This is a genomic window from Sphingobium olei (assembly GCF_042678845.1).
Lineage (GTDB): Bacteria > Pseudomonadota > Alphaproteobacteria > Sphingomonadales > Sphingomonadaceae > Sphingobium > Sphingobium olei.
In genome coordinates, this window is the sequence record NZ_JBHTLS010000135.1 from 1 (window position 1) to 223064 (window position 223064).

General features: G+C 65.8%; 215 protein-coding genes, 1 tRNA gene, 1 pseudogene and 1 riboswitch (1 of these 218 running past the window's edge). Of the genes and pseudogenes, 120 read left to right on the forward strand and 97 right to left on the reverse strand.

The annotated features are described in order from the left end of the window. Positions 1–241: 241 nt before the first annotated feature. From ACFQ24_RS19780 to ACFQ24_RS19790, 3 genes are all read right to left on the reverse strand, one after another. Positions 242–550 (reverse strand): DNA methyltransferase, encoded by a 309-nt coding sequence (locus ACFQ24_RS19780; RefSeq protein WP_380914409.1) that lies wholly within the window; start codon positions 548–550, stop codon positions 242–244. After that, positions 547–1533: a ParB N-terminal domain-containing protein gene (locus ACFQ24_RS19785; RefSeq protein WP_380914411.1), complete on the reverse strand. Its 987-nt coding sequence runs from the start codon at positions 1531–1533 to the stop codon at positions 547–549. Before ACFQ24_RS19785 ends, ACFQ24_RS19780 begins: the two co-directional genes overlap by 4 nt. A gap of 106 nt (positions 1534–1639) precedes the next feature. Next, a complete protein-coding gene (locus ACFQ24_RS19790) occupies positions 1640–2047 on the reverse strand; it encodes a hypothetical protein (RefSeq protein ID WP_380914413.1) in 408 nt (135 codons plus the stop codon). Between the two features lie 488 nt (positions 2048–2535). On the opposite strand from ACFQ24_RS19790, the gene ACFQ24_RS19795 reads away from it, so the two are divergent. From ACFQ24_RS19795 to ACFQ24_RS19805, 3 genes are all read left to right on the forward strand, one after another. Then, complete coding sequence (locus ACFQ24_RS19795) at positions 2536–3423, forward strand: LysR family transcriptional regulator (protein WP_380914415.1); 888 nt, start codon at positions 2536–2538, stop codon at positions 3421–3423. A gap of 124 nt (positions 3424–3547) precedes the next feature. Further along, on the forward strand, positions 3548–4519 hold the full coding sequence (locus ACFQ24_RS19800; protein WP_380915424.1) for an alpha/beta fold hydrolase: 972 nt from the start codon (positions 3548–3550) through the stop codon (positions 4517–4519). A gap of 62 nt (positions 4520–4581) precedes the next feature. Then, positions 4582–5211 carry a pyridoxamine 5'-phosphate oxidase family protein gene (locus ACFQ24_RS19805; protein ID WP_380914417.1) on the forward strand — a complete coding sequence of 210 codons (630 nt, stop codon included), beginning with the start codon at positions 4582–4584 and terminating at the stop codon, positions 5209–5211. Between the two features lie 472 nt (positions 5212–5683). Here ACFQ24_RS19805 and ACFQ24_RS19810 read toward each other — a convergent pair whose 3' ends face one another. After that, positions 5684–6601, reverse strand: a complete 918-nt coding sequence (locus ACFQ24_RS19810; RefSeq protein ID WP_380914419.1) for an MBL fold metallo-hydrolase — start codon at positions 6599–6601, stop codon at positions 5684–5686. A gap of 103 nt (positions 6602–6704) precedes the next feature. Beyond that, a complete protein-coding gene (locus tag ACFQ24_RS19815) occupies positions 6705–9068 on the reverse strand; it encodes a TonB-dependent receptor (RefSeq protein ID WP_287213750.1) in 2364 nt (787 codons plus the stop codon). Positions 9069–9813: 745 nt separating this feature from the next. Here ACFQ24_RS19815 and ACFQ24_RS19820 point away from each other — a divergent pair. The 9 genes from ACFQ24_RS19820 to ACFQ24_RS19860 are packed head-to-tail and all read left to right on the forward strand — an operon-like array spanning position 9814 to position 20808. Further along, on the forward strand, positions 9814–10896 hold the full coding sequence (locus ACFQ24_RS19820; RefSeq protein ID WP_287213742.1) for a putative urea ABC transporter substrate-binding protein: 1083 nt from the start codon (positions 9814–9816) through the stop codon (positions 10894–10896). 37 nt (positions 10897–10933) lie between these two features. Beyond that, positions 10934–11749, forward strand: coding sequence for an ABC transporter permease (locus ACFQ24_RS19825; protein WP_380914421.1), 816 nt, complete (start codon positions 10934–10936; stop codon positions 11747–11749). Then, positions 11746–12555 carry an ABC transporter ATP-binding protein gene (locus ACFQ24_RS19830; RefSeq protein ID WP_380914423.1) on the forward strand — a complete coding sequence of 270 codons (810 nt, stop codon included), beginning with the start codon at positions 11746–11748 and terminating at the stop codon, positions 12553–12555. Before ACFQ24_RS19825 ends, ACFQ24_RS19830 begins: the two co-directional genes overlap by 4 nt. Then, entirely contained in the window at positions 12548–13024 is a 477-nt protein-coding gene (locus tag ACFQ24_RS19835; protein ID WP_066770218.1) for a CopG family ribbon-helix-helix protein, read from the forward strand. Before ACFQ24_RS19830 ends, ACFQ24_RS19835 begins: the two co-directional genes overlap by 8 nt. Beyond that, positions 13021–13842 (forward strand): urea amidolyase associated protein UAAP1, encoded by an 822-nt coding sequence (locus tag ACFQ24_RS19840; protein ID WP_380914426.1) that lies wholly within the window; start codon positions 13021–13023, stop codon positions 13840–13842. Before ACFQ24_RS19835 ends, ACFQ24_RS19840 begins: the two co-directional genes overlap by 4 nt. A gap of 15 nt (positions 13843–13857) precedes the next feature. Then, positions 13858–14493 (forward strand): urea amidolyase associated protein UAAP2, encoded by a 636-nt coding sequence (locus ACFQ24_RS19845; RefSeq protein WP_380914428.1) that lies wholly within the window; start codon positions 13858–13860, stop codon positions 14491–14493. After that, positions 14490–18086, forward strand: a complete 3597-nt coding sequence (gene uca, locus ACFQ24_RS19850) for an urea carboxylase (RefSeq protein WP_380914430.1) — start codon at positions 14490–14492, stop codon at positions 18084–18086. The genes ACFQ24_RS19845 and uca overlap by 4 nt, the downstream gene beginning before the upstream one ends. After that, positions 18083–19867, forward strand: coding sequence for an allophanate hydrolase (atzF, locus tag ACFQ24_RS19855; RefSeq protein ID WP_380914432.1), 1785 nt, complete (start codon positions 18083–18085; stop codon positions 19865–19867). The genes uca and atzF overlap by 4 nt, the downstream gene beginning before the upstream one ends. A 23-nt stretch (positions 19868–19890) precedes the next feature. Further along, complete coding sequence (locus ACFQ24_RS19860; protein ID WP_380914434.1) at positions 19891–20808, forward strand: Vgb family protein; 918 nt, start codon at positions 19891–19893, stop codon at positions 20806–20808. A gap of 57 nt (positions 20809–20865) precedes the next feature. Here the strand turns inward: ACFQ24_RS19860 and ACFQ24_RS19865 are convergent, their stop codons facing one another. The 5 genes from ACFQ24_RS19865 to ACFQ24_RS19885 form a co-directional block, all read right to left on the reverse strand. Continuing rightward, positions 20866–21201 (reverse strand): UrcA family protein, encoded by a 336-nt coding sequence (locus tag ACFQ24_RS19865; protein WP_380914436.1) that lies wholly within the window; start codon positions 21199–21201, stop codon positions 20866–20868. Positions 21202–21326: 125 nt separating this feature from the next. Next, positions 21327–21686 carry a hypothetical protein gene (locus tag ACFQ24_RS19870; protein ID WP_380914438.1) on the reverse strand — a complete coding sequence of 120 codons (360 nt, stop codon included), beginning with the start codon at positions 21684–21686 and terminating at the stop codon, positions 21327–21329. 18 nt (positions 21687–21704) lie between these two features. Next, on the reverse strand, positions 21705–23282 hold the full coding sequence (locus ACFQ24_RS19875) for a tetratricopeptide repeat-containing sulfotransferase family protein (protein WP_380914440.1): 1578 nt from the start codon (positions 23280–23282) through the stop codon (positions 21705–21707). Next, entirely contained in the window at positions 23279–24235 is a 957-nt protein-coding gene (locus tag ACFQ24_RS19880) for a sterol desaturase family protein (protein ID WP_380914442.1), read from the reverse strand. Before ACFQ24_RS19880 ends, ACFQ24_RS19875 begins: the two co-directional genes overlap by 4 nt. Positions 24236–24322: 87 nt before the next feature. Next, positions 24323–25258: a LysR family transcriptional regulator gene (locus tag ACFQ24_RS19885; protein ID WP_380914444.1), complete on the reverse strand. Its 936-nt coding sequence runs from the start codon at positions 25256–25258 to the stop codon at positions 24323–24325. A 141-nt stretch (positions 25259–25399) separates the two neighbouring features. Here ACFQ24_RS19885 and ACFQ24_RS19890 point away from each other — a divergent pair, with 141 nt between their 5' ends. Continuing rightward, positions 25400–26443 carry an isopenicillin N synthase family dioxygenase gene (locus ACFQ24_RS19890; RefSeq protein ID WP_380914446.1) on the forward strand — a complete coding sequence of 348 codons (1044 nt, stop codon included), beginning with the start codon at positions 25400–25402 and terminating at the stop codon, positions 26441–26443. Here ACFQ24_RS19890 and ACFQ24_RS19895 read toward each other — a convergent pair. Next, positions 26414–27013, reverse strand: coding sequence for a hypothetical protein (locus tag ACFQ24_RS19895; protein WP_380914448.1), 600 nt, complete (start codon positions 27011–27013; stop codon positions 26414–26416). The two genes, ACFQ24_RS19890 and ACFQ24_RS19895, sit on opposite strands and share 30 nt — an antisense overlap. Positions 27014–27045: 32 nt before the next feature. Next, positions 27046–28029: a sterol desaturase family protein gene (locus ACFQ24_RS19900; protein ID WP_380914450.1), complete on the reverse strand. Its 984-nt coding sequence runs from the start codon at positions 28027–28029 to the stop codon at positions 27046–27048. A gap of 297 nt (positions 28030–28326) precedes the next feature. Here ACFQ24_RS19900 and ACFQ24_RS19905 point away from each other — a divergent pair, with 297 nt between their 5' ends. Then, complete coding sequence (locus tag ACFQ24_RS19905) at positions 28327–30060, forward strand: acyl-CoA dehydrogenase C-terminal domain-containing protein (RefSeq protein WP_380914452.1); 1734 nt, start codon at positions 28327–28329, stop codon at positions 30058–30060. Positions 30061–30104: 44 nt separating this feature from the next. On the opposite strand, the gene ACFQ24_RS19910 is transcribed toward ACFQ24_RS19905, so the two are convergent. From ACFQ24_RS19910 to ACFQ24_RS19945, 8 genes are all read right to left on the reverse strand, one after another. Then, positions 30105–30530, reverse strand: coding sequence for a DUF2147 domain-containing protein (locus tag ACFQ24_RS19910; RefSeq protein WP_380914454.1), 426 nt, complete (start codon positions 30528–30530; stop codon positions 30105–30107). Positions 30531–30661: 131 nt separating this feature from the next. Beyond that, entirely contained in the window at positions 30662–31651 is a 990-nt protein-coding gene (locus ACFQ24_RS19915) for a type II secretion system F family protein (protein ID WP_380914456.1), read from the reverse strand. Between the two features lie 15 nt (positions 31652–31666). Further along, positions 31667–32665: a type II secretion system F family protein gene (locus ACFQ24_RS19920; protein ID WP_380914458.1), complete on the reverse strand. Its 999-nt coding sequence runs from the start codon at positions 32663–32665 to the stop codon at positions 31667–31669. Between the two features lie 52 nt (positions 32666–32717). Beyond that, the gene (locus tag ACFQ24_RS19925) at positions 32718–34001 is read right to left on the reverse strand and encodes a pilus assembly protein CpaE (protein WP_380914460.1); all 1284 of its coding nucleotides are present in this window, start codon (positions 33999–34001) and stop codon (positions 32718–32720) included. Between the two features lies 1 nt (position 34002). Next, complete coding sequence (locus ACFQ24_RS19930) at positions 34003–34668, reverse strand: CpaD family pilus assembly protein (RefSeq protein WP_380914462.1); 666 nt, start codon at positions 34666–34668, stop codon at positions 34003–34005. A gap of 15 nt (positions 34669–34683) precedes the next feature. Continuing rightward, entirely contained in the window at positions 34684–36183 is a 1500-nt protein-coding gene (locus tag ACFQ24_RS19935; protein WP_380914464.1) for a type II and III secretion system protein family protein, read from the reverse strand. Between the two features lies 1 nt (position 36184). Beyond that, on the reverse strand, positions 36185–37198 hold the full coding sequence (gene cpaB, locus ACFQ24_RS19940) for a Flp pilus assembly protein CpaB (protein WP_380914466.1): 1014 nt from the start codon (positions 37196–37198) through the stop codon (positions 36185–36187). A gap of 51 nt (positions 37199–37249) precedes the next feature. Continuing rightward, positions 37250–37723, reverse strand: coding sequence for an A24 family peptidase (locus ACFQ24_RS19945; protein ID WP_380914468.1), 474 nt, complete (start codon positions 37721–37723; stop codon positions 37250–37252). Positions 37724–37770: 47 nt separating this feature from the next. Here ACFQ24_RS19945 and ACFQ24_RS19950 point away from each other — a divergent pair, with 47 nt between their 5' ends. After that, positions 37771–38724 carry an alpha/beta fold hydrolase gene (locus ACFQ24_RS19950; RefSeq protein ID WP_380914469.1) on the forward strand — a complete coding sequence of 318 codons (954 nt, stop codon included), beginning with the start codon at positions 37771–37773 and terminating at the stop codon, positions 38722–38724. Then, on the forward strand, positions 38721–39827 hold the full coding sequence (locus tag ACFQ24_RS19955; protein WP_380914471.1) for an NAD(P)/FAD-dependent oxidoreductase: 1107 nt from the start codon (positions 38721–38723) through the stop codon (positions 39825–39827). Before ACFQ24_RS19950 ends, ACFQ24_RS19955 begins: the two co-directional genes overlap by 4 nt. Here the strand turns inward: ACFQ24_RS19955 and ACFQ24_RS19960 are convergent. After that, entirely contained in the window at positions 39817–41121 is a 1305-nt protein-coding gene (locus tag ACFQ24_RS19960) for a lipopolysaccharide biosynthesis protein (RefSeq protein ID WP_380914473.1), read from the reverse strand. The two genes, ACFQ24_RS19955 and ACFQ24_RS19960, sit on opposite strands and share 11 nt — an antisense overlap. 121 nt (positions 41122–41242) lie before the next feature. On the opposite strand from ACFQ24_RS19960, the gene ACFQ24_RS19965 reads away from it, so the two are divergent. Continuing rightward, positions 41243–42013: a phosphocholine cytidylyltransferase family protein gene (locus tag ACFQ24_RS19965; protein ID WP_380914474.1), complete on the forward strand. Its 771-nt coding sequence runs from the start codon at positions 41243–41245 to the stop codon at positions 42011–42013. A gap of 133 nt (positions 42014–42146) precedes the next feature. Here the strand turns inward: ACFQ24_RS19965 and ACFQ24_RS19970 are convergent, their stop codons facing one another. Genes ACFQ24_RS19970 through ACFQ24_RS19980 form a run of 3 tightly spaced genes read right to left on the reverse strand, consistent with a single transcriptional unit; the run spans position 42147 to position 44771 of the window. Next, entirely contained in the window at positions 42147–42578 is a 432-nt protein-coding gene (locus ACFQ24_RS19970; RefSeq protein WP_380914476.1) for an HIT family protein, read from the reverse strand. Continuing rightward, positions 42575–43663: a CDP-alcohol phosphatidyltransferase family protein gene (locus ACFQ24_RS19975; RefSeq protein ID WP_380914478.1), complete on the reverse strand. Its 1089-nt coding sequence runs from the start codon at positions 43661–43663 to the stop codon at positions 42575–42577. Before ACFQ24_RS19975 ends, ACFQ24_RS19970 begins: the two co-directional genes overlap by 4 nt. A 10-nt stretch (positions 43664–43673) precedes the next feature. After that, positions 43674–44771 (reverse strand): glycosyltransferase, encoded by a 1098-nt coding sequence (locus ACFQ24_RS19980; RefSeq protein WP_380914479.1) that lies wholly within the window; start codon positions 44769–44771, stop codon positions 43674–43676. A 119-nt stretch (positions 44772–44890) separates the two neighbouring features. Between ACFQ24_RS19980 and ACFQ24_RS19985 the strand changes: the two genes are divergently transcribed. The 9 genes from ACFQ24_RS19985 (at position 44891) to ACFQ24_RS20025 (ending at position 55586) form a co-directional block, all read left to right on the forward strand. Further along, on the forward strand, positions 44891–45679 hold the full coding sequence (locus ACFQ24_RS19985; RefSeq protein WP_380914481.1) for a succinate dehydrogenase iron-sulfur subunit: 789 nt from the start codon (positions 44891–44893) through the stop codon (positions 45677–45679). A 1-nt stretch (position 45680) separates the two neighbouring features. Continuing rightward, complete coding sequence (locus ACFQ24_RS19990; RefSeq protein WP_380914483.1) at positions 45681–46142, forward strand: PaaI family thioesterase; 462 nt, start codon at positions 45681–45683, stop codon at positions 46140–46142. Next, positions 46139–47251, forward strand: a complete 1113-nt coding sequence (gene zapE / locus ACFQ24_RS19995) for a cell division protein ZapE (RefSeq protein ID WP_380914485.1) — start codon at positions 46139–46141, stop codon at positions 47249–47251. The genes ACFQ24_RS19990 and zapE overlap by 4 nt, the downstream gene beginning before the upstream one ends. 293 nt (positions 47252–47544) lie before the next feature. Beyond that, complete coding sequence (gene mdh / locus ACFQ24_RS20000; RefSeq protein ID WP_380914487.1) at positions 47545–48510, forward strand: malate dehydrogenase; 966 nt, start codon at positions 47545–47547, stop codon at positions 48508–48510. Positions 48511–48611: 101 nt separating this feature from the next. Then, entirely contained in the window at positions 48612–49496 is an 885-nt protein-coding gene (gene sucD, locus ACFQ24_RS20005) for a succinate--CoA ligase subunit alpha (protein WP_066857545.1), read from the forward strand. 89 nt (positions 49497–49585) lie between these two features. After that, complete coding sequence (locus ACFQ24_RS20010) at positions 49586–52381, forward strand: 2-oxoglutarate dehydrogenase E1 component (RefSeq protein WP_380914490.1); 2796 nt, start codon at positions 49586–49588, stop codon at positions 52379–52381. A gap of 8 nt (positions 52382–52389) precedes the next feature. Continuing rightward, positions 52390–53655 carry a 2-oxoglutarate dehydrogenase complex dihydrolipoyllysine-residue succinyltransferase gene (odhB, locus tag ACFQ24_RS20015; protein ID WP_380914492.1) on the forward strand — a complete coding sequence of 422 codons (1266 nt, stop codon included), beginning with the start codon at positions 52390–52392 and terminating at the stop codon, positions 53653–53655. 118 nt (positions 53656–53773) lie between these two features. Continuing rightward, entirely contained in the window at positions 53774–55174 is a 1401-nt protein-coding gene (gene lpdA / locus ACFQ24_RS20020) for a dihydrolipoyl dehydrogenase (protein ID WP_380914494.1), read from the forward strand. Between the two features lie 121 nt (positions 55175–55295). Next, complete coding sequence (locus ACFQ24_RS20025) at positions 55296–55586, forward strand: hypothetical protein (protein WP_380914496.1); 291 nt, start codon at positions 55296–55298, stop codon at positions 55584–55586. An 11-nt stretch (positions 55587–55597) separates the two neighbouring features. Here ACFQ24_RS20025 and ACFQ24_RS20030 read toward each other — a convergent pair whose 3' ends face one another. Beyond that, positions 55598–56263 carry an HAD family hydrolase gene (locus ACFQ24_RS20030; protein ID WP_380914498.1) on the reverse strand — a complete coding sequence of 222 codons (666 nt, stop codon included), beginning with the start codon at positions 56261–56263 and terminating at the stop codon, positions 55598–55600. A gap of 151 nt (positions 56264–56414) precedes the next feature. Here ACFQ24_RS20030 and glmU point away from each other — a divergent pair, with 151 nt between their 5' ends. The 3 genes from glmU (at position 56415) to glmS (ending at position 60513) form a co-directional block, all read left to right on the forward strand. Continuing rightward, positions 56415–57713 carry a bifunctional UDP-N-acetylglucosamine diphosphorylase/glucosamine-1-phosphate N-acetyltransferase GlmU gene (glmU, locus tag ACFQ24_RS20035; protein WP_380915426.1) on the forward strand — a complete coding sequence of 433 codons (1299 nt, stop codon included), beginning with the start codon at positions 56415–56417 and terminating at the stop codon, positions 57711–57713. Continuing rightward, positions 57710–58573 (forward strand): metallophosphoesterase, encoded by an 864-nt coding sequence (locus ACFQ24_RS20040; RefSeq protein ID WP_380914500.1) that lies wholly within the window; start codon positions 57710–57712, stop codon positions 58571–58573. The genes glmU and ACFQ24_RS20040 overlap by 4 nt, the downstream gene beginning before the upstream one ends. A 116-nt stretch (positions 58574–58689) precedes the next feature. Then, positions 58690–60513: a glutamine--fructose-6-phosphate transaminase (isomerizing) gene (gene glmS / locus ACFQ24_RS20045; protein ID WP_380914502.1), complete on the forward strand. Its 1824-nt coding sequence runs from the start codon at positions 58690–58692 to the stop codon at positions 60511–60513. A 752-nt stretch (positions 60514–61265) separates the two neighbouring features. Here the strand turns inward: glmS and ACFQ24_RS20050 are convergent. Together ACFQ24_RS20050 and ACFQ24_RS20055 are read right to left on the reverse strand one after the other, a co-directional pair. Beyond that, complete coding sequence (locus tag ACFQ24_RS20050; RefSeq protein WP_380914504.1) at positions 61266–62879, reverse strand: GNAT family N-acetyltransferase; 1614 nt, start codon at positions 62877–62879, stop codon at positions 61266–61268. Between the two features lie 109 nt (positions 62880–62988). Continuing rightward, positions 62989–64212, reverse strand: coding sequence for an NADP-dependent isocitrate dehydrogenase (locus ACFQ24_RS20055; protein ID WP_380914506.1), 1224 nt, complete (start codon positions 64210–64212; stop codon positions 62989–62991). Between the two features lie 186 nt (positions 64213–64398). Between ACFQ24_RS20055 and ACFQ24_RS20060 the strand changes: the two genes are divergently transcribed. Both ACFQ24_RS20060 and ACFQ24_RS20065 read left to right on the forward strand, forming a co-directional pair. Continuing rightward, complete coding sequence (locus ACFQ24_RS20060; protein WP_380914508.1) at positions 64399–65133, forward strand: phosphatidylserine decarboxylase; 735 nt, start codon at positions 64399–64401, stop codon at positions 65131–65133. 53 nt (positions 65134–65186) lie between these two features. Continuing rightward, on the forward strand, positions 65187–65924 hold the full coding sequence (locus ACFQ24_RS20065; RefSeq protein ID WP_380915427.1) for a CDP-alcohol phosphatidyltransferase family protein: 738 nt from the start codon (positions 65187–65189) through the stop codon (positions 65922–65924). A gap of 3 nt (positions 65925–65927) precedes the next feature. On the opposite strand, the gene ACFQ24_RS20070 is transcribed toward ACFQ24_RS20065, so the two are convergent. Further along, entirely contained in the window at positions 65928–66152 is a 225-nt protein-coding gene (locus tag ACFQ24_RS20070) for a hypothetical protein (protein ID WP_380914510.1), read from the reverse strand. Between the two features lie 258 nt (positions 66153–66410). Between ACFQ24_RS20070 and rpsB the strand changes: the two genes are divergently transcribed. From rpsB to rpmE, 12 genes are all read left to right on the forward strand, one after another. Continuing rightward, complete coding sequence (rpsB, locus tag ACFQ24_RS20075) at positions 66411–67169, forward strand: 30S ribosomal protein S2 (protein ID WP_066762505.1); 759 nt, start codon at positions 66411–66413, stop codon at positions 67167–67169. Positions 67170–67269: 100 nt separating this feature from the next. Beyond that, positions 67270–68196 (forward strand): translation elongation factor Ts, encoded by a 927-nt coding sequence (tsf, locus tag ACFQ24_RS20080; protein ID WP_380914512.1) that lies wholly within the window; start codon positions 67270–67272, stop codon positions 68194–68196. 195 nt (positions 68197–68391) lie between these two features. After that, positions 68392–69117 carry a UMP kinase gene (gene pyrH, locus ACFQ24_RS20085; RefSeq protein ID WP_380914514.1) on the forward strand — a complete coding sequence of 242 codons (726 nt, stop codon included), beginning with the start codon at positions 68392–68394 and terminating at the stop codon, positions 69115–69117. 6 nt (positions 69118–69123) lie between these two features. After that, positions 69124–69681 (forward strand): ribosome recycling factor, encoded by a 558-nt coding sequence (gene frr, locus ACFQ24_RS20090; protein WP_380914516.1) that lies wholly within the window; start codon positions 69124–69126, stop codon positions 69679–69681. A 43-nt stretch (positions 69682–69724) separates the two neighbouring features. Beyond that, a complete protein-coding gene (locus tag ACFQ24_RS20095) occupies positions 69725–70501 on the forward strand; it encodes an isoprenyl transferase (protein ID WP_380914518.1) in 777 nt (258 codons plus the stop codon). 4 nt (positions 70502–70505) lie between these two features. Then, a complete protein-coding gene (locus ACFQ24_RS20100) occupies positions 70506–71285 on the forward strand; it encodes a phosphatidate cytidylyltransferase (protein WP_380914520.1) in 780 nt (259 codons plus the stop codon). Further along, positions 71282–72439, forward strand: a complete 1158-nt coding sequence (locus ACFQ24_RS20105) for a 1-deoxy-D-xylulose-5-phosphate reductoisomerase (protein WP_380914522.1) — start codon at positions 71282–71284, stop codon at positions 72437–72439. The genes ACFQ24_RS20100 and ACFQ24_RS20105 overlap by 4 nt, the downstream gene beginning before the upstream one ends. Beyond that, positions 72436–73569, forward strand: coding sequence for an RIP metalloprotease RseP (gene rseP / locus ACFQ24_RS20110; RefSeq protein WP_380914524.1), 1134 nt, complete (start codon positions 72436–72438; stop codon positions 73567–73569). Before ACFQ24_RS20105 ends, rseP begins: the two co-directional genes overlap by 4 nt. Positions 73570–73658: 89 nt before the next feature. Next, positions 73659–76346: an outer membrane protein assembly factor BamA gene (gene bamA / locus ACFQ24_RS20115; RefSeq protein ID WP_380914526.1), complete on the forward strand. Its 2688-nt coding sequence runs from the start codon at positions 73659–73661 to the stop codon at positions 76344–76346. Continuing rightward, on the forward strand, positions 76346–77014 hold the full coding sequence (locus ACFQ24_RS20120; RefSeq protein ID WP_380914528.1) for an OmpH family outer membrane protein: 669 nt from the start codon (positions 76346–76348) through the stop codon (positions 77012–77014). Before bamA ends, ACFQ24_RS20120 begins: the two co-directional genes overlap by 1 nt. Before the next feature lie 7 nt (positions 77015–77021). After that, positions 77022–77498, forward strand: coding sequence for a 3-hydroxyacyl-ACP dehydratase FabZ (gene fabZ, locus ACFQ24_RS20125; RefSeq protein ID WP_380914530.1), 477 nt, complete (start codon positions 77022–77024; stop codon positions 77496–77498). A 112-nt stretch (positions 77499–77610) separates the two neighbouring features. Continuing rightward, positions 77611–77835 (forward strand): 50S ribosomal protein L31, encoded by a 225-nt coding sequence (gene rpmE, locus ACFQ24_RS20130; RefSeq protein WP_009822308.1) that lies wholly within the window; start codon positions 77611–77613, stop codon positions 77833–77835. A 577-nt stretch (positions 77836–78412) separates the two neighbouring features. Here the strand turns inward: rpmE and aroB are convergent. Further along, on the reverse strand, positions 78413–79522 hold the full coding sequence (gene aroB, locus ACFQ24_RS20135; RefSeq protein ID WP_380914532.1) for a 3-dehydroquinate synthase: 1110 nt from the start codon (positions 79520–79522) through the stop codon (positions 78413–78415). Next, positions 79513–80061 (reverse strand): shikimate kinase, encoded by a 549-nt coding sequence (locus tag ACFQ24_RS20140; RefSeq protein ID WP_380914534.1) that lies wholly within the window; start codon positions 80059–80061, stop codon positions 79513–79515. Before ACFQ24_RS20140 ends, aroB begins: the two co-directional genes overlap by 10 nt. 97 nt (positions 80062–80158) lie before the next feature. Here ACFQ24_RS20140 and ACFQ24_RS20145 point away from each other — a divergent pair, with 97 nt between their 5' ends. The 5 genes from ACFQ24_RS20145 to ACFQ24_RS20165 all read left to right on the forward strand — a co-directional run bounded on the left by ACFQ24_RS20145 (position 80159) and on the right by ACFQ24_RS20165 (position 85614). After that, a complete protein-coding gene (locus tag ACFQ24_RS20145; RefSeq protein WP_380914536.1) occupies positions 80159–80347 on the forward strand; it encodes a hypothetical protein in 189 nt (62 codons plus the stop codon). A gap of 5 nt (positions 80348–80352) precedes the next feature. Beyond that, complete coding sequence (locus ACFQ24_RS20150; protein ID WP_380914538.1) at positions 80353–82170, forward strand: hypothetical protein; 1818 nt, start codon at positions 80353–80355, stop codon at positions 82168–82170. Positions 82171–82172: 2 nt separating this feature from the next. Next, positions 82173–83105: a tyrosine recombinase gene (locus ACFQ24_RS20155; RefSeq protein ID WP_380914540.1), complete on the forward strand. Its 933-nt coding sequence runs from the start codon at positions 82173–82175 to the stop codon at positions 83103–83105. A gap of 11 nt (positions 83106–83116) precedes the next feature. Continuing rightward, positions 83117–84061, forward strand: coding sequence for an acetyl-CoA carboxylase carboxyltransferase subunit alpha (locus ACFQ24_RS20160; protein ID WP_380914542.1), 945 nt, complete (start codon positions 83117–83119; stop codon positions 84059–84061). Between the two features lie 74 nt (positions 84062–84135). Continuing rightward, positions 84136–85614 carry a M48 family metalloprotease gene (locus ACFQ24_RS20165; protein WP_380914544.1) on the forward strand — a complete coding sequence of 493 codons (1479 nt, stop codon included), beginning with the start codon at positions 84136–84138 and terminating at the stop codon, positions 85612–85614. 65 nt (positions 85615–85679) lie between these two features. Here ACFQ24_RS20165 and ACFQ24_RS20170 read toward each other — a convergent pair whose 3' ends face one another. Both ACFQ24_RS20170 and ACFQ24_RS20175 read right to left on the reverse strand, forming a co-directional pair. Then, complete coding sequence (locus ACFQ24_RS20170; protein ID WP_066762566.1) at positions 85680–85841, reverse strand: Flp family type IVb pilin; 162 nt, start codon at positions 85839–85841, stop codon at positions 85680–85682. 141 nt (positions 85842–85982) lie between these two features. Then, positions 85983–86168, reverse strand: coding sequence for a Flp family type IVb pilin (locus tag ACFQ24_RS20175; RefSeq protein WP_380914546.1), 186 nt, complete (start codon positions 86166–86168; stop codon positions 85983–85985). A gap of 83 nt (positions 86169–86251) precedes the next feature. Here ACFQ24_RS20175 and ACFQ24_RS20180 point away from each other — a divergent pair, with 83 nt between their 5' ends. Beyond that, a complete protein-coding gene (locus ACFQ24_RS20180) occupies positions 86252–86659 on the forward strand; it encodes a (deoxy)nucleoside triphosphate pyrophosphohydrolase (protein ID WP_380914548.1) in 408 nt (135 codons plus the stop codon). Positions 86660–86731: 72 nt separating this feature from the next. Here the strand turns inward: ACFQ24_RS20180 and bfr are convergent, their stop codons facing one another. The 3 genes from bfr to ACFQ24_RS20195 form a co-directional block, all read right to left on the reverse strand. Then, a complete protein-coding gene (bfr, locus tag ACFQ24_RS20185; RefSeq protein WP_380914550.1) occupies positions 86732–87211 on the reverse strand; it encodes a bacterioferritin in 480 nt (159 codons plus the stop codon). Between the two features lie 148 nt (positions 87212–87359). Beyond that, positions 87360–87530 carry a (2Fe-2S)-binding protein gene (locus ACFQ24_RS20190; RefSeq protein WP_380914552.1) on the reverse strand — a complete coding sequence of 57 codons (171 nt, stop codon included), beginning with the start codon at positions 87528–87530 and terminating at the stop codon, positions 87360–87362. Positions 87531–87591: 61 nt separating this feature from the next. Next, on the reverse strand, positions 87592–88833 hold the full coding sequence (locus ACFQ24_RS20195) for a DUF418 domain-containing protein (protein ID WP_380914554.1): 1242 nt from the start codon (positions 88831–88833) through the stop codon (positions 87592–87594). Positions 88834–88979: 146 nt separating this feature from the next. Between ACFQ24_RS20195 and ACFQ24_RS20200 the strand changes: the two genes are divergently transcribed. Together ACFQ24_RS20200 and ACFQ24_RS20205 are read left to right on the forward strand one after the other, a co-directional pair. After that, positions 88980–89756, forward strand: coding sequence for a methyltransferase domain-containing protein (locus tag ACFQ24_RS20200; protein ID WP_380914556.1), 777 nt, complete (start codon positions 88980–88982; stop codon positions 89754–89756). Between the two features lie 44 nt (positions 89757–89800). Continuing rightward, a complete protein-coding gene (locus ACFQ24_RS20205) occupies positions 89801–90331 on the forward strand; it encodes a GNAT family N-acetyltransferase (RefSeq protein ID WP_380914558.1) in 531 nt (176 codons plus the stop codon). A 6-nt stretch (positions 90332–90337) separates the two neighbouring features. Here the strand turns inward: ACFQ24_RS20205 and purL are convergent, their stop codons facing one another. The 3 genes from purL to ACFQ24_RS20220 all read right to left on the reverse strand — a co-directional run bounded on the left by purL (position 90338) and on the right by ACFQ24_RS20220 (position 94084). Beyond that, positions 90338–92527: a phosphoribosylformylglycinamidine synthase subunit PurL gene (gene purL / locus ACFQ24_RS20210; RefSeq protein WP_380914559.1), complete on the reverse strand. Its 2190-nt coding sequence runs from the start codon at positions 92525–92527 to the stop codon at positions 90338–90340. Between the two features lie 124 nt (positions 92528–92651). After that, entirely contained in the window at positions 92652–92780 is a 129-nt protein-coding gene (locus ACFQ24_RS20215; RefSeq protein WP_328278747.1) for an entericidin A/B family lipoprotein, read from the reverse strand. Between the two features lie 308 nt (positions 92781–93088). Beyond that, complete coding sequence (locus tag ACFQ24_RS20220) at positions 93089–94084, reverse strand: cell wall hydrolase (protein WP_380914561.1); 996 nt, start codon at positions 94082–94084, stop codon at positions 93089–93091. A gap of 189 nt (positions 94085–94273) precedes the next feature. Here ACFQ24_RS20220 and ACFQ24_RS20225 point away from each other — a divergent pair, with 189 nt between their 5' ends. The 27 genes from ACFQ24_RS20225 to ACFQ24_RS20355 all read left to right on the forward strand — a co-directional run bounded on the left by ACFQ24_RS20225 (position 94274) and on the right by ACFQ24_RS20355 (position 124933). Continuing rightward, positions 94274–95269, forward strand: coding sequence for a cysteine synthase A (locus ACFQ24_RS20225; RefSeq protein ID WP_380914563.1), 996 nt, complete (start codon positions 94274–94276; stop codon positions 95267–95269). 41 nt (positions 95270–95310) lie between these two features. After that, entirely contained in the window at positions 95311–95616 is a 306-nt protein-coding gene (locus ACFQ24_RS20230; RefSeq protein ID WP_380914564.1) for a hypothetical protein, read from the forward strand. 30 nt (positions 95617–95646) lie between these two features. Next, positions 95647–96849 carry an ABC transporter gene (locus ACFQ24_RS20235; protein WP_380914566.1) on the forward strand — a complete coding sequence of 401 codons (1203 nt, stop codon included), beginning with the start codon at positions 95647–95649 and terminating at the stop codon, positions 96847–96849. Positions 96850–97031: 182 nt separating this feature from the next. Then, entirely contained in the window at positions 97032–97529 is a 498-nt protein-coding gene (locus tag ACFQ24_RS20240) for a division/cell wall cluster transcriptional repressor MraZ (RefSeq protein ID WP_380914568.1), read from the forward strand. Continuing rightward, entirely contained in the window at positions 97526–98491 is a 966-nt protein-coding gene (rsmH, locus tag ACFQ24_RS20245) for a 16S rRNA (cytosine(1402)-N(4))-methyltransferase RsmH (protein WP_380914570.1), read from the forward strand. The genes ACFQ24_RS20240 and rsmH overlap by 4 nt, the downstream gene beginning before the upstream one ends. Further along, positions 98488–99138, forward strand: coding sequence for a colicin transporter (locus tag ACFQ24_RS20250; RefSeq protein ID WP_380914572.1), 651 nt, complete (start codon positions 98488–98490; stop codon positions 99136–99138). Before rsmH ends, ACFQ24_RS20250 begins: the two co-directional genes overlap by 4 nt. Further along, a complete protein-coding gene (locus ACFQ24_RS20255) occupies positions 99138–100841 on the forward strand; it encodes a peptidoglycan D,D-transpeptidase FtsI family protein (protein ID WP_380914574.1) in 1704 nt (567 codons plus the stop codon). The genes ACFQ24_RS20250 and ACFQ24_RS20255 overlap by 1 nt, the downstream gene beginning before the upstream one ends. Then, entirely contained in the window at positions 100841–102295 is a 1455-nt protein-coding gene (locus ACFQ24_RS20260; RefSeq protein WP_380915429.1) for a UDP-N-acetylmuramoyl-L-alanyl-D-glutamate--2,6-diaminopimelate ligase, read from the forward strand. The genes ACFQ24_RS20255 and ACFQ24_RS20260 overlap by 1 nt, the downstream gene beginning before the upstream one ends. Further along, on the forward strand, positions 102292–103683 hold the full coding sequence (locus ACFQ24_RS20265; protein ID WP_380914576.1) for a UDP-N-acetylmuramoyl-tripeptide--D-alanyl-D-alanine ligase: 1392 nt from the start codon (positions 102292–102294) through the stop codon (positions 103681–103683). Before ACFQ24_RS20260 ends, ACFQ24_RS20265 begins: the two co-directional genes overlap by 4 nt. Continuing rightward, complete coding sequence (gene mraY, locus ACFQ24_RS20270; RefSeq protein ID WP_380914578.1) at positions 103683–104756, forward strand: phospho-N-acetylmuramoyl-pentapeptide-transferase; 1074 nt, start codon at positions 103683–103685, stop codon at positions 104754–104756. The genes ACFQ24_RS20265 and mraY overlap by 1 nt, the downstream gene beginning before the upstream one ends. Next, complete coding sequence (gene murD / locus ACFQ24_RS20275) at positions 104753–106066, forward strand: UDP-N-acetylmuramoyl-L-alanine--D-glutamate ligase (protein WP_380914580.1); 1314 nt, start codon at positions 104753–104755, stop codon at positions 106064–106066. Before mraY ends, murD begins: the two co-directional genes overlap by 4 nt. A 47-nt stretch (positions 106067–106113) precedes the next feature. Further along, positions 106114–107316 carry an FtsW/RodA/SpoVE family cell cycle protein gene (locus tag ACFQ24_RS20280; RefSeq protein WP_380914582.1) on the forward strand — a complete coding sequence of 401 codons (1203 nt, stop codon included), beginning with the start codon at positions 106114–106116 and terminating at the stop codon, positions 107314–107316. Beyond that, the gene (gene murG / locus ACFQ24_RS20285; RefSeq protein WP_380914584.1) at positions 107313–108479 is read left to right on the forward strand and encodes an undecaprenyldiphospho-muramoylpentapeptide beta-N-acetylglucosaminyltransferase; all 1167 of its coding nucleotides are present in this window, start codon (positions 107313–107315) and stop codon (positions 108477–108479) included. The genes ACFQ24_RS20280 and murG overlap by 4 nt, the downstream gene beginning before the upstream one ends. Next, the gene (murC, locus tag ACFQ24_RS20290; protein WP_380914586.1) at positions 108476–109903 is read left to right on the forward strand and encodes a UDP-N-acetylmuramate--L-alanine ligase; all 1428 of its coding nucleotides are present in this window, start codon (positions 108476–108478) and stop codon (positions 109901–109903) included. Before murG ends, murC begins: the two co-directional genes overlap by 4 nt. Next, positions 109903–110100 carry a hypothetical protein gene (locus ACFQ24_RS20295; RefSeq protein ID WP_380914588.1) on the forward strand — a complete coding sequence of 66 codons (198 nt, stop codon included), beginning with the start codon at positions 109903–109905 and terminating at the stop codon, positions 110098–110100. The genes murC and ACFQ24_RS20295 overlap by 1 nt, the downstream gene beginning before the upstream one ends. Continuing rightward, positions 110097–110996, forward strand: a complete 900-nt coding sequence (gene murB, locus ACFQ24_RS20300; RefSeq protein WP_380914589.1) for a UDP-N-acetylmuramate dehydrogenase — start codon at positions 110097–110099, stop codon at positions 110994–110996. The genes ACFQ24_RS20295 and murB overlap by 4 nt, the downstream gene beginning before the upstream one ends. Further along, on the forward strand, positions 110993–111958 hold the full coding sequence (locus ACFQ24_RS20305; RefSeq protein ID WP_380915431.1) for a D-alanine--D-alanine ligase: 966 nt from the start codon (positions 110993–110995) through the stop codon (positions 111956–111958). Before murB ends, ACFQ24_RS20305 begins: the two co-directional genes overlap by 4 nt. Next, the gene (locus ACFQ24_RS20310) at positions 111951–112895 is read left to right on the forward strand and encodes a cell division protein FtsQ/DivIB (protein WP_380914591.1); all 945 of its coding nucleotides are present in this window, start codon (positions 111951–111953) and stop codon (positions 112893–112895) included. The genes ACFQ24_RS20305 and ACFQ24_RS20310 overlap by 8 nt, the downstream gene beginning before the upstream one ends. Before the next feature lie 5 nt (positions 112896–112900). After that, positions 112901–114184 carry a cell division protein FtsA gene (gene ftsA, locus ACFQ24_RS20315; protein WP_380914593.1) on the forward strand — a complete coding sequence of 428 codons (1284 nt, stop codon included), beginning with the start codon at positions 112901–112903 and terminating at the stop codon, positions 114182–114184. A 107-nt stretch (positions 114185–114291) separates the two neighbouring features. Continuing rightward, positions 114292–115749, forward strand: coding sequence for a cell division protein FtsZ (gene ftsZ / locus ACFQ24_RS20320; protein WP_380914595.1), 1458 nt, complete (start codon positions 114292–114294; stop codon positions 115747–115749). Between the two features lie 118 nt (positions 115750–115867). Then, positions 115868–117802, forward strand: coding sequence for an SPOR domain-containing protein (locus tag ACFQ24_RS20325; RefSeq protein WP_380914597.1), 1935 nt, complete (start codon positions 115868–115870; stop codon positions 117800–117802). A 10-nt stretch (positions 117803–117812) separates the two neighbouring features. Beyond that, the gene (locus ACFQ24_RS20330) at positions 117813–118973 is read left to right on the forward strand and encodes a deoxyguanosinetriphosphate triphosphohydrolase (protein ID WP_380914599.1); all 1161 of its coding nucleotides are present in this window, start codon (positions 117813–117815) and stop codon (positions 118971–118973) included. A 54-nt stretch (positions 118974–119027) separates the two neighbouring features. Continuing rightward, a riboswitch (glycine riboswitch) is annotated at positions 119028–119128 on the forward strand. A 174-nt stretch (positions 119129–119302) separates the two neighbouring features. Continuing rightward, positions 119303–120454, forward strand: coding sequence for a glycine cleavage system aminomethyltransferase GcvT (gene gcvT / locus ACFQ24_RS20335; RefSeq protein WP_380914600.1), 1152 nt, complete (start codon positions 119303–119305; stop codon positions 120452–120454). 27 nt (positions 120455–120481) lie between these two features. Continuing rightward, positions 120482–120853 (forward strand): glycine cleavage system protein GcvH, encoded by a 372-nt coding sequence (gene gcvH / locus ACFQ24_RS20340; protein WP_380914602.1) that lies wholly within the window; start codon positions 120482–120484, stop codon positions 120851–120853. A 133-nt stretch (positions 120854–120986) separates the two neighbouring features. Continuing rightward, on the forward strand, positions 120987–122345 hold the full coding sequence (gene gcvPA / locus ACFQ24_RS20345) for an aminomethyl-transferring glycine dehydrogenase subunit GcvPA (RefSeq protein WP_380914604.1): 1359 nt from the start codon (positions 120987–120989) through the stop codon (positions 122343–122345). Beyond that, positions 122342–123916, forward strand: coding sequence for an aminomethyl-transferring glycine dehydrogenase subunit GcvPB (gcvPB, locus tag ACFQ24_RS20350; protein WP_380914606.1), 1575 nt, complete (start codon positions 122342–122344; stop codon positions 123914–123916). Before gcvPA ends, gcvPB begins: the two co-directional genes overlap by 4 nt. 138 nt (positions 123917–124054) lie before the next feature. Then, positions 124055–124933, forward strand: coding sequence for a hypothetical protein (locus ACFQ24_RS20355; protein ID WP_380915433.1), 879 nt, complete (start codon positions 124055–124057; stop codon positions 124931–124933). Here the strand turns inward: ACFQ24_RS20355 and ACFQ24_RS20360 are convergent. The 5 genes from ACFQ24_RS20360 to hrpB all read right to left on the reverse strand — a co-directional run bounded on the left by ACFQ24_RS20360 (position 124890) and on the right by hrpB (position 131617). Beyond that, entirely contained in the window at positions 124890–126872 is a 1983-nt protein-coding gene (locus ACFQ24_RS20360) for an ATP-binding protein (protein ID WP_380914608.1), read from the reverse strand. The genes ACFQ24_RS20355 and ACFQ24_RS20360 overlap by 44 nt on opposite strands. A 91-nt stretch (positions 126873–126963) precedes the next feature. Next, on the reverse strand, positions 126964–128226 hold the full coding sequence (spt, locus tag ACFQ24_RS20365; protein ID WP_380914610.1) for a serine palmitoyltransferase: 1263 nt from the start codon (positions 128224–128226) through the stop codon (positions 126964–126966). Positions 128227–128362: 136 nt separating this feature from the next. Beyond that, complete coding sequence (locus tag ACFQ24_RS20370) at positions 128363–128611, reverse strand: acyl carrier protein (RefSeq protein WP_380914612.1); 249 nt, start codon at positions 128609–128611, stop codon at positions 128363–128365. Positions 128612–128729: 118 nt separating this feature from the next. Then, the gene (locus ACFQ24_RS20375) at positions 128730–129008 is read right to left on the reverse strand and encodes an ETC complex I subunit (RefSeq protein WP_380914614.1); all 279 of its coding nucleotides are present in this window, start codon (positions 129006–129008) and stop codon (positions 128730–128732) included. 56 nt (positions 129009–129064) lie between these two features. Then, entirely contained in the window at positions 129065–131617 is a 2553-nt protein-coding gene (hrpB, locus tag ACFQ24_RS20380; protein ID WP_380914616.1) for an ATP-dependent helicase HrpB, read from the reverse strand. Between the two features lie 145 nt (positions 131618–131762). On the opposite strand from hrpB, the gene ACFQ24_RS20385 reads away from it, so the two are divergent. Beyond that, on the forward strand, positions 131763–133376 hold the full coding sequence (locus tag ACFQ24_RS20385) for an ATP-binding protein (protein ID WP_380914619.1): 1614 nt from the start codon (positions 131763–131765) through the stop codon (positions 133374–133376). A gap of 93 nt (positions 133377–133469) precedes the next feature. On the opposite strand, the gene ACFQ24_RS20390 is transcribed toward ACFQ24_RS20385, so the two are convergent. Both ACFQ24_RS20390 and ACFQ24_RS20395 read right to left on the reverse strand, forming a co-directional pair. After that, a complete protein-coding gene (locus tag ACFQ24_RS20390) occupies positions 133470–134249 on the reverse strand; it encodes a TSUP family transporter (RefSeq protein ID WP_380914621.1) in 780 nt (259 codons plus the stop codon). Positions 134250–134389: 140 nt separating this feature from the next. Continuing rightward, positions 134390–135418, reverse strand: a complete 1029-nt coding sequence (locus tag ACFQ24_RS20395) for a polyprenyl synthetase family protein (RefSeq protein WP_380914623.1) — start codon at positions 135416–135418, stop codon at positions 134390–134392. Positions 135419–135548: 130 nt separating this feature from the next. Here ACFQ24_RS20395 and ACFQ24_RS20400 point away from each other — a divergent pair, with 130 nt between their 5' ends. Then, a complete protein-coding gene (locus ACFQ24_RS20400) occupies positions 135549–135827 on the forward strand; it encodes a chorismate mutase (protein ID WP_380914625.1) in 279 nt (92 codons plus the stop codon). Between the two features lie 4 nt (positions 135828–135831). Here the strand turns inward: ACFQ24_RS20400 and ACFQ24_RS20405 are convergent, their stop codons facing one another. After that, a complete protein-coding gene (locus ACFQ24_RS20405; RefSeq protein WP_380914627.1) occupies positions 135832–136722 on the reverse strand; it encodes a DMT family transporter in 891 nt (296 codons plus the stop codon). Between the two features lie 210 nt (positions 136723–136932). On the opposite strand from ACFQ24_RS20405, the gene ACFQ24_RS20410 reads away from it, so the two are divergent. Beyond that, positions 136933–137685: a class I SAM-dependent methyltransferase gene (locus ACFQ24_RS20410; RefSeq protein WP_380914629.1), complete on the forward strand. Its 753-nt coding sequence runs from the start codon at positions 136933–136935 to the stop codon at positions 137683–137685. A 97-nt stretch (positions 137686–137782) separates the two neighbouring features. Here the strand turns inward: ACFQ24_RS20410 and ACFQ24_RS20415 are convergent, their stop codons facing one another. The 3 genes from ACFQ24_RS20415 to ACFQ24_RS20425 are packed head-to-tail and all read right to left on the reverse strand — an operon-like array spanning position 137783 to position 139430. Beyond that, on the reverse strand, positions 137783–138430 hold the full coding sequence (locus ACFQ24_RS20415; protein ID WP_380914631.1) for a heme exporter protein CcmB: 648 nt from the start codon (positions 138428–138430) through the stop codon (positions 137783–137785). Further along, positions 138427–139026 (reverse strand): heme ABC exporter ATP-binding protein CcmA, encoded by a 600-nt coding sequence (gene ccmA, locus ACFQ24_RS20420; protein ID WP_380914633.1) that lies wholly within the window; start codon positions 139024–139026, stop codon positions 138427–138429. The genes ACFQ24_RS20415 and ccmA overlap by 4 nt, the downstream gene beginning before the upstream one ends. Continuing rightward, complete coding sequence (locus tag ACFQ24_RS20425) at positions 139023–139430, reverse strand: metallopeptidase family protein (protein WP_380914635.1); 408 nt, start codon at positions 139428–139430, stop codon at positions 139023–139025. Before ACFQ24_RS20425 ends, ccmA begins: the two co-directional genes overlap by 4 nt. A gap of 34 nt (positions 139431–139464) precedes the next feature. On the opposite strand from ACFQ24_RS20425, the pseudogene ACFQ24_RS20430 reads away from it, so the two are divergent. Continuing rightward, positions 139465–139761: pseudogene (locus ACFQ24_RS20430) on the forward strand (4a-hydroxytetrahydrobiopterin dehydratase); the annotation flags it as partial. A gap of 3 nt (positions 139762–139764) precedes the next feature. Here ACFQ24_RS20430 and ACFQ24_RS20435 read toward each other — a convergent pair. Genes ACFQ24_RS20435 through ACFQ24_RS20445 form a run of 3 tightly spaced genes read right to left on the reverse strand, consistent with a single transcriptional unit; the run spans position 139765 to position 143333 of the window. Further along, on the reverse strand, positions 139765–140262 hold the full coding sequence (locus tag ACFQ24_RS20435) for a hypothetical protein (protein ID WP_380914637.1): 498 nt from the start codon (positions 140260–140262) through the stop codon (positions 139765–139767). Then, entirely contained in the window at positions 140259–142592 is a 2334-nt protein-coding gene (locus ACFQ24_RS20440) for a patatin-like protein (protein WP_380914639.1), read from the reverse strand. Before ACFQ24_RS20440 ends, ACFQ24_RS20435 begins: the two co-directional genes overlap by 4 nt. A gap of 42 nt (positions 142593–142634) precedes the next feature. Continuing rightward, positions 142635–143333: an endonuclease/exonuclease/phosphatase family protein gene (locus ACFQ24_RS20445; RefSeq protein WP_380914641.1), complete on the reverse strand. Its 699-nt coding sequence runs from the start codon at positions 143331–143333 to the stop codon at positions 142635–142637. Between the two features lie 88 nt (positions 143334–143421). Here ACFQ24_RS20445 and radA point away from each other — a divergent pair, with 88 nt between their 5' ends. Both radA and ACFQ24_RS20455 read left to right on the forward strand, forming a co-directional pair. Further along, the gene (gene radA / locus ACFQ24_RS20450) at positions 143422–144789 is read left to right on the forward strand and encodes a DNA repair protein RadA (protein WP_380914643.1); all 1368 of its coding nucleotides are present in this window, start codon (positions 143422–143424) and stop codon (positions 144787–144789) included. A gap of 11 nt (positions 144790–144800) precedes the next feature. Next, positions 144801–145319 (forward strand): CvpA family protein, encoded by a 519-nt coding sequence (locus ACFQ24_RS20455; protein WP_380914645.1) that lies wholly within the window; start codon positions 144801–144803, stop codon positions 145317–145319. Between the two features lie 3 nt (positions 145320–145322). Here ACFQ24_RS20455 and ACFQ24_RS20460 read toward each other — a convergent pair whose 3' ends face one another. From ACFQ24_RS20460 to ACFQ24_RS20480, 5 genes are all read right to left on the reverse strand, one after another. Then, entirely contained in the window at positions 145323–145523 is a 201-nt protein-coding gene (locus tag ACFQ24_RS20460) for a hypothetical protein (protein WP_380914647.1), read from the reverse strand. Positions 145524–145576: 53 nt separating this feature from the next. Next, positions 145577–146491 carry an NAD-dependent epimerase/dehydratase family protein gene (locus ACFQ24_RS20465; protein WP_380914649.1) on the reverse strand — a complete coding sequence of 305 codons (915 nt, stop codon included), beginning with the start codon at positions 146489–146491 and terminating at the stop codon, positions 145577–145579. Positions 146492–146496: 5 nt separating this feature from the next. After that, on the reverse strand, positions 146497–147627 hold the full coding sequence (gene proB / locus ACFQ24_RS20470; protein WP_380914651.1) for a glutamate 5-kinase: 1131 nt from the start codon (positions 147625–147627) through the stop codon (positions 146497–146499). Between the two features lie 149 nt (positions 147628–147776). Then, positions 147777–148871, reverse strand: coding sequence for a GTPase ObgE (obgE, locus tag ACFQ24_RS20475; protein ID WP_380914653.1), 1095 nt, complete (start codon positions 148869–148871; stop codon positions 147777–147779). A 30-nt stretch (positions 148872–148901) separates the two neighbouring features. Next, the gene (locus ACFQ24_RS20480) at positions 148902–149537 is read right to left on the reverse strand and encodes a TetR/AcrR family transcriptional regulator (protein WP_380914655.1); all 636 of its coding nucleotides are present in this window, start codon (positions 149535–149537) and stop codon (positions 148902–148904) included. A gap of 52 nt (positions 149538–149589) precedes the next feature. Here ACFQ24_RS20480 and ACFQ24_RS20485 point away from each other — a divergent pair, with 52 nt between their 5' ends. Together ACFQ24_RS20485 and ACFQ24_RS20490 are read left to right on the forward strand one after the other, a co-directional pair. Continuing rightward, the gene (locus ACFQ24_RS20485) at positions 149590–150441 is read left to right on the forward strand and encodes a metal-dependent hydrolase (protein ID WP_380914657.1); all 852 of its coding nucleotides are present in this window, start codon (positions 149590–149592) and stop codon (positions 150439–150441) included. A 31-nt stretch (positions 150442–150472) separates the two neighbouring features. Further along, complete coding sequence (locus tag ACFQ24_RS20490) at positions 150473–150997, forward strand: GNAT family N-acetyltransferase (protein ID WP_380914659.1); 525 nt, start codon at positions 150473–150475, stop codon at positions 150995–150997. A gap of 51 nt (positions 150998–151048) precedes the next feature. On the opposite strand, the gene ACFQ24_RS20495 is transcribed toward ACFQ24_RS20490, so the two are convergent. From ACFQ24_RS20495 to rplU, 3 genes are all read right to left on the reverse strand, one after another. Beyond that, the gene (locus tag ACFQ24_RS20495) at positions 151049–151621 is read right to left on the reverse strand and encodes a GNAT family N-acetyltransferase (RefSeq protein ID WP_380914661.1); all 573 of its coding nucleotides are present in this window, start codon (positions 151619–151621) and stop codon (positions 151049–151051) included. 271 nt (positions 151622–151892) lie between these two features. After that, a complete protein-coding gene (gene rpmA / locus ACFQ24_RS20500) occupies positions 151893–152162 on the reverse strand; it encodes a 50S ribosomal protein L27 (RefSeq protein WP_066763545.1) in 270 nt (89 codons plus the stop codon). A gap of 33 nt (positions 152163–152195) precedes the next feature. Next, positions 152196–152492, reverse strand: a complete 297-nt coding sequence (rplU, locus tag ACFQ24_RS20505; RefSeq protein WP_380914663.1) for a 50S ribosomal protein L21 — start codon at positions 152490–152492, stop codon at positions 152196–152198. A 189-nt stretch (positions 152493–152681) separates the two neighbouring features. Between rplU and ACFQ24_RS20510 the strand changes: the two genes are divergently transcribed. Genes ACFQ24_RS20510 through ybaL form a run of 3 tightly spaced genes read left to right on the forward strand, consistent with a single transcriptional unit; the run spans position 152682 to position 154955 of the window. Then, a complete protein-coding gene (locus ACFQ24_RS20510) occupies positions 152682–153077 on the forward strand; it encodes a hypothetical protein (RefSeq protein ID WP_380914665.1) in 396 nt (131 codons plus the stop codon). Between the two features lie 60 nt (positions 153078–153137). Beyond that, on the forward strand, positions 153138–153263 hold the full coding sequence (locus tag ACFQ24_RS20515) for a hypothetical protein (RefSeq protein ID WP_380914667.1): 126 nt from the start codon (positions 153138–153140) through the stop codon (positions 153261–153263). Positions 153264–153323: 60 nt separating this feature from the next. After that, positions 153324–154955 carry a YbaL family putative K(+) efflux transporter gene (gene ybaL / locus ACFQ24_RS20520; protein ID WP_380914669.1) on the forward strand — a complete coding sequence of 544 codons (1632 nt, stop codon included), beginning with the start codon at positions 153324–153326 and terminating at the stop codon, positions 154953–154955. On the opposite strand, the gene ACFQ24_RS20525 is transcribed toward ybaL, so the two are convergent. The 13 genes from ACFQ24_RS20525 to ACFQ24_RS20585 form a co-directional block, all read right to left on the reverse strand. Continuing rightward, positions 154952–156490 carry a cryptochrome/photolyase family protein gene (locus ACFQ24_RS20525; protein ID WP_380914671.1) on the reverse strand — a complete coding sequence of 513 codons (1539 nt, stop codon included), beginning with the start codon at positions 156488–156490 and terminating at the stop codon, positions 154952–154954. The genes ybaL and ACFQ24_RS20525 overlap by 4 nt on opposite strands. A gap of 50 nt (positions 156491–156540) precedes the next feature. After that, entirely contained in the window at positions 156541–158271 is a 1731-nt protein-coding gene (locus ACFQ24_RS20530; RefSeq protein WP_380914673.1) for a DEAD/DEAH box helicase, read from the reverse strand. A gap of 316 nt (positions 158272–158587) precedes the next feature. Beyond that, positions 158588–159286 carry a 50S ribosomal protein L1 gene (gene rplA, locus ACFQ24_RS20535; protein WP_066763562.1) on the reverse strand — a complete coding sequence of 233 codons (699 nt, stop codon included), beginning with the start codon at positions 159284–159286 and terminating at the stop codon, positions 158588–158590. Positions 159287–159290: 4 nt separating this feature from the next. Beyond that, the gene (rplK, locus tag ACFQ24_RS20540) at positions 159291–159722 is read right to left on the reverse strand and encodes a 50S ribosomal protein L11 (protein WP_380914675.1); all 432 of its coding nucleotides are present in this window, start codon (positions 159720–159722) and stop codon (positions 159291–159293) included. A gap of 187 nt (positions 159723–159909) precedes the next feature. Beyond that, entirely contained in the window at positions 159910–160446 is a 537-nt protein-coding gene (gene nusG, locus ACFQ24_RS20545; RefSeq protein WP_380914677.1) for a transcription termination/antitermination protein NusG, read from the reverse strand. Between the two features lie 27 nt (positions 160447–160473). Next, positions 160474–160683, reverse strand: a complete 210-nt coding sequence (gene secE, locus ACFQ24_RS20550; protein WP_380914679.1) for a preprotein translocase subunit SecE — start codon at positions 160681–160683, stop codon at positions 160474–160476. A 168-nt stretch (positions 160684–160851) separates the two neighbouring features. Further along, positions 160852–160927, reverse strand: a tRNA-Trp gene (locus tag ACFQ24_RS20555). A gap of 79 nt (positions 160928–161006) precedes the next feature. After that, on the reverse strand, positions 161007–161918 hold the full coding sequence (locus ACFQ24_RS20560; protein WP_380914681.1) for a YihY/virulence factor BrkB family protein: 912 nt from the start codon (positions 161916–161918) through the stop codon (positions 161007–161009). Positions 161919–161997: 79 nt separating this feature from the next. Then, a complete protein-coding gene (locus ACFQ24_RS20565; protein WP_380914683.1) occupies positions 161998–162351 on the reverse strand; it encodes a YbaN family protein in 354 nt (117 codons plus the stop codon). Between the two features lie 89 nt (positions 162352–162440). Further along, complete coding sequence (locus tag ACFQ24_RS20570) at positions 162441–163748, reverse strand: sensor histidine kinase (protein WP_380915435.1); 1308 nt, start codon at positions 163746–163748, stop codon at positions 162441–162443. A gap of 72 nt (positions 163749–163820) precedes the next feature. Beyond that, complete coding sequence (locus tag ACFQ24_RS20575) at positions 163821–164486, reverse strand: response regulator transcription factor (RefSeq protein WP_380914685.1); 666 nt, start codon at positions 164484–164486, stop codon at positions 163821–163823. Positions 164487–164533: 47 nt separating this feature from the next. Beyond that, complete coding sequence (locus ACFQ24_RS20580; RefSeq protein ID WP_380914687.1) at positions 164534–164872, reverse strand: hypothetical protein; 339 nt, start codon at positions 164870–164872, stop codon at positions 164534–164536. A gap of 75 nt (positions 164873–164947) precedes the next feature. Continuing rightward, complete coding sequence (locus tag ACFQ24_RS20585) at positions 164948–165679, reverse strand: SIMPL domain-containing protein (RefSeq protein WP_380914689.1); 732 nt, start codon at positions 165677–165679, stop codon at positions 164948–164950. A gap of 141 nt (positions 165680–165820) precedes the next feature. On the opposite strand from ACFQ24_RS20585, the gene ACFQ24_RS20590 reads away from it, so the two are divergent. Beyond that, positions 165821–167602 (forward strand): ABC-F family ATP-binding cassette domain-containing protein, encoded by a 1782-nt coding sequence (locus ACFQ24_RS20590; protein WP_380914691.1) that lies wholly within the window; start codon positions 165821–165823, stop codon positions 167600–167602. Positions 167603–167780: 178 nt separating this feature from the next. On the opposite strand, the gene ACFQ24_RS20595 is transcribed toward ACFQ24_RS20590, so the two are convergent. From ACFQ24_RS20595 to ACFQ24_RS20605, 3 genes are all read right to left on the reverse strand, one after another. Next, the gene (locus ACFQ24_RS20595) at positions 167781–168497 is read right to left on the reverse strand and encodes a hypothetical protein (protein WP_380914693.1); all 717 of its coding nucleotides are present in this window, start codon (positions 168495–168497) and stop codon (positions 167781–167783) included. 183 nt (positions 168498–168680) lie between these two features. Beyond that, a complete protein-coding gene (gene clpA, locus ACFQ24_RS20600) occupies positions 168681–171011 on the reverse strand; it encodes an ATP-dependent Clp protease ATP-binding subunit ClpA (RefSeq protein WP_380914694.1) in 2331 nt (776 codons plus the stop codon). 153 nt (positions 171012–171164) lie between these two features. Then, a complete protein-coding gene (locus tag ACFQ24_RS20605; protein ID WP_066763595.1) occupies positions 171165–171362 on the reverse strand; it encodes a DUF1192 domain-containing protein in 198 nt (65 codons plus the stop codon). 90 nt (positions 171363–171452) lie between these two features. On the opposite strand from ACFQ24_RS20605, the gene ACFQ24_RS20610 reads away from it, so the two are divergent. The 8 genes from ACFQ24_RS20610 (at position 171453) to ACFQ24_RS20645 (ending at position 178363) form a co-directional block, all read left to right on the forward strand. After that, a complete protein-coding gene (locus tag ACFQ24_RS20610) occupies positions 171453–172457 on the forward strand; it encodes an NAD(P)H-quinone oxidoreductase (RefSeq protein ID WP_380914697.1) in 1005 nt (334 codons plus the stop codon). A gap of 70 nt (positions 172458–172527) precedes the next feature. After that, on the forward strand, positions 172528–172689 hold the full coding sequence (locus ACFQ24_RS20615; protein WP_380914699.1) for a Flp family type IVb pilin: 162 nt from the start codon (positions 172528–172530) through the stop codon (positions 172687–172689). 142 nt (positions 172690–172831) lie between these two features. Next, positions 172832–173704, forward strand: coding sequence for a UDP-2,3-diacylglucosamine diphosphatase (locus tag ACFQ24_RS20620; protein WP_380914701.1), 873 nt, complete (start codon positions 172832–172834; stop codon positions 173702–173704). 23 nt (positions 173705–173727) lie between these two features. After that, a complete protein-coding gene (locus ACFQ24_RS20625; RefSeq protein ID WP_380914703.1) occupies positions 173728–174756 on the forward strand; it encodes a glycosyltransferase family 4 protein in 1029 nt (342 codons plus the stop codon). A 116-nt stretch (positions 174757–174872) separates the two neighbouring features. Next, a complete protein-coding gene (locus ACFQ24_RS20630; protein ID WP_380915437.1) occupies positions 174873–175556 on the forward strand; it encodes a DUF1013 domain-containing protein in 684 nt (227 codons plus the stop codon). A gap of 137 nt (positions 175557–175693) precedes the next feature. Further along, positions 175694–177400, forward strand: a complete 1707-nt coding sequence (locus ACFQ24_RS20635) for a long-chain-fatty-acid--CoA ligase (protein ID WP_380914705.1) — start codon at positions 175694–175696, stop codon at positions 177398–177400. A gap of 42 nt (positions 177401–177442) precedes the next feature. Next, positions 177443–177976 (forward strand): peptide-methionine (S)-S-oxide reductase MsrA, encoded by a 534-nt coding sequence (gene msrA, locus ACFQ24_RS20640; protein ID WP_380914707.1) that lies wholly within the window; start codon positions 177443–177445, stop codon positions 177974–177976. 123 nt (positions 177977–178099) lie between these two features. After that, positions 178100–178363, forward strand: coding sequence for a hypothetical protein (locus ACFQ24_RS20645; RefSeq protein WP_380914709.1), 264 nt, complete (start codon positions 178100–178102; stop codon positions 178361–178363). 22 nt (positions 178364–178385) lie between these two features. Here ACFQ24_RS20645 and ACFQ24_RS20650 read toward each other — a convergent pair whose 3' ends face one another. Next, the gene (locus ACFQ24_RS20650; RefSeq protein WP_380914711.1) at positions 178386–179339 is read right to left on the reverse strand and encodes an L-threonylcarbamoyladenylate synthase; all 954 of its coding nucleotides are present in this window, start codon (positions 179337–179339) and stop codon (positions 178386–178388) included. Positions 179340–179447: 108 nt separating this feature from the next. Here ACFQ24_RS20650 and ACFQ24_RS20655 point away from each other — a divergent pair, with 108 nt between their 5' ends. Then, on the forward strand, positions 179448–180266 hold the full coding sequence (locus ACFQ24_RS20655) for an ATP-binding protein (RefSeq protein ID WP_380914713.1): 819 nt from the start codon (positions 179448–179450) through the stop codon (positions 180264–180266). Positions 180267–180273: 7 nt separating this feature from the next. Here the strand turns inward: ACFQ24_RS20655 and ACFQ24_RS20660 are convergent, their stop codons facing one another. Then, entirely contained in the window at positions 180274–181599 is a 1326-nt protein-coding gene (locus ACFQ24_RS20660) for a PQQ-dependent sugar dehydrogenase (protein ID WP_380914715.1), read from the reverse strand. A gap of 82 nt (positions 181600–181681) precedes the next feature. Continuing rightward, positions 181682–181855 carry a hypothetical protein gene (locus ACFQ24_RS20665; RefSeq protein ID WP_380914716.1) on the reverse strand — a complete coding sequence of 58 codons (174 nt, stop codon included), beginning with the start codon at positions 181853–181855 and terminating at the stop codon, positions 181682–181684. Positions 181856–182096: 241 nt separating this feature from the next. On the opposite strand from ACFQ24_RS20665, the gene ACFQ24_RS20670 reads away from it, so the two are divergent. Then, positions 182097–182306, forward strand: coding sequence for a hypothetical protein (locus tag ACFQ24_RS20670; RefSeq protein ID WP_197421543.1), 210 nt, complete (start codon positions 182097–182099; stop codon positions 182304–182306). 34 nt (positions 182307–182340) lie between these two features. On the opposite strand, the gene argC is transcribed toward ACFQ24_RS20670, so the two are convergent. The 4 genes from argC to ACFQ24_RS20690 are packed head-to-tail and all read right to left on the reverse strand — an operon-like array spanning position 182341 to position 186003. Next, positions 182341–183285 (reverse strand): N-acetyl-gamma-glutamyl-phosphate reductase, encoded by a 945-nt coding sequence (gene argC / locus ACFQ24_RS20675; protein WP_380914719.1) that lies wholly within the window; start codon positions 183283–183285, stop codon positions 182341–182343. Beyond that, positions 183282–184190, reverse strand: coding sequence for a C40 family peptidase (locus ACFQ24_RS20680; protein WP_380914721.1), 909 nt, complete (start codon positions 184188–184190; stop codon positions 183282–183284). Before ACFQ24_RS20680 ends, argC begins: the two co-directional genes overlap by 4 nt. Then, complete coding sequence (locus ACFQ24_RS20685) at positions 184150–184548, reverse strand: MarR family transcriptional regulator (protein WP_380914723.1); 399 nt, start codon at positions 184546–184548, stop codon at positions 184150–184152. The genes ACFQ24_RS20680 and ACFQ24_RS20685 overlap by 41 nt, the downstream gene beginning before the upstream one ends. Positions 184549–184608: 60 nt before the next feature. Continuing rightward, positions 184609–186003 (reverse strand): leucyl aminopeptidase family protein, encoded by a 1395-nt coding sequence (locus tag ACFQ24_RS20690; RefSeq protein WP_380914725.1) that lies wholly within the window; start codon positions 186001–186003, stop codon positions 184609–184611. Positions 186004–186142: 139 nt separating this feature from the next. On the opposite strand from ACFQ24_RS20690, the gene ACFQ24_RS20695 reads away from it, so the two are divergent. Together ACFQ24_RS20695 and ACFQ24_RS20700 are read left to right on the forward strand one after the other, a co-directional pair. Continuing rightward, on the forward strand, positions 186143–186343 hold the full coding sequence (locus tag ACFQ24_RS20695; protein ID WP_066766153.1) for a hypothetical protein: 201 nt from the start codon (positions 186143–186145) through the stop codon (positions 186341–186343). 14 nt (positions 186344–186357) lie between these two features. Next, a complete protein-coding gene (locus tag ACFQ24_RS20700) occupies positions 186358–187218 on the forward strand; it encodes a DUF4163 domain-containing protein (protein WP_380915439.1) in 861 nt (286 codons plus the stop codon). A 99-nt stretch (positions 187219–187317) separates the two neighbouring features. Here ACFQ24_RS20700 and rimO read toward each other — a convergent pair whose 3' ends face one another. From rimO to serS, 3 genes are read right to left on the reverse strand one after another with little or no spacing between them, the layout of a single operon-like run. After that, positions 187318–188700: a 30S ribosomal protein S12 methylthiotransferase RimO gene (rimO, locus tag ACFQ24_RS20705; RefSeq protein ID WP_380914727.1), complete on the reverse strand. Its 1383-nt coding sequence runs from the start codon at positions 188698–188700 to the stop codon at positions 187318–187320. A 35-nt stretch (positions 188701–188735) separates the two neighbouring features. Beyond that, positions 188736–189785, reverse strand: a complete 1050-nt coding sequence (locus ACFQ24_RS20710; RefSeq protein WP_380914729.1) for a potassium channel family protein — start codon at positions 189783–189785, stop codon at positions 188736–188738. A 25-nt stretch (positions 189786–189810) separates the two neighbouring features. Beyond that, positions 189811–191088 carry a serine--tRNA ligase gene (serS, locus tag ACFQ24_RS20715; protein WP_380914731.1) on the reverse strand — a complete coding sequence of 426 codons (1278 nt, stop codon included), beginning with the start codon at positions 191086–191088 and terminating at the stop codon, positions 189811–189813. A gap of 94 nt (positions 191089–191182) precedes the next feature. Between serS and ACFQ24_RS20720 the strand changes: the two genes are divergently transcribed. From ACFQ24_RS20720 to ACFQ24_RS20745, 6 genes are all read left to right on the forward strand, one after another. Next, positions 191183–191620, forward strand: a complete 438-nt coding sequence (locus ACFQ24_RS20720) for a host attachment family protein (protein WP_380914733.1) — start codon at positions 191183–191185, stop codon at positions 191618–191620. A gap of 156 nt (positions 191621–191776) precedes the next feature. Beyond that, entirely contained in the window at positions 191777–191995 is a 219-nt protein-coding gene (locus ACFQ24_RS20725) for a hypothetical protein (RefSeq protein WP_380914735.1), read from the forward strand. 126 nt (positions 191996–192121) lie between these two features. Beyond that, positions 192122–192538, forward strand: a complete 417-nt coding sequence (locus ACFQ24_RS20730; protein ID WP_380914737.1) for a hypothetical protein — start codon at positions 192122–192124, stop codon at positions 192536–192538. 21 nt (positions 192539–192559) lie between these two features. Beyond that, the gene (locus ACFQ24_RS20735) at positions 192560–192835 is read left to right on the forward strand and encodes a hypothetical protein (RefSeq protein ID WP_380914739.1); all 276 of its coding nucleotides are present in this window, start codon (positions 192560–192562) and stop codon (positions 192833–192835) included. 253 nt (positions 192836–193088) lie between these two features. Beyond that, entirely contained in the window at positions 193089–193553 is a 465-nt protein-coding gene (gene dksA / locus ACFQ24_RS20740) for an RNA polymerase-binding protein DksA (protein ID WP_066770934.1), read from the forward strand. Between the two features lie 63 nt (positions 193554–193616). Next, positions 193617–193982: a PilZ domain-containing protein gene (locus ACFQ24_RS20745; protein ID WP_380914742.1), complete on the forward strand. Its 366-nt coding sequence runs from the start codon at positions 193617–193619 to the stop codon at positions 193980–193982. A gap of 142 nt (positions 193983–194124) precedes the next feature. Here ACFQ24_RS20745 and ACFQ24_RS20750 read toward each other — a convergent pair whose 3' ends face one another. Continuing rightward, positions 194125–194283, reverse strand: a complete 159-nt coding sequence (locus tag ACFQ24_RS20750; RefSeq protein WP_082733637.1) for a YdcH family protein — start codon at positions 194281–194283, stop codon at positions 194125–194127. Positions 194284–194474: 191 nt separating this feature from the next. Between ACFQ24_RS20750 and ACFQ24_RS20755 the strand changes: the two genes are divergently transcribed. The 8 genes from ACFQ24_RS20755 (at position 194475) to ACFQ24_RS20790 (ending at position 206500) form a co-directional block, all read left to right on the forward strand. After that, complete coding sequence (locus ACFQ24_RS20755; protein ID WP_066770936.1) at positions 194475–194654, forward strand: DUF465 domain-containing protein; 180 nt, start codon at positions 194475–194477, stop codon at positions 194652–194654. A 105-nt stretch (positions 194655–194759) separates the two neighbouring features. Beyond that, on the forward strand, positions 194760–195236 hold the full coding sequence (locus tag ACFQ24_RS20760) for a DUF1465 family protein (RefSeq protein WP_380914744.1): 477 nt from the start codon (positions 194760–194762) through the stop codon (positions 195234–195236). 75 nt (positions 195237–195311) lie between these two features. After that, the gene (locus tag ACFQ24_RS20765) at positions 195312–197342 is read left to right on the forward strand and encodes an autotransporter assembly complex protein TamA (protein WP_380914746.1); all 2031 of its coding nucleotides are present in this window, start codon (positions 195312–195314) and stop codon (positions 197340–197342) included. Beyond that, the gene (locus ACFQ24_RS20770) at positions 197342–201532 is read left to right on the forward strand and encodes a translocation/assembly module TamB domain-containing protein (RefSeq protein WP_380914748.1); all 4191 of its coding nucleotides are present in this window, start codon (positions 197342–197344) and stop codon (positions 201530–201532) included. Before ACFQ24_RS20765 ends, ACFQ24_RS20770 begins: the two co-directional genes overlap by 1 nt. 2 nt (positions 201533–201534) lie before the next feature. Beyond that, positions 201535–202929: an L-serine ammonia-lyase gene (locus ACFQ24_RS20775; protein ID WP_380914750.1), complete on the forward strand. Its 1395-nt coding sequence runs from the start codon at positions 201535–201537 to the stop codon at positions 202927–202929. A gap of 172 nt (positions 202930–203101) precedes the next feature. Next, a complete protein-coding gene (locus ACFQ24_RS20780; protein WP_380914752.1) occupies positions 203102–203755 on the forward strand; it encodes an outer membrane protein in 654 nt (217 codons plus the stop codon). A gap of 97 nt (positions 203756–203852) precedes the next feature. Continuing rightward, positions 203853–204269, forward strand: a complete 417-nt coding sequence (locus tag ACFQ24_RS20785; RefSeq protein WP_380914754.1) for an acyl-CoA thioesterase — start codon at positions 203853–203855, stop codon at positions 204267–204269. Positions 204270–204538: 269 nt separating this feature from the next. After that, positions 204539–206500: a GGDEF domain-containing protein gene (locus ACFQ24_RS20790; RefSeq protein ID WP_380914756.1), complete on the forward strand. Its 1962-nt coding sequence runs from the start codon at positions 204539–204541 to the stop codon at positions 206498–206500. A gap of 381 nt (positions 206501–206881) precedes the next feature. On the opposite strand, the gene pyrF is transcribed toward ACFQ24_RS20790, so the two are convergent. From pyrF to ACFQ24_RS20825, 7 genes are read right to left on the reverse strand one after another with little or no spacing between them, the layout of a single operon-like run. Then, a complete protein-coding gene (pyrF, locus tag ACFQ24_RS20795) occupies positions 206882–207556 on the reverse strand; it encodes an orotidine-5'-phosphate decarboxylase (protein WP_380914758.1) in 675 nt (224 codons plus the stop codon). Then, positions 207553–207903 (reverse strand): lipopolysaccharide assembly protein LapA domain-containing protein, encoded by a 351-nt coding sequence (locus ACFQ24_RS20800; protein ID WP_380914760.1) that lies wholly within the window; start codon positions 207901–207903, stop codon positions 207553–207555. Before ACFQ24_RS20800 ends, pyrF begins: the two co-directional genes overlap by 4 nt. 35 nt (positions 207904–207938) lie before the next feature. Further along, positions 207939–208841 carry an aldose 1-epimerase gene (locus ACFQ24_RS20805; protein WP_380914762.1) on the reverse strand — a complete coding sequence of 301 codons (903 nt, stop codon included), beginning with the start codon at positions 208839–208841 and terminating at the stop codon, positions 207939–207941. A gap of 3 nt (positions 208842–208844) precedes the next feature. Further along, positions 208845–210257 (reverse strand): sugar porter family MFS transporter, encoded by a 1413-nt coding sequence (locus ACFQ24_RS20810; protein ID WP_380914764.1) that lies wholly within the window; start codon positions 210255–210257, stop codon positions 208845–208847. A 24-nt stretch (positions 210258–210281) separates the two neighbouring features. Then, positions 210282–211154 (reverse strand): SMP-30/gluconolactonase/LRE family protein, encoded by an 873-nt coding sequence (locus tag ACFQ24_RS20815; RefSeq protein WP_380914766.1) that lies wholly within the window; start codon positions 211152–211154, stop codon positions 210282–210284. Position 211155: 1 nt separating this feature from the next. Beyond that, a complete protein-coding gene (locus ACFQ24_RS20820) occupies positions 211156–211914 on the reverse strand; it encodes an SDR family NAD(P)-dependent oxidoreductase (protein ID WP_380914768.1) in 759 nt (252 codons plus the stop codon). Further along, entirely contained in the window at positions 211911–213053 is a 1143-nt protein-coding gene (locus tag ACFQ24_RS20825; protein ID WP_380914770.1) for a fumarylacetoacetate hydrolase family protein, read from the reverse strand. The genes ACFQ24_RS20820 and ACFQ24_RS20825 overlap by 4 nt, the downstream gene beginning before the upstream one ends. A gap of 165 nt (positions 213054–213218) precedes the next feature. Here ACFQ24_RS20825 and ACFQ24_RS20830 point away from each other — a divergent pair, with 165 nt between their 5' ends. Next, positions 213219–213410: a hypothetical protein gene (locus ACFQ24_RS20830; RefSeq protein WP_380914772.1), complete on the forward strand. Its 192-nt coding sequence runs from the start codon at positions 213219–213221 to the stop codon at positions 213408–213410. A gap of 115 nt (positions 213411–213525) precedes the next feature. Here ACFQ24_RS20830 and ACFQ24_RS20835 read toward each other — a convergent pair whose 3' ends face one another. Then, positions 213526–213987: an EF-hand domain-containing protein gene (locus tag ACFQ24_RS20835; RefSeq protein ID WP_380914774.1), complete on the reverse strand. Its 462-nt coding sequence runs from the start codon at positions 213985–213987 to the stop codon at positions 213526–213528. Between the two features lie 284 nt (positions 213988–214271). Here ACFQ24_RS20835 and purB point away from each other — a divergent pair, with 284 nt between their 5' ends. Continuing rightward, positions 214272–215588 carry an adenylosuccinate lyase gene (purB, locus tag ACFQ24_RS20840; RefSeq protein WP_380914776.1) on the forward strand — a complete coding sequence of 439 codons (1317 nt, stop codon included), beginning with the start codon at positions 214272–214274 and terminating at the stop codon, positions 215586–215588. Between the two features lie 245 nt (positions 215589–215833). Here the strand turns inward: purB and ACFQ24_RS20845 are convergent, their stop codons facing one another. Both ACFQ24_RS20845 and ACFQ24_RS20850 read right to left on the reverse strand, forming a co-directional pair. Next, positions 215834–216907, reverse strand: a complete 1074-nt coding sequence (locus ACFQ24_RS20845) for a LacI family DNA-binding transcriptional regulator (RefSeq protein ID WP_380914778.1) — start codon at positions 216905–216907, stop codon at positions 215834–215836. Positions 216908–216981: 74 nt separating this feature from the next. Beyond that, on the reverse strand, positions 216982–219126 hold the full coding sequence (locus ACFQ24_RS20850; RefSeq protein ID WP_380914780.1) for an alpha-glucuronidase family glycosyl hydrolase: 2145 nt from the start codon (positions 219124–219126) through the stop codon (positions 216982–216984). A 209-nt stretch (positions 219127–219335) separates the two neighbouring features. Between ACFQ24_RS20850 and ACFQ24_RS20855 the strand changes: the two genes are divergently transcribed. Continuing rightward, positions 219336–221654: a glycoside hydrolase family 3 N-terminal domain-containing protein gene (locus tag ACFQ24_RS20855; RefSeq protein ID WP_380915441.1), complete on the forward strand. Its 2319-nt coding sequence runs from the start codon at positions 219336–219338 to the stop codon at positions 221652–221654. Further along, positions 221651–223064: the 5' portion of a glycoside hydrolase family 3 N-terminal domain-containing protein gene (locus ACFQ24_RS20860; RefSeq protein WP_380914782.1), read on the forward strand. The gene runs 947 nt beyond the window's last position; only the first 1414 of its 2361 coding nucleotides appear in the window; the start codon lies at positions 221651–221653; its stop codon lies off the right edge, out of view. The genes ACFQ24_RS20855 and ACFQ24_RS20860 overlap by 4 nt, the downstream gene beginning before the upstream one ends.

The following is a 223064-nucleotide window of genomic DNA, read 5'->3' on the forward strand; positions in this document are numbered from 1 at the left end:
CTCAATAACGCCATGTCCAACACTCCATATACCCTCGCTTGTCAAAGCCAGGGACGAGTTCAACATGGGTCAATTCTCAGCGGAAATTTACGCCCTACCCGGGTCACTTCTCAGTGGAAATCAACACCTGCGCCTTTGCAGTGACATGGCGATAGACCCGCGGTGCAGGGAAAGTCTGTCATGAAAACCTGTGGGGAATTCGGTGAGGACAGCGCCGACGCACGCCAGCGCTGTCCCAGGCTCAGATATCGACTTCGTTCACCACCTTTTCGATCTCGTCAAAGCTGAGATCGCTTCCCCACAGGATCGCCTTATGACCGGTGAGCTTCTGCCAGCGCCGTACGGCCACATCGACATAACGCGGGTCCATCTCGACCGCACGCCCCAGTCGTCCCGTCTGCTCGGCCGCGATGATCGTGGTCCCCGATCCCGAAAAGGCATCAAGAACAATACCGCCATGGCGAGAGCAATCCAGCATGGCGTCAGCCACCATCTTCACCGGCTTTACCGTGGGATGCATGGCAAGCTCTTCATCACGGCCTGCCTTCATTGAATTGACGCCGGCATAGTCCCAGACGTTGGTGCGATAGCGGCCATGCTGCCCCAACTCGAAATTGTTGATGTGTGCCGCAGCTCCTTTCCTGAACACGAAATCAGCTCATGCTTGGAGCGATAGAAGGTGCCCATGCCGCCATTGTCCTTATTCCACACGACAAGGTTGCGCAGGCTGTCATAAACCCGTTCGCCGGCTTCAAGCATCTCGCCCATGTGCCGCCAGTCCATGCACTGATAATGTATGGAGCCATCGATGCTGTGGGCAGCAAGGTTGTCCATTACCGTCGCGAGGAAGTCGGTGAACTCCGCGCGGCTCATCTCTCCGGCGCCCATTACGAACTCGTCGTGCTGAACCTTGCCAAGACCGCAGATATGACCGTTTACAGGCACATTATAGGGCGCGTCGGTGAACACCATCTGGGCCAGCTCATCGCCCATCAGCCTCTTGAACGTCTCTGCCTTTGTCGAGTCGCCGCAGATCAGCCGATGTTCGCCCAGCTGCCACATGTCGCCCGGACGCGTAACGGACGGCGCCTTCTGCTCAGGCTTCTCGACCGCGTCTTCCACGACCTCCTTTTCATCCACGCCGTTCAGCAAGGCTTCGATCTCGGCGGCGTCAAAGCCGATGATGCCGAAGTCGAAATCCGGGACGAGCGCCGAGATATCGCCCAGTTCCAGGCCGAGCAGCTCGCGGTCCCAACCAGCCAGCTCCGCCAGCCGATTATCGGCAACGATATATGCGCGGCGATCGGCTTCGCTCATGCCTTCAAGCAGCAGGACCGGAACGCGGGTCAATCCGAGGCTCTTTGCCGCCTCCACCCGGCCGTGACCGGCGATGATCCGATCCTGCTCATCGATGAGGATCGGGTTGGTGAACCCGAACTTCCGGATGCTGCGGGCGATCTGGCTGATCTGCTTCTTTGAGTGAGTACGCGCATTGCGCGCATGGGGCTTGAGAAGCGTGATGTCACGCTGCACTAGGTCCCCCCCGGAGAGGGGACCGCGCTGTGAATGCATAAAACCTCCTTCGTTGCGGCACTCAGTCAGATGTCACAGCGCGGCGTTCTGGCGCGATCATTGAATCTTACCGCAGTTTGCGTGAGCTCAGGCTATTGGCCAGGCTTGAGCCGCTTCCCAGCTGAAATTGTCGCGCCGTTCTTTCATAGGCTTCCTGCATCGGCGATAGATCCGCTCCGATTTGAGGGCGGCCGGCGCGCTCAGTCCTGATATCCTCGGCCTCAAGGTCGACCCAAGCGTTGATGCACTGCCACATCGACCAGCTGAGCCGTTCCTTGGGGCCAGGCTTGCCTTTGAACGACCCATCCAGCATCTGACAGTACAGCTTGTAAAGGGTGCCTTCCCAGGCGAAGCCGGGATTGGCCTTAAAAGCTCTGATAAGCTCTGACCTTGAAATCGGCTCGCCTTGATCCAGTTTCCTCTGGAGATAGCCAGGGCTATCGAGATGGAAGAAATACCACGGGCCTTGCATCATGTTCGTTCTCCTTCGCTGGAAAGTGCAAGAAGCATCATCGCGGCGTTCGCGCCTACCAACGTTTGGAGGGCGCCGATTTTTTGCCGCTTCGGCCCATTCCCTGAATCTTTTGGGGAATTCCCTGTAACAGGCTGACGATTTCCCTGTAACGGCGAGTAGGGAATTTCTCCTTCAAAACGGCGGCTTTCCGTCACTTTTCGCCGCTCAAATGAGCTATTCTGAAGCAAAAAGGCGTTTCGTGGCGACTACAGGGAAAGGCAGGGAAGAGACGGGTTCGCTCAAGACTGGGTACTGCACCACCCATTCTCACAATGTCGATGATTCTGACGTCCGCTTTGGCTTGGTCGCAAAACCGGCGCATCGGCGGACCCATATGTCGCGCCTCTGGTCGATCCATGGGCCGGCATGAATTGACCGATGCATGACATTGCGCGCAGTTGTTGTTCGCGGGCATAATTCCGGAGAACGCCTTGGACCGCTGGCAAGCCATGAAGATATTTGTCCGCGTGGCGGAAGCGGGCGGCTTTGCGGAAGCAGCGCGGCAACTGCATTTGAGCCCGCCGGCGGTTACGCGGGCGATCTCCGCGTTGGAAGAGGAGATCGGCGTGCGGTTGCTGACCCGCACGACACGGTCGGTAAAGCTGACCGAGGCGGGGCGCGGCTATCTGGACGATTGTCGCCGCATTTTGGCCGACCTGGCAGATGCGGACGCGGCGGCTGCTGGCACCCATGGCAATCCGACCGGTACATTGATCGTTACGGGATCAGTGATCTTTGGCCAGATGTATGTGCTGCCGATCCTGCTCGATTATCTGGACCGCTATCCGGCCGTGACCGGGCACAGCCTGTTCGTAGACCGGCTGGTAAACATCATCGAGGAGGGCATCGATGTTGCCGTCCGGATCGGGCATCTGCCGGATTCCGGGCTCAGCGCCATCCGGGTCGGGTCGGTGCGGCGCGTCATCTGCGGCGCGCCGGCCTATTTTGAGCGTCATCCGGCGCCCCAGACCCCCCGCGACCTGATCCATCATCGTATCATCGGCCCGACCGGGGCATGGGCCTCACCCGAATGGCATTTCGGCCCTGACGGCAGGCGCAGCATCACAGTCCGCCCCCAACTCTTCTGCAACACCAATGAAGCAGCCATCGCCGCCGCCGAACAAGGCTGGGGCTTGACCCGCGTGTTGTCCTACCAGGTCGAGCCCGCACTGGCGGCCGAACGGCTGGTCACGGTACTGGATGAGCATATGGAAAGGCCGCTGCCGATCCACGTCATCCATGCCGAAGGGCGCAGGGCGGTCGCCAAGGTGCGCAGTTTCGTCGATCTGGCGGTCGATCGACTGCGCGCCAACCCGTTGTTACAGCAAGGATTATGATTATTGCACTTACCGAAATAATGACTTCCACCTTTATCGAATTATCAGAATTTTCGTCAAGGATTAATCCTGTCTCCAGAAGCTGAAGCCTTTGCTCAGCGCCCCCAACAGGGTGGAGGACATGATGAAGAAACTGGTCATTTCGATGCTGCTGGCGGCCGCCGGCATTGCTGCCTCGGGCGGCGCGATCGCTGCGCCGGCCAGCGCTGTTCGCGCGCAGGCCGCGCCCGTCACGGTCCATTACCGCACCACCACGATAGATGGCATAAAGATGTTCTACCGTGAGGCCGGCCCTGCTGGTGGCCCGGTGGTGCTTCTGCTCCACGGTTTCCCGACATCGTCGCACATGTTCCGCAACCTGATACCTCTGCTTGCCGACCGCTATCATGTGATCGCGCCGGACTATCCGGGCTTTGGTCAAAGCGACGCGCCGGACCATCGCCAGTTCCGCTACAGCTTCGGCCATTATGCCGACATGGTCGACATGCTGATGAGCAAGATCGGTTCCCAGCGCTATGCCATGTATGTCATGGATTATGGCGCACCGGTCGGCTACCGCCTTGCCATCAAGCATCCCGAGCGGGTCAGTGGGCTGATCGTCCAGAATGGCAATGCCTATGAGGAAGGACTGGGCACCTTCTGGGATCCGATCAAGGCGTATTGGAAGAGCGGGTCGGCGAAGGACCGGGAAGCGCAGGCCTGGCTCGTCGGCCTCGACGCCACCAAGTTCCAGTATACAGATGGCGTGCGTGACGTCTCGCGGATCAGCCCCGACAATTGGGTGCAGGATCAGGCCTTGCTCGACCGGCCGGGCAACAAGGATATCCAACTCGACCTGTTCTATGACTATCGCACGAACGTGCCGCTCTACCCGGCCTTCCAGGCCTTCTTCCGCGACCGCAAGCCGCCCACATTGATCCTCTGGGGCAAGAACGACAAGATTTTTCCCGAAGCCGGTGCGCATCCTTACCGGCGTGATCTGCCGGATGCGGAGATGCATATTCTCGATACCGGCCATTTCGCCCTGGAAGACAAGCTTGACGAAATGGCACCGCTGATCCGCGACTTCCTCGATCGCAAGGTCGCGGCGCGCTGAATCCGGGTGGGGCCATGGTCAAGCATGGCCCCACCCGGCTGACGGATGATGGGAGACAGGCCGTGTCCTATGGTTTTCTGGATATCGCGACGACGCCGAGCGTACGCGCAGCGCAGGCAGAGATGGGCGCGGATGCGCATTGGGCGGCGTTCGGCGGCAACCGGGCCTTCGACCGCTTCACCGCGAATGAAGCCAATTTCCTGGCAGTGCGGGACAGTTTCTACATGGCGACCGTGTCGGAAGATGGCTGGCCCTATGTCCAGCATCGCGGTGGTCCCGCGGGCTTCCTCAAAATGGTCGACGACCGAACGCTGGCCTTTGCCGACTATCGCGGCAACCGCCAATATATCAGCACCGGCAACCTCGCCGCAAACGACCGGGCTTGCCTCATTCTGATGGACTATCCCCATCGGGCGCGGCTGAAAATCTATGTCCATGTCGAGAAGCTGGCGCTCGATGCCGATGCGGCGCTGACCGATCTTGTCACGCACAAGGATTACAAGGCGCGGGCCGAGCGCATCTTTCGGCTGCGGCTGGAAGCGTTCGATTGGAACTGCCCGCAGCATATCACGCCGCGCTTCACGCAGCGCGAGATAGATGAGGCGGTTCGGCCGCTCCATGAACGGCTAACGCAGTTGGAAGCCGAGAACAGGGCATTGCAGGAGCGCCTTGCCAAGATAGGCGGTGCATGATGGAGGGTCGCAGATCGGCGCTACCGCCATTAACCCCGGACTGTGCTATCCCGTCAGGGTGGCCGCGGCCTGGGCGCTGGACTCTCGACGCCTACCCGTCCGCAAGGGGCCAGCCTGCGTAATAGGACGCCGGCGGGCTTCCCTGGTCGGATGCCGGCCAACGTCGGATCATCTGTCGGTAGCTGATCTGCATTGCCAGCAGCCTTGTCGATGATCTCGGCCGCCATGCCGTTGTCCCTTTCTCGCCTCGACCGTGCGCTGGAAGCAGGACTTCCATGTCCTTACCGGACGTCGGTCGGCATTCTGCCGGGAGGCTAAGGGGCTTAGGGCCATGTCGCTGCAACGACTCCGAATTCCGAATCGAGTTCGCCATCTGGCGTTTCATGGAGTCAGTTAGGGAAGGCGGTGATCCGCGCATAAGCGTCCTGGCGAAGCCCATTGCGGCGACGAGATCAGGCGACGCTCGGTCGAATCATTCCAGGCGGGCGGGCACCGGGACGATAATGAAGTGATCGTGGACCTGCCGCTGATCGGGCGTGTCCAGTGGCTTTCGCAGGCCGGCCTGGAGTTCGCCGATGGCCTGTGCCGGCAATTGCAGAGGATGTTCGTGCCGATGCTCGGGCGCTTCGTGACCGTAATCGCGGCCCGGTTCGGACGTCATTTCGATATGAGCGCCCAGAGCGGCGCAGATTGGATGCTTTGCCGCGAAGCTGGCCAGCCGATCGACGCTGGCCCGGTTATCGTCGAGGAAATTGACCGGCACATAAAGGCGGCCCGGGTAGAGCGTGTCGCCCGACAGCAATATTTTGAGGCGGGGGTCATAGATCATGATCGCCGCCGCCTGATGCCCCGGGGTCGGGATGATGCTGAGCGCCCGCCCGCCGAGATCGAAAGTGGCGATCCCTTTCGGCCAGTCATGGACGCCGAAAAAGCTGGCAACGTCAGAAGGCTGGAGCCCGACGACGGTCGTATCGGGGCGGTCGCGGAAGGTGGCGTCCCCGGCGACATGGTCGCCATGGCTGTGGCTGTGCGCCACCACCAGCGGGATCGAACTGCGTTTGTGCGCGGCGAGCCATTGCGTGATCAGCCGATCGACTGCCGGCCGGATCTGGCCGCCTTCGGCTCCCGTATCGACCAGCAACGCCCTGTCGCGCCCGAAGAGCAGATAGAGAAAAGGCGCTTCGAAATTGGTCTTGACCGATTGCCGGATCACGAAACTGTCGTTGTCCAGTTTCTGGACCTGCGTGGAAGGCTCCTGCGGCAGGGTGCCGTCGATCCACTTTTCCGCAAACAGCTTCGGCAAGGGAGGGCAGGCGGCGGTGGCTTCCTGCGCCACGCCGCTCGCCATCAGGAGCGCCGCGCTCAATCCAACGATTCGTGCCAGCCGCATCCCGCCTGCATCCTTCCTTTCATGCAGAGGCAGAATGGCCGCCATGCTGCCCGAATGCCGGGGTGCCATGCTTGCGCAAAGGCGCCCCGGCGGCTCAGTCACGTCAATATTTGAACCGCGCTTCGATGCCGAAGGTGCGCGGATTGATGACGGTCTGCCTGTAGTAGCGCAGCAGCACGCCGTCGTTCAGGCCGACGCGGGAGCGATCGTTGGACACCGATGCCACCGCATATTTGTCGAAGATGTTGTTCGCGAACAGGACCAGGCTGTAATTGTCCGTCTCGTAAGCGAGCGATGCGCGGTGCAGGACATAGCCTGGCAGCTTTGCGCCATAGGCACGGTCCCAGCCGAGCCGCGTCACCACATTGCCGCGATAGGTCGCGGTCCAGTCCGCCACCAGATTGCCGGCCATGAACGGCATGGTGTAGGTTGCGCCCAGGCTGCCGCTGTTCTTGGCCGAGCCCGGCAGGCGATCGCCCGACAGCGCGTCCAGCTGAATGGGCGAACTGGGGTAGGTGCCGGGCGGGTCGTTGACGGCGATGATCTTCGCTACGTCCTGGGTCAGTTTGGCGTCGGTATAGGAATAGGTTCCCTGGATCGACAATCCGTCGACCGGCTTCGCCTGGAAGGATGCTTCAAAGCCTTCCGACTTCGCCTTGCCGCCGTTGACGATGATGCCGACGATCCCGTTGACGGTGGCAGAATCGACCTGGATGCCGTCCCACTTGATCTGGAAGATGTTGAAGTTGAACGTGAGTTTGCGGTCGAAAAGCTGGGTGCGGATGCCAAGTTCCGCATTCTTGGTCGTGTCTGGCCCATATTGGATTTCGTTGGGCAGGGCGCACACATTTTGTTGCGTCGTATCGAGCGGAAGGACGCACGGCGCGACCGTGTTCGGGCCGCCGATCCGATAGCCCTTGCTGTAGGTCGCATAGGCCATGATGTCGGGCGTGAAGTTGTAGGAACTGTTGAACTTCCACACCCAGCCGCTCTTCTTCGACTTGCCGCCGGCGGAGGGAAGGTCATAGGGGCTGACTGGGTCGCCGAGCAGCGGAAGCACGGCGCGACCGGCGACGTCGGACGTATAGCCGAAATAGCGCACGCCTGCCGTAACCTGCCATTCGGGTATGATCCGGAACGTGCCTTCGCCGAAGACCGCCTTCTCCGTTACCTTCGACCTGTTGAAGCTGTTATATTCCACCTCGTCGGGGTTGGGCTGCGTGCCGAATTCGACCCAGGGGTGGCCCGGCACATGCTCGGTATATTCGTTCAGCCGCTTCTGCTGGTTGTAGAAGCCGCCGATCACCCAGTTGAACGGGCCGCCATGGCGAGAGACGAAGCGGACTTCCTGGTTGAACTGCTTCCGGCGGTCATGGCTTTCGTTCCAGCTCGAAAAGGCGGGGAAAGATTCATAGCCATAGTCGAGATCGAGGAGAAGGTCGGTATTGTCGCCAACGCGGTCGTTTTTCACATCGGTGTAGGCCGTAGTCGCGACCAGGTCGGCAATGTCCGCGAGATTGGCGTTGATCTCCATGCTGCCCAGATGCGCGCGGCGCTTCACCGGCTCGATATAGCGGGCCGCGCTTTCATATTTGCCCGTTCCGAGCACGCCGTCGCTGTTATATTGGCCGCCATCGGTCTTGGTCTGCTGGAAGGCGTAGGTGAAGTTTACCTTCAGATCGTCGCTGAACTGGAACAGCAGCTGGTTGCGGGTGGTGAAGGTCTTCTCGAAATTGAGATCCTTCTCCTTCCGCAGGTTCGCGGCATAGCCTGCCGGCGAGATGCCGGTGGGGCCGTCCGGTTGCGGCAGGGACACGCCGGGCGTCTGGAGCAGCAAAGGATAGTCGATGAAGCCCGGATCGTAGAAATAGCCGGTGGCCGAACGGAAGGCGATATGATCCTTCACGATCGGGATGTTGATGACGCCATCCACCTGATAGCCGAGCTTGCCGCTATGGCTCTTGCCGTAGAGGCGGCTGTGCGCTTCCCCTTCGATGCTGTCGGTATTGGGCCGGTTGGGGATGTTGCGGATCGCGCCGGCCAATGTGCCAAGGCCGTAGAGCGTGCCCTGCGGCCCCAGCAGCGTTTCGACGCGCGCGATGTCGAGCAGCTTGAAGTCGTAATAGAGCGGGACTTCGCCGAGATAGACGCCGAGCGCGCTGTCATATGAATTGCCGGTCGAGCTGGAGTCGGAAGCGTTCAGGCCGCGCAGCACGATGGTTCCGGTCGAACCCGGGCCGGTGTCCGAAATGGTGAGGCCGGGCGTGAAGTCGGCAAGGTCGCGAACGTCGTCGATCCGCTGGCGCGCCAGCTGTTCCTGCGCCACGGCGCTGATGTTGATCGGCACGTCCTGGATCGAAACCGCACGGCGCGTGGCCGTCACGACGATCTCGTTACCATCGCTACCTGCGCCATCAGCGCCGGCTGCGGCACCCTGGGCGAAAGCCGAAGTGGTCCCAACGCCCATGAGTATGGTCGCGCTGAGCAATGTATTGCGAAACACTCTCTTGGTCACTTCGCCCCCCTTTGCGGTTGAGCCTCAAGTGACATCCTTCTCCCCTGGCGCTCTGGCTAGTCCGGCGCCTTTTCGGCCGTTGACCGGCCAGTCGTCATCGTCATTCTACCCGTCCGAAAACCATGGATTGGATCGGCAAGGCCATAACGGCAGGCATTGCCGGCGAACGGCGGCGTCGCACCTGAAAGATCAGCAATGCGAGCCGGTCGTCGATCCACGAGCCCTCACTTCAAGCCGGTGATTATCGGCTGTTCCATCTATGGGTTCGCCGCTTCCTGAGCGGTCGACTCTACGGTATGGATATTACCTAACGCGTCAAGCGTAATAATTTTGCGGCTGCTCAGTATGACTGATAAGATAGGTGCACTGCACAATATGGCCGTTTTCTTACAGCTTAGGCGAGTTGCGACAAGGGCTGTATGTCACGCTGCGCCACTTCATCGCCGAGAGTCTTTCTGCGAATCGAGGAAAGGCATGGTCGGAGATAGCCTTGCACCTCCCACCGTCTCAGCCCGCACGAAAGGTCGGTTTGTTTACGGATGAGGGATCAGGCATCCCGCTTTTGGGACCGCAAGGCGAAGGATTCCGCCAAAGCTTACAGAGCTTTGCTTGGTATTACGCAAAATTGAAAATGTAATAAATGTCGGTGGACAGGCTCTTGCTGCTTTGCAATAGTGATGGCGAAGGGGGACGACCAATGATCCGAATGTTCCGCACCGCAAGCATGGCCGCCATGATGGCTGGAGCGCTTCTGCTTGCATCCTGCTCGCAAGGGCCGGACGCCCCTTCCAAGCCCAAGACAGAGTTCAACATCGGCTGGTCGATCTATGCTGGCTGGATGCCCTGGCCCTATGCCCAGCAGGCAGGCATCGCGAAGAAATGGGCCGATAAATACGGCATCAAGATCAACATCGTCCAGGTCAACGACTATGTCGAATCGGTGAACCAATATACGGCCGGCAAGTTCGACGGCGTGACGGTCACCAACATGGATGCGCTGACCATCCCGGCGGCCGGCGGCAAGGACACGAGCGCGATCATCGTCGGGGACTATTCCAACGGCAATGACGGCATTCTGCTGAAGGGCGCGGACAGTTTTTCCGCGATCAAGGGCCGGCAGGTCTATCTGGTCGAGCTTTCGGTGTCGCACTATCTGCTCGCCCGTGCGCTGGAAAAGTCGGGCATAAAGCCCACCGACATCAAGACCGTGAACACGTCGGACGCCGATATCGTCGGCGCCTTCGCCAGTCCGGACGTGACCGCAGCGGTGGCTTGGAACCCGCAGCTGTCCGTGATGAAGAGTCAGGCCGGCGCGAAGGAGGTCTTCAGTTCGGCCCAAATCCCCGGCGAGATACTCGATCTTCTGGTGGTCGACACCGCGACGCTGAAGGCCAACCCCAATCTGGGCAAGGCGCTCGCCGGCATCTGGTTCGATACCATGGCGCTCATGACGCGACAGGATGCAGAAGGAAAGGCGGCCCGTGCCGCCATGGCCAAACTGGCGGGCACCACGCCGGAGCAGTTTGAGAGCCAGCTGACCACCACGCATCTCTATTCCGACGCCAAATCCGCCGTGGCGGCGGCCACTGCGCCGGCGCTCATCCAGAGCATGAAGCAGGTACGCGATTTCAGCTTCGCCCATGGCCTGTTCAAGGGGGCCGCTTCTGCTGATGCGGTCGGCATGGGCTTTGCCGGCGGGAAGACGCTGGGCGACGCGCAGCATGTGACGCTGCGGTTCGACGACAGCTTCATGAAGCTGGCTGCAGACGGAAAGCTGTGAGCCGCCCCGGTCGGTCCCCCTTTAGGACGATGATGCCATGCGCTGGGTAAATCGACAAATCAGCCGAGGCGATCGGTTGCTGATGGGCGCGGTGCCGATCCTGCTGCTCGTCCTACTCTACCTGTTCCTGGCGGCGCAGCGCCACGCTGCCAATCCGTTCGACAAGATATTGCCGTTGCCCAACGGCATGGCGAAGGCGATGGCGGCGCTGCTGTTCCAGCCCGACCAGCTGACGGGGCAGCTGCTCTTCTGGGCCGATACGCTGGCCAGCCTCCAGCGGCTGGGCATAGGCCTTGGCGTGGCGACGCTGGCGGCTCTGCTGGTCGGGCTGGTGATCGGCGTTCTGCCGCCGGTGCGTGCCGCCTTCGGCCCGCTCGTCACCGCCATCGCCGTGATCCCGCCCATCGCCCTGCTGCCCATTTTGTTCATCGCCTTGGGTCTGGGCGAAACGGCGAAGATCGCGCTGATCGTCATCGGCATAGCGCCGGTCATGGTGCGCGACATCGCCGCGCATGTTGCCGCCCTGCCGCGCGAGCAGATCGTGAAGGCGCAGACGCTGGGCGCGAGCAGCTGGCAGATCATGACGCGGGTCGCGCTGCCGCAGGCGATGCCGCGCCTGTTCCACGCGATGCGCCTGTCGCTGGGACCGGCTTGGGTGTTCCTGATTTCGGCGGAGGCGATCGCGTCCGACGTGGGGCTTGGCTATCGCATCTTCCTCGTCCGCCGCTATCTCTCGATGGACGTCATCATCCCCTATGTCGCCTGGATCGCGCTGCTGGCGGTGGCGATGGACCTGTTGCTGACCTTCCTCAACCAGCGGCTGTTCCCCTGGGCCCACGGAGCGAGCCATTGAGCGCGATCCTCTCCCTCCGCGGCGTCTGGATCGAATATGGCGACAAGGTCGTGCTCGAACGGGTGTCGATCGACATCGAGCAAGGATCCTTCGTCTCGATCATCGGGCCTTCGGGCGCGGGCAAGAGCAGCCTGCTGCGCCTTATTCTGGGGCAAGAGGCGGCGACGCGCGGGTCGATCCTGCTCGACGGAGCGCCCCTGACGCCCGAATGCGGCCCTGACCGGGGCGTCGTCTTTCAGCGCTATTCGGTCTTTCCTCACCTGTCGGTGCTGCGCAACACCATGTTCGGGCTGGAGTGCGAACAGGCACCGTTTCTGGCGCGCCTGTTCGGCACGGCGCGTCGCCAGGCGGAGGAGGAAGCGACGCAGATGCTGACCGCAGTCGGCCTTGGCGACAGCCTCCACCTTTATCCGGCGCAGATGTCGGGCGGGATGCAGCAGCGTCTGGCGATCGCGCAGGCGCTGATCAAGCGGCCGCGCATCCTGTTGCTAGACGAACCATTCGGCGCGCTTGATCCCGGTATCCGCGCCGACATGCATCGCCTGATCACCCGGTTGTGGCGCGACTATTCGCTGACGATCATCATGGTGACGCACGATATTCGCGAGGCGTTCAGCCTGGGCACGCGGGTGCTTGCCCTCGACAAGCGCCGCCATGATCCGCACGCCCCACACCGCTTCGGCGCGACGGCGGTCTATGACCTGCCACTGAAAAAGCCTGTGCCCGAGGATACTGCCGCCGATGGCAACGAGGCGACAGCGCCTGGTGGCGAACAGGATGATGAGGAGAAGATTGGACATGGCTAGCGACACGCCGGGCCTTGCAAGGCTGAGCATGAGCTTGCCGGCGGACCTGTTCCGGCAGCTCGACATCATGGTGGAGGAACGTGGCCTGCCGTCGCGCTCGCAGCTGATCGCCGAATTGATCCGCCACGCGCTCGCCGAACATGAGGCGTTCACGCGTCCGGATGAGATGCTGGCCGGCACCATCACGATCGTCTATCGCGGGGACAGGGGCCGCGTGCGGCATCAACTGGCGCAGATGCAGGCGGATTTCCTGAAGGAAGTCATTTCCTCCCAGCATGTGTTCCTGGAGGACGACCAGTCGCTCGAAGTCCTGCTGGTGCAGGGCCCAGCGTCGCTGCTCAAGGAATTATGCGATGCGCTGCGCAGGGTGCGCGGCGTTCACCAGCTGCAACTCGTCACGACGACCGCGCTGCTGCCGCCGCTCTACGAACCCGATTCCACCAACCAGACAGAGGGAGCGATGGCATGACGACGCTTGCCAATCCCACCGCCGCCCGTAACCATGCCCGCGCGATGGCGGGGACGGTGGTCGAAGCCATGCCGGTACTGCCGCCGGTGGCCGATGACCTGCCGGACGGCGTGTCCGCCGATGCGCTGCTATGGGAAGAGACTATCGCGCCTGGCGGCTATGCGACGCGGCGGATCCCGCGAGGGGCCCGCCTGCGGCTGATCGACCTCAAGGGCGACGCCTGCGCCTCGCTCCTGATCTTCAACGCCGATATGCCGACCGAGCGGCTGAACGTAGCCGATACGGTCAAGGTGCAGTGGAATGCCTATCTGGGCGCGGGCAAGCTGCTGCTGTCGGACATGGGCCGCGTGCTCATGAGCCTCCTCGAAGATGGAGCGGAAACGCACGATACCTTCTGCGGCACATCCAACCCCGTCACTAATGCAGCCAAATATGGGACGGGCACCAATAGCGGCCCGACGCCCAGCGGCCGCGACCGCTTCCTGCTCGGCGTCGCCAAGCATGGCCTCCAGCGGCGCGACGTGCATCCCTGCGTCAATCTGTTCAAGGGCGCGCGGATCGAGAGCGACGGGACGATCGTGCCGCAGATCGGGCCGTTCGAACCCGGCCGCCAGCTGGTGCTGCGCGCCGAAATGGACGTGATCCTGGTGATCGCCAATTGCCCCCATGTTCTCGACCCGCGCGAGGAGTGGACGGTGACGCCGCTGCGCGCGACCGCGTGGCGGGGGCCTGTGACGCCGGCCGCCGACCCGATCCGCAATGCCACGCCGGAAGGCCTGCGCGCCTTCGAGAATGTCGAAGACTATTTCCGCCGTTAGAAGGGAAACTGCCGCATGAGCGCAGATATTCATTTGTCCGGTCTTCCCGGAGCGGTCGTCCATGATGTGATCGTGCCCGCTCGCGCCCCATGGCTGCACCATGTCGCCGCGGGTCAGACCCTGCGGATCGTCGATCTGGAGGGCAATCAGGCGGTCGACTTCCTGCTTTACGCCGCGCAGGACGATACGGAACGCTACAGCGCGCAGGACACCGTATCCGCCCAGGGCAATCTATTCCTGCGCCAGGGTACGGTGCTGCGTTCCAACGAAGGACGGCCGATGATGACCATCACCGCCACATCGGTCGATTATCACGACACGATCGGCGGCGCCTGTTCCTGCGAATCCAATACGCTTCGCTACGGCCATCATACCAAGGCCGAACATGCCTGCGTCGAAAATTTCCTGGAGGCGAATTTGCGGGAAGGACGCGGCAAGCGCGACATCGTCTCCAACATCAACTTCTTCATGAACGTGCCGGTCGAGGCGGACGGATCGCTGGGCATCGTCGATGGCATATCCGCACCTGGACTGACCGTTGACCTGCGCGCCCAGATGGACGTCATCGTGGTCGTGTCCAACTGCCCGCAGATCAACAACCCGTGCAACGGATTCAATCCGACGCCCGTGCGTATGATCGTCGCTGCATGAGGTTCGATACCGTCCTTATCGCCAACCGTGGTGCGATCGCGACGCGGATCATCCGCACGCTTCGGCGGATGGGCCTGCGTTCGGTCGCCGTCTATTCGGAAGCCGACGAGGCGTCCCTCCATGTCGCGCAAGCGGATGAAGCAGTGTGCATCGGCGGCCCACGCGCGTCCGAAAGCTATCTCAATATCGAGGCGATACTGGACGCCGCCCGCGCTACGGGAGCCGGCGCCATTCATCCGGGCTACGGGTTCCTGGCCGAAAATGTCGAGTTCGCCCAGGCATGTGCCAAGGCGGGCATCATCTTCATCGGGCCGACGCCCGACAATATCCGTACCTTCGGTCTCAAGCACAGCGCGCGTGCGCTTGCCGCTGCGCATGACGTGCCGCTTGCCCCCGGCACCGACCTGCTGAAGGACGAGGCGCAGGCGGTGCTTGCCGCGCGGGACATCGGTTTTCCTGTGATCTTGAAGGCCACCGCAGGCGGCGGCGGCATCGGCATGCGGGTCTGCGAGGACGAGGCCGCCGTCCGCGAGAGCTTCGCGGCCGTCGCGCGTCTGGGGGAAAGCAATTTCGGCGATGCCGGGATTTTCCTGGAGCGCTACATCCGGCGCGCCCGGCATATCGAAGTCCAGATATTCGGCGATGGCGTGGGGCGCGTCCTGCCGGTGGGCGAACGGGACTGCTCGCTTCAGCGCCGCAACCAGAAGGTCGTGGAGGAAGCGCCGGCGCCCCTGCTGCCCGAAGCGGTGCGCAGCGCGTTGATCGCCGCCGCCACCCGCCTGGGCGAGGCGGCAGCCTACCGGTCTGCCGGCACGGTCGAATTCCTGTACGACGCGGAACGGGAAGAATTTTTCTTCCTGGAGATGAACACCCGGCTTCAGGTCGAACATGGCGTCACCGAAGAAGTGATGGCCATCGACCTGGTCGAATGGATGATCCGCGGCGCAGGCGGCGACTTCTCCTTCCTCGATAGAGATCCGCCGCGTCCCGAAGGCCATTCAGTGCAGGTGCGCCTCTATGCCGAAGATCCGGCGCTTGACTATCGCCCGACCTCCGGAACGTTGACAGCGGTCCAGTTTCCACCGGACATCCGGGCCGAAACCTGGTGCATGGCCGGCAGCACGGTTAGCGCCTGGTATGATCCGATGCTGGCGAAGCTGATCGTACATGCGCCGACGCGGGCGGAGGCCGTGACGGCCATGCAGTCCGCGCTGGACCAGAGCCGCGTCGACGGGATCGAAACAAATTTGCGCTGGCTGCGGGATGTGGTGCGCTCCCCCGAATTCGTCAGCGGTGAAGTCTCGACCCGCGTGCTCGACCGCATCGCCTTCCATCCCCGCAGCGTCCAGGTCGTCAGCGGTGGCACTGCGACGACCGTGCAGGATTGGCCCGGCCGCCAGAAATTATGGGCCGTGGGCGTTCCGCCGTCCGGCCCGATGGACGATCAGTCCTTCCGGCTCGGCAACCGGCTGCTCGGTAATGCCGAAGGGATGGCCGGCCTTGAAGTCATCCATACCGGTCCGACGCTGACCTTCAATGCGCCCGCTCGCATCTGCCTGACCGGCGCTGATTTCGGTGCCAAGCTGGACGGCGTGCCGGTGCTCCGCGGCGTTCCTGTCGACGTGGGAGAAGGGCGGACGCTGACGCTGGGCCGCGTAACGGGCGGCGGGATACGCGGCTACATCCTGTTCGCGGGCGGGCTGGACATCGCGCCCTATCTCGGCAGCCGCAGCACGTTCGAGCTTGGTCAGTTCGGCGGTCATGCTGCGCGGCGCTTGCTGGCAGGCGATACGCTGCATCTGGCCGGCGAGGCTGTCGGGCCGGCATTGCCGCAGGTGACGCTTCCGCCGTTGACCGGGGAGTGGACGTTGCGCGTTCTTTACGGCCCGCATGGTGCCCCGGATTTCTTCACCGACGAGGATATCGACGAGATCGTGGCCGCCCAATGGCAGGTCCATTATAACAGCAACCGCACCGGCGTTCGCCTGATTGGCCCCAAGCCGCGCTGGGCCCGCGCCGACGGCGGCGAGGCGGGGCTGCACCCCTCCAACATCCACGACAATCCCTACGCGATCGGCGCCGTGGACTTTACCGGCGACATGCCCATCATCCTGGGACCGGACGGACCCTCGCTCGGCGGGTTCGTCTGTCCCTTCGTGGTCATCGCCGCCGACCGATGGATCATGGGCCAGCTTGCGCCCGGCGATACGCTGCGCTTCGTGCCGGTCGATGTCGAAGATGCCCATGCGGCGGACAGGCAGCAGCGCCGGCTGATCGCGTCGGGCACGGCATACGAGGCCGGCTCGGCCCGGCCGATCGGCTCGCTTACGCCCATCCTGGCGGAAATTCCGGCCGCGCCGGAACGCCCGCGCACCGTGTATCGGCAGCAAGGCGATCGCAACATCCTCGTCGAATATGGCCCCATCGTGCTGGATATCGAGCTGCGCATACGGGCGCATGCGCTGATGACCGAGCTCGAACGGCTCGCGCCTGCCGGGATTATCGATATCGTACCGGGCATCCGGTCGCTCCAGCTGCATTTCGACGGCGAGGTCATGAGCCAGCGCGGGGCGCTGGACATGCTGATCGCGGCGGAGGAACGGATCGGTGATCTGGCGGACTTCGTCGTGCCGTCCCGGATCGTCCATCTGCCACTTAGCTGGCGCGATCCCGCCACGATCGAGACGATCGAAAAATATATGGGGGCGGTGCGTGCCGACGCGCCATGGTGCCCCGATAATATCGAGTTCATCCGGCGCATCAACGGCCTTCCCGATGCCGCAGCTGTCGAGAATCTGATCTTTGAGGCCAATTATCTGGTCATGGGCCTTGGCGACGTCTATCTGGGCGCGCCTGTGGCAACGCCGGTCGATCCCCGGCATCGTCTGGTCACCACCAAATATAATCCCGCGCGCACATGGACGCCGCCCAATGTCGTCGGGATCGGCGGGGCCTATATGTGCATCTACGGCATGGAAGGACCGGGCGGCTATCAGTTGTTCGGCCGGACCATTCAGATGTGGAATACGCATCGGCAGACTGATGCCTTCATCGAAGGCAAGCCCTGGCTGCTGCGCTTCTTCGACCAAATCCGCTTCTATCCGGTCAGTGCGGAAGAATTGGCGGCGTGGCGGCGCGATTTCCCCAGCGGCCGGCGGTCGATCCGGATCGAGCCATCCGAATTCCGCCTGGCCGATTATCGCGCCTTCCTGGCGGACAACGCTCCGGCCATCGCCGCGTTCGAGGCCCGACGCAAGGCTGCCTTCGACGCGGAACGCGCCGAGTGGCAGCGCAACGGCGAATTCGACAGGGTCGCCGATCTCGCCGAGACGGAGCAGCCGCAGGCCGATGCGGTGGACGTCCCCGAAGGCGCCGATCTTGTCGAAGCGCCGTTCGGTGGCAGCCTCTGGAAACTGCTCGTCACGCCGGGCGCGGAGGTCGAGGCGGGCGAAACCATAGCGATCATAGAGGCAATGAAGATGGAATGTGCGGTTCACAGCCCTGGCTCCGGTACGGTGGAGGCGCTCTATGTGCAGGAGCGCCAGTCGCTCCAGCCCGGCGCGCCGATGATCGCGCTGCGGAGGCATGGATGACCGGCGGCGTCGCAAGCGAAGGTGGGCGCCTTAACGCCGTTGGGATCGCCGGTGCGGTGAACGCCGGTCGCCTGAGCGCGGTGGCGGTGGCGGAAGAGGCGATCGCGCGCCTGGCGTCCTATGACGCGGTTCAGCCCCAGGTCTGGATCAGCCGGTTTTCGCCGGATGCTCTCATCGAGGCCGCCCGCGCGGTCGATGCGCGGGTGGCGGCGGGGGAAGTCCTGCCGCTGGCGGGCGTGCCCTTCGCCGTGAAGGACAATATCGATGTCGAAGGGCTGGATACGACGGCGGCCTGTCCCGCCTTCGCCTATCGGCCCCAAGCGTCGGCCACGGTCGTCGAACGGCTGATCGCGGCAGGCGCGATCTGCGTCGGCAAGACCAATCTCGACCAGTTCGCCACTGGCCTCAACGGCACGCGCAGCCCTTATGGCAGCCCTAGGAACGCCTATAATCTGGCCTATGTCAGCGGCGGATCGAGTTCGGGCTCGTCGGTTGCGGTCGCGGCAGGGCTGGTCGCCTTTGCGCTGGGCACCGATACGGCAGGGTCTGGTCGCGTCCCTGCCGCTTTCCAGCATCTGATCGGCTTCAAGCCCAGCAAGGGGCGGTGGAGCAACAGGGGGCTGGTGCCGGCCTGCCGGACGCTCGACTGTATCACCGTCTTTACAGACGATGTCGCGGACGCGCGGCTCGTCGATTCCGTCGTCGCGGGCTTCGATGCCGCAGATCCCTATTCCAGGCCGCTCGCCAACGTGCCGGTCGCGCGCAAGCGGATCGGTGTCCCCCGGCCTGATCAGCGCGCCTTCTTTGGTGATGCGCAGTCGGAATATCTCTACGATGTGGCGCTCGACAGGCTCGCTACCATGGCCGATCTGGTAGAGATCGACTATGCGCCGCTGCAGGAAGCGGCGCAGCTTCTATATGGTGGCCCCTGGGTGGCGGAGCGAACCGCGGCGCTGGCCCGCATCCTCGCCGAAGCCCCCGATGCGCTCGATCCTACGGTTCGCGAGGTCGTCGAGCCGGGCCTTGATATCAGCGCCGTCGACCTGTTCAACGGCATCTATCGCCTGGCCGAACTCAAGCGCCATGCCGACACGCTGTGGGACGATATCGACCTGCTCGCCTTCCCGACAACCGGCTCGACCTATCGCGTTGCGGAACTTCAGGCCGCACCGATCGCGCTTAACAGCGCTCTGGGCTTCTACACCAATTTCGTGAACCTGCTCGATATGGCCGCCGTTGCCGTACCTGCCGGCGCGCGGGCGAACGGGACCGGCTTCGGCATCACCCTGATTGGCCCCGCCGCCAGCGATCTTGCGCTGCTGGACGCGGCCGACGCCTACATCACGGCTGCGGACATTCCGCCGCCGCCACCGCTTGATCTGGAGGGCAAAATGGAAACGGTAAAACTCGCTGTCGTCGGTGCGCATTTGAAGGACATGCCGTTGCATTGGCAGCTCACGTCCCGCGAGGCGAAGTTCGTGGGCGCGTTCGAGACTGCCCCCAACTATCGCCTCTATGCGATCGCGAACAGCGTGCCGCCCAAGCCGGCACTGGTGCATAGCGACGACGGCGCATCGATCGCCCTTGAGGTTTACGAACTCGGCGTCGCCGAATTCGGCAGCTTCGTGGTGGAGGTTCCCGCGCCGCTCGCCATCGGTACGGTGACGCTGGCCGACGGCAGCAGCGTCAAGGGCTTCGTTGCCGAGCCGCGCGCGGTGACGGGTGCGGAGGACATCACGGCGCTTGGCGGATGGCGCGCCTACATCGCGCAGCGCGCCTGATCTTTGCGACGAAAGGGCAGGACATGAAACGGCTGAGGAGATGGATCATGACGGTGGCGGCGGGATGCGCGGCGTCTACGGCCTATGCGGAGCAGGTGATCGATGTGCCGGGCTTCGCGGACTTCCTGGCCGTTGATGGCGATAGCGTCTGGGCCACCAACGCCGGGCGGGTCGAACGCTGGTCGCGCCAGGGCAAGCTCGCTGCGGTCGCCATGTCGAAGCCTTGCGGCGCCATGGCTTTGTCCGACGGAGCGCTGTGGGTGGCCGATTGCCAGGAAAATGCGCTCGTGCGGATCGACACGCAAAGCGCGCAGAAGACGGCGACCATCCCCACCGGCATTGCCAACCCGAAAGGCGAACTGAACGTCGTCGCGGGCGCGGGATCGATATGGGTCGCCAGCGACCAGAAGGGCGTTGTGTCCCGCGTCGATCCGGCGACGAACACGGTCACCGCCACCATCCCGGTGAACCTCGGCACCCATTATCTGGCGTTTGGCTTCGGATCGGTCTGGGCCGTGAGCAGCGAAAGCCGGTCGATCCAGCGCATTGATCCCGCGACCAACAGCGTCGTCAAGACCACTGCGCTCGGGAAGGAGCCAGGTTTTCTTGCGGCCGGGGAGGGCGGTGTCTGGGTGCAGGAGCAGGGCGACGGAACGGTCGTGCGCATCGACCCCGACAGCGGCGACGTGGCTGGTCGCATCAAGATCGGCAAGGTGCTGAAATGGGGCGACATCGACACGGGCGGCGGGCTGGTGTGGCTGCGCACCACGGAGGACCAGACCTTCGTCGTGATCGATCCCAAGTCCATGACGGTAAAGGCACGCGTCGGGAAAGCGGAAGGGAGCGGAGCGCTGCGCTTCACGCCCTCAGGCATCTGGACCTCCGCGCATGACGTGCATACGCTGACCTGGTGGCCCGACCCCGCGAAGCTGGCGAGATGACCTTGGCGAAATGATCCGTCCGCGGCAGCCATCGTGCGCCGCCGACGGATCATGACATCAGCGGGCGGAAGCCAGTTGGACGGGCGAGCGGTCGTCCGCCTTGGCGAGTTTGGCTTCGATCCGGGTACGGATATCGGCTGTAACTGCTGCGCGGCAATCCCGCGCCTTGGCGTCGAGGGCGAGGTGCACGCCCGAGACCTGATCGCCGCACACGGCGCGCGCTGCCTGATCCATGCGGATCGCCAGGCTGCGCTGTCCCGATGCGGTCGCAAGGTCCAGCCCCTTGAGGTTGAGGATCGCGGAATCCTGAGCGAAGGGGTTGCCGCTGGTGGTGCCAGCCATTGCCGAGGGCGCGAAGGCGAGAACCGCCAGCGCCATAAGCCCAATTTTCATCATCTTCTCCCGAGCGAAACATAAGCGCCGCTCTTTGGCGACTGACGCATAAATAGGCTCGGCAGAGGAAATTTTCAATATGGAACGCGAATCTGGTACTTTATTACTTTGACCTGCACTGTTTATTACTTGGCGGTCACCACAAGCATCGCCAGCCTGTCGGCGCGGCCTAGCATTCCGAGCGGCAAGGCAGTTTCGACCCGCGATCCATCTACCGCCACCGTGATGGCGCGCGCGTGGGGGGCTGACCAGGATCGGATGGTGTCAATGGGCAACCGGACCCGCCATTCCCGGCCGCCTTCCACCATTACCGGACGGCCATTGATCGTGATTTCCGATGCCGTATCGTCGCGGCTGCCGGTGATCAGCAGGTAATTTTCCGACTGGCGCTCGATCAATCGGGTGCGGGGGGAAGATGCTGCGGCTGGCTGCGCAAGCCCCGCAGCCAAGGCCATGCAGACGGTGAATGTTGCTAATCTCGGCATGGCAGGATGCGTCCCTTTTCAGTCGATGGATATGCCGGAGTGTTCGAAGAAGCGCCGCACCGGTTCCAAAACCTGCTCGTGCCGCTTCCACCGGGCGACCGAATCGCGGTAGATCGGCTGTCGCACCTGCGCGGCGCTTGGCGTGGAAACGGGCGCATCGTTGGCATGGAAGGACAGGCAGGCGTCGGACCATTCCAGCCCGCAATGGGCGAGTAGGCGGCGTGTCTGTCCTTCCTGGTCCGCCACCAGATCTTCGTAACGCACTTCCATCACCCGCCCGGGCAAGGCTTCGCGCCAGAGGGCCATCAGCCGGTCGAAGCGGACATAATAGGCTGCGATGTCGAGAAGATCGTAGCTATAGTCATAATAGCGCGAGCCCACCGCAAACAGGTTGCGGAAATTGCTGAGCACCGTGTCCATCGGGTTGCGGCGAAGGCAGACGATGGTGGCGGCGGGCAGGGCGCGGGCAATGAACCCGGCATAGTGGAAATTGCCCGGAAACTTGTCGATGAACCTGCGGTGGGACCAGCGCCTGTGATGATCGGCCCGCTGGAGATAGTCGCGGCCGATCGCGCCCATGTCGCTTGCGGCTGCAGCGGTGATGGTTTCCGGGTCCATGACCGTCTGCGTCCGCGTACCCGATGCCCGCTTCACGGAGAGCGGCATCGCTTGAAGTTCGCCTGCGCTCTCGACGGCAGGATGGGACGAGAGGATACGATCGACCAAGGTCGTGCCGGTTCGGGGCATTCCGATGATGAAGATCGGCGCGTCCTGTGGAGCATTTTGTACCGGCGCGGCCGCGACCGTGGGCCAGTTCGCCTCTATTGCATCGAACGCCGCGGCATCGCGCGCGAATGCATAATCCAGGGTTTGCCGATGTTCGGCATTGACGGCACACAGCCGCTCCAGCGCTTCGCCCGGCTTGCCCAGATCCTCAAGCTCTTTCGCCAGCGCATAGCCGAGTAGCAGCCTGTCACGCTTGTCCGTCGCCCTCTCAGAGGTGGCGGCAAGCCGTTCGACATGATTATGCGCAGCCGACTGTTTGCGCAGGCTGGAAAGAAGGTGATGGGCGCGCGCGTCGTCGGGAGCCAAAGCGATCAAGGCTTCCAGTGCAGCCTCGGCTTCTTCGGCCCGGCCGAGGAAATTGAGCGTCACGGCCTGGTTATAGCGGAACTGCCGGTTCTGCGGGTCGAGCCGCACAGCCGCGGAGAAGTGCCCCAGTGCATCCGCATGTTTGCCAAGGCGCGCATAGACGCAGCCCATCGTATCGCGGCTCAGTGCATCGTCAGGCAGCGCCTGCTCCGCATCCTGGAGCACGGCGGCAGCCGCGCCGTCTTCGCGTACCAGCGTGAAGAGCTTGGCGAGATGGGCGCGATATTCGCCCTGCGGATCGAGCGTGACCGCGCGTCCGAGATGCTGGATGCCGGCCCGAACGCGGCCGACGCTCGATTCCGCGACACCGAGGAGGAAGTGACCTTCCGCATCCCCCGGATTGCTCGACACCAGGCTCGCAGCCAGGCGTTGGGTGCCATGAATATCGCCCCGGGCCAGCGCGTCGCGCGCCGCAATCGCCTGACCGGAGCGGGCCGCCATCATGCCGTCGCCGTTGCTCCCGCGGCTGTCCCGTTTCCATCATCCGCCAATTCAGACTGGACTGGCGCGCTTGCCAACGGCTTCTTCGCACGCCTTGCCTTGTAGGCTTCGATGACAGGCACAAAGGGGAACATGGTCTGTTCCCAGATGGTCAGGCGTTTGCGATCATCCTGTCCCACCAGCACGCCTTCGCCTTCGCGATAGGTTCCGAAGATGCGGTCGAGCAGGATCAGCGAGTTACCGTAATTGCTCCGCGTGCTTTCATAGTCGGTCGAATGATGCAGGCTGTGATGCCGGATCGTGGTGAAGAAGAAGGAATACCAGATCGGCGGGTCGGCGCGCACATTGGCGTGAGCGAAGCCCGAGATAACGCCCAAAGTGTTCAGCGCGGCGAAGATCGCCGTCCTGTCGAGATCGAAGAGAGCGACGACGCTCAGGCTTATCAGGAACAGCTCGATCGGGTTGCCGACCGCGCCCTTTGCCGCGTTGAGCTGGGTGATATGGTGATGCGGCGCATGGGTCAGCCAGAAAGGCGTCCAATTGTGCATCAGCCGGTGCATCCAATATTGGCCGAACTCGATCACGAAGATCACCAGCATGACCTGCGCCAGCCAGGGCAGGTGGGCTGCCCATTGCGTGGTGATGCCCACGGATGCCTTAAGCGCGACGAGCGGTTCTTCCGCCAGCATCTGCGTCAGCCAGGCAATCACCGTCGCGCTGAGCACGGAATAATAGAGGTCCGTCGCGAACTCCTGCTTGTTCATGCGCCAGCCCGCATGGCGTTCGTGCACGGCTTCCAGAAGGAGGATGACGATCACGATGAGCGGGGAGGTGACGGCGAGAGCCCAAGGATGGTCCACCAAGGTGCGCGGGCCATAAGCCCAGAACCCCAGTACGACCGCGATCATGGCAGGGGGTATCAGGTCGAACAGCCGGTCTTTCAGGCTTTTTTCCATGCCGCAGCTCCGTCTAACCGGCCGAAACTGCGCTCGCCTGCATCATCAGGGGAGATGGAAAATCCCGATGAAATCCATAGATTGCGTCTATGCCCTCTGCGCGCGCACGCGCCGGATGACCTCATCCCAGAAGAGTTGCGTCGCCGTGTCGCGCGCCGGCTCGGCGCGCGCGAGGAGGAAGATGTCATATGCAGGTTCGAAATCCGCATAGAGCATGGGCCACAGGCGCCCGCTCTCGACATCGCTCGCGGCGGCGGCGGTTGGAAGGAAGCCGATGCCGACCCCCATGCTGATGAGCCGCCGGGCTTCGTTAATGTCTTCGGCCAAGCCGCTCACCACGGTGCCGAGCCGATAGCGCCGGCGCAGCTGGGTGATCGCCTCGATCTCATCCTCGCCGGTGAGAACGAATCCCTGATCCTTGAGTTCGCCCAGTCGGTTCACCCGATAGCCGAAATAGGGGCTGCTGCGCGAACAATAGAGTTGCTGGCGCTCGACCAGCAGAGGTTCGTACATCAGGCTGCCGCGGACGCTGCTGTCATAACCGACGCCGATCTCCACCTCCCCCTGCTCCAGCGCATCGAGAAGCTGACGCCAGGGGGAAACGCGGATTTCGATATGGATCGCCGGGTTGCGCCGATGGTAGCTGGCGATGGCCTCGTCAAACTCCGGCGAGACGAGACCGGACACGATCTGAATGCGAACGAAGCCTTCGACCCGCTTGGTCGCCTGGGCGATGACGTGCGGCATCATCCGCGCCGATTCCAGCATGTCTTCGCACAGCGCCATCATCGCCTTGCCCGCCGCCGTCATCTCCACGCCGGTGGCGGTGCGATGGAGCAGGGCGGTGCCGACATGGTCTTCCAGCCGCTTGAGCGCCGCGCTAATGCTGGGCTGCTGCCGATTGAGCCGCCGAGCCGCCGCGCCGATGCCGCCGGCCCTGACGATGTCCACGAAGGTTCGCATGAGGTTCCAGTCGACGCGGCTGGCGAATTTCCTGTCGATCAGTGGCGTTCGATCACTCATGCGGATGTTTGCCTTTTGCCGAATATGACCGGGTCGCTATCAGGATAGGCGGTCTGTTGCTTGGCTCATAGATCAAATCGATGGAAATCATAACATCGGCCTGTCTATCGCTATGACCTGGGCGGGCTACCTTCGGGGACCATGACCCAGCCCCTTGTCCTGCCGCTCGTCGACATCTCGAAGCTGGCGAGCCCGAACGTGGAGGATCGGCTGTCCGTCGCGCGCGAAATCGACCGTGCTTGCGTGGAGTCCGGTTTCCTCTACATCGCTGGCGCGCAGATGGACGACGCTCTGTTCCGCCGCATCGTCGATCGGGCGCGGGGCTATTTCGCGCTCGATACCGCTATCAAGATGCAGAGCTATATCGGCCTTTCGGAAAATCACAGCGGATATGTGCCGGTGGGAGAGGAGCAGTTCGCCCCCGACCAGCGCGACCTCAAGGAAGCGTTCGATGTCAATTGCGACTATAGAGGGTCAGAGGGCCGGCGACCGTTGCTGGGGCCCAACCTCTGGCCGGATATGCCGGGTTTCCGTGAGGACGTGCAAGCCTATTACCGCCATGTCACGACTATCGGGGGACAGCTGTTCCGTGCTTTTGCGCTGGCGCTCGGGCTCGACGAGGATCATTTCGACGCGCATCTCCGCAATCCGCCGACCCAGCTTCGGCTGATCCATTATCCGTTGGACGCCACCGCGGAGGACCGTCCCGGTATCGGCGCGCATACCGATTATGAATGCTTCACGCTGTTGTTCGCCACCGCGCCCGGTCTTCAGATCGTCGATAAGCATGGTGCGTGGATGGACGTTCCGCTGATCCAGGGGACGATGATCATGAACATCGGCGACATGATGGAGATCCTCTCCAACGGTCGCTATGTCGCCACGCGGCACCGGGTGAAGAAGGTCGGGGAGGAACGCTATTCCTTCGCGCTCTTCCACGCATGCGACTATGACTATGTCGTGGCTCCGGTCACGACCGGCGAGCCGGCGCGTTATGCACCCCTGAAAGGCGGCGAGCATCTGTTCAACCAGACGGCCCAGACCTTCGCCTATCTCAAGCGCAGGATCGAGAGCGGAGAACTCGTGCTGAACGATGCCCTGCCGCTCAACTCCTTCGGGTTGAACCGCAGCGCGAAGGAACCGATCCCAGCCATCTCAGCCCAGCAGCTTCTTCCGGAACAATGATTTGACAAGCCGATCCTCAAGGATGCGGCCCACCACATAGAGCGCGGCGAACAGGCCTGCGAAGACATAGGCCGCGGTGGGCTTCGGACCCTTGCCTTCGTCCTTCTTCTTGTCGTCTTTCTTGGGCTTTTCAGGAGCGGGGGCGCCCAGCGCCTTATCGATCCAATGCTGCGGCAGGGCCTTGTCCTTCTTGTCGTCCTTCTTCGACGTTTCTTCGGCCGGCGGCTTGGTGAACTTGCCGGCTGCGATGGTCAGCCCGGCGAAGCTCAGGAACAGCAAGGGCGCGAGGAAGCAGAACAGCAATGCCCGGCTGGTCAGATGATAGCGCAGCACCGGCCCGGCCGGCTCCCTCTCGATTTTGAGGACGCCGCCATCGAAGATCGACATCTTGTCCTGCGCGGCCTGGTCCCTCTTGCTGAAGGTGAGCGTGTCGCCCCTGCGCTCGTAACTGGTCCCGTTCTGGTTGAACAAGGGGCCGAGCTTCGTCAGAGCATCGTCGGCCGATTGCTCTGACGTCAGCGCCAGGCTGCCCTTCACATGCCAGATCCACTCCAGGAACCGCACGGTCACGTCATCCCCTCGTTGTAAGCGCGACTGAGCCGTCATTCCGCCGGCACCGCCGTCTCGGGCCGTCCATAGCGTTCCTTGATGCTCTTCCACCCTTCGGTGAAGGGATAGGTCATCTGTTCGCGGATCGACATGCGGCGTCCGTTCTCCAGGCCTAGCAATTCGGCTTCGCCGTCGACGCAGGTTCCGAACATCCGATCGATGAAGATATAGGTGTTGGAATAATTGCTCCGCGTCGCCTCATAGTCCTGCGAATGATGCAGGCTGTGATGCTCGGTGGTGTTGAACAGGAAGCGCCACCAACGCGGCGTGTTGAAGCGGACATTGATGTGCTGGTAGATGCCGATCGTCAGGCCAAAGGTGCCGGCAAGGAGCGCGGCCCTGGGCAGGAAGTCGAAGAAGCCGCCGATGCCGAGACCGATCAGAAAAAGCTCGATCGGATTGCCGACCGCACCTTTGTTGATGTTCAACTGGGTGATGTAATGATGCACCGAATGGGGCAGCCAGAGCGGATACCAGTTGTGCATGCCCCGGTGCATCCAATATTGCCCGAAGTCGAAGATGAAGGAGATCAGGAAAGCCTGCAACAGCAGCGGCAGGCCGGTGAACCATGCCACCTTGTCCCAGTCGAAACTATGCTGGATAGCCTCGATCATCGCCCCGCTGCCGATATAATGTTCGACCAGGTCCAGAATGGTATAGCCCAGGCCCACATAGAAGAGGTCGGTGACCAGTTCCTTCCAGGTCAGGCGCCAGCTTTCGTAACGCGGGCTGACCCACTCGAGCGCCAGCAGCAGTATCTTGAAGCCGATGCCGATGCCGATCGCGGTGGACGCCTTGGCGATGGAATTGGGGGCATAGTACCAGAAGGCGACCAGCGCGAAGAGCGCCGCGGGTTGGAACCAGGTGAAGATGAACTGCTTCACCGGACCGCCTTCCACGCGGCCGATATTTTCCCACCCGACGATGACCGGCGCCTGCGCGCCTATCACTCTCTTGCCTACGCGAACGCCTTCCATAACGCTGTCCCCGAAATGTCGCCTCGTTCGTGCAGGCTTTGTCAGCCATGCATGAGGCAACGAAGCCGATGTTCCCCGATCAAGACCATCTTGTCCATTCAGCATCCGCAAGTCGGGGGGGATGCGCCAGACGGGTTTGGGGTATAAGCCCCATAGATGCCGTCTATGTCTTTTCGCGTGAGACGCGATGGCGGCATGGCGCGACCGTGCCGGGACGCACTTCAATGAGTATGATGTCGGCAATCACGTTGACTACAACAGATGTTTGGTATTTACTCCGCGCAAGGAGAGAAGCCGATGTTCAACTATGTTTGCCCGATCGACGATTACCGCTTCCTGCTGGCCGACACGCTTCGCTTCGACCGGGAAATGGAGGATCTGGGCCGTGAGGTGGATGCCGACCTGGCTGTCGCGGTGTTGGAGGAGGCGGGCCGAATGTGCGCGGAGCGTCTGCACCCGCTCAACCGCCACGGCGACGAGGAAGGCAGCCGCCTGATCGATGGCGAAGTCGTAACGCCCAGTGGCTTTGCCGACGCATGGCGCGCCTTTGCCGAGGCTGGTTGGGCCTCGCTTTCTGCGGACCCTGCTTATGGCGGACAGGGCCTGCCCTTCATCCTGCAACTCTGGCTCGACGAGATGCTGTCGGCGGCGAACCTGTCCTTCGGCCTGTTCCCCGGCCTGACGCGGGGCGCGTGCGAGGCGATCATGGCCCATGCGAGCGACGATCTGAAGGCGACATACCTGCCCCGCATGGTGAGCGGGGAATGGACCGGCGCGATGGCGCTGACGGAAAGCGGCGCGGGCACGGACCTGGCATTGCTCAAGACCAAAGCCGTTCCAGCGGCGGACGGCAGCTATGCCGTGACGGGGCAGAAGATCTTCATCTCCTCGGGCGATCATGATTTCGGCGGCAACATCGTCCATCTCGTGCTTGCCCGGCTGCCCGATGCGCCGCCGGGGGTGAAGGGGATCAGCCTGTTCCTGGTTCCCAAATATCTGCCTGGTGCACAGGGTAACTTCACCGTCCGCAACGGTATGTCGGTCGGCGCGCTCGAAAAGAAGATGGGTATCCACGCCCAGCCGACCTGCGTCATGAATTATGACAGCGCGACCGGCTGGCTAGTGGGCAAAGCCCATCGCGGCCTTGCCGCCATGTTCACGATGATGAACGCGGAACGGCTGATGGTCGGTATCCAGGGGCTGGGCATTGCCGGCGCGGCCTATCAGCAGGCGGCCGCCTACGCCAAGGACAGGCTGCAGGGCCGCAGCGCGGACGGCGGCCGTGCGCCCGTGCCGATCATCGAACATGCCGATGTGCGGCGCATGCTGCTCAACATTCGCGCGTTCGTGGAAGGCGGGCGGGCGCTCGCCGGCTGGACCGCGCTGCAACTCGACCGGGCGCATCACCATCCCGACGCGGCGGAGCGGGCGAAGGCCGACGCGCTGGTTGCCTTGCTGACGCCGGTCGTGAAGGCGGCCTTCACCGACCTTGGTTTCGAAAGCGCGGTGCAGGCGCAGCAGGTGTTCGGCGGCCATGGCTACATTCGCGAATGGGGGATGGAACAATATGTTCGCGACGCCCGCATCGCCCAGATTTATGAAGGGACGAACGGCGTCCAGGCGATGGACCTGGTGGGGCGCAAACTGCCGTTGGGCGGTGGCAGCGTCGTCAACGGCTTCTTCGATCTCATCCAGGCGGACCTGGCGGACCATGGCGCTGTCCCGGTCGCGGCTCGGACGGCCGAGGCGCTGGATCGGCTGCGGCAGGTGACGGCACGCCTTCAGGGCGCGTCGGTGGACGCGGCGGGTGCGGCGGCGGTGGACTATCTCCGCCTGTTCGCGCTCGTTTCGATGGGCTGGATGTGGACGCGCATGGCCGTGGCGGCCGGTGGAGAGGACGACCTGCATCGCGCCAAGCGCGTCGTCGCCGATTATTATGCCGATCGCGTGCTGCCACAGTCGGAAGGGCTGGCGACCGCGATCCTCGCGGGCGAGCAGGCGATGATGGCGCTGCCCGCCGAAGCCTTCTGAAACATGCGCGCCGGGACGCAACGGCGTTCCGGCGCGACCCTTCCTTATCGCACTGGCGTCCAGGTCTGCGTCTTGCAGAAGAAGGCGATGCAGCCTTGGACCTTCAATGTCCCGTTGGCGTTGCGGCTGACCTTCGACGTGTAGCTCTTGCCGCTTTCGGGATCGTAGATGGTGCCTTTCCAAAGGTCGCCCGCATCCGTGAAGCCAGTGAGCAGCGCCAGACCGACCAGCGGCTTGGACCGCAGCGCCGGGTCAGGGTTCTTGATGTCCGTCTGCGGCCGACCGGGCGTCGGCTTCACGATCTTCTCGATCCGACCGCACAGCTGCTGGCCGCAGGGCGCGATCGCCACGATCGCCTTCCCATCGACCGTGGCCCACCGCCCCGTGACGGGCTGCGCCGCCTGCGCCGGAAGCGCGGAAAGGGCAACGACCCCAAAGGCAGCAATGGCGGCGGGACGATTGAAGCGCATGCGATCCTCTCTTCTTTCCTTTTACGTCAGCGTAAAATAGCCGCAGAAAGCCTTCGGTTCCAGCGGTTTGTACGAGTTGGAAGGAGGAGCGGTCGGACGCTACGGCAAGCGCCCGATCCTGCCCTTTGCCGTCAGAAGGCCTTGCTGATCGAGCAGGCCGCCGGACCCAGAATGACGACGAACAGGGTCGGCAGAATGAACAGGATCAACGGCACCGTCATGATCGCGGGCAAGCGCGCCGCCTTTTCCTCGGCGCGCATCATGCGCTCGTGCCGGAACTCGGCCGACAGGACGCGCAGGGCGGAAGCGAGCGGCGTGCCATATTTCTCGGTCTGGACCATGGTCGTGACCACGCCCTTGACCGCGTCGAGCTTCACGCGGTTCGCCAGATTTTCGAAGGCCATGCGCCGTTCGGTCAGGAAGCTCAGTTCGATCGCGGTCAGTTGGAACTCGTCGCCCAGTTCGGGATAGGCCTTGCCCAATTCGCGCGCGACGCGGCTGAATGCGGCGTCGACGGTCAGGCCGGCTTCGGCACAGATTACCAGAAGATCGAGCGCGTCGGGCAATCCCTTGCGGATCGCCGCTGACCGCTTCTGCACCTTGTTGTTGATATAGATGTCGGGGGCCTTGTAGGCGAGCAACAGCGCAGCCGCGAATGCGAAGAAGCGCTTCATCGGTCCCCATTCGGGCTGGATGCCGACGCCGTAAAGCAGCACCGCAGCCGTACCGCCGATCAGGATGGGCAGGATCATGCGACCGAAGATGACGGCGACCGCCAGATCCTTCGATCGGATGCCGGCCTGCGCCAATCGGATTTGCGCGTCTTTCAGCTGGTCGTCCTGAAGCACTTTCAGGCTCGACAGGAAGGACCGCATCTGGTCCGTGGTCTGGTTCTTCTTGACCAGCTTGGCGCGGCGCTTGGCGGTGGAGGCGGTGATGCCCGCCTTGAGCTGTTCGCGCCGGTCGTTCAGCGCCTTGACCCGCTTGGCCATCGGATCGCGCACTGTCATGACGGCATAGAGCGCGAACAGCACGGCAAGGGTCGCCATCGCGGCGAGCAACGTGCCGACATCGGTTGCGGTCAGGCCAAACAGGGTGCCGGCGGGGGCAGGGGCGTCCATGATGCTATTTCCCCCTCAAATCTCGAAATTGACCATCTGGGCCATGATGAAGGCGCCAATGCCCATCCAGCACATCCCGCCGATGCCGACGACCTGCATCATGCCGAGCCCGAACAGTCCGTTCGGATCCGGCGTGAAGAAGGGCATCATATAGTTGAAATTGATGTAGGTGATCAGGCCGAACACGAGGAACGGCAGGACGCCGATGATATAGGCGGACGCCTTCGATTCCGAAGACATGGCGCGGATCTTGAGCTTCATCTGGGCCCGCTGACGCAGCACCGTCGCCAGGTTGGACAGTGTTTCAGCGAGGTTGCCGCCGGTTTCGCGCTGGATCGATAGCGTGATGACGAAGAACTGGAACTCCGGCGTGCCCAGCCTGTCGGCGGTTTCCTGAAGCGCCTGCTCCATGGTGCGGCCGATCTTGATCCGTTCGGCGATGAGCTTGAATTCCTCGCCCACCGGCCCCGGGATTTCGCTCGACACGATGCCCAGCGTCTCGGTGATCGGCAGGCCCGACCGCAGGCCGCGCGTCAGCAGTTCGAGGGCATCGGGAAACTTGACGGTGAAGAGGTTGACGCGCTTGTTGATCAGGCGTCCGACCCACCAGTGCGGCAGGCCGAGGCCCGCCGCCAGCCCCACCATCATCGCGAAGAGGAAGGGGAAGCCGCGCACGGCCAGGAAGCCGGTGATCAGCAGGAAGACGACCGCGCAGCCGGTCATATACTGGCTCAACGTCCACTTCCGCCCGGTCATCTGCAGCCGCTTGGCCAGATTTTCCGGATTGGGGATCAGCGACACCAGCATCTTTGCGTCGCCGCCCGTGTTCCGGTTGGAAATGGCCCGGCGCATGCGGGCTTCCAGCAGCGCCTCGGCGGACTCGCTGTGCCGGCCGCGGATCATGGCGACGCGGCGCTTTTGCGCCTTGTCGGCTGACGGACCGGCAATGGCGACGACGGCGATCCCCAGAAGGGTCGCCACCAGCACCATGATCAGAATGAAATTCCCGTCCATCGCCTCCGCCAGTCCCTCTATGTGAAGCCCGCCGCCCCAAGGCGGCAGGCCCTCAGCCTTCGTGCGCCGCCTTGTCCTTGCGGCGTGACGGGATCATCGACTTGAAATCGATCTTGCCCAGCAGGGACTGGTTCTTCCCGCCCTGCTTCGTTGGCGCGCCATCATCGGCATCCCCCGCGCCAATCGCGGCGTTCAGCAGGCCGGTGAAGGCCGCGCCGACCTTGCTGCCCTTGGCGGTTTCGGCGATCGTCTTGCCCAGCTTCGCGGCCTGCGATGCCACCCGCAGGTCGAAGGGGACAAGGACGTCCACCTTGCGCTCGATCGACTGTTCGAAATCCTTGCGGCTGATTTCGGGCGAGCCGGGGTGGACGCGGTTGGCAATCACGACCACGCGGCTCTGAGGCGCGTTGGTTTTGATCCAGGAGAGGATGCGGATCGTGTCGCGCGCCGCCGCCAGCGTCAATTCCGTAACGACCAACGCGACATTCACGTCCGCCATCAGGTGCGGATGCTGGATCAGCATGTTGCGCGGCAGGTCGATGACGCTGCATTCGAAGGCCTGGTGGAATTCCTCCAGCAGCTGGTAGAATGCGCCGCCATCGGTCATCAGCGGCTGGCTGATCGGCGCTTCGGCCGACAGGATCGCGAGCGTGTCGCTGGCCCGCACCATCGCCCGTTCGATGAACAGGCCGTCGATGCGGCTGGGATTTTCGATTGCGTCGGTCAAGCCACGGCCCGGCTCCAGATCGAGCGCCAAGGCGTTGGTGCCGAAATGGACGTCAAGGTCGAGCAGGGCGGTCGGCCGCTTCTTCTTTTCCGACAGAAGCCAAGCAAGTGAGGTCGCGACGCTTGAAGCGCCGACGCCGCCACGCGCGCCGATCACCGCCATGGTGCAGTGGGGGCGTTCCGGCCCCGTATCGCGCGGGGCCATGAAGACCGCCTGCGCCTGGGCCAGTGCATCGCGCAGCTGGTCCGCACCGAAGGGCTTGAGCAGATAATCCTGGATGCCGCTGGCGACGAGATCGCGATAGAGGCGCACGTCGTTGACCTGCCCGGCGGCGATGACCACCGTGCCGGGCTCGCACACTTCGGCCAGGCTGTTGATGTCGTTCAGCGGGTCGCCGCTTTCCGACATGTCGATGAACAGGATTTGCGGCGAAGCGGTGATGGAAAGGCTCTGCACCGCGTTGCGCATGCCGCCCTTGTTCACCTTCTCCGGTGCCCAGCCCATCTCGGCCGCGACCGCGCGCAGCATGTCGAAGCTGTGATCGTCGCAGACGAAGGCGTGGAAAGGATCACGCTGTCCGGTCATGCCGGGTTTCCAGGGTGCGTTCATGTCACTGGCCTCCCGCGTTGATTTGCTTGAGGTCGCCTGCGCCGGTCGGGGCCTTGTCACGATAGGCGGAGATCGCCCGGTTGGACGTGGCGGTCCGCAGGTCGCTGTCGGTGCCCTGGCCCCGGACCAGAACCTCCGGATTGGCGACCATGGCGGCCCAGTTGCTGTTCACGCCGCATCCGAAGTTGGACGAAGTCGGCAGGCTCATGTTGGTTTCCTGCTTCGACCGCCAGTCGGGACAGCCGGGGACGCGCGCGGTCGAGCGGCGCACGATCAGGCGGAGGCTGCCAGCCGGCGCGGGACCGGCGACGGCGGAGCTGTCTTCCGACACCAGCAGGCCATGGCGCGCCACGACGGCGGCGACATCGTCGCGCACCGCAGGGCTGTAATAGCCGCCCTCGGTGACGATCGCGACATCGTCGCCATAGCCGAGGCCGATCGAAACGAACCAGTCATTGAGGCGGAGCGCTTCGGCCGCCGACAGGCCGCCGCTCGCGCCCGGCTGCACGTCGAACGTGTAGGCGGACTGGCTGACGACCGGCTGATGCACCGAATCGAGGCTGCGGTTCTCGCGCGGCGGGGCCGCTTGCACCAGCATCGGCAGCGTGGCGAGGGTCAGAATGCCCAGAGCCTTGAGCGACAGACGGGCGGGGGTATGGCGGATCATATCTTTAACCTTCCGTCAGAAGCTGAAGCCGGGAGCGACGGCGCCGGACTTGCCGGGCCTTGCGGCAGAGGCCTGCGGCGCAATCGCGGGTGCAGGTGCCGGTGATCCGGGTTCGCGGATCGGGCCGACCGGACGGCCGCCGCTGACCCCGTCATTGGTCTGCTGTGTGATGACGCCCTGCAACTCCGTCGCATTGCGGAAGCCGTCCGTCGGCAGGCGCACGTCCGTCGCGTTCATCGGCTTCACCAGATAGGGGGTGACGACGATCACCAGTTCGGATTCGTTGCGCTGGAACTGGCGCGACTTGAACAGGCTGCCCAGGATCGGAATGTCGCCAAGGCCTGGAACCTTCGAGATGTTGTTGCTCGTCTGGTTGTTGAGGAGGCCCGCGATCATGAAGGCCTGGCCCGAACCCAGCTCCACCGTGGTTTCGGCGGTGCGGCTGCGCAGCGCCGGCACGTTGGCGTTTACCGAAAAGTCCAAGCTGGACACGGTCGGCCGTACGCGCAGCGATATGCGGCCATCGGCCAGCACGGTCGGCGTGAAGGCCAGCTGCACGCCATATTGCTTGAATTCGATGCTATTGCCCGATGATGGGCCGTTATTGACCGTGTAGGGATATTCGCCGCCTGCGAGGAAGCTCGCCGTCTCACCCGACAGCGAGGTCAGGTTGGGTTGGGCGAGGGTGGTAGCGAGACCGCTCGATTCGGCTAGATCCAGCGCAGCGGCGAGGTCCATGCCCAGAAACTTGGCAACGAAACCAAGCGAGGTCGTCCCATCCGTGGGGCTGTTAAAGAGCCAGGAGCGCGAAATGTCGTCCGTCGGTGCGCCGCCGCCGCTATTGGTTTGGAAAGGGCGCGTTGCCCGATTGATGTAGCCGCTGAAGCTCCCCGTGCCCGTGCCGAGGCCGGTGATGTTCATGCCGATCTTGTGACCCAGATCACGGTTCACCTCAGCGATCTTGACCTGCAGCATGACCTGCAGCGGTGTCGCCATGCGCAGGCGGCTCACCACGGTCACGTCCTTGCCGACGAAGGCCTGCGCCAGCCGTTCTGCTTCGGCGGCGTCCTCGGGGGCCTTGATCGTGCCGGTCAGCAGGATCATGCCGTTCATCTTGTTGACGGCGATGTCCGCCTCCGGCATCGCCAGGCGCAGCATGTCGTCGATGCTGGTCAGGTTATTGCCGACCCGCACCGTGCCGGAAAACAGCACCTTGCCGTTCTTTCCGGTCGCAAAGACGGTAGTTTCGCCCGCCTTCTTCGCGATCAGGTAGAGCTGGTTCTGCGAGCGGACATGGACGTCCACGACCTCAGGGTTGGCGATCACCACGTCGGACATCGGTGCCGACAGGTTGACCACCCGGCTTCCGCCCGCCGACATCAGGATCGCATTGTCCTGCATGGTGGACGGTTCGGCGTTGACCGCCACGGCGGGGGCCATCACGGCGGCAGCCGCGATGCCCAGCGCGATCACCGGACGGGCGACGCGCGCGGCGTGCATGTGCAAGCTCTTCATCTTACTTACCCCCGACCGGAACTTCGGTCACATTGGTGCCGCGTGCCACGCGGATCACCGGTCCCTTGAAGGCGACCGTGCCGACCGGCGCGCCGTTGGCGGCCGCCATGGCGGGCACGGCTGCTTCGGCCTTGGCCGGGACCGAGCTACGCTGGTAGCGCGACACGTCCGCCCCGGTCGAATAGGTGGAGCCGCGATCGACCGGACGCGACGCCAGCTTTGCGATCATCGCCTTTTCCGCGTTCGGATTGGCGTTGCCGGGCAGGTCGACATCGGTTCCCGCGATCGCCGCGTCGAGATCGGAGGCGTTATCCGCGATCGAACGCAGCGACATGGAGAGCGAACCGATGGTCTGGGCAACCGCGATCTTCTCGGCGATTTTGGGCGTCACCTCGACGGTGACGTTGGAATAGGTCTGAACCACCGGCTTGCCGTCCGGGCCCATGGCGTCCATGCGCTGGTCGGTGGCGAGCACGCGCAGGTTGCGCAGGATGGTTTCGGACACTTTGAGCGGATCGCCGTCGCCGCCGCCCGACACGCTCTGCGTCAGGACAAGGTCGACGCGGTCGCCGGGGAAGACGAAGCCCGCGACGGAGCTTTGCGCCGATACCGGAACCGTCACGGCGCGCATGCCGGGGCCAAGGGCTGCGGCAAGGAAGCCGCGCTCGCCCGGCTTCACCAGCGCGCCCTGCGTCAGCGGCTGCCCGGCGGTGATGGCGGTGCGCACGACGCTGCCCGCGATCTTTGCCGGATCGGCCTGACCGCGCAGATAATAGGCCTGCTCGACCAGATCCTTGGGCCAGGGCTGGAAACGGAAGCTTTCCGCATCGATGATGGTGCCAACGGGCAGCGCCTTGGTCGCGACCAGCACATGGGGCTGGTCGGCATCTGCGGGCATGGCCGCGGCGTTGACCTGGGGAGTGCTGGACGAACTCAGCATGCTGCGCGCAAGCAACGCTGTCGTGACCGCCACGATTAGCGCCCCCACCAACAGCACGATCTTCTTAGCATCCATGACGAAATTCGCCTCCCTCAAATGGGTGCACTGCCCCAAACATCCCGGTCATCACGCAAAATGGTTAAGATATTGTTCGCCAAGCACCCAAAGGGCCGCGATCGAGATGGCGACGCCATAGGGAATCTCGGCCTGGCCCTGTTTTTTCCGTAGCTTGTGGTCGATGACGGTCAGGATGGTCACGGCGCCGCCCAGCAGCGCCATCAACACCAGCAGCGACACGAGAATCTGCCAGGGGAACCACAAAGCGAGCGCGCCGAGCAGCTTCACGTCGCCGCCGCCCATCATGCCGAGGGCGAAGAGGCCCGCGAAAATCATGAAGACGAGGATGCCCCCGCCTAGCTGTACCACCACGCCCGGCCAGAGCGGCAGGCCGCAGGCGATCCACCACAGCGGCGCCAGCGCCGCCACGATCAGGTTCAGCCGATTGGAAATGATGCGGGACCGAAGGTCCGTGATCGCCGCGACGATCAGCAACGCGCCCAGAGCGCAAATCAGCGCCAGCCTGAAAAAATCCCCGGTCATGCGCTGCGGACTAGACCTTTTGGCTTACCAAACCGTAACCATGATCGATGGATTCGCCTGATTTCCCTTCCATGCCGATCGACAGGCGGGCCTGGCCGGCTGGCGGGCGTCTGGATTACTGGTCCGCACCCGACGGCTGGCCGATCCGCCGCTACCGGCTGGGCAGCGGCGCGCGAGGCCGTATGCTGGTGCTGGGCGGGCGCGGCGACATGATCGAGAAATATCTGGAGGTCATCCATCACTGGGCGAGCCGCGGCTGGGCCGTCACCAGCTTCGACTGGCGCGGGCAGGGCGGGTCGGGCCGGCTGACCGACGATCCCATGTGCGGCCACATCGACGATTACGCAGTCTGGATTTCCGACCTCAGGGCGCTGGCGGCGGACTGGCGCGCGGAGGGGGAGGGGCCGCTGGTCATGCTGGGGCACAGCATGGGCGGTCACATGCTGCTGCGCGCCTTGGCGGAAGGGATGATGCCGCCCGATGCCGCCGTCGCGGTTGCGCCGATGCTGGGGGTGCACAGCGCGCCGCTGCCGCGCTGGCTGGCGGTTGCGATCGCCTGGGCCATGGTACGGCTGGGCTTTGGCGAGCGGCAGGCCTGGACGCAGAAGGAGGGGACGGACCGGCTGGACCGCATCCGGCAGAGGCGGCTGACCCACGATCCCGATCGCTACGCTGACGAGCTATGGTGGCGCGATCACAGCCGCGATATCGCCTTGGGGTCGCCCAGCTGGACCTGGGTGCTGGAGGCGCTGCGTTCGACCCGCAGCCTTGCCGATGGAGACGCCATCGCGCGGATCGCCACGCCTTTGCTGATCCTTGCTGCGCGGGAGGACAGGCTGGTGTCCACGCCCGCGATCCGGCGGGTGGTGGGACGCATTGCGAGCGCGCGGCTGCATGTCTATGGGCCGGAGGCAGCGCATGAGATACTGCGCGAATCCGATCCGGTCCGGCTGGATGCGCTGGGCAGGATCGACGCTTTTCTGGACGAGACGGCGCGTTGATTCAGACTGACATCGTGATCGTGGGCGGCGGCATTGCGGGCGCCAGCCTGGGCGCGGAGCTGGCCCGCCATGCGGATGTCGTCATTCTGGAGATGGAGCATCAGGCCGGCTATCACGCGACCGGCCGCTCCGTCGCCTTCTGGGAAGAGAGCTATGGCGGCCTGGCGGTGCAGCCCCTGACCACCGCGTCGGGGCCGTTGTTGGCCAACCCCGATCCCGATTTCCACGACCGTTCGTTTCTTTCGCCGCGCGGCACCCTGCATATCGGCCAGGCGGGGGACGAGGCGTTGCGGGACGCGCTGCTATCCGACTTCGCCGGGAGGGTGGAACTGACGCAGGTCGACCCGGCCGGGATGGTGCCCGGATTGCGCCCGGAATGGACGTTGGGCGTGCTGGAGGCGAGCTGCCGCGACATAGACGTCGCCGCGCTGCATCAGGCCTATCTGCGGAAGTTCCGCCGCGCGGGCGGCCTGTTGGGGCTGGCTTCTTCCCTTCTGGCGGCAGAGCGGGTCGGAGACTGCTGGCGGGTCGAAACGGGTCAGGGCGCGCTATCCTGCCGGCTGCTGGTGAATGCGGCGGGCGCTTGGGCCGATCCGGTGGCGGTCGCGTGCGGCGTCGATCCGGTGGGCATCACGCCGCTGCGCCGGACGGTGGTGCAGCTGCGCGTGCCGGACATGCCCTCGCCCGATCTGCCGCTCGTCATGGACCTGGGTTCGGGTTTCTACTTCAAGCCCGAAGGGCCGGGCCGCGTATGGCTGACCCCGCATGACGAGGTGCCTTCGCAGCCCTGCGATGCCGCGCCCGAGGAACTCGATGTCGCGCAGGCTATCGCCCGGTTCGAGGAGGCGGTCGACTGGCGCGTGGCAGCGGTGGAGCGCAGATGGGCTGGCCTGCGCAGCTTCGCGCTGGACCGGGCGCCCGTCTATGGCTTCGATGCAAAGGTGCCCGGCTTCTTCTGGTTCGCGGGGCAGGGCGGGTTCGGCATCCAGACCGCGCCGGCGGCCGCGCTGCTGGGCGCTGCGCTCATCCGGGGCGATGCCATGCCGGACGCGCTCGCCGGTGTCGATCCGCAGCGCTACGCGCCATCGCGCTTCACTGCCTGACCGCCCGGCGGCTGGCCAGGCCCATCATTGCGAAGCTCGCAAGCGAGGAAACGATGTTCGCCATCGCCGCGCCGTTGGTGCCGTAGAGCGGCAGCAGCAGCGCCTGAAGCCCCAGCAAGAGCAGCGTCGCGGCGAAGGTGATGCGCAGCGACAGGCCGGCGCGGTCCGTCGCCATCAGCAGCGGGCGGTAACTGACGCCGATCAGTTCGATGCAGGCGGCCACCCCCAGCATCAGCAGCAACGGATAGGCGGGCACGAATTCCTGGCCGGCGATCAGGCCCAGCAGCGGCTTGCCGATCATCAGGATCAGGCCGATGATGACGACGCCCGCCACCAGGGCGAGCCGGTTGGTGCGGCGGAACAGGTCGCCCAGCGCCTCCTTCCCCTGATCGCTGGTGCGCGCCAGCTCCACGAAGATGCTGCGCGACAGCAGGCTGGATATCTTGGTCAGGGAATTGGCGAGCTGGTTGGCGAGACGATAGAGACCCGCGCCCGCCGGGCCGACGAAGCCGCCGACGATCAGCACCGCCACCTGCTGACCGACCGAGGTGAGGCTGGTCTGAAGGTTGGTGGCGGTAAGGAAGCCGATGATCCCGGGATTCTCGTGCTTCGCATCCATGGCGCGGCCCGCGCCCCAGCTGCCGATCCGGTCCTGCCCGACCTTGATCGCCAGATACCAGTAGGTGGCGGCGCACAGCACTTCCGCCATGCCCCAGGCGATCAGATAGCCGGTGATGTTGGGCATCAGCAGCCACGCCGGGATCGCGCCGATCATGCGGCCCACCGGGATCATGGTTTCCGCGAGCGCCGCCGAATCGAAGCGGTCGAACAGTCGCAGCACGCCTGTCGGGCTTGAACGGATGGTGATCAGCATCACCATGCAGAACAGCCAGACCTGCCAGCCCATGCCGACGCCCAGGCCCAGCAGATCCTCGAAGAAAAACAGGATGATCGCGGCGATCAGGCCGCCGACGGCGGCGGAGGCGAGATCTACGAGCACGCAGAAGCGCAGCACCCGGTTGAGCGCGTCGCCGTCTCCCGTCGCCAGATGTCGCTGGCCGTAGCGCACGACGATCTGCCAGCTGTCGAAGGACACCAGCGTCTTGATGACGGTGGCCGCGCTCAGCACCAGCGCGAAGCGGCCGAAGTCGGCGACGCCCAGCGTCCGGGTGACGATGGCGAGATAGACGAGGCTGAGCACGCCGCCCACGCCCTTGCCCCCCAGCAGCCAGCCGGTATTGGCCAGGATGCGCGCGAACCCATCGCCAGCCGCGCCCGATCCTTGCTTGAACATGGTGATGACGGAAGGCCTTTCCTGTGGCGGCCGGATGCCCGGCGAGACCTTCTCTAGCGATTGCGCGGGCCGACTTGAAGCCGCCTTTTTTTCGGCCCAATCCCGCGCTAAGGCGCCGGCCATGAGCATCACCAAAGCCATCATCCTGTCGGCGGGGCAGGGTTCGCGCCTGTTGCCGCTGACGCGCGACGTGCCCAAATGCATGATCGACTTCAACGGTCGCAGCCTTATCAGCTGGCAGGTCGCGGCGCTGGTGGCGAACGGCGTCACCGACATCGTGGTGGTCACCGGCTTCCGCACCGAGCGGGTCGAGGACCATGCGCTCCAGCTGTATCGCGACACCGGGGCGCGCATCCGCACCGTCTTCAACCCCTTCTTCCAGGTGGCCGACAATCTGGGCACCTGCTGGATCGTGCGGGAAGAGATGGACCGGGACTTCATCATTCTGAACGGCGACACCATCGTTTCTGACGAGATAGTCGGCAAGCTGATCGCCGGAGCGCAGGACGCCATCACCGTGACCGTCGATGTGAAGCCCGATGGCGACTATGATGATGACGACATGAAGGTCAGCCGCGACGCGGACGGGCGATTGCGCGCCATCGGCAAAAGGCTGCTGCCGCCCGACACCAATGCCGAGTCGATCGGGATGCTGGCCTTTACCGGGGAAGGGCCGGCGATATTCCGCAACCAAATCGACCAGATGATGCGCACGCCCGAGGGCGTCGAGCGCTGGTATCTGCGCGCCATCGACATCATCGCCAAGGGCAATCGGGTCGGGACGGCATCGATCGAAGGACTGGAATGGCAGGAGGTGGATTTTCCGCAGGATGTAGAAGCCGCGATGGTTCTGACCGCGAAATGGGTTGAAGAAGGCCGCTACGGCAAATAGGAAAATCCCGCCTTAACTTCGCACATTTCCCGTAGATTTTGACATTGCGTTTCCTACTGCCGCAACATCCTTTCGAGCAACGGCCGACCGTAGGGCAGTTATAGCAACGTGTGGCGATGACGGACAGACCGGGTCAGCAGGCCGCGAAATAGCCCTTCAACCAGTCGCGCAGGCTGTCCACATCGCTGTCCAGCTTGACTGCTTTCGCCAGATCAGGCTGGCTCGGCCATCCGGTGTCGGCGATTGTCAGGCCGACCGCGCTCCGCTCCCCCTCATAGCGGGGAATGACGTGGAAATGGACGTGCGGGTCGACCATCATCAGCATCAGATAGTTGATCTTGGCATAATCGACTGCGCGGGACAGGGCGCTTTCGATGGCGGCGGTCGCCTGCTTCAGTTCGGCATGAGCGTCTGCCGGCAGGGCGCCGAACGCGGTGGCGTCGCTTTTGGCGGCCAGCACCAGCGATCCGAGCGTCGGCTGGACCGGTCGCAGCAGCACCAGCCAATGGTCGAACTCCGCCACCAGCGTCGCCGGATAGCCGAATTTGTCGATGGTGGCGTTCATGCCGTCGCTCCTTCCGCCTCATCCATCCAGCTGACGATGGGACGGCCGGACCGCTTCACCGCATAGGCCTGCGCCAGCCGCACCGCATGGACGAGGAGCGACAGGATGGTCCACCAGGCCAGGACAACGAGGCCGATGTCAGGCCGGCCGACGAGCAGTGCGACGAACAGGATCACCATGTTGGGATTGCGGCGTGCGGTGATGAGGCGGAACCAGCTGTCGAACGGCCGCCAGACATGGATGTCCATGCCGAAATCCTTGAGGAACATCCCTTCGATCAGGCGCTGGAGGATGTAGCCCGCGATCACCGCCGTCATGATGAAGGTGAAGGTGCCGCCGGACAGTTGCAGGCCCCAATAGGCAAGCCCCGTCCCCCAGAAATACCACCAGAAGGGCGGATGGACGAGATCGACGCCATGGTCGATCACATTGCCCCATTTGGACGAGGTGATAGTGCAGCGAGCAAGCTTTCCGTCCACCGTGTCGAGCACCATGAAGATGAAGCCGGAGAGGAAGCCGGTCCAGTACATGCCCTTGGCAAACAGGAAGGTCGCCAGCACGCACAGGGTCACGCCGATCACCGACACCATGTTGGGCGTCATCCGCAACTGCGCGGCGATGCGCGTCAGGATCAGCGCCAGTTCGGGCCAGAGATATTTGGTGAGCAGGTCGGTGACGCCCTTATAGGCGCCGAAATAGCTGCGCCGCTCGATCTCCCGCCGGGTGTCGGGAGTCAGTTCGCGCACCATGGGCTGTTCCAGCTTGCGCAGCTGCCGGTTATAGAGCTTGCGGCCGTCCGACAGGTCGACGACATGCGGCGCGGTGAGCGGATCGCTGCCTTGCTCCACCTGCCCGACGACGGGCTCGCCCGCCCAGGCGAAAAGGGTGCCGGGCGTTTCCAGCGCCAGCCGCAGGAGCAGCGGGTCGAAGGCATAGGCTAGGTTGAAGAGCAGTTCATGCCCCGGCGCCAGCCTGCTGCCGTTCTTCGCCGCGCTTTGTGCCATGCGCCGGTTCCGCTCGGCATTGGACATGCCCCAGATCGGCGTCGCATTCGCGCCGATCTGGCGCAGGGCTATGGTCGACATGGAGATGCTTTCAGGTCATCGCCGCCAAGTGGCTGCGCGTGGCGGAGAGGGTGGAATAGCGCATGGCGTACGGCTTCAACTCTAGGCCCCAAGGCGGGGCGGCCATCCACGCATCCAGGGCTTTCGTCAGCGCATCGTCGGTCTTCTCCACCACCGCGCATCCGGGTAGCCCTTCCAGCAGATCGCGCGCATTGGCGAAGCAGTCCGTGCTGATCACCGGCAGGTTGGACGCCAGAGCCTCTACTACCACGGCGGGCAGGCCTTCATAATCGGAGGACAGGACCAGAAGGTCCGCATCGGCCATGACGACGGGGACATCGGGCGTGTAGCCCATCAACTCCACTCGGTCCGCTATGCCGAGCTCGGCGGCGAGCGCGGTCAGGGCCTCGCGGTCCTTGCCCTCACCCGCGATACGCAGCCGCGCGTTGGTCGACCGCATCGCGGCGAAGGCGCGCAACAGCCGGTCGAAGCGCTTCTGCTGCACCAGCCGTCCCACGCCCAGGATCGTGATCGGGCGATCCGTCTTCTGGCGCGGTGGCGCGTCGCGCGTTTCGAACTGGCTGGTCAGATAGGCATTATAGACCATGCCGAATTTGTCCGCCGCGAGCGGAAACTGGCTTTGCAGCATGCGCGTTTCCGCGTCGCTCAAGGTCAGCACGCCTGCTGCCCGGCGGAATATATAGGTATAGACGTGCCGTCGTATCCAGGTGATGAACCGGCTGTCCCGTTCACGGATGATGGGGTTGGTGGTCTTCACATAATAGCGCTTGGCTGCGCCCGTAATGAGAACGCCCAGCGCCGTGAACCAGCTGATATTGTTGCCCGTCGCCAGCACGATGTCGGGCCGCTCGCGCCGAAGCCACCGGCAATAGTGCCTGAACATCGTGAATTGCGCGAAGCCCCGGCTCCTGGCGTCCATTTCGCCGAAGGCCAGCCGATTGACGTCCTTTCGCAGCGTGGCGTCCAGATCGAATTGCGCGCGCGCCGTTGTGCAGTACAGCACGTCGACTCGATGCCCCTGTTCGGCAAATCCGTTAGCCAGGTGGCACAGCACACGATTGGTGCCCCCCTGGTTGAGTTCGTATGTGACAAGAGCGATTCGAGCCATGTGCGCGCCCTATGATAAGGGCTTTTGTCATTCAAGCGGGCAAGCTTTGGCCGGATATGACAATTTGGCCTTTTGCTGAAGCTCGCAATTGGCTATCGCCCGCCGCGAAAGGAAGTGTCATGGCTGAATTCACGTTGCCCAAGAACAGCAAGATCTCAGGCAAAGGGGTGACTCACAAGGCACCGGAAGGCGCGACCAATGTCCGCAGCTTCAAGGTCTATCGCTATGACCCCGACTCGGGCGAGAATCCGCGCTACGACACGTTCGAGGTCGATCTCGACAATTGCGGCCCGATGGTCCTCGATGCGCTGCTGAAGATCAAGAATGAATATGATCCGACGCTGACCTTCCGCCGGTCCTGCCGCGAGGGCATTTGCGGCTCCTGCTCGATGAACATGAATGGCAAGAACGGCCTTGCCTGCACCACCGCCATCGATGAGTGCGGCGGCAAGCAGGTGCAGATCACGCCATTGCCGCACATGGACGTCATCAAGGATCTGGTCCCCGACTTCACGCACTTCTATGCGCAGTATAATTCGATCAAGCCGTGGCTGCAAACCGTCAGCCCCGCGCCCAGCGGCAAGGAGCGGCTGCAGTCTCCGCAGGACCGCGAGAAGCTCGACGGCCTTTACGAGTGCATCCTGTGCGCCTGCTGCTCGACCAGCTGCCCGAGCTATTGGTGGAACAGCGACAAGTTCCTAGGCCCCGCGATCCTGCTCCAGGCCTATCGCTGGCTGGCGGACAGCCGCGACGAATATACCGGCGAGCGGCTCGACGAGCTGGAAGACCCCTTCCGCCTCTATCGCTGCCACACGATCATGAACTGCGCGAACGTCTGCCCCAAGGGCCTGAGCCCCGCCAAGGCGATCGCCGAGACCAAGAAGATGATGGTCGAGCGGCAGCTGTAAGTTGGCAAGTGACGGCGTTGCCGGCGGCACGCCGCTGAGCGAAGGGAAATGGGCGGGCTGGGCTGCGTGGTCCGACCCGCGCCCGGACACATTCCTGCAGGCGATCGGGCGCGGCTATATGCGCGCGGTTGGACCCGGCAAGGGCCTGGTGGCGCTGGAGACCAGGACCAGCCACCGCAACCGGCTCGATACGCTGCACGGCGGATTGCTGGCCGCGTTCGCTGATCATGCCTATTTCGGTGCGCTCTGGATCATGGGGCACAAGGCGCAGGTGAATGGCGTGACGCTGGACCTCACCATGCAATATCTGGGCGCCGGGAAGGTGGGGCCAGACCTGATTGCCGAAGTGGAACTGCTGCGCGAGACCGGGCGGCTCATGTTTCTGCGCATGCTCATCACCCAGGATGGCGAGCCGGTCGCGGCTTCGACTGCGACGATCCGCAAGGCGCCGATGCCCCGATGATGGCCGTGCTGTCCCGTTATGATGCGCTGGTGCAGGGGGGTGAACTGCGGCCTGACGCGGATCAGCGCGCGGCTGCCGAGCGGCTCGACCGGTTGCAGCAGGAACTGGCGGCGGCGCCGGCGCGCGGATCGACGCTGTGGAAATTGTTGCGCAAGGCGCCCGAGCCGCCGCGCGGCCTCTATATGTGGGGCGGGGTGGGACGCGGCAAATCGATGCTGATGGACCTGTTCTTCGACTGCGTGCAGGTGAAGCGCAAGAAGCGGGCGCATTTCCACGAATTCATGCTGGACGTCCATGCCCGGCTGGCCGAGGCGCGCAGGAGCGAGACGGGCGATCCGATCCCGCCGGTGGTGGACTCCCTCGCCGAGGAAGCGCGACTGCTCTGCTTCGACGAGATGGTGGTGAACAACATGGCCGACGCGGCGATCATGTCGCGGCTGTTCACCGGCCTGCTGGAAAAGCGAGTGACCATCGTCACCACGTCCAACCGGGTGCCCGACGATCTCTACAAGGATGGGCTCAACCGCCAGCTCTTCCTGCCTTTCATCGACCTTATCAAGGCGAAGCTGGATGTGCTGAGTCTTAACGGCCCGACCGATTACCGCCGTGACCGGCTGGGCGACGCGCGGTTGTGGCATTGCCCCAACGGACCGGAAGCGACCAAGGCGCTCTCCGACGCCTTCTTCCGCCTCACCGACTTTTCGGTCGAAGACCGGGCGAAGGTGCCGGCCGAGGACATAGCGGTGCAAGGCGGACGCACATTGCATGTGCCCAAAAGCCTGAAGGGTGTCGCGGTCTTCTCCTTCAAGCGATTGTGCGAGGAAGCGCGCGGCGCGCCGGACTATCTGGCGATTGCGCGCAAATATCACACGGTCATCATCGTGGGCATCCCCGTGCTGGGGCCGGAGAAGCGCAATGAGGCGGCACGGTTCGTCACCCTGATCGACTCGCTCTACGAATATAAGGTGAAGCTGCTCGCCGCCGCTGATGCGTCGCCCGCGCGGCTCTACCCGACCGGCGACGGATCGTTCGAGTTCGAACGCACTGTATCGCGCCTGATGGAGATGCAGTCGGACGAGTATCTCGCCCTCGGCCACGGGACGAAATAGCAGGCCGTCCAGCCCGCCTCCCTTCGCGCGATCATTCATTCCTATGTCATGTCGGTCGGTAAGAAAATGCCGGGCGCGCGGGAGGATGGGCGCGCCCGGCAGGGTAGCACTGCAGGGAAGGCTCGCGGCCAGGGTAGGAGCCAACGAGCGACAGGCTGTGACATTGCTACTAATGCAATTGCGAACTAATTGCAAAGATAATTTGCCCGACGCGGATTTCCTCGGTTGAAACCCCCGCTCGATGGGCGTAGGCGGGCCTCCATCCAATAGTCATGGCTTGGAGGATGACACGTATGGCCCGTAAGAAGATCGCGCTGATCGGCGCTGGCAACATCGGCGGCACGCTCGCGCACCTGGCGGCGCTGAAGGGTCTGGGCGATATCGTCCTGTTCGACGTGGTGGAGGGCGTGCCCCAGGGCAAGGCGCTTGACCTCAGCCAGTGCGGCCCGGTCGAGGGCTTCGACGCGAAGATCACGGGTTCCAACGACTATGCCGACATCGCGGGCGCGGACGTCATCATCGTCACCGCCGGCGTCGCCCGCAAGCCCGGCATGAGCCGCGACGACCTGCTCGGCATCAACCTCAAGGTCATGAAAGCAGTGGGCGAGGGCATCAAGGCGAACGCGCCTGACGCCTTCGTCATCTGCATCACCAACCCGCTCGACGCAATGGTGTGGGCGCTGCGCGAATTTTCGGGCCTGCCGCACAACAAGGTCGTCGGCATGGCCGGCGTGCTGGACTCGGCGCGCTTCAGCCACTTCATCGCCGAAGAATTCGACGTCTCGGTAAAGGATGTGAACACGTTTGTCCTGGGCGGTCATGGCGACACGATGGTGCCGGTCGTGCAATATTCGACCGTGTCGGGCATTCCGGTTCCCGACCTGATCGAGCAGGGCCGCTCCACCAAGGAGCGGATCGACGCCATCGTCGCGCGGACCCGTTCGGGCGGCGGCGAGATCGTCGGCCTGCTCAAGACCGGGTCGGCCTATTACGCCCCGGCGACCAGCGGTATCGCGATGGCCGAAGCCTATCTCTACGACCAGAAGCGCCTGCTCCCCTGCGCGGCCTTCGTCGAGGGCAAGTACGGTCTGGATGAAGGTCTTTATGTCGGCGTCCCGGTCATCATCGGCAAGGATGGCGTCGAGCAGATCGTCGAGATCAAGCTGGACGACGAGGCCAAGGCGAACCTTCAGGTGTCGGTCGACGCGGTCAAGGAACTGCTGGTCGCCTGCAAGGGTATCGACTCTTCGCTCGCCTGATTTTCAAGAAACCTGCACCGTTACGCCTCAGGTAAGTGCGCAGCCCGAGGCGTAGCGCTTTTCGACCAAGTGCCACGTCCACGGAAATAAAGGGACAATCCATGTCCATTCTGGTGAACAAGAACACCAAGGTCATCACCCAGGGTATGACCGGCGCCACCGGCACCTTCCACACCGAACAGGCGCTGGCCTATGGCACGCAGATGGTCGGCGGCGTAACGCCGGGCAAGGGCGGCACGACGCATATCGGCCTGCCCATGTTCGACACGGTCGCCGAGGCCAAGAGCAAGACCGGCGCGGACGCCTCTGTCATCTACGTTCCGCCGCCATTCGCGGCCGACTCGATCCTGGAAGCGATCGACGCGGAAATCCCGCTGATCGTGTGCATCACCGAAGGCATCCCGGTGCTGGACATGGTGCGCGTGAAGCGCGCGCTGTCCGGCAGCAAGTCGCGCCTGATCGGCCCGAACTGCCCCGGCGTGCTGACCCCCAACGAATGCAAGATCGGCATCATGCCGGGTTCGATCTTCTCGAAGGGCAGCGTCGGCGTCGTCTCGCGTTCGGGCACGCTGACCTATGAGGCGGTGTTCCAGACAACCAATGCGGGCCTCGGCCAGACCACGGCTGTCGGCATCGGCGGCGATCCGGTCAACGGCACCAACTTCATCGACGTGCTGGAGCTGTTCCTGGCCGACGACGCGACCGAATCGATCATCATGATCGGCGAGATCGGCGGCGACGCGGAAGAACAGGCCGCCCAGTTCCTGATCGACGAGGCGAAGAAGGGCCGCAAGAAGCCGATGGCCGGCTTCATCGCTGGCCGCACCGCGCCTCCGGGCCGTCGCATGGGCCATGCCGGAGCGATCGTGTCGGGCGGCAAGGGCGACGCGGAAAGCAAGATCGCGGCGATGGAAGCGGCCGGCATCAAGGTCGCCGCCAGCCCGTCCGAACTGGGCTCGACGTTGGTTGAGGTCTTGAAGGGGTAAGTTAACTCCTACATATAGAGCGGCCGGGCTGCACCCCGGCCGCTATTCTCCCGCTTCCGCGACTGCACGCGGCTGGGATGGGACAGACGATGGGTTACGAGAACCAGGAATTCGAAGTCGAGCGCGGTCCGAGCTGGGCGCGCGACAATTGGCCGCTCAATGATACCGACGATCTGACCGGGGCGCTTGACCCGACGCAGATGCAGGTGGCGGTGAAGGCCGCCGCCAAGAGCGCGGGCAAGAGCGTGTCCGACGCCGATGCGGTCGCCGCCGCCGACGATGCGATCCGCGCGCAGATGCTGATCCGCACCTATCGCGTGCGCGGGCACCTCGCCGCCAATCTCGACCCGCTGGGCCTGTCCAAGCGCGACCTTCCCGCCGACCTGACGCCTGAATATCACGGCCTCACCGACCCGTCGAAGAAGGTCTATCTGGGCGGTACGCTCGGCCTGCAATATGCGACCGTGGCGGAGATTGTTTCGATCCTGCGCGCAAACTACTGCGGCAATGTCGGCCTTGAATATATGCACATCGCCGATGTGGAGGAGCGCCGCTTCCTCCAGGATCGGCTGGAGGGCAAGGACAAGGAGATCATCTTCACGCCCGAGGGCAAGAAGGCGATCATGGCCAAGGTCATCCAGGCCGAGCAGTATGAGAAGTTCCTCGGCCGCAAATATGTCGGCACCAAGCGCTTTGGCCTCGACGGCGGCGAATCCATGATCCCCGCGCTCGAAGCGGTCATCAAATATGGCGGCCAGTCGGGCGTGCGTGAAATCGTGTTCGGCATGGCGCATCGCGGCCGCCTGAACGTGCTGGCGAACGTGATGGCCAAGGGCTTCCGCGTGATCTTCCACGAATTTTCGGGCGGCACCGCCAACCCGGAGGATGTCGGCGGATCGGGCGACGTCAAATATCACCTCGGCACCTCCACCGACCGCGAGTTCGACGGGGTCAAGGTGCATATGTCGCTGGTCCCCAACCCGTCGCACCTGGAAACCGTCGATCCGGTGGTTCTGGGCAAGGTGCGCGCGCAGCAGACCTTCCGCGATGACCTCGGCAAGCACGAGCAGGTGCTGCCGGTTCTGATCCACGGCGACGCGGCTTTTGCCGGCCAGGGTATCGTGTGGGAATGTTTCGGCTTCTCCGGCGTCCCCGGCTATAATACCGGCGGCTGCGTCCACTTCATCGTCAACAACCAGATCGGCTTCACCACTAGCCCGCAATTCTCGCGCGGCTCGCCCTATCCGAGCGACGTGGCGAAGGGCGTGCAGGCGCCGATCCTGCACGTCAACGGCGACGATCCGGAAGCCGTGACCTTCGCGTGCAAGCTGGCGATGGAATATCGCCAGACCTTCCACCGCGACGTCGTGATCGACATGTGGTGCTATCGCCGCTTCGGCCATAATGAAGGCGACGAGCCGGGTTTCACCCAGCCGCTGATGTACAAGGAAATCCGCCAGCATCCGCCAGTCAGCGACGTCTACGCCGCGCGGTTGAAGGCGGAGGGCGTGATCGACGATGCCTTCATCAGCCAGCAGACCGACGGCTTCGTCACGCATCTGGAGGAGGAGTTCGAGGCGGCCAAGAGCTACAAGGCGAACAAGGCCGACTGGTTCGCCGGTCGCTGGTCGGGCCTGCACAAGCCCGCCGACGCCGAGACCGCGCGGCAGAGCGTGGAGTCTGCGATCAGCCAGAAGCTGTTCGACAGCCTGGGCAAGACGCTGACCACCGTTCCCGAAGGGCATAACGTCCACAAGACGCTGAAGCGCGTGCTCGATGCCAAGGCGGAAATGTTCAAGACCGGCGAGAATTTCGACTGGGCGACGGGCGAAGCGCTGGCCTTCGGATCGCTGCTGTCGGAAGGCTATGGCGTGCGCCTGTCGGGCCAGGATTCGGGCCGCGGCACGTTCAGCCAGCGACATGCGGTCTGGACCGACCAGGATAGCGAGGCGAAATATATCCCGCTGTCGACCGTGCCGCATGGCCGGTTCGAGGTGCTGGACTCGCCTTTGTCCGAATATGGCGTGCTGGGCTTCGAATATGGTTTCGCGCTGGCGGATCCCAAGAGCCTGGTCATCTGGGAAGCGCAGTTCGGCGACTTCGCTAACGGCGCGCAGATCATCTTCGACCAGTATATCGCCTCGTCGGAGACCAAGTGGCTGCGTTCCAACGGGCTCGTCTGCCTGCTGCCGCATGGCTATGAAGGGCAGGGGCCGGAGCATAGCTCGGCGCGTCTGGAGCGTTATTTGCAGCTTTGCGCGGAAGGGAATATCCAGGTCGCGAACATCACGACCCCGGCCAATTATTTCCATGCGCTGCGCCGGCAGATGCTGCGTCCATTCCGCAAGCCGCTGATCATCATGGCCCCCAAGTCGCTGTTGCGGCACAAGGGCGCGGTGAGCAAGGCCGAGGATTTCCTTGGCGACACGCAGTTCAAGCGCATCCTGTCCGATCCCAACGGGGCGGCCGATGCGCAGACGAAGCGGCTGGTGCTCTGCTCGGGCAAGGTCTATTACGACCTGGCCGATGCGCGCGACGCCGCTGGCGATACGGACGTGCAGATCGTGCGGATGGAGCAGATCTATCCGTTCGCGACGGACGCGCTTGCCACGCGCATCGCCCGCATGACCGGCCTGGAGGAGGTCGTGTGGTGTCAGGAGGAACCGCGCAACAACGGTGCCTGGTTCTTCGTCGAACCCTATATCGAGGAAGCGCTGGCCAAGGCCGGCAAGGCGCCGATGCGTGCCCGCTACGCCGGTCGCAAGGCGTCCGCTTCGCCCGCCACGGGCCTGGCGTCGCGCCATGTGTCCGAACAGGGTGCCCTCGTCGCCGATGCGCTGGGTCACAGCGTTCGTGAAGAAATCCGTCGCCAGAAGAAAGGCTGAGACAGCTCATGGCCACCGAAGTCAAAGTCCCTACGCTGGGCGAATCCGTTACCGAAGCAACCGTCGGCCAGTGGCTGAAGAAGCCCGGCGAGGCGGTGAAGGCCGACGAGCCGATCGTCAGCCTTGAAACCGACAAGGTCGCGGTCGATGTGCCCGCGCCGGCTGCCGGCACCATGGGCGACATCGTCGCCCAGGAAGGTGACACCGTCGAGGTCGGCGCGCTGCTCGGCTATGTGAACGAAGGCGCGTCAGCCGGTGCCTCGCCGGCTCCGGCCGCCGCGCCCGCTGCTCCGGCGGCGAAGGCGGAGGCCGCCGCGCCCGCGCCCGCGGCTTCTGCCCCGGCCCCTGCTGCCGAGGAAGAGGGCGAGGGCGGCAGCCTGACCCTGTCCCCTGCGGTGCGCCGCCTGGTGCTGGAGCATGGCCTTGACCCGAGCAAGATCAAGGGCACCGGCAAGGACGGCCGCCTGACCAAGGACGACGTGATGGCCGCTGCTGCGGCGGGCACCGCAAAGGCGGCCGCTGCGGCTGCTCCGGCCGCCGCCCCCGCCGCCGACGCGCCGACTGCCGGCCCGTCGCGCAAGCAGGAGCGGGTCAAGATGACGCGCCTGCGCCAGACTGTCGCCAAGCGCCTCAAGGAAGCGCAGAACAACGCCGCGCTGCTGACCACTTTCAACGATGTCGACATGACCAACGTCATTGAGGCGCGGGCGAAATATAAGGATTTGTTCGAGAAGAAGCATGGCGTTCGCCTGGGCTTCATGGGCTTCTTCACCAAGGCCGTGTGCATGGCGCTCAAGGATATTCCGGGCGTCAATGCGCAGATCGAGGGCGACGAGATCGTCTATAACGACTTTGCCGACATCTCGGTCGCCGTGTCGGCTCCGACTGGCCTGGTCGTCCCCGTCATCCGCAACGCTGAAAGCATGAGCGTCGCCACGATCGAGAAGACCATCGGCGACTTCGGCAAGAAGGCCAAGGAAGGCAAGCTGACGATGGAGGACATGAAGGGCGGCACCTTCACCATCTCCAACGGCGGCGTGTTCGGATCGCTGATGTCGACCCCGATCATCAACCCGCCCCAGTCGGCGGTGCTGGGCCTCCATCGCATCGAGGACCGCCCGGTCGTGCGTAACGGCCAGGTGGTGGTGCGGCCGATGATGTATCTGGCGCTGAGCTACGATCATCGCCTGATCGACGGTCGTGAGGCGGTGACCTTCCTGGTCGCGGTGAAGAATGCGATCGAAGACCCGACCCGCCTGCTGATCGACCTGTAATAGATCTCGCGAGCACCTATATCCGTTCGGGCTGAGCCTGTCGAAGCCCCGTTTTCCTGCAATGGAAACAAAAGAAAAGTACGGCCCTTCGACAGGCTCGGGGCGAACGGAGATTGGTATGGCAGACTTCGATTATGACGTCCTTGTGATCGGCTCCGGCCCCGGCGGCTATGTCGCCGCGATCCGGGCGGCGCAGCTGGGCCTCAAGACCGCCTGCGCCGAAAGCCGCGAGACGCTGGGCGGCACCTGCCTGAATGTGGGGTGCATCCCGTCGAAGGCGCTGCTGCACGCGTCGGAACTCTATGACGAGGCCGCCAATGGCGCGCTCGCCAAGCTGGGCGTCAAGATCGACGCGATGAGCCTGGACCTGCCCACCATGCAGGGCCAGCGCATTGACGCGGTGAAGGGCCTGACCGGCGGCATCGAGTTCCTGTTCAAGAAGAACAAGGTGACCTGGCTGAAGGGCCTTGCGTCCTTCACCGGCGCGAACACGATCGAGATCGCGGGCGAAAAGGTGACGGCGAAGAACATCGTCATCGCCACCGGATCGTCGGTTACGCCGTTGCCGGGTGTTACGGTCGACAATGCAGGCGGCAAGATCGTCGATTCGACCGGTGCGCTGGAACTCGCCAAGGTGCCGGGCCATCTGGTGGTCGTGGGCGGCGGCGTCATCGGCCTGGAACTGGGCAGCGTCTGGAAGCGCCTGGGCGCCAAGGTCACGGTGGTCGAATATCTCGACCAGATCCTGCCCGGAATGGATGGCGAAGTCCGCAAGGAAGCCAACAAGATCTTCAAGAAGCAGGGCTTTGAGTACAAGCTCGGCACGAAGGTCACGAGCGCGGAAGTCGTGGGCGAGGGCGTGAGGCTGACCGTCGAGCCTGCTGCCGGTGGCGAGGCCGAGACGATCGAGGCCGATGTCGTGTTGGTGTCGATCGGTCGCCGTCCGAACACGGAAGGCCTTGGCCTCGACAAGATCGGGCTGGCGGTGAACCAGCGCGGCCAGATCGAGATCGATCACGACTTCGCGACCAAGGTGCCGGGCGTATGGGCGATCGGTGACGTGGTGCCCGGTCCGATGCTGGCGCACAAGGCCGAGGATGAGGGCATCGCCGTCGCGGAGAATATCGCGGGCCTGACCGGCATCGTGAACCATGATGTGATCCCGAGTGTCGTCTACACCAAGCCTGAAATCGCGGGCGTGGGCCTGACCGAGGAAGCGGCCAAGGAAAAGGGCGCGATCAAGGTCGGCAAGTTCCCGATGCTGGCGAACAGCCGCGCCAAGACTAATCACGAGCCGGACGGTTTCGTGAAGATCATCGCCGACGCGGAAACCGACAAGGTGCTGGGCGTGTGGATCATCGCCACCGTGGCCGGCACGATGATCGCCCAGGCGGCGCAGGCCATGGAGTTCGGCGCGTCGAGCGAGGACATCGCCTATACATGCCACGCGCACCCGACGCACAGCGAAGCGATCAAGGAAGCGGCGATGGCCGTGACGGGCAAGCCGATCCATATGTGATCGCGTCCTTCGCCGAGCGCGAAAAGAAGGGGCCTCCGCAATGCGGGGGCCTTTTTGCGTTTGGGGCGAGAGGATTGAGCCCGTCCGGCTTCCATGGCAGAATGGACGGATAGAGAGGTTCATGATGCAAGCTTCAACCGTTCAAGGGTCGGATGCCTCCTGGCGTCGGTGGATGTGGGTCGGGTTGGCGGGGCTGCTGCTGCTGCCGGCCGTCGCCATGCGGTTCACAGCCGAGGTCAACTGGGGTCTGGAGGATTTTGCCGCCGCCGCATTGCTGCTGGGGATGATGGGCGGCGGGGTCGAGCTGGCGAGCCGGATGGCCGTGCGGCCGATCTGGCGCATGATGACGGGTGTTGCGGTCGTCGCGGCCGTCGCGCTGATCTGGGTCGACGCCGCCGTGGGCATCGGCTAACGCAAACGCGCCTAGCGCCAGTTTTCCAGCGTCGGCACCAGTTCGTCGAAATGGTGGATCACCGCGTCCGCCGCCAGATTTTCGACCGGGCCATCGAGGAAGCCGAAGCTGACCGCGACATTGGCGATGCCGGCATTGCGCGCGCCGGCGATGTCATTGATCGTGTCGCCGACGAACACCGTTCGTCCGCCACCCGCCCGTTCGATCATGGCGCGGATGGGCGCGGGGTCGGGCTTGGCGACGCCCACCGTGTCGCCGCCCACGATCGCGGCGAACCGATCGGACAGGCCAAGCTGGTGCATCAGCGGAATGGTGAAGCGTTCCGCCTTGTTGGTGCAGATGGCGAGCTTCACCCCGCGCGCACTCAGCGCATTCATGGCCTCGATCAATCCCGGATAGGGGACGGAGTGGATGGCGAGATTCTGCTCATAATAGTCCAGCAGGATCGGCAGAAGTTCGTCGAGCAGCGCGGCGTCGTGACCGCCCGATGCGTCGAGCGCTCGTTCCAGCATCACCTTCGCCCCCTTGCCGACGAAAGGGTGGATCGATGTGACCGGGAAAGCAGGGCGGCCGATGGTGCCGATGGCATAGTTCACCGCCGCGGCAAGATCGCCGCTGGTGTCGATGAGGGTGCCGTCCAGGTCGAAGCCGACGATGTCGAAAGGGAAGCCGTTCATGCGCCCGCCATGCCGCGTGGATGGTGGCAAAGGCAAGGCAAACATGGCAGAGAGCGCGCGACAGAGACCTGCGTCGCATGAGGATCAGCCGCCCGTGACACTTACCCGCCCGATCGCCGTCATCATCCTTGCCGCGGGGCAGGGGACGCGGATGAAATCGTCCTTGCACAAGGTGCTGCACCCCGTCGCGGGACGGCCCATGCTGCTGCACCTGTTGGCGAGCGCGAGCGAATTGCAGCCCGAGCGGCAGGTCGTGGTCGTGGGTGCCGGGCGCGAGCAGGTGGAGCAGGCGGTTGCGGACACGGGCGTCACCGTGGCGGTGCAGGCACAGCAACTTGGCACAGGACATGCCGTGGCCCAGGGGCATGACGCGCTGGCGGGCTTCGCGGGCGACGTGCTGATCCTCTATGGCGACGTGCCGCTGGTGCGCCCTGAAACGATGCGCGCGATGATCGACCGCCTCAATCGTGGTGACGAGCCGCGCGCCGTGGTGCTGGGCTTCCGGCCCGATGACGCCGCCGCCTACGGCCGCATCATCGCCGACGGGCAGGGCATCATCGAGAAGATGGTGGAATATAAGGATGCGAGCGAGGCGGAGCGCGCCGTCACCCTGTGCAACAGCGGCCTGATGGCGGTGCGGTCCACCGACCTGTTCGTCCTGCTCGACCGCATCGGCAATAATAATGCGGCGGGCGAATATTATCTGCCCGACATCGTCATGCTGCCCGGCGGGCAGAGCGCGGTGATCGAGACCGAGGCGTGGGAGGTCGCGGGCGTGAACAGCAGGATCGAACTGGCGGGCGTGGAAGCGGTGTGGCAGGCGCGGCGACGGGCCGAAGCGATGCAGGACGGCGTGACGCTGATCGCGCCCGACACCGTCTTCTTCGCCCATGACACGGTGCTGGGCCGCGACGTGGTGGTGGAGCCCAATGTGGTGTTCGGCCCCGGCGTCAGCGTGGCGGACGATGTCACCATCCACGCCTTTTCTCACCTGGAGGGTGCGACCGTGGAGAGCGGCGCGGAGATCGGCCCCTATGCCCGGCTGCGTCCCGGCGCGGAGATCGGCCCCAGGGCCAAGGTCGGCAATTTCGTCGAGATCAAGAAGGCGCGGCTGGACGAAGGCGCGAAGGCCAATCACCTGTCCTATATCGGCGACGCGCATGTCGGCGCGGGCGCGAACATCGGCGCGGGCACGATCACCTGCAACTATGACGGGTTCCTCAAATATCGCACCGAAATCGGGGCTGGAGCGTTCATCGGGTCGAACAGCGCGCTGGTCGCGCCCACCAGCATCGGCGCGGGCGCCATCGTGGCGGCGGGCAGCGTGGTGACCCGCCCGGTCGAAGCGGACGCGCTGTGCCTGGTGCGGCCGGAGCAAGTGGAGAAGCCGGGCTGGGCGGTGCGTTTCCGCGAGCGGATGAAGGCAAAGAAGGCCGCCGCCAAGGGATGAGCTTCGTCCGTCGACGCCCATGGCTGACGGCCTTGCTGTGCCTGCTGCTGGCCGTCATTGTCTTCGTCGGGTGGCTGTTCGCCAATGCGCGGGCGATGCCAGTGGTGCGGCAGGCGGAGATAGCGCTGCCCTTTCCCGCAGACGCGCCGCGCCGTCCGGTACGGATCGCGCTGATGACCGACACGCACATGTCCGGTCCCGACAACAGCCCGGAACGGATGGGGCGCATCGTGGCGCAGATCAATGCGCTGAGGCCCGACCTGATCCTGCTGGGCGGCGACTATATCGGTGACGACAAGGGTGCGGCGACCTATGATGCGTCCGCCAGCATCGAACCCTTTGCCGGGTTGCGCGCGCCTCTGGGCGTGGTCGCCGTGCTGGGCAACCATGACAGCAAGAGCCGCAAAAATCGCTGGCCCTTCAGCGACAGCGTATGGACCGAGAAATTCGCGTCGCTCGGCATCACCCTGCTTCAGAATGGTGCGGTCAGGCGCGGACCCATCGCGGTAGGCGGGCTGAAAGACCCCTATACCCGTCATCCCGACATCGGCGGGACGCTGGCCGCCATGAAGACGCTGGGCGGCGCGCCGGTGGTGCTGGCGCATGGCCCGGATATCTTTCCGCCCCTGCCCGACCAGCCGCTGCTGACGATGGTGGGGCACACCCATTGCGGCCAGGTCGCCTTTCCTATCCTGGGCGTCACCTATGTGCCGTCGAAATATGGAACGCGCTATGCCTGCGGCCTCTTTCGCGAGGGCGACAAGACCCTGATCGTGTCGGGCGGCGTCGGCACCAGCGGGCTGCCCATCCGCATGTTCGCGCCGCCCGATATCTGGATCGTCACCGTGCGGCCTGCATGAAATTCTTTTCATGCGCCCGCCATGGCGTTGTTGCGCACGGGCCGTTAATGGCATGGCGATAAAGCCGCCCTATATGGGCGCATCCCTATCCACTGGCTTCCACGGGGCATTCCGGCATGTGCGGCATCATCGGTATCATCGGCAAGGACGACGTTGCGGGACGGCTGGTGGACGGGCTCAAGCGGCTCGAATATCGCGGCTATGACAGCGCGGGCGTCGCCACTGTGCATGACGGCACGATCGACCGCCGCCGTGCCGAAGGGAAGCTGGGCAATCTGGTCCGCGAACTAAGCGACGCGCCGCTGCCCGGCACGACCGGCATCGCCCATACCCGCTGGGCCACCCATGGCGCGCCGACCACCAGCAACGCGCACCCGCATTCGACCGGCGAAGTGGCGCTGGTCCACAATGGCATCATCGAGAATTTCAAGCCGCTGCGCGAGGAACTGATCGCGCGCGGCCGCACCTTCGACAGCCAGACCGACACCGAAGTCGTCGCCCATTTGGTCAGCGAGAAGGTGGAGCAGGGCGCGTCGCCCATCGAGGCGGTGCGCGACGTGCTGCCGCGCCTGCATGGCGCCTTCGCGCTTGCGATCGCCTTCCGCAGCCATCCCGACCTGTTGATCGGTGCGCGGTTGGGGTCGCCGCTGGTGGTGGGCTATGGCGACGGCGAGACGTTCCTGGGGTCGGACGCGCTGGCGCTCGCGCCGCTGACCCAGCGCATCGCCTATCTGGAAGAGGGCGACTGGGTCGTCATCACCGCACATGGCGCGGAGATTTTCGACAAGGACAACAACCCCGTCGAGCGGCCGGTGACGATCAGCGGCGTTTCCGGCGCGATGATCGACAAGGGCAATCATCGCCATTTCATGCAGAAGGAAATCTACGAGCAGCCTGTGGTCGTCGCCCAGACGCTCAAAGCCTATCTGCAGCGGATGGATGATCGCGTGTCGCTGCCGATCCCGGATTTCGACCTGTCGGCGATCCGTCGCGTCACCATCGTCGCCTGCGGCACCAGCTATTATGCCGGGATGGTCGCCAAATATTGGTTCGAACAGTTCGCCCGCGTGCCCGTCGATATCGATGTGGCGAGCGAGTTCCGCTACCGCGCGCCGGTGATGGAAGATGGCGGGCTGATGATCGTCATCAGCCAGTCGGGCGAGACCGCCGACACGCTCGCCGCGCTGCGCCATGCCCGCGAGGAGGGACAGAAGATCGCCGCCGTCGTCAACGTGCCGACCAGCACCATGGCGCGGGAGGCGGACCTGCTGCTGCCCACCAATGCCGGGCCGGAGATCGGCGTCGCATCGACCAAGGCGTTCACCTGCCAGTTGGCCGTTCTGGCCGCCTTTGCCGCGAACCTCGCCCGGGCCAAGGGGCGGCTGGACGCGAAGGCGGAGAAGGAGCTGGTCCGCCACCTCGCTGAAGCGCCCGCCGCGATCAACGGCGCGCTCGCCTATGACGAGGCGATCGAGGCGATGGCGCATCATATCGTGCCGGCGCGCGACGTGCTCTACCTGGGGCGCGGGACGGACTATCCGCTGGCTCTGGAAGGGGCGCTCAAGCTCAAGGAAATCAGTTACATCCACGCCGAAGGCTATGCCGCGGGCGAGATGAAGCATGGCCCCATTGCCCTCATCGACGAACTGGTGCCGGTGATCGTCATCGCGCCGAGCGGGCCGCTGTTCGAAAAGACCGTCAGCAACATGCAGGAAGTGCAGGCGCGCGGCGGCGAGGTGGTGCTGATCTCCGACTATGACGGGGTGCAGGCTGCGGGCGAAGGGTGCCTTGCCACCATCACCATGCCCAAGGTCCACCCGCTGATCGCGCCGATGGTCTATGCCGTGCCGGTGCAGTTGCTGGCATACCATGTCGCGGTGCTGAAGGGCACGGACGTGGACCAGCCGAGGAACCTGGCGAAGTCGGTGACGGTCGAATAGGGAGGCGGCGCGGCCGCTCCTGCGAAGTTCACACCGTTGTGCCACGCAAAAGCGTCGAATCTCCCGCGACGCTCTCGCGAAGCGTCCCGGACGCCTCGCCGACGCGTCCCCGAAGCGCTCGCGACGCCTCTCCTGTACTGGCCGGATAGGGGATGGCGCGTTGGGCGGGAGGGTCGGGAAGCGGGACATGCTGCCGGTGGATCATGGCGGCGGCGGATAGGAAAGGGCGCGTTGGGCGGTGTGGGAGGAGGCAAGCGGGATGCCGGGTCAGGCGCGGCATGACGGGGGTGATGGTTGGTTCTCGGGCCATTCTTAGCCGTTCAAATGTGAATGGCCGATGCTTCGAAGCAGACATGTAGATTGAGTGATAAGACGCGCACCTAGGCGAATATGTAAAACAGGCATGCTGCCAAAATGCATAAGTTAAACGAGGAATACACGTAGAACTTGCTGGCACTTTCCCGTTTGACCGCCTCGGATTTAGTCCATAGTATTAAAATCATACGATCGTTCTTAAAGCCAGACCATATTTCATAAGCGCAATAAGCTGCACCGGCGATTGCGAAAATGATCAATATGCCGTTGGGCTCTGCCGTGTTCATCTCATATGTGTAAGCCGAAAGCAGACCTTCCGCAAACCACCCCAACTCCGTCACCCCAGCGGAAGCTGGGGTCTCAGGAGATGGCGTGCATCATGGCCTGAGATGCCAGCCTGCGCTGGCATGACGGGATAAGGGCCGTCTGCCCCTATCTCACCCACCGCCCGGCGAATTATGCCCGCCGGCCGGCACCGGGCCGCCGCTGGGGGCGTGGCCGTGGTCGGGGTTGCTGTCCCAGTCGATATGGTAGAGGTCGAAGCGGCGGTCGCGCAGGTTGCGGACGGTGCCTTCCGCGCGCGCCCAGCTCAGGTCCGCGAGGTTCACGTCCGCCATGGTGAGCGTTTCGACATTTTCGGTCGATTCCGCCGCGATCCCGTCTCGCGCGAAGGGAAGGTCGCAGGGGGTGAGGATCGCGCTCTGGGCGTACTGGATGTCCATATTGTCGACGTTCGGCAGGTTGCCGACATTGCCGGACATGACGACATAGCATTGGTTTTCGATCGCGCGGGCCTGCGCGCAGTAGCGCACACGCATGTAGCCCAGGCGCGAGTCGGTGCAGAAGGGCACGAAGATGATGCGCGCGCCCTGGTCCACCAGCCGGCGGGCGAGTTCGGGAAATTCGCTGTCGTAGCAGATGAGGACGCCGATCGGGCCGCAGTCGGTCTGGATCACGTCGAGCGCGTCGCCGCCCTTGATGTTCCACCAGAAGGCTTCGTTGGGCGTCGGGTGGATCTTCTCCTGCGTATGGACGGAGCCATCGCGCAGGGCGACATAGGCGATGTTCTGGATGTCGCCGTCGTCGGCGCGGGTCGGGTGGGAGCCGCCGATGATGTTGATATTATATTCGAGCGCCATCCGCGTCAGCTCCTTTGTCAGACGCGGGGTGTAGCCGGTGAGCTTGTCGATGGCCTCGACGGGCGAGAGCTTCTTCTGCTCGAAGGAGAGGAGGGGGAGGGTGAAGAGTTCGGGAAAGACGATGAAGTCGGAGCGATAGTCGGCGGCGACATCGACGAAATATTCGATGTTGCGGATGAATTCGTCGAAATCCTGCACCGCGCGCGCCTGCAACTGGCAGGTGGCGAGGCGGACGCTTTCGACGCCGCGCGGCACCCGCATTTCCGGCGCTTCGTCCGGGTTCACATAGGGGTTGCGCCAGACGAGGTGGGCGGCGTGGCCGTCCGACTGCTTGTCCTCCGGCAGGTAGTTTTCCAGCACGCCCAGCGGCTCGAACTGGTTCTTCAACTGGAAGCTGATGACCTGATCGCGCAGCTTGCCCTGGACCACTTTTTCCAGATAGTCGGCCGGGCTGCCGGCGCGGCGCTTGGCTCTGGCATAGCCCGGCATCCGGCCGGCGATGACGATGCCGTGCAGGTCCAGTTCCTCGGCCAGTTCCTTGCGCTCGTCATAGAGGCGCTGGCCGATGCGCAGGCCGCGCAGCTTGGGATCGACCGCCATTTCATAGCCATAGAGCCACTCGCCCGCCGCGCTGTGCCGCGTGCCGAAGCCATTGGCGGTGATCTCCTCCCAGTCATGGTAGGAGAAGGCCATGCCCTTGCTGACTCGCATCGTCGCGCAATAGCCCACCACCTTGCCGTCATAGAGGGCGACGAAGCAGCCGCCGGGGAAATTGTTGATCTGGCCCCGGATCGTCGCCAGCGAATAATTGGGCATGCCGGGATAGGCGCGGGCGATCAGCCGCTGGATGCCGCGTGCGTCGCCGGGCACGGCGGCACGGGTTTCAAGACGTTTCTTGCCGGTGGTGGTCATCGATCTTTCCGCTTCTGGCAGGCAAGGAAAAGGCGGCGTCGGATGATCCGGCGCCGCCTCGTTCCGTTAGCGTATTGAAACCGCGGTGGCCGCGATCAGTTCCGCCCGGTCAGTTCCACTTGCCCATTTCGGTTTCGAGATTGACGCGGATCGCCTCGAAGAACTGCTCGGTGGTCATCCACGACTGTTCCGGGCCGATCAGCAGCGCCAGATCCTTGGTCATCGCGCCGCTCTCGACGGTCTGGATGCAGACCTTCTCCAGCGTTTCGGCGAAGCGCACGACATCGGGCGTCTCGTCGAACTTGCCGCGGAACTTGAGGCCGCCGGTCCAGGCGAAGATCGACGCGATCGGATTGGTCGAGGTCGCCTTGCCCTGCTGATGCTGGCGATAGTGACGGGTGACGGTGCCGTGCGCGGCTTCGGCCTCGACCGTCTTGCCATCGGGCGAGAGCAGGACGGAGGTCATGAGGCCGAGGCTGCCGAAGCCCTGCGCCACCTGGTCCGACTGGACGTCGCCGTCATAATTCTTGCACGCCCACACGAACTCGCCGCTCCACTTCAGCGCGGAGGCGACCATGTCGTCGATCAGGCGATGTTCGTAGACGATGCCGGCGTCCTTGAACTTCTGCGCGAAGCCCTCGGTCTCGAACACTTCCTGGAACAGATCCTTGAAGCGGCCGTCATAGGCCTTGAGGATCGTGTTCTTGGTCGAGAGATAGACCGGCCATTTGAGGTTGAGGCCGTAGTTGAACGATGCGCGCGCGAAATCGCGGATCGAATCGTCCAGATTGTACATCGCCATGGCGACGCCCGAGCCGGGGAAGTCGAACACTTCGCGGTCGATCGTCTCGCCATTCTCGCCTTCGAAGACGAGGCGCAGCTTGCCGGCTCCGGGCACCTTGAAGTCGGTCGCGCGATACTGGTCGCCAAAGGCGTGACGGCCAACGACGATCGGCTTGGTCCAGCCGGGGATGAGGCGCGGCACGTTGGAAATGACGATGGGTTCGCGGAAGACGACGCCGCCCAGGATGTTGCGGATCGTGCCATTGGGCGACTTCCACATCTGCTTGAGGTTGAATTCCTCGACGCGGGCTTCGTCCGGCGTGATGGTCGCGCACTTCACGCCGACGCCATATTGCTTGATCGCGTTGGCGGAATCGATCGTGATCTGGTCGTTCGTCTCGTCGCGCTTTTCGACGCTGAGGTCGTAATATTTGAGGTCGATGTCGAGATAGGGGAGGATCAGGCGCTCACGGATCCATTCCCAGATGATGCGGGTCATTTCGTCGCCGTCGATCTCCACGACGGGATTCTTCACCTTGATCTTCGCCATGCGCCTGTTTCGCTTTCCTGTCTCGGGTGGTTTTATGCGCCCGCCCTAAGGAAAGCGGCGGCAATGTTCAACTGTTGGGTTCAACCCCTAGGTTCAACAATCGAGCGCGCGCTATCTGCCCCGGCGGGAGCCATGGGCGGCATCGGTCGTTGTCAGGGGACGAACCTCTCCCTAAAGACGGTGCCCATGGAAAATGACGAGATCACGATCGCCGCGGGCGGCAATGTCAAATGGCGCTGGCCCTCGGTCCATCCTGAAGGCATGAAATTCGGCCTGATCGCGGTCGCGATCACGGCGGTGCTGTTCCTGCTGGGATGGGATGTGGTCGGATGGCTGATGCTGATCCTCACCATCTGGGTCTTCGCCTTCTTCCGCGATCCGGTGCGTGCCGTGCCGCAGGACGAAGGGGCGATCATCGCGCCCGCCGATGGCCTGGTCACGCTGATCCAGCGGGTGCCGCCGCCGCGCGAGATGGCGGGCGCCAGCGGCCTGGGCGACGAACCGTTGATCCGTGTGTCGATCTTCATGAGCGTGTTCGACGTACATATCAACCGGACGCCGATCGGTGGTACGATCAAGTCTGTCGTCTATATTTCCGGCAAGTTCCTGAACGCCGACCTGGATAAGGCGAGCGAGGATAATGAGCGGCAGCATATCCTGGTGGAACGGCATGACGGCGTACGCATCGGCTTCACGCAGATCGCCGGGCTTGTCGCCCGCCGCATCGTGCCCTTCGTGAAGCCGGGCGACATGGTCGCGGCGGGGCAGCGCATCGGCCTCATCCGCTTCGGCAGCCGCGTCGACGTCTATCTGCCGGCCGGCACCGCGCCGCGCGTGATCCTGGGCCAGCGCACGATCGCGGGCGAGACGATCCTGGGCCAGATCGGCGACCGGCGCGTGGTGCCGGGCATCCAGCAGTGAGCCGCTATCGTCGCACCGTGCCGCGTGGGCTGCGCCGGGGCATTACCCTGCGCATGGTCGCGCCAAATGCGGTGACGGCGATGGCGCTGTGCTTCGGCCTGACGGGCGTGCGCTACGGCATATCGGGCGAATGGGAGCGGGCGGTGCTGTCCATCCTGTTCGCGGGCGTGCTGGACGGGCTGGATGGCCGGATCGCGCGACTGCTGCGCGGCGAGAGCCGGTTCGGGGCGGAGCTGGATTCGCTGTCCGATTCGATCGCCTTCGGCGTGGCGCCGTCGCTGATCCTCTATCTCTGGTCGCTGCATGCGATGCCGAAATTTGGGTGGATATTCGCGCTGGCGCATGCGCTGTCCTGCGCGCTGCGGCTGGCGCGGTTCAACGCCAATATCGACGCGGACGAGCAGCCGCATAAGTCGGCTGGCTTCCTCACCGGCGTTCCGGCCCCGGCGGGCGCGGGCCTTGCCTTCGTGCCGCTCTATCTGTGGCTGGTGACGGGGCAGGAGATATTCCGCGCCTGGTATGTGGTCGCGCCATGGACCGCCTTTACCGCTTTCCTGATGATTTCCAGCATCGCCACCTATAGCTGGTCGGCGCTGCGGCTGCGCAAGCGGATCAGGCTGGAGGCGATCGCGGTGGCGGGGCTGCTGGCGGCGCTGCTGGTGACCGACCCTTGGCTCACGCTGCTCATCATCTGTGGGGGCTATGTCGCGCTGATCCCCTTCGGCGTGATGTCCTATGCGAAGGTCAAGCGGCAGCGCGAGAGCGCGGCATTGCCCTCGACCGCCGGATAATCCTCAGGCGGCGAGAACGGTTGTGGGAAGCGGCGCGGGGCGGGGCGCAGGGGCGGCGACCCGGGGTCGGCGGACGCGGATATGATAGACGGCCGGTTCCTGCGGTATGGGCTGGAACAGCAAGGCAGCGACCATCTTGTCGCGATAGGCCGCGAACATCCAGGCCATGGTGCCGGCCGCCATCAGGAAAGCGGCGGAAAACAGGGTCGCTGCAACAAGAGTGAACATGTAAGATCACTTTCCATCTTGCCATTTGCACGGCATGTCTCAGTATGACGGTGTAAACTGGCGTTAACCGTTTTTGTTCCGTCTGTTCCCCTTATGTTCTCGTTCGGAACAGAGGTCAACCCTTGCCATCGCTTTTTTTCGCGTCTATGGGCGCGACCATTCCACATGGGAATCGCCATATCCGGTGCCGACGCCGCCTTTAAGGCGCGCTTCTTCGGTTCCTGATTCCCAGAGGTAGCAACCGGAAGGAGAAAGACCATGGCGGCACCTGTCGTCACCATGCACCAATTGATCGAGGCTGGCGCCCATTTCGGCCACCAGACCCACCGCTGGAACCCGCGCATGAAGCCGTACATCTTCGGCGAGCGCAATGGCATCCACATCCTTGACCTCAGCCAGACCGTGCCCCTGTTCGGCCGCGCGCTCGACTTCGTGTCGGCGACCGTCGCCGCCGGCGGCAAGGTGCTGTTCGTGGGCACCAAGCGCCAGGCGCAGGATCCGATCGCGGAAGCCGCGCGCAAGTCGGGCCAGCATTTCGTCAACCACCGCTGGCTGGGCGGCATGCTCACCAACTGGAAGACCATTTCGGGCTCGATCAAGCGCCTGAAGACCCTTGAGGAAAAGCTGTCGGGCGACACCCACGGCTTCACCAAGAAGGAAGTCCTTCAGATGACGCGCGAGCGCGAGAAGCTGGAGCTGTCGCTGGGCGGCATCCGCGACATGAACGGCATCCCCGACGTCATGTTCGTGATCGACGCCAACAAGGAAGAGCTGGCGATCAAGGAAGCTAACACGCTGGGCATCCCGGTCGTCGCGATCCTCGATTCGAACGTGTCGCCTGACGGCATCGCTTTCCCCGTTCCGGCGAATGACGACGCCAGCCGCGCGATCCGCCTCTATTGCGACGCCATCGCCGCCGCCGCCACCAAGGGCAACCGTGGTGCGCAGCAGGCTTCGGGCGTCGATCTCGGCGCTCTGGATGAGCCCGAGGCCGAAGAGGTTGTCGCCGAAGCCTGAAGGGCGTCGCGATACTGCAAGATTGGCAGGGTAGGGCGCGCTCTTCGGAGACGCGCCCTCCCGCATATTTGAACCACCCGAAACATTTAGGAGCCGAAACATGGCCGAGATTACCGCTGCCGCCGTCAAGGAACTGCGCGACCGTTCGGGCGCGGGCATGATGGATTGCAAGAAGGCGCTCACCGAAGCCAATGGCGACATCGAGGCCGCGACCGACTGGCTGCGCGCCAAGGGCCTGGCCGCCGCGCAGAAGAAGTCGAGCCGCACCGCCGCCGAAGGGCTGGTCGGCGTTGCCGTCGCCGGCACCAAGGGCGTCGCCGTCGAAGTGAACAGCGAAACCGACTTCGTTGCGAAGAACGACCAGTTCCAGGACTTCGTCCGCACCGTGGCGCAGATCGCGCTCGAAACCGGCGCGGCCGATGCCGAGGCGCTGACCGCAGCGGCCTATCCGTCGGGCGGCACCGTCGCTGAAAAGCTGGTCGCCAACATCGCCACCATCGGCGAGAACCAGAATGTCCGCCGCGTCGGCCATGTCGAAGTAAGCCAGGGCGTGGTCGTGCCCTATGTCCACAACGCCGCCGCGCCGGGCCTGGGCAAGATCGGCGTGCTCGTCGCGCTGGAGGGCGATGCCCCCGCCGACGTGCTGGAGCCGCTGGGCAAGCAGCTTGCCATGCACATCGCCGCCGCCTTCCCGCTGGCGCTGTCGGCGGCCGACATCGACCCGGCGCTGCTGGAGCGTGAACGCGCCATCGCCGCCGAGAAGGCTGCCGAGAGCGGCAAGCCCGCCGAGATCGTCGCCAAGATGGTGGACGGCGCCGTCGCCAAGTTCGCCAAGGAACAGGCGCTGCTGAGCCAGCTGTTCGTGATGGACAACAAGACCCCGGTCGCGGACGTCGTCGCCAAGGCGGCGAAGGATGCCGGCAAGTCGATCACGCTCAAGAGCTACATCCGTTTCCAGCTGGGCGAAGGCATCGAGAAGGAAGTCAGCGACTTCGCGGCGGAAGTCGCGGCCGCCGCCGGCGCCTGATCGGCCCGACAGGCAGGATCACGAAAAGGGAGCGTCCATCCCGGACGCTCCCTTTTTTTCTGGCCCGTTGTCGATAGGGAGTATGCAGCGGGGCTGCGCGTGCTGCAAAGGGGCAACAATCGCCCTTCACATCCTGTGCCGCCGCCACTAAAGTCCGGCCGCCTTCCCCTCCCTTCGAAAGGATTCCCGCCCCGCATGACCCGGCCAGCCTTCAAGCGCATCCTTCTGAAATTGTCCGGCGAAGTGCTGATGGGGCAGGGTCAGTTCGGCATCGAGCCGGCGACCGTGAACCGCGTGGCGGGGGAGATTGCGGCGGCCAAGGATGCAGGCTTCGAGATTTGCGTGGTCGTGGGCGGCGGCAACATCTTTCGCGGGCTGGCCGGCGCGGCGGCAGGGTTCGACCGGGCGAGCGCCGACTATATGGGCATGCTCGCAACCGTGATGAACGCGCTGGCGGTGCAGAATGCGCTGGAAAAGCGGGGATACGACACGCGCGTCCAATCCGCCATCCCGATGGCGAGCGTGTGCGAACCCTATATCCGGCGCAAGGCCGAACGGCATATGGAAAAGGGCCGCATCGTCATCTTCGCGGCGGGGACGGGCAGTCCCTTCTTCACGACCGACACCACCGCCGCGCTGCGGGCCGCCGAAATGAATTGCGATGCGTTGTTCAAGGGGACCAGCGTGGACGGCATCTACAATGCCGATCCCAAGAAGGTGCCGGACGCCGCTCGCTATGACCAGATCAGCTTCGACCAGGTGCTGAACGACAACCTAAAAGTCATGGACGCCAGCGCCATCGCGCTGTGCCGAGAGAATAATATCCCCATCGTCGTCTTCAACATCCGCGAGACCGGCAATCTCGCCACCGTGCTCGCCGGGCACGGCGTCGCGACGATCGTGCAAAATCAGGAGCGCTGAAATCCCATGCCGCAATATAACAAAGCCGATCTGGAACGCCGCATGGCGGGCGCGATCGAAGCGCTGAAGGGCGACCTTACGGGCCTGCGGACGGGTCGCGCCAATGTGCAGCTGCTCGATCCCGTCATGGTCACCGTCTATGGCGCCAACATGCCGCTCAACCAGGTGGCGACCGTCTCAGCGCCCGAACCGCGCATGCTGTCGGTGCAGGTGTGGGACAAGACCAATGTCGGCCCGGTCGACAAGGCGATCCGTTCGGCGGGCCTTGGCCTCAACCCCATCGTCGACGGGCAGACGCTGCGCCTGCCCATCCCCGACCTTACCGAGGAGCGGCGCAAGGAACTGGCGAAGCTCGCCAGCAAATATGCCGAAGGCGCGCGCGTCGCCGTGCGCAACGTCCGCCGCGACGGCATGGACAGCCTGAAGACCGACGAGAAGAAGGGCGAGATCAGCGAGGACGAACGCAAGCGGCTGGAAACGGAAGTGCAGAAGCTGACTGACAGCACCATCGCCGATATCGATGCCGCAGCGTCGGCCAAGGAAAAGGAAATCCTCGGCCAGTAAGCCGGGGCTTTTCTTTCGTGGCCAAAACCCGCATGTCCTTCTGATGGCCAGTCAAGCCAAGCCCGACCTGAGCGGCGTCGCACCCACCGATGGTGCGCGCACCCAAGGCGTTCCGCCCGGAGCGCTGGGGGTCCGGCATGTCGCCATCATCATGGACGGCAATGGCCGCTGGGCGAAGAAGCGCTTGCTGCCGCGCATCGCGGGGCACAGGGCAGGGGTGGAAGCGGTGCGTCGCGTCGCGCGCGCGGCGCGGGAGATGGGGCTGGAATGCCTGACGCTCTATGCCTTCTCCTCCGAAAACTGGAAGCGGCCGGCAAGCGAGGTATCGGACCTCATGGGCCTGCTGCGCCACTTCATCCAGTCTGACCTGGACGAATTCCACGCAAACGGCGTGCGGCTGCGCATCATCGGCGACTATCGCGCGCTCGACCCGGCGCTGGTCGACCTGATCGAAGAGGCAATGGCGCGCACGGCGGGCAATAGCGGGCCGATCGTGGCGATCGCGCTCAACTATGGCGCGCAGGACGAGATGGTGCGGGCGGTCCGGGCGATCGCGGACCGCGCGGCGCAGGGCAAGCTGATTGCGCAGGACATCGGCGTCGAGACGATCGATGCCGAACTCTACACCGCCGACCTGCCGCCGCTGGACCTGATGATCCGCACTTCGGGCGAACAGCGGCTCAGTAATTTCCTGCTGTGGCAGGCGGCCTATGCCGAACTCTATTTTACCGACATGCTGTGGCCCGATTTCGACGGGCGTGCGTTGGCGGAGGCGCTGGACGCCTTTCGCCTGAGGGACCGCCGGTTCGGCGGCTTGTGAGCGCATGACAGGTGAATTGCGCACCCGCGCCACTGTGGGCGTCGCGCTGATCGCTCTGGCGATAGGCGCGCTGCTGGCCGGGGGCGTCATCTTCTGGATGCTGCTGGCGATCGCGGGCGTGCTGATGCAGGGCGAATGGGGCGACCTGACCGGCGCGGACCCGCAGCAGCGCAAGAATGCTATGTTCGCCGTCTCGATCCCGCTGGCGCTGCTATGCCCGCTGGCGGCGGGAATCGACTGGCCGGTGATGATCGCGGGCGCTGCGGCCTTCTTCTTCGTCCTGTTCACCAGCCGGAAGCCCGCGCTGGCGCTCGGCATCCCCTATATCTGCGTCCCCATCGTGGCGCTGCAATTCCTGCGGGGGGAACAACCCTATGCGTTCGGGCTGCTGCTCGCGCTCTGGGCGCTGGCGCTGGTGTGGGCGACCGACATCGGCGCCTATTTCGCCGGGCGATCGATCGGCGGGCCGAAGCTCGCGCCGCGCGTCAGCCCGTCCAAGACCTGGTCGGGGCTGGCCGGCGGGGTGCTCGCGGCGCTGCTGCTGGGCTTCCTGCTGCATCGCCTGGCCGGCTTGCCGATCCAGCTGGCGGCGGCGAGCGGCCTGCTGGCGGTAGCTGCACAACTGGGCGACCTGCTGGAAAGCTGGATGAAGCGCCGGGCGGGGGTGAAGGACAGCGGCACGCTGCTCCCCGGCCATGGCGGCGTGATGGACCGGCTGGACGGGGTGGTGGCCGCAGCCCCGCTGGCTGCGCTCTGCTACCTCATCCTGGTGCAGGGGGCATGAAGCGCGTTTCCATCTTCGGCGCGACCGGCTCGGTGGGCCTGTCGACGCTCGATCTCGTCCGGCGCGACCGCGATGCCTATCGCGTCGTCGCGCTGACCGCGAACAGCGATGTGGACAGCCTGGCGGCGCAGGCGCGGGAAACCGGCGCGCAGGTCGCGGTGATCGGGCAGGAGCGGCTTTATGGCGCGCTGAAGGATGCGCTGGCCGGGTCCGGCATCGAAGCGGCGGCGGGCGAGCAGGCGCTGGTCGAGGCGGCGGGACTGGACGCCGACTGGACCATGGCCGCGATCGTCGGCTGCGCGGGCCTCAAGCCCACCATGGCGGCGCTGAAGGCCGGGGGGGCGGTTGCGCTCGCCAACAAGGAATCGCTGGTGTCGGCTGGCGGGCTGATGATGCAGGCGGCGACCGCGTCGGGCGCGACGCTGCTGCCGGTGGACAGCGAGCATAACGCGATATTCCAGTGCCTTGCCAGTTGTGGGTTGCAGGATGTGGCAAGGATCATCCTGACGGCGAGCGGTGGTCCCTTCCGCACCCGCAGCCGCGCCGAGATGGCGGACATTACCCCTGCGCAGGCGGTCGCCCATCCCAACTGGTCGATGGGCGCGAAGATCAGCGTCGACAGCGCGACGATGATGAACAAGGGGCTGGAACTGATCGAGGCCGCCCACCTCTTTCCGATCGGACTCGAGCGGATCGAGATATTGGTCCACCCGCAATCGGTGATCCATTCGATGGTCGAATATCGCGACCGTTCCACTTTGGCGCAGCTGGGGTCGCCGGACATGCGGATTCCCATCGCCCATGCGCTTGCCTGGCCGGAACGGATCGCCACGCCATGCCAGCCGCTGGACCTGGTAAGGATTGGCAGGCTCGATTTCGAAGCGCCTGACGAACAACGCTTTCCGGCATTGCGGCTGGCCCGCGCCGCGGCGGCGGAAGGGGGCGCGGCCCCCGCCATCCTCAACGCCGCCAATGAGGTCGCGGTCGCCGCTTTCCTGGCGGGCCACATCGGCTTCCTTGATATTGCCATGATTGTGGAGGATGTGTTGCAGCGATACAGGGCGCCGCCGCCAGCGTCGATCGACGATGTGCTGGCAGCGGACGCGCAGGCCCGCGCGCAGGCGGGCGAAGTGATGGAAAGATTGACGGCTTGATCCAGAATCCCGGTTTCATCCTGACCGTGCTGGCCTTCGTGGCGGTCATCGGGCCGCTCGTCTTCGTGCACGAGCTCGGCCATTATCTGGTCGGGCGCTGGTTCGGCGTGAAGGCGGAGGCCTTCTCCATCGGCTTCGGGCCGGAGCTGTTCGCCTGGGTCGATCGGCGCGGCACCCGCTGGCGCGTCGCGGCGCTCCCGCTGGGCGGCTATGTCCGGTTCAAGGGCGACATGAACGCGGCGAGCATGACGGACCCCGCCTGGCTGGAGATGCCGGCGAAGGATCGCGCGGAGAGCTTCCCCGCCAAGCCGCTGTGGCAACGCGCGGCGATCGTGGCGGCGGGACCGGCGATCAACTTCCTCTTCGCCATCCTGATCCTGGCGACCTTCGCCTTCCTGCATGGCGAAAGCCGCACGCCGGCCGTGGCGGGGCAGGTCCAGCCGGGCAGCGCGGCGGTGGCGGCGGGTATCGTCGCGGGCGACCGCATCGTGTCGCTGGGCGGCCGGTCGATGGACACGTTCGACGACATCCGCCTCTATGCGCAGATCCGCCCCAACGAGCCGGTGGAACTGGTGATCGAGCGCGACGGCCGCCGCATCGTCAAGCAGGGCCGCATCGGCAGCGTGACCGAGGATGATGGGCTGGGCAACAAGTTCGCCGTCGGCAGGCTGGGCATCGCGCCGGGCGAGCCGGTGGTCGAGCCGGTGCCGCTGTGGCGCGCGCCCATCGTCGCCATCGAGCGCACCGGCCAGATCGTGCGCACGATGGTCGAGACGCTGGGTCAGATCGTGGGCGGCGGCCGGTCGGTGAAGGAGTTGGGCGGGCCGCTGAAGATCGCGCAGGTTTCGGGGCAGGCGGCGACGCTGGGCCTGGAAAGCTTCATCTTCTTCGTCGCGCTCATCTCGATTAACTTGGGGTTCATCAACCTGTTGCCAATTCCGATGCTGGATGGCGGGCATCTGCTTTTCTACGGAATCGAGGCGGTCCAGCGGCGACCGGTCAGCCCAGCCGCGCAGGAATGGGCCTATCGGTCGGGGCTGGCGCTGTTGATGGCAATGATGCTGCTGGTGACTTTCAACGATTTGTCGTCTTTCGGCCTGTGGAAAAGCCTGTCCGGCTTGATCGGCTGACGCGCATCGGGCAGGGAAGCGCCCTCCGGCATCGTCTGTGTCGGCGGAAACATTCGGGTTTTGAGTTTGAGGTGGAGCGGGTGACAGCGATGAACAGCAGCATGAGGCAGCGCCCGGTCGTGGCCGCCCTGTTGGCGACGACGGTGATCGCGGGCCTGCCCATCGCGGCCATGGCCCAGAGCGCGCCTGCGCCCGCTGCCGCTTCGACCGCGCCTGCGGTGACGCCGTCGGGCGCGCCGCTGGGCACCATCGGCTCGATCACCGTCAGCGGCACGCAGCGGCTGGAACCGGACACCGTCCTGTCCTACACCAAGCTGCGCCAGGGCCAGCCCTTCAGCCAGGAAAGCCTCGACCAGGCGCTGCGCGACCTCTACGAAACGGAGCTGTTCGCCGACGTCCAGATCCGCAACGACAATGGCGCGCTGACCGTCCAGGTGAAGGAAAACCCGGTCATCAACCGCATCGTCCTTGAAGGTAATAAGCGCCTCAAGGAAGACAAGATACGTCCTGAAATAAAACTGGCTCCGCGCCAGATCTATACCCGGTCCAAGGTCCGCGCCGACGTGGCCCGCATCATCGAGCTGTATCGCCGGCAGGGCCGCTTCGCCGCCACGATCGAACCCAAGATGGTCCAGCTGGACCAGAACCGCGTCGACATCGTGTTCGAGATCAGCGAAGGCCCCAAGTCCAAGGTCCGCCAGATCAACATCATCGGCAACGAGAAGTTCAAGGACGGCGAACTGCGCAGCCAGATGGTGACGAAGCAGTCGCGCTGGTTCCGCATCTTCTCGTCAGGCACCAGCTACGATCCCGACCGTCTGGCCTATGACCAGCAGAAGCTGCGCCAATTCTACCTGACCGAAGGCTATGCCGATTTCCGCGTGATTTCCGCCGTGGCGGAACTGACGCCGGACAAGCAGGACTTCATCATCACCTATGTGGTGGAGGAAGGCGACCGCTACAAATTCGGTGATGTGAAGGTCGAATCGGACATTCGCGACCTGTCGGGCGACGCGCTGACCAAGACGCTGCCGATGAAGAAGGGCGACTGGTACAACGCCAAGCAGGTCGAGGACACCGTCGACACGCTGAGCGAGACGGCGGGCCTGTTCGGCTATGCCTTCGCGGACGTGTCGCCGGACTTCAACCGGTCCAAGGAAGACCTGACGATGGGGATCAATTTCCGCATCGGCAACGCGCCCCGCGTCTATGTGGAGCGGGTCGACATCAACGGCAACACGCTGACGCAGGACAAGGTCGTGCGTCGCGAGTTCCGCCTGGCCGAAGGCGACGCCTTCAACAGCTTCCTGGTCAAGCGGTCGAAGGACCGGATCAACTCGCTCGGCTTCTTCCAGGAGAAGCTGGACGTCGAGCAGAAGCCGGGTTCCGCGCCCGACCGCATCGTGCTGGAAACCAACGTCCAGGAAAAATCGACCGGCGAACTGTCGCTGTCGGCGGGCTATTCCTCGCTGGAACGCTTCATCGTGTCGGCGTCGATCACCCAGCGCAACTTCCGCGGCAAGGGCCAGGAACTGCGCACCTCGGTCAATTATTCGGCCTATTCCAAGTCGGTGGAAGTGGGCTTCACCGAGCCCTATTTCATGGACAAGAATATCGCGCTGGGCGGCGACATCTACCGCCGCGACCTCAACAGCTTCCGGTTCCTGGGCAACAGCACCAACGACCGCGACACCACCTATGAGCAGACCACGACCGGTTTTCAGCTGCGCGCGGGCCTGTCGATCACCGAATATATCTCGCTGGCGCTGCGCTACAGCCTGAATTTCGACGATGTGACGCTCGACCGGGCTACCTATTATTCCGATCCGGACGGCGCGGGGCCGCTGGCCGAACGGTGCGACCCGCTGCTCGCGGGCCGCTATCTCTGCGACGCCATCGGCAAGCGTACCACGTCCTCGCTCGGCTATTCGCTGATCTACGACACGCGCGACAATCGCATCCGTCCAACGCGCGGCAACAGCGTGGTGCTGAGCCAGGATTTCGCGGGCCTGGGCGGCAGCGTCAAATATGTCCGCACCCGCGTGAACGCCGGCAAATATTGGGCGCTGGGCAGCGGCTTCATCTTCTCCGTGACCGGAGAGGGCGGCTATATCCATTCGCTCGAAGGGCAGCGGACCGACCCGGACGGCTTCCCGACCGAGCGCATCCGCCTGGTCGACCGCTTCTTCCTGGGCGAACCGCAGATTCGCGGCTTCAACATTCGCGGCGTCGGCCCGCGCGTGAAGCGCTATTTCCTCCAGGCGACCACCGACAGCAACGGCGCGACGACCGGCTATGAGCGGGTCAACGGCAACCAGAATGTGTCGGACGACGCGCTGGGCGGCCGCATCTACTATATGTCCCGCGCCGAGCTGGAAATCCCGCTGGGATCGGGCGCGCGTGAGATGGGCCTGCGTCCGTCCATCTATGTCGACGCCGGCGCGGTCGCGGGCATCAAGGATCCGGTGCTGGTCAACGGCACCGGCAGCTTTGCGGGCTATTGCGATCCCACCACGGCCGCGCCCACCGGATCGACCCGCGTGCGCGCCACCGGCAGCGCCCGCGCGCCCGTATGCGGCACCAACTTTACATTCGCGGGCGGCAATTTCGAGGAAGAATATCTCGGCGACACGCTCAAGCCGCGTGTTTCCGTGGGCTTTGGCGTCAACTGGAACTCGCCCTTCGGCCCGTTCCGCATCGACATCGCCAGGGCCCTGCTCAAGGAACCAGGGGACGACACCAAGCTCATCACCTTCAACGTAGGGACTCAATTCTGATGAAGACGATTATCAAGGCGGCCGCGATCGCGCTGGCGCCCATGACTGCCATTGCGCTGACCGCCGTGCCGGCCGCCGCCCAGACCAAGTCGGGCATCGCGGTCGTCGACCTGGAGGAGGCCGTCGCCCGCAGCGCGGCCTTCACCACCGCGATGACGCAGATGCAGACCACCTACAAGCCGCAGATCGACCAGATCAACACGCGCCGCACCGCGATCGAGACCGATCTCAAGAGCAAGAACGACGCGCTGCAGGCCGCATACAAGGCTGCGGGTAACAAGCCGACTCCGGCGATCGAGACCCAGTATCAGCAGCTTCAGCAGGCCCAGCAGAACGGCCAGGCCGAACTGCAGCGCCTGAGCCAGCCGGTGCAGCTGGCCCGCGCCTATGTCGAGCAGCAGATCGTTGCCAAGCTGGACGACGCGCTGAAGGCCGCGACCGCGAAGACGAAGTCGGAAATCGTGTTCAAGAAGGGCGCGACCGAAAGCTTCGGCGCCGGCGCGGACATCACGCCCGCCGTCATCACCGAGCTGAACGCGCTGGTGCCCAGCGTCGGCATCACCCCGCCGGCCGGCTGGCAGCCGGGCCAGGCACAGGGTGCGCCTGCCGCTGCGGCTCCTGCCGCCGCCGCTCCGGCGACCCCGGCGCAGGCCCCCAAGTCGCGCTGACGCAAAGATGACGGGGGAAGTTGAATCGACCGCCCGTGGCCCGATGGATGTCCGTCGGGTCATGTCCGCGCTGCCGCACCGCTATCCGATGCTGCTGGTCGACCGCGTGGTGTCGCTGGTGCCCAACCAGTCGATCCATGCGGTGAAGGCGGTGTCGATGAACGAGCCGTTTTTCCAGGGGCATTTCCCGGGACGGCCGATCATGCCCGGCGTGCTGATCGTGGAAGCGATGGCGCAGGCGGCGGGCGTGCTGGCGGTCGATTCGATGGACCTCGCGGATTCGGGGAAGCTCGTCTATTTCATGAGCATCGACGGCGCGAAGTTCCGGTCTCCGGTGGAGCCGGGCTGCCTGCTCGACCTGCATGTGGAAGCGACGCAGTTTCGCGGCGCGGTCTGCAAGTTCAGCGGCAAGGCGATGGTCGACGGCAAGCTGGCCGCCGAGGCGCAGTTCGTCGCGATGATCGCCGATCCGCCCAAGGATTGACGCGGGCCATCACCGCACTTGCTTTGGCGCGCCGAAACCGCTAACGGCGCGCCTTCGCATTTTTTTTGCATCCGGCCGGTCGGAAACCGGCCACCATAGGAGCATCACCGCCATGAAGGCCGATACCCACCCCGATTACCACATGATCACCGTCCAGATGACCGACGGCACCACCTTCCAGACCCGCTCCACCTGGGGCAAGGAAGGCGACACGCTGGCGCTCGACATCGATCCAAAGTCGCACCCGGCCTGGACGGGCGGCAACCGCCAGCTCGACACCGGCGGCCAGGTGGCGCGCTTCAACAAGCGCTTCGGTGGCCTGACGCTGAAGAAGTAATCGGCCTTAAAGGGTTTGAGATAAAAGGGGCGCTCCGGGGACGGGGCGCCTTTTTTGTTGTACACCACCCCGGCCCTGAGCCGGGGTCCCGCCTTTTCAAATGGGCAAAAGAAGCGGGATGCCGGGTCAAGCCCGGCATGACGTAAAAGCGACCAATTATGGACGTCATAAGCGCCAAAACCTCGACATGGTTGCGGATGCTGATGTTCGCTGACATGCTTTGATGATGACGGAAGTCTCATGTGCCATAACCGTGCTTATCTTGCTTCTAGCCACCGGCTGTCACTCCGCTGACGAAATCCCGGCCGCAAGGCAGAAGGTGAACATTGAAGTCACCGGAACGTCCGAATGCCTGGCGCAGGTGGTCAACCTGATGGCTGACAGGGGCGGCGAGGTTGCAGTGTTGCCTAAGTGGTCTGGAGGTGTCGGACAGATGGAAGTCGGACCTGTCGAAGCGCGACAGTATAACGAAGTGTCCAAAGCCGTCAGGGCGCAAACCTGCGTTAAAGCTGTCCGCTCGCGTCCCTGTGCGACACCCCACTCCGACTTGAACGTTTGCTAGTCGCTTCGATCAATCTCACCCCGCCGCTCGATCCTCATCCAGAAACGCCGCCACGTCGTCCAGCGCGATGTCCTTCGACAGGAAGGTTTGCCCGATGCCGCGCGCGAGGAGGAAGGGGAGGGTGCCGGCGGCCATCTTCTTGTCGTGGAGCATGTGCGCGACCAGAGCCGCGCCGTCTGCCGTGACATGCGCCGACGCGAGGTCGTGGGGGAGGCCGACTGCGCGCAGGTGCGCGGTCAGGCGGTCGGCATCCTCCTGCGGGCAGAGGCCGAGCCGCGCGGAGTAGCGGAAGGCGAGCGCCATGCCGGCCGCGACGCCTTCGCCGTGGAGCAGCGTGTCGGAAAAGCCCGTGTCCGCCTCCAGCGCGTGGCCGAAGGTATGGCCGAGGTTGAGCAGGGCGCGGCGGCCCGATGTCTCGCGCTCGTCGTCCGCGACGATGGCGGCCTTGGCGCGGACGCTCTTTTCGATGGCATAAGCGCGCGCTTGCGGCTCGCCCGCGAGCAGGCGATGGCCGTCACTCTCGCACCAGGCGAAGAAGTCGGGATCGTCGATCAGCCCATATTTGACCACTTCGGCATAGCCGGCGCGGGTTTCGCGCGGGGGCAGGCTGTTGAGGGTCGACGGATCGATCAGCACCAGCGCGGGCTGGTAGAAACTGCCGACGAGATTTTTGCCCGCCTGCGTGTTGATCGCCGTCTTGCCGCCCACGGACGAATCGACCTGCGCCAGCAGGGTCGTGGGCACCTGGATGAAATGGCAGCCGCGCTTCAGGATGGAGGCGGCAAAGCCCACCAGATCGCCGATCACGCCGCCTCCGAGCGCGACGACATGGTCGCCCCGTTCGATCTCCAGCGCCAGCAGCGCGTCGAGCAGCTGTTCCAGATGCCACCAACTCTTGGTCTGTTCGCCCGCCGGCAGGATGATCGGTTCGACCGTTACATTGGCCGCGCGCAGGGCGGCGTCCAGGCGCGGCAGTTGCGCGGCGGCGACATGCGTGTCGGTGACCACCACCAGCCGCCCCTTGCGCGCATAGGGCGACAGCAGTTCCCCGGCGCGGTCGAGCGCGCCCTGTTCGATCACTATGTCGTAACTGCGCGCGTCGAGCGCCACGCGGACTATTGCCATGCCGTCAGTTGCTCCATGATGCGTTCGACCGCGACTTCATGCGGGGCGGCGATGCTCTTCACATGGATCGGCGCGAGCGCGTAAATCGGGTTGCGGGTCGCCGCCAGTTCGGTCAGCACGGTGCGCGGATCCTTGCCCTTCAGCAGCGGGCGGCTGTCGCGCCGCGCCACGCGATCGACCAGGATGTCGATGTCGGCGTCCAGCCAGATCGCGATCGCGCCCTCCAGGATCAGGCGGCGGGTTTCCTCCTGCATGAAGGCGCCGCCGCCGGTCGCGATCACCTTGGGTGCGCCGTCCATCAAGCGGGCGATCACCCGCCGCTCGCCGTCGCGGAAATGCGCCTCGCCATAGCGTTCGAAAATCTCGGCCACGCTCATGCCCGCAGCCTTCTCTATCTCCTCGTCCGCGTCGACGAAGCTGAGGCCAAGGCGCGCCGCCAGCCTGCGCCCGACGGTCGATTTGCCAACGCCCATCATGCCCACCAGCACGATGGGGCCACGGCCGGCCTGACTGTCGGGGATTTTGCTGTTTCGCTGCATGGCCTGCGGGGCTATACAGCCAGCCGTCGCAGAGGCAAATCGCATCTTTCCCCCGGACGCCGGGCCTTGCAGGCCCGTCAGCTTAAGCCAAGGATTTATGAAGAATAATCGCAACTTCGGCAGTTTCGATAGCAGTTCGCGCCGCCGCGGCACCCGGTTGCCGATCATTCCCATCATCCTCGTCCTGCTGGTCGTCGCCCTGCTCGCCTTCTTCTGGTCGCGCGGCGGCGAACAGCCGCAGCAGAGGGTCGAGAAGGTCATCCCCGCCGACAAGCTGGGGCAATAAGGCCGATGCGCTGGCCGCGGGGGAACGCCAGATGGGCGGTGGGCAGCTTCGCGCTCGCGCTGGCGCTGCCCGTCGTCGCGCAACAGGCGCCCGAATCGCTGCTGCCGCCCGGCTTTGGCGATGCGCCCGAAACCCCCGCGCCGCAGCCTTCCCGGCCGGCGCAGCCGTCGCCTTCCTCGCCCGCAGCGCCCGCCGTTCCGATGGTGCAGCCGCTCGAAACGGTGACGCCGCCCGATCTCTCGCTGCTCGAAGGCGACAATGCGGCGGAGGAGATGTCGCCGGAGGAACTGGCGGCGGAGAAGGCCAAATATGACCTGCCTGAAACCGCGCGCCGTTCGCTCGACCGCATCGGGCCGCTGACGCCGGAAACGCGGGGCTTCGATGCGGCGGCGTTCGGCGACCAGTCGGGCAAATATCTGGCGGCGCTGATGCGCGAGACCCACGCGCCGATCGTGTCGCGCTGGGCCTCCATCCTGCTGCGCCGCGCGCTGCTGTCCGCCACCGACACGCCGCGCGACATCGACGGGGCGGACTGGGCGGCGGAGCGCGCCTGGCTGCTCCTGCGCATGGGCGAGGCGGACAGCGCCCGGCTGATGGTGCAGAGCGTCGATTCGGACCGGTTCACGCCGCGCCTCTATGCGGTGGCGATGGAAACCTATCTGGCGACCGCCGATCCGGCGGGGCTGTGCCCGCTGTCGGACGGGGCGCTGCGCACCAGCAAGGCGGCGGGGTGGGCCATGACCCGCGCCATCTGCCCGGCGCTGTCGGGCGATCAGGGGACGGCGAGCGGCGCGCTCAACCAGGCGCAGCGGCGCGGCGAGGTGCGCGGCGTCGATTACCGGCTGGCGGAAAAAGTGGTGGGCACCGGCTTCAACGCGCGCCGTTCGGTCAAGATCGAATGGACGGGCGTCGATCGGCTCACATCCTGGCGCTACGGCCTCGCCACTGCCCTGAACGTTGAGATACCAGAGCCGCTCTATGCGACGGCGGGGCAGCATGTCCGTGCGTGGGAAGCGCGCGCGGCGGCGCTGTCGCCGATGCGGCGACGGCCGGGCGTCGACATTGCGGCGCGGCTGGGCGTGTTTTCCAGCGCGGCGATGGTGGGCTTTTACGGCCAGATGGGGACGGAGGGCGATCCGCCGGCCGAGGTGGCCGACCGGGTGGATGCGCTGCGCACCGCCTATTCCGGCGCGACGGTGGGCGACCGGATCGGCGGGATGCGCAGCTGGTGGCAGGACAATGCGCAGCCCGACTATGTCGGCCTGATCGCGACCGCGCGCGCCGCCGCCGCGCTGCCCGTCGCGCAGACCGATGCGCAGGACGCCGCCAATCTGGTCGCATCGATGCTGACCGCCGGATACGACCGCAACGCCGCGCGGTGGGCGCGCGCGATCGGCCAGCTGGACGGGGCGGGCGCGTCGCAATTCTGGGCCTTGCTGGCGGTCGGCGCGCCCAGCCCGGTGGTGGATATCGGCAGCAGCCGCGTCTCCTCCTACATCGAGGACGCCGGCGCTGCGAAGGGGCGGATGCTGATCGCGGCGTTGGCCGGGCTGTCGCGACTGTCGGCGGGCGATGCGCAATCGCTGGCGCAGGACAATGGCGTGCCGCTCGCCGCCAACAGCCGCTGGGCGCGGGCCATCGGCGCAGCGGCGCAGCGGGGCGAGAAGGCGACCGTGGCGCTGCTGGCGGCGGTGGGGATGCAGGGCAATGACTGGTCGAAGCTGCCGCCTACGCATCTCTATCATATCGTCGCGGCGCTGCATCGCGTGGGGCTGGACCCCGAAGCGCGGATGATCGCGGCAGAGGCGATCAGCCGGACCTGACCATGGGGCAGGAAGACGCCGCCCTGATCGACCGCTTCCTGGAGATGATGGCGGCGGAGCGCGGCGCGTCGCGGAACACGCTGCTCGCCTATCGCACGGACCTGACTGGCGCGGCGGCGCTGGTCGGCGGACTGGCGGGCGCGGACAAGGATGCGCTGGCTGGCCTGACGGCGGAGTGGGCGCAGCTTGCCGCTTCGTCCGTCGCGCGCAAGGCGTCCGCGCTGCGCGCCTTCTACGCCTTTCTGGAGGAAGAGGGGCTGCGTGCCGACAATCCGGCCTCCGCTCTGCCCCGGCCGGTGACGCGGCGGCCCCTGCCCAAGATATTGTCCACGGCGGAGGTGGATCGCTTCTTCGCGCTGATCGCGGAGCGGACCGATGTCGAGCATCCTGCGCCGCTGGACCTGCGGCTCTCGGCGCTGATCGAACTGCTCTATGGATCGGGCCTGCGCGCGAGCGAGCTGGTGTCGCTGCCGCGGCGGGCGCTGGCAGCCGACCGCCCCTTCCTGATCCTGAAGGGCAAGGGCGGGCGGGAGCGGCTGGTGCCGATTTCCGATCGGGCGCGCGCCGCCGTGTCGGCCTGGCTGGCGCATGTGCCGGGGGCGAGCCCTTGGCTTTTCCCTTCGGGCAAGAGCCATCTGAGCCGCATCCGCCTCTACCAGCTGGTGAAGGCCCTGGCCGCCGCCGTGGGAATCGCGCCGGAGCGGGTGAGCCCGCATGTGCTGCGCCACGCCTTCGCCACCCATCTGCTGGAGGGCGGGGCGGACCTGCGCGCGTTGCAGACGATGCTGGGCCATGCCGACATCGGCACGACGCAGATCTACACCCATGTCGATAGCCGGCGGCTGGTGGAGCTGGTCAACCAGCGGCATCCGCTGGCCGGCATGGCACCCCGCGTGGCGCACGCCCGCGTTGACGAGGACGCGCCATCCCCCTAACGCCTTGCGCCATGGTTAGCTTTCTGGAATTCGAAAAGCCGATCGCCGAACTGGAAGCGCGCATCCTGGAATTGCGCGCCACCGCGAGCGTCGGCGACATCAACATCGACGGCGAGATCGCCACGCTGGAAAATCGCGCGGCCAAGCTGCTGGCGGACACTTATGGCAAGCTGACGCCCTGGCAGAAGACGCAGGTGGCGCGCCATCCCGACCGGCCCCATTTCAAGGATTATGTCGCCGGCCTGTTCGACAATTTCATGCCGCTGGCCGGTGACCGCGCCTTTGCCGACGATCAGGCGATCCTGGGCGGATTCGCGACGCTGGGCGAACGGCGCGTGATGGTGATCGGCCATGAGAAGGGGGACGACACCGCCAGCCGCGTGCGCCACAATTTCGGCATGGCGAAGCCCGAGGGCTATCGCAAGGCGATCCGCCTGATGGAACTGGCGGACCGGTTCGGCCTGCCGGTCGTGACCCTCGTCGATACGTCGGGCGCCTTTCCCGGCGTGCAGGCGGAAGAGCGCGGACAGGCGGAAGCCATCGCGCGGTCGACCGAAGCCTGCCTGAAGCTGGGCGTGCCGATGGTGGCCGCCGTGGTGGGCGAGGGCGGATCGGGAGGCGCAATCGCGCTGGCCGCCGCCAATCGCGTGATCATGTTCGAACATGCGGTCTATTCGGTCATCTCGCCCGAAGGCTGCGCGTCGATCCTGTGGCGCACGGCCGACAAGGCGAGCGATGCCGCCACCGCCATGCAGGTGACGGCGCAGCACCTTAAAAGCCTGGGCGTGATCGATCGAATCGTGCCGGAGCCGGTCGGCGGCGCGCATCGCGAGCCGGTGCAGGCGATCGCCAGCCTGGGGACGGCGATCGAGGCGGAACTGGACGCGCTCGACGGCATGGCCGCCGACGCGCTGCGCACCGACCGGGCCGACAAATTTCTCGCCATAGGGGCCTGAACCCACTTCATTTTCCGGGAACGCCCCGCCACTGTCGCTCGTTACGTAGGGGTAACGGGAAAGGGTGAGGAGCCATGAAAGGTAAATGGGCACTGGGTGGCGTGGGCGCGGCGTTGGTCGTCGCCATGACTGCGCCGGCCGTGATCGGGCAGCAACGTGCGATTCGCACCACATCGTCGATCAGCGCGCAGGACAAGGCGAGCGGGGCGAAGCAGCATCCTGAGCTGCTGAAGGAATTTGGCGGCGCCTATGCCGGCCCGCAGGCGAAATATGTGGAAGGGGTCGGGCGGCGCATCGCCGTCCAGTCCGGCCTTTCCAACGCGCAGGGCGACTTCACCGTCACCCTGCTCAACAGCCCGGTCAACAACGCCTTCGCGATCCCCGGCGGCTATGTCTATGTGACGCGGCAGCTGATGGCGTTGATGAACGACGAGGCGGAGCTCGCGGGCGTGCTGGGCCATGAGGTCGGCCATGTCGCGGCGGAACATGGCCAGCGGCGGCAGAAGGCAGCGCAGCGCAACGCCATCGGCGGCGCGTTGCTGGGGGCACTGGCTGGCGCATTTCTGGGCGATTCAGGGCTAGCGGGCATTGTGCAGAAGGGCATCGGCACGGGCAGCCAGCTGCTGACGCTCAAATTTTCGCGCACGCAGGAATATGAGGCGGACGATCTGGGCATCCGCTATCTGGCATCCGCCGGCTACGATCCGCGCGCGTTGTCGAGCATGCTTGCGTCGCTCGCCGCGCAAAGCAGTCTCGACGCGCGAGTGGCGGGCAGCGCCCGGTCGATGCCGGAATGGGCGAGCACCCACCCTGACCCCGCGTCCCGCGTGACGCGCGCGGCGCGCGCGGCTGATGCGACGAGGGCGACCGGGAAAACCCGCAATCGCGACGCCTTCCTCAACGCGCTGGACGGCGTGCTCTATGGCGACGATCCCAAGCAGGGCGTGATCGACGGCAACCGTTTCCGCCATCCCGACCTGCGCGTCAGCTTCACCGCGCCCGGCGGCTTCGGCATGGAAAATGGCACGGACGCGGTGTCCATCACCGGATCTGGCGGGCAGGCGCAGTTCAGCGGCGGCGCATATAACGGCGACCTCGCCGCTTACGTCAATGGCGTGTTCGCCAGGCTGGGCGGCGGGAACGGCGGGGTGCCGCAGGGCGAGGTGCAGCGCACCACGATCAACGGCCTGCCCGCCGCATGGCGCACGGTGCGCGCCTCCACCCAGTCGAGCCAGGTTGATGCGACCGTCTTCGCTTATGATTTCGGCGGGGGGAAGGCCTATCACTTCCTGCTCATCACGCCGGCGGGGCGTGGGGTCGGTCCTTTCGTGCCGATGGTGGAATCGATCCAGCGCCTGTCCGCGCAGGATGCCGCCGCCATCAAGCCGCGCCGCGTGCAGATAGTAACGGTCAAGTCGGGCGACACCGTGCAGTCGCTCGCCAAGCGGATGGCCTATAGCGATTATCCGCTGGAGCGGTTCCTGACGATCAACGCGTTCACCGCCAACGCCGCGCTGCGGCCGGGGCAAAGGGTCAAGATCGTCGGCTGGTGACCGACGCACGAAAAGGGCGGCGGACTTTCGTCCGCCGCCCTTTTGTTTCGTCAACGATGCGGAGCTTACTTCAGGTTGCCCGAGACGTTGTTGAAGGTGCCGCTCAGGCGGCTGCCGAGGTTGCTCATCGCGCCAATGGCGGCGACGGCGATCAGGGCGGCGATCAGGCCGTATTCGATCGCGGTGGCACCCTTTTCATTCTTCAGCATCTTGCGCACGAACTTCATGCTATGTCTCCTTGAAATACCAAATACAGCGTAAAATTACCCGGCCGCCCCGACTGGAAATTGGTGGTCAGCAACGATGGAATTAGAGGAGGTCGGTTGAAAAAGACTTAATGCCGCGGTCCGATTGTCAAACTTTGATGGTTAATGGGAACTTACTTCTCTTGCGACATTGTTCCACATGCCCACGGTCTTGCTGGCGAGCGTGTTCAGCGCTGCTATCATCGCCAGCACGATCAACGCGACGATCAAGCCATATTCGATGGCGGTGCCCCCACGGTTGCATCGCATGAGCCTTGAACGGGCGAGATACCGTAAAATGTCACGCATCATTTTCCCCGTTTCGCTGCAGACAGTCCCCGTTGCCCATGTAAAGGAAGCAGGGTTAACAAAGCCCTCTCATCTGGAGCGATATGACCGGTTTTCCTCCCCTTCTCGTGGTCGCGGTGGCTTTGGTCGATGCGGATGGGCGCGTGCTGGTTCAGCAGCGGCCGCCGGGCAAGGCCATGGGGGGACTGTGGGAGTTTCCGGGCGGCAAGGTGGAGGCCGGCGAAACGCCGGAAGCGGCGTTGGTGCGCGAACTGGAGGAGGAACTGGGCATCCGCACCCACGCCAGCTGCCTGGCGCCGGCGACCTTCGCCAGCGAGCCGCTGGGCGACAGGCATCTCCTGCTCCTGCTCTACGTCTGCCGCAAATGGCAGGGCGTGGCGGAGGCACGGCATGCGACGGCGCTCAAATGGGTGCGCCCTGCGCAGCTTTACGCGCTGGACATGCCTCCCGCCGACCTGCCGCTGATCGGCTTGCTGGATGCGCTGCTATAGAGAGGCGGCGTCGCGCGGTAGGGCAGGAAGGGCGGCCCGGGCGGCCCGCCCTTCCTGCCGAACCACGCCTGGTCAGTCTTCCTTGGCCTTGCTCTGCAACTGCACATAATTCTGGATGCCCATCCGTTCGATCATCTCGAACTGGGTTTCCAGCGCATCGACATGCTCCTCCTCGCTTTCGAGGATATATTGGAACAGGTCGCGGCTCACATAGTCGCGGATGGATTCGCAATAGGCGATCGCGTCCTTGAGCACCGGCAGCGCCTCATATTCCAGCTCAAGGTCGGCCTTCAGAATTTCTTCCACCGTCTCGCCGATCTTCAGGCGGCCGAGCAGCTGGAAATTGGGCAGGCCGTCGAGGAAGAGGATGCGCTCTGCCAGCTTATCGGCATGCTTCATCTCGTCGATCGACTCTTCATATTCGAACTTGGCGAGCTTCTCGACGCCCCAATGGTTAAGCATGCGGTAGTGGAGGAAATATTGGTTGATCGCGGTCAGCTCGTTCTTGAGCACCTCGTTCAGAAATTCGATGACCTTCGGGTCGCCCTTCATGGCGTTATACTCCGGCGTTTGGGGAACGGCCGGAGCATAGCCTTTCGGTACGAGGCTGTTAAGCCGAAAAGCCTTGGAAAACCGCGATTTTTTGCTGCGCTATTGCGTGATGATCGCGGCAATTACCTGCGGATGCTTCGCAATCCTGTCAGGCCGACGCGCGTTCAGCCGCGATGATGGTGCGCGCAAAGGAGACGCACTGGCCGCATTTGGGACGGCGGCCGAACTGGGCATAGGCGCTGCACGGCGTGTCCGCGCCATTGCGCGCGGCTTCCCGCAGGTCTTTTTCCCGAATCGCGTTACAGATGCAGACGACCATCGCAGTGCTTCTCCTGTGTGAGAGGAGATAGCGCGGATGATAATGGGTCGCAATAGTAGATTCAGCTGCTCCTGCGAATCTTTTGCGTTTTACCCGCCGACAGGCTGCGCCACAGCCATTCCACAGGGCCGAAGGCGAAGCGATCCGTCCAGGGCTTGGACCATAGCAGCATCAGCGCCCAGCCACCGATCACGAACAAGGGCAGCAGCGCAGGCCCAACATGGGCGAACAGGCCCAGCCCCCAGCCGTAGAACAGCGCGGTCATGACGAGGCTGGTGCCGAGATAATTGCTGAGCGTCATGCGTCCCGCCGCCGCGAGTCGCGCCATGACCGGACTGCCGGCGTGACGGGCAAGCAGCCACAGGATCAGCGCCGCCCAGCCGACCGTCAGCGGAATGCGGAAGGGCTGCGACCAGGCGAGCGCCACGCCATAGGCTGGCAGGGGGGCAAAGCCGCTCGCCCAGACCCAAAGCGCCATCGCGGCCATCGGCGGCAGGCCGATCAGGAAGCAATGGCGGGCGGTGCGGCGATATTGGTCGGCGTCCCAGCTGCCGGTCAGGAAGCCACCCTTCAGCATCGCCATGCCCAGCAGCATGAAGCCCAGCGTTTCGAAGGCGTTGAACAGGAATCCCCACAGCCATTCGCCGGGGAAGGCCGCAACCTTCATGGCGAGGATGCCAGTGAAGCCGCCGCGATAGGTCGCGATCTCGTGCAGCGTCGCAGGGCTGGCGGGATCGCTCAGCGTATCCATGAAGGCCTGGAAGCCATCGCGCGTGGCGGCGCTGGCGTCTGGCGCGGCGGCGGCGCTCCCCCGCAGATAGAGGCTCGCGACGAAGGCGGCCATCAGCAGGAACTGAATCAGGAAGCAGAGGAAGGCGCGCTTGACCAGCGCCAGCGGTTCCAAGCCCACAAAGAGCAGCGCGAACAGGCCGACAATGGCATAAATGCGCAAGATGTCGCCCCACCAGAGCAGGAAGACATGCGCGCAGCCGATGACGAACAGCCAGGCCAGCCGGATCATCTGGGTCCGCCGCCCGTCGCGGCCGGCCATTTCCTCCCTGTCGATCAGCATCAGCATGGACGCGCCGAACAGCAGGGCGAAAAGGCCGCGCATCTTGCCGTCCACCAGGATCAGGCTGGCCGCCCAGAAGGCGATGTCGCCCGGCGATAGCGGTCCGGCGACGGCGGGGTTGAAATAGGCGCTCTGCGGCAGGGCAAAGGCGGTGATGTTCATCCACAGGATACCGAGCACCGCGCAGCCGCGCAGCACGTCCATGGCGGTTATGCGGGGGGATGCGGTCATGCGACGATGCTTTCCTGCTTCGGCCGGGAGGGCTGGCGGTGTTCGGACGCGCCTAGCCTTTTTATCCGGCGTGAAAAGGCCCTTGTGCTTCATCGCCGCATTTTACAAGGCGGGTAGGTGACCCGCCAACCCGCCCTGATGCAGCCATGACCGATACGCGCAAGCAGCGGATCAGCGACGCGTTCGGCGCGGCGGCGGCGCACTATGAGGCGCATGCCGGTCCGCAGCGCTTCGCAGCCGGGCTCGTCGCCGATCTTGCCCAGCGGCAGCATCCGGGCGGGGAGGGGGCGGGCGGCGCGCCGCGCATATTGGAGATAGGCTGCGGCACGGGCTTGCTGACGCGCGACATCCAGGCGCGCTGGCCCGCGGCGGACCTGACCGCGACCGACATCTCGCCGGGGATGCTGGCGCAGGCGGCGGCGCAGGGCCGGGTGGCCGGCACCTTCCTGACGATGGATGGCGAGGATCCGGCGTTCGACGGGCCATGGTTCGACCTCATCCTCTCCAGCCTTGCCTTCCAGTGGTTCGACGACCTGCCGGCCGCCGTCGCCCGGCTGGCAGGATTGTTGCGGCCCGGCGGCAGCCTGATCTTTTCCACCATGGGGCGGGGCAGTTTCATGGGCTGGCGCGCGGCGCACGACGCCTGCGGCCTGCCGTGCGGCGTGCCGCTCTATCCGACGCTGGACGGGTTGCGGGCGATGCTGGCGGACCATGGCGATGCCTTCGCCTTCGACGAGGAGGTGGCGATCGAGGGCCAGGGCGCGCGGGCGCTGCTGGCGCATCTGAAGGGCATCGGCGCGGTCGTGCCCGACGAAGGGCGCGCGCCGCTGTCCGCCGGGCAGTTGCGGCGCGTGATGCAGGCCTATGACGCCGCCGGGGGGCAGGATCGCTATCAGCTGCTGTTCGGCCGCGTGACGCGCTGAGGGCGGGGATTGCGCCCCGGCGGGCCGCATGCAATGCCGCCAAGATGACGACCGGATTTTCCCTTCGCCCCGCCACGACCGACGATGTGACCGCGCTCGCCGCGCTCAAGCTGGCGGCCTTTCGCGAAACCTTCCTCGACGGGTTCGGCGTGCCCTATCCGCCCGCCGACCTCGCCCGGTTCGAAGCGGAGAGCTATGGCGAGGAGAAGGTGGCGGGGGAGATTGCCGATCTCACCCATGCGACATGGTTGGTGGAGGATGGCGGGCACCTGCTGGCCTATGCGCATGTGGGACCGTGCAAGCTGCCCCATCCCGAAGCCAGTGCCGACGAGGGCGAACTATACCAGATATACGCGCTCAACGCCGCGCAGGGCCGGGGTGCGGGGCGCGCGCTGCTGGACGTGGCGCTCGACTGGCTGGGGACGCATATGCCGGGGCCGGTGTGGCTGGGCGTCTGGTCGGGCAACGCGCGGGCGCAGGCCGTCTATGCCAAGCGCGGCTTTGCCAAGGTCGGCGAATATGGCTTCCCGGTCGGCGACTGGACCGACCATGAATTTATCTATCGCCGGCCCTGATCGCCCTTAAAGCTCGCCGCCCATCAGCGCGGGGAAGAAGCCTTCATGCGCGGCGCGCAGGTCCGCCAGCGGCACGCCGGCCACGGCATCGCCGCCCACCGTGCCGATCCGTACCGCGCCCTCGATCTCCACCCCCGGCGCGGTGGTGACGATGTAGCGGCCCTGATCCTCGCCAAAGGCGCTTGCGGGCGTGAAGGCGGTGAGGGTTTCCGCGCCGATATTGCCGGCGAGCGCCATTTCGGCAATCGCGACCAGCAGCCCGCCGTCGGAAATGTCGTGAACTGCGGTCGCCGTGCCGTCCGCGATAAGCGCACGGACGAGATCGGCATTGGCGCGTTCGGCCGCCAGGTCGACCTTGGGCGCGTCGCCCGCTTCGCGGCCCGCGATCTCGCGCAGCCAGATGGATTGGCCCAGATGCGATCCTTCGCCGCCGATCAGCCAGATGGCGTCGCCCGCCGTCTTGAAAGCGACCGTCGCCATCACGTCCACATCCGCCAGCAGGCCGATGCCGCCGATCGCAGGCGTGGGCAGGATGGCCGATCCGCCGCCGGTCGCCTTGCTCTCATTGTAGAGCGACACGTTGCCCGACACGATCGGGAAGTCCAGCGCGCGGCAGGCGTCACCCATGCCGTCGAGGCAGCCGGTCAGCTGCGCCATGATCTCGGGCCGCTGGGGGTTGGCGAAATTGAGGCAGTTGGTGACGGCGAGCGGGGTCGATCCCACCGCCGACAGGTTGCGGTAGCATTCCGCGATCGCCTGCTTGCCGCCCTCATAGGGATCGGCATAGCAATAGCGCGGCGTGCAGTCGGTGCTTATCGCGATCCCCTTGCGCGTGCCATGGACGCGCACGACCGCCGCGTCGCCGCCGGGGCGCTGCACCGTGTCCGCGCCGACCATATGGTCATATTGTTCCCAGATCCACCGGCGGCTGGCGATGTCCGGGGAGGCCATCAGCGTCAGCAGGTCGGCGCCGACATTGGCGCTCTGCGGCAGGTCGCCCAGCGGCTCGACCTTCGCCCAGGCCTTATAGTCCTCGCGCGACAGCGAGGGGCGATCGTAGAGCGGCGCGTCGTCGGCCAGCGGGGCAAGCGGAATGTCGCACACCGTTTCGCCCTTGTGGACCAGCACCATGCGGCCGGTGTCGGTGACATGGCCGATGACCGCGAAGTCCAGCTCCCACTTGCGGAAGATCGCCTCGGCGAAATCCTCCTTGCCGGGCTGGAGCACCATGAGCATCCGCTCCTGGCTTTCCGACAGCATCATCTCGTAGGCGGTCATGCCGGTCTCGCGCTGCGGCACGTCGTCCATGTTGAGTTCGATGCCGACGCCGCCCTTGGACGCCATCTCGACACTGGAAGAGGTGAGGCCGGCCGCGCCCATGTCCTGAATGGCGACGATGGCGTCGGACGCCATCAGTTCCAGGCACGCTTCGATCAGCAGCTTTTCCGTAAAGGGATCGCCCACCTGCACGGTCGGGCGCTTTTCCTCGCTGTCCTCGCCGAAATCGGCCGACGCCATGGTTGCGCCGTGGATGCCGTCGCGCCCGGTCTTCGATCCCACATAGACGATCGGATTGCCGACGCCCGACGCCGCCGAATAGAAGATCTTGTCGGTGTCCGCGACGCCCACGGTCATGGCGTTGACCAGGATGTTGCCGTCATAAGCCGGGTGGAAATTCACCTCGCCCCCCACGGTCGGCACGCCCACGCAATTGCCGTAGCCGCCGATGCCGTGCACCACGCCGCTGATCAGGTGGCGCATCTTGGGATGATCCGGCCGGCCGAAACGCAGCGCGTTCATATTGGCGATCGGCCGCGCGCCCATGGTGAAGACGTCGCGCAAAATGCCGCCCACGCCGGTCGCCGCACCCTGATAGGGTTCGATATAGCTCGGGTGGTTGTGGCTCTCCATCTTGAAGATCGCGGCCTGACCGTCTCCGATGTCTACCACGCCCGCATTTTCGCCGGGGCCGCAGATGACCTGCGGGCCGGTGGTGGGCAGCTTCTTGAGGTGGATGCGGCTGGATTTATAGCTGCAATGTTCCGACCACATGACCGAGAAGATGCCGAGTTCGGTCAGGTTGGGTTCCCGCCCGAGCGCGTTCAGGACGCGATCATATTCTTCCCGAGAGAGGCCATGTTCGGCGACGGTTTCCGGGGTGATGGCGTGGGTCTTTTGGGGCGCGGTGCTGGACATGCCCGCGCCTTTAGCGGCGGCTGGCGGTAAGGGCAATGGCGGCCATGGCCGCGCGGCGGCGAACGAGGCGCAAAAAAAAGACCCGCCCGGAAGGCGGGTCATGCTAGGGGGCCTATGAATGCGTTTAGTCGGCAGCGTCTTCCACCGCCTTGCCTGCGCTCTGCACGTCCTTGCCTGCGCCCTCGACGGTATTGCATGCCGCAACCATCAGCGAGCCGGTGAGCAGCAGCGCGGCCAGAATCTTCTTCGTCATCGAAAACCTCCTCAAAAACAGACGAAGGCAAGAACCCGCGCCAGCAGCTTCCGTTCCGCGACCGAAAAGAAGAAAGAATTCAGATATTTGAGCGCCCAAAAAAGTCTGAGCCCGGAACGCGTCGGGGGGGGAGACGTTCCGGGCTCATATTTTGCGGATAGCAAGAGCGGGGGGCAAAAGATTTGCTATCCGAAGTGTAGAACCCGCAAAGCCGCAAAAGGGTTCCGGCGCGCGCGATAAAAAAGTGCTTTTTATTGTCGAGCTATCCCAACGACTTGGCTGGTTACGACAATCTTCACTGAAGAAAATCAGATCAGCGGCCGGCCGCTGTTGCGATATTCCGGGCGAATGGTCGATTGAGGCAGGCCGTCCTGCGCCGGCGGGGGAGCAGGCGAGGCCCATCCGGCCGAGGCCGACGGCGAGATAGAGGGAGTAGCGGGACGCGTAACGGTGCCGGCGAGCATCTCGGACGGTGCGACCGGCCTGACCGGCCAGGATGTGCGTGCTGGTCCCGACAGGCTTTCATAACCCCGATAGACGGCGTTGAAGGCCGCCGCCGACCCGTTGAGGCCGAGATTGCGGTAGAAGATGTGGGCACCGATCACCGCCACCGGCCGCAGGCTGGACGACCAGTCCGGCCGCACCGCCAGCGTATGGTAATGGGTCGCAAGGCCGACCGGCGCATAGACATGGCCGGCCAGCGCCTCCTGCGCGACGCGGCGTGCGCGGACCCAGGCGGAGGGCAGGGGCGTGCGCGCCATCGACCCGTCGCAGCTGAACGTGAACTGGCACCGATAGTCGGCTCGTTCCGACCCCTGATAGACGACGCCGCACACGCTGCCGGGCCAGAGCGGGTTGCGCACGCGGTTGAGCACGACCTGCGCGACGGCGCGCTGCCCGTCCTCCGGCTCGTTGCCCGCCTCATAATAGATGGCCGATGTCAGGCAGTTGAGCGCCCGATAGCGGTCGATCGCGGTCAGGCCTTGAAAGCGGGCGGACGGGGCGGCGCTGACGCTGTCCAGCCCCAGCACATGCTGCGACCGCAGCGTTTCGGTGCCCGGCGCGGGATCGAACGCGCCTTCTGCAAAGAAGAAGGCGGAGCCGGGGAAATTGTCGCCCGGCTGCTCAGCCGGATCGATCGCCGTTGCCGCCTCGCCGCCGTTCAGCAGATCGAGCGGCGCGGCGGTGATGAGGCGCGGCGCGAGCAGCCCCAGCAGCGCGGCGAGCAGGATCAGGCTCCGGCCGGCCCAATTGCCGCGCCGGCCCGCGCCGCCCGCTTCCAAAGATCGCCCGCCTACGCGCATGTCGCTCCCGTCACGGCCCGTCGCCGCATGAAGGCGCGCCCTACATCAGTTCCGCTTTGATTTCCTTACCCGATTCCGGGCTGTGCCGATGTGGGACGGGCGCAATCGCAAAGGTTAAAATCCAGCCTTTGTCGCTTCCATCATTCGCTTGCTTGGCAAAGGGCGGCGGGGTCCGCTATGCGAAGCGCCATGCTGCTTCACCCTGATAGCCTCTCGCTCATCGGCAACACCCCGCTGGTGCGCCTCGCCGGCCCGTCGCAGGACACCGGCTGCGACATCTACGCCAAATGCGAATTCGCCAACCCCGGCGCGTCGGTCAAGGACCGGGCGGCGCTGTTCATCGTCAACGATGCCGAGGAAAAGGGGCTGTTGAAGCCCGGCGGGACGATCGTGGAGGGCACGGCCGGAAACACCGGCATCGGTCTTGCCCTCGTCGCCAATGCCAAGGGGTACAAGACGATCATCGTCATGCCCGAAACGCAGAGCCGGGAGAAGATGGATACGCTGCGGGCGCTGGGTGCGGAGCTGGTCACGGTGCCGGCCGCCGCCTATTCCAATCCCGGCCATTTCGTCCACACCAGCCGCCGCATCGCGGAAGAGACGGACAATGCGATCTGGGCCAACCAGTTCGACAATATCGCCAACCGCAAGGCGCATATCGTCGGCACGGCCGAAGAAATCTGGACGCAGATGGAAGGCCGGATCGACGGCTTCACCTGCGCGGCGGGCACGGGAGGCACGATCGCGGGCGTTGGCCTTGGCCTCAAGGCGAAGGATGAGGGCATCACCATCGCGCTCAGCGATCCGCACGGCGCGGCGCTGTTCAACTATTATGCCCATGGCGAATTGAAGGCGGAGGGCAATTCGGTGGCCGAAGGCATCGGCCAGGGGCGCATCACCGCCAATCTGGACGGCGCGCCCATCGATACGCAATTCCGCATCTCCGACGAGGACGGGTTGCACTGGGTCAGCCGCCTGTTGAGCGAGGAGGGGCTGTGCCTCGGCCTTTCGTCCGGCATCAACGTGGCGGGCGCCGTCGCGCTGGCAAAGCAGCTTGGTCCGGGCAAGCGGGTCGCGACGATCCTGTGCGACACCGGCTTCCGCTACCTTTCCACGCTCTACAACCGGCAGTGGCTGGAATCTAAGGGCTTGACCGTCTTCCCCTGGCTCGCGCAAAATGGCTGATCGCCGACACGGGTCGCGGCGCAGAGGGACAACAGGGTTGCATGGCTGAAACACCCCGCCGTCAGGAAGGGTTGCAGCGTGTCCAGATCGGCCTCACCGGGCTGGCGGGCGTCGTGCTGCTCGTGGGCCTGGCGAACATCGTGATCGAAAAGGCGCGGCTGGACGACGCTGCGTTGCCGCCGCCGGTGGTGCCGACGCTGACGCAGAACGCGGTCTCGCCCAAGGAGCCGCTGGCTGAACTGGGCGTACAGCCCGCGCCCGAGCAGGCCCCCATCGTCCCCGATCTCCAGCCCGATCCGAACATCCGCAAGCCCATGGACCGCGATCCCGCGCAGCAGCAGAACTGACGCGATGGGACCAGGGCCGGAGCGCTGCCGGTGAAGGCGGCCTGCACGCGATTCCTCTGGCTCTGGCTGCCCTCGCTGGTCCTGTTCCTCGTTGGATTGCACCGCGCGTGGCTGACGGGGCAGGCCGATCCGTTCGACTGGGGCCTGCCCTTGGCTTTCGGGCTGGCGGTGATCGGGACGGTCGCGGCGCGGCGCGGATGGGCCATGTTCGTCTGGGTGGCGCTGGGTAGCGTCGGGACAGCGCTGCTGTTTTGTGCGCGTGCGGCCGTGCGTGCGCCGAACGTGCGGGATGCGGCGGCCTTGCTCGCCATTGGGCTGCTCTCGGTTCTTGGTGGAGCGTTGCTGCGTCGCAAGCCAAGGGCAGCAGGCGTTCTGATGCTTGGGATCGCGGCGCTGCTGCTCTGGCGTGGTCCGGCGCAACCGCTGCGGCCCGTTTCGGATCGGCCTTCACTCGCCGTGATAACGGCGCTTCCCCTCTTCTGGGACGAGATGGGACGAGGCGGACCGCGCGACGCGCCGGTGGTTACGGTCCTGCGGACGCGCTTCGCGGTGATGCCGCTGGACGATCCGCAGCACCTCGCGCGAACGAACGCGCGCCGCCTGCTGCTAGCCCAGCCGCGAGCCATGACCTCTGCGCAACTGGTGGCGATCGATGCATGGGTTCGCGGCGGTGGCATGGCGTTGGTGCTGGCCGATCCGCTGCTGCGCTGGCCGGGCGGATTGCCGCTGGGCGACCGCCGCCGCGCGCCGTCCGTCAGCCCGCTGGGACCACTGTTGTCGCACTGGGGATTTGAACCCGGCGGACAGTTCCAGCCTTCGGAAACCCGCCATTTCATGCCCGATGGCGCGCTCGTGACAATATCGGGGGCGGAACTGCGCGACCATGCGCTGATGGTCGAACGACAGGTGGGAAGGGGGACCGTCCGACTGGTCGGGGACGCCGACCTGCTGGATGACCGATTGTGGCTGGCGGACCCCGCCGGGCCGCTCGACCCCCGCCTCTGGAGCGCGGACACGCCGGCGCTGCTCGTTCGCTGGCTGGACGGGGAGGGGGCGGGCGAGCGCCGCTGGATGCGCGCGCCGGCCGATGTGATCGCGGCGCTGCGCTGGGCGATCGGGACCGGGATTTTCTGGGCGATGCTGGGAATGATGCTGATCGGCCGGGTTGAAATGGGTTGGCGCACAGGAACAAAAAGGGAAAATAACGCGCTGAAATCAGGAGAAAACGGCTGATCCCATTTTTGACCGGCTTTTCCCATGCTCTCCCAAAAAATCCCTTCACAGCCACCCCGATGCTTGGTAAGCAAACCGCATTGGGGTTTTAAGGCGTTGATCAGTTCCGTGGCGTGGGGTCGCACAGGCGATTCCGGCGGCGGGAAGTCTTTGCCCCAAGGAAACAAGGGGCCTGTTCCAGCGTGTCGGACGTCATTCTCTATTCGGGCAACGCGTTCAGCGTCGCGGACGGCAAGGGCCGGTTCGTGCTGCCCCTGGAGATGCGCAAGCTCGTCGCCCAGGCGAGCGGCGGCCAGAACCGCCTCTGCCTTTCGGTCCACATGGACAATGGCTGCGCCACCGGCTTCGGCCTCAGCCACAAGATCCACCTGTTCGAGGAGGTCGAGAAGCTCGAACGCCAGGCCTATGAGGCCGGTCGCCCCTTCAACGCCGATCTGGAGCGCGAGAATCGCCTCGGCACGATCGAGGACGTCAATTTCGACGATGGCGGCCGTTTCTTCCTGCACCCCGATATCAAGGAAGAAGCGCAAATCGACGACGCGATCTTCTTCTATGGCGTCGGCCGCTATTTCCAAATCTGGAAGCCGGAGGCGCTGGTCGCGAGCCCCGACCGGCCGGCGCTGATCCGCAACAAGGTGAAGCGCTGGATCGAAGCGCGCGCGGCAGGAGCGACGAAGTGAGCGCGCCTGCCTCCGCCGCTGCCCCCGAGCCCCATATTTCCGTCCTGCTCGAAGAAGTCCTCGACGCCCTCGCCATCGCCCCGGGCGAGGTGCATGTCGACGGCACTTTCGGCGCGGGCGGCTATGCCAGCGCCATGGCGCGCGCCGGCGCGCGCGTCTTTGCGCTCGATCGCGACCCCGATGCGATCCGCGAGGGGCAGGCGGTGGCGGACGCGCATGGCATCACGCTCATCCCCGGCGAATTTTCCCGCATGGATGCGCTGCTGGCGGAGCGCGGCGTGGACAAGGTGTCGGGCGTCACGCTCGACATCGGCGTCTCCTCCATGCAGCTCGACCGGGCGGAGCGAGGCTTTTCCTTCCAGTCGGACGGCCCGCTCGACATGACGATGGCGCAGGACGGCATGAACGCCGCCGATTTCCTCAACACGGCACCGGAAGAGGAAATCGCGGACGTCATCTATCGCTATGGCGAGGAGCCGCGCTCGCGCCGCGTCGCCCGCGCCATCGTCGATGCGCGCCCGCTGGAGCGCACCGGCCAGCTCGCCGCCGTGGTGCGCCGCGCGCTGGGCTACAAGCCGCATGACAAGAAGGATCCCGCGACCCGCACCTTCCAGGCGATCCGCATCCATGTGAATCGCGAGCTGGAGGAGCTGGAGCGCGGACTCGAAGCGGCCGAGGCGCTGCTGGAGGAAGGCGGCCGGCTGGCGGTCGTGACCTTCCACAGCCTGGAGGACCGCATCGTCAAGCAGTTCCTGCGCAACCGCAGCGGTGGGGAAGGGGCGGGATCGCGTCACCTGCCCCAGCGCGCCGATGGTCCCGCGCCCACCTTCGCCAAGCCCGCCAAGGCGGTGCGCCCGGGCGAGGCCGAACTGGCGCGCAACCCCCGCGCCCGCTCCGCCACGCTGCGCAGCGCCGTCCGCACTGCCGCCCCATCCCCCTCCGCCCGGAGTGCCCGCGCATGATCGCCGTCAAGAGGTTGCAGAGCCTGATCTGGGTGATCCTGGTCGCGCTGGGGGCGCTTGGGGCCTATATGGTGTCGCTGAAGGTCGCGACCGAGCGTAACGAGCTGATGAAGGTGCGCGCGCAGATCGCCCGGGCGAAGTCCGACATCCGCTATCTGGAAACGGAATTCAGCGCCCGCGCCTCCATGCGGCAGCTGGAAAGCTGGAACCAGCACGACTTCCTCTATGCGACTCCGACCGCGCAGCAATATCTGGGCGGGGAACAGGCGCTGGCCCATCTCGAAGGGGTGCAGCCCAACGGCCCGGACTATGTTGCGCCGCCCGTCATGGTTGCCATGGTGCAGACGCCCGCCGACCTGCCCGCCGCCACGCAGAAGGCGCCCGAAAGCCCTGCCGCCGCACAGATCCGCAGCGATATCGCCGTGATCCGCGAAGCCCATGCCGCCGACAATGTCGACAAGTTGCCCCGGCCCGCTCGTTCCACCCCGGCGAGCCAGGCCAGAGCCGACGCCGACCTGTCGCGGCCCAACCCGGTCGCACGCAAGGCGGAACGGATGGCGATGCTCGACGCCAAGCTGCTGGACGACAGCACATTGGGGGATCTGACCGCGAAGGCGGCGCGTGAAAAGCGCAAGGAGGCGCGCTGATGGCCACGATCATCGTCCAGCCGGGCGGCCCCCGCGCCGGGCATCAGCGGGTCGATCTGACCGCGATCGCCCATAACCGGCTGATGCTCCTGCTGCTGATGTTCCTGGGCATCACCGCCATCGTGATCTGCCGGCTCCTGTGGGTCGGCATTTTCGCGCATGGCGCGTCGGGCGACGATGCCCTCGCCGGTTTCCTGCCGGCCCGCGCCGACATCGTCGACCGCAACGGCGTGCCGCTGGCGCGCACGATGGATGCCTATTCCATCGCGGTGCGCCCGTCAAAGCTGATCGGCGAGCCCGCCGAGATCGCGCGCAAGCTGCACGAGATATTTCCCGACGAGCCGGAGACCGCTTTCTACAAGAAGCTGACCGGGCGGGGATGGGCCTATCTGCGCCGCCGCGCGCTGCCGGAGGAAGTGGCGGCGGTCAACGCGCTGGGCGAGATCGGCATTGAATTCCCGCGCGAGAAGGAGCGCCTCTATCCGCAGCGCACACTGGCCGCGCATGTGCTTGGCTTCGCGCCCAATGCCGAAGGGCAGGGCGGCATGGGCGTGGAGGCCGCGTTCAACGACCGGCTGATCGACCCGGCGCAGCGCGGCCGGCCGTTCGCCCTGTCGATCGACAGCCGGGTGCAGGGCGCGCTGGAAAGCGAACTCTACGCGCAGCTGGTGCAGACCAACGCCAAGGGCGCGGGCGGCATCATCATGGACGCCAACACCGGCGAGATCATCGCCATGGCGTCCATTCCCGTCTTCGATCCCAACAAGCTGCAGAATTATGCGGGCAAGCGGTGCAGCGAATCGCCGCTCTGCAACCATATGGTGCAGGCGCGGTACGAACTGGGTTCCTCCTTCAAGCCGCTGTCGATCGCGGCGGCGATGGACGCGGGCGTCGTCACGTCGATGAGCAAGCGTTATGACGCGACCGCGCCGCTGCCCATCGGCGGCTTCCGCATCAAGGACGACCATCCGCTCGGCCGCTGGATCAACGTGCCCGAAATCCTGGTACACAGCTCCAACATCGGCACCGCCCGCATCGCCGACGAAATGGGCGCGGCACCGCTCCAGAAACTGTTCCGCAGCCTCGATTTCGACCAGCGCGCGCCGATCGAATTCCACGAGCGCGCCGCCGGCCTGTGGCCGTCCAACTGGGGTCGCATCACCAGCATGACGACCTCCTACGGTCATGGCATCGCGGTGACGCCGCTGCATCTGGCGGCGGCCTATGCCGCGCTGGTCAACGGCGGCATCTGGCGGCCCGCCACCGTCCGCAAGCTCGATCCCGACGCCGTGCCGGAGGGCCGCCGCGTCTTTTCCGCCGCCACCAGCGCGCGGATGCGCCAACTGTTGCGGATGATCGTTGCGGCAGGTACAGGGCGTAGCGCCGACGCCAAGGGATTCCGGGTGGGCGGCAAGACGGGTTCCGCCGAAAAGCCCCAGGAAGGGCGCTACAACAAGACTTCGCTGGTGACGACTTTCGCTTCTGCTTTCCCGATGGACAATCCCCGCTACGTCGTGGTCGCGATCATGGACGAGGCGACGGGCCAATATGGCCTGCGCACCGCCGCCTGGACCGCTGCGCCCGTGGTGAAGCGCGTGGTCGAGCGGGTCGGGCCGATGCTGGGCGTCATGCCGGACGAGCAGCGCGACGTCGATATCTCGGATCTCATGCCGCTGCTGCACGGCGACAAGGAGAAGGAATGATGCGCCTCGGGTCGCTCATCGAGGGGCTGGACGTCGAGGCCGGTGGCAGCGCTGGCCTCGAGTCGTCCGTAACGGGTTTCGCCATCGACAATCGCAAGGTCGCGCCCGGCACCGTCTTCGGCGCGTTCCAGGGGCTGCGCGTCAATGGCGAGGATTATATTTCCGATGCTGTGAAGGCGGGCGCGGTGGCGGTCGTGGCCCGGCCGGAAGCGAAGGTGGAGGGCGCGCTCCACATCGCCCATGCCAATCCCCGTCGCCTGTTTGCGCTGATGGCCGCGCGCTATTTCGCGCCGTTTCCGGACGTCACGGTCGCCGTCACCGGCACCAACGGCAAGACCAGCACGGTGGAACTGACCCGCCAATTGTGGCGGATGCTGGGGCACAAGTCGGCCTCGATCGGCACGTTGGGGGTCACCACCTCGGTCGATCAGGTGTCGACCGGCCTCACCACGCCGGACATTGTCACTTTCCTCGCCAACATGTCGGGCCTCAAGCGCGAGGGCATCACCCATGCCGCGTTCGAGGCGTCCAGCCACGGCCTCGACCAGTATCGTACCGAAGGGTTGCCGGTGATGGCGGGCGCCTTCACCAACCTGTCGCGCGACCATCTCGACTATCATGGCGACATGGACGCCTATTTCGATGCCAAGATGCGGCTGTTCGACGAGGTCGTGAACGCCGATGGCCACGCGGTGATCTGGGCGGACGATGCGTGGTCCGACAAGGCGATCCAGCGCGCTACGAAGCGGGGGCTTCGTGTGCTGAGCGTCGGGGTGCAGGGGCAGGGCTTGCGCCTTGCCAACCGCACCCCGACCCAGTTGGGCCAGACGCTGGAGATCGAGGCGGCCCAGGAATTTGGCGGCAAGGCCTACAAGGTCAACCTGCCGCTGATCGGCGCTTATCAGGCGGCGAACGCGCTGACGGCGGCTGGGTTGGTGATTGCCACGGGCGGCGATACGGCAAAAGTGCTGGAACTGCTGGGCCGGGTACAGCCGGTGCGCGGTCGGCTGGAGCGCGCCGTCATCACGCGGGCGGGCGCGCCGGTCTATGTCGATTATGCCCATACGCCCGATGGCCTGCGCGCCGCGATCGAGGCGCTGCGGCCGCATACGCGCGGGCGGCTCATCACCCTGTTCGGCGCGGGCGGGGACCGCGACGCGGGCAAGCGGCCGCTGATGGGCAAGGTCGCGGCCGACCTGTCCGACCATGTGATCGTGACCGACGACAATCCGCGTTCGGAGGAACCCTCCGCGATCCGCGCCGCCGTGATGGCGGGCGCTCCTGGTGCGGAGGAAATCGGCGGCCGCCGCGCCGCCATCGCGGCCGCCATAGCCCAGGCGGGCGGGGACGACATCGTCCTGCTGGCGGGCAAGGGGCATGAGCAGGGCCAGATCATCGGAGACCGGGTGCTGCCCTTCGATGATGTGACCGTGGCGCGGGAATGCGCGGGGTGAGCGACCTATGGACCTCGGCCGAGATCGCTGAAGCCACGGGCGGCGCCGCGTCGGCGCCGTTCGCCGTTTCGGGCGTCGCGTTCGACAGCCGGGAAGTCGGCCCCGGTGACCTGTTCGTCGCGATGAAGGGCGAGACCACGGACGGCCATCGGTTCGTGGACAAGGCGTTCGGGCAAGGCGCGGCGGGCACCATCGTCAGTGAGGCGGTCGATCATCCCCATATCCTCGTCCCCGACAGCGCCGCCGCGCTCGAAGCGCTGGGCATGGCGTCGCGCAGGCGGATGCAGGGCAAGGTGATCGGCGTCACAGGATCGGTCGGCAAGACGGGCACGAAGGAAGCGCTGTTCCTGTCGCTGGAGCGCGCCGCGCCGGACGCGGTTCACCGGTCGGTCAAAAGCTACAACAATCATGTCGGCGTGCCCTTGAGCCTGTCGCGCATGCCGCGCGACAGCGCCTATGGCGTGTTCGAAATGGGCATGAACCACGCCGGCGAACTGGCCGTGCTGACGCGGCAGGTGCGGCCCCATGTCGCCATCGTCACCGCGATCGCGCCCGCCCATATCGAATTTTTCGGCACCGAGGAAAAGATCGCGCAGGCGAAGGCAGAAATCTTCGAGGGGCTGGAGCCGGGCGGCACCGCGATCATCCCCTATGACAGCCCGCATGTCGCGACGCTCTATGCCAAGGCGGAGCGGCATGCCGCGCACATCCTGACCTTTGGCATGAGCGAAGGCGCAGACGTCCGCGCGCTCGACGTGGTGCCGGCGCCCAATGGCGGCAGCATCGTGACGGCGACGCTTCCCCACGCGGACATCTGCTTCACCGTCGCCGCGCCGGGCGACCATTGGGTGTCGAACGCACTGGCCGTGCTGGCGGCGGTGGAAGCGGTGGGCGGCGATCTGGCCGCAGCCGGCCTTGCGCTCGCGGAAATGCCGGGCCTTCCCGGAAGGGGCGCGCGCCGCATCCTGCCGGTCGAAGGCGGCGAAGCGCTGCTGATCGACGAAAGCTACAACGCCAATCCGCTGTCGATGGCGGCCACCCTGAAACAGCTTGGGCGCGAGAAGGCGGGGCGCCGCATCGCCATCCTGGGCGGAATGCGCGAACTGGGCGACCAGAGCGCCAGTCTCCATGCCGGCCTGGCCGAGCCGCTGGAAGGCGCGCAGGTCGATTATGCCATCCTTGTGGGCAAGGAAATGGAGCCGCTCGCCAGCGCCCTTGGCGGCGCATTGCCCCACGCTTATGTGCCCGACACGGCGGCTGCCATCCCCCTTATCCAGACCGAAATGCGCGCGGGCGATGCGATCCTGGTCAAGGGCTCGAACGGGGTGGGCCTGTCCCGCCTCGTCGCTGCCCTTGCCGACGCCGCGCGCGACGGAGATACGAACTGATGCTCTACTGGCTTGCCCAGACGCTCGATTTCGCGGGGGTGTTCAACCTCATCCGCTACCTGTCCTTCCGCGCCGGCGCGTCCATCGCGACGGCGCTGCTGATCGGCCTCGTCATCGGCCCCCGCTTCATCGGCTGGCTGCGCGTGCGGCAGGGCAAGGGGCAGCCGATCCGCGACGACGGCCCGCAAAGCCACCTCGCCAAGCGCGGCACGCCCACCATGGGCGGCCTCATGATTCTGACGTCGATGGTGGCGTCCGTGCTGCTGTGGATGGACCTTTCCTCCATCTATGTCTGGGCCTGTTTGTTCGTGACGCTGGGTTTCGGCGCGATCGGATTTCTCGACGATTATGACAAGGTGACGAAGGCCAGCCACAAGGGGCTGTCGGGCAAGGCGCGGCTGGCCGCCGAATTCCTGATCGCGGGGATCGCGGCATGGATGATCGTCCACAGCCACGGCAACACCGCGCTCTACGTGCCCTTCTACAATGGTCCTGCGATCGAGCTTGGCCCCTTCTATTTCTGCTTCGCGGCCTTCGTCATCGTGGCGTTCGGCAACGCTGTGAACCTGACCGATGGCCTCGACGGCCTCGCCACCATGCCGGTCATCATCGCCAGCCTTGCCTTCCTGCTGATCGTCTATCTGGTCGGTCGCGCGGACTTTGCTGAATATCTGGGCATTCCGCATGTGCCGGGGGCGGGCAACCTCGTCATCCTGTGCGGCGCGATCATCGGTGCTGGCCTTGCTTTCCTCTGGTTCAACGCGCCGCCCGCCGCCGTCTTCATGGGCGACACCGGCTCCCTCGCGCTGGGCGGCACGATCGGCGTGATCGCCGTCACCGCGCATCATGAGATCGTGCTGGGGATCATCGGCGGCCTCTTCGTTGTGGAAGCGATGAGCGTCATCATCCAGGTCTTCTTCTACAAGCGCACCGGCAAGCGCGTGTTCAAGATGGCGCCGATCCACCATCACTTCGAACAGATGGGCTGGGCCGAACCGACCGTTGTAATCCGATTCTGGATCATCGCCTTCGTGCTGGCGCTCGCCGGCCTCGCGACGTTGAAGCTGCGATGATCGTCAGCAGCGCCTTTGCGGGCAAGAGCTACGCGGTTCTCGGCCTCGCCCGTTCGGGGCTCGCCACGGTGGAGACGCTGGTGGCGAGCGGCGCGCGCGTCGTCGCCTGGGACAGCCGGGAGGAAGCGCGCGCTCTGGTGGAAGCAACGGCCGAACTTGGCGATCCGATGGAGATCGACCTTGCCGGCTTCGATGGCATCGTGGTGTCGCCGGGCGTGCCCCTCAATCGCCACCCCATCGCCATGCGCGCGAAGATCGCCGGCGTCCCCATCATCGGCGACATCGAACTGTTCGCGCTCGCCCGCCCGACTCTCCCGCCGCACAAGGTGGTGGGCATCACCGGCACCAACGGCAAGTCGACCACCACGGCGCTGATCCACCACATCATCAGCCAGGCGGGCCTGCCCACCGTCATGGGCGGCAATATTGGCCTGCCGATCCTCAGCCAGCCGCCGCTGGAGCCGAACCTCAAGGGCGCGGGCGTCTATGTGCTGGAACTGTCGAGCTACCAGATCGACCTGACGCATAGCCTGGATTGCGACGTCGCGGTGCTGCTCAACATCACGCCCGATCATCTCGATCGCTATGACGGATTCGAGGGCTATGTCGCATCCAAGGCGCGGCTGTTCGGGATGCAGTCGCCGGATCATGTCGCGGTGATCGCGACGGAGGATGAGCCGAGTCGGGGGATTGCTCAGGGTTTGAACTCCAGAGTGGTCAAAGTCGCCTCGACCGATATCGATCCCGACGACCAACTTAGCTGGCCCGCTTTGCAGGGGCCGCACAATGCGCAGAATGTGGCTGTCTCGGTCGCTGTCGCACAGGCGCTCGGCATCGACGAAACGACCATCGCCAACGCGCTCGCAAGTTACGCCTCGCTCCCCCACCGGATGCAGGCGGTGGGCACGCGCAACGGCGTCCTCTACGTCAACGACAGCAAGGCGACCAATCCCGCCTCGACCGCGCCCGCGCTCGCCGCCTGGCCGGCGAAGGACGGCAAGGCGCGCATCCACTGGATCGTCGGCGGGCTCGCCAAGACTGATAATCTGGACGAATGCGCGCCGCATTTCGGCAATGTGGCCCACGCCTACACCATCGGCGAAGCGGGCCATATGTTCGCCGATCTGCTGCGCCCGCATATGGCGGTGGATGACAGCGAGATGCTAAGCGCCGCCGTCCGCCGCGCGGCGCGTATCGCCCAGCCGGGCGACATCGTGCTGCTGTCGCCGGCCTGCGCCAGTTTCGACCAGTTCCGTGACTTCGAAGCGCGCGGGGACGCCTTCGTCGCGGCGGTCGAGGCGCTCGAATAGGATCTTATGGGGGGCTGCGGGGCATGAACAGGGAAGGCGGAACGGGCATGTTCAGACCGGGCGAACTGGTGAAGGGCTTCAAGGGCCGCACCGTCCCGCGCGAGCGGACCGCGCTCGCCATCTGGTTCTGGGAGATCGACCGCGTCCTCCTGTCGCTGATCGTCACGCTGATGGCGATCGGCCTCGTCGCCGTCGCCGCCGCCTCGCCCGTCGCCGCGATCGACCGGTCGACCGCGACGGTCGCCGTCAATCCGCTCATCTATTTCTACCGCCAGCTGATGTGGGTGTTCCTGGGCCTGCCCATCATGCTGGTCATCTCCATGCTGCCCCGGCCGCAGGCGCGGCGGCTCGCCATCTTCTTCTGCGCCTTCTTCTTCCTGATGCTGCTGGCGGTGCCGATCCTGGGCAGCACGGTGAACGGCGCGAAACGCTGGATCGACCTGCCCGGCTTCCGGTTCCAGCCCTCTGAATTCCTCAAGCCCGCCTATGCCGTCACCATCGCCTGGCTGCTGTCGCTGCGCGCGAAGGATAAGACTTTGCCGGTGATGCCGCTGACCGGCGCGATGACGCTGCTGATCGCGGCGGTGCTGATGCGCCAGCCCGACTTCGGCCAGACCGTGATCTTCCTCGCCTGCTGGGGCTGCCTGCTGCTACTGTCAGGGCTGGAGATGCGCTGGATCGCGATGCTGGGCGGCGCGGGCCTCGCGGGCCTTGTCGCTGTCTATATGTTCTATGAAAACGGGCGTCAGCGGATCAACGACTTCTTAGGCATCGGCGTCCAGATGGACACCGGGCCGGACCAGACCGATCTTGCGTTCCGCACCATCACCCATGGCGGCTTCACCGGCGTCGGGCCGGGCGGCGGGCAGAACAAGTTCCGCCTGCCCGAAGCGCATACCGACTATATCTTCTCGGTCATCGGGGAGGAGTTCGGCCTGCTCGCCTGCATCGCCATCGCCTGCGTCTATCTCGCCATCGTCGTCCGTGTGCTGCTGCGCCTGCTGGACGAGGAGGACAATTTCACCATCCTCGCCGCCGCCGGCCTCACCACCCAGTTCGGGTTGCAGGCGATCATCAACATGGGCGTCAATGCGCAGATTTTTCCGTCGAAGGGCATGACGCTGCCCTTTATCAGCTATGGCGGCTCCTCTATGCTGGCGCTTTGTATCGGCGTCGGCCTGCTGCTCGCATTCACGCGGCGCAATCCCTTCATGGGTCGGCACACGGTCGTCAAATGGAGTGGTCGATGAGCATTTCCCGTCACTTCGTCCTCGCCGCCGGGGGGACGGGGGGTCATATGATTCCCGCCCATGCCGTAGCGGAGGAACTGATGGCGCGGGGCCATCGCGTGGCGCTGGTCACCGACGAGCGCGGCGCGAAGATCCCCGGTATCTTCGAGAGCGCGCAGGTTCACGTCATGCCCGCCGGACGCATGACGAAGAACCCGATGAGCTGGCCCGGCGCGCTGAAGGCGATCCTCGCCGGACGCGCCATGGCCCGCCGCCTCAACGAAACATTCCGCCCGACTGCCGTGGTGGGCTTCGGCGGCTATCCGGCGATGCCCGCGCTGCTGGGCGCGCTGGCGGATGGCATCCCGACCGCCATCCACGAACAGAATGCCGTGCTGGGCCGCGTGAACCGCCTGCTCGCGGGCCGGGTCAATGCCATCGCCACCGCCTATCCCGATGTACAGCGTTTGAAGCCTCGTCATGCCGACAAGGTGCATCTGGTCGGCAATCCGGTGCGCGAGGAAGTGAAGCAGCTGCGCGAAGAGGAATTCCCCGCTCTGACCGACGAAAGCGTGTTCCGCGTGCTCGTGATCGGCGGCAGCCAGGGCGCGACCATATTGTCGAGCGTGGTGCCCGAGGGATTGTCCATGCTGCCCGTCGCGCTGCGCCGCCGGCTTCAGGTGACGCAGCAATGCCGCGCCGAGGACATCGAGCGCGTGCGGAAGGTCTATGCGGAGATGGAAATCCCCGCCGACCTTGCCACCTATTTCAACGATGTGCCCGAAAAGCTCGGCTGGTCGCATCTGGTGATCGCGCGGGCAGGCGCGTCGACGCTGGCGGAACTCACCTGCGCGGGCCGGCCGGCGATCCTCATCCCGCTGCCCAGCGCCATGGACGATCACCAGACCGCCAACGCCCGTGAAATGACCGAGGCGGGCGGCGCGCGCACCATCCCGCAGGCGCGCTTCACCGCCGTCGAACTCGCCAAGCAGATGCAGAAGATGGCGATGGAGCCCGGCGCGCTCCAGAACGCGGCCAAGCGCGCCTGGAACTGTGGCCGCCCCAACGCTGCGCGCGACATGGCCGATCTGCTCGAAAGCATCGGCAAGGCGCCGATCATGAATGATCCTATCAAAGTCGGCCCGACGCCGACCACGCTCAATCTCCAGGGAGTTCCCGCATGAAGGGTGTCGGCACCGACATCGGCACGATCCATTTCATCGGCATCGGCGGCATCGGCATGTCCGGCATTGCCGAGGTGATGCACAATCTCGGCTACTCGGTCCAAGGGTCGGACATGGCCGAGGGCTATGTGATCGAGGGGCTGCGCAGCAAGGGTATCAAGGTGATGATCGGCCACAAGGCCGAAAATCTGGGCGATGCCGCCGTGGTCGTCACATCCACCGCGATCAAGCGCGGCAACCCGGAAGTCGAACTGGCGCTGGAAAACCGCATCCCCGTCATCCGCCGGGCGGAGATGCTGGCCGAACTGATGCGCCTCAAATCGACCGTCGCGGTGGCGGGCACGCATGGCAAGACCACGACGACCTCCATGGTCGCGGCGCTGCTCGACGCGGGCGGGGTGGACCCGACCGTGATCAACGGCGGCATCATCAACAGCTACGGCTCCAACGCGCGTCTGGGCAACAGCGACTGGATGGTGGTGGAAGCGGACGAGAGCGACGGCAGCTTCCTGCGGCTGGACGGCACGCTGGCGGTCGTCACCAATATCGACCCGGAGCATCTCGACCATTATGGCAGCTTCGACCGGGTGAAGGACGCCTTCGTCGAGTTCGTCGGCAACGTGCCTTTCTATGGCGCGGCGATGCTGTGCCTCGATCATCCGGAGGTGCAGGCGATATTGCCGCGCGTGCAGGACCGGCGGATCGTCACCTACGGCTTTTCGGCGCAGGCCGATATTCGTGGCGAGAATGTCCAGCCGATCCCCGGCGGCAACCGTTTCGACGTGCAGATCCGCGAGCGTGACGGATCGACCCGCCGGATCGAGGGGATCGAGCTGCCGATGCCCGGCCGCCATAATGTGCTGAACGCCATGGCGGCGATCGGCGTGGCGCTCCAGATGGGCATCGACGACGCGACGATCCAGACCGGCTTTGCCAAGTTCGGCGGGGTCAAGCGCCGCTTCACCAAGGTCGGTGAGATCGCGGTGGGCGGCGGCGTCGCGACCGTGATCGACGATTACGGCCATCACCCGGTCGAGATCAAAGCCGTCCTCGCCGCCGCGCGCGAAGGGGCGAAAGGCCGCGTCATCGCCGTGGTCCAACCGCACCGCTTCACCCGCCTGCACGACCTGATGGACGAGTTCCAGCAGGCCTTCAACGACGCCGACATCGTCTATGCCGCGCCCGTCTATACCGCGGGCGAGCAGCCGATCGAGGGCGTGGACAGCGCCGCGCTGGTCGCGGGATTGAAGCGGCGCGGCCACCGCAATGCCGCGACCGTGGCGGACGCGGCCGACCTTGCCGCGCACCTTGCCGCCGACATCCAGGCCGACGACATGGTCATCTGCCTTGGCGCAGGCGACATCACCAAATGGGCGGCGGGCCTTGCGCCTGCGGTCGCGGGAAAAGCGAAGGAAGCGGCCTGATGTTCGAGCTGTTCGCCGTTGGCCTCGAAATGCAGAAGCGCATGATCGACGCGCAGATGAAGGGCATCGAAGTCGCACGCGACATGGTCGAGGCGGCGCAGCGCCAGGTCGAGGTCGGACGCGCGGCAGGCCAGGCGGGCGAAGCCAATATGCGCGCGATGAAGGGCTGGATGAACCTGTGGGGTTTTCGTTCTTGAGCGAAACCCTCGCCCTTCCTCCGGTTCGCGGTTCGCTGAAAGCCGATGCCCCGCTCGCGCCGCTCGTCTGGTTCAAGGCGGGCGGGGCGGCGCAATGGCTGTTCGAGCCGCAGGATGGCGATGACCTGTCCGCCTTCCTGCGTAACCTCGATCCTGCCGTGCCGGTGATGGCGCTCGGCCTCGGCTCCAACCTCATCGTCCGCGACGGCGGCGTGCCGGGCGTGGTCGTGCGCCTGGGCAAGCCCTTCGCGAAGGTCGAGCGGCTGGATGCGACGACGCTCACCTGCGGCGGCGGCGCGTCGGGCATCCTCGTTTCGTCGACAGCGCGGGATGCGGGCATATCGGGGCTGGAGTTTCTCCGCTCCATCCCCGGCACGGTCGGCGGGTTCGTCCGCATGAACGGCGGCGCCTATGGGCGCGAGACGCGCGATATCTTGGTGGAGGCGAATGTCGTGCTGCGTTCGGGCGAGCAGGTGATGCTCTCCAACGCCGATCTTGGCTATACCTATCGCCATTCGACCCTGCCCGAGGGCGCGGTGGTGGTCAGCGCGACCTTTCGCGGCCATCCCGGCGAACCCGCCGCGATCCAGGCAGAAATGGACCGCATCGCCGCCGCGCGCGAGGAAAGCCAGCCGCTGCGCAGCAAGACCGGCGGATCGACCTTCAAGAACCCGGCCGGTCACAAGGCATGGCAGTTGGTGGATGAAGCCGGCTGTCGCGGCCTGACGATCGGCGGCGCGCAGGTGAGCGAGAAGCACACCAATTTCCTCCTGAACACAGGCGACGCCACCAGCGCCGACATCGAGGCGCTGGGCGAGGAAGTCCGCCGCCGCGTGAAAGAGAAAAGCGGAATAGAATTGGAATGGGAAATTCAGCGGGTGGGGTTGGCGAAGTGAGCCGTGGCCCCTGGCATGTCGCCGTCCTGATGGGCGGCTGGTCGGCGGAACGGCCGGTGTCGCTGTCGAGCGGGGAGGGCGTCGCCAAGGCGCTGGAATCGCGCGGCCATCGCGTCACGCGCATCGACATGGACCGCGACGTCGCCCAGCGCCTGGCCGAAGCGAAGGCCGACGTGGTGTTCAACGCGCTGCACGGCGTTCCCGGCGAGGACGGCACGATCCAGGGCCTGATGGACCTGATGGGCCTCACCTACACGCATAGTGGCCTTGCCACCTCCGTCATCGCCATCGACAAGCAACTGACCAAGCAGGCGCTCGTGCCCCATGGCATTCCGATGCCCGGCGGTCGCATCGTCGAGAGTGAGAGCCTGTTCGACGGCGACCCGCTGCCGCGCCCCTATGTGCTGAAACCCGTCAACGAAGGCAGCTCGGTCGGCGTCGCCATCGTCACGGCGGAGGGCAATTACGGTAACCCGATCGCTCGCGACAGCGTGGGGCCGTGGCAGGATTTCCCGCAGCTTCTGGCGGAGCCCTATATTCGCGGCCGCGAATTGACGACCGCCGTGCTGGGGGATGAGGCGCTGCTGGTCACCGAGTTGCGGCCCAAGAGCGGCTTCTACGATTTCGATGCCAAATATACCGACGGCATGACAGAGCATGTCTGCCCCGCCGACATCCCGGCGGAGATAGGCGAGGCGTGCAAGGCGATCGCGCTGCGCGCCCACCAGCTGCTCGGGTGCAAGGGGGCGTCCCGGTCCGACTTCCGCTGGGACGACAATCAGGGCGTCGAGGGATTGTTCCTGCTGGAGGTGAACACCCAGCCGGGCATGACGCCGCTCAGCCTTATGCCCGAACAGGCGGCGAAGCTGGGCATTGACTATGCGACTCTGGTCGAGACTATTGTCGAGGAGGCGCTGAACCGCGCCGCAAAGCCACAGGGGGCGGGACAGGCAGATGGCTGAGGCACGGATCAGGCGGGGCGGCACCGCGCGGCTGGGCAGCACCCGCGTCAGCGCGGGCGGCCGGGCGGCGAAGGGCGGCCGGGGCCGCGCGCTCAAGCGCCGCAGCTGGATCGACCAGCTTATCGAACTGCTGCCGTTCAGCGAGGCGACGCTTCAGCGCATGGCGAGCTGGGCGATCGTCGGGATCGTCGGCGGCCTGGTCATCGCCATCGCCATCTTCGCCGGCGTGCCGGGCATGATGAAGCAGCAGGCGGCGGAGATCGCCGCCCGCGCCGGTTTCGAGGTGGACAAGGTGGAGGTGCGCGGCGTCGAGCGGATGGACGAACTGCCCGTCTACAATATCGCGCTGGGCCAGGTGGACCGTTCCATGCTCTCGCTCGACCTGCCCAAGGTGCGCGAGGAGATGCTGAAACTCGGCTGGGTCAAGGACGCGCGCATTTCCCGCCGCCTGCCCGACACGCTGGTGGTGGACATCGTGGAGCGCGATCCGGTGGCGGTGTGGCAGCATGAAGGGCAGCTGCACCTGATCGACGTCAACGGCGTGGTGCTTCAGTCGGTGTCGACCAGCGCAATGCCCGACCTGCCGCTGGTCGTCGGTCCCAACGCCAACCGCCAGACCGCCGGCCTCAACAAGCTGATGGAAAACGCCCCCGCCTTGAAGCCCATGCTGGCGGGCGCGACCTGGGTCGGGAACCGGCGCTGGGACTTGCGCTTTCAATCCGGAGAGACGCTCTCCCTGCCGGAGGGCGAGAAGGACTCCGCATCGGCACTAGTCAATTTCGCGCGGATGGACGGGGTGAACCGCTTGCTGGGGCGCGGCATCGTGAAGTTCGACATGCGCGATCCCGACCGGTTCGTCCTCCGCCTGCCGCAGGGCCGGGTGGAGGAGAAGCCGGCGGATGACGTGAAGCCGGCGGACGTGGGCGAGGAAGGCTGAGGACGATGGCGCAGCCCAAGGTCGAAAAGCTCATCACGGCGGTCGACATTGGCTCATGGAAAGTGTCGGCGCTGATCGCCGGCCGTACCGACACCGGCGAACTCGCGATCCTGGGCACCGGCCAGCGGGAAAGCCGAGGCGTGCGGCGCGGCTTCATCGCGGACATGGAACGTACCGAACTCGCCGTGCGCGAGACGGTGGAGCAGGCCGAGCGTGTCGCGGGCACCAATATCGAGGATGTGTGGGTCAGCTTTTCGGGCGGGAGCCTGGTCAGCGATGTCGTCACGGTCGAGCGCGACATGGGCGGCTATCGCGTGGAGCAGGCGGACATCGACGACCTGCTGACCACCGGGCAGCAGGGCATCGACCCGGACGGGCGGGTGGTGCTCCATGCGCAGCCGACCTGCTTCACCATCAACGGCAAGGTGCCGGTCAAGAAGCCGCTGGGGATGCATGCCGACCTGCTGGGCGTCGACATCCATGTCGTGCTGGCGGACGGCGCGCCGCTCGCCAACCTGGACCTGTGCGTGCGCGGTGCGTACCTCAACGTCAATTCGATCGTCGCTTCCCCGATCGCCACGGGCCTTGCATGCCTGTCGGAGGAGGAGCGCGACCTGGGCGTGGCGCTGGTGGAGCTGGGCGCGGGCGTCACCAACGTCTCGCTCTATGCCGGCGGGATGCTGGTCGGGCTCCACTCCATTCCGATGGGCGCGTCCGACATTACCGATGACATCGCGTCGGCCTTCGGCATCCGCCGCAGCCAGGCAGAGCGGATCAAATGCTTCTACGGGTCCGCGATGCAGAACCCGCGCGACTTTCGCGAGATGATCGAGATCGCGCCGCCCCATGGCGACGCCGCGCTGCCGGGGCAGGTGGCGGGGCCGAACGCGGAGGGCGGCAAGATCACGCGCGCGGCGCTGGTCGGCGTCATCTGCGAACGGCTGAACCAGATCATGATCGAAGTGAATGCCGCGCTGTCCGGCATGGGGTTCAACTCCACCGGGCGGCAGGTGGTGCTGACCGGCGGCGGCGCGGAAATGAAGGGCATCGCCGACTATGCGCAGGGCGCGCTGGGCCGGGCAGTGCGGGTCGGGCGGCCGAGGGGCTTGTCCGCCATGCCCGAAGCGCATAGTGGCCCTGCCTTCGCGACATTGGCGGGCCTTGCGCTTTACGGCGCTTCCAACCCGGTTGATCTCCGCGCCATGGCGCCCGCGCCGCAGACGGTCCATCGTCTGGGCGCGCCGATATGGTGGCAACGGATGATGCGCGCGATCAAGACGAACTATTGAACGAAATTGGACGAAGACGAAAATAGCTGGTGAAATCCCCTATTTTCTGGTGTTAACAGTATATGACGGTGTCGCTTCCTGACGAGGAAGCCGAGGGAGCAGTAATTATGAGCATTGAGATCAGCCCGCCTCATGTGGACGAACTGAAGCCGCGCATCGCGGTGATCGGCGTCGGCGGCGCGGGCGGCAATGCCATCGCCAACATGATTGCCGCATCGGTGGAGGGCGTGGACTTCATCGTCGCCAATACCGACGCGCAGGCGCTGAACAGCTCGCCGGCCGAACGCCGCATCCAGCTCGGGCCGCAGATCACCGAGGGCCTGGGCGCGGGATCGCGGCCGGAAATCGGCAAGGCGGCCGCCGAAGAGACGATCGTGTCGGTCGAGCAGGCGCTGGAAGGCGCGCATATGTGCTTCATCACCGCCGGCATGGGCGGCGGCACCGGCACCGGCGCTGCCCCCGTCATCGCCAAGGCGGCGCGGGATCGCGGCATCCTGACCGTCGGCGTCGTGACCAAGCCCTTCACCTTTGAGGGCAATCGCCGCATGAAATCGGCGGAGGCGGGGATCGAGGAGCTTCAGAAGCATGTCGATACCCTCATCGTCATCCCGAACCAGAATCTGTTCCTGATCGCCAACCCCAACACCACCTTCAAGGAAGCCTTCCAGATGGCGGACGAGGTGCTGCAGCAGGGCGTGCGGTCGATCACCGACCTCATGATCATGCCGGGCCTCATCAACCTGGACTTTGCCGACGTGCGGTCGGTGATGGGCGAGATGGGCAAGGCGATGATGGGCACCGGCGAGGCGGAAGGTGACGGCCGTGCGCTTCAGGCGGCGGAAAAGGCGATCGCCAACCCGCTGCTCGACGGCGTGTCGATGCGCGGCGCAAAGGGCGTGATCGTTTCCATTGTCGGCGGCGACGACATGCGCCTGATGGAAGTCGACGAAGCCGCCAACCATATCCGCGAACTGGTCGATCCCGACGCGAACATCATCTGGGGCAGCGCGTTCAACGACAATCTCAACGGCAAGATCCGCGTATCGGTGGTCGCAACCGGTATCGACAATGATGTCGGCGCGCAGGCGCAGCCGCTGACCCAGCCGTTCAGCTTCGCCAGCCGTCCTGCCGTCTCCGTGCCGCAAACCCCGGCGGCCGCGCCGCGCGCGAGCGTGACGCCGCCGGCCGCAGCCGCCAAGCCCGCGCCGCAGCCGGAGCCCGAGGCGCTGGAACTGGACGTACCCGAAGCGCCTGCCCCGGTGCAGCCTGCCGCCGCGCAGCCTACGCCGGCGCCGTTCGCGCCGCCTAAGCCCGCCGCCGTCTTCTCGGACGAAGATCCCGACCAGGACGAACTGGTGCTGGGCGAAGACAGCGCCGAACCTGTCGCGACCCAAGCCGCGCCCGCCGCTCCGGCCCAGCCCGCCCCGCGCGTCGCGACCGGCGGCACGCTGTTCGAGCGCATGGCCGGCCTGACTCGTGGAACGGACAAGGCGGCTGGTGCGGATGATGCCGCAGCGCCGGGCGTGGACATTCCCCGTTTCCTCAATCGCCAGAGCAACCAATAAGGCAGGCGCGGTTCGCCGCGTCGTCATGAAAGCGCGCCGTCGACCGTCAAAGGCGGTCCGGCGCGCTTTTTCGTGGCGTCCATTTCCCATTCAGCAGGACTCTGGTTAAGGCTCCACCGTGACACGCATTTCCCTCCTGATCCCCGGCCTTGCTCTCCTCTCCGTCGCGCCGCTTTCCGCCCACGCGCAATCGGACCAGTCGCAACTGACTCGCCCCATTGGCGCGGCCGACCTCAACAGCAATCTTGCCCGGCTGGCGTCCAACCCGCGCGATATCGCCGCGCTGATCGGTGCGGGGGAGGCCGCGCTGGCGCTGGACGATCCGCGCGCGGCCGCCGGCTTCTTCGCGCGCGCCGAAGCGATCCAGAGCGGCAACGGCCGCGTGAAAGCGGGCCTTGGCCGCGTGATGCTGAAGCTCCAGAACCCGGCCGAGGCGCTGCGCCAGTTCGATCAGGCGACGCGCTTGGGCTATCCCGATGCGACCATCCTGTCGGACCGCGCGCTGGCAAAGGATATGTCCGGCGATCAGGCGGGCGCGCAGCGCGACTATCAGGCTGCTCTTGCCCGAACCCCGCAGGACGACGAACTGATCCGCCGCTATGCCGCCTCGCTCGGCATCTCGGGACAGGTGGAGGCTGCCGACAAGGTGCTGGAACCGTTGCTCTATAAAAGCGACCGGGCGGCGTGGCGCTATCGCGCGTTCATCTATGCGATGAACAACAAGCAGGCGGACGCGCGGAAGGTCGCGCTCCAGACCCTGCCCGAACAGCTCGCCACGGCGCTGACGCCTTATATGCAGAAAATGCCCTATCTGACGCCAGCGCAGAAGGCGGCGGCGGTCCATTTCGGCCATTTCCCGCAGCAGGTCGGCACCAGCATCGCCGCGATCGTGCCGACGCCGCCCGCGCCGGGCATCAACGTTGGAACGCGCGCGCCCGTGACCGTCGCCGCCGCGCCGACGACAGCGCCCGCCAAGCCGCTGAGTCGCGCGGAACAGCGCCGCCAGCAGCGTGAGGCCGAAAGGCTCGCCCGGGCGCAGGCGCGCAACCCGCAGCAGCCCGCCCGAACGCCGACCCAGGTCGCGCAGGCGACGACGACCCCGCCGTCCCCCGCTACGCGTACGCCCGCGCCCACCACCACCACGCAGCCGCTTACGCCCCAGAATCGCCCCGGCCAGACGGCGTCCGCACCAGCGCAGTCGACGCCGACTCTGCCGCAGCCGGCCCCGTCGCAACCGGCACCGTCTCAGCCGACTTCGTCGCAGCCTGCGCGGACCGTGCCTGCGCCTTCGCCCTCCACTTACGCCTCGGCCACGCCAGCGGCGAGCGGACCGGCCTCCGCAGCGAGAGGCGAGGTTCAGGGGCCGCCAGCGCCCGGTTTCGAGTCGATGGATACCCGCGCGCGCCAGACTGCATCTCCATCGCCGGTGCCCTCTTCCCCGACGCCGTCGCAACCCGCGCCAGCCGCGCTCGCCGCTGCAACGCCGCCATCCTCAACGGCACCAGCCGCGCCGGCCGCGCCGCAGCCCAATCCGGAGGCGACCCGCACGCTCGCGGACATCATCCGCGCGATCGACGTCCCCGAAACGGAACGGGCGACCAGCGTCGCGGCGGTCGATCTGGATGAGATCGCCACCCTACAGGCCCAGCGCCGTGCCGAACGGCAGGCCGCCGCCAAGGCAGCGGCCGACAAGGCGAAGAAGGAGGCTGCGGCCAAGGCAAAGGCCGAAGCCGACGCCAAGGCGAAGAAGGAGGCGGAAGAGAAGAAGCGCCTTGCCGCCAACCCCTCGCGCAACTGGTTGCAGGTGGGCGTAGGCCAGAGCAAGTCCGCGCTCGGCTTCACCATGAAGCGGCTGCGCGGCAAATATGGCAGCCTTGCCCCGCAGGATGCGTGGAGCGCCAGCTGGGGCCGCACCAACCGCCTGCTGGTCGGGCCTTTCTCCAGCTTCACCCGCGCCAAGGATCTGGAAGCGAAGCTGAGAGCCGACGGCGCGGACGTGTTCGCGTGGAAAAGCGACGCCGGGGAGGTGGTGGAAAGGCTGGGAGGCGAGTAAGAGGCCGGGCATGACCAGCCTTGCGTCCTATGCCTGCCATCCCGATCGAAGCCGCGGCCGCCTCCATGGCGAAGAGGGCGGCGAGGTGCGCGGGCCGCGCGACGTCTACCAGCGCGACCGCGACCGCATCATCCATTCCATCGCCTTCCGCCGCCTGCGCCACAAGACGCAGGTGTTCGTATCGCCCGATGGCGACCATTTCCGCGTCCGCCTGACCCACAGCCTGGAGGTGGCGCAGATCGGCCGCACCACCGCCCGCACGCTCGGCCTCAACGAGGATCTGACCGAAGCGCTCTGCCTTGCCCACGACATCGGCCATCCGCCCTTCGGCCATGCCGGGGAGGATGCGCTGGAAGTCGCGCTAGAGGCGCATGGCGGCTTCGATCATAATGCGCACACGCTGCGCACGCTGATGCTGCTCGAAAGTCCCTATCCGCGTTTCCGGGGCCTTAATCTCAGCTGGGAAATGCTGGAGGGCCTCGCCAAGCATAACGGCCCGGTCCTGAAACCCGGCTGGGCGATGCGGGAGCTGGATGCGATGTTCCCGCTGGACTTGCCCAGCCATGCTTCGCTGGAGGCGCAGCTGGCGGCAATTTCCGACGATATCGCCTATGACAACCATGACATAGACGATGGGCTGCGCGCGGGCCTGCTGGTGCTGGACCAGTTGCTGGAGGTGCCGTTCGTCGCGCGCTGCTGGGACCGGGTGCGCGCCCGTTATCCTGATGTGCCGCAGGACCGGCTGCTGCGCGAACTGGTGCGCGAACAGATCGGCGTCATGGCGAACGACCTTATCGAAGCGACCCGCCGCAACATCGCCGCGTCGGGGGTGGAGACGGTGGAGGATGTCCGCGCCTTCGGGGACACTTTGGTCTGCTTCTCGCCCGAGCTGGCCGCGCAGGAACGCGACCTCAAGCGCTTCATGTATGCGACGCTCTACCATCATCCCGAGCAGCTGGCCGCCGCCGATCGCGCGCGCGTGATCGTCGCGGACCTGTTCCGCGCCTATCAGGCCGATCCCCGGCTGATGCCGGACGAATGGCGCGACGACTGCGCGCTGGAGGAACCGTCCCGCAGCCGCCACATCGCCGATTTCATCGCCGGCATGACGGATCGCTACGCGGAAAAGCGCCACGCCGAAATCTATGGCGTTCCCGTTCTGGCGGATTGACGCGCCCCGTCCTTTGCCGCAAGGCGCTGCATGTCTCCGCCGGATTCGTCGGGCGGGCACGATGCGGGAGAGTATGGGTCGCCTTTCAGGCGTCGCCCGTCGCCGAAGGAGCAACCGCCCCGGAATCTCTCAGGCCAAAGGACCGCATCGCGCGCAGGGCGCTCTGGAAAGCGGACGGTTTCCCGTCCCACCGAAGGGGTAAGCCATGTGGCCGCAAGGCCGCTGGTCAAAGCTCTCAGGTCCCGTGACAGAGGGGGTGGCAGCAAGGATGCCCTTCGGGCAGACCATGGCTGTCGCCACGCGACTCATCACGGAAAGGCCGGCCCTTCATGACCGCCAACGACGACATCGCCCATCTGGAAGAAGAGCTGCCGTTGCAGGAACTGCCGCTCGATGGCTGGCACCGGGCGCAGGGCGCGCGGATGGTCGGCTTTGCCGGCTATCACATGCCGATCCAGTATGAAGGCATCATGGCCGAACATCTGTGGACGCGCGACCATGCCGGCCTGTTCGATGTCAGCCATATGGGCCAACTGACTTTCTCCGGCGAGGGCGTGGATGAGGCGCTGGAGCATCTGCTGCCCGCTGACATCAAGGGGTTGAAGCCCTTCCGCCAGCGCTATTCGATGTTGCTGGATGAGGAAGGCGGCATCCTCGACGACCTGATGGTCTCGCGGCTGGGCGGTGATGCCTTCGATGGCGCGGCCATCTATATGGTGGTCAACGGCGCGACCAAATATGACGATATCGGCTGGATGATCGAACATCTGCCCGACGAAGTCGTGATGAACCATATGGACGAGCAGGCTCTGCTCGCCTTGCAAGGCCCCGAGGCGGGCGAGGCGCTAGCGGCGCTGATCCCCGAAACCGCCGATCTTCTCTTCATGCAGTCGGGCCTCTTCACCTGGCGGGGCGTCCCGCTGTGGATCAGCCGGTCGGGCTATACCGGCGAGGACGGGTTCGAGATCAGCGTGCCGGCGCAGGATGTCGCGCTGCTCGCCGACGCGCTCTGCGCCTTGCCGCAAGTCAAGCCCATCGGCCTTGGCGCGCGCGATTCGCTGCGGCTGGAGGCAGGTCTGCCGCTCTACGGCCACGATCTCAGCCCCGCCGTCAGCACCATCGGCGCGGACCTGGGCTTTGCAATCGGCAAGCGCCGGCGCGAAGAGGGGGGCTTCATCGGCCACGCGCGCGTCGTGAAGGAACTGACCGAAGGGCCGGCCCGCAAGCGCGTCGGCCTCAAGATAGATGGCCGCCTGCCCGCACGCGAGGGCGCGACGATCCACGCCGGGTCGGCTGTCGTCGGCGAAGTCACGTCTGGCGGTTTCGCGCCCAGCGTCGGCGCACCCATCGCCATGGGCTGGGTTGACCTGGCCCATGCCGCCATCGGCACGCCGCTCGAAATCGAGGTGCGCGGCAAGCGCCTGTCCGCCGCGGTCGCGCCGATGCCGTTCGTGCCGCACCGCTATCGCCGCAAGGCCTGATCCTTTTTCGCCAAGGGGAGTATATCGATGAGCCGTTATTTCACTGACGAACATGAATGGATCGATGTCGAGGGCGAGATCGCCACGGTCGGCATCACCGATTATGCGCAGGAGCAGCTGGGCGACATCGTGTTCGTCGAACTGCCGGCTGAAGGCACGACCTTCGAAAAGGGCGATGACGCCGCGGTGGTGGAATCGGTCAAGGCCGCTTCGGATGTCTATGCCCCGATCTCGGGCGAAGTCGTCGAAACCAACAGCGCGTTGGACGACGAGCCGGCGCTGGTGAACAGCGATGCGGAAGAAGATGGCTGGTTCTTCAAGCTGCGCGTCACCGACGCTGGCGAGCTGGAAGGCCTGATGAACGAAGCCGCCTACAAGAAGTTCGTCGCGAGCCTTTGATCTTTTACTTTCCCCTCCCGCTTGCGGGAGGGGTCAGGGGAGGGCGTGTGGCGCCGTCTCCGTAACAGGCCCTCCCCCGGCCTCTCCTGCAAGCGGGAGGGGAGATGAAGGGGTGAGGGGAGTGGAGAATGAAATGCGCTACCTACCCCTTACCGACAGCGACCGGCAGGCGATGCTCTCCGTCATCGGCGCGTCGTCGATCGACGATCTGTTCGTGGACGTGCCCGCCGAAGCGCGGCTGCCCGGCACCATTCCCGGCCTGCCGGACCATGCCAGCGAGCTGGCCGTCGAACGCCACATGAGCGCGCTAGCACGGCAGAATCTGTCGGCGGGGGAAGCGCCCTTCTTCCTGGGGGCAGGGGCCTATCGCCACCATGTCCCCGCCAGCGTCGATCATCTGATTCAGCGCGGCGAGTTCCTGACCGCCTACACGCCCTACCAGCCTGAAATCGCGCAGGGCACGCTGCAGGTGCTGTTCGAATTCCAGACGCAGGTCGCGCGCCTGCTGGGCTGCGACGTTGCCAACGCCTCCATGTATGACGGATCGACCGCCTGCTGGGAAGCGATCGGAATGGCGCGCCGGGTCACGAAGCGCGCCAAGGCGCTGCTCTCCTCCGGCCTGCACCCGCATTATGTCTCCGTCGCGCAGACGATGGCGAAATTCACCGGCGACGCACTGGTGCATGACGCGCCGACGCTCGACGCCGCGACCGACATGGACGCGCTGATCGCAGCCATCGACAAGGATACGAGCTGCGTCGTCGTCCAATATCCCGACATCCTCGGCCGCATTTCTGACCTGACCCCGCTGGCCGAGGCCGCCCATGCGGCGGGCGCGCTGCTGGTCGCGGTCGTGACCGAGCCGGTGGCGCTGGGCGCGATCAAAGCGCCGGGTCATATGGGCGCGGACATCGTCGTGGGCGAAGGCCAGTCGATCGGCGTCGGTCTTCAGTTCGGCGGGCCCTATCTCGGCCTCTTCGCCTGCAAGCAGAAATATGTCCGCCAGATGCCGGGCCGCCTGTGCGGGGAGACGGTAGACGCGGCGGGCAAGCGCGGCTTCGTGCTGACGCTCTCCACCCGCGAACAGCATATCCGGCGTGAGAAAGCCACATCCAACATCTGCACCAATTCGGGCCTCTGCGCGCTCGCCTTCAGCATCCACATGACGCTGCTGGGCGAAAAGGGGCTGCGCCAGCTCGCCGCGCTCAACCATGGCCGTGCGGTCGAGGCTGCGGACCGGCTGGCGAAGGTGCCCGGCGTGACGTTGCTGAACGATGCCTTCTTCAACGAATTTACGCTGCTCCTGTCGGAGGATGCGCGCGAAACCGTCCGCCGCCTCGCCGACCGTGGCGTGTTGGGCGGCGTGTCGCTCGGCCGCCTCTTCCCACACGCGCCGCAACTGGGCCACGGCCTTGTCGTCGCGGTCACGGAAACCGTGACGAGCGAGGACATCGAAACATTTGCCAAGGCGCTTGAGGAGGAACTGGCATGACCATGCTCAAGGAAGGCCGTCCCACGACCCCAGCGCCCGTCGCGGGCGCGCATATGGCGCCGGGCACCGCGACCGGCAATCGCGCGCTGATGCTGGAGGAGAAGCTGATCTTCGAGATCGGCTCGACCGATACGACCGGCGTGGATTTCGATGCCGCGCCGCAGGTCGCCGGCCGCCTCGGCGCTCTCGCCCGCACCGACGCCATCGGCCTTCCCGGCCTGTCGGAGCAGGAGACGGTCCGCCATTATACCCGCCTCAGCCGACAGAATTACGCCATCGACCTCGGCCTCTTCCCGCTCGGCTCCTGCACGATGAAGCACAACCCGCGCCTCAACGAGAAGATGGCCCGGCTGCCCGGCTTTGCCGATATTCATCCGCTCCAGCCGCAATCGACGGTGCAGGGCGCGCTCGCCGTCATCAACCAGCTTGCCTTCTGGTTGATCGACCTGACTGGCATGCACGGCGTCGCCATGACGCCCAAGGCCGGCGCGCATGGCGAACTGTGCGGGCTGCTCTGCATCCGCGCCGCGCTGGAGGCGCGCGGCGACGCGCGGCAGGTGGTGCTGGTGCCCGAAAGCGCCCATGGCACCAACCCCGCCACCGCCGCCTTCTGCGGCTACAAGGTGGAGGACATCCCCGCGACGCCCGAAGGCCGCGTCGACCTGGAAGCGCTGAAAGCCCGGCTGGGGCCGGACGTCGCGGCGGTGATGATCACCAACCCCAACACCTGCGGCCTGTTCGAGCGCGACATGAAGGTCATTTCCGACGCGGTCCATGCCGCCGGGGCCTTCGTCTATTGCGACGGCGCGAACTTCAACGCCATCGTCGGCCGGGTCCGCCCCGGCGACCTTGGCGTCGATGCGATGCACATCAACCTGCACAAGACCTTCTCCACCCCCCATGGCGGCGGCGGTCCCGGCTCCGGCCCCGTGGTGCTGTCCGAGGCGCTCTCGCCCTTCGGTCCGCTGCCCTACACCGCACGGATGGCGGACGGCACGATCCACCTTATCGAGGAGGAGAATGTGGGCGAAGAAATGCCGCAGAGCTTCGGCCGCATGAGCGCCTTCCACGGCCAGATGGGCATGTTCACCCGCGCGCTGACCTATATCCTGAGCCACGGCGCGGACGGCCTGCGGCAGGTGGCGGAGGATGCCGTGCTGAATGCCAATTACATCCTGCGCAGTCTGGACGACGTGCTGGATGCGCCCTTCGGCGGCAGCGGGCCATGCATGCATGAGGCGCTGTTCAGCGACAAGGGGCTGGCCGAAGGCTTCACCACGCTCGACATCGCCAAGGGGCTGATCGACGAGGGCTTCCACCCGATGACCATGTATTTCCCGCTGGTCGTCCATGGCGCAATGCTGGTCGAACCGACCGAGACCGAGAGCAAGGCAGCGCTCGACCAGTTCATCCTCGCGCTGCGCAGCCTGGCGGAGCGCGCCAAGGCCGGGGACCAGGCGCTGAAGGGCGCGCCCTATCACGCGCCGCGCCGCCGCCTGGACGAAACGCTCGCCGCGCGCAAGCCGGTGCTGACCTGGGAAGCGCCGGGGCTGGCGCAGGCGGCGGAATGATCCGTTCCTGATGCGATTGGATGGGGCGGGAGAGACTTGCTCTTCCGCTCCTTCGCGCGTTTCGGGTTATGGTTGGGCGGTCCCGCGTCAGAGGGATTGAAACATCGCCGGCTCCCTGCGATGGCGGGCACAGCAGATATGGCGAACCAGCTTTCTTCCCTCGTCGCCGCGGAACTCGCCGGCCCGGCCGATCCGCGCGCCGCCGCCATGGCGGGCGCACTCGCGGCCCGCTATCCTGACGCGGCCCGCGCGGTGCTCTTCTACGGCTCGTGCCTGCGCGAAGCCAATCTCGACGGGCTGATGCTCGATTTCTACCTCATCGTGTCGGATTATCGCGCCGCCTATGGCAAGAGCTGGCTGGCGAGGGCCAACCGGCTGATCCCGCCCAACGTCTTCCCGTTCGAACATCAGGGGCTGATCGCGAAATATGCGGTTCTGTCGGAGGCGGACTTTGCCCGGTTGAACGGGCGGCAGGCGGACAATGTCTCGGTCTGGGCGCGTTTCGCGCAGCCCTCGCGCCTGCTGTGGGCGGCCGACGACCTTGCCCGCCGCCGCGCGATCGCCGCCGTGGCGCAGGCCGCGCCGACGCTCCTTTCGCTCGCGCGGCCGATGGCCCAGGACGGGGAAGACGCGCTCGCCCTCTGGAAGACTGGCTTTGGCCTCACCTACAATGCGGAGCTGCGCGCCGAGAAGACGGGCCGCTCCCTGTCGATCGTGGACGCCGATCCTGACCGTTATCGCCGGTTCGGGGAGGCGGCGCTGGCCGACGGCCTGCCGCCGTCGCCACCCGATACGCCGGCCCTCTGGGGGCGGCTTCAACGCCGGGGCAAGCGACTGTCCGTCCTGCGCCTCGCCAAGGCCAGCTTCACCTATGCCGGCGGCATCGACTATCTCGCCTGGAAGATCAACCGCCATGCCGGGACGCAAATCGCGATCCGCCCGTGGCAGCGGCGCTGGCCGCTGATCGGCGCGCTCACTCTGCTGCCGCGGCTGTTCCGGAAAGGTGCGATCCGCTGAGCGCCATCGCCAGCGCCTGACCCAGCGCCGCCAGCGTATAGGGCTTGCGCAGCACCACATGCCCTTCGAAGTCGCCGCTTTCGCCGGTGTCGCCGGTATATCCGGTGACGAACAGCACGGGGATGTGCTGTAGATGGATGGGCAGGCTCTTCACCAGTTCCGGCCCGGTGGTGTCAGGCATCAGCACGTCGCTGACGATCAGTCCGATCTCGGGATTGTTGGTCAGCAGCCTGACCGCCTTAGACGGGTGATCGCACGCGATGGGCAGATGGCCCAGTTCGCCAAGCGCGGCCATCGTCTGGTTGAGTACGCGCGGATCGTCCTCCACCACCAGGATGCGGGTCGGCGGATGGCGCACCGGCGACAGGGCGAACGCCTCCTCCTGATCGCCAGCCGTTGCTTCCTTGGTCGAGCGCGGGAGATAGAGGTGGACGCTGCTGCCCTTGCCCGGTTCGGATTCGATGCGGATATCGCCCTCGCACTGCCGGACGAAGCCGAAAATCTGGCTGAGGCCAAGGCCCGTGCCCTTGCCAACGGGCTTGGTGGTGAAGAAGGGTTCGAAGACCCGCGCGACCACCTCGGGCGACATGCCGCACCCATCGTCCGCCACGGTCAGCACGACATAGTCGCCCGCCGCGCAATCGCCGATCTCGCCGGCCTTCACCGTCGCCTGCGCGGTGGACAGCGTCAGCCGGCCGCGCCCTTCCATTGCGTCCCGCGCGTTGACGCACAGGTTCAGGATGGCGTTCTCCATCTGGTGCCGGTCGACGAAGATGCACCAGCCGCCCGCCGCCTGCGTGAAGGTGACGATGATCTGGTCGCCGATCGCGCGGTCGATCAGGTCCGCCATTCCGGCCAGCAACGCATCGGGATCGACCGCGCTCGGCAGCAGCGGTTCGGAGCGGGCGAAGGCCAGCAGCCGGCGGGTTAGCGCCGACGCCCGGTTCGCGCCGTCCATGGCATTGTCCAGATGGCGCGACGCTTCCACCGGCTTCAGCCGCAGGTTGCGCTTGGCCAGTTCAAGGCCGCCGACGACCACGGCCAGCATATTGTTGAAATCATGCGCGATGCCGCCGGTCAGCTGGCCTACCGCGTCCATCTTCTGGATCTGGCGCAGATGCTCCTCGGCCGCCGCGCGCTCCGCCGACTCGCGCTTCAACCGCTCATAAGCGTCGGACAGTTCGGCCGTGCGTTCGGCCACCGCCCGTTCCAGCCGGTCGGCGCGCTCCGCCTCGGCTTCCGCAGCCTGCCGCGCCTTGCGCCGTTCGCTGTAAGCGGCATTGGCGAACCAGGCGGCGAACAGCACGCAGATCAGGAGCACCAGCCCCAGCAGGCGGGACGTGCGGCCGATCGTCTCGGTCCGGTCGCCCGCCAGCGTCACCGCCAGGCTGCGTTCGCGCAGCCGGTCATTCTCCGCCTTGATGACCCGGTCGAGCAGGGCAGTGATCCGCCGCACGTCGCGCGACTTGCCCGCTTCGTGGAACCGCGCCAGCGCCGCCATCTTCTGGTCATAGGTGGTGCGCAGCCCGATCTCGTTCAGCGTCGCGCCCCTCTGCGCGAAGGCGTAGCGCAGCGCCTCGACATTGCCGCTCTGCCAGTCCGTGCCCCGCGTGGCATAGCCGAGCGCCTTCAACTGGCTGCCCGCGCTGCGCCATTCGTCCTGGAACAGGCGGCCGGTGTCGGGGTCCAGGCTGATGACATAGCGCGCCAGCGTCACTTCGGCGCGGGCGGTGCGCGCCTCGAACCCGCGGGCGAGCGCGATGATCTCGAAACTATGCTGCTGTTCCGCCAACGCGCGCGCATGGTCGCGCGACGCGTTGCTCGCGGTGTAGAGCAGAAGGCCGAGCGCGCCGACCAGCAGCGCGGCAAGCAGCAACGGGACGGACCGTCGCGCGCGGGGGCGCCATCCGCGTTCCGGCTCTGTGTAAAGGTCGGCCATGGACCGTTACACTATCCCAACAAGGGCCGCCGGGAAACAACGCATGTGAACCGTTCTTAACATGCCTCGTCCCATGCGGCCCTTCCAGCCTTCAGCCGATCGCCCCGGTCGCCTTGCCCGCCGCCTCGAACATGCCGATGATCTGTTCGACCTGTTCGTCGCTATGTTCGGCGCACAGCGAACAGCGCAGCAGGAAAGTGCCTGCCGGGGTTGCGGGTGGGCGCGCCATGTTGACGTAGAGGCCAAGCTCCAGCAGCGTCTGCCACATCGCGACGGCCTGGGCCTGGTCGGTCAGGATGACGGCTATGATTGCCGATTGCGGCGTTTCCGTGCCCAGCTTGAATCCGAGGTCGGTGAGGCCTTGGTGCAGCCGCTGGCTGTTCTTCCACAAATGCGCGCGCTTCTCGCCCGCATGCATCAGCTTGCGGATGCTGGTCGCTGCGGTGGCGACGACGCTGGGCGGCAGCGACGCGGTGAAAACATAGGGACGGCAGACGAGGCGCAATATCTCGAACTTGGGGTGGTTCGACACGCAGAAGCCGCCGACGGTGCCGACCGACTTGGAGAATGTGCCGACGACAAAGTCGATATCCTTTTCGACGCCCTGCTCCTCATAGACGCCCCGGCCGTTCGCGCCGAAGAAGCCCATGCCGTGCGCTTCGTCCACCAGGATCATGCAATTGGCATGTTTGCGCACGGCCGCGACCATGGCGGGCAGGGGCGCGACGTCGCCCAGCATCGAATAGACGCCTTCCAGCACGACGAGCTTCAGCGCATCGGCCGGCAGGCGGCCGAGGCGCTTGTCCAGATCCTCGACGCTGTTGTGACGGAACCGGACGATCTCCGCATCACCCAGGAAGCAGCCATCGTAGATGGAGGCGTGGCTGTCCGCGTCCAGCACGACATAGTCGCCCTTGCCCGCCAGCGTGGAAATCACGCCCAGGTTCGCCTGATAGCCGGTCGAAAAGACCATGGCGGACGACGTGCCATAGAAATCCTTGAGCGCGTCCTCGACTTCCTTGTGGCCCTGATAGGTGCCGTTCAGCACGCGGCTGCCGGTGGTGCCTGCGCCGAAATCGTCCAGCGCCTTCTTCCCCGCGGCGACCACGTCCGGGTCGAAGGTCATGCCCATATAGTTATAGGTGCCGAGCAGGATCGTGTCCTTGCCCTTGATCACCGCCTGGGTGGGGGACTTCACCTCGTCCATGACGATGGCGAAGGGGTCGCGCACGCCCGTCGCCAGCAGCGCCTCGCGCTCGGCGATCAGCGCGTCGAACTTGGAAAAAAGGTCGCGCGCGTTGGTCGTCTCTGCGGGGGTGCGCGCGTCGTTGGCGGTGGCGGCTGCGTCGGTCATTCCATATCTTCCGTTCGGTTCGAGCAGCATCGAGCGTAGTCCAGATGCGGCTGTCGAGAACTTGTTTCCCGTCTTCTCGACTTCGGTTCTCGACAAGCTCGAACCTCCGCTCGAAACGAACGGGCTTGGCTGGGCGTCAGGCGGCGGCCTTGAGCTTCGCCACCGCATCGACCAGCTGGCCCACGGTCTCGATCTCGGCCTGCATGTTCATGGTGATGATGATGTCGAACTCATCCTCGATGGCCGCGACGAAATCCATCACCGTCAGGCTGTCCCATTCCAGGTCGCCGGCGAAGCTGGTTCCTTCGGTCAGTTCGATGCCCTTCTTGTTGAAGGGTTCGATCTGGGCGGCGACGCTGTCGAAAATTGCGCTGCGATCCGTCATTGTCGTGAAAATCTTTCCGTCAAAGCGCGGCTTTTGCCGCCTCTTCCCGCCCTTTGGCAAGCGAATAAGGCGTCAATCGGGCAGCATCGCGCCCGAATATGTGGGCCACGCGGCCGCGTCAGCGGAAATTGTCGGCGTAGGCCTGGATCTTCAGCGTCTTGGGCGGTGTCGGAATGACTTCATAGGCGATGCCATATTTGTCGGCATAGGCGACCGCCGCCTCCTGCGACGGGAAGGTCAGCTTGACCTGGCTCTGCGTGTCGCCGGACCCGGTCCAGCCGGTCAGCGGATCGGGCTTGCGGGGCTCGCTCTGCACGAAATCCAGCATCCATTTGTGGGTCAGCGCCTTGCCCGATTGCATCGCGTTCTTCTGGATCTGGTAAATGCGCGCGGTCATCGCGGGAGACTCCGGGTAAATCTTTGCGTTGCGTTGCACCAGCGTTCGCCGCCAAGTCAAGACTTGGGCGCACCCTGACGGCGGGCGTCGGCATTTTTGGTGCGCAGCGTCGCGCTGGCCGATGCGGGATCGTCGGGCCAGGGATGGCGAGGATAGCGGCCACGCATCTCCTTCGCAACGTCGCGCCAGTTGCCGGCCCAGAAACCCGGCAGGTCGCGCGTGGTCTGGATCGGCCGGCCGGCGGGCGATGTGAGGGAAAGGACCAGCGGGATGCGCCGGCTCCCAACGGTCGGATGCTCCGCCAGGCCGAACAAGGCCTGCACGCGCAATTCGACGCGCGGGCCGCCCTCCGCCGCATAGTCGATGGCGTGGTGGCTCCCCGCGGGCGAGCGGAAGTCGGGCGGGGCGAGCCGGTCGAGCTGGCTCTTGCCGTCCCATCCGATCAGCCCTTCCAACACGCCGGACAGTTGCGACCGGTCGATGTCGGACAGCCGACGCTTGCCCGCCAGCAGGGGGGGCAGCCAGTCGTCGAGACTGTCGATCAAAGCCTCGTCCGACAGCGCCTCGACGCCCGCGAAGCCCGCCCGCATCCGCAACGATCGCGCCGCTTCCGACCAGGGGAGCAGGTCGAGGCCGCCCTGCCGCACGCCGGCCACCAAAGCCGCGACTACGGCCTCTGGGTCGGGCCTGTCGTCCGATCCGCTGGACAGGCGGACCGCGCCCAGCCGTCGATCCCGCAGCGCCTCGATCCCGCCATTGGCAGCGCGGAACCGCACTGTGCGATGCTCCGCGACCCGGTCGCCGAAGAGCGCTATCACGTCCGCCTCGGTGATCGGCGCGGCCGACAGGATGCGCGCGCCCGCCGCGCTGCCCTGCACCTCGCCTACTGCGAGCCATTCTTCCCGCGCGAGGGGGGATAGCGGATCGAGCCGGAAGCCGCGCCCGCCCACGCTCGCCCAGTCGGCTCCGTCTGCGGATCGGCGCTTGGCCACGCGATCGGGGAAGGCGAGGGCGAGGCAGAGGCCGACCTGATGCTCGTCGCTTACCGAAATGACTCCCCTCCCGCTTGCGGGAGGGGTCGGGGGAGGGCGGGTGGGGTTCGGCGCGCCTACAGGCCCTCCCCTAACCCCTCCCGCAAGCGGGAGGGGGATTTTGGAAGGGGGGACCAGCCCCGCCCACCGCTTCGCCAACCCCCGCGCCGCATCCGCGCGCTTGCCGCTTTCGCGCCGCCAGCGCTGGCGGCGCAGCGTCAGGTCGGTGTCCTGCCCGCCGATGCCGCGCTCGCCCAGCAGCACCGCGACCTCGGCGGCGACCTCCGCCAGCCCCATCCCGCCCGCGCGCACCAGCATGTGCGACAGGCGCGGCGCGAGGGGCAGCTTCGCCAGCGCCTTCCCATGCGGCGTGATCCGCCCGTCCGCGTCCAGCGCCTCCAGCACCGTCAGCCGCCGCCGCGCTTCGTCGACTGCTGCGGCGGGCGGCGGGTCGAGCCAGCGCAGGGTCGCCGGATCGCCTACGCCCCACAGCGCGCAGTCCAGCAGCAGGCTCGACAGGTCGCTCTCCAATATCTCGGGCGGATCGAACGGCGGCATCCCGGCCGTTGCCGCCGCTTCCCACAGGCGATAGGCGACACCGGGCCGCTGCCGCGCGGCGCGTCCCGCCCGCTGCGTCGCCGCCGCCTGGCTCGCTCGTTCCGTGACCAGCCGCGTGACGCCCGCCGCCCGGTCGTAACGCGGCCGCCGCGCCAGCCCCGAGTCCACCACGATCCGCACCCCATCGATGGTCAGGCTGGTTTCCGCGATCGACGTCGCCAGGATCACCTTGCGCCGTCCTTCGCGCGAGGGCCGGATCGCCGCCCGCTGCGCCGCCGGGTCCAGGCTGCCGTGCAGCTTGTGCACCTCCGCCACGCCGTCGATCCGCTCTGCCGTTCGTTCGATCTCCGCCACGCCGGGCAGGAAGGCGAGCAGGTCGCCTTCCGCTTCCTCGCTCATCGCGCGGCGGATCGTGGCGGCCATCTCATCCTCGATCCGCTTCTCGCTCGCGCGGCCGATATGGCGCAGTTCCAAGGGCTGGATGCGCCCCTCGCTCTCGATCACCGGCGCGCCGTTCAACAGGGATGCGAAGCGCGCGCCGTCCAGCGTCGCGGACATCGGCACGATGCGCAGGTCCGGCCGCAGCGCCGCCTGCGCATCCAGCGCCAACGCCAGCCCGAAATCGCTATCCAGGCTGCGCTCATGCACTTCGTCGAACAGCACGGCCGACACGCCCGCCAGTTCCGGATCATCCTGTATCCGCCGCACGAAAATGCCTTCCGTGAGCACCAGCAGCCGCGTGCGCGCGCTCGCCTTGCTGTCCATGCGCGTCGCATAACCGACCGTGCCGCCCGGCTGCTCGCCCATCAGTTCGGCAATCCGTTCGGCCGCCGCACGCGCCGCCAGCCGGCGGGGCGACAGCAGCAGCACCTGTCCCTCGCACCATGGCTCGTGCAGCAGAGCGGGCGCGACGGCAGTCGTCTTGCCCGCGCCGGGCGGCGCCACCAGCACGGCGCTGCTGCTATCGCGCAGCGCTGCGAGCAGTCGGGGCAGTACGGCATGGATGGGCAGATCGCTCATCCCATTCTCTTTGCGACAAAATCCGGCGGCCGCAAGGGCGGGAAATTTCCTTTGCGCGGAAACAGTTGGCCGCCCATACGTTCGGCCGCCTAATGATCCAGGTTAATCCCGCGGGACAGCCGCGGCGTCTAAGGGGCTAGGAATAATGGCAACTCTGCCGGGAGATGCGGCGCGATATCGCACTCTTTTCGAGACGATGGACGAGGGCTTCTGCATCATCGAGTTTCTCGATGGCCCCCATGGCCCCTTGAGCGACTATATCCATGTCGAAGCCAACGCCGCCTATGAAAGGCATGCCGGCATCCCCAATGTCGTGGGGCAGAAGGTGCGCGAGATGGTGCCGGACGAGGCGGAGGGCTGGGTCCAGCTCTATGGCGGGGTGCTGCATACCGGCAAGCCGATCCGCTTCCAGCGCGAACTGGAAGCGACCGGTCATCATCTCGACATCTCCTCCTTCCGGGTCGGCCCCTTCGAAAATCGCCAGGTCGCCGTGCTGTTCAAGGACATCAGCGAACAGGTCCGGGCGCAACAGGCACTGCATGAACTAAACGAGACGCTGGAGGCGCGCATCGCCGCTGCGCTCGCGGAGCGGGAGGAGGCAGAGACCGCGCTGCGCCAGGCGCAGAAGATGGAGGCGGTGGGCCAGCTGACCGGCGGCCTCGCCCATGATTTCAACAATCTGCTTGCCGGCATCAGCGGGGCGTTCGAAATGATCGGCGTGCGGCTGGCGCAGGGACGAACCGCCGATGTCGACCGCTATCTGGCGGCGGGGCAGGGGGCGACCCGCCGCGCGTCCGCGCTTACCCACCGGCTGCTCGCCTTCTCCCGCCGCCAGACGCTTTCGCCCCGGCCGATCGTGGTCAATCGGCTGCTCGGCGACTTCTCCGAGCTGGTGCGGCGGACGGTCGGACCGCAGATCACGGTGGAAACGATCGCTGCGTCGGGCCTCTGGCCCGCGATGGTCGATGCCAACCAGCTGGAAAACGCTCTGCTGAACCTGTGTATCAACGCGCGCGACGCCATGCCACATGGCGGGCGGATCACGGTCGAGACCGCCAATCGCTGGCTCGACGATCGCACCGCGCGCGAGCATGGGCTGACCCCCGGCCAATATGTCACCGTCTGCACCAGCGACACCGGCACCGGCATCGACAAATCGATCATCGACCGGGTGTTCGACCCCTTCTTCACCACCAAGCCGATCGGGCAGGGCACAGGGCTGGGCCTGTCGATGGTGTACGGCTTCGCGCGCCAGAGCAACGGCCATGTCCGCATCTATTCCGAAGCGGGTCAGGGCACGATGGTCTGCATCTACCTGCCCCGATACCGGGGCGAGGAGGAAGCGGAGGAGGTCGTGCCCGCCGGCGACCTGCCGGTCGGCGCGGACGCGGGCGAGACCGTGCTGGTGATCGACGACGAACCGTCGGTGCGTATGCTGGTCTGCGACGCGCTGGGCGACCTTGGTTATCATTGCGTGGAGGCCGGCGACGGCCCCGCAGGACTGCGCATCCTGGAATCGCGCGCGCGTATCGACTTGCTCATCACCGACGTCGGCCTGCCCGGCGGCCTTAACGGGCGGCAGGTGGCGGACGCCGCGCGCGCGCTGCGCCCGGACCTGCGCATCCTCTTCGTCACCGGCTATGCCGAAAATGCTGTGCTGAACCACGGCCATATCGAACATGGCATGGAAGTGCTGACGAAGCCATTCGCGGTGGACGAACTGCGGCGCCGCGTGGCGATCCTGCTCCAGTCCGACTGACCTAGGGCGTTTTCGCTATGAGCGAAAATGCCCTATTTCTTCGATGCCGCATTTTCCGAGCCGTTGACCGTAAACGGTCAACTTGAAAATGCTTTAGCCGAACAGATAGAGGTGGATCGGGTTCTTGGGGTCCAGCAGCATCTTGGTCGTCAGCGCCAGCGACATGACGATCAGCAGCGGCTTGATGAGGCGCGATCCGAACCGCATGGCAAGGTGCGAACCAATCTGCCCGCCCAGGATGCTGCCCGCCGCCATCGCAATGCCCGCTATCCAGATCACATGGCCGCCCGCCAGCATGGTGAGCAGCCCGGCGATGTTGCTGGCGAAATTGGCCGCCTTGGTCTGTGCCGTCGCCCGCAGGATGGACAGCCCGCCCAGCGCCAGGAAGATCGTGGTGTAGAAGGCACCCGCGCCTGGCCCGAAGAAGCCATCATAGAAGCCTACCACGCCGATCAGCCCGGACAGGCCGCCCATGCCGACGCGCGCGTGACTGTCGGCGTCGCCCAGCTTGGGCGAGAAGGTGAAATAGGCCGCCATCGCCACCAGCAGCGCCGGCATCAACCCGGCCAGGATCGATGGATCGACCCGCTGCAACAGCCATGCGCCGCCCACGGATCCCACGAACGCCGCGATCACCGGCCCCTTGTAGGTGGCAAGGTCCATATGCCCGCGTCGCGCATAGGCGATGCACGCCCCGAACGTGCCGAAACAGCTTTGCAGCTTGTTGGTCGCCACCGCCTGGACCGGGGGAATGCCCGCCGCCATCAGCGCGGGCAGGGTGATGAGGCCCCCGCCGCCCGCCATCGCGTCGATGCACCCCGCCATCAGCGCGGCGGCCATGAGGAAGGCGATGGTTTCAGGGGTCAGGATCATCGGCGAACTGGCTTCACCCCTCGTCCCGTTCGGGCCGAGCCAGTCGAAGCCCCTGGCTTTCTTGAAAGGGAAGAACAGCCCTTCGACAAGCTCAGGGCGAACGGAACTGGTTTGAAGAACGGACGAACCAGCCGTTTTCCTCAATAGGCGCGCGCTATAGCGAACTCGACAGCTTCTGTTAGGGCCGCTTTCGCCCGGCCGGCATCGAACATGCCCAGCGCGTCGATCGCCCGCTGGCCATAATGGCGCGCCCGCGCCAGCGTGTCCGCGATCGCGCCGGTCCGACGCAGCAATCCGGTGGCATGGGCCAGATCCTCGTCGCTGATCCGGTGTCCGGCGATCGCGGCCTTCCAGAAGGCGCGATCCTCATCCGACCCGCGCGCATAGGCCAGGATCACCGGCAGCGTCACCTTGCCGTCGCGGAAATCGTCGCCCGCATCCTTGCCCATCGTCGCGCCGTCCGATTCATAATCGATGGCGTCGTCGATCAACTGGAACGCGATGCCGAGATTGCGGCCATAGACGTCCAGCGCCTGTTCCTCCGCCTCGCTGCGGTCCGCGACGACGGCGGAAATGCGGCAGGCGGCGGCGAACAGCGCGGCGGTCTTCGCACCGATGATGTCGAGATACTGCTCCTCGCTCGTGTCGATCTTGCGCTGGGCGGTCAGCTGGTTGACCTCGCCCTCTGCGATCACCGCCGACGCGCTGGACAGGATCTTCAGCACCTTCAAGGATTCCGCTTCCACCATCAGCTCGAAGGAGCGGGAGAAGAGGAAGTCGCCCACCAGCACGCTGGCGCTGTTGCCCCAGATGATGTTGGCGGTCTTGCGGCCCCGGCGCATCCCCGATCCGTCTACCACATCATCGTGCAGCAGCGTCGCTGTGTGGATGAATTCGACGGCGGCGGCCAGCTTGTAATGGCGGCTGCCGGCATAGCCCACCAGATCGGCGCAGGCGAGCGTCAGCATCGGGCGCAGCCGCTTGCCGCCGCCCGCGATCAGATGCCCGGCCAGTTCGGGGATCAGCGGGATCCGCGACTGCATCCGGTCGAGGATGACGGCGTTGACCTGGTTCATGCCGTCGGCGACCAGGCTCATGATGGGCGAAAGGGACGGTTCCGCGTTCGCGCGACCGATCGGATGGACGTTACCGGGGGCGGGGGCTGTCATGACCCGGCTCATGTGGCGGCGCAAAGGGCGAAAGGCAAGCGGTATTGCCTTGCGCGATCGGCGGGAAGCGGCAAAAAGCGCCCAAACCGAACCGACCTTACCGAATAGCCCGACCGACACGGAGCCCTGCATGGACGAGACACTCAAGCGCTATCGCGAAAGCATCGACAATATCGACGCCGCGCTGGTGTTCATGCTGGCCGAACGGTTCAAGATCACGCAGGCTGTGGGCGAGCATAAGGCGACGCACGACCTGCCGCCCGCCGATCCGGGCCGGGAGGAACGGCAGGTCGCCCGCCTGCGGCAACTCGCCGCCGACGCCCATCTCGATCCCGATTTCACGGAAAAATTCCTGCGCTTCATCATCGACGAAGTGATCCGCCACCATGAAAGGCTGCGCGAAGGCTGACGGGTCAGGCGGGTTCCGCCGCCGCTTCCCTGCGCCCCTGCGCGCGGCCGATCAGCACGCCGCCCAGCGCCAGCGCGAAGCCAGCCAGTTGCAGCGCGCCCAGCCGTTCGCCGAACAGCAGCCACGCCTCGATCGCGGCGAGCGGCGGCACCAGCAGCAACAGCATCGACATGCGCGTTGCCCCCTGGTGCCGCACCAGCCAGACCAGCAGGCTCAGCCCCGCCGCCGACAGCCCCAGCACCGACCAGGCAAGCCCGATCCATAATATCGGCGTCCCATCCCACCGATATTCGCCGCTCAGCAGGGTGGCGGCGATCGTCACCAGTGCGCCGCCCATATTCTGCACCGCGCCTGACACCAGGATGGGATCGTCGGCCAGCCCGCTCCGCTGGATCAGCGTGCCGGCCGCCATCGCCATGATGGCGATCACGCCGCCGACGGCGGGCAGCAGGCCGATGCCCGCCGTGCCGCCCCGCGCGATCGCCGGTTCCAGCACGCAGGCGACGCCCAGGATCGCGATGCCCAGCCCGCCCCACGCCCGCGCCGGCAGTCTTTCGCCCAGTAGAAAGACGCTCGCCACTGCGACCACCAGCGGCTGGAGCGCGCCCAGCAGCGCCATGATCCCGGCGGGCATCCCATGCTGCACCGCCCACCAGCTGAGCGTCAGATATATGCCGTGCAGCATCGCGCCGGCGGCCAGATGCAGCGCCAGCTTGGCGCGGCGCGGCCATGGCTGCCCGGCATAGAACGCCGCGCCGCCCAGCAGCACAGCGACCAGCGCCAGCCTCACCGCCAGGATCAGTTCCGGCGCGCCATGCGGCACCACCGCCCGCGCGACAATGAAGCCGGTGGACCAGATGAGCACGAACAGGATGGATGCGACGATACCGAACATGCCCCGGCCCTTGGCGCAACGGCAGGGGCGTGTCTAGGGTTGGGACGGGAAGGCTTCAGACGGTCTCCCTATTCCGACATGCCAGCGCAGGCTGAGGTCGCGCTGCTCTTTCAGCGCTTAGGAAGAAGTCAGATCCCGGCTTCCGCATTTAAGTTGACTTGTGCTGTCACTCCTCGACAGTGCTCCCATATCCGAAAGAGGGATGGGTGCATGGGAGATGGAATCGCCGTTGGGGGCAGCGACACCGCGACGCCATTGAATGTGGCCAAGCGCGTGAGGCTCATCAGCAAATGGATCGATCTTCCTGGCGCCCGCATCCTGGATGCGGGCTGCGGCGCGGGAGAATATGTCGAGGCGATGTGCCGGGCAGGCGCGCAGGCGCAGGGGATCGAATATGTCGAGGCCAAGGTCGATCAATGGAATGCGCGACATCCTGGTGACGGTCGCGTGGTGCGCGGAGACCTTGCCTGCCTGCAATTCGATGATGGGACGTTCGATGCGGTATTGCTGAACGAGGTTCTGGAGCATGTTCCAGACGATCGCTTGGCATTGAACGAAATCGCCCGCGTTCTCAAGCCAGGCGGCATATTGCTGCTGTTCTCTCCAAACCGCTATCATCCTTTCGAGACGCATGGCGTCTATTCGTTAAAGACCGGCGCGCATCGCGGCATGGCACGCACTTTTCTGCTACCGTGGGTGCCGATGGCGATCGGCCGACGCTTCGTGCACTATTGGTCGCGCAACTATTGGCCGCTGGAACTGGCGCGCATGGTTCGGCAGGCCGGATTTGCCGTTCACCATCACAGCTATGTCTGGCAGACGTTCGAGAATAACAGCGGCCAGCAGTCGAACGCCATGCGCAGGCTTGCTCCAATCGCCAGGCGTATCGCTGCCGTGGCGGAGCGCGTGCCGCTGGTGCGTCGATTGGGGGTGTCGCAGCTTATCGTCGCCCGCAAGCGCTAACAGACCTGCGAAGATATTACACCATCGACGAAATGCCGCCGGGGCATGGCAGGATCACCGATAGCATGCTGTCAGTCTGGCGCTATTTGGCGAAATCCTATTCCCGTCCGGCCCGGATCGCCGCGCCGCCGGCAAAGGGCGTGATCGCCACCAGCAGCAGGGAGGAAGCCCCTAAGAACTTGATCGCCGCACCGCTGCCGTCGCCCAGCGTCCCCGCGCCGAAGATCAGCAGCGGCACCGCCAGCGGCAGCGCCAGCAGCCCGGCCAATGCCCCGCTGGATCGCAACCCCGCCGTCAGCGTCGCGACCAGAAGCGCCAGCGCCGCCAGCGCTGGCGTGCCGATGAGCAGCCCCGCCTCCAGCTTCAGGATCGTCCCGGCCTCCAGTTTCAGCAGCGCGGCGGCGGGCAGCGCCGCGATCATCAGCGGCGGGCCGAAGCCCAGCCAGTGCGCCGCCAGCTTGGCGCTCACCACCACTTCCTCGCCGATGCCGCGCAGCGCGACCTGGTCCAGCACGCCCGCTTCCATGTCCGGTGCGACCAGCCGGTCGACCGGCAGCAGGCTGGCGAGCAGCGCCGCGATCCAGAGCATCCCGCCCCCCGTCCGCGCCAGCAGCGCCGCATCCGGCCCCACCGCGAAGGGATAGAGGCTGGCGACCAGCAGCAGGAAGGCGACCGGCAGCCATAGCCCGCCCGACGTCCAGGCCTGGCGCAGGTCGCGGCGGACGAGCAGCAGGAAGCGCCTCACGCCGCCTCCGCCTGATGATCGGTGAGGGCGACATGGACCGGATCGCGAAGGGGAAGCGGCTGGTGCGACGCCGCGACCACGATGCCTCCGCCGGCCAGATGATCCGACACCGCGCGGCCCAGCCGGTCGAGCGACAGATCGTCCAGTCCGTTGCCCGGCTCGTCGAGCAGCCAGATGCCCGCGCCGCTCGCCATCACCCGCGCCAGCATCGCGCGCTTGCGCTGCCCGGTGGACAGCATCCGCACCGGCAGGTCGGCGAGCGGCGTCAGCGCCATCGCCTCCAGCGCGGCCGGGCTCGCGCCCGGCCCGGCGCCGTCCAGGCCGGCCCACACATGCAGCGCCTTCGCCAGCGGGAGGTCGCCGTCCAGCGCCAGCCGCTCGTCCATCATCGCCACGCCGCCCGATCGCTTCACCGTGCCGGCAAAGGCGGGCAGCAGCCCGGCGCACAGCCGCAGCAGGCTCGACTTGCCGATGCCGTTGGGCCCGGTCAGCAGCGCCGCGCCACCCCGCGTCAGGTCGAGCGATACGTCGCGGAACAGCATTCGCCCGCTCCGCGCGCAGGCGACCCCGGTCAGCCGCAGCGCCGCCCCGCTCATGACGAAACCATATCCTCCAGCACATGCATGTCGAGGTCCGACAGGCCGAAATGATGGCCGATCTCATGCACCACGACATGGGTGATGAGCGCGTCCAACGGCACGCCCGTTTCGACCCACTCGTCGAGCAGCGGCCGGCGATAGAGATGCACGGTTGGCGGCGCGTCCCCGGTCTGCGCCTCCTGTCCCACCGGCCGGCCGCTATAGAGGCCGGTGAGGCCGAACGGGTCGTCCATCCCCATGTCCTTCAGCGTCTCTGCGTCGGCGAAATCCTCGACGAAAAGCACGACATGGGCCAGATAGTCGGAGAAGGGCGGCGGCAATCGTCCCAGCGCCTCCAGCGCCAGCGCCTCAATTTCTTCCTTGGTGGGAGCGAAGCGGAGCGGTTGACCGTTGGGCGACATGGCTGCGACATAAGCGAAACTACGGGATCAGGATAGGGACATGATTGCCAAATTAACTGACGAGGAACGGGCGCTGGCGCTCGCGGACCTGCCGCTCTGGACCGCCGGCGGAGACCCCGACGGCATCACGCGCCGCTTCACCTTTCCTGATTTCGCCGCCGCCTTTGCTTTCATGACCCGCATCGCGATCATGGCGGAAAAGGCGGACCATCATCCCGAATGGTCCAACGTCTATAACCGGGTGGACATAATTCTTACCACGCACGACGCCAGCGGCCTGTCCCAGCGGGACGTCGACATGGCGAGGGCGATCGACGCGATCGCGCCCTGACGGTCAGAAGGAAGCGGGCGCCTCGACACGGTCCTCATAGCCCTTCAAGGCGGCGATCACCGATGGGTCGGTGGCATAGCGCCGCCGCAGCATCGCAAGGCGCGCGTCCGTGCCGGTGCACAGTTCCGCGACGCTTTCGGCGATAAAGGCCCGCCGTTCGGCGTCATGCGGCTGCTCGCCCCGGAAATGGTCGCATCCGTCGCGATCCACCATGAAGGCGGTGACTTCCTGCGGAAAGGGCTCCATCGCCGAGTCGTCGCCGCTGGCCGGCAGGTCCAGCGGATTGCGCGGCGCGGGCTGGGCACGAACGGTGACCGTGGGTGACGGCGCGGGCTTTACCGGCGGCGCGTGGGGTTCTGCAATGGCGAGCGGGGCGGGCGGCAGGTCCAGCGGTGCCGGCGCGGCGACGTTGCCGGCCTGGGCGCTGTCCGCAGACGAATCGCGGCAGCCGGCCAAGGCCAGCATCAGCATCACCGGAACCAGCACGAAACGCCCGCTCACCCGATTTCCTCCCGCAAGCTGGCGATCAGGTCGCCCACATGGGACAACCGCGACTCTTCCTCGTCCAGGATCGCCAGAAACGCGGCACGCCTATACGCGGCAACCGTTTCAGGGGAAAGACGGCTGGCTACGGGTGTTGCACTATTCACGATATCCAGAAGCCGCTCCACGCCATGCAGCCGGCCCCAAAGATAGTCATTCTCCCGATAGGCCCTGCTAAAGAAGGCCCCGAAATTATTGAATTCTATGCCTTTTAAAGTGGCGTTTGCGCCGCCCGCGCGAATCGCGGTGCAATCCTCCGGCGAAATCCGGTCCACCTTCACCGGATCATATTCGTCCAGACTGTCACCTTGATGCAACGGTAGCGTGGCGATGTCGGTGAAGGGAAAGCCGAGATAGGCGAGCAGCATCGTCCGCCGCCCTGCCTTGGGCAGCGCGGCGAACGCGTCGGACAGCATCCGGTCCGCCGCCTCGTCCCGCGCCTTGAGCCCGCGCGCCATTGCGACCGCCTCCAGCGCCGCGCCTGCGTCGCCGGGCACATCCTTCGCCGCGTCCGCGACATGCGTTCCGTGGAAATCGGCATCCTCGCATTCGGCATAGAGCGCCAGCGCGCCGTAGATCGCGTCGTGCATCCCCTGCACGGCCGGGTCGTCGGCCTCCGCCTCCAGTTCCAGCGTGTCCGCCAGCCGCCGCGCCAGATAGCGCAGGCGGCGGATGCGGAAGGCAAGGTCATGGGCGCGGAAGAAGGTGACGGGCGCTGCCCCCGATCCGTTGGAGCCCGTCATCTGGTCCGCCCCGTCCTTGCGCACCTGCGCCCAGATCGCCTGGCGATAGGCTTCGCGCATCATCGCGCTGTCCTCGCCCGACAGGCGGAACAGCAGGTCGCTGAGGGATTCGACGATGCCTGACAGTTTCAGGTGGCCATAGGCCGGATAGGCAAAGCCTGCCGCGCTTGCTGCCCGCTGCTGCGCCTTGGCGCGCCAGGCCGACAGCCGCGCCGGCGTCGGCCGGTCGAGGAACAACATATTGCCGATGGCGCTTTCCACCTCCGCCTCTATGCCTGGGCGCAGCGCGTCCAATATGCGACGGGTGCGGCGGATGCGCGCCGAATGGCGGTCGATCGCCTCCAGATTGTCGCGGATCGGCTGTTCGCGCGGAATGTCGCTCAGCGCGCCGAAGATGGTGCGGAAGAAGCCGGGGAGAGGCGCATCCGCGCCCTGCGGCGCATCCTCCTGCTCCCCATCCTTGTTCAGGCGAATGGAGCGGTGGCCGGGCTTGGGGTCGATATAGACGAAGCGCCGGTCCACCTCCCCCCGCGACGGCCGGTTGCGCAGCGCACCGATCGCCTGCGCGAAGGGCGCGTTGGCGAGCACCGATCCGTCGATCAGCACCGCGTCCTCCGCCGTCCCGCGCGCAGCATGGCGGGGCAGGGCGCGGCCCAGGAACGCCTCCCGCGTCGGCCATGTGCGATGGCGGCGTTTCAGCACCCGGTCCAGCTCGCGCACGGTGAAGGGCGGGAAGGCGCCCGGAAAGCTCGCCGTGGCGCGCGCGGCGAAGGTCAGTTCCACCGGATCGGCAAAGGCGCGCGCCTCCCGCCCCCGCGCGCGGAAGCCGATGGACAGGCGATGCTCGGTCTCGATCACCTGCGGCGGGCTGTTGAGGTTCAGGCTTTGCGCATGACCCTCGAAATCGGTGACGGTGACGAACAGGTCCAGCGGATGCCCGTCCGGCAGCAGCGGCGGTCCCCGATCGGCAAGCGCCATCGCCTCGAACGCCTCGAGGATCATGGTGGTGAACACCTCTCCGCCAAAGGGTGGCTCGAACCAGCGCGAGCGGATGAAGCGGGACAGCTTCATCCGCACCTCTTCCCGCGTGTCGGGGGCGACGGTGCGCTCCACCGCATCGCCCGGCCGCCGCGCCGCCATCCAGACGAGCGGGGTCGCCCAGAATTTGGTCAGCGCCCGCGCCGGCCGCGCGTCGGGATCGAGCAGGCGGTCCACATCGGCATTGTCCAGCCACAGGTCGGTCAACGGCTCCAGCGACTGCCCGGTCTCGATCGCCTGGGCCAGGAAGATGCCGTTGATGCCGCCCGCGCTGGCCCCGGCAATGATGTCGGGCATGACGCGCAGCCGGATGCCGCTGGCCGCCTCGATCGCCTCCAGCACCTGCCGGTACACGGCTTCGCTGCCCTGGCTGGCGGGCGCATTGTCGTGGAAGGCGCGGCTCGCCCGCGCCAGCCGCCATAGCTCCTTGGTGATGCCGTGCATGTAGACCGCCAGGCTGATCCCGCCATAGCAGACCAGCGCGAGGCGCAATTCCCGCTCCTTCATGGACGGAGCGTCGCAGAGGGCAGGCTACTTGTCGAGGGGGCGTCACCCAATCTTGAAATCCGCCCAGATCGGCAAATGGTCGGATGCCTTGCGCGCCGCCGCGCTTTCATGGACGCCGCAGTCCTTCAGCGTCATTCGCCCGCAATGCATGATCCGGTCGAGCCGGGCCACCGGGCGGCGCGCATGGAAGCTGCGCCCGCACGGCGCGAAGCTGTAATGGCGCGCAAAGTCCGCCAGGCAGCCGCGTTCCGCGCTCCATTCGTTGAGGTCGCCCATCAGCACGGTCGGCATCGCCTCCCGCTGCGCGGCGGCGTGGATGACGGCGGCCGCCTGCTTGCGCCGCCACAGGCCCGACAGGTCGAGATGCATGCCGAACACGCGCAAGCTAGCGCCGTCCAGCGACACTTCCGCCATGGTCGCGCCGCGCGGTTCCAGATAGGGAAGGTGCAGCACGTCATGCGCGCCGATCTCCGCCGTCTTGCGCACCAGCAGCGCGTTGCCGTGCCAGCCCATCGAATCGACCTGAACATTGAGCGGCACCGGCTTGTAGTCGCTGGATTTCTCCATCAGCTGTGGGGGGATGGCCGCCGACCGGACACCGAACCGTCGATCCGCCTCCTGCAGGGCCACGATGTCGGCATTCACCTCCGACAGCACCTCCAGCACCCGCTCGGGAACCCGCCGCCTGTCCGTGCCGATGGCCTTGCGGATATTGTAGCTCGCGACGCGGATCGTTGTCATGCCGGATCAATGCGCCAGCCGCGTGGATGTTTCCAGAGCATGATGCCATGTTCTTGCAATGTTCATGGCTAGTCGGCATAGCCGTGGCATGGCCAAGGCAAAGCGCAAATTCGTCTGTCAGCAATGCGGCACCGTCACCAGTCGGTGGCAGGGCCAGTGCGAGGATTGCGGCGAATGGAACAGTATTGTCGAGGAAGCGGCCGAAACCGTCTTCTCCGCGCGCCATGATCTACAAGGGGGCGGTCGCTCGATTACGCTGGTCGGTCTCGATAGCCAGGTCGAACTGCCGCCGCGCACCTCCACCGGCATTGCGGAGTTCGACCGGGCGCTGGGCGGCGGCATCGTCAGCGGTTCTGCGACGCTCATCGGCGGCGATCCCGGCATCGGCAAATCGACCCTGCTGCTGCAGGCGGCGGCGCGGATCGCAGCGCGGGGGCTATCGGTCGCCTATATCAGCGGGGAGGAAGCGGCCGATCAGGTCCGCCTGCGCGCGCAGCGGCTCGGCCTCGGCAACGCGCCGGTGCAGTTGGCGAGCGCCACCTCTGTCCGCGACATCCTCACGACGCTGGGCGACGGCCCGCCGCCCGCCTTGCTCGTGATCGATTCGATCCAGACCATGCACAGCGACCTGATCGAGGGTGCGCCGGGCACCGTCAGCCAGGTGCGCGCATCGGCACAGGAACTCATCAAATTCGCCAAGCAACGCGGCACCGCGCTCATCCTGGTCGGCCATGTGACGAAGGACGGCAGCATCGCCGGGCCGCGCGTGCTGGAACATATGGTCGATACCGTGCTGGCGTTCGAAGGCGAGCGCAGTCATCAATATCGCATCCTGCGCGCGATCAAGAACCGCTTCGGCGGCACGGACGAGATCGGCGTCTTCGCCATGGTGGCGGAGGGGCTGGAGGAAGTCGCCAACCCGTCCGCCCTGTTCCTGACGCATCGCGACGAGACGGTGACGGGCGCGACCGTCTTTCCGGCGCTTGAGGGGACGCGACCGGTGCTGGTGGAAATCCAGGCTTTGGTGGTTCGTCTGTCCAGCGGCGCGACGCCCCGGCGCGCGGTCGTGGGGTGGGACAGCGGCCGCCTTGCCATGATCCTCGCCGTGCTGGAGGCGCGTTGCGGCCTCAGCTTCTCGACCGCCGAAGTCTATCTGAACGTCGCGGGCGGCTATCGGCTGAGCGATCCCGCCGCCGACCTCGCCGTCGCCGCCGCGCTCATCTCCGCCTTGTCGGAACGGCCGGTGCCCGCCGATGTCGTCCTCTTCGGCGAAATCGCGCTGTCGAGCGAGATCCGCCCCGTCGCCCATGCGCCGCTGCGCTTGCGGGAGGCGGCGAAGTTGGGCTTCAACCGCGCCTTGATTCCCGCTTCCGCCGCCGACGGGGTCAAGGGGATTGCGGTCAGCGGCTTCAAGACCCTCAGCCAGCTTGTTGACCAGATGCTGGGCAGGGGATAGCCACGCGGGCCATGAACGCCATCGACATCCTCGTCCTTATCGCCATCGGCGGTTGCGCCGTGCTTGGGTTGATGCGCGGCTTCGTGCTGGAAACCTTGTCGCTCATCGCCTGGGTGCTGGCGATCTTCGCCATCCGCCTGTTCCATGCTTCGGCCGCCGAGTTGCTGAGCGCCTTCGTCGGCACGACCAGCGGCGCGGCGGTGCTGGCGCTGGTGCTGGTATTCGGTGTCACCTTCGCCATCGGCAAGATGATCGCCCACGCCATTGGTCGCCGCACGCGCCAGTCGATCCTGGGGCCGGTGGATCGGGTGCTGGGCGCGGGCTTCGGCGCGGTGAAGGGCCTCATCGGCGCGACGCTCGTCTTCCTCGCCTTCAGCCTCGTCTATGACACTTTCTACGGCAGCGCGGCGCGGCGGCCGGACTGGCTGAGCGACGCGCGCACCTATCCGCTGCTCAATGCCAGCGGGCAGGCGATCAGCGAATTTCTGGCGGAACAACGCGCGAAGAAGCCGGCTGCAAAGGACAAATAGGCTTCAGTCCAGCTTCGTGCCGGTATGTTCCGTCGCCCGGTTGTCGCCGGTCGCCTGATCCTGTTTCAGTTCCTGTCCGTGCCACAGGTTCAGGCCAACGAAGACGCAGATGATGATGGCGATGACGACGCACACCGTGAAGATGGCGGCGCGTTCCATGCGCCGGGTCGGCGGGCGGTCGGGATCGACTTCGGGATCGGTCATGCCGGGGGAACGGCGCTTCGCCCCATGCCGTTCCGCGCGGGACTAACCCGGGTTTAGAGCCAGCCCTTTTCCCGATAGGCCGCCGCCGTCGCCTTCAGCCCCTCTTCGGTCGGCACCTGCGGCAGCCACAGCCGCTTGGGCGGTTGCTTCCGCTTGCCCACCACCCAGTCGGGATGGCAGAAATAATCCACCCGGTCGGGCGTCAGCTTCGCGCGCTTGCCGCGCACCAGCCGGTCGGCCCGCGCCGCGATCGACAGCAGCCATTCCGGCGTCGCCATCACCCGCACGTTCCGCCCCACGGCCCGCCCGATCGCGGCGCCGAAATCCTTATGATCCCATCCGCCGGCGGTGCCGTCATCGACTTCGTAGCTGCGCGTCAGGCTGTTTTCCCGCTCCTGCGCCAGCGCCAGCAGCAGCCGGGCGAGGTCTGAGACATGGATCACCGACAATCGTCCCCCCGGTGGCAGCATCATAAAGCCGCGCTTCGCCATGCGGAACAGCTCCAGCATCTCGCGATCCTTGGGGCCATAGATCGCGGGCGGGCGCACGATGGTCCAGTCAAGGCCGCTCGCCTTCACATGTTTTTCGGCCAGTTCCTTGGACCAGCCATAATCCGACAGCTTGGGCTCGCGTGCCGCGAGCGAGGAGACATGCACCAGCCGCCTGATGCCCCGCCGCCGCATCGCATCGATCACGGCTACGGTGCCGCGCGCATTGCCGGCCTCGAATCCCTCGCGGTCGGGCGCGTTCACCACGCCTGCGATGTGCACCACGGCATCCGCGTCGCGCACCAGCGTGTCGAGCGCGGCGGCGTCCTCCAGCGATCCGGGTATCCATTTGAGCCGCGCGCGCGGCGGCTGCGCGCTGCGGGTCAGCGCATTGACGCGCACTCCCTCGGCAAGCGCCTGGTCGAGCGTCTCGGCACCGACGAACCCCGTCGCGCCCGTCATCGCAATCCGAAACACCATGGCTGTCAGACCATCGCCATATGGTCGCGATGGACCAGCACGGAGCGGTGCATTTCGCCCAGCAACGCGGCAATCTCCTCGCTGCGCCGGCCGGCGATCTTCGCGGCGGCGTCGCTGTCATATTCGATCAGGCCGCGGGCGATCACCCGGCCGTCCTGCGTCACGATATCGACAACATCGCCTCGCTCGAACAGGCCCTCCACCCGCGCGACACCGGCGGGCAGCAGGCTGTTGCCCTTGCCCAGCGCCCTTTCCGCGCCCGCATCCACGACCACGCGCCCCAGCGTCGTCAGCCGTCCCGCCAGCCAGCCCTTGCGCGCGCCCTTGCCCGGAGCCGCCAGGAAGATCGACCCCTTGCCCCCGTTCGCCCAGCGGGAGAGGGGAGCGTCCACCTTGCCCGACAGGATGGCGAGGTGCGCGCCCGCGCCGGTGGCGATCTTGGCGGCCTGGATTTTCGACACCATGCCGCCAGATCCCATGCCCGAAGCGGAACCGCCGTCCGCCATCGCCAGGATGGCCTCGTCTATCGTCTCAATCGTGTCGATCAGCATGGCGCCCGCATCGACGTGCGGATTGGCGGTGTAAAGCCCGTCCACGTCCGACAGCAGCGCAACCGCGTCGGCCCGTGCCGCCTGTCCGATACGCGCCGCGAGGCGATCATTGTCGCCGAAGCGGATCTCCGCCGTCGCGACGCTGTCATTCTCGTTGACCACCGGCACCACGTTCAGCGCCATCAGCCGCTCCAGCGTCGCCGACGCATTCAGGTAACGCCGCCTGTTCTCCAGATCGTCCAGCGTCACCAGCATCTGCGCTGCGGTGATCCCGCGTTCTTCCAGCAGGCTGGCCCAGCATTGCGACAGCGCGATCTGCCCCGTCGCAGCCGCCGCCTGCGCATCCTCAAGGCTGCCGCGCCCGCCCTTGGGCAGCTTCAGCCGCCGCGCGCCCAGCGCGATCGCGCCCGACGACACGATGATAACCTGCTGCCCCGCAGCGACCCGCGCGGCAACATCGCCGACCAGCGTGCGCAGCCAGTCGGTCCGGACCTGACCGTCCGGATCGACCAGCAGCGCCGACCCGATCTTGATGACCAGGCGGCGGACGAGGGCAGGGGGGAATCCGGAAAGGGGGTGGGTCATGGTCCATGTTTCCCCCCTCCCATTCAAGGGAGGGGCAGGGGGTGGGTGCGCCGCGCGAGCGGCGCTTCTAAGCTGTCAGCCGGGAATAGCGCTCGCTTCGCTCGCGACCCGCCCGACCCCTCCCTTGAATGGGAGGGGAGTTTAGATGTTCAAATCGGCGACCAGGGCTTGTCGCCCTCAGGTGCGTCTTCCTCTTCGCTTTCCGGCGGCTGGTCGAGCAGCGGCAGCACTGCGTCGAGCAGCGCCCCCACGCCTTCGCCGGTCGCGCCGGAGATGATGAATAGCTCCTCCACATCCGCTTCGTCGCGCAGCTGGTCGGCAATGTCTTCCATCAGCTCCGGCCCCAGCAGGTCGCCCTTGTTCAGTACGACAAGCTGCGGCTTTTCATCGAGCCCGCCGCCATAGGCCGCCAGCTCGTCGGTGACGATGCGGAACTGTTCGACCGGATCGTCGCCGGTCGCGTCGATCAGGTGCAGCAGCACCCGGCAGCGTTCGATATGGCCCAGGAACCGGTCGCCGATGCCGGCACCCTCCGCCGCGCCTTCGATCAGGCCGGGGATGTCCGCCAGCACGAATTCCCGATCGCGGTGCAGCACGACGCCCAGCTGCGGCTTGGTGGTGGTGAAGGCGTAGGCGCCGACCTTCGCCTTGGTGTTCGTCACCTGGTTGATGAAGGTCGACTTGCCGGCGTTCGGCATCCCCACCAGGCCGACGTCCGCCAGCAGCTTCAAGCGCAGCCACACCCACATTTCCTGGCCCGGCCATCCCGTGCCATGCTGGCGCGGCGCGCGGTTGGTGCTGGTCTTGTAGGACAGGTTGCCGCGTCCGCCGTCGCCGCCGCGCAGCAGCACGATCCGCTGGCCCACTTCGGTGAAGTCGGCCAGCAGTTCCTGCTCATATTCCATCGTGCCGTCTTCAGGGTCTTCGCTCCCTTCGACCGGAACGGGATCGGACAGGATCTGCGTGCCGACCGGCACCTTGATGATCAGGTCTTCGCCGCCCGCGCCATAGCGGTTCTTGCCCATGCCGGGCTGGCCGCGCTGCGCCTTGAAATGCTGGGTGTAGCGAAAGTCGATCAGCGTGTTGAGGCCCGCCACCGCCTCGAAGATGATGTCGCCGCCCTTGCCGCCATTGCCGCCGTCCGGCCCGCCATATTCGACATATTTTTCGCGCCGGAAGCTGACCGCGCCGGGACCGCCCCAGCCGGACTTGATGAAGATTTTCGCTTGATCGAGGAAATGCATGGCGCGCCCATAGCGCTATCGGCGGAAAAGTTAAACCTTGGCCTGCTGCGTCGCTCCCGCCTGCTGCGCCAGGGTGGCGGCCTCCTGCATCAGCGCGTGGGTCAGGCTGCGGGTCGCGATCTCGCGCGCCTTCTCGCGCGACAGGCCGATGGCCGCCGCCATCGGCCCGCCCAGTTGCGAATCGCCCAGCGCCAGCAGCACCAGCATCAGCGTATTTTCCCGGATCAAGCCGGCGAGGTTGGGCGTCAGCGCGCTCGCCGCCAGCTTGTCGACGAGGCGATGGATCGCTTCCACCACCGGATCGAGCGCATCCTCATTGCCGGACGAGAGCATCCAACTCGCCAGCGCGCCCGCGCCCTGCGCGTCGAAGGCGTCGAACGTCATGTCGACGATGGTGCGCGGGCTGACCTCGCCGCGCCGCGCCGCGTCCACTGCTTCGCCGATATTGGCGGTGATGACGTCTGCCAGATGTCCGGCGAGCGCCTTCTGCAACCCTGCCGCTGACCCGAAATGATGCAGCAGATTGGCATGGGTCCGCCCGATTCGCGCCGCAACCGCCTTCAGAGTCACCGATTGCGGCCCGGTTTCGATCAGCAGCGCGCGCGCCGCTTCGACTGCGGCAAGGCGGCTTTCATCCGGGCTGAGGCGCAGTCGCTTTATTGACATCAGTGTCAGTTACTCATATTTACATCAATGTAAGTAAGTTCAGGAGGCGTCCATGACACCCACCGATCTCACCATCACGCCGCGCGATCGCCGCTTCGGCCGCGATCATGCGTCGGCGCGACATTGGCTGAACGGCGATCCGATCGCCACGGCTTTCTTCAATGCGCTGTCGATCACCTTTCCGCGCGGCGAAGCCTTTTTCATCGATTCCGTCCGCGCCTTCCGCGACGGCGTGCCCGAAAAGCTGGCAGGGGAGGTCGCGGCCTTTGTCCGGCAGGAAGTCGTCCACAGCCGCGAACATCTCGCCTTCAACCGGCAAGTGACCGATCATGGCTATGACGTCACCCGCCTCGACGCGGACGTGACGATGGTGCTGGATCTCGCCTACAGCCGTCCGCCGATCGTCCGCCTTGCCGCGACGATGGCGCTGGAGCATTTTACCGCCATCCTCGCGCACGAACTGCTGCGCGACCCGCGTCACCTGGACGGGGCCGACCCGGAACTGGCCGCGCTCTGGCGCTGGCACGCGATCGAGGAGATCGAGCATAAGGGCGTGGCGCATGACATTTGGGTCCATGCGACCCGCGACTGGCCGCGCCTGCGGCGCTGGTGGGTCAAGTCGCTGATGATGCTGATCGTCACCCGCCATTTCCTGCATCACCGCGCGCGCGGCATGGTGGACCTGCTGCGGCAGGACGGGATCACCGGCGTCCGCGCCTGGGGCGGCTTACTGCGCTACGCCCTGCTGCGCCCCGGCATCTTGCGGTGTATCGCACGGCCCTGGGCCAGCTACTTCCTGCCGGGCTTCCATCCGTGGCAGGTGGACGACCGCGCGCTCATCGCCCTGGCGGACACGCCTTATGCGGACGCACGTATGAATGGCGCGCTGCCCTCGGCCGCTTGACCGGACCGGCGGGGCAGGCTCTTATCGCCGCATGTCGCAAGCGCCTGTCCTCCACACCCCTCGTCTCATCCTGCGGCCGCATGACGTGGCGGATTATGCCGCTTGCCGCCGCCTTTGGGCCGATGCCGATGTCGTTCGCTTCATCGGCGGCACGCCGCAGGAGGCGCAGGCCGTCTGGTTCCGCCTGTTGCGCTACGCCGGCATGTGGTCGCTGCTGGGCCATGGCATGTGGGTGATCGAGGAGAGGGACAGCGGCGCGTTCCTGGGTGAAGCGGGCCTGCTCAGCGCCGAACGCGGCCTGCCTCAGCTTGAGGGCGTGCCGGAAGCCGGTTGGGTGCTCGGCCCCGATGCCTGGGGCAGGGGGATCGCCACCGAAGCGATGCAGGCAGTCGTCGGCTGGGCCGACGCCCATGTCGATGCGCCCTCGCTCCGCTGCATCATCGACCCGGGCAATGCCGCGTCCATAAAGGTCGCTGAAAAGCTCGGCTTCTCTCCACTGGTGGACACCCAACTGAACGGCCATCCCACACGGGTTTTCGATCGCCCGCGCCAATAGGGGGCCGCCGCCTATTTTCAGCGGAACGGCGGCCTTGTCTTGATCGGGCCGTCAGGCGGCGACCGGAAGCGCGTCCGCGTAGAGGTCCATGGCCGGATCGTCGTTCACATGCGCGCCTTCCCCTTCCTCGAACAGGAGGCAATCGACCATCGCATCCCGCCCCAGGCTGTAGCGACGCTCGACTTGCCCTGCGAAGCGGAAGCCGAGCTTGCGCAGCACATTGCCCGATGCGGGATTGTCGACGAAATGGCTGGCACGAATGCCGCTCACGCCGCTTGCCCGCGCCATGTTCATCACCGCGCGCGCCGCCTCCGTGGCGAAACCCAGCCCCCAATAGGAGCGGGCGATCCAATAGCCCAGTTCCGGCGCGCCCTGCTCGTCCAGATGGATGCCGCATCCGCCGACCAGGCGCGGCGCGCCCTTGGTGCGGGTGAAGGCAAGCAGCCGGGGCAGGCGGACGTCATGCGGCAACGACAGGAATTGCTCCGCGTCCTTCACCCCATAGGGGCTGGGCGCGCGTACCAGGTTGCGCAGGATGGCGGGATCGTCGATGGCCTGCGCCAGCGCCGGAGCGTCTTCCATCCAGCCGGGACGCAGCAGCAGGCGAGGGGTACGGGCGAACATTCTATTCTCTCCTCTATTCCGCGCCGTTAGCCGTGGTTGATGACGGCTTGACGACGGTTCGCTCTGGATGGTTTGCGCCCGCTCGACGCGCGAGAAGGCGTTATGTTCCAGAGGCTTGAGGGATTTTGAGAGGGGGTTTCGCCCAACGAAAAAGGGGCGCCCCTCTGCGGTGAGGAGCGCCCCTTATTCCCTCGGATGCCGGCGTCAGGCGCTGTGCCTGAACCCCGGGAGGATCGCCCCTTGCGAAGGACGACCCGTCATCGATCGTCCGTTATTCGGCGGCTTCGGCTACCGCGTCGACCGACACATATTTGCGGCCGAGCTTACCGGTGTGGAATACCACCTTGCCTTCGCCGAGCGCGAAAAGGGTATGGTCCTTGCCCATGCCCACGTTGCGGCCCGGATAGACGCGGGTGCCGCGCTGGCGAATGATGATGTTGCCGCCGATCACGTCCTGACCGCCGAACTTCTTCACGCCAAGGCGCTTCGACTCAGAATCGCGACCGTTGCGCGACGAACCGCCAGCTTTCTTATGTGCCATGACCTAAACTCCTTGAATCTGTTGCGCTGCGGCTCAGGCGATCGACACGATCTTGAGGATCGTGTGATTCTGGCGGTGGCCGTTCTTGCGACGATAATTGTGGCGGCGGCGCTTCTTGAAGACGATGACCTTCTCGCCCTTCGCCTGCGCGATGATTTCGGCCGCGACGGTCAGCTTCGACGCGTCCTTCAGGTCGCCGCCTTCGCCGGCCAGCAGGACGTCGCCCAGCGTGATCTTGTCGCCGGCTTCACCAGCCAGCTTTTCAACGACGATCTTGTCTCCGGCGGCGACGCGATACTGCTTGCCGCCCGTGCGCACGATAGCGAACATGGCTTGTCTCTTCTCGTTCAAATCTGCTTTACGCAGATCATCGAGGAGAAATCCTGTCGACCCGCGCGGGAATGTGGCCCGTTAGTGGAATGATGCGGCGCTGTCAACCGATCCGGCGCGCTTTCCGCACTGGTTTTCAGCGGGGCGGCCTCCTATCTTCGACCTGGAACGGAAGGAACGACGCAGCCGATGCGGCACATGGGAATGGATCGACGGAAGGAGAGGGGTGCGGGCAGCCGCGCCGCGCTTTTCGCCGCGCTCTGGACCCTGATCGCCGTGACCCTGCTGTCCGCCCTTGCCCCGCTGGGCCCGCCGCTCAGCCGCGCCAGGGGTTCCGCCTTCAATCCCGCCACCAGCGAAGTGGTGGTGAAGGCCCGGACTGCGCCCCGCGTGGCTGTGCGCGAAGCCGCACGGCCCGACGGCAGCAATTCGTTGCCGGTCTTTCTCCTGTGCATCGCTGCCCTGTGCCTGCTGGTCGGATGGACGGCGATCGTGGGGCATGGCTTCGGGCGGCTTGTCGATCCTCTGCCGCATCCCGCGCTGGCCGGCGCTCGCCACGCGCGCGCGCCTCCCGCCCTGACCTGACGATTCGCACATAGGGGTCCGCCATATGCGGGCCTTTCGTCGGCAGCAGGAGGAGAGTCCATGCCTGAAGACGATCCGCGATCCGGCCGCCGCCGGCCGCCCTGGTGGTTCATGCCGATCGTCATGACCGGCTTGGGGCTTGCCGCCGCCGCGCTCGCCATGACGATGATGACCATCGTCGAATGATCTGAAAATACCGCCGGACGTGGGAACGGCCGCGTCCGGCCCGTTATTGGAAAGGGACATATGCCCCACCACACGCCCCTGATCGGCACGATCGTCGCCGGCCTCGTCGTGGCCTTCATCATGGGCTCCATCGCCCATCGGCTGAAACTCTCGCCGCTTGTCGGCTATCTGGTCGCCGGGATCATGGTCGGCCCCTTCACACCGGGCTTCGTCGCGGACGCCGGCCTTGCCAACGAACTGGCGGAGATCGGCGTCATCCTGCTGATGTTCGGCGTCGGCCTGCATTTTTCGCTCAAGGATCTGTTGTCGGTGAAGAACATCGCAGTGCCGGGTGCGCTGGTGCAGATCGCCGTCGCGACCCTGCTCGGCATGGGCCTTGCGCACCTGATGGGCTGGACGCTCATGGGCGGGCTGGTCTTCGGCCTCGCTCTGTCGGTCGCCAGCACGGTCGTCCTGCTCCGCGCCTTGCAGGGCGCGGACCTGGTCGACACGCGCCGCGGCCGGATCGCGGTCGGCTGGCTGATCGTCGAGGATCTCGTGATGGTGCTGGCGCTGGTCCTGCTGCCAGCGCTCGCAGCCGTGATGAACAGCGCGGACGGCGGCGGGGCCAGCGCCTTGCTCGCGCCGCTGCTCGGCACCTTGCTGAAGGTGGTCGGCTTCGTCGTCGTCATGCTGGTCGTCGGCAGGCGCGTCATCCCCTGGGCCTTGCACTGGGTAGTCCATACCGGATCACGCGAGCTGTTCCGCCTTGCCGTCCTTGCCATCGCCTTGGGCGTGGCGTTCGGTGCGGCCTATGTGTTCGACGTGTCCTTCGCGCTCGGCGCCTTCTTCGCCGGCATGATCCTGGGCGAAACGCCCTTGAGCCGCCGCGCGACCGAGGAAACCCTGCCGCTGCGCGACGCCTTTGCGGTGCTGTTCTTCGTGTCGGTCGGCATGTTGTTCAACCCGTCCATCGTGGTCGAACATCCGCTGCCGCTGCTCGCCACCGTGCTCATCATCGTCATCGGTAAGTCGATCGCCGCCTGGGGCATCGTCCGCGTGTTCGGCCATCCGAACGTGACCGCGCTCACCATCGCGGCGAGCCTGGCGCAGATCGGTGAATTCTCCTTCATCCTCGCCTCGCTCGGCACGGGCCTCGGCGTCCTGCCGGCGGATGCGCGCGACCTGATCCTGGCAGGCGCGATGGTCTCGATCTTCCTGAACCCCATCCTCTTCTCGATGATCGTGCGCAGCCACCGAAAGGAAGAGGATGTGCCCTCCGCCGCCGACGCCCAGCTGGCGCAGACGATGGGGCACACCATCCTGGTCGGCTATGGGCGCGTCGGCAAGCTGATCGCGGCGCAACTGGCCGCCAAGGGTGTCCATTTTGTTGTCATAGAGGATGACAAGGACAAGTCGGAGGAGGCCGGGGAGGCGGGCCATATCGTGGTGCGCGGCAACGCGCTGGAGGATCGGCACCTGCGCTTGGCGGGGATAGGCGAGGCGCGCAACATGCTGATCGCCGTGCCCGAAGGCTTTGAGGGCGGGGCCATCCACGAACATGCCCGGCATCTCAACGCCAACCTCACCGTCATCGCCCGCGCGCACAGCGATGCGGAGGTGGCGCATCTCGAATCGCTCGGCGTCCCACACATCGTCATGGGCGAACGCGAACTGGCGGCGCGCATGTTGACGCTCTGCGGCGCGCGTTAGGCGAGGGATGAGAGGAACCGCGCCGCCCGTTCGCGGATGGCGGCGCGGTCCTCCTCCTTCATCCGCTCCCAATTTCGATAGGGCATCGCCATGCGCGGATTGCGCGCCAGTTTCCTTTCGTTACGCGCGATGAAGTCCCAGTAGAGCGCATTGAACGGGCAGGCGTCCTCGCCCACGCGCTTCTTCACGTCGTACCGGCACTTGCCGCAATAATCCGACATGCGGTTGATATAGGCACCGCCTGCCGCATAGGGCTTCGACCCAAGCAGCCCGCCATCCGCGAACAGCGCCATGCCCACCGTATTGGGCATCTCGACCCATTCATAGGCGTCGGCATAGACCTCCAGATACCAGACATGCACCTGATGCGGGTCGATCCCGGCGATCAGCGCGAAATTGCCGGTTATCATCAGCCGCTGGATATGGTGGGCGTAGGCTTGGGTTATGGTCTGGCCGATGGCTTGCGCCATACAGTGCATGTCCGTCTCGCCGGTCCAGTAGAAGCCGGGCAAGTCGCGCGTGGCATTGAGCGCATTGCGCGACCCATAGTCCGGCCCTTCGTGCCAGTAGACGCCGCGCACATATTCTCGCCAGCCGATGATCTGGCGAATGAAGCCCTCCGCGCAGTTGAGCGGCACCTTGCCCGCGCGATAGCGTTTCTCCACTTCCCGGCACAGGCCGAGCGGGTCGAGCAGTCCCGCATTGATATAGGGCGACAGGATCGAGTGCCATAGGAACGGCTCGTCGGTCAGCATCGCGTCCTGATAGTCGCCGAAGCGCGGCAGCGCCTCGTCGAGAAAGCGCTTCTGCTGGCGCAGCGCATCGGCGCGGGTGACCGCAAAATGAAACTGGTCGAGGCTGCCGATATGGTCGGCGAAACGCTCCGCCACCATTCCCAGCACCTCTTTCGTGACGGCATCGGGGCGGAAGCGGATCGGCTGCGGCATCAGCAGGTCACGGCTGGGCGCAGGCTTGCGGTTCTCCGCATCATAATTCCATTGCCCGCCTTCGGGCTGGCCGTCCTCGTCCAGCAGCAGCCCGGTCTTGCGCCGCATGTCGCGGTAGAAAAACTCCATCCGCATCTGCTTGCGCGCGGCCGCCCAAGTGTCGAATTCGGCATGGGAGCAGAGGAAGCGGTCATCCTCATGGATGGTGACAGGGATGGAAAAGCGATCGGCCCAGCTTTCCAGCATCGCCCGGACGCGCCACTCGCCCGCCTCGGTCACATGGATGGCGCTGGCCTGAAGCCGCTCGACCGCCCGCGCCACCTCCCCGGTGAAGGAGCCTGTATTGCCGGGATCGTCCAGCCTGACATAATCGACCATCCACCCGTCCTTGCGCAGGACGTCGGCATGGTGACGCATCGCCGACAGGATGAAGGCGATCTTCGCCTTGTGATGCTTCACATAGGTCGTCTCGCCCGCGACCTCCATCATCAGGATGACGGCCTTGCCCTTCTCCACCGCGCGCAGCGAGGCAAGGTCGAGGCTCAGCTGGTCGCCCAGCACCGGAACGAGAAAAGGGCCGTCGCTCATCCTGACGGGAATGAACGAGCGGCCCTTTCGCTCCTAGCCTGTCTTAAAGGTCAGCGGCCCCGCGGCGGTCCCTTGCGCCCGCCGCCCCCCTTGAAAGGCCGGGGCGCATAGCCGCCCGGACGCGGCCCGCGATCGTTGGGGCGATTGCCCTGCCGCTTGTTCTCCCGCGCCTGTTCGCGCGGCGCGCCCTCGACCGCCTCGAACGCCACGTCCGCGCCTTCGTCGCTCGCCTGGCCGGTGCGCTTCACCGCCGCGATGAAGCGGCCTGCGATGGCTTTGGGTATCTCGAACATCGTTTCGTTGGCAGCGATGCGGATCGCGCCGATATCCTGCCGCGACACATGGCCGCGCCGGCAGATCAGCGGGAGGATCCAGCGCGGATCGGCATTGTGGCGGCGGCCGATGTCCATGCGGAACCACTGCGTATCCTCGAACCCCGGACGCGGCCCTTCGCTGCGGGCGGGCGCCTCGCTGCGGTCGAGCAATTCCTCCGGTGCAGGAAGCGAGGCGCGGGCGCTCTTCACCAGCATCGCCGCGATTTCCTTGGCGCTTTTCTCGGCCAGCAACTCCGCGCCCAGCGCCCAGTCCGCCTCGTCCAGCTCCGCTTTTTCCATCAGGCTGGCGCGCAGGCGGGCATTGTCCTGTTCCAGGATTGCCTCCCGACTCGGCGGCGTGCCCCATTCGACCGGAATCTTCGCCCCGCGCAGCATGGATTCGACCCGGCGGCGCCGCGGATAGGGTACGATGAGGACCGCCGTCCCCTTCTTGCCCGCGCGACCCGTCCGGCCCGAGCGGTGCTGCATCGTTTCCGCGTCGCGCGGCAGTTCGACATGGACGACCAGGCTCAGCGAAGGCAGGTCGATGCCGCGCGCGGCCACGTCGGTCGCCACGCATACCCGCGCCCGCTTGTCGCGCAGCGCCTGCAGCGCATGGTTGCGCTCGTTCTGGCTATGCTCGCCCGACAGCGCCACGACTGCGAACCCGCGTTCGGTCAGGCTGGCGTGCAGGTGCCGTACATTGTCGCGCGTGGCGCAGAACAGAATGGCCGTTTCCGCCTCGTGATAGCGCAGCAGGTTCACCACGGCATGTTCGATGTCGGACGGCGCGACCGTCACCGCCTGATAGCTGATGTCGCCATGGCCGCGCTCCTCGCTCATGGTCGATATGCGCAGCGCATCCTTCTGATAGCGCTTGGCGAGCGCCACGATGGGCTTGGGCATGGTGGCGGAGAAGAGCAGGGTGCGGCGGCCTTCCGGCGCGCTGTCGAGTATGCCTTCCAGATCCTCGCGGAAGCCCATGTCGAGCATCTCGTCGGCCTCGTCCAGCACCACCGTCCGCACGGCGGACAGGTCCAGCGCCCCGCGCTCCAGATGGTCGCGCAGGCGGCCGGGCGTCCCGACCACAATATGCGCGCCGTGGCTGAGGTTGCGGCGCTCCTTCGCGGCGTCCATGCCGCCGACGCAGGTCGCGATCCGCGCGCGCGCCGCGCCATAGAGCCATTCCAGCTCGCGGCTGACCTGCAATGCCAGCTCGCGCGTCGGCGCGATGACCAGCGCCAGCGGCAGGCCCGCGACGGGCAGGCGATCCGCATCGCCCAGCAATTCGCCCGCCATGGCAAGGCCGAAGGCGACGGTCTTGCCGGAGCCGGTCTGCGCCGACACCAGCAGGTCGCGGCCATGCGCGTCCTCCTGCGTAACTTCGGACTGGACGGGGGTCAGCGCCTCATAGCCCTTGGCGACAAGCGCCTGGGACAGGAGGGCGGGAAGGGTATCAAATGCCATATTCTTGTTTTCCATCGGTAAAAAGCGACCCGCCATCACCGACGGATACGAACGACCATTTGTGCTTCCAACAGGAAAGCCCGGAGCGGCAGGTCAGATGCTCCGCGTTTGATGGGGAGCGAGAATTTCGCGCTCCTTCGTCATGCCGGACATGATCCGGCATCCCGCTTTCATTTTAGGAAACGTTCCAGGAAGGCGGGAACCCGGGTCTAGTCCGGGTGAGGGGTAAAAATAGGGGCAGCAAGCCCTCCAAACAAGAAAACCTCCTTCCCCGTGTCGAGGAAGGAGGCTCCCTTTATCTTTTTACGTCAGCCGATCAGATCGAGGCGACTTCCGCCACGTCGACCTTCACGCCCGGACCCATCGAGGACGACAGGGCGATCTTGCGGACATATTTGCCCTTCGAACCCGACGGCTTCGCCTTGACGATCGCGTCAACGAAGGCGTCGAAATTCTTGCGCAGGTCTTCGGCGGTGAAGCTCGCCTTGCCGAGGCCGGCGTGGATGATGCCCGCCTTCTCGACGCGGAATTCGATCTGGCCACCCTTGGCGGCCTTCACGGCTTCGGCGACGTTCGGCGTCACGGTGCCCAGCTTCGGGTTCGGCATCAGGCCCTTGGGGCCCAGCACCTTGCCCAGGCGACCCACCAGACCCATCATGTCGGGGGTGGCGATCACGCGCTGGAAGTCGATGTTGCCGGCCTGGATCGATTCGAGCAGGTCTTCCGCGCCCACGACGTCGGCGCCGGCGTCGAGCGCCGCCTGAGCCTTGTCATTGCGGGCGAACACGGCGACGCGCACATCCTTGCCGGTGCCGGCGGGCAGGGTCACCACGCCACGGACCATCTGGTCGGCATGACGCGGATCGACGCCCAGGTTGATGGCGATCTCGACGCTCTCGTCGAACTTGGCGGTCGCGTGGGTCTTGATCAGGCCCAGCGCCTCGTCGACGCCGTGCAGCTTCTCGCGGTCGACCGCAGCGGCCAGGGCCTTCGCCTTCTTCGTCAGCTTTGCCATGTCCTTAGCCCTCCACCACTTCGAGGCCCATCGCGCGAGCGGAGCCTTCGATGATCTTCGTCGCCGCATCGATGTCGTTCGCGTTCAGGTCGGCCATCTTGGCCTGCGCGATCTCGGTCAGCTGCGAACGCTTGATCTTTCCGGCGACGACCTTGCCCGGCTCCTTGGAGCCCGACTTCAGGTTGACGGCCTTCTTGATGAGATAGGTGGCCGGCGGCTGCTTCGTCACGAAGGTGAAGGAACGGTCCGCATAGACGGTGATGATGGTCGGCAGCGGGGTGCCCTTTTCCATCTTGTCCGTCGCGGCGTTGAACGCCTTGCAGAATTCCATGATGTTGACGCCGCGCTGACCCAGGGCAGGGCCGATCGGCGGCGAAGGGTTGGCGGCGCCGGCCGCCACCTGGAGCTTGATATAGCCCGTAATCTTCTTAGCCATTGTCACTCACTCTGTTGCTGGACGCGCCCGAGGGTGCGTCCGGTTCAAGTTTAGCGGTCCAGGCGGAGGCAAGCCTCCTCCCGCATTTCATTCCCCTTATCGTCATCCCAGCGAAAGCTGGGATCTCAGGCCGCAAGGGGAGCGGCCCGAGGCACGAGACCCCAGCTTTCGCTGGGGTGACGTATGATCACTTCGACAGTTCGACCTGTTCGAAATCCAGTTCGACCGGGGTGGCGCGGCCGAAGATCGACACCGACACCTTGACCCGGTTCTTTTCGAAATCCAGTTCCTCGACCAGCCCGTTGAAGCTGGCGAAGGGGCCGTCCAGCACCTTGACGCTGTCGCCGATCTCGTAATCGACATTGACCTTGTGCTTGGGCACGGCCTCGGCTTCCTTCTGCGCGCCGAAATAGCGCGCGGCCTCGCTCTCGCTGATTGCCTGCGGCTTGCCGTTGGGGCCAAGGAAGCCCGTCACCTTGGCGGTGTTCTTCACCAGGTGATAGATGTCGTCGTTCATGGCCAGCTTGGCAAGGACATAGCCGGGCATGAACTTGCGCTCGACCTGGATCTTCTTGCCCCGCTTCACCTCGGTCACGGTTTCGGTGGGCACCTCGACCTGCTCGACCAGCTGGGAGAGGCCCATGCGCTCGGCTTCGGACAGGATCGATTCCTTGACCTTGTTCTCGAAGCCCGAATAGGCGTGGATGATGTACCAGCGCGCCATGTTACCGTTTCAAACTCCCATATCGCCTTAAGCGGCCCGCCCCGACGCCAGCGCCAGCAGCCACTGGACGATCGCGCCGAAGAAGGTGTCGATGCCGAAGAAGAAGAGGCCGAGCAGCGACGTCATGATGACGACCATAACCCCGGTCATCACCGTCTCGCGGCCGGTCGGCCACACGATCTTCGACGCTTCGGTCTTCACCTGATTGACGAAATCGCCCGGAGAAACCTTCGCCATCGCCTGCCTTCTACGCTTCGAAACCAACACCAATCGCGGAGCAACAGTCCGCCCTCCCGATCCCGCCTGCTTGACGTCCGGGGGTGCGACCGCTTGGCTCCGCGACCAAATTCGCTGGCGCACTTAGACGCAAATCCCCTGATTTTCAAGGGATCGCGGCCAGTCGCCTGGCAGGAGTGGAGGGACTCGAACCCCCGGCATTCGGTTTTGGAGACCGACGCTCTACCAGCTGAGCTACACTCCTGCACCGGCCTTGCGCCAGCGAAGGAGGGCGCTTTAGCGTGGGCGTGTCGGCAGGGCAAGCGCCATTATCGTGGGGCGCGTCATGGCTGGACGGGTTCCGCGACCTGCGTGTCCGCGCTTGTCTGCCGCTCGGCCTCCTGGTTCAGCTGCGCGCCCAGCAACACCACGAAAGCCGACACATAAAGCCATAGTTGCAGCACCACAACCGCGCCCAATGACCCGTAGGTTTCGTTGTAATTGCCGAAGCGCGACACATAGAAGGACACGCCCAGCGTCGCCAGCAGCCAGAACAAGGTCGCGGTGAACGAGCCCGCCGTCAGCCATTGCCAGCGCGCCTTGCGCCGGTGCGGCCCGAATCGGTAGATCAGCGCGAAGATCAGGCTGGCGAACAGGCCGGCGGCGATCCAGGTCGCGGCCTTGGCGATGAAGATGGCGACCGGACCCCAGCCGTTGACCAGATCCTGCAGGAAGCCGAGCACCGAAGCGGACAGCACGCCGACCACCACCACCAGCACCGCCGACGCCGTGATGCCGATGGACACGCGATACACGGACAGGAAGGAGCGCGCCTCCTTCTCCTCATAGACGATGTTGAGCGCCTCCATCGTTGCCGACGAAGCGCGGGTCGCGCCATAAACGGCGAAGGCGAGCGCCAGCAGCAGGCCGAAGCCGACCGCCGGCTTGGTTGTCGTCACCACCGCCATCAACTGGTCGAAGATCAGCTTGGCCGCCTCACGCGGGACCACGGTGATGATAGACCGGACATGCTCCGCCACCATCGCCGGGTCGCCGATCAGGCCGTAGGTCAGCACCACCGCTGCCAGCAGCGGCGCGATCGACAGAAAGGCATAATAAGCGACGCCCGCCGCCAGCAGGCTCAGATGGTTGGTTCCGATTTTGGCATAGACGCGCTTCAATATCTCCCACCAGCCGCGCGGCGGGATCTTCCACGGCGCATCGACATGCACTTGGCTCGCCACCCGATCGGTCATGCTGTTCCCCTTGCTGAAAAGAGCAAGCGCGCGAACGGGTTGCAGGTTCCGGCGGATGCCCCTTGGGACAGCGGCGTTTTCAGGCTTCCGGGCGCGTCCAGATCCAGCTGCCGCCCACCAGAGCCGCGACGACCGGGATCAGGAACCAGGGCCAGGGGGACAGGAGCAGCGCCAGCACGACGCTGAAGGCGAAGGCGCCAAGCGCCGCCTGCTTGCCCCGCCGGCTGATCGCGCCGCGTTCCCGCCAGCGCCGGATATGCGGCCCGAAATGCGGATGATCGAGCAGCTTCGCCTCCAGCCGGGGGCTGGACCGCGCGAAGCAGAAGGCGGCGAGGATCATGAACGGCACGGTCGGCAGCAGTGGCAGAAACGCCCCGATCGCTCCCAGCCCGATAGAGACGAAACCGGCGATGAGGTAGAGCTGACGCCGCATCAAGGGTCCAATGCCGGGCCAACCGCGACCCCATGCCTTGGTCGCAGGCGGGGATCGGCTTGGCAAGCCGGATCGCGGCCGCGCCGTCCTCAGGCTGCAGGCAGCTTCAACCGCACCAGCAGCCCGCCCAGATCCTCGCTTTCGTCCAGCGCCACCGATCCGCCATAGATTTCCGCCACGTCGCGCACGATCGCGAGGCCCAGGCCGGTGCCGGGCTTGCCCGAATCCAGCCGCACGCCCCGGTCGAAGATGCGGATGCGGTCCGCTTGCGGAATGCCCATCCCGTCGTCCTCGACCATGATCTCGACCATGCCGGCGGTCCGCGCGATCACCGTCGCAAACACGCTGCCACCGCCATATTTCGCTGCGTTTTCGATCAGGTTGCCCAGCATCTCGTCCAAATCCTGCCGTTCCGCCCGCACCGCCGCCTGCCGGTCGCCGTCCATGTCGATCCGCGCTTCGGGATAGAGGCGCTGCACCGCGCGTTCCACCGCCTCCAGACTGGGCCACACCTCCGCCCGGCTCTGCGCTACGCCGCGCCGGCCCACGGCGCGGGCGCGGGCGAGGTGATGGTCCACCTGCCGCCGCATCGTCGTCGCTTCGCGGATCACCGTGTCGCCCAGATCGGGGGACTGCGCCGTCGCCGCGTTCATGATGACGGTCAGCGGGGTCTTGAGTGCATGGGCGAGGTTGCCGGCATGGGTGCGGGCTTCCTCCGCCTGCCGCTCATTATGGGCGAGCAGGGCGTTCAATTCCTCCACCATCGGCAGCACCTCGGCCGGCATCGGCTCAGTGACGCGGCTCTTCTCGCCGCCGCGCATCCGCACGATCTCCAGCCGCACCTTGCGCAGCGGCCGGAGCCCGTAAAAGGTCTGCAGGCTGGCAAGCACGAACAGGCCCACGGCCAGCAGAGCAAAGCTCTTGAACAGCGTCGAACGCAGCGTCTTGATCTGGCCGTCCAGCCCCTCGCGCGCCTGCGCCACCATGAACAGCCAGCGCGTCTCCGATCCCGGCAGGATCACGGTGCGCTCCATCACGCGCAGGTCTTCGCCGGGAAACTGCTTGCTGTCATAGACATGCAGATGCCGGTCATGATGTTCCGCCGGTGCCTTCAGCGCCCGGTCCCACAGCGATCGCGACCGCCAGTCCTCATGCCCCTTGGCGCTGATCTGGTAATAGAGGCCGCTATTGGGCTCCAGGAAGCGCTGGTCCGCCAGTTCGCGGTTGAACAGCACCTCGCCGTCCGGCCCGATCTCCGACGCGGCGATCATCGCCGTCAGCACATAATTCATGCCGTCGTCGAAATTGCGCGTGATCGCCGCGCTCAGTACCCGGTCCAGCGCCACACCCCCGCCGATCAGCAGCACGCTGATCCACAGCGCCGCAATGCCGACCATCCGGCGGGATATGGAGCCGGTCGAGCGGACGGCGGAGGGAGAAGGGGCGTCCATCAGGACAAGGCCGGGCGCTTACCGCCCCGGCTCGTCCAGGCTGTAGCCAAGCCCGCGGATGGTGGTGATGACGTCTGCGCCGAGCTTCTTGCGGATGCGCGTCACGAACACCTCGATCGTGTTGGAATCGCGGTCGAAATCCTGGTCGTAAATATGTTCGATCAGTTCGGTGCGGCTCACCACCTTGCCCTTGTGGTGCAGCAGATAGGACAGCAGTTTATATTCCTGCGCCGTCAGCTTAACCGGATCGCCCTTCAGCGTCACCTTGCCCGACCGCGTGTCCAGACGGACATCGCCAGCAGTCAGTTCGCTCGACGCATTGCCGGACGCGCGGCGAATGAGCGCGCGCAGCCGGGCGATCAACTCCTCGCTCTGAAACGGCTTGGCGAGATAATCGTCCGCCCCCGCGTCCAGCCCCGCCACCTTGTCCGACCAGCTGTCGCGCGCGGTCAGCACCAGCACGGGAAAGGCGCGGCCTTCCTTGCGCCACTTGTCCAGCACGGTCAGGCCGTCGATCGTCGGCAGGCCAAGGTCCAGCACCACCGCGTCGTAGCTTTCAGTGGAGCCCAGGAAATGGCCGTCCTCCCCGTCCGTCGCGAGGTCCACGGCATAGCCGACCCCCTCCAGCGTGGTCCGGAGCTGCTGGCCCAGACTTGGTTCATCCTCGACGATCAGCAGACGCATGGGCGTTTTCCGTTTCTGTTATGCATGTCGTTACGCAGACGCGCCGATCAGCGCGCCATGCCGATGATATCGCCGGTTCGCCCGTCGGCATCAACCCACATCACCTTGCCGTCCTTCACATATTTGAGGCGATAACGGTTGGAGGAAGGGTCGAACTCGCTGCCGACATAGGTTGCGCCGCCTACCGCCGCATCGACCCGCCGCTTTATCATGGCGAAGGGCATGACCTGCCCTTCCAGCATCGCGCGGCGGGCGGCGTCCTGCTCGTCGCGCCGATTGCCGGCGTCGGCCACCGGAACAGTGAGCGCGAGAGCGGTGACTGCGGTCAGGGAAGCTGCCAGACTTTTCCACTTCATAATCATGCAAATGGCATAGCTGCATGGCATTGAACAGGTGGTGAATGGCGGGCGCGTGGGAGGAAAGGGGGCGCGGCGGCCGAAGCCGTTCGCGCCCCGCAAACCTTATTTCTCCAGCGCGTACTGCACCGTGAGCGTTACCGACGCGCTTACCTGCCCCGGTTCGACCGGAGTCGCGGGCGCGGCGTCCGCCTTGAAGCGGGCGCTTTGCAGCATCGGCATGGGCGGCATGCCGCCGCTGTTGCTTTCGCTGATCGACACCAGCCGCGCCGAACGATAGCCCGCCGCCTGCGCGTAGAAATCGGCCTGCGCCTTTGCGGTCTTCATCGCCGCCCCGCGCGCCTGCACATGCAATGGCGAGGGATCGTCGATCGAGAAATTCGGCCCGTTGAGGTTGGTCGCACCCGCCGCCACCATCGCGTCGAGCGATGCGCCGATCCGCTTGATGTCGCGCAGCTTCACCGTCAGCTGGTTCGACGCCTCATAGCCGATGAAGCGCGGCACCTGAGGCTGGCCGTCGCGATTGCTGTAATCATATTGCGCCGACAGGTTGATGCCGCTGGTCTGGATGTCCTTCTTGGCGATCCCCGCCTTGGCCAGCGCCGCGATCAGCTTCTCGGTCTGCGCTGCATTCTGCTGCATCGCCGCCTGCGCGGTCTGGGCGCGGGTCTGGACCCCGGTGCCGACCGTAGCGATGTCCGGTGCGGCCTCCACGCTCTCGGTCACGTTCAGCGTCACGACTGGAGCGGTCTCGGCGATGGTCACGCTGGTCTGGGCGACGGCCGTAACGGGAAGCGCGGCGACGCCGAGCGCCATCAGGGCGAGAGCGGATTTCATGGGGGTAGTCTCCTCTGCAATGTTGCGGTCCATTTGGAACGGCTGCGATGAACCGACGCTGTCGCACGTTGAAAGCCGTCCGACAGCTTTGTGGTTCCATCGCCCTTGCCCGCGCCCGTCCAAGCGCCTAGCTGCACCGCCATGGCGGCTCCCATTCTCTCCTTCGAAAATCTCGGCCTCTCGCAGGGCACGCACTGGCTGTTTCGTGGCATCGACATCCATGTGGGTGCGCGCGACCGGCTGGCGCTGATCGGGCGCAACGGCGCGGGCAAGACCACGCTGCTGAAGCTGCTGGGCGGGCAGATCGAGGCGGACGAGGGCACACGCTCGGTCCAGCCCGGCGCGCGCGTCATCACGCTGGAGCAGGACCCGGACGTCACGCCCTTCGCCACCTTGCACGATTTCGCGCTGGCGGGCGAGTTCGCGCCGCCCGCGCACGAAGTCGAAGCGATCGCCGACCAGCTCGGCATCGACCTTAGCCGCGAGGCGAAGACGGCGAGCGGGGGCGAGCGCCGCCGCGCCGCCATCGCCCGCGCACTCGCCAGCGAACCCGACCTGCTGCTGCTGGACGAGCCGACCAACCATCTCGACATCGCCGCGATAGACTGGCTGGAAAACTGGCTGGCGCGCTATAATGGCGCATTCATCGTCATCAGCCACGACCGCGCCTTCCTGACGCGCCTCACCCGCCAGACGCTGTGGCTCGACCGGGGCCAGATGCGCCGCAACGAAGTCGGCTTCGGCGGCTTCGAACAATGGATGGAAGCGGTCTATGCCGAAGAGGCGCGCGCTGCCGAGAAGCTGGACGCCAAGCTCAAGATCGAGGCGCACTGGCTGGAGCGTGGCGTCACCGCCCGGCGCAAGCGCAACCAGGGCCGCCTCGCCAAGCTCTGGGAAATGCGCGCCCAACGTGCCGCGATGCAGGGGCCGCAGGGCACCGCCAAGCTCGCCGTGGCCAGCGACGACAGCAAGACCAAGAGCGTCATCAAGGCCGAGCATGTCAGCAAGTCCTTCGGTGACCGCACGATCATCAAGGACTTTTCGCTCCGAGTGCAGCGCGGCGACCGCATTGGCATCGTCGGCGGCAACGGCGCGGGCAAATCGACGCTCCTGAAACTGCTCACCGGCGAACTCGCGCCTGACAGCGGCGAAGTGACCCTCGCCAAAACCCTCGACATGATCTTTATCGACCAGCAGCGCAGCCTGATGCAGGGCGACAAGTCCGTCCGCGACGTGCTGGCCGAAGGCGGCGACTGGATCGACGTGCGCGGGGCGCGCAAGCATGTTCATGGCTATTTGAAGGACTTCCTGTTCGACCCTTCATTGGCCGAGGCAAAGGTCGGCACGCTGTCGGGCGGCGAGCGCTCGCGGCTGCTCTTCGCGCGGGAGTTCGCGCGCGAATCCAACCTGCTCGTGCTGGATGAGCCGACCAACGATCTCGATCTCGAAACGCTCGACCTGCTCCAGGAAGTCATCGCCGACTATGACGGCACCGTGCTGATCGTCAGCCACGACCGCGACTTCCTCGACCGGACGGTTACGGTGACGCTCGGCCTCGACGGCTCCGGCACGGTGGACGTGATCGTCGGCGGCTACGCCGACTGGATCGCCAAGCGCGATCCCCGCCGCGCGCCCAAAGCGGAGAAGAAGGACGCCGCGCCACCGCCTCCGCCCAGGCCCGCCTCCGCGAAACTCAGCTACAAGGACCAGCGCGACCTCGACCTGCTGCCCAAGCGCATCGAAGAACTGGAAGCCGCCATCGCGCGCGACGAGGAAGCGCTCGCCGACCCGGCCCTCTACACGCGCGACCCCAAGAAGTTCGCGGCGTTGACAGCGGCTATCGAAAAGGCGCGGGCGGAAAAGGACGCGGCCGAAGAACGCTGGCTTGAACTGGCCGAAAAGGCGGAAGGGCTGGCGGGGTAGGCGGCTTCGTTATCGCCCGCGCCGTCACCTCATCGCGCTACTTCGTCACCCGGGACTTGATCCGGGGTCCCGCTACCTTGCACGGGAAGAAGCGGGATGCCGGGTCAAGCCCGGCAGGACGAACAAGGCGCGACCGCTGACACCCACCTATTACATTCACTGCACACCGAGAAGCTCTCTACAAATCGACGCTCACAAAGGGGACGAGGCTAGCGTCACGTTTCGAAGCGAACTTCCAAGCTGTCACCTCAATGCTCGCGGTCAAAAGGGTCGTAGCAGCGGTGACAATAGCATCAATCGACGCGAGCCCGATCGCTTCCCCGACGTTCGACGCTGACGATATGCTGGGAGCAAATTTGTTCACGCTACTGGTCGTAAAGAACACCAATATCAGAGACCAACGATAGCCTTTTGTCGCCTTGACGATCCGCATTGGATTTACGAATCGCGTAGAAACCGCTTGTGCTATCGGCCACGCAGGGAGGAATGCTACAAACAGCAACCCGATCAAGAGCAACACGATGACGATCAAACTGGTCAAGCCATCCTGCGAGCCGTTGCGGGCAGCATAGATCAAAACCGCCAAACAAGTTAGGATCGGTGCCATCGTTACAATATTAATGGCAGTAAACCTGAATAATCCAAACACGGATAGCGATCTTTCGATCATCGACATTGCTACTGCGTATATCGCTACAAACCAAGGAAAAATAAGAATGCCTAAAATGGCATAATGCAAGTCGGAAAATTTCGAGCCGTTGGTCCAATAAAATAGGTCTGTAGAGACCGTTAACACTGCCACTATTGCAACACAAAATAGTCCGCGCCTAGGGACTGTGCCAAACTCGCCCATCGCTTGCGTGAAGAAATCTTGAAATGTGATGCCCCCGGTCATTCATCAAACATGAACGACGATGCCTCGCGCTGCAATATAGGTTTGCACCACGACGCCACATCAGCTTTTTGAGATGTTGACGCTTAAGGGTCACTCAGCAAATCACCCAAACCAGCGATAACTCGCAACAAACAAAAGGCGGCCCTTCCGAGCCGCCCTTTCGTTATCCCATAACCACCAGCCTCACTCCGCAGCAGGGGCCTTCGCCTTGCCGCCCTTCTTGCCCTTCTTGGGCGCGGCGGGGGTGATTTCGAAGGCCAGCGCCGGAACGCCCTCCGCATCCTCCTTCATATGGACATGCACCTCGCCGCCATGGACCAGCTTGCCGAACAGCAGTTCCTCGGCCAGCGGCTGCTTGATCTTCTCCTGCATCAACCGGCCCATCGGGCGCGCGCCGTAGAGCTTGTCATAGCCCTTGGCGGTCAGCCATGCCTTCGCCGCCTCGTCCAGCGTGATGTGGACATCGCGGTCGGCCAGTTGCAGCTCCAGCTGGAGCACGAACTTGTCGATCACGCGCGCCACGATCTCCGGCGGCAGGTAACCGAACGGCACGATGGCATCCAGGCGGTTGCGGAATTCCGGGGTGAAGAGCTTCTTCACCGCATCCTCCTGCACGTCGTCGCGCGACAGTTCGCCGAAGCCGATGCTTTCCTTCGCCATGTCCGACGCACCGGCATTGGTGGTCATGATGAGGATGGTGTTGCGGAAATCCACCGTCTTGCCATGGTGATCGGTCAGGCGGCCATTGTCCATCACCTGCAACAGGATGTTGAACAGGTCGGGATGCGCCTTCTCGATCTCGTCCAGCAGCAGCACGCTGTGCGGATTCTGATCCACCGCGTCGGTCAGCAGGCCGCCCTGATCATAGCCGACATAGCCCGGAGGGGCACCGATCAGGCGGCTGACCGAATGGCGCTCCATATATTCGGACATGTCGAACCGCTGGAGCGGAATGCCGAGCAGGGTCGCGAGCTGCCGCGCCACCTCCGTCTTGCCGACGCCGGTGGGGCCGGAAAAGAGATAGTTGCCGATCGGCTTGTCGGGATCGCGCAGGCCCGCGCGCGACAGCTTGATCGCGCTGGACAGCACCTCGATCGCCTTGTCCTGGCCGAAGACGACGCGCTTCAGGTCCGTGGTCAGCGATTCCAGCACGCTCTTGTCGTCGGACGACACGGTCTTGGGCGGAATGCGCGCCATGGTCGCGATCACGGCCTCGATCTCCTTGGGCGTGATCGTCTTCTTGCGCTTGGACGGGATGACCAGCATCTGCATCGCGCCCACTTCGTCGATCACGTCGATCGCCTTGTCCGGCAGCTTGCGGTCGTTGATGTAACGGGCCGAAAGCTCGACCGCCGCCTTGATCGCGTCGGGCGTATATTTGACGTGGTGATGCTCCTCGAACGCGCTGCGCAGCCCGGCGAGGATCTTGATCGTGTCCTCGATCGTCGGCTCGTTGACGTCGATCTTCTGGAACCGACGCAGCAACGCGCGGTCCTTTTCGAAATGATTGCGGAACTCCTTGTAGGTGGTCGATCCGATGCAGCGGATCGTCCCGCCCGACAGCGCAGGCTTTAGCAGATTGGACGCATCCATCGCCCCGCCGCTGGTCGCGCCCGCGCCGATAACGGTGTGGATCTCGTCGATGAAGAGCACAGCATGCGGCATCTTTTCGAGTTCGGTGACGACCGCCTTCAACCGCTCCTCGAAATCGCCGCGATAGCGGGTGCCGGCCAGCAGCGCGCCCATGTCGAGCGAATAGATCACGGCTTCCTTCAGCACGTCGGGCACGTCGCCCTCGACGATCTTGCGCGCCAGCCCTTCCGCGATCGCCGTCTTGCCCACGCCCGGATCGCCGACATAGAGCGGGTTGTTCTTCGACCGGCGGCAGAGGATCTGCACGGTGCGGTCCACCTCGGCCGAGCGGCCGATCAGTGGGTCGACCTTGCCGCGGCCCGCCTTCTCATTGAGGTTGACGGTGAACTGCTCCAGCGCGCTGTCCTTCTTGCCCTTGCCGTCCTGCACCTTCTTTTCCTCCTCGGCGGCGCCCTTGGTTTCCTGGCGCTCGGGCTGGGGCGTGCCCTTGCCGACGCCGTGGCTGATGAAGCTCACGGCATCGAGACGGCTCATGTCCTGCTGCTGCAGGAAATAGACGGCGTAGGATTCGCGTTCCGAAAAAAGCGCGACCAGCACGTTTGCGCCCGTCACCTCATCCTTGCCGGACGACTGGACGTGCAGGATGGCGCGTTGCACGACGCGCTGGAAACCGCTGGTGGGGGAGGGGTCGGACGCGCCCTCCACCTTCAGGCTGTCGAGTTCGGTGTCCAGATAATGGGTCACCGCGTCGCCCAGCTCGCCCAGTTCCACGCCGCACGCCTGCATCACCTTCGACGCATGTTCATCGTCGATCAGCGCGAGCAGCAGATGCTCCAGCGTCGCATATTCATGCTTGCGGTCCGACGCGTGCGTCAGCGCATTGTGCAATGTGGTTTCGAGGGCGGGTGCGAAAGAAGGCATTGTCGTTCTACTCCTGGCCCCGATGAGGGGCGGTGTCGAACCTGATGTCGGCATTGCTCGACGCGGGATCAAGGGCCATGGCCCTGCCAGCGGAATTGCCTGACTGCCCCGGCCCGAAGATGCCCTGACGGGCGAGAGGGGCGGGGCGCGGGTTCATCGCCTGAATAGCGCCTCGGCACTTGCCTTGTGGTTAACGGCGCTTTCCTTTTTCGCCCTGGTCCGTGCGATCTCCGCTTCCAGCGCGGCGATGCGGGCGTCCAGTTCGGCGACGGACAGCGGCCCCAAATCCTGTTGCAGCAGGCGGGCCAGAGGATCGTCGCTCTTGCGCGGCTGATACTCGTCCATGTCCATAAGGGTAATGTTGACCCTGATCCCCACTCTGTCAATAAGGTCGCGGGTGCAGCCGGTCGATTTTGACGCGGCGCAACGAAGAGGGCGGGAATGGCGGACGAATTCGCGGTGCCGGGCGAAATGACGGCGATCGGCATCGCCGCGCCCGGCGGGCCGGATGTGCTGGTGCCGCAGCGGCGTCCCGTTCCCGCGCCCGGCCCGGAGGAAGTGCTGATCCGCGTCGCCGCCGCCGGCGTGAACCGGCCGGATGTGCTGCAACGGCAGGGCAAATATCCCCCGCCGCCCGGCGCGTCCGACATTCCCGGCCTGGAAGTCGCGGGCACCATCGTCGCCGCGGGCAGCGGTTCGGACATGCTGGTGGGGCAAAGGGTCTGCGCGCTGATCGCGGGCGGTGGCTATGCGGAATATGCGGTTGCGCCCGCCGGCCAGTGCCTGCCCGTGCCCGATGGCTACGATCTTGCCGAAGCCGCGGCGCTCCCCGAAACGCTCTTTACCGTGTGGACCAACCTGTTCGAGCGGGCCTATGTCGTCGCGGGCGACACCGCGCTGGTCCATGGCGGCACCAGCGGCATCGGCACGATGGCGATCCGCCTGTGCAACCTGTTCGGCGTGCAGGTGATCGTCACCTGCGGGTCGGACGACAAGTGCGCGCAGGCGAAGGCATGGGGGGCGGATCATGCGATCAACTACAAGACACAGGATTATGCTGAGGAAGTGAAGCGCATCAGCGGCGGGCAGGGGGTGCAGGCGGTGCTCGACATGGTGGGCGGCGACTATCTGCCACGCAACATCGCCTGCCTGGCGGAGGATGGCCGCCATGTGTCCATAGCCACGCTGGGCGGGCCGAAGGCGGAGCTGTTCATCCCCGCCATCATGCAACGCCGGCTGACGCTCACCGGCTCCACGCTGCGCGCCCGCTCGGTCGGCTTCAAGAGCCTGGTCGCCGACGAACTGATCCGCACCGTCTGGCCGTTCGTTGCCGAAGGAAAGTTGCGCCCGGCCATGGATCGCACGTTCGCGCTGACCGACGCCGCCAGCGCCCACGCCCGCATGGACGCCGGCAAGCATTTCGGGAAGATCGTGCTTATCGTGTAACGATAACCTTAACGGGATGATAAGGCTGTAGCGATAATGGATGGTTTCGACGCATCCGGAGGACTCTACAATGGCCTTTTTCAGAAAATTATTGCGCGAGCGCGAAGGCGCGACCGCCATCGAATATGGTCTGATTGCCGCCCTGATCGCCATCGCTGCGATCGGTGCGATGAGCAGCCTCGGCACCAAGCTGGGCCGCACGTTCAACAATGTGAGCGGCAACCTGAAATGACGCGCGCCTGGCGGCGCAGCGCCGCGCTGGCACGGTCGCCTGACGCGTAAAACGTAGTATTTCCGTCATATTCTCTGCGGGATTGTAACAATGGCGCGTTAGGGATTCGCTCCCGAGGACATGGGTCTTTGGGGACGACGACATGAACGCCATCACGCGCCTGCCTTTCCTGAGCGATGTCGAGGAGGTCGCGGACGACCGCTTCCACATCCCCGAGCGGGTGGGGCAGCGCCGCCGCTATCGCACCATCTGGATATCGGACATCCACTTGGGCACGCGCGGCTGCAACGCGACGATGCTGATCGACTTCCTCGACAATGTGGACAGCGACACCATCTATCTGGTCGGCGACATCATCGACGGCTGGCGGCTGAAGAAACGCTTCTACTGGCCCGCCAGCCACAATGACGTGGTGTGGCGTCTAATGAAGCGCGCGAAGCGCGGCACCCGCGTCGTCTACATCCCCGGCAATCACGACGAGATGTTTCGCCAGTTCACCGGCATGAGCTTCGGCGGGGTCGAAATCCGGCGCAAGGCGATCCATGAGACCGCCGACGGCCGCAAGCTGCTGGTCCTGCACGGCGACGAATTTGACACGATCATGCTTGCACACCGCTGGCTCGCCTTCGTCGGCGACGCGGCCTACACCATGCTGATGCGCCTCAACGTCGCGGTGAACGCGGTGCGCCGGCGGATGGGCCTGCCTTACTGGTCCTTAAGCAAGATGGCCAAGCACAAGGTCAAGAACGCCGTCTCCTTCATCTCCCGCTTCGAGGAAGTGGTGGCGCATGAAGCCGGCGCGCGCGGTGTCGACGGCGTGGTATGCGGCCACATCCACAATGCCGAAATGCGGCAGATCGAAGGCGTCGCCTATTATAACGACGGCGACTGGGTCGAAGGTTGCACCGCGCTGGTCGAACATGGCGATGGTCGCATGGAAGTGCTCCACTGGGCAGACGAGATCGCGAAGCGGGAGGCCGGCGAAGCCCAGTCCCGCGAAAGACTGGCCGCCTGATCCTGACGCCGGAGCCACCGCCTATGCGTATCGCCATCGTCACCGACGCCTGGACCCCGCAGGTCAACGGAGTCGTCCGCACGCTTCAGACGACCCGCGCCGAACTGGAACGGATGGGCCATGTGGTGGAGGTGATCTCGCCCGACCTCTACGGCTCCATCCCTTGTCCCACTTACCCCGAAATCCGGCTGGCGCTGGTGCGCGCGGGCGTGATCGGGCAGGCGATCGCCGCTTTCCGCCCGGATGCGGTGCATCTCGCGACCGAAGGGCCGCTATGTCTCGCCGCGCGGCGCTGGTGCCTGCGCGGGGGCGTGCCCTTCACCACCGCCTATCACACCCATTTCCCCGATTATGTGGCGCAGCGCACCGGCCTGCCCGCGACATGGTTCTGGCGCTACATCCGCTGGTTCCACGGACCCGCGCAGGCGGTGCTGGTGTCGACCCGGTCCGTGCGCGATCAACTTCGCGCCCATGGCGTCGCCAATGTGCGCCCATGGGGCAGGGGCGTGGACCTCGCGGCCTTCACCCCCGATGCCCCGCCTCTGCAAGCCTTCGCCGATCTGCCCCGCCCGATCATGCTCTATGTCGGGCGCGTCGCGGTGGAGAAGAACCTGGAGGCATTCCTGTCCGCCGACCATCCGGGCACGAAAATGGTCGTGGGCGATGGTCCCGCCCGCGCCACTCTGGAGCGCGCCCATCCCGACGCCCGCTTCCTGGGGCCGCTGTTCGGCGCGGACCTTGCTGGCGCCTATGCCGGGGCGGACGTCTTCGTCTTCCCCAGCCGCACCGACACGTTCGGGCTGGTGATGATAGAGGCGCTCGCCTGCGGCACCCCTGTCGCCGCCTTCCCGGTCACCGGGCCGGTCGATATCGTCACGCCCGAAACCGGCGCGCTGGCGGACGATCTGGCGCAAGCCATCGCCGCCGCCCTGACCAAGGACAGATCGACATGCGCCGGCTACGGCCGCAGCTTCAGCTGGGACCGCAGCGCGCGGGAATTCCTCTCCGGCCTGCACGCCATCGCCCCTGACCTGCTGGACAGCGCCGCCTGACGCTTTTCCTTGCCGCCGGGCCAAGGATGTTCTATCTCTGATCCCGCACGGCCGCCCTGATTGGGCGGCCCTTATCGTTTTTACGCCGGAGAAAAGTCCCCGTGTCCCAGCCTCTGATGCCCCACGCGACCGCCAGCTGGCTCGTCGACAACACCGCGCTCAGCTTCGACCAGATCGCGGAATTCTGCGGGCTGCACATTCTTGAGGTGCAGGCGATCGCCGACGATACCGCCAGCATCAAATATACCGGCCGCGATCCCGTCCGCGCCCATGAAATCACCATGGACGAAATCCACAAGGGCGAAGCGAACCCCGATTACAAGCTCAAGATGCTGAAGGGGCCGGAGCCCGTCCGCCGGACCAAGGGGCCGCGCTACACCCCGGTCAGCAAGCGGCAGGACAAGCCGGACGGCATCGCCTGGATCCTGCGCAACCATCCCGAAGTGTCGGATGGCGCGATCGGCAAGCTGATCGGCACCACCCGCACCACCATCGCCGCGATCCGCGACCGCACCCACTGGAACATCTCCAACATCGTGCCCAAGGATCCGGTGACGCTGGGCCTCTGCTCGCAGCGGGAACTGGACGCGCTGGTTGCCCGCGCCGCGAAGAAGGCCGGCATCGAGGCGCCGACCGATTCGCGCCTGGACGGCGACCGTGAGGCGCTGATTGAGGAGCTGCGGCGCGAGCGCGAGGACAATGCACGCCGCGCGGAAGAGGCGATGAAGAGCGAGTCCGAGCTTATTTCGGGCGCCGCCACCATCCTCGATCCGTTCAGCAGCAGCAAGGGCGAGGTTTGATGCCGTAGCGTCATTTTCGACGCTGGCCTGATCTCGCAACAAAGCGGCAAAAACAAAGGGCTGCGCCTCATCGGGGCGCGGCCCTTCTGCTGTGGTTGACGCTTGCGTAAAGTGCGCCGCGACCATACACTTCGCCCATGGAGAGCGTAGAAAAAATCTGGCGGGAACGGTATCAGCACCCCACGGACTGGGACCAGACATTCCCCCCCTTATCGATGGGCGACATGGTCAGCGCGAGCGCCGCCGCCCATCCTCAGGCCAACATGATCGACTTCATGGGCCGCAAGTTCAGCTATGGCGAAATGATCGGGCAGATCAGACGGATCGCCTGCGGACTGCAGGCGATGGGCGTCAGGAAGGGCGACCGGGTCGGCCTCTATCTGCCCAACACGCCCCATTATGTCGCGGCCTATTATGGCGCGCTGATGGCCGGCGCGATCGTCGTCAACTTCTCGCCGCTCTACACCGCCGCCGAGCTTGAACATCAGGTCGAGGACAGCGGCACGCAGATCCTCTTTACCCTGTCGGCCAAGGCGCTGCTGCCCACCGCGCTCAAGGTGCTGGACGAAAGCAGCCTTGAAAAGCTGGTGGTGGGATCGGTCGCCGAAGTCCTGTCCCCGGTCAAATCGCTGCTGTTCCGCTGGTTCAAGGCAAGCGAGAGCGTCCCCATTCCGGACGATCCGCGCGTGCTGCACTATGACCGGCTGATCGCCAACCGGGGCGAGTGCGTGGTGGCGGATATCGATCCGGTCAACGACGTGGCGCTGCTGCAATATACCGGCGGCACCACCGGCACGCCCAAGGGCGCGATGCTGACCCACCAGAACCTGACCGCCAATGCGCGCCAGGCGCAGGCGATCGACCCGCACCGGCATGAGGCAGACCGCATCATCGCCGTGCTGCCCTTCTTCCATGTGTTCGCCAACACCTGCACGCTCAATCGCACTGTCCTGAACGGCGGGGAGATGGTGATGCTGCCCCGCTTCGACGCCGCGCAGGTGCTGGCGGCCGTGCAGCGGGTGAAGGCGACCGCGCTGCCCGGCGTCCCCACCATGTTCCAGGCGCTGCTCGATCATCCCGCAATCCGCAACATCGACTTTACCTCGCTGCGGGCCTGCATTTCGGGCGGCGCGCCGCTGCCGCTGGAATTGAAGCAGAAGTTCGAGGCCACGACCGGCGCGAAGCTGTTCGAAGGCTACGGCCTCACCGAAACCAGCCCGATCGTCTGCTGCAATCCCTATGAGGGCCTCAACAAGAGCGGCACGGTGGGCCAGCCCGTACCGGACACCCGCGTCAGGCTGGTGGACCGCGAAGATCCCACGAAGCCGCCACCCGAAGGCGAGCCGGGTGAACTGCTCTTTGCCGGGCCGCAGATCATGAAGGGCTATTGGAACCGCCCCGATGCCGACGCGGAAGTGTTCGTCGGCGAATTCATCCGCACCGGCGACGTGGGCATCATCGACGAGGACGGCTATGTGAAGATCGTCGACCGCCTGAAGGACATGATCGCCGTGGGCGGCTTCAAGGTGTTCCCAAGCCAGGTCGAACAGATTCTCTACCACCATCCCGCGGTCAAGGAAGCGCTCGTCATCGGCGTGCCCGACCGCTATCGCGGCGAGCAGCCCAAGGCTTTCGTGACCCTGAACGAGGGCTTCGACATCGACGGCGCGGCCCTGAAGGACTGGGTCAACCCGCAGCTCGGCAAGCATGAGCGGGTGTGCGAGGTGGAGGTCCGCCTCAACCTGCCCAAGACGCTGGTCGGCAAGCTGTCGCGCAAGGAATTGGTGGCCGAGGAACGCGCCAAGGCGGATGCGCGGGCGGCGGAGGCTGGAACCGCCGCCTGATCCTTCCTATCTGTGCGGCCAACACGGTATAAAGGAATGGAAATGGCGCAAGAGATCGCAACCCTTGCCGGCGGATGCTTCTGGTGCACCGAGGCGGTGTACCAGAATCTGCGTGGCGTGACGTCTGTCGAAAGCGGCTATATCGGCGGCACGCTGCCCAACCCGACCTATGAACAGGTCTGCTCGGGCAGTACCGGCCATGCCGAAGCGATCCGCGTCACCTTCGATCCCGACATGATTTCCTACGCGGACCTGCTCGACATCTTCTTCGCGACGCACGACCCGACGACGCTCAACCGCCAGGGCAACGACATCGGCACTCAGTATCGATCGGCCATCTTTCCTCATTCGCCCGAGCAGGAGGCGCAGGCCCGCGCCGGCATCGAACGCGCGCAGGCGGACCAGTCGGCCCCCATCGTCACCACCATCGAGGCCGACGCCCCCTGGTATCCGGCGGAGGACTATCACCAGAAATATTGGGACCGCGTCGGCGACAAGAATCCCTATTGCATGGCTGTGATCCCGCCCAAGCTCGCCAAGCTGCGCAAGGGCTTCGCCGCCCGCATCGAGGCCTGACACCTGATCCCGGCGAAAGCCGGGTCGGCATCGCCGTGCGTGACACGCCGCCACTCTTAGGGCAGGGTTCATCTTCGTCATGCTAAGCGTCTCTATCTGTTGAGACATCGGGGGACCGCGAACGTGAAGAAGACCATCCTGCTCGCCGCGCCTTTGCTGCTGCTGACGCTTCCCGGATGCGTCCGCACGGTCGCCAGCGTCGTCACCGCGCCGGTGCGCGCCACATCGCAGGTGGTGGACTGGACCACGACCAGCCAGGAAGAGGCCGACCGCAATTACGGCCGCAAGATGCGCAAGCAGGAAGCGCGCGAAGGCCGCGAGATGAAGCGTCAGGAAAAGGAACGCCGCCGCCAGTGCCGCGAAGCCGGCTATCGCGACTGCGACTGACCTTGCGTGCGGAGCGCGCCGTTCAGGCCGCCGCCCGCTTCAACCGGTCGTTGATCGCGACCCCGATCCCCTCCATCGGCACCGGTGCCACGGCGATCCGGGTGGCGGCGCTCGCATCCGCGATGTGCAGCGCCGCGAATAGATTGGCCGCCGCTTCGGCCAGATCCGCTTCGGGGCTGAGGTTGATGTGACAGGGCATCAGGCCGAACCCGATCAGATATTCGTCCCGCTCGGCCTGCATCGCCTCCAGCCGCACCGGCTTGGACGGCGCATAATGGCTCTCCAGCTGCCCCGGTGCCTCGATCTTCCCGTCTCCGCCGACAATGACCGGCAGGCCGCTCGCCTCCTCCAGCATCGCCGCCGTCACCGGGCCGGGCCGCAGCAGCCGGATATAGTCGTTCTCCGGCGCGGCAATGGTGGATTCCAGCCCCTCGCTGGTCGGCCCTTCGTCCAGGATCATGCGGATCTTGCCATCGAGGCTCGACAGCACATGCTCGGCGCGCGTCGGGCTGATCGCCCCGCTGCGATTGGCGGACGGCGCGGCAAGGGGGCACCCCGCCTCGCGGATCAGCGCGCGCATCGCCGGATGGGCGGGCAGGCGCAGCGCCACGGTGGACAGGCCCGCCATCACCAGCGGAGAGAGGCCGCTGTCCGCCCGCGCCGGCAGCACCAGCGTCAGCGGGCCGGGCCAGAACCGGTCGGCCAGGCGCTTCGCCACGGGTGAGAAGTCCGCCAGCCGCTCCGCCATCCCCCGGTCTGCAACATGCACGATCAGGGGGTTGAAGCTCGGCCGCCCCTTGGCGCTGTAGATCGCGGCGACCGCGCTGCTGTCGGTGGCGTCGCCGGCCAGGCCATAGACGGTTTCGGTGGGAACGGCGACCGGCTCTCCCGCCCGGATCAGCAAGGCCGCCTCGCGGAGCGCCTCCGCGCCATAGCGGCAGGATTTGGTGGAAAAGGCTGGATGAGCGATGGTCACAATCCCCGCAATATAGGCCCCGTCTGGCCCAAGTAAAAGTCCATTGCGTCATGACAATGACAGTGCGGCGGCCTTGCCCGCGCGCGGCGGTGCGACTAAGCCGCGCGCATGACCGACGCACTCCTCGCCCGTATCGCCGACGCGCTGGAACGGCTCGCGCCGCCTCCGCCGCTTTCCGCCGACCTCACCGCCGCGCCTGCCTATGTGTGGGACGGACGGGCGATCCGCGCGGTGGAGGCATTCGCGCCGGTCGACTATGCGCTGCTGACCGGCATCGACGCGCAAAAGGGCACGCTGCTCGAAAATACCCGGCGTCATGCCGCAGGGCACGCCGCGCATGATGTGCTGCTGTGGGGCGCGCGCGGCACCGGCAAGTCCGCCGTTGTCGCTTCGGTCGTAGGGCAGCTGCAGGGGGAGGGGGCGGATATCGCCCTGCTGCAATGCGCGATCGACGAACTGGCCAGCCTGCCCGCGCTCTTTTCGCTGCTGCGCGCGACGTCGCGGCCCTTCATCCTGTTCCTCGACGATCTGGGGTTCGAGGAAGAGGGGAGCGGTTCCGCCCGGACTCTGCGCTCGCTGCTTCAGGGCGGCACGGCCGCGCGTCCGTCCAATGTCCGCCTCTACGTCACCTCCAACCGCCGCCACATTGTGCCGCGGCATCTTTCGGAACAGGATGATCCGATCAACCCGCGCGACGTGGTGGACGACCGGATGGCGTTGTCGGACCGGTTCGGCCTCAGCCTGGGCTTCCATGCCATCGACCAGGACGCCTATGTCGCGATCGTCGCTGGCTATGCGGCGACGCTCGGCCTGTCCTTCGACCCCAGGGAAGCGATCCAGTGGGCGACGCAGCGCGGCAGCCGGTCGGGCCGCGTCGCCTGGCAATATGTGGTGGAACTGGCGGGCCGCAACGGGCTGGTGGTCTGACCGGCGATCAGTTCGCCTTCGTCACCCGCCAGATGATGTTGCCGACATCGTCGCTGACCAGCAGCGCGCCCCTGGCATCGGCGGTCACGTCCACCGGCCGGCCCTGCGCCGCGCCGTCCTTGTCCAGGAAGCCGGTCAAGACGTCCACCGGCTTCGCCTTGCCCGCCTCGCCGTTGTCGAAGCCGACATAGACCACCTTATATCCCGCCGCCGGCTTGCGGTTCCAGCTGCCGTGCAGGCCCACGAACGCGCCGTCGGTGTAGGGCGCGCCCAGCTGCACCTTGTCGGCGAAGGTCAGGCCCAGCGGCGCGACATGGTTGCCCAGCGCATAGTCGGGCCGCTTGGTATATTCGCGGATTTCCGGCCGCTGCGGTTGGACGCGCCGGTCCTCATACCCGCCCCAGTAATTCCATGGCCAGCCGTAGAAGGCCCCGAATTCCATCCGCGCCAGATAATCGGGCACCAGGTCCGCGCCCAGCATGTCGCGTTCGTTGACCACGCCCCACAGCGCGCCGCTCTTGGGCTCGAAGGCAAGGCCGACCGGATTGCGCAGGCCATAGGCGTAGACGCGCTTGTATCCGGTCCTGGGATTGACCTCCAGCACCAGCGCGCGGCCCTGCTCCATCTCCAGTCCGTTCTCGCCGATATTGCTGTTCGACCCCACGCCGACATAAAGCAGCCCTGCAGGGCTCGCCGTCAGGCTCTTGGTCCAGTGCTGGTTCGGCCCCTGCGCGGGCAGATCGATGATCTTGCGGCCCTTCGCACTGATCTTCGTCTCCCCCTCCTTGTAGGGGAAGGCCATCAGCGCGTCGGTATTCGCGACGTAGAGCGTGTCGCCGACCAGCGCCATGCCGTACGGCGAATGAAGCCCGCTCAGAAACGGGGTCTTGACCTCCGCCTTGCCGTCGCCGTCCGCGTCGCGCAGCAGGGTGATGCGGTTGGCCGATGGAACGCCGGCACCCGCCTTGTCCATGAAATAGGACATGATCCGGTCGACGATCCCGTCCTTGGGCCGGGGCGGGCTGTTGGTTTCCGCCACCAATATGTCGCCATTGGGCAGGCGCAGCATGGATCGCGGATGGCTCAGCCCCTCGGCGAAGCGCGCGACGGTCAGGCCCTTCGCGGCCACCGGCTTCGCGCCGGCTGCCCAGGGCTTTACGTCAGCGATGTTGACGGTGGGCAGCATCTCGCTGCGCGGCGCGGTGAACACCGGCTCGCGTCCCGTGTCCGCGCCCGGCGGCAACTGGGCGGTGTCCCCCTGCGCCACGTAGAGAAAGGCGCCTCCGGCTAGGGCGAGGGCGACGAGCGGCAGGATGATGACGTGCTTGTTCATGGCCCTCTCTCTATGCGGGGCCGTGGCGTCGGGCAAGGCGGATGCGGCCTCTGTTCGGCAACGCCGCTTCGGCAACCCGGCTTCAGCGGCCCCGTTCGCGCAGCCACAGGATCAGCGCGATCGCAACGCCGATGGCGGTGCCCGCCAGCAACCCGATGCTGGGCTGCCCCATCAATCCTCCGATGATCGTCCCGGCAAGGATCAGGAGCGCGATGATCGCGCCCGCGCCGGTGGGGTTCTTTTTGCCTTGGCTCATCGCATCAGCCCTTGCCATGGAGCGGTCGGGAAGGCCAGTGCTTTGCACGGCGGGCCTCGACCGCCCCGATGCGGGACCGTCCGCCCCGAAATGGGAAAGATGCGCCAATATGGCACTTGGCTAACGGCGCGTTGACTCCTCTATCGCCGGTTGAGAGCCAGGCCGTTGAACTGGCACGATGATTGAAACAGTTTGGCAACAGAAGCCGCTTGATCGCGCGGCCGGATTGCGGGGGGTCATCATGCAACTGCCATATCTTGCCAACCGCAAGAGCTACGACGACGCGGCTGAGCTGATGCGCCGCTTCGGTGCCAATGCCGGCTACGAGGCCGCCGCGCGCGCCGACCAGAGCCTGGACGTGGGCAACCACATTACCTTCTGCCACTGGCGTCAGATCGAGCGGCTGATCGTCCTGCTGACCTACAACCAGCCTCTCGGCACCATCCACTGAAGGGCGGATTCGCCAAGCTGCGTCACCCCGGCTCTTACAGCCGCAGCCCCGCCGTTTCCGGCAATCCCGCCAGGATGTTGAGGTTCTGCACCGCCGCGCCGGCCGCGCCCTTGCCCAGATTGTCGAGCGCCGCAACCAGCCGCGCCTGCCCCGTATCTTCGTTGCCGAAGACGAACAGAGCCAGACGGTCGGTCGCGCCGACATGCTCCAGCGTCACGCCGCTCATGCCCGCGCTCTCCTCCGCCGACGCCACGCTGACGATCGGCGATCCGGCATAGGCCTGGGCCAGCGCCGCGCGGATGTCCTCCACCGTCGGCGCGTCGGGCATTGCGCGCAATTGCAACGGCACTTCCACGATCATGCCGCGATAGGCGTTCGCCACGGCCGGGGCGAAGAGGGGCGGGTACGCCAGCCCCGAATAGCGCGTCATTTCCGGCACATGCTTGTGCGCCAGCGTCAGCCCATAGGGGCGGAAGGCGCTGGGGCTTTCCACCTCGCCCTCATATTCCGCGATCATCGCCTTGCCGCCGCCCGAATAGCCCGACGCGCCGGAAACGGTGACCGGCCAATCCGCGGGCAGCAGCCCCGCCAGCACCAGCGGCCGCACCAGCGCCAGGAAGCCGGTGGGCCAGCATCCCGGATTGGCGACGAACCGGCTCTGCGTCAGCCTTTCCCGATGGCCCGGCTCCAGTTCGGGAAAGCCGTAGGTCCATCCCTCTGCCACGCGATGCGCGGTGGACGCGTCGATCACGCGCGTGCGATCATTGTCGATCAGCGTCACTGCCTCGCGCGCCGCGTCGTCGGGCAGGCACAGGATCACGATGTCAGCGGCATTCAGCGCGTCCCGCCGCGCCACCGCATCGCGCCGCCGCTCTTCGGGCACGGTGATGATCGACAGTTCGGGCCGACCCGCCAGCCGTTCCGCGATCTCGATGCCGGTCGTGCCGTGGCCGCCGTCGATGAAGACCTGCGTGGTCATGGCGCGATCCTCCGCCTTGCGATGATCGGCTGCGCGTGGGCATCCGCCAGGCGCGCCACTACATCGGCCAGCGGCTCTTCCACCACCGCCATCCAGTAGGCGTTGGCGTGCAGCAGCATGCGCGCATCGGTCATGATGCCGACGTGGCGTGGAAAGAAGATCAGGTCGCCCCGCTGCAACGGCGTGTCGCTGTCGATCGGCGCGCCCACGCCCTCGCATTGCAGGTCGGTGTCGCGCGGCGCTGCGATCCCGACCCGCGCCAGCGCCACCTGCACCAGCCCCGAACAATCGATGCCGCGATGCCCGCGTCCGCCCCAGATGTAGGGCTGGCCGATATGGCGCCGCGCCGCCTCCACCCAATCGTCGGGCTTCGCCGCAACCGGCTCCACATGGCGCAGGTGGACATGGCCTTCCGCGCAGGCCAGGAAATCGCCCTGCGGCTCGCCCGAAATTAGCGCGCCCATCGGCCAGTAATCCGCGATGGGCGACTTGATGTCGGGCATGCTGAACAGCGGGGCGGTGTCGGCGATCACCCGATGCGTGGCGGTCTCCAGCGCATCCAGCGCCTCGCGCCGGACATAGCCGACATAGCCGTCATGGCCGCAAAAGCCCCACGCCCAATCGGTCGTGACGTCCAGCGCATGGAATGTCTCGCCGCGCAAAATCTCGCTCACGGCTTCGGCCGTGGAGGAAGCGGACGACAGGACAGGCGTGCCCGCCGCCACGCAGGTCAGCGCCACGGCGCGGGCATAATGGGCCGAAAACAGCGTCCCCGCCAGCGACAGGTCGGCCAGGTCGCCGCGCGCCGCATGGACGCGCCGGTCCAGCGCTATCGATCGGCCGTCGAGGCGGAAACGGGTCCGTTCAGCCGACGCGGTCTTTATGGGGGTGTTCATGCCTTTCATCGCGCGCGGTTCCTGCGATGAAATGGTGAAAGGCGTCAAGAAATTCCGCCCCTTTGGGGGTGCGGGTGATGAAAATATTGCGCCGATCCGCCGCATCGCGCTCCCGCCGCAGATATCCAAGCGCCGACAATTTGTTCAACGCCCGCGTGATGACGGGCTTGGATACGTGCAGCGCTTCGGCAAGGCCCCGCACCGTATGCGGCCCTTGTCCGATATAGACCGTCATCATCAACGCCATCTGACGGTTGGTAAGGTCGGGCTTGCCCGACCGGACATAGTCCACGAGTGTCCGCATCCATTGGCCCAAAGGCTGCAGGCCGGGACGTTCGATTTCGATGGGTGCGGCGTGGGCGTTCATGTCGCCTTAACGCATGATTCCCAATCCGGTTGCGTAACGGAGAAGGCCGGCCGCAATGCCCTATGGCGCACGGCCGTAGCGTTGCTGCAACAGGCGGAAAACGGCCCTCAGCCCCAGCGCCTCGCCCCCCTTGGGCCGTCCGGGTTTTGCAGCCGGGCGCCAGGCGAAGGTGTCGAGATGCAGCCAGGGCGTGCCCTCCGGAACGAAGCGCTTGAGGAACAAAGCGGCGGTGATCGCGCCGGCGAATCCGCCTTCGCCCGCATTGTTGATGTCCGCCACGTCGGACTTCAGCATATCGGCATAGCCATCCCACAGCGGCAACCGCCATGTCGGATCGTCCACCTCCGCGCCCGCCGCAGCCACCTCCGCCGCCAGCGATTCGTCGTTGGCGAAGAGGGCGGGCAGGTCCGGTCCCACCGCCACCCGCGCCGCGCCGGTCAGCGTCGCGAAGTCCACGATCAGCTCGGGTTGCTCCTCGCCCGCGCGCACCAGCGCGTCGCCCAGAACCAGCCGCCCTTCCGCGTCGGTATTGCCGATCTCGACTGTGATCCCCTTGCGCGTGCGCAATATGTCGCCGGGGCGGAAGGCGTTGCCGCCGATGGCATTTTCCGCCGCCGCGATCAGCAGGTGCAGCCGCACCGGCAACCGCGCCGCCATCACCAGCTGCGCCAGCGCCAGCGCATGCGCCGCGCCGCCCATGTCCTTCTTCATCAGGCGCATCCCGGCGGAAGGCTTGATGTCCAGGCCGCCGCTGTCGAAACAGATGCCCTTGCCCACCAGCGCGACGCGCGGATGCGCCGGATCGCCCCAGCTGAGTTCGACGAGGCGCGGTGCGAACGCCCTGTCCGCCGCCTTGCCGACCGCGTGTATCATGGGATAGCCCTGCTCCAGCGCGTCGCCCCGCGTCACCGTCACGCTCGCGCCGAACGCCTTGCCGATCGTCTCGGCCGCCGCTTCCAGGTCAGGCGGTCCCATGTCGGCGGCGGGCGTGTTGACGAGGTCGCGGACCAGCGCAACCGCCCTGGCGATCTGCACCGTCTGCTCGATCCGCGCGACATCGCCGGTCAGCAGCACGCGCGGCCCCACCGGCTTGTCCTCGACCCGATAGCGGTCGAACCGATAGTGCGCCGTCAGCCAGCCGAGAGCCGCCGCGCCCGTCGATCCCTCCGCCAGCCGATATGTGCCCTCGGGCAAAGTCTCGGCCGCGCGCGCCAGGCACCAGGGGCCAAGCGCCTGCCGGTCGGCGACGCCTGCCGCCACGGCCCATTCCTCTCCCTCGGCGGGGATGATCGCGACCTCGTGCGGCTTGCCCTTGAACTTCTGCGCTGCCGTCACCGCGCGGACCGGGGCGGGCTGGCCTCCAAGCCACGCGTCGAACCCGTCCGCATCGACGATATGGATCGATCGAGCGGGTTGCTGGTTGTCGATTTTGATGAGGTCGGCAAGGTCGGTCATGCACCGGGATGTAAGGGAAAGCGGTTCGCGATGAAAAGCGCAAACTTCGTCGCCCCGCCCGCACGGATGGCCCCTTCTTCCTTTGCGAGATCCGCTCGAACGGCCTAGTCTCAACCCATAACCTAAAAGGAGATGGATCATGATGCACGGTGACGATCGCAGCCTTCAGGCCGCCCGCGCGCGGGCCTATGCGCTCGCGGAAAGCGGGCAGTTCGACAACAGCCATGCGGTGCAGCAGGCGCTGGTCGCGGAAGGCTGGGCCAATGCCGGCCGCGCGCTCGATAGCGACTATGCGCGCAAGGCCATCGGCGAAAAGTGCCGCGCGGCCCAGGCGCATTGACGCGGGCAGGGCTGATGCGGGGAGGGCGATCGGCCTGGCTGGCGGCGGCGGCCATCCCGCTCGCCGCCTGTTCGCCGCAGCAGGAGGACGCGCCAGCCGGCAACGCCGCCGTGAATGCGGCCGCCAGCCGCTATATCGACAAGATGATCGGCAAGCCGCCGCCGGCGCCGCCGGCCAAGGCGTTCCGGCAGGAGGACAAGACCGACCTGCTCGAATTTGCCTATTCCTATCCGGCGCAGGCGGCCGTGATACCGACCCTGGTCGCCAAGTTCGCGCGGCAGATGGAAAGCGCGAAAGACGGCGCGCTCAAAATGGCGCGCGAGGATAGCGCGTCTGCCAAAAAATCCGGCTATCCTTTCCGCCCGCACAGCCTGTCGGTCGAATGGACGGTCGCGGCGGATACGCCTCGCTTCCTGTCGCTCCAGTCGGAAAACTACACCTATACCGGCGGCGCGCACGGCATGACCGGCTATGAGGTGCTGCTGTGGGACCGGGCGCGGGACCGGGAAGCCAGCGTCAAGGCGCTGATGACCTCGGAACAGGCCTTCAAGGCCGCGATCGCCAAGCCCTTCTGCGCCGAACTCGACAAGCAGCGCGCGGAAAAGCGCGGTGCGCCAGTGGTGCGCAGCGGCAACGTCGATTTCACCGCCTGCATCGACCCGATGGAACAGGTGCTGGTTCCCACCTCGAAGGACGGCAAGCTGATCGACAGCTTCACCGTCGTCGTCGGCCCGTACAGCGCCGGCCCCTATGCGGAAGGCACCTACGAAGTGCCGGTCCCGGTGACCGCAGCGCTGCGCAAGGCGATCAAGACCGAATATCAGGACGGGTTCGTAAGTTCTTCACCACTCCCTCACTCGTCACCCCGGCCTTGAGCCGGGGTTCCGCTACGGCTGGCGGGAAGCAGGTCGGAAAGAAGCGGGAGCCCGGGGTGACGTGAAATGCGGGGCCGGCACCGGTCGTTCAGACGCCCTCTAAACCGGCACCCCGTACAGGTCATGCTCGTCCGCATCCTCGATGCACACGTCGATCATGTCGCCCGGCTTCAACCCCGCGCCCACGTCGCGCAGGAAGACATTGCCGTCAATCTCCGGCGCGTCGGCCTGTGAGCGGGCGGTCGCGCCGATGGAGCCGTCCTCCTCGTCCGGTTCGCCCACCTCGTCGATGATGACCGGCAGCACGCGGCCGACCTTCGCAGCCAGCTTGGCGGCGCTGATCGCGGCGGTCTTTTCCATGATTCGCTGGTAGCGTTCTTCCTTCACCTCTTCCGGCACTGCGCCGGGCAGTTCATTGGCCGCCGCGCCCTCCACCGGCTCGAAGCGGAACGCGCCCACCCGGTCCAGCTGCGCCTCGTCCAGCCAGTCGAGCAGATACTGGAAGTCCGCCTCGGTCTCACCCGGGAAACCAACCACGAAGGACGAGCGGATCGCGATATCCGGGCAGATATCCCGCCATTTGCGGATGCGGTCCAGCACCTTGGCTTCGTTCGCGGGCCGCTTCATCGCCTTCAACACGGAGGGTGCGGCATGTTGAAACGGAATGTCGAGATAGGGGGTCAGCAACCCCTCGGCCATCAGCGGCACGACATGGTCGACATGGGGGTAGGGGTAGACATAGTGCAGCCGCACCCAGGGCGCGCGCCCCTCGGCGGTGCGCAATTGCCCCAGCTCGCGCGCCATGTCGGTCATGTGCGCGCGCACCTCGCGGCCTTTCCACAGGCGCGGTTCGTGCCGGGTGTCCACGCCATAGGCCGATGTATCCTGGCTGATGACCAGCAGTTCCTTGGTCCCCGCCGCCACCAGCTTCTCCGCCTCGCGCAGCACCGCGTCGATGCGCCGCGAAACAAGGTCGCCACGGATCGACGGGATGATGCAGAAGGAACAGCGGTGGTTGCAGCCCTCGGAAATCTTGAGGTAGCTGTAATGGCGCGGCGTCAGTTTCAGCCCGCCTTCGGGCACCAGATCGACGAAGGCGTTGGGAATGGGCGGCGACGCGTCATGCACGGCATTGACCACCTGCTCATATTGATGCGCGCCCGTAACCGCCAGCACCTGCGGGAATTTCGCGCGGATCACGTCCGCCTCGTCCCCCATACAGCCGGTGACGATCACGCGGCCATTCTCCGCAATCGCCTCGCCGATGGCTTCGAGCGACTCTTCCTTCGCGGAATCGAGGAAGCCGCAGGTGTTGACCAGCACCACGTCCGCGCCGGCATAGTCGGCGGACATCTGATATCCGTCGGACCGCAGCTTGGTCAGGATGCGCTCGGAATCCACCAGATTCTTGGGACAGCCAAGCGACACCATGCCCACCTTCGGGGCGTCGGGAATTTTCGTTGCCATGATCGCCGCGCACATAGGGATTTTCGCGCCCAATGTCACGCGGTGGCGATTCAGCCGCTTAGCGCCGCTGCATCGCCCTCCACGATCTCGATGATGCAGTCGCCGGTCTGGAGCTTTTGCGCCTCCGCTTCCCAGAAGCCGATCGGCCGGTCGTCGCGATAGATGCGCACGCCTAGACCGGTACGGATCGCGGACAGCGGCCCGCCGATCTCCTCGGGCAGCACCGCCCGTTCGTGGAGCTTCACCCGCCCGCCCGACGCGGCGAGGTCCGCCATATAGTCCGCGATATGCTTGCCGCTCGTGCTCCCGGCCAGCAGCAGCCCGGCAAAGCTGGTGGGGTTGATGACCGTGGTCGCGCCTGCCTGCCGCGCGGGCAGTTCATTATCCTCGTTGCGCACCACGATGCTGATCGGCAGGCGCGGGGCCAGGTGGCGCGCGGTCAGGGTGATGAGGATCGACGTATCGTCCCGCCCGGCCGACACGATCATGCTGCGCGCCCTGTGGATCGCCACGTCGGTCAGCGTCCGGTCGCGCGTCGAATCGCCGCACAATATGTTGCACCCCAGCGCTTCGGCGATGCCCAACGCCTTCTCGCTGCCGTCGATGACCACGATTTCGCGCGGGTCGGTGCCGCGCGCCAGCAGTTCGTTCACCGCCTCCTGCCCGCTGGTGCCGAACCCGGTGACGACGATATGATTGTGCAGATCGGCCTGAATACGCGCCATGCGCCACCTGTAGAGGATGTTGCGGAAGAAGAGGTTATAGGCGGTTCCGAGGAAGATCAGCCATACGAACAGCCGGATCGGCGTCACGAAGATGGATTCGAACAACCGCGCCTCCGGCGTCACCGGCACGATGTCGCCATAGCCCACGGTCGTCACGGTGACCGTGGTGAAATAGAGCACGTCTATGAAGCTGATCTGGTCGTCGTAATTGTCCTTCAGGCCCTCGCGCCCGAACCAGTGCAGCGCCAGCACGATCGCGACCAGCCCGAACACCAGCCCCAGCCGCCAGACGAGGTCCACCCACAGCGGCAGGGCGGACCGCCGCCGCAGGAAACCGGCCTTGTCGGGCCTGATGTCGGGGTCGTTGATCCTCACCGCGACGGCTGTCTCCTTCGCTGTCTCACTTCGGCGTCAGCGCCGTCACCCCGCCCATATAGGGAGCCAGAACCTCCGGCACCGTCACGCTGCCGTCGGCCTGCTGATAATTTTCCAGCACCGCCACCAGCGTCCGCCCCACGGCAAGGCCGGAGCCGTTCAGCGTATGGAGGAAGCGCGTCGCCTTCTCGCCCTCGGGCCTGTAGCGCGCGTTCATCCGCCGTGCCTGAAAATCGCCGCAGTTGGAAACCGAACTGATCTCGCGATAGGTCTGCTGGCTCGGCAGCCAGACTTCGAGGTCATAGGTCTTGCGCGCGCCAAAGCCCATGTCGCCGGTGCAGAGCAGCATCTTGCGATAGGGGAGCCCCAGCGCCTGCAATATGCCCTCGGCGGCCGCGCACATGCGTTCATGCTCGGCCTCGGACTCTTCGGGCGCGCAGATCGCGACCAGCTCGACCTTCTCGAACTGGTGCTGGCGGATGAAGCCCCGCGTGTCGCGCCCCGCCGATCCCGCCTCCGACCGGAAACAGGGCGTCAATGCCGTCAGCCGCAGCGGCAGGCTGTCGGTCGGCACGATCTGCTGCGCGACGAGGTTGGTGAGGGAGACCTCGGCGGTCGGGATCAGCCAGCGCCCGTCCGTGGTCTTGAACAAGTCTTCCGCGAACTTGGGCAACTGCCCCGTCCCGAACAGCGCCTCGTCCTTGACCAGCAGCGGCACGGCCGTTTCCTCATAGCCGTTCTGCGCCGTCTGCGTGTCCAGCATATACTGCGCCAGCGCCCGGTGCAGCCGCGCCATCTGCCCCCGCAGCGCCGTGAAGCGCGCGCCGGAAAGCGCCGCGCCGCCTTCGAAATCCAGCCCCAGCGCCGGCCCGAAATCGGCATGGTCCTGGGCCACAAAGTCGAACTGGCGAATCTCGCCCCAGCGGCTCACTTCGACATTGCCGGCTTCGTCCGCACCCTCCGGCACATCGTCGGCGGGCAGGTTGGGGATGGCCGCGAGCATCGCGGTCAGCGCCTCGCCGGTCTCCCGGTCCTCCGCTTCCAGTGCGGGCAGCCGGTCCTTGAGCGCGGCGACCTCCGCCTTCAGCGCCTCGGCGGTCGCGGCGTCCTTCGCCGCCATCGCCTGCCCGATCAGCTTGCTCGCCTCGTTGCGGCGGGCCTGCCCCTGCTGCAACTCGGTCTTGATCGCGCGGCTCTTCTCGTCGACCGCCAATATCTCGGCGGACAGCGGCGACAGGCCCCTCCGGCCAAGGGCGGCGTCGAAGGCGGCGGGGTTTTCGCGGATGAAACGGATGTCGTGCATGGGGCAGCGCTATGCCGCCGCGCGATGACCCGCGCAACCCCGCGCCCGCTCGTCCGTTCACCCTGCATCACCCAAATAGCCAAGGAGACGGACGATGCAGATCGATCATGACGCGATGGTGCTGGTGGCGGACGGGCGCAAGCTGCTCTTCTTCCGCAACAAGGGCGACGCCGCCTATCCCAATCTGGAGGCGGAATCGGTGACGCAGCAGGACAATCCCGCCCATCTGGATCAGGCGTCGGACAAGGCCGGCCAGTCCTCCAGCACCGGCACCGCGTCGGGCACGATGGGCGAGAATAACTATCACGAACTGGAGGAACAGCGATTCGCCGCCGAGGCCGCCGACCTGCTCAAGCGCCGGGCGCTCGCCAACGACTATGAGAAGCTGATCATCGTCGCCCCGCCGACCGCGCTCGGCGAAATGCGCAAGCATCTGCACAAGGAAGTGCAGGACCGGCTGGTGGGCGAGATCGCCAAGGATCTGACCAACCATCCCGTGCCGGAGATCGAGAAGCTGATCGCGGCCAGCTAGTCACCCCGGTCGAGCGCAAACGGAAAAGGGCGGCCCGTCGCCGGACCGCCCCTCTTCCCGTTCAGTGCCTGCCGTCAGGCTGCGGCCTTCGCCTTGCGCTCGGCGAAGCGCCGGCGGGCGACCAGCGCCACCGCGGCGGCCCCGAACAGGAGCACCATGGGCGGCGCGGGCACATCCGTACCGCCGGTGCTGCTCGAACCCCCGCTCGAACTGCTGGATGAGGAAGAACTGCTGGAAGAAGAGGAGGACGAAGAGCTGCTGCTGGTCGATCCCGTGCTGCCGAAGCTGGACGAGCCGCCCGACGAGGAGGAACTGCTGCTGCTCGACGACGAACTGGACGAGGAGGAAGACCCGCTCGACCCGGAGCTGCCGTGACCATGGCCCGGCTTCCCGCCGCTCGATCCGCCCGAGCTGCTCGACGAGGAGGAACTGGACGAAGAGGAGGACGAGCTGCTCGAACTCGACGAGGACGAACTGCTCACCCCCGAAGAAGTCGAAACGTTGCCCGACGATGTGGAGACATTTCCCGAAGAGGTGGAGACGTTGCCCGACGATGTCGACACGCCGCCGGTCGAGGTGGACACCCCGCCGGTCGATGTCGATACCCCGCCCGTTGTGGAGCTGGTCGAGCTGCTGATGCCGCCGGTGGAGCTGCTGGTCGAGGAGATCACGACCGACCCGCCGCCACCGCCGCCGCTGCCGCCGAAAAAGCCGCCGATGAAGCCGCCGCCGCCAAATCCGCCGCCGCCGCCCATCACCACCGGCACCGCGCCGCCGCCGGACACGACCGGCATTTCCGCCATTGGCGCAGGGGCGGGCAGGGGAACGGGGCCGGGCTGGCTCGTCACGGTCACCGTCTGCGGGGCGCAGGCGGTCACGGTTTTCACCACCTTGCGCTTCACGGTGCGCACGGCATAGCGCTTCTTGGGCGCGGCCTTCATGCTCTTGCTGCTGTGGACCACAGCCGGACGCGCGCTTTCTGCCACATGGACGGCCCCGCCGCCGATGATCGCCCCGCCGCAGGTGCAGGCGCATAATTTGGCCAGTGCCATCCGTACCGACATAGGTTCCACTCTGTTCTGTTTGCCCCCGATGGCCCTTGCGCCGGACGGGCCGGGCGGTGCCTTCGGGAATTTCCTTTGCGCAAGAACGCAAAAGAAACAGTTAACTGCAATCTCGTTAACTCTGAATCTGCCGGTGGAGTCGAGAGAATAAGGCGGCTTTGCTCAACCGATATGGTTAACGTCCCACTATGGGACGGCGGCCGCCGCGGCGGTTAAGACGTGCAAGGCCATCCGGTCCGCCCGCTTCCCTCTCGCGACGACTCGCAGGGTATGACATCGCCTGCGCGCCATGGACCCCACAGGGCGCTTGTGTCCGTTCGCCGCCATGGCTATGAGGCGCGCACAATCAAAGTGATAGGCGTCGGACGCCACAGCGCCGGGGCCTTTACGAGTCGGAGAGCCAGATGGCATCGGTCCTGAATTCCGATAAAGACGGTGAAAAGCCGCCGAAATCGACTGTAACGCTTCCCGCCGATTACCGGCCGTCCCCCGACGAGGAATTCATGAATCCGCTGCAGCTGGAATATTTCCGGCAGCGGCTTTGGGACTGGAAGAAGCAGATCCTGGCCGAAGCGGAAGGCACGCTCGCCGTGCTCCAGAACGAGCCGCTGCGCGAACCCGACCTCAACGATCGCGCGTCGAGCGAGACCGACTGGTCGATCGAACTGCGCACCCGCGATCGCCAGCGCAAGCTGATCTCCAAGATCGACGCCGCGCTCCGCCGCATCGACGAGGGCGAATATGGTTACTGCGAAGTGACCGGGGAGCCCATCTCCCTCGGCCGCCTCGAAGCCCGCCCGATCGCCACGATGACCGTGGAAGCACAGGAACGGCACGAGCGGCAGGAAAAGATTTCCCGCGACGATTAACGCTTTTTCCATGCCGCCGCCCTAGGATGGTCGCCACGATGAACAGGGCGATCGGGTTTGCGGATGAGTGACGGGCAGGACATTTCAGACCGTGGACCGGCGCGGACCGCGCCGCGCGATAGTCTGTTCCTGCTGACCAGCCTTGTAAGCGCGGAAGGCGTCGCGCTCGGCAAGGCGCGCGTGCGCAACCTGTCTGCGTCGGGCCTCATGGCCGATTGCGAGCGCGCCGTGCCGGCCGGCATCCGCGTAACGTGCGAGCTACGCGGCGTGGGGCAGGTGAGCGGGACCATCGCCTGGGCGCGTGACGAAAAGATCGGCATGGCCTTCGACGTCCCTATCGACCCGCAACTGGCGCGAAAGCCCATCTCGACCGCCGGATCGCAATCCTTGCCGGACTATCTGCGCATCGCGCCCTTGCGGCGGCGCTGACCGCTTATTTCCGTCCATCCGCCAAAAGAAAACCCCGCTGACCGGATGTCATCGGGGCTCTTCTGGATCGTCCGTCATGCCGCGGGGTCAGGGCCGGCAGCGCCTGCTCGGCCCGACCCGCGGCAAGGGCAGCATGTGTCGATCAGTGCTGCGCGGCCATCTCCTCCTTCAGCCGCAATTTCTGCTTCTTGAGCGAAGCCACCAGGATGGCGTCGGGCATGGGCCGACTCGTCTCCGCCTTGATTCGCGCCTCAAGGCCGGCATGCTTGGCTGAAAGAGCTGAAATGTGGCTATTTTCCATGACATTCTCCTTACGAGGGTGATGGATGACGAAGTAGATCATGATTCGCGGGCGCTGTCTCGCCATGTTTGGGTCTTTGCGGCGGACTGCCGGCAATTTTGCGATGGCCCGCATTGCCCGCGCCCGCTATCAAGGCGGATAGGACGGTCGGTCGCAGGACGGAAAGGGGCGGGGTGAGCCGGGAAGACATCATGCGCCGCTTGGAACTGCTGCGGGTGGAGCATCGCGACCTCGACAGCGCGATCGCGGCTCTCGCGGCGGCGGGCGGCGGCGACCAGATGCAGATCGCGCGCCTCAAGAAGCGCAAGCTGCGGCTGCGCGACGAGATCGCCGTCCTGGAAGACGCGCTCGTCCCCGACATCATCGCCTGACGCGAGTCTGGCTGTTCCCGGCCAACCGATCCCAAATGGGACAAGCTGCCGCCGTCCGCCTTGGCGGGCCTGACAAGCGCCGGAAACTGTGGCAATCATGATGGCATGCGAAGCGCAGCCTTTCTTGATCGCGGACTTCACCGCCGCCTGGTGGACGGCCTCTATGTCGAAGCCATGGTGATGGCGGACGAGGCCCGCACCTATTTCGACAAGGGTGCCCCCCGCGACGAAGGCGATGACCCGCTGCGCCGCGTCGCCTTCGCCTGCGAATCGCTCAAGGTCACTACCCGGCTCATGCATGTCATCGCCTGGCTGCTCAGCCAGCGGGCGTGGCAGCGCGGCGAGATCGGTGACGAGGAACTGGTGGACGAGAAATACCGGCTGGGCCGCGCCGCCGCCAGCGATCCGGCGCTGTCCGCCACCTTCGCCTTCGCCGCCCGCGCGCTTATAGAGGGAAGCCAGGATCTTTACGAGCGGGTGGTGCGGCTCCAGGACCGGATGGACTTGATGATGGAACAGGGACCGGCCGAGGATATGAGTCCCGCCCGCGCCCTGCTCGACCGGCTGAACCAGGCCTTCTGAAACCGGCGGAGCGGTGGAACGCCGCGCTTGGTTGGGGCTGGCGCTCCGGCCTCCATTTGGTCTAGACCCTCGCGCATGACCGATGGTTTGCGGACAGGACGCCGCGTCTCAGGCCCACCGCATGCCCGCAGGCTTCTCCTTGCCTCGTTGCTGCTCGCCATCCCCTGCCTGGCCCACGCGCAGGAAACCGCTGCTTCGCCCGACCAGCCGCTCGACGCCATGCCCGACATCGGCATCGACTGGCCCGACATGGGCCAGCCCGACACCGTCGCCCCGCTGCCCCCGGACCCCACCGACACCCGGCCACTCGCCGCCGGCGACGCCGCCCCCGCCGATGTTCCGCCCGACGACGCGCCCGAAGCCGTCGTGGCGGACGCGGGCGAGGAGCGCCGCTACAGCGTGCAGCTGGCGGGCGTGGACGCGATTGCCGACGCCCGGTTCAACCAGCGCTTCGATCAGCTCTCGGCCCTGCGGCAGGAAGACGGCAAGGCCGCGAATCTGGCCCAGATCAACCGCCGCATGAAGGAAGACGGCGAACTGCTCGACCGGCTGCTGCGGGCGAAGGGCTATTATGCCGCGCGCATCCGCAGCGCCGTCACCGCGCCGGCGGGCGGCGACCGGCTGCTGGTGCGGTTCGACGTCAATCCGGGGCCGCTCTATCTGCTCGATTCCATCGATCTCATCGGCCTTGCCGAAACGGCAGAGCGGGAGGCCGATCTGCGCGCCGCCTTCCCGCCCAAGGTCGGCGATCCCGTCGATGCCGACGCGATCCTCGCCGGGCGTGACGCGTTGGCGACGAAGCTGGCCGAAAGCGGTTTCCCCTTTGCCCGCGTCGATGAACCGGACGTCCGCATCGACCATGAAGAGCGCAAGGGCGATCTCGACATGATCGTCGTGCCCGGCGGCTTCCGCCGCTTCGGCGCGATCCGGGTGGAGGGCGACGATCCGCTGTTCAGCGCCCATCATGTCCAGGAAATCGCCCGCTTCGATCCCGGCGATCCCTATATGGCGTCGGACGTGGAGGATCTCCGCCGCGCCATCGTCGCCACCGGACTCGTCTCGTCGGTCAGCCTGAAGCCGGTCGACGCGGGCGATGGCGAGCATGTCGACATGGCGGTCGACATGCGCCCCGCGCCGCTGCGCACCATTGCCGGCGAACTGGGTTACGGCACCGGCGAAGGCTATCGCGCGGAGGTCAGCTGGCAGCACCGCAACTTCTTCCCGCCCGAAGGCGCGGTGACGCTGCGCGGCGTCGTCGGTACGCAGGAGCAGACGGCGTCCTTCACCTATCGCCGCAACAATTTCAAACGGCGCGACAATGTGCTCACCGGCCTGCTGTCGGTCAGCAACATCCGCCGCGACGCCTATGACGCGCGCACGATCAACGTCTCCGGCTTTCTCGAACGGCAGACTAACATCCTGTTCCAGAAGAAATGGGTCTGGCGCATCGGCGGCGAACTGATCGCCTCGGACGAAGCGGACGCCTTCTCCGGCGGCGCGCGCCGCACCTTCCTCATCGGGGCGGTTCCGGTCAGCCTCACCTATGACGGCAGCGACGATCTGCTGAACCCCAGCAAGGGCTTTCGCCTGGGCGGCCGCCTCAGCCCCGAACTCTCCTTCCAGGATCATACGTTCGGCTACGCGAAGGTGCAGTTGGACGGCAGCGTCTACCAGCCGGTGAACGACCGCACCGTGGTGGCAGCGCGCGCCCGTTTCGGCACGATCCTCGGCTCCACCGTCGATCAGATCGCGCCCTCCCGCCGCTTCTACGCCGGCGGCGGCGCGTCCGTGCGCGGCTATGGCTATCAGGCGATCGGACCGCGCTACGGCCCGGACGACAATCCGGTGGGCGGCAAGAGCCTCGCCGAATTTTCGCTGGAGGCGCGGGTGCGCTTCGGCGATTTCGGGGTCGTGCCCTTCGTCGATGCTGGCAACATCTCCACCAGCTTCCTGCCGCGCTTCCGCGACCTGCGCATCGGCGCAGGTGTTGGCGTGCGCTATTACAGCAATTTCGGCCCGATTCGCGTGGACGTCGGCACGCCGCTCAACCCGCAGTCCGGCGATCCCAAGATCGCCGTCTATGTCTCGCTCGGGCAGGCCTTCTGATGAGCGACGCCGCCCCCGTCGGTCCGCCCCCGCCGCCAGTGCCGCACCGTCGCGCCTGGGACGGGCGCTGGCAGCGCTGGGTCGCTGGCATTCTCGCCGCGCTGCTGCTCATCGTCGCGGGCGCGCTCGCCTGGCTCGACACCGATGGCGGCCACCGCTTCCTCGCCAGCCGGGTCGCGACCATCAGGTCGGCGTCTGGACTGAAGATCAGCGTCGGATCGATCGAAGGCAGCATCTACCGCAAGGCGGTGTTGCGCGACCTGACCCTCTCGGACCCCAAGGGACGCTTCCTGCACGCGCCGCGCGTGGAACTGGACTGGTGGCCATTCGCCTGGGCGTCGAATCGGCTGGACATCGACCGCCTCGTCATCCCGCAGGCGACGCTCTACAAATTGCCGAAGCTCAACCCGACGCAGCGGCGCGGGCCGATACTGCCCGGCTTCGACATAAGGCTGATGCAGTTTTCCGTCGGCCGGCTCGATCTCGCGCCCGCCATCACCGGCCGGGCGCAGACCGCGACCCTGGCGGGCGATGCCGACATTCGCGGCGGCCGCGCCATCATCGACCTGTCGGCCCGCACGCTCGACGGCGGCGACCTGCTCGCGATCGCGCTCGACAGCCGACCGGACGATGACCGCTTCTCGCTCGATGTGACGGTGAACGCGCCCAAGGGCGGCGTGCTGGGCAAGATGGCGGGGCTCGTCCAGGCGGCGAACCTGCGCATCGGCGGCAAGGGCAGTTGGAGCCGGTGGGACGGCCGCCTGGCCGCCACGCTGGACGCTGCGCCCGCCGCCGATTTCGTGCTGGCGGCGCGCAGCGGCGCCTATTCCGCGCGCGGCTCGATCGAGGGTAAGGCGATCGCCGGCAACGGACTGCTGCGCCGCCTGGCCGACCCGCGCCTTTCCGTCCGCGCCAGCGGCACGATGATCGACCGCGTGATCGACGGGCGCATGACGCTTCAGTCCGCCGCTTTCGATCTGGCCGCCGATGGCGCGATCGACCTGCGCAACAATGCGCTCGACAACATACTAATATCCGTAACGCTTCCCCGGCCGCAGGCGCTGGTGAAGAATATGCGCGGCAACGGCGTCTCGGCGCGGGTGCGGCTGGACGGCGGCTTCGACGCACTGGGCTACGAATATCTGCTCACCGCCCGCGACATCGCCTTCGACAAGACCGTGATCCGCGATGTGCGCGCGCAGGGCAAGGGGCGCACTGTGCGCTCCGGCCCGGTCCTGGTGCCGCTCAGCCTCCGCGCCAGCCGGCTGGAAGGGCAGGGTGATCTGGTGGCGGGCATCGTCCGCAATTTTCAGATCGACGGGGTGCTCCAGATCATGGGGCAGCAGATCGTCAGCAATCCCATGCCCTTCCGCTCCGACAAGCTGCGCGGCAAGTTGGTCATGCTGCTCGACCTTGCCAGCGGCCGCTATGATTTCGGCCTGGACGGGCAGATCAACGGCCTCTTCATCCGCAATTTCGGCATCGTCGACCTGACGTCCAAATTGCGCGCGGTGCCACGCCGCGACGGCGGCTTCGGCCTCAGCGGATCGGTGGCCGCCCGCGTGCGCCGGCTCGACAACGACTTTCTGCGTACCCTGGGCGGCGGATTGCCGACAGCACGCAGCCGCATCGAGCTTCTGCCCAACGGAAACATCGCCATCACCGGCCTGACGCTCAATGCGCCGCTGCTTAGCCTCACCGCGTCGGGCCTGCGCCATCCCGACCAGACGCTGCATCTGGAAGGCAGCGGCCGCCATGCGCGCTACGGGCCATTGCGGCTGACGCTCGACGGCATGATCGAGCGGCCGGAAATCCACCTGCTGCTGCAACGCCCGCTGGATGCGCTCGGCCTGCGCGACGTAAGCGCACACCTCGTTCCCGACGCAAACGGCTACAGCTACACGGTGGAAGGGGGCTCTACGCTCGGCCCCTTCACCGGCCGGGGCGTCATCCTGCTGCCGGTCGGCGGGCAGGCGGTGGTCCGCGTCGCCAATCTCGCCGTCTCGGGCGTCACTGCCAGCGGCGACATCCGCCCGCTCCCCGGCGGCCTCGACGGCCAACTGGGCGTGATCGGCCCCGTCACCGGCTATGTCAATTTCCGCCCGGTCGACGGCGTGCAACAGGTTCAGCTCAAGCTCACCGCCAGCGACGCCAGCTTCGACGGCCCCACCGTCATCGCCGTGCGGCGCGGCACGCTCGACGGCACCCTCCTGCTCGATCCGTCCGGCACCACGGTCAACGCCACCGCCCAGGCGCGGGGCCTGCGCGTCGGCGGCATCCTGCTCGGCCGCTTTGCCGCCAATGCCGAACTGACCGATGGCAGGGGACGGGTCAAGGGCAGCCTGTCGGGCCAGCGCGGCCGGATCTTCGACATTCAGGCCGATGCCGAGGTGGAGCCGGACCGCATCCGCTTGTCGGCGCAGGGCACAATCGACAAGCGCGCCATCCGCCTGGGCCGTCCCGCGCTCTTCACCCGGACGGAGGATGGCTGGCGGCTGTCGCCGGCGACCATCGGCTATGCCGGCGGATCGCTCCAGCTGGCGGGGGAACTTGGCAGCGCGACCACCCGCATAGAGGCGCGGATGGAAAGGCTGCCGCTCTCGCTGCTCGACATCGCCTACGACAATCTGGGCCTCGGCGGGCTCGCCACCGGATCGCTCAGCTATGCGCAGCCGCGCGGCGGCGGCCTGCCGACGGGCAAGGCGGAACTGCGCATTCGTGGCCTCTCCCGCTCCGGCCTCTCCCTCAGTTCCCGGCCGGTCGATGTCGGCGTCAACGCCGTGCTGACCGACAGCCGCCTCGCCACCCGCATGGTCTTCGTTGCGGACGGCCGGACCATCGGACGGGCGCAGGCACTGCTTAGCCCGCTGCAGCCGCAGGGCGGCCTTGTCGAACGTCTGAACCGCGCGCCCTTCTTCGCGCAGCTTCGCTATAACGGCACGGCCGACACGCTCTGGCGGCTGACCGGCGTGGAGATCGTCGACATCGGCGGCCCGGTCGCCGTGTCGGCCGACATGCGCGGCACGCTGGGCGAGCCGGTCATTACCGGCACCTTCACCACCGATGGCGCCACGATCAACAGCCCCGTCACCGGAATGCGCCTGCGCGCCGTGCGCGCGCGTGGCCGCTTCTCCGGCGCGCAGCTGGTCATCTCCGACTTTTCCGCCACGGCGCAGAATGGCGGCGGCGTGACCGGCAACGGCCGCTTCACCTTCAACGGCATCGCGGGCGTGGGCATGGACCTCGCGCTTCAGGCGGACAATGCCGCTCTGCTGGAACGCGACGATATCGCCGCGACCGTGACCGGCCCCATCACCCTCCGCTCGGATGGCGTGGGAGGCAGCATTGGCGGCGATCTCGTCCTCAACCGCAGCCGCTTCACCATGGGACGCGCGGCCGCCGTCGCGGAAATCCCTGAATTGCGCGTGGTGGAAATCAACCGGTCGGGCGAGGAGATAGAGCGCCCCCGCACCAACATCCCCTGGTCGCTCGCGATCAAGGCGCGGGCGCGCAACCGCCTGATGGTGACCGGCCTCGGCCTCGACAGCGAATGGCGCGCCGATCTCGACATTGGCGGCACGGTCGTCAATCCCGCGATCGCCGGCCGGGCGCAGCTGGTGCGCGGCAATTATGAATTTGCCGGCCGCCGCTTCGAACTGCGCGAAGGCAATATCCTGTTCGACGGCAAGGTGCCGACCAATCCCACGCTTGACATCAGTGCGGAGGCGGACGTCAGCGACTTGTCCGCCACCATCCATGTCGGCGGCACCGGCCTGCGCCCCGACATCACCTTCACCAGCACGCCCGCCATGCCGCAGGACGAGCTTCTGTCCCGCATCCTCTTCGGCACCTCCATCACCAACCTGTCCGCGCCAGAAGCGCTCCAGCTCGCCTCGGCGGTGGGCTCGCTCCGGGGGCAGGGCGGGCTCGACCCGATCAACGCGGTGCGCCGGGCGGCGGGCCTCGACCGGTTGCGCATCATCGCCGCCGATCCGACGCAGGGGCAGGGCACGTCGATCGCGGCGGGCAAATATCTGACCCGCAAGACCTATGTCGAACTCATCACCGACGGGCAGGGCTATAGCGCCACCCGCATCGAATATCAGGTGACGCGCTGGCTCTCGCTGCTCGCCGCCATTTCCACGCTCGGCCGCGAAAGCGCCAACGTGCGCGTGTCCAAGGATTATTGATCGTGACCAGAAGCCGTATCGACGCCGCCGCCGCGATCAGTGTCATGGACCTGTTCACCATCGGCATCGGCCCGTCCAGCTCGCACACGGTCGGCCCCATGCGCGCCGCGCTCTTGTTCATGGACTCGCTGCCGGCGACGCCCATCCGCGTCCAGTGCGAACTGTTCGGATCGCTCGCACTGACCGGCCGGGGCCACGCGACCGACGGCGCCATCCTGCTCGGCCTGTCGGGCCACCGCCCCGAAAGCGTTGATCCAGACGCCATCCCCGCTATCCTCGCCGCGATCCGGAAGGAAGGCCGTCTCCGCTTCGGCAGCGCGCTGGGCGGCCATGTCCCCTTCGACGAGCAGCGCGACCTCCTTTTCCGCATGGGCGAATTCCTCGAAGCGCACAGCAACGGCATGCGCTTTTCCGCCTGGTTTGAAGGGCAGGACGACCCCTTCGTCCGTGACTATTACTCCATCGGCGGCGGCGCGGTGCTGCCGGGCGATGTGCCGGTCTGCGACGATACGCCGCTCGGCCACAATGTCGTTCAGCCGCACCCCTTCTCCTCCGGCGCGGAAATGCTGCGCCAGGGCGAGGAAAGCGGCCTCTCCATCGCCACGCTCGTCCTGCGCAACGAGGGCGCATGGCGCACGCAGCGCGAGACGGAAGCCTTCCTGGACGCCGTCATCGACGCCATGTCCGCCTCGATCGACCGTGGGCTGGAGCAGGAGGGGCTGCTGCCCGGCGGGCTCAAGGTCCGCCGCCGCGCCCGCGCCATCCACCAGCGGCTCAGGCTCCAGCAGGACGCGCTCGGCCCTGCGCAGATCTTCGAATGGGTCAGCCTGTTCGCGCTCGCCGTGAATGAGGAGAATGCGGCAGGCGGCCGCGTCGTCACCGCGCCCACCAATGGCGCGGCGGGCGTCATCCCGGCCGTGCTGCATTATTATCGGCGCTTCGTTCCCGGCGCCGATCGCGACGGGGAGCGCCGCTTCCTCTTGACCGCCGCCGCCATCGGCTTCCTCTACAAGAAGCGCGCCTCCATCTCCGCCGCCGAAATGGGCTGCCAGGGGGAGGTCGGCGTCGCCTGCTCGATGGCCGCCGCCGGCCTAGCCGCCGTGCTGGGCGGCACCAACGGGCAGGTGGAGAACGCCGCCGAGATCGGCATGGAGCATAATCTCGGCCTGACCTGCGATCCGATCGGCGGCCTGGTCCAGATCCCCTGCATCGAACGCAACACCATGGGCGCGGTCAAGGCGATCAACGCCGCCTATCTCGCGCTTCAGGGCGACGGCCGCCACATCGTCAGCCTCGACGCGGTGATCGAAACGATGCGCCAGACCGGCGAGGACATGGCGAGCCGCTACAAGGAAACCTCGCTCGGCGGCCTTGCCGTCAATGTGGTGGAGTGCTGAGTCAGCCGGTCGCCCCACAGGCTCCACTCCGCGACGAGCGGAGCCGCAACCGTGCCCTTAATGCCACAGTTTCAGATGTTTATCTCAGGTTCATGAAACAAAACGGGTCTGCTCCGGCTTTGGCGTCTCACCCCTGACAGGGGAAAAGAGAATGACAATCGGAGTATTTCCTATGCGTAAGTTGATGGTCGCAACCCTTCTGGCCGGCGCCCCCTTCGCAACCCCCGCGCTCGCGCAGGACGTGAACCCCACCTTCACCGGCCCCCGCGTCGAAGCCATCCTCGGCTACGACCATGTCGGCGCTGGCAGCGATTTCGACAATGACAATGGCCGCGACGATCAGTCGATCGACGGCCTGCTCTACGGCGTCGGCGTCGGTTATGACGTGAACCTGGGCAGCGCGGTCGTCGGCGTCGAGGGCGAATATACCGACTCCACCGCCAAGAGCGACCGGTTCGATCCCACCGACCAGTTCGGCTTCGGCCGGGTGAGCCAGGGCCGCGACCTCTATGTCGGCGCGCGCGCGGGCATCCTCGCCGATCCCTCGACCCTCGTCTACGTGAAGGGCGGCTACACCAACAGCAAGCTGAACGTGCTGGCCGGCAACACCAACGAAACCACCGACACCTCGTTCAAGCTGGACGGCTGGCGGATCGGCGGCGGCGTCGAGCGCGCGATCAACGCCAACACCTTCGCGAAGCTGGAATATCGCTATTCCAACTATACCGACGGCAAGCTGGATTTCCCCAACGGCGCGACCAGCGAGCAGTTCAACGTCGACACCGACCGGCATCAGGTGGTGGCGAGCGTCGGCTGGCGCTTCTGATCCTCTGCCTTTGCAGCGGAGAAGGGGCCGGAGCAATCCGGCCCCTTTTTCCTGTCCGCCCTTTCGGAGCGCCTGCGGCAATGCTATTTACAGCGATGTGAGTAACGCGATTCCCCACCTGTACCCCGTCGGCATCGATCCCGAAGACATCGACTTCATGGGCCATGTCAACAATGCCAGCTATCTGAAATGGGTGCAGCACGCCGTGCTCGACCACTGGCGCGCGCTGGCCCCGGCCGAAGCGGTGGCCCAGCATCTCTGGGTCGCCCTCAAGCATGAGATCACCTACCGCAAGCCCACCTTCCTCGACGATGAGGTGATCGCCACCGTCCTCCTGGAAAAGGTGCAGGGCGCGCGCGCCTTCTACGAAACCGTCATCCGCCGCGGCGAGGAAGTGCTGGCGGAGGTCAAGTCCAGCTGGTGCTGCATCGACGCCGACACCCTCCGGCCGGCGAGACTCGCCCGCGAGGTGATCGAACGCTTTTTCACGGGTGAGGGCGACGCGGGGCGGTGAGGGGCTGAGCGAGGGAGGGCCGGACGCAATCCCACCTCCGCCGCCCGCTCCCGTCATCCCATCTCTCCGTCCTCCCGGCGAAAGCCGGGATTTCCAGGCCATGTCTTTTCCCTCACACGCCATTCCGGCGTCGCCGGAAGCAGCCTTCGGAGTGGGCGAGCCGACGCTTAATCATTGATTTTCATGTCTGTCCTGGATCACCGTGCCCGGCCGCCTCGCAGGACATGGTTTAGGCATTCTTTACCTGAATTTGGCAAGTTGCGGCTCCCATGAAGCTGTCCCTGCCCCGCACGATGTCCGTTGCCACCAAGGCCGCGATCACGCTTTCGATCGTTGTCGGATTGCTGTTCCTGGTATCGGGCATGGCCGCCTATTTCGACATCAGGCGCCAGGCTTTGAGCGAGGCGCTTGTTCGGCTGGACAGCCAGAACAGGCAAGTGGCGGAGCTTCAGGAAGGTCGTTTCACCCGACTCCGCGCCGCGCATGAACATGCAAAGCAGCTGTTGCTTGCCGAACTTGCCCAGGGTGCGAACCCGGATGACGCGCGCAACCTCGACACCCTCTTTCCGCGCGACCATCGCGGAGGGCGTCGAAGTGCGGACTTGTTGTTTGATGGAGGCCAGACCCCGTTCGGTTATGTTCGCGGGGTAGGCGCCTATATCAGGGAGGAACCGGATGCCCGCCAGCGCGCGCTCATCCTCCGTGCCACGCGCGTGGCGCACGCAGTGGGAGAGGGCATCCGCCCCGACCTGAAAAGCCTGTATTTCTTCACGCCGGGCAACACGCTCATCATGTTCGCGCCCGACCGCGCGGACCGGTTGGGCTTCTATCGCAAGAAAGCGCCCGGCAACCTCGATTTCCAGCAGGAGACATTCGCGAAGATCAGCACGCCTGAGCTAAATCCGTCTCGATCCACCCGCTGCACCCCCCTGGTTCACATCTTATACGACAAGTCGGGAAAAACCTGGACGACGGGCTGCATGACTCCTGTCGATTGGAACGGGCGTCACATCGGAACCTGGGGAACAAGCCTTTTGCTGGATGACCTGCTGTCAGCCGATGAATTGCAGGCTCTGCCTTCAACCGACACGGTGCTTGTTTCTGGCGAAGGGATGTTGATCCGGCACCCGCGCTATACGCATCAAAGCAAGGCCGCACCGGAGCAGCTGCTGGATCTCAGGAGTACGCGAAATCCAGAGCTTCAGGCTTTGTGGCAGTTCATCCGCAGCAACGCCAGCGGCTCCTTTTTAGGCCATGTGCCGCAGTTGGGCGCGCATGTGTCGATGCGCAGGATTGGCACTCCTGGCTGGTATATACTGACCATCCAGAATGACGCGGTAATACAATCGGGGGCCGTGCGCGCCGTTGCGCGCGTCGCGATCACCGCCATCCTTTGTGTTTTGCTTCAGGTCGTCGCTATCAGTCTGCTTATCCGACGCTATGTCGGGAAACCGCTCGCGCAACTGACCGACCGCACCCGAGCATTGAGTCAGCGCTTCCAAACGATGGCCGTTCCTTCATCCCGCACCAAAACCGGACGCGACGAAGTGGAGCAGCTTGCGCACGATTTCGATGACATGGCTGACAAGCTCACAGGCGCGCATCGGGATCTGGAGCAGCAGGTCGCGCAGCGTACCGACCAACTGCATCGCGCCAACCTGGAGCTAAGCCGACTGGCTGACTGCGACACGCTTACCGGTGTTCCGAACCGTCGGCGCATCGTTCAGGATGTGGAACAACGGTTGATGCTGCACAACCCGCGCCGGCTCTACATGCTCGTGATCGATATCGATCACTTCAAGCGCGTGAATGATAGCTACGGCCATCTCGTAGGTGATCGGCTGCTGACCGACATAGCGCACGATGCGCGGGCGCTCTTGCGGGATAATGACCTGTTCGGCCGGATCGGCGGCGAAGAATTCATGGCCCTGATCGAGGCCAGCGGGCCTGACGAAGCAACCATCGTGGCCGAACGGCTGCGTTCCGGCATCGCCAGGAAGAACCGGACGTTCGTCGAAGGGACCGGGGGAGAAGTAACCATAAGCATCGGCATCGCCAATGCCGATAATCGATCGTCATTCGCCGAACTCTATGCGGCGGCGGACGCGGCCCTCTACGAGGCGAAGCATCAGGGGCGCAATCGATGGGTGCTCGAAGAGGCGTGCAGGCCGGGTCAAATATCCGGCACCAGTGTCGACATGGACATCGGCTCCGACCCAACGACCGATTGAGAGAAAAGGGGAGCTGGTATCTCCTGTGATCCAGGGCGCTGCCGGTCCGCTATCGACTGATATTGGTCGTCCCGGACAAGCCCATCGAACGCCCACGCCGGATCGCTACTCAACGTCGCAATCTTCCTGTCCTACAGCGCCCGTTCCTGATCCAATGGCAGGGATGCGCACCCCAACCCCCACGCCGCCGCCCCCTCTCGCACCCCGTCGCGAAGCTGTCGCGCCGCCGTGACGCTGGGGGCGCGCGGGTGTGACCTTGGCGGCGCGCGGGCGGCGCGCCGCTGTCGCTTCGCCGTCCCGATTTCTGCTAAACCGGGCGGGAAAAAGGCGATAACGGTGTGAACTTCACCTGTCGCGTTTCAGGCAGGGGCGAAGGGGCCGCTAGAGCGTCGCTTCGATCTCGCGGGCGGCAAGGTCGGGGTCTTCCGCCAGGCTGATGGGCCGTCCCACCACCAGGATGGACGCGCCCCGGTCCAGCGCCTCGCGGGGGGTGACGGCGCGCTTCTGGTCGCCCTTCGCGCCGCCCGCGGGCCGCACGCCCGGCACCACGAAGAAACCGTCGCTCCACGCCTGCTTGACCATCGCCACTTCCTCGCCGGAACAGACGATGCCGTCCAGCCCCGCGCTCTGGGCCAGGTCGGCGAGGCGGCGGACCTGGTCCTGCGCCCTGCCGCCCACACCGATGTCGAGCAGGTCGGCGTCGTCCAGGCTGGTCAGCACCGTCACCGCCACCACCTTGGTGTTGACGCCCGCCGCCGCCTTCGCATCCTCCAGCATGGCGCGGCCGCCGGCGGCATGGACGGTCAGGATCGCCGGCTCCAGCATGTGCAGCGCCTGCACCGCCTTCGCCACGGTGTTGGGGATGTCGTGGAGCTTGAGGTCGAGGAAGATCGGCAGGCCGAACTTCGCCATTTCGTGCACGCCATGATGTCCGTTGGCGCAAAAGAATTCGAGGCCGAGCTTCAGGCCCCCGACATGCCGCTTCACCTGGGCGGCGAGCGTCTCCGCCTTCGCCAGGTCGGGCGTATCGATGGCGACATAGACGGGGCTGCTCATAAGGATCCTGTGCTCTGGGGCGTGACGGGGGGAAGGGGGGCGGGGATATCGGTGGCGGAGCCCGCCTGCGCGTCGGGCACTGCGACGGGCGCGCTCGCCGCCGTCGCCGCCGCCAGCGCACGTTCGCTGCTGTCCATCTGCCGCCGCAGCCGCCAGCGCGTCACCCGCGCCATGATCCAGAAGGGCAGGGCGCCTGCGAGGAACGCCAGCAGGATCGGGAACCACACCCGCGTTTCCCAGACGATGTCGCCCCAGATCTTGATGTCGAGCGGCTTGTTGTTCGCCTTGAAGAACAGGGCGGCGGCCACGGCGATGACGACCCAGAAGGCGGTCCGCAAAAACTGCATCGGCTGTTACCCTTGCTGCCAGATTTGAAGGCAGCTTAGGCGAAGGAAGCCGATTGCGGAAGCGCCTCGTCGCCTTTGTGGACCGCGACGGTCATGCCGATCCTGCTCTGCCGGCCCGGATCGACCACCGCCATGCCGCCGCGATGGATGGCATCGGGCATGTGGCTGACGGGTTCGAGGCAGAAAAAGTCGAGGCCCGGCGGACGATAGACGTGCAGCCAGTCGACCCCGTCGCCCGTCAGCACCAGCCGCAGCCCGTCGCCCCGCTCCACCCGCGCGACGCCGCTCCAGCCGCCATAGACATTGTCGATCAGGCTGTCACCCAGCACCGGGGACGGCCTCGACCAGTCGCCAAGCGCGTCGGCGGGTGCTTCCCGCTCGGGCAGCATGTCGGGCGTGGAAAGCCACAGGCTCCCCGCGTCGAACTGCAAGCGCGTGGCCGCGTCGGCGGCGAAATAGGGGTGGAAGCCGAGGCCCGCCGGCATCGGCCGGTCGCCCTCGTTCGTGATCGTCAGCGTAAGGGAAAGGCTGCTCTGTGTCAGCACGACCGTCTGCTCCGCCCGATAGGCCCAGGGCCAGCCCGCGTCGCCCCCATGCTCATGCACCAGCGTCGCGTGGCGCTCGCTTGTCTCGACCGCCATCCATGCGGTCTGCCATCCAAAGCCGTGCAGGCTGTGCGGATGGTCGCCGAAGTTCAGCGGCAACTGGCAGGTCGTTCCATCGAAGGTGAAGCGACCGTGCGCGATGCGGTTGGCATAGGGCACCAGCGGAAAATTCGCCGTCTCCAGCGGATCGGTCGCTCCGTCAGGGGTGCGACGCAGCAGGTTCGCTCCATCGGCGGCGAACCACAGCAGAACCCCGCCGAGCGAGGGCGAGAGCGCCGCTTCCAGCGCCCCCGCCTTTAGGATGATGCAATCCTCTTCGCCCGTCCGACCCATGGTTCAGCCGACCATGTCCTCAAGCTCGCGGCCCTTGGTTTCATTGACCATGGCGCGCACGAAGAAGAAGGACACCAGCGCGAAGAAGGCATAGCCGCAATAAGCGACCGCCAGGCCCGGCGACACGACCAGCGAGGGGAAGCTGACCGAGACGACCGCATTGGCGATCCACTGAGCGAAGCCCGCGACCGCCAGGCCCGATCCGCGAATCTGGTTCGGGAACATCTCTCCCAGCATGACCCACATGATCGGGCCCCAGCTCATGTTGAAGAAGATGACGTAGAGATTGGCGGCGACCAGCGCGATGACGCCGTTATTGCCCGGCAGCGACACGGCGCCGTCCGCGCCGGTAACGGCGGTGGAGAAGGCGTAGGCCACGGTCGCGAGCGTCACGGCCATGCCGGCCGACCCGATCAGCAGCAACGGCTTGCGGCCGATCTTATCGACGAGGGCGATGGTGGCGAGGCAGGCACCGATGGACAGCACGCCCGACAGGATGTTGGTCTGAAGCGCATAGTCTTCCGAGAAGCCCACGGCTTCCCACAGCGTCGCGCCATAATAGAAGACGACGTTGATGCCGACCAGCTGCTGGAACACGGCAAGACCGATGCCGGTCCACACGATGGGCCGAATCTTGCCGCTCGCCTTGTCGACAAGGTCGCTCAGCTTCGGGCGGTGATGATCGGCAGCCAGGCTGGCGCGGATCTCGCTCACCTTACGCGCGGCCTCCTCCGCGCCGAACAGGCGGGTGAGCACGGTCCGAGCACGCTCTTCCTGCCCACGCGCCACCAGGTAACGGGGGCTTTCGGGAATCACCAGCAGGGCGAAGAAGTAGATGGCGGCGGGGATAGCCTGCAGCCAGAACATCCAACGCCAGGCTGGAAAGTCCAGCCACAAGGACGCGGTCGACCCGCCAGCGTAGCGCGCCAGCACGAAATTGGCGACGAACGCCCCGGTCAGGCCGGAAATGATCATGACCTGCTGCACCGAAGACAGGCGGCCGCGCACGGCCGCGGGGGTTACTTCGGAGATATAGACGGGCGAAATGACGCTCGCCGCGCCGACGCCCAGACCACCGATGATGCGGGCGATGATGAAGATGGCGGACGATCCTGCCGCGCCGGCGAGCAGGGCGCTCACCAGGAAGAGGACAGCGGACAGCATCATGACGCCACGGCGGCCGATGATGTCGGCCATGCGGCCCGCGCCGAACGCGCCGATGGACGAACCGACCAGGATCGCGCCGACATTGACGCCGATGCCCAGCTTGCCGAGGTCGAACGCGCTTTCAAGGCCCTTTTGCGTGCCGTTAATGACGCCCGAATCATACCCGAACATAAAACCGCCGATCGTCGCAACCGCGACGATCGCTGCGATGAAGGCCATGTTGACCTTCCCGGCGCTCCCCTCACTCATCCTGACGTCCTCCACACTTACTCGTTATATCGTTGCAATGGTTCCCGGCACGCCCGCCACGCCGGGGTCGAATGCAAACAGATCGCCCGCCAGTGGTTGCGCTGTCAACGCTGTCATGTCCAGCCCCTTCCGCGCGGTGGTGGCATAGGCGGTGCGCAGGTCCGGCCCGCCAAAGGCGATCTTGGTGATGTTGGACACGGGGAACCGCACCTCCTGCATCATCTTACCCGCCGGATCGTAGCGGCGCGCGGTCCAGCCGCCGTACAGGCCGGTCCAGAGGCATCCTTCGGCATCCATCGTCGGGCCGTCGGGATAGCCTGCGCCATCCTCGATCTCGACGAACAAGCCGGTTTCCTGCACCGCGCCGTCCTCGCTCAGGCTGCTGCGCCAGATGCGCTTGCCCAGCGTGTCGGTATGGTAGAGCGTCCGGCCATCGGTCGAGACGGCAGGGCCATTGGTGATGGACACGGACGGCAGGCCGGAGTCGGCGCACAGACCCTTGTACAGGCGGTAGAAACGCCCGCTCTCCTGCGCCTCGCCATCGTCCATAGACCCAAACCAGATCGCGCCGTCCGGTGCCACCGTGGCGTCATTCTGCCGATTGCCGGGCAACGCCGCTTCGGGTGCGTGGAGCAGGACGAAGCTGCCGTCGGCGGGATCGAAGCGATGCACGCCGGTTTGGAGGCCGACCGCAAACAGGCCGTCGTCGGTGGGAAGGATCCAGCCGACCTGCGCCGGCGCGGTCCAGTGGCGCGCATCGCCGCCCGCCGGATCGAACCGGTGGATGCGGTGCTCCTTGATGTCCACGAACCACAGCGCGGCGTCGCGCGCGACCCATACCGGCCCTTCGCCCAGCGTCGCGCCGACCGAAAGGACGCTCTGTGCTTCGATGCTCATGTCAGCGCCACCCCGCGTCGATGAAATAGTCGTGACCCGTGCAGAAACGGGCATCGTCCGATGCCAGGAACATCGCCAACGCGGCGACGTCCACCGGCAGGATGCGGCCGTCCAGGCACTGCGCCGCGACGATCTCCGCCTCGCCTTCGGGTGTGTACCATTTTTCCTGGCGCGGCGTCTTCACATTGCCGGGGATGATGGTGTTGACGCGGATATTGTCGCGGCCAAGATCGCGGGCCAGGCTGCGCGTCAGCCCCTCGATCGCGGCTTTCGCGGTCTGGTAGAGCGCCAGTTCGGGCAGGGCAAGGTGCCAGCTGATCGACCCGAAATTGATGATGACGCCGCCGCCGTCGCGCTTCATCGCCGGCACGACCGCCTGCGCCGCGAAGAACAGGTGGCGCAGGTTCACGGCCATCCGCTCGTCCCAATAGGCGGGCGTGACGTCCTCGATCTTGTGGCGATCGTCGTTGGCGGCATTGTTGACCAGGATGTCGATGCCGCCCAGCTGCTCATCAACCCGGGCCATCATCGCCTGAACGGCGTCGATATCGCGTAGGTCCACGGCGTGGAACAGGGGCTTGAAGTCGGCTGAGGACAGGCGGTCGACCAGCGCTTCGCTCGCTTCGACGGCGATGTCGCAGAAGGCGACACGGGCGCCCTGGCCCACAAAGGCTTCGACCAGTCCTTCACCGATGCCGCTGCCGCCGCCGGAGATAAAGACCCGCTTGCCTTTCAGGCTCGGGTAGATGGCGCGGCTCATGCGTTTTCTTTCTCTTTCGTCGTCAACAGGCCGCGAGCGGCAAGGTTCGTCATCAGGGCGGCGACGCCCAAGGTCCAGGGCGTCGCGTCCTTGGAGGTCACGACCCGGTTCACCAGCTTGCCCAGGCGCGGGGTGGCGATGGCGACCGTGTCGCCCACCTTGTGGGTGAAGCCGCGGCCCGGCTCGTCACGATCCTGCACCGGCGCGAACAACGTGCCCAGGAACAGCGCGAAGCCATCGGGATATTGATGTTCGGACAGCGTCTGGCGCACGAGGTCCAGCGGATCGCGGCTGATCTGGTTCATGCTGCTGACGCCTTCCAGTCGATAGCCTTCCGGACCGTCGATGGTCAGGCCTACTTCGGCATTGCGCACATCGTCGATCGTGAAGCCATCGTCGAAAAGGCGGATCAGCGGCCCGAGCGCGCAGGACGCGTTATTGTCCTTCGCCTTGCCCAGCAAAAGCGCCGAGCGCCCTTCGAAGTCGCGCAGGTTGACGTCATTGCCCAGCGTCGCGCCCACCGTCTTGCCGGTGCCATCGACCACCAGCACGATTTCGGGTTCCGGATTGTTCCAGGTCGAATCGGACCGGATGCCGATCTCCGCGCCCAGGCCCACCGTGGAAAGGATCGGCGACTTGGTGAAGACTTCGGCGTCGGGGCCGATCGCGACTTCCAGATATTGCGACCAGAGCCCGTCCTCGATCAGCGCGGCCTTGAGCGCGGCGGCTTCGGGCGAACCCGGTACGACGGAGCGGATGGAACCACCGACTCGCTCTTCCAGGCGGCCGCGAATTTCCGACGCCTTGGTGAAGTCGCCGCGCGCGCTTTCCTCGATCACGCGTTCCAGCGCCGACACGGCGAAGGTGACGCCGCAAGCCTTGACGCATTGCAGGTCGACCGGGCTGAGCAGGGGGAGGGCGAGGCCCTCCAGCGTACCGAGCGGCTCGCCGGCCGTTGCATCGAGGGGAAGTTTTTGAACGAGTTGCGCGGCGGTGGGCGCGACGCGGCTCATGTCGTAGACCTGGCCCTTGTCGACCAGAATGGGACTTGGGCCGTCGGCAGTCTGCACACGGCCGATGAAAAGACCGTCCCGCCAATCGGCAGGCAAGCAGTCGAGCAAGGCAACATCCCCCGGCATCATCAGCTCCTAATGGGTGGTTTATAGATTGATAGCGCTACCAACATGGAAGCCGCATCGAAGTCAAGAGGATGTTGCGGGAAAGCCGCGTCGCGGCGTGATCGTGCAGGGGTGTTTTGGTTGCGGCTTTTCCATTGCGCCGCTTTCGGGCATAGCCGTTGCACGATGAGCAAGAATGACACGAAAACGCCTGCCGCGCAGGAGCCCGCCGCCGATCCGAATGCCGCTCCCGCATCGCCGGATCTTGCCACCGCCGCGCGGAAATCGGCGGGCAAGGGCGTATGGATGGGGACGGCGGTGGGCATCGGGTCCGCCGCGATCGTCGCGGCCCTGCTTTACGCGCGCAAGAAGAACTGACGCTGCCTTTCGTGCAGCAGAAGGCGGCATGGCCTTCGCTCCACGCCGCCTTCGCCGATGCGACCCGTAAAGGGCTCTTATTTCCTGCCTTCGTGACAGCAGGGATGGGGTGACGTCAGGCCGCGCCGCCGCTCAGATAGCTGATGAGCTCGGGCTTGCTGACGTTGGCGCTCTTGTCCTTGTCTGCGCTCGTGAACGCGCCGTTTGCCCAGGCTGTGACCTGGTCCGCGGGCAACGTGTTGCCGGTCGACTTCATTTCCTGATCCTTGAGCGCCAGCATCCAGCGCGAAAATTCCGACTGATCGAGCTGACCGTCCTTGTTGACGTCATAGGCCGGGAATTCGGCATCCACGATGGAGGCGATGCTGTTCGCGGGGCTTGCAGGGGCAGCGGGAGTCGCGCCCTGCGGCTGGGCTGGAGCAGCGGGAGTAGAGCCTTGCGGCTGCGCGGGGGCGGTGGGCGCGGCAGGCGTCGCCGACTGCGGCGCAGCGGGGCTGGAACCCTGTTCCATCGTGGCCTGCGCCATGGCCGGCGCGGTTATCGCCATCGCGGCGGTGCATAGCAAAGTGCGCAACATCCAAATCTCCTGTCGCCTCGGCCGATGGAGAAGATACTCGATCCACCCACCTCAATAATCCTGGAGCCATAATGGCGCAGATTGCGCCAATGTTCCTGAACGGTTGTTCAGGCAACGGATTTCATCTTGCGATTTCTTTCGTTTCGTCTCTCCCGCCCATGATTTTTGCGACGAATGGTTGCGATACCGGAAGAAAGACTCGAGGCGGAACGACATTTGCCCCCGCGGCGGGACGCTGCTAGGCGGCGCGGCGTTCCATCCTTTCCAGTTGCAGGATTCGCCCCATGGTCCCACGCTATGCCCGCCCGCAGATGACCGCCCTCTGGGAACCGGAGGCGCGCTTCAAAATCTGGTTCGAGATCGAGGCGCACGCGACCGAGAAGCTGGGCGAACTGGGCGTGGTGCCGCCATCGGCCGCGAAGGCGCTGTGGGACTGGTGGGCGACCAACCCCGCGATCGACGTTCCCGCGATCGATGCGATCGAAGCGGTCACCAAGCATGACGTCATCGCCTTCCTGACATGGGTGGCCGAGCAGGTCGGCGACGAGGCGCGCTTCATGCACCAGGGCATGACGTCCAGCGACGTGCTGGACACCTGCCTCGCGGTGCAATTGGCGCGGGCGTCCGACATCCTGATCGAGGATCTCGACAAGCTGCTGGAGGTCATCAAGCGCCGCGCCTTCGAGCACAAGCTGACGCCGACCATCGGCCGCAGCCATGGCATCCACGCCGAACCGGTCACCTTCGGCCTTAAGATGGCGGAAGCCTATGCCGAGTTCAGCCGGTGCAAGGCGCGCCTGATCGCCGCGCGCGCCGAGGTCGCGACCTGCGCCATTTCCGGCGCGGTCGGCACCTTCGCCAATATCGATCCGCAGGTCGAAGAGCATGTCGCGCAGAAGCTGGGCCTCGCGGTCGAGCCGGTGTCGACGCAGGTCATCCCGCGCGATCGCCACGCCATGTTCTTCGCGACGCTGGGCGTCATCGCCTCGTCCATCGAACGGCTCGCGGTCGAGGTTCGCCATCTCCAGCGCACCGAAGTTCTGGAAGCCGAGGAATATTTCTCGCCGGGGCAGAAGGGCAGCAGCGCCATGCCGCACAAGCGCAACCCGGTGCTGACCGAGAACCTGACCGGCCTCGCCCGCATGGTGCGCGCCTATGCGCTGCCGGCGATGGAGAATGTGGCGCTGTGGCACGAACGGGACATCAGCCATTCGTCGGTCGAGCGCTATATCGGCCCCGACGCGACGATCACGCTCGACTTCGCGCTCGGCCGCCTGACCGGCGTCATCGACAAGCTGCTCGTCTACCCTGAGCGGATGATGAAGAATCTCGACAAGATGGGCGGCCTCGTCCACTCGCAGCGCGTGCTGCTGGCGCTGACGCAGGCGGGGGTGAGCCGCGAGGACAGCTACCGCTACGTTCAGCGCAACGCGATGAAGGTCTGGGAATCCGACGGGCAATTGTCGCTGATGGAATTGCTGAAGGCCGATCCCGACGTCGCGGCAGCGCTGCCCGCGCAGGAGATCGAGGAGAAGTTCAACCTCGATTACCATTTCAAGCAGGTCGATACGATCTTCCGACGGGTATTCGGCGAGGCGTAAAATCTGCCGCCGGGCGAAGTTCACACCGTCAGGCGACGGTTTTCCGACGAAAATGCGCCAGATCTGCTCGGGACGCGCCGCCGAAGCGCCCGCGAAGCCTCTTCGACGCGCTCGCGAAGCGTCACGCGCGACAGGGAGCGCTGAGACGCGCGGAGGGAAAAGAGGCTGGTGCATCCGCAAGGATAGACCAAAGAAAATCCTATTTTAACAGTAGAATAGGCGCATCCGGCCCGTTGACCAGTCCGCTATGCTCCGGCGCGGTGGCGGGGGCGCAGGCGCGGCGCGGCGTCCGACTGCCGCCGGATCAGGGCATGGTCCATGACCAGATGCTCCGCCTGCGCGGTGCCGCCGCGCCGCCCCTTGAGCTGGCGGACGAGCAATTCCACCGCCGCGCGCGACATTTCGCTCACCGGCTGGCGGATGGTCGTCAGTTCCGGCCAGATGGTGGTGGCGAGCGAGGTGTCGTCGAAGCCGCAGACGGTGAGGTCGCCCGGCACGTCCAGCCCGCTGCGATGCGCGATCGCGACGGTCGCCGCGGCCATGTCGTCGTTGCTGGCGAAGATGGCCGTGGGCGGTTCGGCCAGCGCCATGATCTGTTCGGCCGCATCCAGCCCGGACCGGTAGGTGAACAGGCCCTGCGCGATCAGTTCGTCCAGAACCGGCAAGCCCGCTTCGGACAAGGCTTGCGCATAGCCCTCGAACCGCTTGGCGCTCGCGCTCTGGTTGGGATTGCCCTTGATGAAGCCGATGCGGCTGTGGCCGAGCGCGATCAGGTGTCGCGTCATTTCATAGGCGGCGCGGCGGTCGTCCACGCTGACCGCCGACATGTCCGCCGGCGCGCGTCCGGTCGCCACGGCCACCGCGGGAATGCCGGCTTCGTCCAGCGCATCGACCAGTTCGCCAAGGTCGCAGAGCGGCGGCGGCAGGACTACGCCGTCGATACGGCTGCGTTCCAGATGCGCGACGACCGACTGGATGGAGGTTTCCTCGTCCCATTTCTCGACCACCAGATCGACGCCGCTGCGGCTCGCCTGGTCCAGGCTGCCGACGAGAAATTCGCTGAGATAGGAGGAGGACGGGTTGGAATAGAGCAGCCCCACCCGAACCTCGTCGCCGCCGGCCAGCATCCGGGCGGCGGCGCTGGGGGCGTAGTTCAGCGCCTTGATCGCCTCGTCCACCCGCTCGCGCGTGGCCGGGCGGACTACCTGTTCGCCGTTGATGACGCGCGACACGGTCATCGGCGAAACCCCCGCCACCCGAGCGACATCGTTGATGGTCGGGGCGTTGCGCTGGCGGCGGGAGGATCGAGTGTCGGTCAAACTGGGCGTCTTTTCTACAGGCCGAATGTCGCTGCTTAGTCGTAACGACAAGGGCTGTAAACCGGAGCGCCGTCTTAGTTGTGCCCCGGCGCGTAAGGGAAACTCAGCGCCTTGTACCAATTGAGGTCATGTTCGGGCGCGGCCGCGCCGGCGGGCAGCGGCAGGCGGTTGACCGACTGGAAATAGGCGATGCTGGCATCGCGCCACCATTGCGCTTCGCGCCGCTGGATGCGCAGGAACGCCTCCGTCTGCGCGAACCTTTCCGCGTCGATCAGCGGGCGCAGGCTGTCCCAACTACGCTGCATGTCCGCGACATAGGCGACGCCCCGATCATAATGATGCACCATGCCGTCCCACAGCGTGTCGCCCGATTTCAGGCGATAGGTCCAAGGCAGGTGGTGGAACCAGAGCAGGTCTTGTTCCGGCGTCGTAGCAGGCTTCGCCCAGCGCCGCGCGAGAGGCGGCGCATATTGGCTGACCGCGTCGCTGCCTGTCCGTGTCCGGTCGAAGCCGATGCCGGCGGCGTCGGCCTTGTGATAATAGACCGGGTTCCATTCGGGGCGGGCGAGGTTCGATATCCAGGGGCCGGGGCCGTAATGATGGCCGGTCGCCATGACGTGGGCGAGGCCGAGCGGCGTCATATAGTCGACCGCTGCCTCGCGCGATCCCATCATCATCGCGACCACCGGATCGACCACGCGCGGGTCGGGGGAGAAGGTCATCGCCGCCCATTCGCGCGCGACGGCGTCGGCGGAGAGGCCGGTGTCCCAGGCCATGCGGCCGAAGGCGTACCAGTCGGCCTGGTTGAAGATCGATCCGCTCCAGTCGCGATCGACGCCGATATTGGCGACCCCGGCGATGCCTGTCAGCCGGTGCCCGTCGAGCGATCCGTCGATGACCTTTGCGACCGTCGACCCCTTGCCCTTCGCATAGGTGTCCGCCTCCAGTACTTCCTGGAAGAGCGGTCCGAGATAGGTGAGGTGCGTGGACTGGCCCAGATATTCCTTGGTGATCTGGAATTCCATCATCAGCGGCGTCTTGGGCATCGCGCCGAAGAGCGGATGGAAGGGCTCGCGCGGCTGGAAGTCGATCGCGCCATTCTTGACCTGTACGATGACATTGTCCGCGAACTGGCCGTCCAGCGGCTTGAAGTCGCTATAGGCCTGCTTGGCGCGGTCGTCGGGATTGTCGTGCGCATAGACGAAGGCGCGCCACATGATGATGCCGCCATGGGGCTTTACTGCGGCGGCCAGCATGTTCGCGCCATCGGCGTGGGTGCGCTTGTAATCCTGCGGGCCGGGCTGGCCCTCGCTGTTGGCCTTCACCAGGAAGCCGCCGAAGTCGGGGATGGCGCGGTAGATTTCGTCGGCCTTCGCCTTCCACCAGGCGGCGACGGCCGGGTCCATCGGGTCGGCGGTCTTGAGGCCGTCCAGTTCCATCGGCGCGGTCCATTTGACCGACAGATAGACCTTGATCCCGTAGGGGCGGAAGACATCGGCCAGCGCCGCCGCCTTGGCGATATAGGGGGCGGTCAGGCTGTCCGCCTTCGCATTCACATTGTTGAGGACGGTGCCGTTGATGCCGATGGAGGCGTTGGCGCGGGCATAGTCGGTGTAGCGCGGCCCCTTATAATCGGGTAGCCGCCACCAGTCCCAGATCGACTGGCCGGCATAGCCGCGCTCGACCGTGCCGTTGAGATTGTCCCAATGGTTGAGGAGGCGCAGGCCGATTTTCGGGGCGCTCATGATGTCGAGCGCGTCGAGGTTCGCGCCGGTCTGGGCAAGCCGCAGCCAGTGATAGGCGCCGTGGAGCAGGCCGATGTCGCTGTTGGCGGCGATCAGCGTCACCGGCTTGCCCTCCACCTGGGTTGAACGGATGGCGTAGCCTTCCGGCCCAAGCGCCTGCATCTTGACGGGCAGGGAAGGGGCGGTCTTGGGCGTGGCGAGCCAGAGCGCGCCGGACGAAGGCGCGGCGGAGAGGGCAGGCTTCGTCCCGGTCATGCCCGCGACGGCCCGTTGCAGTTCGTCGGTCGCGGCCTTCAGCGTGGCGCTGTCTCCGGGTGCGACGATGGCGGTCGCGTGGCGGGAAATGACGTCCGCGCGGGCCGCATCGGCCGGTGCGTAGCGCAGCCAGAGATCATAGCCGTCCTCGGCGTGGACGCCGGGGGAGAGCGCCAGGCAGGCGAGGCTCAACATCCAGCAAAATAGGCGCGCTAACACTCATCCCTCTCCTTCATCGGTCGTCGTGCCGCTGCGCATGACAGGCGTGCAAACGGCATTGACAAGCACATCTTGTCCGATCAATGGTAACGGTATCATTCGCTGCTGCAAGCGAAAAGGCGGCCGCGGATCAAAAAACGGAGGGGGCTTTCGTGACATATCTCGGCAAAATCCTCGGGGGCTCGACCGCCCTCGCGCTCAGCCTGGCCATGCCCGTCCTGACGGCGCAGGCCGCGCCCACGACGCAAAGCGCGCGCCCCCTCTACAAGGATGCCGCCGCGCCGGTCGAATCGCGCGTCGACGATCTGCTCGCCCGCATGACGCTGGACGAGAAGATCGCGCAGATCACGACCGTGTGGGAAGGCAAGGTTGCGATATTCGACGACAAGCTCCAGCTCGATCCGGGCAAGCTCGCCGCGAAATTCCCCAACGGTCTTGGTCATTTCGCCCGCCCTTCCGACGCAAAGGGAGCGGTCAGTCCTCGGGTCGCACCGGGGCGAACCCCGCGCCAGACGGTCGCGCTCGTCAATGCCCTGCAAAAATGGGCGACGACGCAGACACGGCTCGGCATCCCCATCCTCTTCCATGAGGAAGGGCTGCACGGCTATGCGGCCGTCGGCGCGACCAGCTTTCCGCAGGCCATCGCCATGGCCTCCTCCTTCGATCCCGCCATGCTGCGGCAGGTGAACCAGGTGATCGGCCGCGAAATCCGGTCGCGCGGCGTCAGCCTGGTCCTGTCGCCGGTGGTGGACATCGCCCGCGATCCCCGCTGGGGCCGGATCGAGGAGACGTTCGGCGAAGACCCCTATCTCGCCGGCGAGATGGGCGTCGCGGCGGTCGAGGGCCTGCAGGGCGCGGGGCGCGCGCGGGTGCTCGGCCCCGGCAAGGTGTTTGCGACGCTGAAGCATCTGACCGGCCACGGCCAGCCCGAGAGCGGCACCAATATCGGTCCCGCGCCCTATTCGGAGCGCGAACTGCGCGAGAATTTCTTTCCGCCCTTCGAGCAGGTGGTGAAGCGCACCGGGATCGAGGCGGTGATGGCCTCCTATAATGAGATCGACGGGGTGCCGAGCCACGCCAATCGCTGGCTGCTGCATGACGTGCTGCGCGGCGAATGGGGGTTCAAGGGCGCGGTCGTGTCCGACTATTCAGCGATCGACCAGCTGATGAGCATCCACCATATCGCGCCCGACCTGGAAGGGGCGGCTATCCGCGCGCTGGACGCGGGCGTGGATTCGGACCTGCCCGACGGCATTTCCTATGTGACGCTGGGCAAACTGGTGCGCGAGGGCAAGGTCAGCGAGGCGAAGGTGGATCAGGCCGTGCGCCGGATGCTGGAGCTGAAGTTCCGCGCGGGACTCTTCGAGAACCCCTATGCCGACGCCGCCGCTTCGGAGAAGATCACCAATAACGCGGAGGCGCGCGCGCTGGCGCTGACCGCCGCGCGGCGTTCCATCACCCTGCTCAAGAATGACGGCATGTTGCCGCTGAAGCCCGAGGGCAGCATCGCCGTCATCGGGCCGAGCGCCGCGGTCGCGCGGTTGGGCGGCTATTATGGCCAGCCGCCGCACAGCGTCTCCATCCTCGAAGGCATCAAGGCGAAGGTCGGCAAGCGTGCGAACATCGTCTTCGCGCAGGGCGTGAAGATCACCGAGGATGACGACTGGTGGGCGGACAAGGTGGTGAAGTCCGATCCGGCGGAGAACCGCAGGCTGATCGCGCAGGCAGTCGAGGCTGCGCGGGGCGTGGACCGGATCGTCCTGACGCTGGGCGACACCGAACAGTCGAGCCGCGAGGGCTGGGCCAACAATCATCTGGGCGACCGGCCGAGCCTCGACCTCGTGGGTGAGCAGCAGGAACTGTTCGACGCGCTGAAGGCGCTGGGCAAGCCGATCACGGTCGTGCTGATCAACGGCCGTCCGGCTTCGACGGTCAAGATCAGCGAGCAGGCGAACGCCATGCTCGAAGGCTGGTATCTGGGCGAGCAGGGCGGCAATGCCGTGGCGGACGTCCTGTTCGGGGACGTCAATCCGGGCGGCAAGCTGCCCGTCACCGTGCCGCGATCGGCCGGGCAATTGCCCATGTTCTACAACGCGAAACCCTCCGCGCGGCGCGGCTATCTGTTCGACACGACCGATCCGCTTTACCCGTTCGGCTTCGGTCTCAGCTACACCACATTCGACCTGTCGGCGCCGCAACTGGCCGCGAGCAGCATCGGCACGGGCGGGCAGACGAGTGTCTCGGTCGTTGTCCGCAACAGCGGTGCCCGCGAAGGCGACGAGGTCGTCCAGCTCTACATCCGTGACAAGGTGAGTTCCGTCACCCGGCCGATCAAGGAGTTGAAGGGTTTCGAGCGTGTGACGTTGAAGCCCGGCGAGAGCCGCACCGTGCGCTTTGCCATCACGCCCGAAAGCCTGCAGATGTGGAACGACGAGATGAAGCGCGTGGTCGAACCGGGCGAGTTCGAGATCATGACCGGCAATTCGTCCGCCGCGCTCCAGTCCGCCACCCTGACGGTGACGCCATGAGCCTGTCGCGCCGCCACGCGCTCGGCCTGCTCGCCTCCACCGCCGCCACGCCGGCGCTGGCGAAGGCGCGGAGCGGCCCGCTCTACAAGGATGCGTCCGCGCCCATCGACCTGCGCGTCCGCGATCTGCTGTCGCGCATGACGCTCGAGGAGAAGGTCGCGCAGATCATCGCGCTGTGGGCCACCAAGGCGGAGGTGATGGAGGGCATCGCTTTCTCGCCCGCGAAGGCGAGCGCGGCCTATCCCAATGGCTTCGGCCAGATCACCCGCCCGTCCGACAAGCGCGGCGTGGCGGGGGACGCCAATCAGGCCGGCGGGGTCGGCGCACGCTGGCGCACGCCGCAGCAGACGGTCGATTTCGTCACCCCCGTCCAGAAATGGGCGTTGGAGGAAACACGCCTGGGCATCCCGGTCCTGTTCCACGAGGAATCGCTGCACGGCTATATGGCGACCGAAGCGACCATGTTCCCGATGGCGATCGGCATGGCGGGCAGCTTCGACCGCGAGCTGATGCGGGAGGTCCAGTCGGTCATCGCGCGGGAGGTGCGCGCGCGCGGCGTGCATCTGGCGCTGTCGCCGGTGGTGGACATCGCCCGCGATCCGCGCTGGGGCCGGATCGAAGAGACGTTCGGCGAAGATCCCTATCTTTGCGGCGAGATGGGGGTGGCCGCCGTCCTTGGCCTTCAGGGCGAGAGCCGGCAGCTTGGTCCCGACAAGGTCATGGCGACGTTGAAGCATATGACCGGCCACGGCCAGCCGCAGGCGGGCGAGAATGTCGCGCCCGCGCCGATCAGCCAGCGGGAATTGCGCGAGAATTTCTTCCCGCCCTTCCGCGAGGTGGTGAAGCGCACCGGCATCGCCGCCGTCATGCCCAGCTATAATGAAATTGACGGCGTCCCCAGTCACCAGAACAAGTGGCTGCTGGGGGACGTGCTGCGCGGGGAATGGCATTTCGACGGCGCGGTGGTCAGCGACTATGGCGCGGTCCACGAACTCGACACCATCCACCATGTCCAGCCCGACCCGCAGGCCGCCGCGCGCGCGGCTCTCCGCGCCGGGGTCGATTGCGAGCTGCCCGACGGGACCACCTATCGGACGCTCGTGGAACAGGTCCGCAGCGGAAACGTCCCCCAGGAGGCCGTCGACATCGCAGCCAAGCGCATATTGACGCTGAAATTCCGCGCGGGCCTGTTCGAAAATCCTTGGCCGCGCAAGGACTATGCGGCGCTGACCGGCAACAAGGGCGCGCGCGCGCTGGCGCTCAAGGCCGCGCATCGCTCCATCGCCCTGCTCAAGAATGACGGCACGCTGCCGCTGACCGCCGGCGCGCACAGGCGGGTCGCGGTGATCGGTCCCAACGCCGCCATCGCGCGGCTTGGCGGCTATTCGAGCGTGCCGCGCCAGACCGTCT

Excerpts from the sequence above, each read along its gene's own strand:
- ACFQ24_RS20205 (WP_380914558.1), top strand. The coding sequence starts at position 89,801 with ATGACGACCGGATTTTCCCTTCGCCCCGCCACGACCGACGATGTGACC.
- ACFQ24_RS19870 (WP_380914438.1), bottom strand. The coding sequence starts at position 21,686 with ATGCCGAGATTAGCAACATTCACCGTCTGCATGGCCTTGGCTGCGGGG.
- rplU (WP_380914663.1), bottom strand. The coding sequence starts at position 152,492 with ATGTTCGCTATCGTGCGCACGGGCGGCAAGCAGTATCGCGTCGCCGCC.
- ACFQ24_RS20120 (WP_380914528.1), top strand. The coding sequence starts at position 76,346 with ATGAAGACGATTATCAAGGCGGCCGCGATCGCGCTGGCGCCCATGACT.
- ACFQ24_RS20810 (WP_380914764.1), bottom strand. The coding sequence starts at position 210,257 with ATGAGTGAGGGGAGCGCCGGGAAGGTCAACATGGCCTTCATCGCAGCG.
- ACFQ24_RS20670 (WP_197421543.1), top strand. The coding sequence starts at position 182,097 with ATGCAACTGCCATATCTTGCCAACCGCAAGAGCTACGACGACGCGGCT.
- ACFQ24_RS20745 (WP_380914742.1), top strand. The coding sequence starts at position 193,617 with ATGAGTGACGGGCAGGACATTTCAGACCGTGGACCGGCGCGGACCGCG.
- ACFQ24_RS20735 (WP_380914739.1), top strand. The coding sequence starts at position 192,560 with ATGCTCTTGCTGCTGTGGACCACAGCCGGACGCGCGCTTTCTGCCACA.
- ACFQ24_RS20250 (WP_380914572.1), top strand. The coding sequence starts at position 98,488 with ATGATCGCCGTCAAGAGGTTGCAGAGCCTGATCTGGGTGATCCTGGTC.
- pyrF (WP_380914758.1), bottom strand. The coding sequence starts at position 207,556 with ATGAGCAGCCCCGTCTATGTCGCCATCGATACGCCCGACCTGGCGAAG.
- ACFQ24_RS19985 (WP_380914481.1), top strand. The coding sequence starts at position 44,891 with ATGGCTGAATTCACGTTGCCCAAGAACAGCAAGATCTCAGGCAAAGGG.
- ACFQ24_RS20295 (WP_380914588.1), top strand. The coding sequence starts at position 109,903 with ATGTTCGAGCTGTTCGCCGTTGGCCTCGAAATGCAGAAGCGCATGATC.
- ACFQ24_RS19880 (WP_380914442.1), bottom strand. The coding sequence starts at position 24,235 with ATGGAAAAAAGCCTGAAAGACCGGCTGTTCGACCTGATACCCCCTGCC.
- ACFQ24_RS20700 (WP_380915439.1), top strand. The coding sequence starts at position 186,358 with ATGCGGGGAGGGCGATCGGCCTGGCTGGCGGCGGCGGCCATCCCGCTC.
- ACFQ24_RS19890 (WP_380914446.1), top strand. The coding sequence starts at position 25,400 with ATGACCCAGCCCCTTGTCCTGCCGCTCGTCGACATCTCGAAGCTGGCG.
- ccmA (WP_380914633.1), bottom strand. The coding sequence starts at position 139,026 with ATGAGCGGGGCGGCGCTGCGGCTGACCGGGGTCGCCTGCGCGCGGAGC.
- fabZ (WP_380914530.1), top strand. The coding sequence starts at position 77,022 with ATGACGGGGGAAGTTGAATCGACCGCCCGTGGCCCGATGGATGTCCGT.
- glmS (WP_380914502.1), top strand. The coding sequence starts at position 58,690 with ATGTGCGGCATCATCGGTATCATCGGCAAGGACGACGTTGCGGGACGG.
- ACFQ24_RS19820 (WP_287213742.1), top strand. The coding sequence starts at position 9,814 with ATGATCCGAATGTTCCGCACCGCAAGCATGGCCGCCATGATGGCTGGA.
- ACFQ24_RS20770 (WP_380914748.1), top strand. The coding sequence starts at position 197,342 with ATGAGCGACGCCGCCCCCGTCGGTCCGCCCCCGCCGCCAGTGCCGCAC.
- ACFQ24_RS20855 (WP_380915441.1), top strand. The coding sequence starts at position 219,336 with ATGCCCGTCCTGACGGCGCAGGCCGCGCCCACGACGCAAAGCGCGCGC.
- ACFQ24_RS20060 (WP_380914508.1), top strand. The coding sequence starts at position 64,399 with ATGGAAAATGACGAGATCACGATCGCCGCGGGCGGCAATGTCAAATGG.
- ACFQ24_RS20455 (WP_380914645.1), top strand. The coding sequence starts at position 144,801 with ATGAACGCCATCGACATCCTCGTCCTTATCGCCATCGGCGGTTGCGCC.
- ACFQ24_RS20010 (WP_380914490.1), top strand. The coding sequence starts at position 49,586 with ATGGGTTACGAGAACCAGGAATTCGAAGTCGAGCGCGGTCCGAGCTGG.
- frr (WP_380914516.1), top strand. The coding sequence starts at position 69,124 with ATGCCGCAATATAACAAAGCCGATCTGGAACGCCGCATGGCGGGCGCG.
- ACFQ24_RS20360 (WP_380914608.1), bottom strand. The coding sequence starts at position 126,872 with ATGGCCGACCTTTACACAGAGCCGGAACGCGGATGGCGCCCCCGCGCG.
- ACFQ24_RS20200 (WP_380914556.1), top strand. The coding sequence starts at position 88,980 with ATGACCGATACGCGCAAGCAGCGGATCAGCGACGCGTTCGGCGCGGCG.
- gcvPB (WP_380914606.1), top strand. The coding sequence starts at position 122,342 with ATGACCATGCTCAAGGAAGGCCGTCCCACGACCCCAGCGCCCGTCGCG.
- ACFQ24_RS20145 (WP_380914536.1), top strand. The coding sequence starts at position 80,159 with ATGAAGAATAATCGCAACTTCGGCAGTTTCGATAGCAGTTCGCGCCGC.
- ACFQ24_RS20805 (WP_380914762.1), bottom strand. The coding sequence starts at position 208,841 with ATGGGTCGGACGGGCGAAGAGGATTGCATCATCCTAAAGGCGGGGGCG.
- ACFQ24_RS19930 (WP_380914462.1), bottom strand. The coding sequence starts at position 34,668 with ATGATCCGCCATACCCCCGCCCGTCTGTCGCTCAAGGCTCTGGGCATT.
- ACFQ24_RS20050 (WP_380914504.1), bottom strand. The coding sequence starts at position 62,879 with ATGACCACCACCGGCAAGAAACGTCTTGAAACCCGTGCCGCCGTGCCC.
- ACFQ24_RS20395 (WP_380914623.1), bottom strand. The coding sequence starts at position 135,418 with ATGACAGCCCCCGCCCCCGGTAACGTCCATCCGATCGGTCGCGCGAAC.
- murC (WP_380914586.1), top strand. The coding sequence starts at position 108,476 with ATGAAGGGTGTCGGCACCGACATCGGCACGATCCATTTCATCGGCATC.
- ACFQ24_RS20830 (WP_380914772.1), top strand. The coding sequence starts at position 213,219 with ATGAGCAAGAATGACACGAAAACGCCTGCCGCGCAGGAGCCCGCCGCC.
- ACFQ24_RS20755 (WP_066770936.1), top strand. The coding sequence starts at position 194,475 with ATGCGCCGCTTGGAACTGCTGCGGGTGGAGCATCGCGACCTCGACAGC.
- ACFQ24_RS20620 (WP_380914701.1), top strand. The coding sequence starts at position 172,832 with ATGAACGCCATCACGCGCCTGCCTTTCCTGAGCGATGTCGAGGAGGTC.
- gcvT (WP_380914600.1), top strand. The coding sequence starts at position 119,303 with ATGACCGCCAACGACGACATCGCCCATCTGGAAGAAGAGCTGCCGTTG.
- ACFQ24_RS20655 (WP_380914713.1), top strand. The coding sequence starts at position 179,448 with ATGACCGACGCACTCCTCGCCCGTATCGCCGACGCGCTGGAACGGCTC.
- ACFQ24_RS20490 (WP_380914659.1), top strand. The coding sequence starts at position 150,473 with ATGTCGCAAGCGCCTGTCCTCCACACCCCTCGTCTCATCCTGCGGCCG.
- ACFQ24_RS19780 (WP_380914409.1), bottom strand. The coding sequence starts at position 550 with ATGAAGGCAGGCCGTGATGAAGAGCTTGCCATGCATCCCACGGTAAAG.
- ACFQ24_RS20040 (WP_380914500.1), top strand. The coding sequence starts at position 57,710 with ATGAGCTTCGTCCGTCGACGCCCATGGCTGACGGCCTTGCTGTGCCTG.
- ACFQ24_RS20625 (WP_380914703.1), top strand. The coding sequence starts at position 173,728 with ATGCGTATCGCCATCGTCACCGACGCCTGGACCCCGCAGGTCAACGGA.
- pyrH (WP_380914514.1), top strand. The coding sequence starts at position 68,392 with ATGACCCGGCCAGCCTTCAAGCGCATCCTTCTGAAATTGTCCGGCGAA.
- clpA (WP_380914694.1), bottom strand. The coding sequence starts at position 171,011 with ATGCCTTCTTTCGCACCCGCCCTCGAAACCACATTGCACAATGCGCTG.
- ACFQ24_RS20605 (WP_066763595.1), bottom strand. The coding sequence starts at position 171,362 with ATGGACATGGACGAGTATCAGCCGCGCAAGAGCGACGATCCTCTGGCC.
- ACFQ24_RS20175 (WP_380914546.1), bottom strand. The coding sequence starts at position 86,168 with ATGCGTGACATTTTACGGTATCTCGCCCGTTCAAGGCTCATGCGATGC.
- ACFQ24_RS20215 (WP_328278747.1), bottom strand. The coding sequence starts at position 92,780 with ATGACGAAGAAGATTCTGGCCGCGCTGCTGCTCACCGGCTCGCTGATG.
- ACFQ24_RS19980 (WP_380914479.1), bottom strand. The coding sequence starts at position 44,771 with ATGGCTCGAATCGCTCTTGTCACATACGAACTCAACCAGGGGGGCACC.
- msrA (WP_380914707.1), top strand. The coding sequence starts at position 177,443 with ATGGCGCAAGAGATCGCAACCCTTGCCGGCGGATGCTTCTGGTGCACC.
- ACFQ24_RS20610 (WP_380914697.1), top strand. The coding sequence starts at position 171,453 with ATGGCGGACGAATTCGCGGTGCCGGGCGAAATGACGGCGATCGGCATC.
- ACFQ24_RS20460 (WP_380914647.1), bottom strand. The coding sequence starts at position 145,523 with ATGACCGATCCCGAAGTCGATCCCGACCGCCCGCCGACCCGGCGCATG.
- ACFQ24_RS19960 (WP_380914473.1), bottom strand. The coding sequence starts at position 41,121 with ATGTTCAAGCAAGGATCGGGCGCGGCTGGCGATGGGTTCGCGCGCATC.
- ACFQ24_RS19860 (WP_380914434.1), top strand. The coding sequence starts at position 19,891 with ATGAAACGGCTGAGGAGATGGATCATGACGGTGGCGGCGGGATGCGCG.
- ACFQ24_RS20230 (WP_380914564.1), top strand. The coding sequence starts at position 95,311 with ATGGCTGAAACACCCCGCCGTCAGGAAGGGTTGCAGCGTGTCCAGATC.
- ACFQ24_RS19875 (WP_380914440.1), bottom strand. The coding sequence starts at position 23,282 with ATGATGGCGGCCCGCTCCGGTCAGGCGATTGCGGCGCGCGACGCGCTG.
- rpmE (WP_009822308.1), top strand. The coding sequence starts at position 77,611 with ATGAAGGCCGATACCCACCCCGATTACCACATGATCACCGTCCAGATG.
- ACFQ24_RS20055 (WP_380914506.1), bottom strand. The coding sequence starts at position 64,212 with ATGGCGAAGATCAAGGTGAAGAATCCCGTCGTGGAGATCGACGGCGAC.
- ftsA (WP_380914593.1), top strand. The coding sequence starts at position 112,901 with ATGGCGCAGCCCAAGGTCGAAAAGCTCATCACGGCGGTCGACATTGGC.
- atzF (WP_380914432.1), top strand. The coding sequence starts at position 18,083 with ATGACCGGCGGCGTCGCAAGCGAAGGTGGGCGCCTTAACGCCGTTGGG.
- ACFQ24_RS19905 (WP_380914452.1), top strand. The coding sequence starts at position 28,327 with ATGTTCAACTATGTTTGCCCGATCGACGATTACCGCTTCCTGCTGGCC.
- secE (WP_380914679.1), bottom strand. The coding sequence starts at position 160,683 with ATGGCGAAGGTTTCTCCGGGCGATTTCGTCAATCAGGTGAAGACCGAA.
- rpmA (WP_066763545.1), bottom strand. The coding sequence starts at position 152,162 with ATGGCACATAAGAAAGCTGGCGGTTCGTCGCGCAACGGTCGCGATTCT.
- ACFQ24_RS20750 (WP_082733637.1), bottom strand. The coding sequence starts at position 194,283 with ATGGAAAATAGCCACATTTCAGCTCTTTCAGCCAAGCATGCCGGCCTT.
- ACFQ24_RS20220 (WP_380914561.1), bottom strand. The coding sequence starts at position 94,084 with ATGCGCGTAGGCGGGCGATCTTTGGAAGCGGGCGGCGCGGGCCGGCGC.
- ACFQ24_RS20030 (WP_380914498.1), bottom strand. The coding sequence starts at position 56,263 with ATGAACGGCTTCCCTTTCGACATCGTCGGCTTCGACCTGGACGGCACC.
- serS (WP_380914731.1), bottom strand. The coding sequence starts at position 191,088 with ATGCACGACATCCGTTTCATCCGCGAAAACCCCGCCGCCTTCGACGCC.
- ACFQ24_RS19910 (WP_380914454.1), bottom strand. The coding sequence starts at position 30,530 with ATGCGCTTCAATCGTCCCGCCGCCATTGCTGCCTTTGGGGTCGTTGCC.
- mdh (WP_380914487.1), top strand. The coding sequence starts at position 47,545 with ATGGCCCGTAAGAAGATCGCGCTGATCGGCGCTGGCAACATCGGCGGC.
- ACFQ24_RS19825 (WP_380914421.1), top strand. The coding sequence starts at position 10,934 with ATGCGCTGGGTAAATCGACAAATCAGCCGAGGCGATCGGTTGCTGATG.
- ACFQ24_RS20515 (WP_380914667.1), top strand. The coding sequence starts at position 153,138 with ATGCCTGAAGACGATCCGCGATCCGGCCGCCGCCGGCCGCCCTGGTGG.
- rplK (WP_380914675.1), bottom strand. The coding sequence starts at position 159,722 with ATGGCTAAGAAGATTACGGGCTATATCAAGCTCCAGGTGGCGGCCGGC.
- rplA (WP_066763562.1), bottom strand. The coding sequence starts at position 159,286 with ATGGCAAAGCTGACGAAGAAGGCGAAGGCCCTGGCCGCTGCGGTCGAC.
- mraY (WP_380914578.1), top strand. The coding sequence starts at position 103,683 with ATGCTCTACTGGCTTGCCCAGACGCTCGATTTCGCGGGGGTGTTCAAC.
- uca (WP_380914430.1), top strand. The coding sequence starts at position 14,490 with ATGAGGTTCGATACCGTCCTTATCGCCAACCGTGGTGCGATCGCGACG.
- ACFQ24_RS19970 (WP_380914476.1), bottom strand. The coding sequence starts at position 42,578 with ATGAACGCCACCATCGACAAATTCGGCTATCCGGCGACGCTGGTGGCG.
- ACFQ24_RS20480 (WP_380914655.1), bottom strand. The coding sequence starts at position 149,537 with ATGTCAATAAAGCGACTGCGCCTCAGCCCGGATGAAAGCCGCCTTGCC.
- ACFQ24_RS20260 (WP_380915429.1), top strand. The coding sequence starts at position 100,841 with ATGCGCCTCGGGTCGCTCATCGAGGGGCTGGACGTCGAGGCCGGTGGC.
- ACFQ24_RS20665 (WP_380914716.1), bottom strand. The coding sequence starts at position 181,855 with ATGAGCCAAGGCAAAAAGAACCCCACCGGCGCGGGCGCGATCATCGCG.
- hrpB (WP_380914616.1), bottom strand. The coding sequence starts at position 131,617 with ATGAGCGATCTGCCCATCCATGCCGTACTGCCCCGACTGCTCGCAGCG.
- ACFQ24_RS20790 (WP_380914756.1), top strand. The coding sequence starts at position 204,539 with ATGAAGCTGTCCCTGCCCCGCACGATGTCCGTTGCCACCAAGGCCGCG.
- ACFQ24_RS19900 (WP_380914450.1), bottom strand. The coding sequence starts at position 28,029 with ATGGAAGGCGTTCGCGTAGGCAAGAGAGTGATAGGCGCGCAGGCGCCG.
- ACFQ24_RS19920 (WP_380914458.1), bottom strand. The coding sequence starts at position 32,665 with ATGGACGGGAATTTCATTCTGATCATGGTGCTGGTGGCGACCCTTCTG.
- purB (WP_380914776.1), top strand. The coding sequence starts at position 214,272 with ATGGTCCCACGCTATGCCCGCCCGCAGATGACCGCCCTCTGGGAACCG.
- ACFQ24_RS20070 (WP_380914510.1), bottom strand. The coding sequence starts at position 66,152 with ATGTTCACTCTTGTTGCAGCGACCCTGTTTTCCGCCGCTTTCCTGATG.
- ACFQ24_RS20530 (WP_380914673.1), bottom strand. The coding sequence starts at position 158,271 with ATGGCATTTGATACCCTTCCCGCCCTCCTGTCCCAGGCGCTTGTCGCC.
- ACFQ24_RS19840 (WP_380914426.1), top strand. The coding sequence starts at position 13,021 with ATGACGACGCTTGCCAATCCCACCGCCGCCCGTAACCATGCCCGCGCG.
- ACFQ24_RS20155 (WP_380914540.1), top strand. The coding sequence starts at position 82,173 with ATGGGGCAGGAAGACGCCGCCCTGATCGACCGCTTCCTGGAGATGATG.
- ACFQ24_RS20815 (WP_380914766.1), bottom strand. The coding sequence starts at position 211,154 with ATGAGCATCGAAGCACAGAGCGTCCTTTCGGTCGGCGCGACGCTGGGC.
- ACFQ24_RS20095 (WP_380914518.1), top strand. The coding sequence starts at position 69,725 with ATGGCCAGTCAAGCCAAGCCCGACCTGAGCGGCGTCGCACCCACCGAT.
- ACFQ24_RS20585 (WP_380914689.1), bottom strand. The coding sequence starts at position 165,679 with ATGAAATCCGCTCTCGCCCTGATGGCGCTCGGCGTCGCCGCGCTTCCC.
- ACFQ24_RS20615 (WP_380914699.1), top strand. The coding sequence starts at position 172,528 with ATGGCCTTTTTCAGAAAATTATTGCGCGAGCGCGAAGGCGCGACCGCC.
- ACFQ24_RS19935 (WP_380914464.1), bottom strand. The coding sequence starts at position 36,183 with ATGAAGAGCTTGCACATGCACGCCGCGCGCGTCGCCCGTCCGGTGATC.
- ACFQ24_RS20685 (WP_380914723.1), bottom strand. The coding sequence starts at position 184,548 with ATGAACGCCCACGCCGCACCCATCGAAATCGAACGTCCCGGCCTGCAG.
- ACFQ24_RS20835 (WP_380914774.1), bottom strand. The coding sequence starts at position 213,987 with ATGTTGCGCACTTTGCTATGCACCGCCGCGATGGCGATAACCGCGCCG.
- argC (WP_380914719.1), bottom strand. The coding sequence starts at position 183,285 with ATGACCACGCAGGTCTTCATCGACGGCGGCCACGGCACGACCGGCATC.
- ACFQ24_RS20690 (WP_380914725.1), bottom strand. The coding sequence starts at position 186,003 with ATGACCGACCTTGCCGACCTCATCAAAATCGACAACCAGCAACCCGCT.
- ACFQ24_RS20355 (WP_380915433.1), top strand. The coding sequence starts at position 124,055 with ATGGCGAACCAGCTTTCTTCCCTCGTCGCCGCGGAACTCGCCGGCCCG.
- ACFQ24_RS19865 (WP_380914436.1), bottom strand. The coding sequence starts at position 21,201 with ATGAAAATTGGGCTTATGGCGCTGGCGGTTCTCGCCTTCGCGCCCTCG.
- ACFQ24_RS19795 (WP_380914415.1), top strand. The coding sequence starts at position 2,536 with ATGAAGATATTTGTCCGCGTGGCGGAAGCGGGCGGCTTTGCGGAAGCA.
- ACFQ24_RS20595 (WP_380914693.1), bottom strand. The coding sequence starts at position 168,497 with ATGACCGGGGGCATCACATTTCAAGATTTCTTCACGCAAGCGATGGGC.
- murG (WP_380914584.1), top strand. The coding sequence starts at position 107,313 with ATGAGCATTTCCCGTCACTTCGTCCTCGCCGCCGGGGGGACGGGGGGT.
- ACFQ24_RS20510 (WP_380914665.1), top strand. The coding sequence starts at position 152,682 with ATGCGGCACATGGGAATGGATCGACGGAAGGAGAGGGGTGCGGGCAGC.
- ACFQ24_RS20390 (WP_380914621.1), bottom strand. The coding sequence starts at position 134,249 with ATGATCCTGACCCCTGAAACCATCGCCTTCCTCATGGCCGCCGCGCTG.
- ACFQ24_RS20065 (WP_380915427.1), top strand. The coding sequence starts at position 65,187 with ATGGTCGCGCCAAATGCGGTGACGGCGATGGCGCTGTGCTTCGGCCTG.
- lpdA (WP_380914494.1), top strand. The coding sequence starts at position 53,774 with ATGGCAGACTTCGATTATGACGTCCTTGTGATCGGCTCCGGCCCCGGC.
- ACFQ24_RS20465 (WP_380914649.1), bottom strand. The coding sequence starts at position 146,491 with ATGGTGTTTCGGATTGCGATGACGGGCGCGACGGGGTTCGTCGGTGCC.
- proB (WP_380914651.1), bottom strand. The coding sequence starts at position 147,627 with ATGACCCACCCCCTTTCCGGATTCCCCCCTGCCCTCGTCCGCCGCCTG.
- ACFQ24_RS20255 (WP_380914574.1), top strand. The coding sequence starts at position 99,138 with ATGGCCACGATCATCGTCCAGCCGGGCGGCCCCCGCGCCGGGCATCAG.
- ACFQ24_RS19810 (WP_380914419.1), bottom strand. The coding sequence starts at position 6,601 with ATGCGGCTGGCACGAATCGTTGGATTGAGCGCGGCGCTCCTGATGGCG.
- murD (WP_380914580.1), top strand. The coding sequence starts at position 104,753 with ATGATCGTCAGCAGCGCCTTTGCGGGCAAGAGCTACGCGGTTCTCGGC.
- ACFQ24_RS20495 (WP_380914661.1), bottom strand. The coding sequence starts at position 151,621 with ATGTTCGCCCGTACCCCTCGCCTGCTGCTGCGTCCCGGCTGGATGGAA.
- bfr (WP_380914550.1), bottom strand. The coding sequence starts at position 87,211 with ATGAAGGGCGACCCGAAGGTCATCGAATTTCTGAACGAGGTGCTCAAG.
- nusG (WP_380914677.1), bottom strand. The coding sequence starts at position 160,446 with ATGGCGCGCTGGTACATCATCCACGCCTATTCGGGCTTCGAGAACAAG.
- glmU (WP_380915426.1), top strand. The coding sequence starts at position 56,415 with ATGAAATCGTCCTTGCACAAGGTGCTGCACCCCGTCGCGGGACGGCCC.
- ACFQ24_RS19925 (WP_380914460.1), bottom strand. The coding sequence starts at position 34,001 with ATGAACGCACCCTGGAAACCCGGCATGACCGGACAGCGTGATCCTTTC.
- ACFQ24_RS20565 (WP_380914683.1), bottom strand. The coding sequence starts at position 162,351 with ATGCGGCGTCAGCTCTACCTCATCGCCGGTTTCGTCTCTATCGGGCTG.
- ACFQ24_RS19790 (WP_380914413.1), bottom strand. The coding sequence starts at position 2,047 with ATGATGCAAGGCCCGTGGTATTTCTTCCATCTCGATAGCCCTGGCTAT.
- ACFQ24_RS20720 (WP_380914733.1), top strand. The coding sequence starts at position 191,183 with ATGCAGATCGATCATGACGCGATGGTGCTGGTGGCGGACGGGCGCAAG.
- ACFQ24_RS20330 (WP_380914599.1), top strand. The coding sequence starts at position 117,813 with ATGACCAGCCTTGCGTCCTATGCCTGCCATCCCGATCGAAGCCGCGGC.
- ACFQ24_RS20140 (WP_380914534.1), bottom strand. The coding sequence starts at position 80,061 with ATGCAGCGAAACAGCAAAATCCCCGACAGTCAGGCCGGCCGTGGCCCC.
- ACFQ24_RS20725 (WP_380914735.1), top strand. The coding sequence starts at position 191,777 with ATGGGCGGCGCGGGCACATCCGTACCGCCGGTGCTGCTCGAACCCCCG.
- ACFQ24_RS20445 (WP_380914641.1), bottom strand. The coding sequence starts at position 143,333 with ATGACAACGATCCGCGTCGCGAGCTACAATATCCGCAAGGCCATCGGC.
- cpaB (WP_380914466.1), bottom strand. The coding sequence starts at position 37,198 with ATGGATGCTAAGAAGATCGTGCTGTTGGTGGGGGCGCTAATCGTGGCG.
- ACFQ24_RS20165 (WP_380914544.1), top strand. The coding sequence starts at position 84,136 with ATGAAAGGTAAATGGGCACTGGGTGGCGTGGGCGCGGCGTTGGTCGTC.
- ACFQ24_RS19950 (WP_380914469.1), top strand. The coding sequence starts at position 37,771 with ATGGATTCGCCTGATTTCCCTTCCATGCCGATCGACAGGCGGGCCTGG.
- bamA (WP_380914526.1), top strand. The coding sequence starts at position 73,659 with ATGAACAGCAGCATGAGGCAGCGCCCGGTCGTGGCCGCCCTGTTGGCG.
- ACFQ24_RS20105 (WP_380914522.1), top strand. The coding sequence starts at position 71,282 with ATGAAGCGCGTTTCCATCTTCGGCGCGACCGGCTCGGTGGGCCTGTCG.
- gcvH (WP_380914602.1), top strand. The coding sequence starts at position 120,482 with ATGAGCCGTTATTTCACTGACGAACATGAATGGATCGATGTCGAGGGC.
- ACFQ24_RS20680 (WP_380914721.1), bottom strand. The coding sequence starts at position 184,190 with ATGAAAGGCATGAACACCCCCATAAAGACCGCGTCGGCTGAACGGACC.
- ACFQ24_RS20630 (WP_380915437.1), top strand. The coding sequence starts at position 174,873 with ATGCCCCACGCGACCGCCAGCTGGCTCGTCGACAACACCGCGCTCAGC.
- ACFQ24_RS19945 (WP_380914468.1), bottom strand. The coding sequence starts at position 37,723 with ATGACCGGGGATTTTTTCAGGCTGGCGCTGATTTGCGCTCTGGGCGCG.
- obgE (WP_380914653.1), bottom strand. The coding sequence starts at position 148,871 with ATGCATTTCCTCGATCAAGCGAAAATCTTCATCAAGTCCGGCTGGGGC.
- ACFQ24_RS20590 (WP_380914691.1), top strand. The coding sequence starts at position 165,821 with ATGGCGGCTCCCATTCTCTCCTTCGAAAATCTCGGCCTCTCGCAGGGC.
- ACFQ24_RS20575 (WP_380914685.1), bottom strand. The coding sequence starts at position 164,486 with ATGCGTCTGCTGATCGTCGAGGATGAACCAAGTCTGGGCCAGCAGCTC.
- ACFQ24_RS20405 (WP_380914627.1), bottom strand. The coding sequence starts at position 136,722 with ATGTTCGGTATCGTCGCATCCATCCTGTTCGTGCTCATCTGGTCCACC.
- gcvPA (WP_380914604.1), top strand. The coding sequence starts at position 120,987 with ATGCGCTACCTACCCCTTACCGACAGCGACCGGCAGGCGATGCTCTCC.
- ACFQ24_RS20820 (WP_380914768.1), bottom strand. The coding sequence starts at position 211,914 with ATGAGCCGCGCCATCTACCCGAGCCTGAAAGGCAAGCGGGTCTTTATC.
- ACFQ24_RS19975 (WP_380914478.1), bottom strand. The coding sequence starts at position 43,663 with ATGTCGACCATAGCCCTGCGCCAGATCGGCGCGAATGCGACGCCGATC.
- ACFQ24_RS19885 (WP_380914444.1), bottom strand. The coding sequence starts at position 25,258 with ATGAGTGATCGAACGCCACTGATCGACAGGAAATTCGCCAGCCGCGTC.
- sucD (WP_066857545.1), top strand. The coding sequence starts at position 48,612 with ATGTCCATTCTGGTGAACAAGAACACCAAGGTCATCACCCAGGGTATG.
- ACFQ24_RS20525 (WP_380914671.1), bottom strand. The coding sequence starts at position 156,490 with ATGAGCGACGGCCCTTTTCTCGTTCCGGTGCTGGGCGACCAGCTGAGC.
- ACFQ24_RS20190 (WP_380914552.1), bottom strand. The coding sequence starts at position 87,530 with ATGGTCGTCTGCATCTGTAACGCGATTCGGGAAAAAGACCTGCGGGAA.
- ACFQ24_RS20180 (WP_380914548.1), top strand. The coding sequence starts at position 86,252 with ATGACCGGTTTTCCTCCCCTTCTCGTGGTCGCGGTGGCTTTGGTCGAT.
- ACFQ24_RS19845 (WP_380914428.1), top strand. The coding sequence starts at position 13,858 with ATGAGCGCAGATATTCATTTGTCCGGTCTTCCCGGAGCGGTCGTCCAT.
- spt (WP_380914610.1), bottom strand. The coding sequence starts at position 128,226 with ATGACCGACGCAGCCGCCACCGCCAACGACGCGCGCACCCCCGCAGAG.
- ACFQ24_RS20825 (WP_380914770.1), bottom strand. The coding sequence starts at position 213,053 with ATGCCGGGGGATGTTGCCTTGCTCGACTGCTTGCCTGCCGATTGGCGG.
- ACFQ24_RS20150 (WP_380914538.1), top strand. The coding sequence starts at position 80,353 with ATGCGCTGGCCGCGGGGGAACGCCAGATGGGCGGTGGGCAGCTTCGCG.
- dksA (WP_066770934.1), top strand. The coding sequence starts at position 193,089 with ATGGCATCGGTCCTGAATTCCGATAAAGACGGTGAAAAGCCGCCGAAA.
- radA (WP_380914643.1), top strand. The coding sequence starts at position 143,422 with ATGGCCAAGGCAAAGCGCAAATTCGTCTGTCAGCAATGCGGCACCGTC.
- ACFQ24_RS20800 (WP_380914760.1), bottom strand. The coding sequence starts at position 207,903 with ATGCAGTTTTTGCGGACCGCCTTCTGGGTCGTCATCGCCGTGGCCGCC.
- ACFQ24_RS20160 (WP_380914542.1), top strand. The coding sequence starts at position 83,117 with ATGGTTAGCTTTCTGGAATTCGAAAAGCCGATCGCCGAACTGGAAGCG.
- ACFQ24_RS20580 (WP_380914687.1), bottom strand. The coding sequence starts at position 164,872 with ATGCCATGCAGCTATGCCATTTGCATGATTATGAAGTGGAAAAGTCTG.
- ACFQ24_RS20170 (WP_066762566.1), bottom strand. The coding sequence starts at position 85,841 with ATGAAGTTCGTGCGCAAGATGCTGAAGAATGAAAAGGGTGCCACCGCG.
- purL (WP_380914559.1), bottom strand. The coding sequence starts at position 92,527 with ATGTCCAGCACCGCGCCCCAAAAGACCCACGCCATCACCCCGGAAACC.
- ACFQ24_RS20765 (WP_380914746.1), top strand. The coding sequence starts at position 195,312 with ATGACCGATGGTTTGCGGACAGGACGCCGCGTCTCAGGCCCACCGCAT.
- rimO (WP_380914727.1), bottom strand. The coding sequence starts at position 188,700 with ATGTGCGCGGCGATCATGGCAACGAAAATTCCCGACGCCCCGAAGGTG.
- ACFQ24_RS20280 (WP_380914582.1), top strand. The coding sequence starts at position 106,114 with ATGTTCAGACCGGGCGAACTGGTGAAGGGCTTCAAGGGCCGCACCGTC.
- ACFQ24_RS20375 (WP_380914614.1), bottom strand. The coding sequence starts at position 129,008 with ATGACCGCGCGCATTTACCAGATCCAGAAGAACGCGATGCAATCGGGC.
- ACFQ24_RS20660 (WP_380914715.1), bottom strand. The coding sequence starts at position 181,599 with ATGAACAAGCACGTCATCATCCTGCCGCTCGTCGCCCTCGCCCTAGCC.
- ACFQ24_RS20385 (WP_380914619.1), top strand. The coding sequence starts at position 131,763 with ATGGCAACTCTGCCGGGAGATGCGGCGCGATATCGCACTCTTTTCGAG.
- ftsZ (WP_380914595.1), top strand. The coding sequence starts at position 114,292 with ATGAGCATTGAGATCAGCCCGCCTCATGTGGACGAACTGAAGCCGCGC.
- zapE (WP_380914485.1), top strand. The coding sequence starts at position 46,139 with ATGATGGCCGTGCTGTCCCGTTATGATGCGCTGGTGCAGGGGGGTGAA.
- ACFQ24_RS20485 (WP_380914657.1), top strand. The coding sequence starts at position 149,590 with ATGACACCCACCGATCTCACCATCACGCCGCGCGATCGCCGCTTCGGC.
- ACFQ24_RS20025 (WP_380914496.1), top strand. The coding sequence starts at position 55,296 with ATGATGCAAGCTTCAACCGTTCAAGGGTCGGATGCCTCCTGGCGTCGG.
- ACFQ24_RS20780 (WP_380914752.1), top strand. The coding sequence starts at position 203,102 with ATGCGTAAGTTGATGGTCGCAACCCTTCTGGCCGGCGCCCCCTTCGCA.
- ACFQ24_RS20400 (WP_380914625.1), top strand. The coding sequence starts at position 135,549 with ATGGACGAGACACTCAAGCGCTATCGCGAAAGCATCGACAATATCGAC.
- tsf (WP_380914512.1), top strand. The coding sequence starts at position 67,270 with ATGGCCGAGATTACCGCTGCCGCCGTCAAGGAACTGCGCGACCGTTCG.
- rpsB (WP_066762505.1), top strand. The coding sequence starts at position 66,411 with ATGGCGGCACCTGTCGTCACCATGCACCAATTGATCGAGGCTGGCGCC.
- ACFQ24_RS20310 (WP_380914591.1), top strand. The coding sequence starts at position 111,951 with ATGGCTGAGGCACGGATCAGGCGGGGCGGCACCGCGCGGCTGGGCAGC.
- ACFQ24_RS20635 (WP_380914705.1), top strand. The coding sequence starts at position 175,694 with ATGGAGAGCGTAGAAAAAATCTGGCGGGAACGGTATCAGCACCCCACG.
- ACFQ24_RS19835 (WP_066770218.1), top strand. The coding sequence starts at position 12,548 with ATGGCTAGCGACACGCCGGGCCTTGCAAGGCTGAGCATGAGCTTGCCG.
- ACFQ24_RS19915 (WP_380914456.1), bottom strand. The coding sequence starts at position 31,651 with ATGGACGCCCCTGCCCCCGCCGGCACCCTGTTTGGCCTGACCGCAACC.
- ACFQ24_RS19800 (WP_380915424.1), top strand. The coding sequence starts at position 3,548 with ATGAAGAAACTGGTCATTTCGATGCTGCTGGCGGCCGCCGGCATTGCT.
- ybaL (WP_380914669.1), top strand. The coding sequence starts at position 153,324 with ATGCCCCACCACACGCCCCTGATCGGCACGATCGTCGCCGGCCTCGTC.
- ACFQ24_RS20695 (WP_066766153.1), top strand. The coding sequence starts at position 186,143 with ATGATGCACGGTGACGATCGCAGCCTTCAGGCCGCCCGCGCGCGGGCC.
- ACFQ24_RS19815 (WP_287213750.1), bottom strand. The coding sequence starts at position 9,068 with ATGGGCGTTGGGACCACTTCGGCTTTCGCCCAGGGTGCCGCAGCCGGC.
- ACFQ24_RS20410 (WP_380914629.1), top strand. The coding sequence starts at position 136,933 with ATGGGAGATGGAATCGCCGTTGGGGGCAGCGACACCGCGACGCCATTG.
- ACFQ24_RS20560 (WP_380914681.1), bottom strand. The coding sequence starts at position 161,918 with ATGACCGATCGGGTGGCGAGCCAAGTGCATGTCGATGCGCCGTGGAAG.
- ACFQ24_RS20195 (WP_380914554.1), bottom strand. The coding sequence starts at position 88,833 with ATGACCGCATCCCCCCGCATAACCGCCATGGACGTGCTGCGCGGCTGC.
- ACFQ24_RS20370 (WP_380914612.1), bottom strand. The coding sequence starts at position 128,611 with ATGACGGATCGCAGCGCAATTTTCGACAGCGTCGCCGCCCAGATCGAA.
- ACFQ24_RS19965 (WP_380914474.1), top strand. The coding sequence starts at position 41,243 with ATGAGCATCACCAAAGCCATCATCCTGTCGGCGGGGCAGGGTTCGCGC.
- ACFQ24_RS20760 (WP_380914744.1), top strand. The coding sequence starts at position 194,760 with ATGCGAAGCGCAGCCTTTCTTGATCGCGGACTTCACCGCCGCCTGGTG.
- odhB (WP_380914492.1), top strand. The coding sequence starts at position 52,390 with ATGGCCACCGAAGTCAAAGTCCCTACGCTGGGCGAATCCGTTACCGAA.
- ACFQ24_RS20425 (WP_380914635.1), bottom strand. The coding sequence starts at position 139,430 with ATGTCGCCCAACGGTCAACCGCTCCGCTTCGCTCCCACCAAGGAAGAA.
- ACFQ24_RS20570 (WP_380915435.1), bottom strand. The coding sequence starts at position 163,748 with ATGGTCGGCATTGCGGCGCTGTGGATCAGCGTGCTGCTGATCGGCGGG.
- ACFQ24_RS20225 (WP_380914563.1), top strand. The coding sequence starts at position 94,274 with ATGCTGCTTCACCCTGATAGCCTCTCGCTCATCGGCAACACCCCGCTG.
- aroB (WP_380914532.1), bottom strand. The coding sequence starts at position 79,522 with ATGGCAATAGTCCGCGTGGCGCTCGACGCGCGCAGTTACGACATAGTG.
- ACFQ24_RS20100 (WP_380914520.1), top strand. The coding sequence starts at position 70,506 with ATGACAGGTGAATTGCGCACCCGCGCCACTGTGGGCGTCGCGCTGATC.
- ACFQ24_RS20440 (WP_380914639.1), bottom strand. The coding sequence starts at position 142,592 with ATGAAGGAGCGGGAATTGCGCCTCGCGCTGGTCTGCTATGGCGGGATC.